206 protein-coding genes, 1 tRNA gene, 2 pseudogenes and 5 riboswitches (2 of these 214 cut by a window edge) are annotated in these 228,780 nt (G+C 72.0%); of the genes and pseudogenes, 147 read left to right on the top strand and 62 right to left on the bottom strand.

Annotation, left to right across the window (positions count from 1 at the left end; all coding sequences use genetic code 11):
- Window positions 1-109, bottom strand: the beginning of a protein-coding gene (locus ACQBJO_RS05540) for a hypothetical protein (RefSeq protein ID WP_421006869.1). Its footprint begins 269 nt before the window's first position; only the first 109 of its 378 coding nucleotides appear in the window; the start codon lies at window positions 107-109; the stop codon falls past the left edge of the window.
- A gap of 184 nt (window positions 110-293) precedes the next feature.
- Here ACQBJO_RS05540 and rplS point away from each other — a divergent pair, with 184 nt between their 5' ends.
- From rplS to ACQBJO_RS05590, 10 genes are all read left to right on the top strand, one after another.
- The gene (gene rplS, locus ACQBJO_RS05545) at window positions 294-650 is read left to right on the top strand and encodes a 50S ribosomal protein L19 (protein ID WP_255185761.1); all 357 of its coding nucleotides are present in this window, start codon (window positions 294-296) and stop codon (window positions 648-650) included.
- Between the two features lie 35 nt (window positions 651-685).
- Complete coding sequence (gene lepB / locus ACQBJO_RS05550; protein WP_421006868.1) at window positions 686-1,369, top strand: signal peptidase I; 684 nt, start codon at window positions 686-688, stop codon at window positions 1,367-1,369.
- 121 nt (window positions 1,370-1,490) lie between these two features.
- The gene (lepB, locus tag ACQBJO_RS05555) at window positions 1,491-2,312 is read left to right on the top strand and encodes a signal peptidase I (RefSeq protein WP_255185763.1); all 822 of its coding nucleotides are present in this window, start codon (window positions 1,491-1,493) and stop codon (window positions 2,310-2,312) included.
- A complete protein-coding gene (locus ACQBJO_RS05560) occupies window positions 2,309-3,103 on the top strand; it encodes a ribonuclease HII (protein ID WP_421006867.1) in 795 nt (264 codons plus the stop codon). Before lepB (ACQBJO_RS05555) ends, ACQBJO_RS05560 begins: the two co-directional genes overlap by 4 nt.
- Complete coding sequence (locus tag ACQBJO_RS05565; RefSeq protein WP_255185765.1) at window positions 3,100-3,414, top strand: DUF2469 domain-containing protein; 315 nt, start codon at window positions 3,100-3,102, stop codon at window positions 3,412-3,414. Before ACQBJO_RS05560 ends, ACQBJO_RS05565 begins: the two co-directional genes overlap by 4 nt.
- 143 nt (window positions 3,415-3,557) lie before the next feature.
- The gene (locus ACQBJO_RS05570; protein ID WP_255185766.1) at window positions 3,558-3,929 is read left to right on the top strand and encodes a YraN family protein; all 372 of its coding nucleotides are present in this window, start codon (window positions 3,558-3,560) and stop codon (window positions 3,927-3,929) included.
- Window positions 3,926-5,467 carry a YifB family Mg chelatase-like AAA ATPase gene (locus ACQBJO_RS05575; RefSeq protein ID WP_255185767.1) on the top strand — a complete coding sequence of 514 codons (1,542 nt, stop codon included), beginning with the start codon at window positions 3,926-3,928 and terminating at the stop codon, window positions 5,465-5,467. The genes ACQBJO_RS05570 and ACQBJO_RS05575 overlap by 4 nt, the downstream gene beginning before the upstream one ends.
- Window positions 5,464-6,645 carry a DNA-processing protein DprA gene (dprA, locus tag ACQBJO_RS05580; protein ID WP_421006866.1) on the top strand — a complete coding sequence of 394 codons (1,182 nt, stop codon included), beginning with the start codon at window positions 5,464-5,466 and terminating at the stop codon, window positions 6,643-6,645. Before ACQBJO_RS05575 ends, dprA begins: the two co-directional genes overlap by 4 nt.
- 61 nt (window positions 6,646-6,706) lie before the next feature.
- Entirely contained in the window at window positions 6,707-7,651 is a 945-nt protein-coding gene (locus ACQBJO_RS05585; RefSeq protein ID WP_421006865.1) for a tyrosine recombinase XerC, read from the top strand.
- Between the two features lie 95 nt (window positions 7,652-7,746).
- Complete coding sequence (locus tag ACQBJO_RS05590; protein ID WP_255185770.1) at window positions 7,747-8,235, top strand: murein hydrolase activator EnvC family protein; 489 nt, start codon at window positions 7,747-7,749, stop codon at window positions 8,233-8,235.
- 7 nt (window positions 8,236-8,242) lie between these two features.
- On the opposite strand, the gene ACQBJO_RS05595 is transcribed toward ACQBJO_RS05590, so the two are convergent.
- Window positions 8,243-9,400: a pyridoxal phosphate-dependent aminotransferase gene (locus ACQBJO_RS05595; protein WP_421006864.1), complete on the bottom strand. Its 1,158-nt coding sequence runs from the start codon at window positions 9,398-9,400 to the stop codon at window positions 8,243-8,245.
- A 216-nt stretch (window positions 9,401-9,616) separates the two neighbouring features.
- Here ACQBJO_RS05595 and rpsB point away from each other — a divergent pair, with 216 nt between their 5' ends.
- Entirely contained in the window at window positions 9,617-10,492 is an 876-nt protein-coding gene (gene rpsB / locus ACQBJO_RS05600; RefSeq protein ID WP_421006863.1) for a 30S ribosomal protein S2, read from the top strand.
- Between the two features lie 52 nt (window positions 10,493-10,544).
- Window positions 10,545-11,372 carry a translation elongation factor Ts gene (gene tsf, locus ACQBJO_RS05605; RefSeq protein ID WP_255185773.1) on the top strand — a complete coding sequence of 276 codons (828 nt, stop codon included), beginning with the start codon at window positions 10,545-10,547 and terminating at the stop codon, window positions 11,370-11,372.
- Window positions 11,373-11,444: 72 nt separating this feature from the next.
- Here the strand turns inward: tsf and ACQBJO_RS05610 are convergent, their stop codons facing one another.
- From ACQBJO_RS05610 to ACQBJO_RS05620, 3 genes are read right to left on the bottom strand one after another with little or no spacing between them, the layout of a single operon-like run.
- Window positions 11,445-12,035 (bottom strand): antibiotic biosynthesis monooxygenase, encoded by a 591-nt coding sequence (locus ACQBJO_RS05610; protein WP_421006862.1) that lies wholly within the window; start codon window positions 12,033-12,035, stop codon window positions 11,445-11,447.
- Between the two features lie 10 nt (window positions 12,036-12,045).
- On the bottom strand, window positions 12,046-12,624 hold the full coding sequence (locus tag ACQBJO_RS05615; protein WP_421006861.1) for a TetR family transcriptional regulator: 579 nt from the start codon (window positions 12,622-12,624) through the stop codon (window positions 12,046-12,048).
- Window positions 12,621-14,120, bottom strand: coding sequence for a fatty acid desaturase (locus tag ACQBJO_RS05620; protein WP_421006860.1), 1,500 nt, complete (start codon window positions 14,118-14,120; stop codon window positions 12,621-12,623). Before ACQBJO_RS05620 ends, ACQBJO_RS05615 begins: the two co-directional genes overlap by 4 nt.
- Before the next feature lie 214 nt (window positions 14,121-14,334).
- On the opposite strand from ACQBJO_RS05620, the gene pyrH reads away from it, so the two are divergent.
- From pyrH to ACQBJO_RS05640, 4 genes are all read left to right on the top strand, one after another.
- On the top strand, window positions 14,335-15,060 hold the full coding sequence (pyrH, locus tag ACQBJO_RS05625; RefSeq protein WP_421006859.1) for a UMP kinase: 726 nt from the start codon (window positions 14,335-14,337) through the stop codon (window positions 15,058-15,060).
- A 79-nt stretch (window positions 15,061-15,139) separates the two neighbouring features.
- On the top strand, window positions 15,140-15,697 hold the full coding sequence (gene frr / locus ACQBJO_RS05630; RefSeq protein ID WP_421006858.1) for a ribosome recycling factor: 558 nt from the start codon (window positions 15,140-15,142) through the stop codon (window positions 15,695-15,697).
- Between the two features lies 1 nt (window position 15,698).
- On the top strand, window positions 15,699-16,574 hold the full coding sequence (locus ACQBJO_RS05635) for a phosphatidate cytidylyltransferase (protein WP_421006857.1): 876 nt from the start codon (window positions 15,699-15,701) through the stop codon (window positions 16,572-16,574).
- A gap of 118 nt (window positions 16,575-16,692) precedes the next feature.
- The gene (locus ACQBJO_RS05640) at window positions 16,693-17,079 is read left to right on the top strand and encodes a hypothetical protein (protein ID WP_421006856.1); all 387 of its coding nucleotides are present in this window, start codon (window positions 16,693-16,695) and stop codon (window positions 17,077-17,079) included.
- A 394-nt stretch (window positions 17,080-17,473) separates the two neighbouring features.
- On the opposite strand, the gene ACQBJO_RS05645 is transcribed toward ACQBJO_RS05640, so the two are convergent.
- From ACQBJO_RS05645 to ACQBJO_RS05665, 5 genes are all read right to left on the bottom strand, one after another.
- On the bottom strand, window positions 17,474-17,989 hold the full coding sequence (locus tag ACQBJO_RS05645) for a hypothetical protein (RefSeq protein ID WP_421006855.1): 516 nt from the start codon (window positions 17,987-17,989) through the stop codon (window positions 17,474-17,476).
- A 50-nt stretch (window positions 17,990-18,039) separates the two neighbouring features.
- Complete coding sequence (locus ACQBJO_RS05650) at window positions 18,040-18,741, bottom strand: SDR family NAD(P)-dependent oxidoreductase (RefSeq protein WP_421006854.1); 702 nt, start codon at window positions 18,739-18,741, stop codon at window positions 18,040-18,042.
- 243 nt (window positions 18,742-18,984) lie between these two features.
- The gene (locus ACQBJO_RS05655; RefSeq protein WP_018155890.1) at window positions 18,985-19,401 is read right to left on the bottom strand and encodes a DUF6262 family protein; all 417 of its coding nucleotides are present in this window, start codon (window positions 19,399-19,401) and stop codon (window positions 18,985-18,987) included.
- On the bottom strand, window positions 19,398-21,497 hold the full coding sequence (locus tag ACQBJO_RS05660; RefSeq protein ID WP_421006853.1) for a tyrosine-type recombinase/integrase: 2,100 nt from the start codon (window positions 21,495-21,497) through the stop codon (window positions 19,398-19,400). Before ACQBJO_RS05660 ends, ACQBJO_RS05655 begins: the two co-directional genes overlap by 4 nt.
- 79 nt (window positions 21,498-21,576) lie before the next feature.
- Window positions 21,577-22,749: a tyrosine-type recombinase/integrase gene (locus ACQBJO_RS05665; RefSeq protein ID WP_421006852.1), complete on the bottom strand. Its 1,173-nt coding sequence runs from the start codon at window positions 22,747-22,749 to the stop codon at window positions 21,577-21,579.
- Between the two features lie 228 nt (window positions 22,750-22,977).
- Between ACQBJO_RS05665 and ACQBJO_RS05670 the strand changes: the two are divergent.
- From ACQBJO_RS05670 to ACQBJO_RS05705, 8 genes and pseudogenes are all read left to right on the top strand, one after another.
- Window positions 22,978-23,199, top strand: a pseudogene (locus ACQBJO_RS05670) (hypothetical protein); the annotation flags it as partial.
- Window positions 23,200-23,207: 8 nt separating this feature from the next.
- Window positions 23,208-23,531, top strand: coding sequence for a hypothetical protein (locus tag ACQBJO_RS05675; protein WP_421006851.1), 324 nt, complete (start codon window positions 23,208-23,210; stop codon window positions 23,529-23,531).
- An 18-nt stretch (window positions 23,532-23,549) separates the two neighbouring features.
- Window positions 23,550-24,761 (top strand): 23S rRNA (adenine(2503)-C(2))-methyltransferase RlmN, encoded by a 1,212-nt coding sequence (gene rlmN, locus ACQBJO_RS05680; RefSeq protein WP_421006850.1) that lies wholly within the window; start codon window positions 23,550-23,552, stop codon window positions 24,759-24,761.
- On the top strand, window positions 24,758-25,627 hold the full coding sequence (gene purU / locus ACQBJO_RS05685) for a formyltetrahydrofolate deformylase (RefSeq protein WP_421006849.1): 870 nt from the start codon (window positions 24,758-24,760) through the stop codon (window positions 25,625-25,627). The genes rlmN and purU overlap by 4 nt, the downstream gene beginning before the upstream one ends.
- A gap of 113 nt (window positions 25,628-25,740) precedes the next feature.
- Entirely contained in the window at window positions 25,741-26,910 is a 1,170-nt protein-coding gene (locus tag ACQBJO_RS05690) for an ROK family transcriptional regulator (RefSeq protein ID WP_421006848.1), read from the top strand.
- Between the two features lie 117 nt (window positions 26,911-27,027).
- Window positions 27,028-28,125, top strand: a complete 1,098-nt coding sequence (locus ACQBJO_RS05695) for an ABC transporter substrate-binding protein (RefSeq protein ID WP_421006847.1) — start codon at window positions 27,028-27,030, stop codon at window positions 28,123-28,125.
- A gap of 27 nt (window positions 28,126-28,152) precedes the next feature.
- A complete protein-coding gene (locus ACQBJO_RS05700; protein ID WP_255185785.1) occupies window positions 28,153-28,950 on the top strand; it encodes an ATP-binding cassette domain-containing protein in 798 nt (265 codons plus the stop codon).
- Window positions 28,947-30,242, top strand: coding sequence for a sugar ABC transporter permease (locus ACQBJO_RS05705; RefSeq protein WP_421006846.1), 1,296 nt, complete (start codon window positions 28,947-28,949; stop codon window positions 30,240-30,242). Before ACQBJO_RS05700 ends, ACQBJO_RS05705 begins: the two co-directional genes overlap by 4 nt.
- Before the next feature lie 3 nt (window positions 30,243-30,245).
- On the opposite strand, the gene ACQBJO_RS05710 is transcribed toward ACQBJO_RS05705, so the two are convergent.
- Window positions 30,246-31,397 (bottom strand): Rossmann fold nucleotide-binding protein, encoded by a 1,152-nt coding sequence (locus tag ACQBJO_RS05710; RefSeq protein WP_421006845.1) that lies wholly within the window; start codon window positions 31,395-31,397, stop codon window positions 30,246-30,248.
- Between the two features lie 279 nt (window positions 31,398-31,676).
- Here ACQBJO_RS05710 and ACQBJO_RS05715 point away from each other — a divergent pair, with 279 nt between their 5' ends.
- A complete protein-coding gene (locus ACQBJO_RS05715) occupies window positions 31,677-32,852 on the top strand; it encodes a S8 family peptidase (protein ID WP_421006844.1) in 1,176 nt (391 codons plus the stop codon).
- A 91-nt stretch (window positions 32,853-32,943) separates the two neighbouring features.
- Here the strand turns inward: ACQBJO_RS05715 and ACQBJO_RS05720 are convergent, their stop codons facing one another.
- Window positions 32,944-34,332, bottom strand: a complete 1,389-nt coding sequence (locus tag ACQBJO_RS05720; protein WP_430407155.1) for an aspartate aminotransferase family protein — start codon at window positions 34,330-34,332, stop codon at window positions 32,944-32,946.
- Window positions 34,333-34,343: 11 nt separating this feature from the next.
- Window positions 34,344-34,802, bottom strand: coding sequence for an Lrp/AsnC family transcriptional regulator (locus ACQBJO_RS05725; RefSeq protein WP_255185790.1), 459 nt, complete (start codon window positions 34,800-34,802; stop codon window positions 34,344-34,346).
- Between the two features lie 170 nt (window positions 34,803-34,972).
- Here ACQBJO_RS05725 and ACQBJO_RS05730 point away from each other — a divergent pair, with 170 nt between their 5' ends.
- Genes ACQBJO_RS05730 through ACQBJO_RS05755 form a run of 6 tightly spaced genes read left to right on the top strand, consistent with a single transcriptional unit; the run spans window position 34,973 to window position 41,954 of the window.
- Entirely contained in the window at window positions 34,973-36,418 is a 1,446-nt protein-coding gene (locus ACQBJO_RS05730; RefSeq protein ID WP_255185791.1) for a gamma-aminobutyraldehyde dehydrogenase, read from the top strand.
- Window positions 36,419-36,463: 45 nt separating this feature from the next.
- A complete protein-coding gene (locus tag ACQBJO_RS05735; RefSeq protein ID WP_421006842.1) occupies window positions 36,464-37,723 on the top strand; it encodes an ABC transporter substrate-binding protein in 1,260 nt (419 codons plus the stop codon).
- Window positions 37,723-38,898, top strand: coding sequence for an ABC transporter ATP-binding protein (locus tag ACQBJO_RS05740; protein WP_421006841.1), 1,176 nt, complete (start codon window positions 37,723-37,725; stop codon window positions 38,896-38,898). Before ACQBJO_RS05735 ends, ACQBJO_RS05740 begins: the two co-directional genes overlap by 1 nt.
- Window positions 38,892-39,806: an ABC transporter permease gene (locus tag ACQBJO_RS05745; RefSeq protein WP_427802716.1), complete on the top strand. Its 915-nt coding sequence runs from the start codon at window positions 38,892-38,894 to the stop codon at window positions 39,804-39,806. Before ACQBJO_RS05740 ends, ACQBJO_RS05745 begins: the two co-directional genes overlap by 7 nt.
- A gap of 1 nt (window position 39,807) precedes the next feature.
- A complete protein-coding gene (locus ACQBJO_RS05750; RefSeq protein WP_421006839.1) occupies window positions 39,808-40,623 on the top strand; it encodes an ABC transporter permease in 816 nt (271 codons plus the stop codon).
- Between the two features lie 14 nt (window positions 40,624-40,637).
- The gene (locus tag ACQBJO_RS05755) at window positions 40,638-41,954 is read left to right on the top strand and encodes a saccharopine dehydrogenase family protein (protein ID WP_421006838.1); all 1,317 of its coding nucleotides are present in this window, start codon (window positions 40,638-40,640) and stop codon (window positions 41,952-41,954) included.
- Between the two features lie 95 nt (window positions 41,955-42,049).
- Here the strand turns inward: ACQBJO_RS05755 and ACQBJO_RS05760 are convergent, their stop codons facing one another.
- From ACQBJO_RS05760 to ACQBJO_RS05770, 3 genes are all read right to left on the bottom strand, one after another.
- Window positions 42,050-42,952, bottom strand: coding sequence for a phosphatase PAP2 family protein (locus ACQBJO_RS05760; protein WP_421006837.1), 903 nt, complete (start codon window positions 42,950-42,952; stop codon window positions 42,050-42,052).
- 103 nt (window positions 42,953-43,055) lie between these two features.
- The gene (locus ACQBJO_RS05765; RefSeq protein ID WP_255185798.1) at window positions 43,056-44,132 is read right to left on the bottom strand and encodes a threonine aldolase family protein; all 1,077 of its coding nucleotides are present in this window, start codon (window positions 44,130-44,132) and stop codon (window positions 43,056-43,058) included.
- A complete protein-coding gene (locus ACQBJO_RS05770; protein WP_255185799.1) occupies window positions 44,129-46,303 on the bottom strand; it encodes a DUF6421 family protein in 2,175 nt (724 codons plus the stop codon). The genes ACQBJO_RS05765 and ACQBJO_RS05770 overlap by 4 nt, the downstream gene beginning before the upstream one ends.
- 305 nt (window positions 46,304-46,608) lie before the next feature.
- Here ACQBJO_RS05770 and ACQBJO_RS05775 point away from each other — a divergent pair, with 305 nt between their 5' ends.
- Genes ACQBJO_RS05775 through ACQBJO_RS05790 form a run of 4 tightly spaced genes read left to right on the top strand, consistent with a single transcriptional unit; the run spans window position 46,609 to window position 49,163 of the window.
- Window positions 46,609-46,833 (top strand): DUF6959 family protein, encoded by a 225-nt coding sequence (locus ACQBJO_RS05775; RefSeq protein WP_255185800.1) that lies wholly within the window; start codon window positions 46,609-46,611, stop codon window positions 46,831-46,833.
- A 52-nt stretch (window positions 46,834-46,885) separates the two neighbouring features.
- Window positions 46,886-48,349, top strand: a complete 1,464-nt coding sequence (locus ACQBJO_RS05780) for an NAD-dependent succinate-semialdehyde dehydrogenase (protein ID WP_421006836.1) — start codon at window positions 46,886-46,888, stop codon at window positions 48,347-48,349.
- Window positions 48,350-48,351: 2 nt separating this feature from the next.
- The gene (locus tag ACQBJO_RS05785; RefSeq protein WP_421006835.1) at window positions 48,352-48,843 is read left to right on the top strand and encodes a ribonuclease domain-containing protein; all 492 of its coding nucleotides are present in this window, start codon (window positions 48,352-48,354) and stop codon (window positions 48,841-48,843) included.
- Window positions 48,840-49,163 (top strand): barstar family protein, encoded by a 324-nt coding sequence (locus tag ACQBJO_RS05790; protein WP_255185803.1) that lies wholly within the window; start codon window positions 48,840-48,842, stop codon window positions 49,161-49,163. The genes ACQBJO_RS05785 and ACQBJO_RS05790 overlap by 4 nt, the downstream gene beginning before the upstream one ends.
- Window positions 49,164-49,171: 8 nt before the next feature.
- Here ACQBJO_RS05790 and ACQBJO_RS05795 read toward each other — a convergent pair whose 3' ends face one another.
- Window positions 49,172-49,906 (bottom strand): ZIP family metal transporter, encoded by a 735-nt coding sequence (locus ACQBJO_RS05795; RefSeq protein ID WP_255185804.1) that lies wholly within the window; start codon window positions 49,904-49,906, stop codon window positions 49,172-49,174.
- A 53-nt stretch (window positions 49,907-49,959) separates the two neighbouring features.
- On the opposite strand from ACQBJO_RS05795, the gene ACQBJO_RS05800 reads away from it, so the two are divergent.
- From ACQBJO_RS05800 to ACQBJO_RS05820, 5 genes are all read left to right on the top strand, one after another.
- Window positions 49,960-50,454: an acyl-CoA thioesterase gene (locus tag ACQBJO_RS05800; protein WP_421006834.1), complete on the top strand. Its 495-nt coding sequence runs from the start codon at window positions 49,960-49,962 to the stop codon at window positions 50,452-50,454.
- Window positions 50,451-51,629 carry a 1-deoxy-D-xylulose-5-phosphate reductoisomerase gene (gene dxr / locus ACQBJO_RS05805; protein WP_421006833.1) on the top strand — a complete coding sequence of 393 codons (1,179 nt, stop codon included), beginning with the start codon at window positions 50,451-50,453 and terminating at the stop codon, window positions 51,627-51,629. Before ACQBJO_RS05800 ends, dxr begins: the two co-directional genes overlap by 4 nt.
- A 12-nt stretch (window positions 51,630-51,641) precedes the next feature.
- Complete coding sequence (locus ACQBJO_RS05810) at window positions 51,642-52,970, top strand: M50 family metallopeptidase (RefSeq protein ID WP_369694851.1); 1,329 nt, start codon at window positions 51,642-51,644, stop codon at window positions 52,968-52,970.
- 288 nt (window positions 52,971-53,258) lie between these two features.
- The gene (ispG, locus tag ACQBJO_RS05815; protein ID WP_421006832.1) at window positions 53,259-54,416 is read left to right on the top strand and encodes a flavodoxin-dependent (E)-4-hydroxy-3-methylbut-2-enyl-diphosphate synthase; all 1,158 of its coding nucleotides are present in this window, start codon (window positions 53,259-53,261) and stop codon (window positions 54,414-54,416) included.
- 16 nt (window positions 54,417-54,432) lie between these two features.
- Window positions 54,433-55,278 carry a GNAT family N-acetyltransferase gene (locus ACQBJO_RS05820; RefSeq protein ID WP_255185808.1) on the top strand — a complete coding sequence of 282 codons (846 nt, stop codon included), beginning with the start codon at window positions 54,433-54,435 and terminating at the stop codon, window positions 55,276-55,278.
- A gap of 15 nt (window positions 55,279-55,293) precedes the next feature.
- Here the strand turns inward: ACQBJO_RS05820 and ACQBJO_RS05825 are convergent, their stop codons facing one another.
- The gene (locus ACQBJO_RS05825) at window positions 55,294-56,265 is read right to left on the bottom strand and encodes a zinc-binding dehydrogenase (protein ID WP_255185809.1); all 972 of its coding nucleotides are present in this window, start codon (window positions 56,263-56,265) and stop codon (window positions 55,294-55,296) included.
- A 94-nt stretch (window positions 56,266-56,359) separates the two neighbouring features.
- Here ACQBJO_RS05825 and poxB point away from each other — a divergent pair, with 94 nt between their 5' ends.
- From poxB to ACQBJO_RS05850, 5 genes are read left to right on the top strand one after another with little or no spacing between them, the layout of a single operon-like run.
- Window positions 56,360-58,105 (top strand): ubiquinone-dependent pyruvate dehydrogenase, encoded by a 1,746-nt coding sequence (poxB, locus tag ACQBJO_RS05830; protein ID WP_255185810.1) that lies wholly within the window; start codon window positions 56,360-56,362, stop codon window positions 58,103-58,105.
- 11 nt (window positions 58,106-58,116) lie between these two features.
- Entirely contained in the window at window positions 58,117-58,509 is a 393-nt protein-coding gene (locus ACQBJO_RS05835) for a DoxX family protein (RefSeq protein ID WP_255185811.1), read from the top strand.
- 3 nt (window positions 58,510-58,512) lie between these two features.
- Window positions 58,513-59,388, top strand: a complete 876-nt coding sequence (locus tag ACQBJO_RS05840; RefSeq protein WP_255185812.1) for a GNAT family N-acetyltransferase — start codon at window positions 58,513-58,515, stop codon at window positions 59,386-59,388.
- 5 nt (window positions 59,389-59,393) lie between these two features.
- A complete protein-coding gene (locus ACQBJO_RS05845; RefSeq protein WP_255185813.1) occupies window positions 59,394-60,248 on the top strand; it encodes a hypothetical protein in 855 nt (284 codons plus the stop codon).
- Window positions 60,245-61,024, top strand: coding sequence for an SIR2 family NAD-dependent protein deacylase (locus ACQBJO_RS05850; protein WP_303708247.1), 780 nt, complete (start codon window positions 60,245-60,247; stop codon window positions 61,022-61,024). Before ACQBJO_RS05845 ends, ACQBJO_RS05850 begins: the two co-directional genes overlap by 4 nt.
- On the opposite strand, the gene ACQBJO_RS05855 is transcribed toward ACQBJO_RS05850, so the two are convergent.
- Window positions 61,008-61,928 carry an EamA family transporter gene (locus tag ACQBJO_RS05855; RefSeq protein ID WP_421007266.1) on the bottom strand — a complete coding sequence of 307 codons (921 nt, stop codon included), beginning with the start codon at window positions 61,926-61,928 and terminating at the stop codon, window positions 61,008-61,010. The genes ACQBJO_RS05850 and ACQBJO_RS05855 overlap by 17 nt on opposite strands.
- A 71-nt stretch (window positions 61,929-61,999) precedes the next feature.
- Between ACQBJO_RS05855 and ACQBJO_RS05860 the strand changes: the two genes are divergently transcribed.
- Genes ACQBJO_RS05860 through ACQBJO_RS05870 form a run of 3 tightly spaced genes read left to right on the top strand, consistent with a single transcriptional unit; the run spans window position 62,000 to window position 65,534 of the window.
- Window positions 62,000-62,908: a LysR family transcriptional regulator gene (locus ACQBJO_RS05860; protein ID WP_421006831.1), complete on the top strand. Its 909-nt coding sequence runs from the start codon at window positions 62,000-62,002 to the stop codon at window positions 62,906-62,908.
- 50 nt (window positions 62,909-62,958) lie between these two features.
- Complete coding sequence (locus ACQBJO_RS05865) at window positions 62,959-64,734, top strand: proline--tRNA ligase (protein ID WP_421006830.1); 1,776 nt, start codon at window positions 62,959-62,961, stop codon at window positions 64,732-64,734.
- Window positions 64,731-65,534, top strand: a complete 804-nt coding sequence (locus tag ACQBJO_RS05870) for an HAD family hydrolase (protein WP_255185817.1) — start codon at window positions 64,731-64,733, stop codon at window positions 65,532-65,534. Before ACQBJO_RS05865 ends, ACQBJO_RS05870 begins: the two co-directional genes overlap by 4 nt.
- On the opposite strand, the gene ACQBJO_RS05875 is transcribed toward ACQBJO_RS05870, so the two are convergent.
- Window positions 65,531-65,962: a DoxX family protein gene (locus ACQBJO_RS05875; RefSeq protein ID WP_421006829.1), complete on the bottom strand. Its 432-nt coding sequence runs from the start codon at window positions 65,960-65,962 to the stop codon at window positions 65,531-65,533. The two genes, ACQBJO_RS05870 and ACQBJO_RS05875, sit on opposite strands and share 4 nt — an antisense overlap.
- A 3-nt stretch (window positions 65,963-65,965) precedes the next feature.
- A complete protein-coding gene (locus ACQBJO_RS05880) occupies window positions 65,966-66,667 on the bottom strand; it encodes a M50 family metallopeptidase (RefSeq protein ID WP_421006828.1) in 702 nt (233 codons plus the stop codon).
- Window positions 66,668-66,712: 45 nt separating this feature from the next.
- On the opposite strand from ACQBJO_RS05880, the gene ACQBJO_RS05885 reads away from it, so the two are divergent.
- Window positions 66,713-67,462 (top strand): cobalt-precorrin-6A reductase, encoded by a 750-nt coding sequence (locus ACQBJO_RS05885; RefSeq protein ID WP_421006827.1) that lies wholly within the window; start codon window positions 66,713-66,715, stop codon window positions 67,460-67,462.
- A gap of 6 nt (window positions 67,463-67,468) precedes the next feature.
- Here ACQBJO_RS05885 and ACQBJO_RS05890 read toward each other — a convergent pair whose 3' ends face one another.
- From ACQBJO_RS05890 to ACQBJO_RS05920, 7 genes are all read right to left on the bottom strand, one after another.
- A complete protein-coding gene (locus tag ACQBJO_RS05890) occupies window positions 67,469-68,410 on the bottom strand; it encodes a cobalamin biosynthesis protein CobD/CbiB (RefSeq protein WP_421006826.1) in 942 nt (313 codons plus the stop codon).
- Window positions 68,407-68,952: a bifunctional adenosylcobinamide kinase/adenosylcobinamide-phosphate guanylyltransferase gene (locus ACQBJO_RS05895; RefSeq protein ID WP_421007265.1), complete on the bottom strand. Its 546-nt coding sequence runs from the start codon at window positions 68,950-68,952 to the stop codon at window positions 68,407-68,409. Before ACQBJO_RS05895 ends, ACQBJO_RS05890 begins: the two co-directional genes overlap by 4 nt.
- A 2-nt stretch (window positions 68,953-68,954) precedes the next feature.
- Window positions 68,955-69,779, bottom strand: a complete 825-nt coding sequence (locus tag ACQBJO_RS05900; RefSeq protein WP_421006825.1) for an adenosylcobinamide-GDP ribazoletransferase — start codon at window positions 69,777-69,779, stop codon at window positions 68,955-68,957.
- Window positions 69,776-70,543, bottom strand: a complete 768-nt coding sequence (cobA, locus tag ACQBJO_RS05905) for a uroporphyrinogen-III C-methyltransferase (protein ID WP_421006824.1) — start codon at window positions 70,541-70,543, stop codon at window positions 69,776-69,778. The genes ACQBJO_RS05900 and cobA overlap by 4 nt, the downstream gene beginning before the upstream one ends.
- On the bottom strand, window positions 70,540-73,155 hold the full coding sequence (locus ACQBJO_RS05910) for a cobyrinate a,c-diamide synthase (RefSeq protein WP_421006823.1): 2,616 nt from the start codon (window positions 73,153-73,155) through the stop codon (window positions 70,540-70,542). The genes cobA and ACQBJO_RS05910 overlap by 4 nt, the downstream gene beginning before the upstream one ends.
- Window positions 73,152-73,766 carry a cob(I)yrinic acid a,c-diamide adenosyltransferase gene (gene cobO / locus ACQBJO_RS05915; protein WP_421006822.1) on the bottom strand — a complete coding sequence of 205 codons (615 nt, stop codon included), beginning with the start codon at window positions 73,764-73,766 and terminating at the stop codon, window positions 73,152-73,154. The genes ACQBJO_RS05910 and cobO overlap by 4 nt, the downstream gene beginning before the upstream one ends.
- A complete protein-coding gene (locus ACQBJO_RS05920; RefSeq protein WP_421006821.1) occupies window positions 73,766-75,877 on the bottom strand; it encodes a VWA domain-containing protein in 2,112 nt (703 codons plus the stop codon). The genes cobO and ACQBJO_RS05920 overlap by 1 nt, the downstream gene beginning before the upstream one ends.
- Window positions 75,868-75,996: riboswitch (cobalamin riboswitch) on the bottom strand. Its footprint overlaps the gene before it by 10 nt.
- A 58-nt stretch (window positions 75,997-76,054) precedes the next feature.
- On the opposite strand from ACQBJO_RS05920, the gene cbiE reads away from it, so the two are divergent.
- The 6 genes from cbiE to ACQBJO_RS05950 all read left to right on the top strand — a co-directional run bounded on the left by cbiE (window position 76,055) and on the right by ACQBJO_RS05950 (window position 80,865).
- The gene (gene cbiE / locus ACQBJO_RS05925; protein WP_421006820.1) at window positions 76,055-77,281 is read left to right on the top strand and encodes a precorrin-6y C5,15-methyltransferase (decarboxylating) subunit CbiE; all 1,227 of its coding nucleotides are present in this window, start codon (window positions 76,055-76,057) and stop codon (window positions 77,279-77,281) included.
- A complete protein-coding gene (cobM, locus tag ACQBJO_RS05930; RefSeq protein ID WP_421006819.1) occupies window positions 77,278-78,063 on the top strand; it encodes a precorrin-4 C(11)-methyltransferase in 786 nt (261 codons plus the stop codon). Before cbiE ends, cobM begins: the two co-directional genes overlap by 4 nt.
- 1 nt (window position 78,064) lies before the next feature.
- A riboswitch (cobalamin riboswitch) is annotated at window positions 78,065-78,179 on the top strand.
- A gap of 35 nt (window positions 78,180-78,214) precedes the next feature.
- Complete coding sequence (locus ACQBJO_RS05935; RefSeq protein ID WP_421006818.1) at window positions 78,215-78,898, top strand: energy-coupling factor ABC transporter permease; 684 nt, start codon at window positions 78,215-78,217, stop codon at window positions 78,896-78,898.
- Window positions 78,891-79,229, top strand: coding sequence for an energy-coupling factor ABC transporter substrate-binding protein (locus ACQBJO_RS05940; protein WP_421006817.1), 339 nt, complete (start codon window positions 78,891-78,893; stop codon window positions 79,227-79,229). The genes ACQBJO_RS05935 and ACQBJO_RS05940 overlap by 8 nt, the downstream gene beginning before the upstream one ends.
- On the top strand, window positions 79,226-79,978 hold the full coding sequence (gene cbiQ / locus ACQBJO_RS05945; RefSeq protein ID WP_421006816.1) for a cobalt ECF transporter T component CbiQ: 753 nt from the start codon (window positions 79,226-79,228) through the stop codon (window positions 79,976-79,978). Before ACQBJO_RS05940 ends, cbiQ begins: the two co-directional genes overlap by 4 nt.
- On the top strand, window positions 79,975-80,865 hold the full coding sequence (locus tag ACQBJO_RS05950; RefSeq protein WP_421006815.1) for an energy-coupling factor ABC transporter ATP-binding protein: 891 nt from the start codon (window positions 79,975-79,977) through the stop codon (window positions 80,863-80,865). Before cbiQ ends, ACQBJO_RS05950 begins: the two co-directional genes overlap by 4 nt.
- An 8-nt stretch (window positions 80,866-80,873) precedes the next feature.
- Here ACQBJO_RS05950 and ACQBJO_RS05955 read toward each other — a convergent pair whose 3' ends face one another.
- Window positions 80,874-81,377, bottom strand: coding sequence for a DinB family protein (locus ACQBJO_RS05955; protein WP_421006814.1), 504 nt, complete (start codon window positions 81,375-81,377; stop codon window positions 80,874-80,876).
- Between the two features lie 25 nt (window positions 81,378-81,402).
- On the bottom strand, window positions 81,403-82,020 hold the full coding sequence (locus ACQBJO_RS05960; protein ID WP_421006813.1) for a dihydrofolate reductase family protein: 618 nt from the start codon (window positions 82,018-82,020) through the stop codon (window positions 81,403-81,405).
- A gap of 102 nt (window positions 82,021-82,122) precedes the next feature.
- On the opposite strand from ACQBJO_RS05960, the gene ACQBJO_RS05965 reads away from it, so the two are divergent.
- On the top strand, window positions 82,123-82,680 hold the full coding sequence (locus ACQBJO_RS05965; protein WP_255185836.1) for an acyl-CoA thioesterase: 558 nt from the start codon (window positions 82,123-82,125) through the stop codon (window positions 82,678-82,680).
- A 79-nt stretch (window positions 82,681-82,759) separates the two neighbouring features.
- Here ACQBJO_RS05965 and ACQBJO_RS05970 read toward each other — a convergent pair whose 3' ends face one another.
- From ACQBJO_RS05970 to ACQBJO_RS05980, 3 genes are read right to left on the bottom strand one after another with little or no spacing between them, the layout of a single operon-like run.
- Entirely contained in the window at window positions 82,760-84,313 is a 1,554-nt protein-coding gene (locus tag ACQBJO_RS05970; protein ID WP_421006812.1) for a precorrin-2 C(20)-methyltransferase, read from the bottom strand.
- Window positions 84,310-84,978, bottom strand: coding sequence for a precorrin-8X methylmutase (locus tag ACQBJO_RS05975; RefSeq protein WP_421006811.1), 669 nt, complete (start codon window positions 84,976-84,978; stop codon window positions 84,310-84,312). Before ACQBJO_RS05975 ends, ACQBJO_RS05970 begins: the two co-directional genes overlap by 4 nt.
- Complete coding sequence (locus tag ACQBJO_RS05980; RefSeq protein ID WP_421006810.1) at window positions 84,978-86,069, bottom strand: cobalamin biosynthesis protein CobG; 1,092 nt, start codon at window positions 86,067-86,069, stop codon at window positions 84,978-84,980. Before ACQBJO_RS05980 ends, ACQBJO_RS05975 begins: the two co-directional genes overlap by 1 nt.
- Window positions 86,070-86,120: 51 nt before the next feature.
- A riboswitch (cobalamin riboswitch) is annotated at window positions 86,121-86,186 on the top strand.
- Between the two features lie 81 nt (window positions 86,187-86,267).
- On the opposite strand from ACQBJO_RS05980, the gene cobN reads away from it, so the two are divergent.
- Together cobN and bluB are read left to right on the top strand one after the other, a co-directional pair.
- Window positions 86,268-89,936 (top strand): cobaltochelatase subunit CobN, encoded by a 3,669-nt coding sequence (gene cobN, locus ACQBJO_RS05985; protein ID WP_421006809.1) that lies wholly within the window; start codon window positions 86,268-86,270, stop codon window positions 89,934-89,936.
- Window positions 89,933-91,693, top strand: a complete 1,761-nt coding sequence (bluB, locus tag ACQBJO_RS05990; protein ID WP_421006808.1) for a 5,6-dimethylbenzimidazole synthase — start codon at window positions 89,933-89,935, stop codon at window positions 91,691-91,693. The genes cobN and bluB overlap by 4 nt, the downstream gene beginning before the upstream one ends.
- Before the next feature lie 83 nt (window positions 91,694-91,776).
- Here the strand turns inward: bluB and cobF are convergent, their stop codons facing one another.
- On the bottom strand, window positions 91,777-92,565 hold the full coding sequence (gene cobF / locus ACQBJO_RS05995; RefSeq protein ID WP_255185841.1) for a precorrin-6A synthase (deacetylating): 789 nt from the start codon (window positions 92,563-92,565) through the stop codon (window positions 91,777-91,779).
- A complete protein-coding gene (locus ACQBJO_RS06000) occupies window positions 92,562-94,046 on the bottom strand; it encodes a cobyric acid synthase (protein ID WP_421006807.1) in 1,485 nt (494 codons plus the stop codon). The genes cobF and ACQBJO_RS06000 overlap by 4 nt, the downstream gene beginning before the upstream one ends.
- Window positions 94,047-94,084: 38 nt before the next feature.
- Between ACQBJO_RS06000 and ACQBJO_RS06005 the strand changes: the two genes are divergently transcribed.
- A complete protein-coding gene (locus ACQBJO_RS06005; RefSeq protein WP_421006806.1) occupies window positions 94,085-94,687 on the top strand; it encodes a histidine phosphatase family protein in 603 nt (200 codons plus the stop codon).
- On the opposite strand, the gene ACQBJO_RS06010 is transcribed toward ACQBJO_RS06005, so the two are convergent.
- A complete protein-coding gene (locus ACQBJO_RS06010; RefSeq protein ID WP_421006805.1) occupies window positions 94,684-95,070 on the bottom strand; it encodes a hypothetical protein in 387 nt (128 codons plus the stop codon). The two genes, ACQBJO_RS06005 and ACQBJO_RS06010, sit on opposite strands and share 4 nt — an antisense overlap.
- 163 nt (window positions 95,071-95,233) lie before the next feature.
- On the opposite strand from ACQBJO_RS06010, the gene ACQBJO_RS06015 reads away from it, so the two are divergent.
- A complete protein-coding gene (locus ACQBJO_RS06015; protein WP_421006804.1) occupies window positions 95,234-96,154 on the top strand; it encodes a DUF559 domain-containing protein in 921 nt (306 codons plus the stop codon).
- 98 nt (window positions 96,155-96,252) lie between these two features.
- Here ACQBJO_RS06015 and ACQBJO_RS06020 read toward each other — a convergent pair whose 3' ends face one another.
- Entirely contained in the window at window positions 96,253-97,152 is a 900-nt protein-coding gene (locus ACQBJO_RS06020) for an aminoglycoside phosphotransferase family protein (protein WP_421006803.1), read from the bottom strand.
- A complete protein-coding gene (locus tag ACQBJO_RS06025; protein WP_421006802.1) occupies window positions 97,149-98,012 on the bottom strand; it encodes a hypothetical protein in 864 nt (287 codons plus the stop codon). The genes ACQBJO_RS06020 and ACQBJO_RS06025 overlap by 4 nt, the downstream gene beginning before the upstream one ends.
- A gap of 85 nt (window positions 98,013-98,097) precedes the next feature.
- Here ACQBJO_RS06025 and rimP point away from each other — a divergent pair, with 85 nt between their 5' ends.
- From rimP to proB, 19 genes are all read left to right on the top strand, one after another.
- Window positions 98,098-98,625: a ribosome maturation factor RimP gene (gene rimP, locus ACQBJO_RS06030; protein ID WP_421006801.1), complete on the top strand. Its 528-nt coding sequence runs from the start codon at window positions 98,098-98,100 to the stop codon at window positions 98,623-98,625.
- Window position 98,626: 1 nt separating this feature from the next.
- On the top strand, window positions 98,627-99,724 hold the full coding sequence (nusA, locus tag ACQBJO_RS06035; RefSeq protein WP_255185851.1) for a transcription termination factor NusA: 1,098 nt from the start codon (window positions 98,627-98,629) through the stop codon (window positions 99,722-99,724).
- A 29-nt stretch (window positions 99,725-99,753) separates the two neighbouring features.
- Entirely contained in the window at window positions 99,754-100,134 is a 381-nt protein-coding gene (locus tag ACQBJO_RS06040; protein ID WP_255185852.1) for a YlxR family protein, read from the top strand.
- A 63-nt stretch (window positions 100,135-100,197) separates the two neighbouring features.
- Window positions 100,198-103,047 carry a translation initiation factor IF-2 gene (gene infB / locus ACQBJO_RS06045; protein ID WP_421006800.1) on the top strand — a complete coding sequence of 950 codons (2,850 nt, stop codon included), beginning with the start codon at window positions 100,198-100,200 and terminating at the stop codon, window positions 103,045-103,047.
- Between the two features lie 149 nt (window positions 103,048-103,196).
- Complete coding sequence (locus ACQBJO_RS06050; protein ID WP_421006799.1) at window positions 103,197-103,658, top strand: DUF4190 domain-containing protein; 462 nt, start codon at window positions 103,197-103,199, stop codon at window positions 103,656-103,658.
- Window positions 103,659-103,756: 98 nt separating this feature from the next.
- Window positions 103,757-104,203, top strand: a complete 447-nt coding sequence (gene rbfA, locus ACQBJO_RS06055) for a 30S ribosome-binding factor RbfA (RefSeq protein WP_255185855.1) — start codon at window positions 103,757-103,759, stop codon at window positions 104,201-104,203.
- Entirely contained in the window at window positions 104,200-105,120 is a 921-nt protein-coding gene (truB, locus tag ACQBJO_RS06060; protein ID WP_421006798.1) for a tRNA pseudouridine(55) synthase TruB, read from the top strand. Before rbfA ends, truB begins: the two co-directional genes overlap by 4 nt.
- Window positions 105,121-105,131: 11 nt before the next feature.
- Window positions 105,132-106,082, top strand: coding sequence for a bifunctional riboflavin kinase/FAD synthetase (locus ACQBJO_RS06065; protein WP_421006797.1), 951 nt, complete (start codon window positions 105,132-105,134; stop codon window positions 106,080-106,082).
- Window positions 106,083-106,090: 8 nt separating this feature from the next.
- Window positions 106,091-107,248, top strand: a complete 1,158-nt coding sequence (locus ACQBJO_RS06070) for an FtsW/RodA/SpoVE family cell cycle protein (RefSeq protein ID WP_255185858.1) — start codon at window positions 106,091-106,093, stop codon at window positions 107,246-107,248.
- A 10-nt stretch (window positions 107,249-107,258) separates the two neighbouring features.
- The gene (locus ACQBJO_RS06075) at window positions 107,259-107,741 is read left to right on the top strand and encodes a DUF4442 domain-containing protein (protein ID WP_255185859.1); all 483 of its coding nucleotides are present in this window, start codon (window positions 107,259-107,261) and stop codon (window positions 107,739-107,741) included.
- 135 nt (window positions 107,742-107,876) lie between these two features.
- Entirely contained in the window at window positions 107,877-109,733 is a 1,857-nt protein-coding gene (locus ACQBJO_RS06080) for an AMP-dependent synthetase/ligase (protein ID WP_421006796.1), read from the top strand.
- Window positions 109,734-109,807: 74 nt separating this feature from the next.
- Window positions 109,808-111,790, top strand: coding sequence for a TIGR03960 family B12-binding radical SAM protein (locus tag ACQBJO_RS06085; protein WP_421006795.1), 1,983 nt, complete (start codon window positions 109,808-109,810; stop codon window positions 111,788-111,790).
- Between the two features lie 54 nt (window positions 111,791-111,844).
- Window positions 111,845-114,718, top strand: a complete 2,874-nt coding sequence (locus ACQBJO_RS06090; RefSeq protein ID WP_421006794.1) for an FAD-binding and (Fe-S)-binding domain-containing protein — start codon at window positions 111,845-111,847, stop codon at window positions 114,716-114,718.
- A gap of 11 nt (window positions 114,719-114,729) precedes the next feature.
- Window positions 114,730-115,461, top strand: coding sequence for a TIGR03936 family radical SAM-associated protein (locus ACQBJO_RS06095; RefSeq protein WP_421006793.1), 732 nt, complete (start codon window positions 114,730-114,732; stop codon window positions 115,459-115,461).
- A 156-nt stretch (window positions 115,462-115,617) separates the two neighbouring features.
- The gene (locus ACQBJO_RS06100; protein ID WP_421006792.1) at window positions 115,618-118,413 is read left to right on the top strand and encodes an Rne/Rng family ribonuclease; all 2,796 of its coding nucleotides are present in this window, start codon (window positions 115,618-115,620) and stop codon (window positions 118,411-118,413) included.
- A 169-nt stretch (window positions 118,414-118,582) separates the two neighbouring features.
- A complete protein-coding gene (rplU, locus tag ACQBJO_RS06105) occupies window positions 118,583-118,891 on the top strand; it encodes a 50S ribosomal protein L21 (protein WP_421006791.1) in 309 nt (102 codons plus the stop codon).
- Window positions 118,892-118,922: 31 nt separating this feature from the next.
- A complete protein-coding gene (gene rpmA, locus ACQBJO_RS06110; RefSeq protein ID WP_255185866.1) occupies window positions 118,923-119,186 on the top strand; it encodes a 50S ribosomal protein L27 in 264 nt (87 codons plus the stop codon).
- Between the two features lie 82 nt (window positions 119,187-119,268).
- Window positions 119,269-120,777, top strand: a complete 1,509-nt coding sequence (gene obgE / locus ACQBJO_RS06115; protein WP_421006790.1) for a GTPase ObgE — start codon at window positions 119,269-119,271, stop codon at window positions 120,775-120,777.
- Window positions 120,777-121,898, top strand: coding sequence for a glutamate 5-kinase (gene proB / locus ACQBJO_RS06120; RefSeq protein ID WP_255185868.1), 1,122 nt, complete (start codon window positions 120,777-120,779; stop codon window positions 121,896-121,898). The genes obgE and proB overlap by 1 nt, the downstream gene beginning before the upstream one ends.
- Before the next feature lie 6 nt (window positions 121,899-121,904).
- Here proB and pdxY read toward each other — a convergent pair whose 3' ends face one another.
- Entirely contained in the window at window positions 121,905-122,759 is an 855-nt protein-coding gene (gene pdxY / locus ACQBJO_RS06125; protein ID WP_255185869.1) for a pyridoxal kinase PdxY, read from the bottom strand.
- A gap of 38 nt (window positions 122,760-122,797) precedes the next feature.
- On the opposite strand from pdxY, the gene ACQBJO_RS06130 reads away from it, so the two are divergent.
- The 7 genes from ACQBJO_RS06130 (at window position 122,798) to ACQBJO_RS06160 (ending at window position 127,805) form a co-directional block, all read left to right on the top strand.
- Window positions 122,798-124,063, top strand: a complete 1,266-nt coding sequence (locus ACQBJO_RS06130) for a glutamate-5-semialdehyde dehydrogenase (protein WP_421006789.1) — start codon at window positions 122,798-122,800, stop codon at window positions 124,061-124,063.
- Between the two features lie 452 nt (window positions 124,064-124,515).
- Window positions 124,516-124,731, top strand: a complete 216-nt coding sequence (locus ACQBJO_RS06135) for a hypothetical protein (protein ID WP_255185871.1) — start codon at window positions 124,516-124,518, stop codon at window positions 124,729-124,731.
- 17 nt (window positions 124,732-124,748) lie between these two features.
- Window positions 124,749-125,321, top strand: coding sequence for a nicotinate-nucleotide adenylyltransferase (nadD, locus tag ACQBJO_RS06140; protein ID WP_430407169.1), 573 nt, complete (start codon window positions 124,749-124,751; stop codon window positions 125,319-125,321).
- A 10-nt stretch (window positions 125,322-125,331) separates the two neighbouring features.
- A complete protein-coding gene (rsfS, locus tag ACQBJO_RS06145) occupies window positions 125,332-125,718 on the top strand; it encodes a ribosome silencing factor (RefSeq protein WP_421006788.1) in 387 nt (128 codons plus the stop codon).
- Entirely contained in the window at window positions 125,715-126,407 is a 693-nt protein-coding gene (locus ACQBJO_RS06150; protein WP_421006787.1) for a histidine phosphatase family protein, read from the top strand. Before rsfS ends, ACQBJO_RS06150 begins: the two co-directional genes overlap by 4 nt.
- 80 nt (window positions 126,408-126,487) lie before the next feature.
- Window positions 126,488-126,560: transfer RNA gene (locus ACQBJO_RS06155), tRNA-Ala, on the top strand.
- Between the two features lie 75 nt (window positions 126,561-126,635).
- A complete protein-coding gene (locus ACQBJO_RS06160; RefSeq protein ID WP_421006786.1) occupies window positions 126,636-127,805 on the top strand; it encodes a benzoate/H(+) symporter BenE family transporter in 1,170 nt (389 codons plus the stop codon).
- Window positions 127,806-127,817: 12 nt separating this feature from the next.
- Here ACQBJO_RS06160 and ACQBJO_RS06165 read toward each other — a convergent pair whose 3' ends face one another.
- Complete coding sequence (locus tag ACQBJO_RS06165) at window positions 127,818-128,660, bottom strand: amidohydrolase family protein (RefSeq protein WP_421006785.1); 843 nt, start codon at window positions 128,658-128,660, stop codon at window positions 127,818-127,820.
- 30 nt (window positions 128,661-128,690) lie between these two features.
- On the opposite strand from ACQBJO_RS06165, the gene ACQBJO_RS06170 reads away from it, so the two are divergent.
- Window positions 128,691-129,320 carry a hypothetical protein gene (locus ACQBJO_RS06170; RefSeq protein WP_421006784.1) on the top strand — a complete coding sequence of 210 codons (630 nt, stop codon included), beginning with the start codon at window positions 128,691-128,693 and terminating at the stop codon, window positions 129,318-129,320.
- A 40-nt stretch (window positions 129,321-129,360) separates the two neighbouring features.
- Complete coding sequence (leuS, locus tag ACQBJO_RS06175; RefSeq protein WP_421006783.1) at window positions 129,361-132,270, top strand: leucine--tRNA ligase; 2,910 nt, start codon at window positions 129,361-129,363, stop codon at window positions 132,268-132,270.
- A 13-nt stretch (window positions 132,271-132,283) separates the two neighbouring features.
- Here the strand turns inward: leuS and ACQBJO_RS06180 are convergent, their stop codons facing one another.
- The gene (locus tag ACQBJO_RS06180) at window positions 132,284-132,748 is read right to left on the bottom strand and encodes a carboxymuconolactone decarboxylase family protein (RefSeq protein WP_421006782.1); all 465 of its coding nucleotides are present in this window, start codon (window positions 132,746-132,748) and stop codon (window positions 132,284-132,286) included.
- Window positions 132,749-132,782: 34 nt separating this feature from the next.
- Between ACQBJO_RS06180 and ACQBJO_RS06185 the strand changes: the two genes are divergently transcribed.
- The 5 genes from ACQBJO_RS06185 to ACQBJO_RS06205 all read left to right on the top strand — a co-directional run bounded on the left by ACQBJO_RS06185 (window position 132,783) and on the right by ACQBJO_RS06205 (window position 139,825).
- Complete coding sequence (locus ACQBJO_RS06185; protein WP_421006781.1) at window positions 132,783-133,640, top strand: DegV family protein; 858 nt, start codon at window positions 132,783-132,785, stop codon at window positions 133,638-133,640.
- 87 nt (window positions 133,641-133,727) lie between these two features.
- Window positions 133,728-134,507 carry a helix-hairpin-helix domain-containing protein gene (locus ACQBJO_RS06190; protein ID WP_421006780.1) on the top strand — a complete coding sequence of 260 codons (780 nt, stop codon included), beginning with the start codon at window positions 133,728-133,730 and terminating at the stop codon, window positions 134,505-134,507.
- The gene (locus ACQBJO_RS06195) at window positions 134,504-136,903 is read left to right on the top strand and encodes a ComEC/Rec2 family competence protein (protein ID WP_421006779.1); all 2,400 of its coding nucleotides are present in this window, start codon (window positions 134,504-134,506) and stop codon (window positions 136,901-136,903) included. The genes ACQBJO_RS06190 and ACQBJO_RS06195 overlap by 4 nt, the downstream gene beginning before the upstream one ends.
- Window positions 136,904-137,018: 115 nt before the next feature.
- A complete protein-coding gene (locus tag ACQBJO_RS06200; RefSeq protein ID WP_421006778.1) occupies window positions 137,019-138,182 on the top strand; it encodes a DUF1611 domain-containing protein in 1,164 nt (387 codons plus the stop codon).
- The gene (locus ACQBJO_RS06205) at window positions 138,182-139,825 is read left to right on the top strand and encodes an ABC transporter transmembrane domain-containing protein (RefSeq protein ID WP_421006777.1); all 1,644 of its coding nucleotides are present in this window, start codon (window positions 138,182-138,184) and stop codon (window positions 139,823-139,825) included. Before ACQBJO_RS06200 ends, ACQBJO_RS06205 begins: the two co-directional genes overlap by 1 nt.
- Here ACQBJO_RS06205 and ACQBJO_RS06210 read toward each other — a convergent pair.
- Complete coding sequence (locus tag ACQBJO_RS06210) at window positions 139,755-140,669, bottom strand: LysR family transcriptional regulator (RefSeq protein WP_255185884.1); 915 nt, start codon at window positions 140,667-140,669, stop codon at window positions 139,755-139,757. The two genes, ACQBJO_RS06205 and ACQBJO_RS06210, sit on opposite strands and share 71 nt — an antisense overlap.
- Window positions 140,670-140,710: 41 nt before the next feature.
- Between ACQBJO_RS06210 and ACQBJO_RS06215 the strand changes: the two genes are divergently transcribed.
- On the top strand, window positions 140,711-141,571 hold the full coding sequence (locus tag ACQBJO_RS06215; RefSeq protein WP_421006776.1) for an NAD-dependent protein deacetylase: 861 nt from the start codon (window positions 140,711-140,713) through the stop codon (window positions 141,569-141,571).
- Here ACQBJO_RS06215 and lexA read toward each other — a convergent pair.
- Window positions 141,546-142,295: a transcriptional repressor LexA gene (lexA, locus tag ACQBJO_RS06220; RefSeq protein ID WP_421006775.1), complete on the bottom strand. Its 750-nt coding sequence runs from the start codon at window positions 142,293-142,295 to the stop codon at window positions 141,546-141,548. The two genes, ACQBJO_RS06215 and lexA, sit on opposite strands and share 26 nt — an antisense overlap.
- 204 nt (window positions 142,296-142,499) lie before the next feature.
- Here lexA and ACQBJO_RS06225 point away from each other — a divergent pair, with 204 nt between their 5' ends.
- The 3 genes from ACQBJO_RS06225 (at window position 142,500) to ACQBJO_RS06235 (ending at window position 146,660) form a co-directional block, all read left to right on the top strand.
- Window positions 142,500-142,886 carry a LysM peptidoglycan-binding domain-containing protein gene (locus tag ACQBJO_RS06225; RefSeq protein WP_421006774.1) on the top strand — a complete coding sequence of 129 codons (387 nt, stop codon included), beginning with the start codon at window positions 142,500-142,502 and terminating at the stop codon, window positions 142,884-142,886.
- Window positions 142,887-143,170: 284 nt separating this feature from the next.
- Window positions 143,171-143,629, top strand: a complete 459-nt coding sequence (gene nrdR / locus ACQBJO_RS06230; RefSeq protein ID WP_255185888.1) for a transcriptional regulator NrdR — start codon at window positions 143,171-143,173, stop codon at window positions 143,627-143,629.
- Between the two features lie 115 nt (window positions 143,630-143,744).
- The gene (locus ACQBJO_RS06235) at window positions 143,745-146,660 is read left to right on the top strand and encodes a vitamin B12-dependent ribonucleotide reductase (RefSeq protein ID WP_421006773.1); all 2,916 of its coding nucleotides are present in this window, start codon (window positions 143,745-143,747) and stop codon (window positions 146,658-146,660) included.
- Between the two features lie 74 nt (window positions 146,661-146,734).
- Here the strand turns inward: ACQBJO_RS06235 and ACQBJO_RS06240 are convergent, their stop codons facing one another.
- Window positions 146,735-149,848: a DUF3427 domain-containing protein gene (locus ACQBJO_RS06240; protein ID WP_421006772.1), complete on the bottom strand. Its 3,114-nt coding sequence runs from the start codon at window positions 149,846-149,848 to the stop codon at window positions 146,735-146,737.
- Between the two features lie 38 nt (window positions 149,849-149,886).
- A complete protein-coding gene (locus ACQBJO_RS06245) occupies window positions 149,887-150,291 on the bottom strand; it encodes a (deoxy)nucleoside triphosphate pyrophosphohydrolase (protein WP_421006771.1) in 405 nt (134 codons plus the stop codon).
- Window positions 150,292-150,435: 144 nt separating this feature from the next.
- On the opposite strand from ACQBJO_RS06245, the gene ACQBJO_RS06250 reads away from it, so the two are divergent.
- The 5 genes from ACQBJO_RS06250 to ACQBJO_RS06270 all read left to right on the top strand — a co-directional run bounded on the left by ACQBJO_RS06250 (window position 150,436) and on the right by ACQBJO_RS06270 (window position 156,496).
- Window positions 150,436-152,085 carry an HNH endonuclease signature motif containing protein gene (locus tag ACQBJO_RS06250; protein ID WP_421006770.1) on the top strand — a complete coding sequence of 550 codons (1,650 nt, stop codon included), beginning with the start codon at window positions 150,436-150,438 and terminating at the stop codon, window positions 152,083-152,085.
- A gap of 31 nt (window positions 152,086-152,116) precedes the next feature.
- Window positions 152,117-153,766, top strand: coding sequence for a nuclease-related domain-containing DEAD/DEAH box helicase (locus ACQBJO_RS06255; RefSeq protein ID WP_421006769.1), 1,650 nt, complete (start codon window positions 152,117-152,119; stop codon window positions 153,764-153,766).
- Window positions 153,767-153,793: 27 nt separating this feature from the next.
- Window positions 153,794-154,270, top strand: coding sequence for a hypothetical protein (locus tag ACQBJO_RS06260; protein ID WP_421006768.1), 477 nt, complete (start codon window positions 153,794-153,796; stop codon window positions 154,268-154,270).
- A 112-nt stretch (window positions 154,271-154,382) separates the two neighbouring features.
- On the top strand, window positions 154,383-155,756 hold the full coding sequence (locus tag ACQBJO_RS06265) for a DUF2510 domain-containing protein (protein WP_421006767.1): 1,374 nt from the start codon (window positions 154,383-154,385) through the stop codon (window positions 155,754-155,756).
- Window positions 155,753-156,496 (top strand): hypothetical protein, encoded by a 744-nt coding sequence (locus ACQBJO_RS06270; RefSeq protein WP_421006766.1) that lies wholly within the window; start codon window positions 155,753-155,755, stop codon window positions 156,494-156,496. Before ACQBJO_RS06265 ends, ACQBJO_RS06270 begins: the two co-directional genes overlap by 4 nt.
- Here the strand turns inward: ACQBJO_RS06270 and ACQBJO_RS06275 are convergent.
- Window positions 156,483-157,868, bottom strand: a complete 1,386-nt coding sequence (locus tag ACQBJO_RS06275; protein ID WP_255185895.1) for an L-serine ammonia-lyase — start codon at window positions 157,866-157,868, stop codon at window positions 156,483-156,485. The genes ACQBJO_RS06270 and ACQBJO_RS06275 overlap by 14 nt on opposite strands.
- Window positions 157,869-157,965: 97 nt before the next feature.
- Between ACQBJO_RS06275 and ACQBJO_RS06280 the strand changes: the two genes are divergently transcribed.
- Window positions 157,966-158,445 (top strand): hypothetical protein, encoded by a 480-nt coding sequence (locus ACQBJO_RS06280; protein ID WP_421006765.1) that lies wholly within the window; start codon window positions 157,966-157,968, stop codon window positions 158,443-158,445.
- A 12-nt stretch (window positions 158,446-158,457) separates the two neighbouring features.
- On the opposite strand, the gene ACQBJO_RS06285 is transcribed toward ACQBJO_RS06280, so the two are convergent.
- On the bottom strand, window positions 158,458-159,933 hold the full coding sequence (locus ACQBJO_RS06285; RefSeq protein ID WP_421006764.1) for a carboxyl transferase domain-containing protein: 1,476 nt from the start codon (window positions 159,931-159,933) through the stop codon (window positions 158,458-158,460).
- A gap of 54 nt (window positions 159,934-159,987) precedes the next feature.
- On the opposite strand from ACQBJO_RS06285, the gene ACQBJO_RS06290 reads away from it, so the two are divergent.
- The 8 genes from ACQBJO_RS06290 (at window position 159,988) to ACQBJO_RS06325 (ending at window position 169,969) form a co-directional block, all read left to right on the top strand.
- Window positions 159,988-160,344 carry a hypothetical protein gene (locus ACQBJO_RS06290; protein WP_430407156.1) on the top strand — a complete coding sequence of 119 codons (357 nt, stop codon included), beginning with the start codon at window positions 159,988-159,990 and terminating at the stop codon, window positions 160,342-160,344.
- Window positions 160,331-160,732 carry a hypothetical protein gene (locus ACQBJO_RS06295; RefSeq protein WP_421006763.1) on the top strand — a complete coding sequence of 134 codons (402 nt, stop codon included), beginning with the start codon at window positions 160,331-160,333 and terminating at the stop codon, window positions 160,730-160,732. Before ACQBJO_RS06290 ends, ACQBJO_RS06295 begins: the two co-directional genes overlap by 14 nt.
- Before the next feature lie 33 nt (window positions 160,733-160,765).
- Window positions 160,766-160,878: riboswitch (SAM riboswitch) on the top strand.
- Window positions 160,879-160,894: 16 nt separating this feature from the next.
- A complete protein-coding gene (locus ACQBJO_RS06300; protein ID WP_430407157.1) occupies window positions 160,895-162,211 on the top strand; it encodes a bifunctional o-acetylhomoserine/o-acetylserine sulfhydrylase in 1,317 nt (438 codons plus the stop codon).
- Window positions 162,212-162,279: 68 nt separating this feature from the next.
- The gene (locus ACQBJO_RS06305) at window positions 162,280-162,585 is read left to right on the top strand and encodes a hypothetical protein (RefSeq protein ID WP_255185900.1); all 306 of its coding nucleotides are present in this window, start codon (window positions 162,280-162,282) and stop codon (window positions 162,583-162,585) included.
- Window positions 162,585-163,844 (top strand): hypothetical protein, encoded by a 1,260-nt coding sequence (locus ACQBJO_RS06310; RefSeq protein ID WP_421006762.1) that lies wholly within the window; start codon window positions 162,585-162,587, stop codon window positions 163,842-163,844. The genes ACQBJO_RS06305 and ACQBJO_RS06310 overlap by 1 nt, the downstream gene beginning before the upstream one ends.
- Before the next feature lie 40 nt (window positions 163,845-163,884).
- A complete protein-coding gene (locus tag ACQBJO_RS06315) occupies window positions 163,885-165,153 on the top strand; it encodes a GNAT family N-acetyltransferase (RefSeq protein ID WP_421006761.1) in 1,269 nt (422 codons plus the stop codon).
- Window positions 165,154-165,175: 22 nt separating this feature from the next.
- The gene (gene hrpA, locus ACQBJO_RS06320; RefSeq protein ID WP_421006760.1) at window positions 165,176-168,973 is read left to right on the top strand and encodes an ATP-dependent RNA helicase HrpA; all 3,798 of its coding nucleotides are present in this window, start codon (window positions 165,176-165,178) and stop codon (window positions 168,971-168,973) included.
- Between the two features lie 87 nt (window positions 168,974-169,060).
- Window positions 169,061-169,969, top strand: coding sequence for a proteasome assembly chaperone family protein (locus tag ACQBJO_RS06325; protein ID WP_421006759.1), 909 nt, complete (start codon window positions 169,061-169,063; stop codon window positions 169,967-169,969).
- Window positions 169,970-169,972: 3 nt separating this feature from the next.
- Here the strand turns inward: ACQBJO_RS06325 and ACQBJO_RS06330 are convergent, their stop codons facing one another.
- Window positions 169,973-171,643, bottom strand: coding sequence for a DNA polymerase (locus ACQBJO_RS06330; RefSeq protein ID WP_421006758.1), 1,671 nt, complete (start codon window positions 171,641-171,643; stop codon window positions 169,973-169,975).
- A 60-nt stretch (window positions 171,644-171,703) separates the two neighbouring features.
- Here ACQBJO_RS06330 and ACQBJO_RS06335 point away from each other — a divergent pair, with 60 nt between their 5' ends.
- The 7 genes from ACQBJO_RS06335 to ACQBJO_RS06365 all read left to right on the top strand — a co-directional run bounded on the left by ACQBJO_RS06335 (window position 171,704) and on the right by ACQBJO_RS06365 (window position 179,119).
- On the top strand, window positions 171,704-172,438 hold the full coding sequence (locus ACQBJO_RS06335) for a hypothetical protein (RefSeq protein WP_421006757.1): 735 nt from the start codon (window positions 171,704-171,706) through the stop codon (window positions 172,436-172,438).
- A 43-nt stretch (window positions 172,439-172,481) separates the two neighbouring features.
- Window positions 172,482-174,023: an alanine/glycine:cation symporter family protein gene (locus tag ACQBJO_RS06340; protein ID WP_421006756.1), complete on the top strand. Its 1,542-nt coding sequence runs from the start codon at window positions 172,482-172,484 to the stop codon at window positions 174,021-174,023.
- Window positions 174,024-174,080: 57 nt separating this feature from the next.
- Entirely contained in the window at window positions 174,081-174,467 is a 387-nt protein-coding gene (locus ACQBJO_RS06345; protein WP_255185907.1) for a YkvA family protein, read from the top strand.
- Window positions 174,468-174,553: 86 nt separating this feature from the next.
- Entirely contained in the window at window positions 174,554-175,636 is a 1,083-nt protein-coding gene (locus ACQBJO_RS06350; protein WP_421006755.1) for a DUF4192 domain-containing protein, read from the top strand.
- A gap of 17 nt (window positions 175,637-175,653) precedes the next feature.
- Window positions 175,654-175,764: riboswitch (SAM riboswitch) on the top strand.
- A 15-nt stretch (window positions 175,765-175,779) separates the two neighbouring features.
- Complete coding sequence (metX, locus tag ACQBJO_RS06355; RefSeq protein WP_255185909.1) at window positions 175,780-176,910, top strand: homoserine O-acetyltransferase MetX; 1,131 nt, start codon at window positions 175,780-175,782, stop codon at window positions 176,908-176,910.
- Window positions 176,911-177,007: 97 nt separating this feature from the next.
- Window positions 177,008-177,406: a universal stress protein gene (locus tag ACQBJO_RS06360; RefSeq protein ID WP_421006754.1), complete on the top strand. Its 399-nt coding sequence runs from the start codon at window positions 177,008-177,010 to the stop codon at window positions 177,404-177,406.
- A gap of 150 nt (window positions 177,407-177,556) precedes the next feature.
- On the top strand, window positions 177,557-179,119 hold the full coding sequence (locus ACQBJO_RS06365; protein ID WP_421006753.1) for an RNA polymerase sigma factor: 1,563 nt from the start codon (window positions 177,557-177,559) through the stop codon (window positions 179,117-179,119).
- On the opposite strand, the gene ACQBJO_RS06370 is transcribed toward ACQBJO_RS06365, so the two are convergent.
- The 3 genes from ACQBJO_RS06370 to ACQBJO_RS06380 are packed head-to-tail and all read right to left on the bottom strand — an operon-like array spanning window position 179,120 to window position 183,607.
- Window positions 179,120-181,399, bottom strand: coding sequence for a transglutaminaseTgpA domain-containing protein (locus ACQBJO_RS06370; RefSeq protein ID WP_421006752.1), 2,280 nt, complete (start codon window positions 181,397-181,399; stop codon window positions 179,120-179,122).
- On the bottom strand, window positions 181,396-182,607 hold the full coding sequence (locus ACQBJO_RS06375; protein ID WP_421006751.1) for a DUF58 domain-containing protein: 1,212 nt from the start codon (window positions 182,605-182,607) through the stop codon (window positions 181,396-181,398). Before ACQBJO_RS06375 ends, ACQBJO_RS06370 begins: the two co-directional genes overlap by 4 nt.
- A 10-nt stretch (window positions 182,608-182,617) precedes the next feature.
- Window positions 182,618-183,607 (bottom strand): AAA family ATPase, encoded by a 990-nt coding sequence (locus ACQBJO_RS06380; protein WP_421006750.1) that lies wholly within the window; start codon window positions 183,605-183,607, stop codon window positions 182,618-182,620.
- A gap of 328 nt (window positions 183,608-183,935) precedes the next feature.
- On the opposite strand from ACQBJO_RS06380, the gene mraZ reads away from it, so the two are divergent.
- The 21 genes from mraZ to ACQBJO_RS06485 all read left to right on the top strand — a co-directional run bounded on the left by mraZ (window position 183,936) and on the right by ACQBJO_RS06485 (window position 205,598).
- On the top strand, window positions 183,936-184,367 hold the full coding sequence (mraZ, locus tag ACQBJO_RS06385) for a division/cell wall cluster transcriptional repressor MraZ (protein ID WP_255185915.1): 432 nt from the start codon (window positions 183,936-183,938) through the stop codon (window positions 184,365-184,367).
- Between the two features lie 196 nt (window positions 184,368-184,563).
- Window positions 184,564-185,511 carry a 16S rRNA (cytosine(1402)-N(4))-methyltransferase RsmH gene (rsmH, locus tag ACQBJO_RS06390; RefSeq protein ID WP_430407170.1) on the top strand — a complete coding sequence of 316 codons (948 nt, stop codon included), beginning with the start codon at window positions 184,564-184,566 and terminating at the stop codon, window positions 185,509-185,511.
- Entirely contained in the window at window positions 185,508-186,044 is a 537-nt protein-coding gene (locus tag ACQBJO_RS06395) for a hypothetical protein (RefSeq protein ID WP_421006748.1), read from the top strand. The genes rsmH and ACQBJO_RS06395 overlap by 4 nt, the downstream gene beginning before the upstream one ends.
- Window positions 186,045-186,057: 13 nt before the next feature.
- Window positions 186,058-188,106: a peptidoglycan D,D-transpeptidase FtsI family protein gene (locus ACQBJO_RS06400; RefSeq protein WP_421006747.1), complete on the top strand. Its 2,049-nt coding sequence runs from the start codon at window positions 186,058-186,060 to the stop codon at window positions 188,104-188,106.
- Window positions 188,107-188,117: 11 nt separating this feature from the next.
- Window positions 188,118-189,662 carry a UDP-N-acetylmuramoyl-L-alanyl-D-glutamate--2,6-diaminopimelate ligase gene (locus ACQBJO_RS06405; protein ID WP_421006746.1) on the top strand — a complete coding sequence of 515 codons (1,545 nt, stop codon included), beginning with the start codon at window positions 188,118-188,120 and terminating at the stop codon, window positions 189,660-189,662.
- Window positions 189,659-191,065, top strand: coding sequence for a UDP-N-acetylmuramoyl-tripeptide--D-alanyl-D-alanine ligase (locus ACQBJO_RS06410; RefSeq protein ID WP_421006745.1), 1,407 nt, complete (start codon window positions 189,659-189,661; stop codon window positions 191,063-191,065). The genes ACQBJO_RS06405 and ACQBJO_RS06410 overlap by 4 nt, the downstream gene beginning before the upstream one ends.
- On the top strand, window positions 191,062-192,144 hold the full coding sequence (gene mraY, locus ACQBJO_RS06415; protein ID WP_255185921.1) for a phospho-N-acetylmuramoyl-pentapeptide-transferase: 1,083 nt from the start codon (window positions 191,062-191,064) through the stop codon (window positions 192,142-192,144). Before ACQBJO_RS06410 ends, mraY begins: the two co-directional genes overlap by 4 nt.
- Window positions 192,141-193,640, top strand: a complete 1,500-nt coding sequence (murD, locus tag ACQBJO_RS06420; RefSeq protein ID WP_421006744.1) for a UDP-N-acetylmuramoyl-L-alanine--D-glutamate ligase — start codon at window positions 192,141-192,143, stop codon at window positions 193,638-193,640. The genes mraY and murD overlap by 4 nt, the downstream gene beginning before the upstream one ends.
- Window positions 193,641-193,642: 2 nt before the next feature.
- Complete coding sequence (gene ftsW, locus ACQBJO_RS06425; protein WP_421006743.1) at window positions 193,643-194,923, top strand: putative lipid II flippase FtsW; 1,281 nt, start codon at window positions 193,643-193,645, stop codon at window positions 194,921-194,923.
- Window positions 194,920-196,032, top strand: coding sequence for an undecaprenyldiphospho-muramoylpentapeptide beta-N-acetylglucosaminyltransferase (gene murG / locus ACQBJO_RS06430; RefSeq protein WP_421006742.1), 1,113 nt, complete (start codon window positions 194,920-194,922; stop codon window positions 196,030-196,032). The genes ftsW and murG overlap by 4 nt, the downstream gene beginning before the upstream one ends.
- A complete protein-coding gene (gene murC / locus ACQBJO_RS06435; RefSeq protein WP_421006741.1) occupies window positions 196,025-197,464 on the top strand; it encodes a UDP-N-acetylmuramate--L-alanine ligase in 1,440 nt (479 codons plus the stop codon). Before murG ends, murC begins: the two co-directional genes overlap by 8 nt.
- Window positions 197,461-198,204 carry a cell division protein FtsQ/DivIB gene (locus ACQBJO_RS06440; protein WP_421006740.1) on the top strand — a complete coding sequence of 248 codons (744 nt, stop codon included), beginning with the start codon at window positions 197,461-197,463 and terminating at the stop codon, window positions 198,202-198,204. Before murC ends, ACQBJO_RS06440 begins: the two co-directional genes overlap by 4 nt.
- A 158-nt stretch (window positions 198,205-198,362) precedes the next feature.
- Window positions 198,363-199,745, top strand: coding sequence for a cell division protein FtsZ (gene ftsZ / locus ACQBJO_RS06445; RefSeq protein WP_421006739.1), 1,383 nt, complete (start codon window positions 198,363-198,365; stop codon window positions 199,743-199,745).
- A 94-nt stretch (window positions 199,746-199,839) separates the two neighbouring features.
- Complete coding sequence (locus ACQBJO_RS06450) at window positions 199,840-200,580, top strand: polyphenol oxidase family protein (RefSeq protein ID WP_421006738.1); 741 nt, start codon at window positions 199,840-199,842, stop codon at window positions 200,578-200,580.
- Window positions 200,577-201,281 carry a YggS family pyridoxal phosphate-dependent enzyme gene (locus tag ACQBJO_RS06455; protein WP_421006737.1) on the top strand — a complete coding sequence of 235 codons (705 nt, stop codon included), beginning with the start codon at window positions 200,577-200,579 and terminating at the stop codon, window positions 201,279-201,281. The genes ACQBJO_RS06450 and ACQBJO_RS06455 overlap by 4 nt, the downstream gene beginning before the upstream one ends.
- 47 nt (window positions 201,282-201,328) lie before the next feature.
- Entirely contained in the window at window positions 201,329-201,805 is a 477-nt protein-coding gene (locus ACQBJO_RS06460; protein WP_255185930.1) for a cell division protein SepF, read from the top strand.
- Window positions 201,806-201,846: 41 nt separating this feature from the next.
- Window positions 201,847-202,122: a YggT family protein gene (locus ACQBJO_RS06465; RefSeq protein WP_255185931.1), complete on the top strand. Its 276-nt coding sequence runs from the start codon at window positions 201,847-201,849 to the stop codon at window positions 202,120-202,122.
- 10 nt (window positions 202,123-202,132) lie between these two features.
- The gene (locus ACQBJO_RS06470; RefSeq protein WP_421006736.1) at window positions 202,133-203,281 is read left to right on the top strand and encodes a DivIVA domain-containing protein; all 1,149 of its coding nucleotides are present in this window, start codon (window positions 202,133-202,135) and stop codon (window positions 203,279-203,281) included.
- 202 nt (window positions 203,282-203,483) lie between these two features.
- Window positions 203,484-204,131: a TraR/DksA family transcriptional regulator gene (locus ACQBJO_RS06475; protein ID WP_255186328.1), complete on the top strand. Its 648-nt coding sequence runs from the start codon at window positions 203,484-203,486 to the stop codon at window positions 204,129-204,131.
- Between the two features lie 53 nt (window positions 204,132-204,184).
- Window positions 204,185-204,670 (top strand): signal peptidase II, encoded by a 486-nt coding sequence (gene lspA, locus ACQBJO_RS06480; protein WP_421006735.1) that lies wholly within the window; start codon window positions 204,185-204,187, stop codon window positions 204,668-204,670.
- Window positions 204,663-205,598, top strand: a complete 936-nt coding sequence (locus ACQBJO_RS06485) for an RluA family pseudouridine synthase (RefSeq protein WP_421006734.1) — start codon at window positions 204,663-204,665, stop codon at window positions 205,596-205,598. The genes lspA and ACQBJO_RS06485 overlap by 8 nt, the downstream gene beginning before the upstream one ends.
- 52 nt (window positions 205,599-205,650) lie before the next feature.
- Here the strand turns inward: ACQBJO_RS06485 and ACQBJO_RS06490 are convergent, their stop codons facing one another.
- Window positions 205,651-207,195 carry an AMP-binding protein gene (locus ACQBJO_RS06490; RefSeq protein ID WP_421006733.1) on the bottom strand — a complete coding sequence of 515 codons (1,545 nt, stop codon included), beginning with the start codon at window positions 207,193-207,195 and terminating at the stop codon, window positions 205,651-205,653.
- A 160-nt stretch (window positions 207,196-207,355) separates the two neighbouring features.
- On the opposite strand from ACQBJO_RS06490, the gene dnaE reads away from it, so the two are divergent.
- On the top strand, window positions 207,356-210,958 hold the full coding sequence (dnaE, locus tag ACQBJO_RS06495) for a DNA polymerase III subunit alpha (RefSeq protein ID WP_255185935.1): 3,603 nt from the start codon (window positions 207,356-207,358) through the stop codon (window positions 210,956-210,958).
- Window positions 210,955-213,096 carry a S9 family peptidase gene (locus ACQBJO_RS06500; protein ID WP_421006732.1) on the top strand — a complete coding sequence of 714 codons (2,142 nt, stop codon included), beginning with the start codon at window positions 210,955-210,957 and terminating at the stop codon, window positions 213,094-213,096. The genes dnaE and ACQBJO_RS06500 overlap by 4 nt, the downstream gene beginning before the upstream one ends.
- On the opposite strand, the gene ACQBJO_RS06505 is transcribed toward ACQBJO_RS06500, so the two are convergent.
- The 5 genes from ACQBJO_RS06505 to ACQBJO_RS06525 form a co-directional block, all read right to left on the bottom strand.
- Window positions 213,077-214,162, bottom strand: coding sequence for a DUF4185 domain-containing protein (locus ACQBJO_RS06505; protein WP_255185937.1), 1,086 nt, complete (start codon window positions 214,160-214,162; stop codon window positions 213,077-213,079). The two genes, ACQBJO_RS06500 and ACQBJO_RS06505, sit on opposite strands and share 20 nt — an antisense overlap.
- A gap of 115 nt (window positions 214,163-214,277) precedes the next feature.
- Window positions 214,278-214,883 carry a response regulator transcription factor gene (locus ACQBJO_RS06510; RefSeq protein ID WP_084450630.1) on the bottom strand — a complete coding sequence of 202 codons (606 nt, stop codon included), beginning with the start codon at window positions 214,881-214,883 and terminating at the stop codon, window positions 214,278-214,280.
- Window positions 214,880-216,025, bottom strand: a complete 1,146-nt coding sequence (locus ACQBJO_RS06515) for a sensor histidine kinase (RefSeq protein WP_421006731.1) — start codon at window positions 216,023-216,025, stop codon at window positions 214,880-214,882. The genes ACQBJO_RS06510 and ACQBJO_RS06515 overlap by 4 nt, the downstream gene beginning before the upstream one ends.
- Window positions 216,022-216,780 (bottom strand): ABC transporter permease, encoded by a 759-nt coding sequence (locus tag ACQBJO_RS06520; RefSeq protein ID WP_421006730.1) that lies wholly within the window; start codon window positions 216,778-216,780, stop codon window positions 216,022-216,024. Before ACQBJO_RS06520 ends, ACQBJO_RS06515 begins: the two co-directional genes overlap by 4 nt.
- Entirely contained in the window at window positions 216,780-217,739 is a 960-nt protein-coding gene (locus tag ACQBJO_RS06525) for an ABC transporter ATP-binding protein (protein WP_421006729.1), read from the bottom strand. The genes ACQBJO_RS06520 and ACQBJO_RS06525 overlap by 1 nt, the downstream gene beginning before the upstream one ends.
- Window positions 217,740-217,902: 163 nt before the next feature.
- On the opposite strand from ACQBJO_RS06525, the gene ACQBJO_RS06530 reads away from it, so the two are divergent.
- From ACQBJO_RS06530 to ACQBJO_RS06540, 3 genes are read left to right on the top strand one after another with little or no spacing between them, the layout of a single operon-like run.
- Window positions 217,903-218,268 (top strand): hypothetical protein, encoded by a 366-nt coding sequence (locus tag ACQBJO_RS06530; protein ID WP_421006728.1) that lies wholly within the window; start codon window positions 217,903-217,905, stop codon window positions 218,266-218,268.
- 35 nt (window positions 218,269-218,303) lie between these two features.
- A complete protein-coding gene (locus ACQBJO_RS06535; protein ID WP_421006727.1) occupies window positions 218,304-218,768 on the top strand; it encodes a hypothetical protein in 465 nt (154 codons plus the stop codon).
- A gap of 51 nt (window positions 218,769-218,819) precedes the next feature.
- Complete coding sequence (locus ACQBJO_RS06540; protein ID WP_421006726.1) at window positions 218,820-219,659, top strand: MOSC domain-containing protein; 840 nt, start codon at window positions 218,820-218,822, stop codon at window positions 219,657-219,659.
- Between the two features lie 28 nt (window positions 219,660-219,687).
- On the opposite strand, the gene ACQBJO_RS06545 is transcribed toward ACQBJO_RS06540, so the two are convergent.
- Window positions 219,688-221,316: an HNH endonuclease signature motif containing protein gene (locus ACQBJO_RS06545; RefSeq protein ID WP_421006725.1), complete on the bottom strand. Its 1,629-nt coding sequence runs from the start codon at window positions 221,314-221,316 to the stop codon at window positions 219,688-219,690.
- Window positions 221,317-221,462: 146 nt separating this feature from the next.
- On the opposite strand from ACQBJO_RS06545, the gene ACQBJO_RS06550 reads away from it, so the two are divergent.
- A complete protein-coding gene (locus ACQBJO_RS06550; protein WP_421006724.1) occupies window positions 221,463-222,281 on the top strand; it encodes an alpha/beta hydrolase family protein in 819 nt (272 codons plus the stop codon).
- On the opposite strand, the gene ACQBJO_RS06555 is transcribed toward ACQBJO_RS06550, so the two are convergent.
- The 4 genes and pseudogenes from ACQBJO_RS06555 to ACQBJO_RS06570 all read right to left on the bottom strand — a co-directional run bounded on the left by ACQBJO_RS06555 (window position 222,250) and on the right by ACQBJO_RS06570 (window position 227,114).
- The gene (locus ACQBJO_RS06555) at window positions 222,250-223,545 is read right to left on the bottom strand and encodes a kynureninase (protein ID WP_421006723.1); all 1,296 of its coding nucleotides are present in this window, start codon (window positions 223,543-223,545) and stop codon (window positions 222,250-222,252) included. The two genes, ACQBJO_RS06550 and ACQBJO_RS06555, sit on opposite strands and share 32 nt — an antisense overlap.
- Window positions 223,542-224,327 carry a tryptophan 2,3-dioxygenase gene (gene kynA / locus ACQBJO_RS06560; protein WP_430407171.1) on the bottom strand — a complete coding sequence of 262 codons (786 nt, stop codon included), beginning with the start codon at window positions 224,325-224,327 and terminating at the stop codon, window positions 223,542-223,544. The genes ACQBJO_RS06555 and kynA overlap by 4 nt, the downstream gene beginning before the upstream one ends.
- A 53-nt stretch (window positions 224,328-224,380) precedes the next feature.
- Window positions 224,381-225,729 (bottom strand): annotated as a pseudogene (locus ACQBJO_RS06565) (MFS transporter).
- A 53-nt stretch (window positions 225,730-225,782) separates the two neighbouring features.
- Window positions 225,783-227,114: an MFS transporter gene (locus ACQBJO_RS06570; protein WP_421006721.1), complete on the bottom strand. Its 1,332-nt coding sequence runs from the start codon at window positions 227,112-227,114 to the stop codon at window positions 225,783-225,785.
- A gap of 517 nt (window positions 227,115-227,631) precedes the next feature.
- Here ACQBJO_RS06570 and ACQBJO_RS06575 point away from each other — a divergent pair.
- Together ACQBJO_RS06575 and ACQBJO_RS06580 are read left to right on the top strand one after the other, a co-directional pair.
- Window positions 227,632-228,042: a DUF6318 family protein gene (locus ACQBJO_RS06575; protein WP_421006720.1), complete on the top strand. Its 411-nt coding sequence runs from the start codon at window positions 227,632-227,634 to the stop codon at window positions 228,040-228,042.
- A gap of 365 nt (window positions 228,043-228,407) precedes the next feature.
- Window positions 228,408-228,780 carry the 5' portion of a hypothetical protein gene (locus ACQBJO_RS06580; RefSeq protein WP_421006719.1) on the top strand. It continues 191 nt past the right edge of the window, so only the first 373 of its 564 coding nucleotides appear in the window; it begins with the start codon at window positions 228,408-228,410; the stop codon falls past the right edge of the window.

Below are 228,780 nucleotides of genomic sequence, written 5' to 3' on the forward strand. Positions count from 1 at the left end.
GCGCGACGGTCAGCAGGGCACCGACGATGCGAAGGGGGCGGCGCCCGTCGGTCGACGGGGCGGCAGCTGTCGTGGAGGGCTCGGCCGTCACGACTCGATTGGTGGACATGCGCTCCCCTCTGGCAGAATCGGACATCGCGCTCATTGACACCGCCCCTGCCACAGGGGGAGTGCCGGGAGAGACGATGCCAGCAGGCACCGACCACCCGCAGCACGCGGCGGTGGGCGCGACTCCTCACACAGTACTGACGAGGGCGGGCGACCTGTGGCGTCCGCAGGAAAGCGACAGCGCCATGCAGCGTTTCGACGAGATCGACAAGGCGTCCCTGCGGGACGACATCCCCGAGTTCCGGGCCGGCGACACCGTCAAGGTCCACGTCAAGGTCATCGAGGGCAACCGCTCCCGTGTCCAGGTCTTCCAGGGCGTCGTCATCCGCCGCCACGGCGGCGGCGTGGGCGAGACCTTCACCGTCCGCAAGGTCTCCTTCGGCGTCGGCGTGGAGCGCACCTTCCCGCTGCACACCCCGGTCATCGAGAAGATCGAGGTCGCCACCCGTGGTGACGTCCGCCGCGCGAAGCTCTACTACCTGCGCAACCTGCGCGGCAAGGCTGCCCGCATCCGCGAGCGTCGCGAGACCCCCGCGAGCTGACCCAGCTGCCTGACAGGGGCTCTAGGCTGACCTCGATGTCGACCGAGCCCACCCAGGACACCCCCACCTCGACCCCCGCTGGAGACCCGGCGGGGGTCGACGTGCGTCCGGCGCGCCGGCTGCTCCTCGAGATCGGCGTGGCCGTCCTGCTCGTCGTGCTCGTGCGGGCCTTCGTCATGCAGTCCTTCCACGTCCCGAGCGCGTCGATGGAGCCGACGATCATGCCGGGGGACCGGGTCGTCGTCACGAAGATCGGCGCGGGCGAGATCGAGCGCGGTGACGTCATCGTCTTCGACGGCACCGACACCTTCGCGGCTGCCGACCGCACCCCCTTCGCCTCCGACGGGATCATCGGCCGCTCGCTGTCGGCGATCGCCTCGACGCTGTCCGTCGACCTCGGGGAGCAGGACTTCCTCAAGCGGGTCGCGGGCGTCGGCGGCGACCGGGTGACGTGCACGCCCGAGCGCGGCCTGCTCGTCAACGGCGACCGGGTCGACGAGCCCTGGCTGGAGCCGGGCACGAAGGCCTGCGACACCCCCTTCGACGTGGAGGTCCCGGCAGGTCGTCTCTTCGTCCTCGGTGACAACCGTGATGACTCCGCCGACTCCCGCAGCCACCTCGGCGATCCGGGAGGCGGCATGGTGCCGGTCGACGACGTCGTCGGTCACGTGGCGTGGCGCTACTGGCCGCTCGACCGGGTCGGCGGTCTCGAGCACTGAGCCGCGGCGGCCCGCGGACGGGCTCGGACACGGGGGGGCTCGGATGCCGTCCTGCGGCACCCGAGCAGCGATACTGGAACGGATGACGTCCCGGAACGGGGCGCGGTAGAGGAAGAGACCTGTGGCACACGACCCTGATTCGGCCCACGCCGAGGCCGAGGACGAAGAGCGCGAGCGGGCCCGCGAGGAGCGGGAGCGCAGCGATCGCGGACTCGGAGCCCGGCTCGGCGCGGCAGTCCGCGAGATCGTCGTCGTCCTGGCGATGGCGCTGACGCTGTCCTTCGTCGTCAAGACCTTCCTCGTGCAGGCCTTCTTCATCCCCAGCGAGTCGATGCAGAACACGCTGCTCGTCGGTGACCGGGTCGTCGTCTCCAAGCTCACGCCGGGTCCCTTCGACATCAAGCGCGGCGACATCGTCGTCTTCGAGGACCCGGGCGACTGGCTCAGCCCGTCGCCGCAGACCGACCGCGGGCCGGTGCTCGACGGCATCCGCAGCGGTCTGATGTTCGTCGGCCTGCTGCCCGACACCTCCGAGGGCCACCTCATCAAGCGGGTCATCGGCCTGCCCGGCGACCACGTCCAGTGCTGCGACGCCGAGGGGCGGCTGCTCATCAACGGCGAGCCCGTCGACGAGACGCCCTATCTCAAGCCGGGCGTCGAGGCGAGCCAGCAGGAGTTCAACATCACCGTGCCGAGCGGGCGGTTGTGGGTCATGGGTGACAACCGCAGCGACTCCTCGGACTCGCGCTTCCACGACCCGGGCGGCAACGGCGACAAGGGCTCGGTGCCGATCGACCTCGTCGTCGGTCGAGCCGTGGTCACGGTCTGGCCCTTCAACCGGATGACGACCCTGTCCGACTACCCCGAGGTCTACACGGAGGTCCCGGACGCAGGCAGCAACCGCTCGCTGGGCCCACCGGCGCGCGAGCCGCACACGTCGTGACGACCGCCCGTCGCGCACCCCGCTCCGGGCGAGGCCTCTCCGGCAAGCCCAGCCTGCGTGTCGAGCGCGAGCTGCAGCGGGCCGGGCACCGGGTGCTCGCCGGGATGGACGAGGTCGGTCGCGGTGCGCTCGCCGGGCCCGTGAGCGTCGGCGTCGTCGTCATCGACGAGACCTGCCGCACCGCGCCGGCCGGGGTGCGTGACTCCAAGCTGCTCACGCCGGCCGCCCGCCGGGCGATGGTCCCGCGGCTGCAGCGGTGGTCCCTGGCGCACGCCGTCGGTCACGCGCAGCCGGAGGAGATCGACGAGATCGGGATCATCGCCGCCCTGCGTCTGGCCGGGCGGCGGGCGCTGGCCCGGATCGACGTCGTGCCCGACCTCGTCCTGCTCGACGGCAACCACGACTGGCTGACCGACCCCGAGGAGGTCGGGCTCTTCGCCGAGCTGTCGGGCGGGGCGTCGACACCTCCGGTGCGCACGATGATCAAGGCCGACATGCGGTGCAGCTCGGTCGCAGCGGCGAGCGTGCTGGCGAAGGTCGAGCGCGACGACCGCATGGTCGAGCTGGCGCGCGAGCACCCGCACTACGGCTGGGAGGACAACAAGGGCTACTCGGCGAGCGCGCACATGGACGCCCTCGGTGTGCACGGGCCCAGCGAGCAGCACCGCCGCTCGTGGTCGCTGCCGGGGGTGGCCCCGGTCGCGCCGCAGGTCGTGGGAGATGATGAGGGCGTCGCGGGCGTGGGCCCTGAGCTGCTCGCGACGACGACGAGCGAAGGGAGGTCCCGGTGAGCTCTGAGGACCTGGAGAAGTACGAGACCGAGATGGAGCTCGCGCTCTACCGCGAGTACCGCGACGTGGTGCACCTCTTCAGCCACGTCGTCGAGACCGAGCGGCGCTTCTACCTCGCCAACAGCGTCGACGTGAAGGTGCGCGGCGAGGGCGCGGAGGTCTACTTCGAGGTGACGATGCAGGACGCGTGGGTGTGGGACATCTACCGCCCCGCGCGCTTCGCCAAGCAGGTGCGGGTCGTGACCTTCAAGGACGTCAACGTCGAGGAGCTCGCGAAGTCCGAGCTCGAGATGCCCGAGGGCGGCTTCTAGCCCCGTCGCGCGCATCGGCGGCCCGGGCTGCCGGGGGCGGTTGTCCCCATGCTCGTGGCCGCGCTCGGCGTCGTCCACAACCTCGCGCGGACCCGGCCACGCCCCCTTCGCCCGCCCTTGACTGGGTGCCGGAGGTGGTCGCGATGACCGAGGTGGAGCCCACACGGGCCAGGGTGGGAGCAGAGGGCGAGGACTTCGCCGTGCGCTTCCTGACGAAGCAGGGGATGCGGTTGCTCGACCGCAACTGGCGCTGCCGCGAAGGGGAGATCGACCTCGTCCTGCGCGACGGTGACGTCATCGTCGTCTGCGAGGTCAAGACCCGGCGGAGCCTGGCCTTCGGCCACCCGGTCGAGGCGGTCACCCGGGCCAAGCTCGCCCGGCTGCGCCGGCTCGCGGGGCGGTGGCTCGCCGAGCACCGGGTCGACTCCAGCGGTGTGCGACTCGACGTCGTGGCCCTGCACCTGCTGCCGGACGAGACCTATCGGGTCCAGCACGTCAGGGGAGACGGGCTGTGAGCATCGGGGTCACCCGCGGAGTGGCGCTGAGGGGCATCACGGGGCACCTCGTCGACATCGAGTGCCACGTCGGACGCGGGCTGCCGGCCTTCGACATCGGCGGGCTGCCCGACACCGCGCTGAGGCAGGCGCCCCAGCGGGTGCGGGCGGCCTCGATCTCGGCCGGCTACTCGCTCAACGCTCGCCAGCTGACGGTCAACCTGTCGCCGGCGGCGATCCCCAAGCACGGCACCGGCTTCGACCTCGGCATCGCCGTCGCGGTGCTCGCGGCGTGCGACGAAGTGCCGGCCGACGCCGTGCGTCCGGTCGCCCACCTGGCCGAGCTGGGGCTCGACGGCCGGCTGCGTCATGTGACCGGGGTCCTGCCGGCGGTCCTCGCCGCCCAGGCAGCGGGGTGCGACCACGTCGTCGTCGCCCCCGACGACGTCGGCGAGGCGCGGCTCGTCGAAGGGGTGCGGGTCTCCACGGCCACGACCCTCGGTGACCTCGTGCTCGCCTACCGGTCCGGCCGGCGTGCGGGGGAGCGGCTGCCCGAGGCACCGGAGCCCTCGAGCGACGGCCCGCCGCGCAGCGGACGCCGGCTCGACCTCGCCGAGGTGTCCGGTCAGCACGAGGCCCGTACGGCGCTCATGCTGGCCGCCGCCGGAGGGCACCACCTGCTCCTCAACGGCCCACCGGGCTCGGGCAAGACCATGCTCGCCGAGCGGCTGGTCACGATCCTGCCGCCGCTGACCCGCGAGCAGGCGCTCGAGACCCTCGCCGTGCGCTCCCTCGTCGGGGCCGCCCCGCCGACCGGTCTCGACGTCGTGCCTCCCTTCGTCGCCCCGCACCACTCCGCCAGCGTCGCGGCCCTCGTGGGCGGTGGCTCCGGTCTGGTGCTGCCGGGCGCACTCTCCCAGGCCCATCACGGCGTCCTTTTTCTCGACGAGGCCGCCGAGTTCGGCTCGGCCGTGCTGCAGGCGCTGCGCCAGCCCCTCGAGTCCGGGAGGGTGGTCATCGCCCGGGCTCGCGAACGGGTCACCTACCCGGCGCGGGTCCAGCTGGTCCTCGCCGCCAACCCGTGCCCGTGCGGCGAGGGCTACGGCAAGGGGCTGGCCTGCCGGTGCCGGCCGACCGAGCGCCGCGCCTATGCCGCGCGGCTCAGCGGTCCGCTGCTCGACCGGGTCGACATCCAGGTTCAGGTGCCCAAGGTGAGCCTGGCCGACCTCAGCGAGGACCCGCCCGACTCGAGCGAGGCGGTCGCGGCCCGCGTGCTGGCTGCCCGCGAGGTGCAGCGACGCCGCTGGGAGCCCCTCGGCTGGTCGCTCAACAGCCAGGTCCCGGGGCCGCAGCTGCGGCGTCGCCCGTGGCGGCTGCCGTCGGCGACGACGTCGACCCTCGACCGGGCGCTCGATCTCGGGCAGGTGACCGTCCGCGGCTACGACCGGATCCTGCGGCTGGCGTGGACCTCGGCCGACCTCAACGGCCGCACGGTCCCGAGCCCGACCGATGTGGGTCTGGCACTGATGTACCGCACGCAGGGCGCGGTGGCGGCGTGAGGCGGCCCGAGCGCGATGGCGCCCCGACGGGTGCCGAGGTCGCCCGCGCCCACGCGATGGTCGGTTCCGACGAGCGGCGCGCACGGGTCGCGTGGTCGCGGGTGCTCGAGCTGCGACGTGAGCGGGTGAGCGATGCGCCGCACGCCCTGCAGTCAGCCCTCGCCGAGGTCGGCCACGTGGAGGCCTGGCACCGGCTCGTGGACGGAGATCTGCTCCGCTCGGACAACGCTCGGGCACGCGTGGCCGGGGTCGACGTCGACGGCGAGCTGGACCGCGTCGAGCGCACCGGTGCCCGGGTCGTGATCCCGGGCGACGCCGACTGGCCCGACGCGCTCGACCACCCGCTCGTGTCCCCGCACCTGCTCCACGTGCGGGGGCAGGGGTCGCTCACCGACCTGTCGGCCCGGGCCGTCGCCATCGTCGGCTCGCGGGCGAGCACGGGCTACGGCGAGGCCATCGCCCGGGAGATCGGGGCAGGTGCCGCCGGTCGGGGGTGGACGGTCGTCTCCGGCGCGGCCTTCGGCATCGACGCCGCGGCCCACCAAGGGGCGCTCGCGGTCCACGGACCGGCCATCGCCGTGCTCCCGTGCGGGCCGGACCGGGTCTACCCGGAGGGCAACCGGCGGCTCGTCGAGGCCGTCGCCGAGCAGGGGGTCGTCATCACCGAGCTGGCGATCGGGACCGTGGCCATGCGGCACCGCTTCCTCTCGCGCAACCGGATCATCGCTGCCCTGTCGCGGGCGACCCTCGTCGTCGAGGCGGGGCTGCGGTCGGGCTCGCTCAACACCGCTGGCTGGGCCGAGGCGATGCGCCGCCCGGTCGGGCTCGTGCCCGGCCCGGTGACCCAGATGTCCTCGGCCGGCTGCCACGAGTGGATCCAGAAGCATCGCGGCAGCCTCGTCACCGACACCGCCGACCTGCTCGCGCTCGCCGGCCGGGTGGGTGAGGAGGTCGACCTGCCGGTCGAGCAGCTCGGACCCGCGCGCGAGCTCGACGCGCTGACCCCACCGCAGCGCCGCATCCACGACCTGCTCAGTCGCAGTCGCGGCACGAGCTCGGGGGAGCTGGCGGCCGAGCTCGTGCTGCCGGTCGAGGAGGTCTTCGCCGAGATCGCGACGATGTCGATCGACGGGTGGGTCGAGCAGGACGACGGGGGGCTGTGGCGGCGAGCGCGATGAGCCGGGCGGTGACCGGTGTCGCCTCCGCCCGGAGGGAGGTGGGTCGTGGCACCGTGAGGGGGTGAGCGCCGCGTCGACCTCCGAGCCCGCGCCGCCCCCCGCGTGGGTCGGCGAGGTCGTCGACGCCTTCGCGACCCACCTGCTGCGGGAGCGCGACCGGTCCGAGCACACGATCCGCGCCTACGTCGGTGACACCAGGGCCTGCCTGACGTGGTGCGCCGCCGAGGGCAGCGACGGCGTTGCCGAGGTCACGCTCGCCCAGCTGCGCGCTTGGCTCGGCACGCTCGCCGCGAGCGGTGCGGCCCGGTCGACGCTCTCCCGACGCTCGGCGGCGGTGCGCACCTTCTTCGCCTGGACGACGCGCACCGGCCGGACGGCCACGGACCCCGCGCTGCGGCTGGCGTCACCCAAGCGGCAGCGCACCCTGCCCGACGTCGTCTCCCGCGAGGGGATGACCGCCGTCCTCGACGTGGCCGCCGTCGCCGCGGACGACGAGGACCCGATCCACCTGCGCAACCGGGCCGTCCTCGAGCTGCTCTACGCGAGCGGGATCCGAGTCAGCGAGCTCACCGGCCTCGACGTCGACGACGTCGACCGGGGCCGTCGCGTCGTGCGCGTGCTCGGCAAGGGCCGCAAGGAGCGGGTCGTGCCCTACGGCGGGCCGGCCGACGAGGCCCTCGGCGAGTGGCTCGAGCGCGGCCGACCTCGGGTGGCCGTCGATGGCTCGGGCCCGGCGCTCTTCCTCGGCAGGCGCGGTCGCCGCGTCGATCCCCGTCAGGTGCGAGAGGTCGTGCACGCACTGCTCGCCCATGTCCCTGATGCCCCTGATGTCGGCCCGCACGGGTTACGTCACTCCGCGGCGACCCACCTGCTCGAGGGCGGCGCCGACCTGCGCATGGTTCAGGAGCTGCTCGGCCACTCCTCGCTCGCGACGACGCAGATCTACACCCACGTCTCGCTCGACCGCCTGCGCCGCAGCTACGAGCAGGCCCATCCCCGCGCCTGACCGACGTCGTCCACACCCTCGCGGCCGTCGGCTCCGCCGTCCACAGCCGCGCCGGCACCGTCCCACCGGCGACGCAGGGCGACCACGCTCGATCCATGAGCACCGTCCCCTTCGTCGCCCTCGCCCTCGCCGGGGCGCTCACCGGCCCTCCGCCCCCGCCGGCCGCCGACCGCTGGTCGTGGCCGGTGGGTGGCGGTGCACCTCCTGCGGTCGTCGCCCCCTTCGACGCACCGCAGGAGCAGTGGGGCGCCGGGCACCGCGGCATCGACCTCGCGACCTTCGTGGGCGCGCCGACCACCGCGGTCGCCGACGGCGTCGTCACGCACCGCGGGCGGATCGCCGGCCGCGGCACGGTGAGCGTCACGCACGCCAGCGGGGTCCGCAGCACCTACGAGCCGGTCGACGCGAGTGTCACGACCGGTGACCGCGTCAGGCGGGGGCAGCAGATCGGCACCGTCGGTCCGGAGGCCGGCCACTGCGCCCCCGCCACCTGCCTGCACCTCGGCGCACGGCGCGGCCCGACATACCTCGACCCGATGACCTTCTTCGGTGCCCGGCGGGTGATCCTGCTGCCCGTCCGCTGAGTCCGGGTCAGCCGGTGAAGGCGGCGAGCCGCCGGCAGGCCTCGTCGAGGACGGGCACTTGCTTGCAGAAGGCGAAGCGCACGAGCGAGGACATCCGCTCCGGCTCGTCGCAGAAGACCGACACCGGCACGGCGGCCACGCCGGCGGCAGCGGGCAGGTCGAGGCACCACTGGAGGGCGTCGGTGACGCCGAGGAGTGCGGCATCGGCGACGACGAAGTAGGTCCCGTCCGACGGGCGCACGTCGAGCCCGGCGGCCTCGAGCCCGCTGACGAGCAGGTCGCGTCGCTCGCGGAGGGAGTCGGTGAGGTCGGTGAGCACCTGCGGTCCCAGACCCAGTGCGTGGGCGACGGCGTGCTGCAGGGGAGAGGCGGTCGTGAAGGTCAGGTACTGCTTGACGACGCGGGCGGCCCGCACGAGGGGAGCGGGGCCGGTGACCCAGCCGACCTTCCACCCCGTGACGGAGAAGAACTTGCCGGCCGAGCCGATCGTCAGGGTCCGCTCGGCCATCCCGGGCAGGGTCGCGATCGGCACGTGCGGCACGCCGAAGGTCAGGTGCTCGTAGACCTCGTCGCTGATGACCCACGCGTCGTGCCGGCGGGCGAGGTCGGCGACGACCTCGAGCTCGGCGCGGGTGAAGACCTTGCCGAGGGGGTTGTGCGGGGTGTTGAGCAGGACCACGCGCGTGCGTTCGGAGAAGGCCGCGGCGAGCTGCTCGGGGTCGAAGGTCAGGTCCGGGTAAGACAGCGGGACGGTCCGACGGACCCCGCCCGCCAGGTCGATGCCCGCCGCGTAGCTGTCGTAGTAGGGCTCGAAGGTGACGACCTCGTCGCCGGGGGAGACCAGCCCGAGCAGGCTCGCCGCGATCGCCTCGGTCGCCCCGGAGGTGATGAGCACCTCCGTCGCCGGATCATGACGAAGGGAGTGGAAGCTCGCCTGGTGCGCGGCGACCGCCTCGCGCAGGGCCGGGATGCCGATCGAGGGCGGGTACTGGTTGTGGCCGGCCGCGACCGCCGCCCGTGCCGCCTCGAGGACCTCCGCGGGTCCGTCGGTGTCGGGGAAGCCCTGCCCGAGGTTGACCGCGTCGTGCTCGAGGGCGAGCGCCGACATGGTCGCGAAGATCGTCTCGGCGTGCGGCTCCATGCGGTCGACGAGGGGTGAGCTCATGCCCGCAGGCTACGCGGGGCGACGATTTCCCCCCTTCGCCCCGCCGCCGTAGGATGAGGGGCACATCCAGTCTGTCTGGATGAATTCGCGTGTTCCTCGCCGGGTGATCAGATCACTGTGAATCCGGGGCCACACCACGGCAGTCCCGATCTCGGTCGGGCGGGGTGGGTCGGAGCACCAGGAGACAACTGACAATCAACGAGAGAGGACTTCGGCATGGCCGTCGTCACCATGCGCCAGCTCCTGGAGAGCGGCGTCCACTTCGGGCACCAGACCCGCCGGTGGAACCCCAAGATGAAGCGCTTCATCATGACCGAGCGCAATGGCATCTACATCATCGACCTGCAGCAGTCGCTGACCTACATCAACGACGCCTACGAGTTCGTCAAGCAGACCGTGTCCCACGGCGGCACGATCCTCTTCGTCGGCACGAAGAAGCAGGCCCAGGAGCCCATCGCCGAGCAGGCGACGCGCGTCGGGATGCCCTACGTCAACCACCGCTGGCTCGGTGGCATGCTCACGAACTTCCAGACGATCTCCAAGCGCCTCACGCGCCTGAAGGAGCTCGAGGAGATCGACTTCGACACCGTCGCCGGCTCCGGCTACACGAAGAAGGAGCTCCTCATCCTTCGCCGCGAGAAGGACAAGCTGGAGAAGACCCTCGGCGGTATCCGCAACATGGCCAAGGTCCCCTCGGCCGTGTGGATCGTCGACACCAAGAAGGAGCACCTGGCCGTCGACGAGGCACGCAAGCTCGGCCTCCCGGTCATCGCCATCCTCGACACCAACTGCGACCCCGACGAGGTCGACTACAAGATCCCGGGCAACGACGACGCGATCCGCTCCGTCACCCTGCTCACCCGCGTCGTCGCCGACGCGGTGGCCGACGGCCTGATGGCCCGTGGTGGCGGCAACGCCACCGAGGGTGCTGCGTCCGCCGAGGCCGAGCCGATGGCCGAGTGGGAGCGCGAGCTCCTCGCCGGTGAGAGCACCGAGGCCGCGGCTCCCGCCGCCGAGGCTCCCGCTGCCGAGGCCCCCGCCGCGGAGGCTGCCCCGGAGGCTCCGGCCGCCGAGGCCACCCCCGAGGCCTGAGCACCACCTCACCGACCACCGTCACACTCTGAGCAAGGAGAACGGGACACACATGGCGAACTACACCGCCGCTGACATCAAGGAGCTGCGCGAGCGCACCGGCGCCGGCATGCTCGACGTGAAGAAGGCGCTCGACGAGGCCGAGGGCGACAAGTCCAAGGCCCAGGAGCTGCTGCGCATCAAGGGCCTCAAGGGCGTCACCAAGCGTGAGGGCCGCACGACCTCCAACGGGCTCGTCGTGGCCCAGGCCGAGGCCGGCGTCGGCACGCTCGTCGAGGTCCTCTGCGAGACCGACTTCGTCGCGAAGGGCGAGAAGTTCGGCGCCCTCGCCGACGAGGTTCTCGCTGCTGCGGTCGCGTCCAAGGCCACCGACGCCGAGAGCCTGCTCGCGGCCCCGGCCGGCGACAAGACGGTCAAGGAGCTCCTCGACGACGCCAACGCGACGATCGGCGAGAAGATCGAGGTCAAGCGGGTTGCCCGCGTCGAGGCCCCCCAGGTCTCGGCCTACCTGCACAAGACCAGCCCCGACCTGCCCGCCCAGATCGGTGTCCTGCTGGGCACCGAGGGTGGCGACGCCCAGGTGGCTCGTGACGTCGCGATGCACATCGCGGCCTTCAGCCCCAACGTGCTCACCCGCGACGAGATCGACGCCGACGTCGTTGCCAACGAGCGCCGGATCGCCGAGGAGACGGCCAAGGAGGAGGGCAAGCCCGAGGCTGCGCTCCCCAAGATCGTCGAGGGCCGGGTCAACGGCTTCTTCAAGGAGAACGTCCTGCTCGACCAGCCCTTCGCCAAGGACTCGAAGAAGTCCGTCGGCAAGGTCCTCGAGGAGGCCGGCGCGAGCGCGACGCAGTTCGCCCGCTTCCGCGTCGGTTCCTGACGAACCCCGCACCGCCGAAGGGCGCCGCACCCCAGCCGGGGTGCGGCGCCCTTCGTCATGCTCGGCGGCAGGTCACGGGGAGCGCCGCGGCTGGGTCCACGGCAGGAAGAGCCGCGTGACAAAGGGGAGGAAGACGTACGTCATCCACGGGATGGCGATGGCGCAGGTGAGCAGCACGCGGCCCCACGCCGGCCAGCCCTCGGTGACCATCGCGAGGAGATAGGTGAGCACCAGGCTCGTGGGGAAGAAGGCGCAGAAGATGACGACCATCTGCTTCCACCGCGGGGGAGCGGGAGGTGCGATGTCGCCGCCGGTCACCTCGTGCGGCTCGTCGAACCAGCCCTCGATGCCGGTGCGCGACTCCATCCGGGTCGCCTCCACCAGACGGGCGGCGGCGCCGAGCCAGCGGGCGCGCTCGTGCGACTCCTGCCAGTGCTCGAGGGCGTCGGCGTCGGCGAAGCGGTAGAGCATGTGCCACTGGTCGGAGCCGAGCGACGGGCGCACCCACCCCGAGCCGAGGAAGCCGGGGAAGCGCCGCGCGAGGGTCGTCCCCGCGTCGGCCCACACCTGCATGAGGGCTTCGTCCTCGGGGCGGACGGTGCGGGTGATCGAGACGGTGACGGGGGCCGACCGGTCGGCGGGTGCGGTGCTCACGACCGGCAAGGATAAGCCGTCAGGACCCGTCCGGGATCGCGTTGAGGACGACCCGCACCATCCAGGCGAGGTGCTCGCCGACCTGCTCGGGCGTGCCCGTCGGGTGCATGACCTGCGACAGCGCCACCCGGACGATGACCTCGATCGTCGCGTCGATCCGGGCCTGCGGCAGCGGCAGGGCGAAGGGGGCGACGAGCCCCTGGACGGTTGCGGTCGCCAGCTCGAGCAGGTGCTCGGGTCGGGTCGTCAGGAGCGGGAGCAGCTCGGTGTCGGCGCCGTGGGCGGCGGACACGACGCCGCGCACGAGGGCGCTGTCCTCGGCCCGCTGCAGCACGCGGGTGATCGACGCCTCGATGGCGGTGGGCACGTCGGGCGCCCCGTCGAAGCCGGCGATGACCTCCCCGAGGAAGCCCTCGACCTCACGGATGACGAGGGCCTCGGCGAGCTCGGCCTTGGTCCCGACCTCGGTGTGCACGGTCTGGCGGCTGACGCCGACCGCGGAGGCGATCTTGCCCATCGACACCGCGGCCCAGCCACCGCCGATCGTCAGACCGGCGGTGGCGTCGAGGATCCGTGCGCGCAGCGGGGAGTCGGTCACGCCGCACCGGCCTCGACGACGAAGTCGAGCTTGTCGCGCACGCCGCAGTCGGGGCAGGTCCAGTCGACGGGGACCTCGGCCCATGCCGTGCCCGCCGCGAAGCCCTCGTGCTCGTCACCGGCGGCGACGACGTAGCGGTAGCCGCAGCCCGGGCAGCGCGCGGCCGTGACGTCGTCGGGCGCCTCGGGCAGCGCGGGCGCCTCGAGCACGGCGATCGCCGTGGCCCCGCCCGATGCGCGGTCCTGCCGGGCCGAGTGCGCGGTGAGGATCCGCTCCCGCTTGCGTGGGTCGATGTTGGCCCGGGTCAGGTCGCCGTCGAAGTGCGCCGCGACCCGGGGGTCCATGACCCGCCGCCACAGCGGGGGCACGAGGGCGAGGACGATCATGCCCGCATAGCCGGTCGGCAGCACCGGGGCCTCGTCGAAGCTGCGCAGGGCCTGGTAGCGCCGCGTCGGGTTGGCGTGGTGGTCGCTGTGCCGCTGCAGGTGGTAGAGGAAGACATTGGTCGCGATGTTGTCGGAGTTCCACGAGTGGCTCTGCAGGACGCGCTCGTAGCGCTCGACGTCGCCGTGGTGGACCTTGGTCCGCAGCATCCCGTAGTGCTCGAGGTAGTTGACGACCTCGAGCAGGCTGAGCCCGATGAACCCCTGGAGGAGGAGGTAGGGGAGCAGCCCCGGCCCGAGCCACAGCACGAGCGCGGCCCAGAGCACGAGCGTCATGAGCCAGGCATTGAGCACGTCGTTGTCGAGGCGCCACGGGTGCTTGCCGCGGCGGGCCAGCCGGCGGGCCTCGAGGCGCCACGCGCTGCGCAGCGAGCCGATCACGGTGCGGGGCCAGAAGGCGTAGAAGCTCTCGCCCAGCCGCGAGCTCGCCGGGTCCTCGGGCGTCGCGACCCGGACGTGGTGGCCGCGGTTGTGCTCGATGAAGAAGTGCCCGTAGCCGCTCTGCGCGAGCGCCACCTTGGACAGCCAGCGCTCGTGCTGCGGCCGCTTGTGGCCCAGCTCGTGGGCGGTGTTGATGGCGATGCCCCCGACGCAGCCGATCGAGACCGCCGCCCCGATCTTGTCGATCGTCGTCAGCTCGAAGGGAGTGCCCAGTCGCCCCGGCAGGTCGGCCGCCAGGTCGCCCAGACCGAGGGCACCGAGCACGTCGGGCGTGGGGTTGCCCCGGGCGATGAGGTACATCGCCGCGGCGAAGCCGAGGTACTGGATCGGGACGTAGGCGTAGATGATCCACGCGTAGTAGCGGTCGGCCTCGAGCGCCTTGACGAGCTCCTCGGGCGGGTTGTGCGCGTCACGTCCCACGAGCAGGTCGATCGCCGGGATGACGCCGAGGATGATGATCGGGCCGAGCCACAACCACCAGTGCCAGCCGGTCGTCGCGTAGCCGAGGTAGGCCACGAAGGCCAGCGAGGGCACGACCAGCCCGATGAGCCACAGATGGCGCTTGCGATCGCGCCACGTCACCTGTCCGTCTGCCGACACCATCGTCGCCATGCCACAGCTCCTCGTCGTCGAGTGGTCCTGCTGCGGTGACGGTACTGACGATCGGGTAACTTGACAACTGGTCACAAAATGTCAAGCAGGGTCCCGGTGATCTCCCTTCGCCGCCGGGTCGTCGCCGGTCCTTGCCGAGGAGTCCTCTGTCGGGCCGCACCTGTGGAAGGATCGGGGCGATCCCCCTTCGCCCTCGACCACAGGGAGCACACCCGTGTCCGACGAGACCACCACCCCCTACCGACGCGTCCTCCTCAAGCTGTCCGGCGAGGTCTTCGGCGGCGGCAAGGTCGGGGTGGCCCCCGACGTCGTGCGCGGTGTGGCGGACCAGATCGCCGAGGCCGTGGCGAAGGGAGTCCAGGTCGCGATCGTCGTCGGCGGCGGCAACTTCTTCCGTGGCGCCCAGCTGCAGGAGCAGGGCATGGACCGCACCCGAGCCGACTACATGGGCATGCTCGGCACCGTGATGAACTGCCTTGCGCTGCAGGACTTCCTCGAGGACGCCGGTGTCGACACCCGCGTCCAGACCGCCATCACGATGGGCCAGGTCGCCGAGCCCTACATCCCGCGTCGCGCGATCCGCCACCTCGAGAAGGGTCGCGTCGTCATCTTCGGTGCGGGCGCCGGCATGCCCTTCTTCTCGACCGACACGGTGAGCGCCCAGCGCGCCCTGGAGATCAAGTGCGACGCGGTGCTGATGTCCAAGAACGGCGTCGACGGGGTCTACGACTCCGACCCGCGCAAGAACCCCGACGCCCGCAAGCTCGAGAGCGTCACCTACGAGGAGGCACTCCAGCAGGACCTCAAGGTCGTCGACGCCGCGGCCTTCAGCCTCTGCCGGGAGAACAACCTGCCGATGCTCGTCTTCGGCATGGAGGGCGAGGGCAATGTGACCCGAGCCCTGCTCGGCGAGTCCATCGGCACCCTCGTCCACGCCTGAGTGAGAGACTGACCCCAGACCACCGCGGCACCCGCCGCCCGCCCGCCACGGCCGCCACGGCCGGACAAGGAGAGCCCCAATGATCGAGGACGCACTGCTCGAGGCCGAGGACAAGATGGACAAGGCCGTCGAGGTGGCCAAGGACAACTTCGCCGGGATCCGCACCGGTCGCGTCAACCCGGGCCTCTTCAGCGGGGTCCTCGTCGACTACTACGGGTCGCCGACGCCGCTGCAGCAGCTCGCCTCCTTCGCCACGCCCGAGGCCCGCACCCTGCTCATCACCCCCTTCGACAAGTCGTCGATGGGTGCGATCGAGAGCGCGCTGCGTGACTCCGACCTCGGCGCCAACCCGAGCAACGACGGCACGGTCATCCGCGTGACCATGCCCGAGCTGACCGCCGAGCGGCGCAAGGAGTACATCAAGCTGGCGCACTCGCAGGGCGAGGACGCCAAGATCTCGATCCGCCACGTCCGACGTGCCGCCAAGGACACCATCGACAAGCTCGTCAAGGACGGCGAGGTCGGCGAGGACGACGGCACCCGGGGCGAGAAGGAGCTCGACGCGCTGACGAAGAAGTACGTCGAGACCGTCGACACCCTGCTCAAGTCCAAGGAAGCCGAGCTCTCCGAGGTCTGATGTGACCGAGCCCGAGTCCGCGACCCGTCGCTCCGTCCGGGCGGCCGCGCCCGCCCCGGCCGCTCCGACGAGTCGTGCCGGGCGCAACCTGCCCGTCGCCATCGCGACCGGCGTCGCCCTGGGCGGCGTGGCCGCCGGTTCGCTGGCGCTGCACCCCGTCGCCTTCCTCGTCGTCGTCTGCGTCGCCATGGTCGTGGCGGTGTGGGAGATGCGCCAGGCCCTGAGCGAAGGGGGGCTCTACGCCCCCTTCGCCCCGGTCGCCATCGGCGCCGTGAGCATGACGGTCGCCGCCTACGTCCGCGGGGCCGAGGCGCTCGTCTTCGCGGCCGCGCTGACCCTCGTCGCCACGCTCATCTGGCGGGTCGCCGACGGGCTCGCGGGGGCGCTGCGTGACGTCGGTGCCGGTGCGCTGATCCTGCTCTACCCCTGCCTGCTCGCGGGCTTCGCCGCGATGATGCTCGCGGAGCCCCAGGGCCAGTGGCGCATCTTCGTCTTCATCCTCATCACCATCTTCTCCGACATCGGTGGCTATGCCTTCGGTGTGCTCTTCGGCAAGCACCCGATGGCGCCGAAGCTGTCCCCGAAGAAGTCCTGGGAGGGCTTCGCCGGCTCGGTCATCTCGTGCGCCGCGGTCGGCGCGATCGCCATCCCGCTCACCCTCGACGGGGCGTGGTGGCAGGGCGCGATCCTCGGGGCGCTCACCGCCCCGGTGGCGACGATCGGTGATCTCATCGAGTCCAGCCTCAAGCGCAACCTCGGGATCAAGGACATGTCCAACATCCTGCCGGCCCACGGTGGCCTCATGGACCGGCTCGACTCGCTCGTCCTCGTCATCCCGCTCATGTGGGTGGCGCTGCGGATCATCGCCCCGCACTGACCTCCCTGACGCATCCCTGACGGGGTCCCCGGCCGCCCCTGACCACGTGTTCACCCGCGGTCCCAGGTCCGGCCCTAGCGTCGCTCGTGCCCCGGCACCCGACCGTCAAGGACCCGCCATGCGCCTGCGCGCCACCTGCTCCGTCCTCGCTGCCACCGCGGCGACCTCGATCGCCCTGGCGCCGGCCGCGTCGGCCACCGCATCGCCCCCGGGCATCCCGTCGACGGCCACCGCCATCAGCCAGCTCGACGCCCTGCCCGTCGAGACGGAGGGGTCGATGACCGGCTACGACCGCGACGAGTTCAACCACTGGATCACCGTCGACGGGTGCGACACCCGCGAGACCGTCCTCGCCCGGGACGGCGACGACGTCGAGGTCGGCTCGGACTGCCGGCCCACGTCGGGGGACTGGTTCAGCGAGTACGACGGCGCCTCCTTCACCGACGGCAGCGACCTCGACATCGACCACGTCGTATCTGTAGCGGTCACAGTAAGTGCCATCTGATCGCGCAGGTCAACTCGTCAGCGACATGCCGGTCACAGAGAGGCGATCTGCTGGCCCGCATGGGGATCCATCCCGACGGGAGCCGGGCCCGGCGTTACCTCGCCCTGGTGGATCTTGGCGATCGGAGGGTGCTCGTCGATCGTCCGGTAGGGCGAACGGATCGCCGGGACCACGTGAGCGTGTCTCCGCCGGTGAGATCGCAGTGGTCTTCTTCACGGCGGTCAACGAGGCAGTTCATACTGTGGTCACCCCTGCGCAGGACACACGCCATCAACGCGTGAGGAGCCACCCGGTCCCGTAAGCCGATCACCCTGCGGGACGCCGTCGATGGCTCCGAGTTGGCAGCGCGCGTGTCGGGTGCTCGATCCGCTTGAGTGCCGAACTTCCGCCGCGCTCAGCTTGCCGAGGCGTGTCCGGCGGCGATACGCCGGATGTCCCAGATGTGGTGGTGCGCGTCGTGACAGTTGTTTCGAGCTATGTCCTCAGCACGCTGCCGTCCCCTGGTTGCGTGCTGCAGCACGACTCCTTCCTCGATAGATGCCGCCAGCACCTCGACCCAACGCTCGGCCGCATCGCCCGCAGACCAGAGCGCAACGGCCACCGGAAGTTGCTCGTATCCGCGCGCCAGGGCCAGTGCGTCGGGGTCGTAGCCGCTCACCGCGCTTCGTCCTGTCAAACGCGCAGTTTGAAGACGTTCAGCCCACTGACGCAGGTTGTCCCCGATGTGCGACACGTACTCGGTCACCGCCCAGCCGTCCAGTCGCTCGTCACCTTGCAACGAGGCGGTTGCTGCACGTAGCCGACTATCGAGGTCGGCGATCCACGCCACCGCGTCGTCCGGCTTCACCGACCACTCGAAGCCGCACTCCCGGCATGGGTCTCCGAAGAGGTCAGCACCCCAAGGCTCCATGGCGCGAGGGTAGACCAGCCGAAGCTCCTTCCATGGCCGCACAGGATCGATCAGTGCAACAGCCTGGGCTCCCGATCCCCGTCGAGCATGCTGACGACCCGTCCGGCGAGGGAGTCATCACGCAGAAGTCGAAGGACCTGAACGGCGATCGTTTCGGGCGGCACGAGGGTCGGCGCGAGGCCACGCTCAGCCGCCGGCATCGCAGCAAGCTCATCGTGAGCGCGCTTGAGGCCCACCCACCCCGGGACGACGCAGTTGACGCGAACGCCATATCGCTCGTGCCAGTCGGCGAGGGCGGTCGTGAACCGGATCAAGCCCGCCTTGGCGGCCGCATACTCAGGGGACCTGTACGCGGTTGTCTCCACCCCGGCGCTGGACGACATGTTCACGACGGCGCCGCCGCCATGACCAAGCATGTGCAACGCCAACTGCGTAAGTGCCATAGGAGCCACTAGGTCCAGTTCGATCGCGTTTCGCCACGCTCCCGGCTCAGCCGTGGGGAACTGCACTCCGCCGGCGCTCCAGCCTCCGGCGTTGTTGACGAGCACGTCCAGGCCGCCCGCTTCCTGGGCCGCGGCCATAGCAGTCGCGCGGCCGGCCTCGGTGGCGACGTCAGCGACAGTGATCCCTTCTCCCGGTCGGAGATCCACGGTGATCACGGTCGAACCCGCTTCGCGTAGGGTCTCGGCGATGAACCAGCCGAGGCCTGATTCCGCTCCGGTCACGAGCGAGACCTTCCCATCGAGTTCCACAGCCGCAACGGTAGCCCGCGGAACGACACCGCCCCAGAAGCTGGAACAGCACCCGGCGAATCGAAGATGACCGGCTGCAGCAACTGATCGTTAGACGGCACCGTTACAGATAGACGTCATGCCGTCCCGCAGGAGGAACCGCTTGCGGTGATAGTGCAGGTCAGCGCACGAACGCATGTTCGGGTGTCCCGTAAGACCCGTCCTGGACGATGCCCGGTGATGGGGAGCTATCCGGGACGTCGATCAGCGATCTTCGGGGTCGGGGTGTTCGTCGTCGAGGTACGCGAGTCGACGGCGGAGTTTGAGGTTCTCTCCGTGCGCGGCGGCGAGGGCGCGCTGGAGTGCCTCGAGTTCGTGGCGGTGGCGCCGGCGTTGTTCCTTGAGTTGGGTCGACAGGGCGCGGATCGCGCTCGTGCTTGAGGTGCCGTCGTCTTGGGGCGGGGCCGAGGTCGGTGCGAGGCGCCCACCTCTCAACGCGACGATCTTCGACCGCAGGTCCGGGGTGTTGTAGAGGAAGTCGGTAGAGACGCCGGCTCGGCGGGCGACCGCGACGAACGTGATTGCCTCGCCGGCTTTGGTCATGTCTTGAAGGGCCTTGGTGGCGCGTTTCATCACGTCGTCGTGCCGGGCCTGGGCGGCTCGGGCCAGGTGCTCGCTCATCCAGCGTCCTCTCCCGCGGCGTCGTTGCGTTGGGTTCTGTCATTAGCGCCAGCCCCTCGTACGGCCTGTGATGTGTCGCTGACGTCCTCGATGGCGAGGAGGATCTGGCGCAGGGAGGCGGTTTCGGCGGTCCGTCCTTGTGCCCAGACGTTGTCCTCGTCCATCGGGGTGCCGTACTTGGCCAGGAACGCTGACTGGCGCTGTTCGAGGAGACGTTCGGCGTCGGTCAGCTGGCGCCGCAACTCCGGAGCGTGGCTGGCGTCGGTGACGAACTTGTCACAGGACAGGCATGCGTTGCCACGATTGCACACCTGCTTGGGTGGCAGCATGCACCAGCCGTTGGGCAGCACTCGGTCGGCCCGCTTGTCGAGCTGGAGGACGTCGTAGAGGTCCTCGGAGTCCAGGGGTAGGGGGCGTCCGTCGGTAGTGACCTTCTTGAACCGCAGGAACTCGCGTTCGGCGGTCTGGGCGAGGGTGATCGCGTAGTGCATGGTCATCTCCGGGGAGGCGTGGCCGAAGTAGCGCATGACCACGTGAAGTGGGACCCCGGCATTGAGCAGGTTTGTTGCGGCGGTGTGCCGGAAACGGTGGGTCTTGCTGATCGCCACGATCCGTCCCTGGCTGTCGGTGATGCCGAGCCTGTCGGTGAGCTTGCCGAGGATGCTGTGGAGGGTGGCGTCGGAGTAGGGGTGCGCTCCGTTGCGGTTTTCCCGTGGTCGGGGGAAGAGGTAGCGGGGCTCACGGTCCATCCAGCCCATGCTGGACATGTGTCGGCGGGCCTCGATCTGCTGGGTGCGGATGATGGCGACCACCTCGGCGTCGACGGGGATCGAGTTCGGTTGGCCTGTTTGGACCTTGGTCTGCTGGTAGCGCATCCGGGCGACCAGCCCGGACTCGTCGACGTCGTTGGAGCCGACCAGCGGCAGCAGGGGGTCGAAGTCCATCATCAGTACCTCGTTGACCCGGCGACCGGTTCGGATCAGCAGCATCAACGCGTGGAATGCCGCAAGATCACCGAGCCCTCCCTCGGCTTTGGGGAGCGCCAACAGCTCAGCTCCTTCGGCGATACGGGCCACGACATCGTCCTCGAGCACCATGTCCTCGCTGTGCCTGTTTGTCAGCCGTGGCTTGTCGCCGGCGCGGAACAGCACGCTGTGAGCCGGACCCAGTGCCAACCACCGCGGCTCGCGCAAGGTGGTCGCTGCATCGGTCCGGTTGTCATACATCCAGGCGTAGAACTGCTCGATCGTTGTCAGGATCGCTCGCCGCGGGTTCGCCGCCAAAGGTTGGCCCGTTCGAGGCCCTGACGTCACCCTGTGGCTGCGCACGCCGGCCAAGAAGCCACGGACGAAGGGACGGAGTTCATCGGGGTCGACGACCAGCGGTGGGCCGGCGTCGCCGGCCTCGTCGAGGTAGCGCTGCAGCCACTTCAGCCCGTCCAGCCGCGTCTTCATCGTGCTCCAGGAGTAGCGCTCCGTCTCCAGGCAGGTCGACAGCCACCACTTCGCGGCCTCCCGGAGCCAGTCGCTGGTCAGGTGGCTGAAGTTGGCGCTGCTGCGCCCGTGCGGCTCGTGATCGCGCTGCGGGACACGCGGATCGAGCTGAGGGTTCCAGACGTTCAGCTGCCACCAGTCTCCCCGGTGGTACGGGTAGACCAGGACGTCCTGGAGCCGGCGGATCGTGTGCAGCGCGTGGTCGTCGTTGCTGCGCCCCAGATCGGCACCGCGCAGCCGCGCGCCGTGGGCCTGGTGTAGCCACTCCTCGGGCGTCAACTGCAACAACGACTGGGCCGTTCGAGCGGGGGCTCCGCCCTGACCGGTGGCGACCCGCAACACCCTGGTCGTCGCGTTGAAGGCCAGAGGGTAGACGCGCCGTCCGAGTTCGATCTCACGGTGTAGCAGCCAGGCCAGCTCCCCAGTCATCGGCTCGGGGAGGCCTCGCATGTTGAGGGCGATCGTGGTCCACGAGCCCCCGGCGCTTGTCTCAGCCACAGCCGCGCGGTACCGCTCGGGCATGGTGGTCTTGTCGAAGTGGTCGCGCCGGCAGTCCTCGGGTAGAGACTCCCAGAGAGTGGCGGCCACGTCGGCATCGAACATCTCGGAGACCGGTAGCCGTGGGTCTCGCCGGTCCAGTCGTTTCCCTGCGTGCCCGTTGCGCTGGGCCTGGCGTGGTTGCTCAGTCATCGGCAGTCGACTCCCATCCGTGCACGACGTGGCGCCAGTTGGCCAATGCGGCCAGCTCGGCGTCGTCGGTGACGTGCCCGTACGTGTTGGTGGTGGTCTGCACGTCGCGGTGACCCAGGCGGCTGCTGACCACGTGCAGTGGAGTGCCGGCCAGCAGCAGCGCTGTGGCGTGGGTGTGGCGGAACCAATGCGGAGTCATCCCCGACGGAAGCTCCGGGATCTGGCGCTTCCGCCGGTTCAGGTGCGCGTAGACGCTCTCCGTTCGCAGTGGGGCGAACATCGGCTCCCGGAAGGCGTTGCAGAAGATGTAGGCCGCGTCCCAGTCCTCGATGACGGCGTCTGCGCCCCGATCGCACAGCCACCACACGTAGTCGCCGTAGAGACGGTCAAGTCGGCTGCCCACGAACACGCGTCTTGCCCCGCTCTTGAGTTGCAGACCGTGCGGGTGCGGTCGAGGAACGATGTGGACCGAGGCGGTGTCCCCTCGACCCGTGGCCCAGTCTCGGTGCTGCAGCGAGAGGGCCTCGCCGATCCGCATCCCGGTCTCGGCCAGTAGCGTCCACAACAACCGGTAACGCAGGTCGCCCGACCATTCCCCGCTGGAGGTGTCGAAGTCGGCCTCGGCCGTGATCAGTGCATCGACGCTCGCGGGCTCGAGTACGGGCACCTCCCGGGGCCGGACACGCACCTTGACGGTCGATTGGCTCCGGGTCCCACGACGGGCCACATGCTCCAGAAAGGGCAGGTAGCGGCCGGGGCTACGGCTCACCTGTTCGTACAGGAACGGGGCCGCCGGCACTCCCATCGCCGCATGGAACCGGTAGAAGCTCATCACCGGACGGACCCGGGCCGCGACGGTCGCGTCGGAGACAACCCGGGTCGATCTCAACGCGGTCGTCCTGGAACCGACTTCACCGGCACGAAGCGCCTGCAGGAACGAGCCGAAGTCGGTCAACTGCACTGCATCCCACGCACGGCCGCGACCCGCCAAGTGCGTCGACCACAAAGCCAAGCTCTTCGCATACGAGCGCACCGTGTTCGGTGAGTAGTCAGACTGTCGGACAAAATCCAGATACGACTCGACGTGCTCGATCACGTGGGCCTCGTCGTCGACGACTGTCCACGTCACGCCATCCGGAATCGCCACTCTCTGGGTCGATGCCATCACGGCACCTCCTTCTCGGTCGCCTATCAAGGTAGAAGCGAGCACCGACAGGCGGATGTCCTCAACAGCGAGGAGGCTGTACCTGATAACAACGCCGCCGACACTCCACCGCCTGGCCCGTACTGTCGTCGGCGACGTCACCGCCAGCCGGTACGCCGTACCGGATAACACGTCGTCCCGCTTGCCGAGGCGTGGCGCTCCGGCGCGGACTCGTGGTCGGACCAGGAGCGCGAGGACTTCGCCAACGACCTCGAGGGCCCGCAGCTCATCGCCGTCTCGGCCTCCTCCAACCGGTCGAAGGGGGACCAGGACCCCTCGACGTGGTGGCCGACCCGCACGACCTACCGGTGCACCTACGCCAAGATGTGGGTGGCGACGAAGTATCGCTGGGGGCTGGCCCTGCAGTCCGCGGAGAAGACCGCGCTGTCCGACCGGCTCGCGAGCTGTTGAGGCCGACGATGAGCCGCACGAGCACCTTCACCGCCCGACCCGGTGGCGTGGCCACCCGTGAGGTCGGCACCATCACCGGCCGCATCGAGCTCGAGACGAGCGAGCGTGACGGGCAGGTCTCCTCCCGGGTGCGCTACGAGGGGGCGGACGAGTGGTACCACCTCACCGAGGAGCCGACCATCGGCAGCGCCGAGGCGGTGCACGAGGCCCTCGTCGGCGTGCTCTCCGGGCCGGAGCAGGCCACTGGGCCCGACGAGGCGGCCCACGGCGAGGGGCAGGGGCGCGACGCCGCCGACCCGGCTGCGGGCAGCTTTGGTGGGGCACGCTCCTGACCTGAGATGATGGGCGGGATGACCGACCTGCCCACGCCCTCGACCGCCCGCCCGTCGCCCGGCCAGCTGACGATGACCGCGCCCCGCCGCGGCAAGCCGCCGCGCCATCTCGCCGACCTCGACCTCGCGGGCCGGGTCGAGTGGGCCAAGGAGTTGGGTCTGCCCGGCTTCCGCGCGAAGCAGCTGTCGACGCACTACTTCACCCACCACACCGACGACCCCGAGCAGATGACCGACCTGCCCAAGGCGGCCCGGGACGAGCTCGCCACCGCGATGCTCCCGCGCCTGCTCACGCCGGTGCGCACGATCACCGCCGACCGCGGAGCGACGCTGAAGTCGGTGTGGCGGCTGCACGACGGCGCCCTCGTCGAGTCCGTCCTCATGCGCTACCCGCGTCGCGCGACGATCTGCATCTCGAGCCAGGCCGGCTGCGGGATGAACTGCCCCTTCTGCGCCACCGGCCAGGAGGGCCTGACACGCAACATGTCGACGGCCGAGATCGTCGGCCAGGTCGTCGAGGCCAACCGCCTGCTCGCGCAGGCAGGTGACCTGCCGCTGGGTGACGACGCCGGCGCCGCGCTGGGGGCCGAGGCCGATGACGAAGGGGAGTCCCTCCCTTCGTCGTCGGGTCGCCGCGTCACCAACGTCGTCTTCATGGGCATGGGTGAGGCCCTGGCCAACTACAAGGCCGCGATCGGTGCCATCCGCCGCATGGTCGACCCCTCGCCGGAGGGCCTGGGCATGAGCGCCCGCGGCATCACGATGTCGTCCGTCGGTCTGGTCACCGGCATCGACCGGCTCACCGAGGAGGGCATCCCGGTGACGCTCGCGCTGTCGCTGCACGCGCCCGACGACGAGCTGCGCGACGAGCTCGTGCCGATCAACACGCGCTTCAAGGTCGACGAGGCGATCGACGCCGCGCACCGCTACTACCTGCGCACCGGGCGCCGGGTGAGCATCGAGTACGCCCTGATCCGCGACATCAACGACCAGGCCTGGCGTGCCGACCTGCTCGGCAAGAAGCTCACCGAGCGCGGCAAGGGCTGGGTGCACGTCAACCCGATCCCGCTCAACCCCACGCCGGGGTCGAAGTGGACCGCCTCGCGGCGCGGCGTCGAGCAGCAGTTCGTCGAGCGGCTGCGCGCTCACGGCATCCCGACGACGGTGCGGGACACGCGCGGCAGCGACATCGACGGCGCCTGCGGGCAGCTCGCGGCGGCGACCGCATGAGCGCGCCCGTCACCGAGGCCCACGAGATCGTCCTCACCCTGAGCGGACCGGACCGCCGTGGCATCGTCCACGCCGTCACCGGGGCGATGGCCGGGCTCGACCTCAACATCCTCGACAGCCAGCAGTTCGGCGACCCGTCGACCGGCGAGTTCCACCTGCGGATGCACCTGCAGGGGGAGGGGGCGATCGACGCCGAGCGGCTCGAGGCGCAGCGCGCCCGACTGGCCGACGAGCTCGGCGCCGACGTCGACGTCCACGACCCGAGCGAGCCGCACCGGCTGCTCGTCATGGTGAGCCGCCAGGGGCACGTGCTCAACGACCTGCTCTTCCGGGTGCGCACCGGCCAGCTCAACGTCGTCGTGCCGGCCGTCGTGTCCAACCACGAGGACTTCCGCGCGGAGGTCGAGTGGCACGGCATCCCCTTCCACCACGTGCCGGTGACCCGGGAGACCAAGCCGCAGGCCGAGGCGCGGCTGCGCGAGATCATCGCGGCCGAGCAGGTCGAGACGGTGGCGCTCGCGCGCTACATGCAGGTGCTCTCCGAGGACCTGTGCGCCGACCTGCCCGGCCGGGTCATCAACATCCACCACTCGCTGCTGCCGTCCTTCAAGGGGGCGCGCCCCTACTCGCAGGCGCACGAGCGCGGGGTCAAGGTCATCGGTGCCACGGCCCACTACGTGACCTCCGACCTCGACGAGGGCCCGATCATCGAGCAGGACTTCCGCCGGGTCGACCACCGGATGAGCCCGGCACAGCTCGCCGCCACCGGCGCCGAGCTCGAGGCGATGGCCTTCGCCCGGGCGCTGCGCTGGCACGTCGAGCGCCGGGTCGTCCTGCGTGGCCGGCGCACGATCGTCTTCGACTGACCCCCTTCGCATTTCCTTGAGGAAATGCGAACCCGGCCCGCACGCCTCAGATACATGCGAAGGGGAGAGGGCGGGTCTCGCCACGAGGGCAGGCTCTCCCTTAGGTTTTGATCATGAAGACAGGCGGGTCGGCTCCGGGGTCGCAGTCCTCGCTGCGCCGGGCCAACCGAGAGCGGGTGGTCGAGACGCTGTCCGCGCACGGCCCGCTCACCCAGGTCGAGATCTCCGGCGCGACCGGACTGTCGCCGGCGACGATCTCCAACCTCGTGCGCGATCTCGCCGCCGACGGCGAGGTCGCCCTGTCCAACAGCGTGCGCAACGGTCGCCGCGCCGTGCTCGTCGCGCTCGCCGAGGGAGGGCCCCTGCTCGCGGGAGTGGCCTTCGGGGACAGGGACATCCGCGTGGCCATCGGCACCGGACCCAACGACGTCATCGCCAGCCAGCGGATGCCGCTGCCGCAGGACCACCACGCCGACGAGGGGCTGGACCGGGCGGCCCGGCTGCTGCACGACCTGCTCGTCGACAACGGTCGATCGGTGCCCGACCTCGACCAGGTCGCGCTCGGGCTGCCGGCGCCCGTCGACTCGGTGACCGGGGCGGTCGGCTCCGAGCTGATCATGCCCGGCTGGCGGGGTGTGCCGGCGGCGGCCGAGCTCGAGACCGCCCTGCGAGCACCCGTCGTCCTCGACAACACCGCCAACCTCGCGGCCGAGGGTGAGCTCCTGGCCGGTGCGCTGAGCCGCGTCTCCACCGGCGCCTACCTCAAGCTCTCGCACGGCGTCGGTGCCGGCCTGGTCATCGGCGGGCGGGTCTTCCGGGGCAGCGCCGGCACCGCGGGGGAGATCGGCCACGTGACGATCGACGAGGCCGGGCCGGTGTGCCGGTGCGGCAACCGCGGCTGTCTCAACACCTATGTCGGGTCGCCGGCGCTCATCGCGGCCATCGCCCCGTCCCAGGGACCGATCGGCTTGCGCGACATCATCGCTCGCGCCCAGCAGGGCGACCCGGGCTGTCGTCGGGTCATCGTCGACGCCGGCCGCCACCTCGGCGTCGCCGTCGCGGGGCTGGTCAACCTGCTCAACCCCGAGGTCATCGCCGTCGGCGGCCAGCTGGCCCGCACCGGTGACCTGCTGCTCGACGCGATGCGTGAGGGCGTCGAGCGCAGCGCGATCCCGAGTGCGGCTGCGAGCGTCGAGCTCGTGCTCGGGGCGCTCGGGGACGAGGCCGACGTGCGCGGGGCGCTGCTGCGCGCCGCCACGGCCCGGTCGGCGCGGGTCGGCTGAGGTCGCACTTCGGCGACACGTTGAGTTCAAGTCTTGACGTCAAGGAGCGACAGTTCTAGCGTCCCGACCTGAGCGAGCCACACGGGGTGGCTGGCACATCTCAACGAGGAGATCGACATGACCACTCCCGCGCACCGCGTGTCCCGTGCCCTGGCCCTCCCGCTCGCCTTGGCCCTCAGCGCCGGCGCCCTCACCGCGTGCAGCTCGGGGGAGGGCTCCGGCTCGGGCTCCGGGGGTGACGCCGACTCGGGTGGGGCGCTGAAGATCGCGCTCCTGCTGCCGGAGTCGAAGACGACCCGCTACGAGTCCTTCGACCGGCCCCTCTTCGAGGCTGCGGTCAAGGCCGAGTGCGCCGACTGCGAGGTCGTCTACAACAACGCCGACCAGGACGCGACGAAGCAGCAGCAGCAGTTCGAGTCCGCCGTCACGGAGGGCGCGGACGTCATCGTCCTCGACGCGGTCGACGGCAAGGCTGCCGCCTCGCTCGTGAGCAGCGCCAAGGGCCAGGACATCCCGGTCATCGCCTACGACCGCTTCGTCGCCGGCTCCGACTACTACGTCTCCTTCGACAACCAGAAGGTCGGAGAGCTGCAGGGGCAGGCGCTCCTCGACGCGATGAAGGAGGACGGCAAGACCTCCGGCGACATCGTCATGATCAACGGCGCCCCGACCGACGCCAACGCCGCCGACTTCAAGAAGGGCGCGCACTCGGTCATCGACAAGAGCGACTACACCGTCGCCGCCGAGTACGACACCCCCGACTGGAGCCCGGACAAGGCGCAGTCGTGGATGGAGGGCCAGCTGTCGAAGGTCAAGGGCGACCTCGTCGGGGTCTACGCGGCCAACGACGGCACGGCCGGCGGCGCCATCGCCGCGCTCAAGGGTGGCGGCGTCGACCCCCTTCCGCCGGTCACCGGCCAGGACGCGGAGCTCGCCGCGATCCAGCGTGTCGTCACCGGCGACCAGCGGATGACCATCTACAAGGCGATCAAGCCGGAGGCCGAGGACGCCGCCAAGGCCGCCATCGCCCTGGGCAACGGCGAGAAGCCGGAGGCCGAGGACGACAAGGAGGGTGTGCCCGCGACCCTCCTCGACCCGGTCGTCGTCTCCAAGGACAACATCAAGGACACCGTCGTCAAGGACGGCTTCTACAAGGTCGAGGACATCTGCGCGGGCTCGGTCGCCACGGCCTGTGCCTCCGCCGGCCTGAAGTGACCCGACCGACGACGACGAAGGACTGACATGACCACGACCTCCACCGGGCAGCCGGTGCTCTCGATCCACGGGCTGTCGAAGCGCTTCGGCGCCGTGCAGGCTCTCAAGGACATCGACTTCGACGTCCGCCCGGGGGAGGTCGTGGCCCTCGTCGGCGACAACGGCGCCGGCAAGTCCACCCTCGTCAAGGCGATCGCCGGCGTCTACGTCCCGGACGAAGGGGAGATCACCGTCGACGGAGCCCGGGCCAGCATCTCCAGCCCGGCCGAGTCGCAGCGGCTCGGCATCGCGACGGTCCACCAGGACCTCGCGCTGTGCGACAACCTCGACGTCGTCGGCAACCTCTTCCTCGGGCAGGAGCGTCGCCGCCTCGGGATGCTCGACGAGGTCGCGATGGAGAGCGAGAGCTGGCGGCTGCTGCGCCAGCTGAGCGCGAAGATCCCCTCCGTGCGCATCCCCGTCGCGAGCCTCTCCGGTGGCCAGCGGCAGACCGTCGCCATCGCCCGCAGCCTCCTCGGCAACCCCAAGGTCGTCATGCTCGACGAGCCGACGGCGGCCCTCGGCGTCGCCCAGACCGCGGAGGTGCTCAACCTCGTCGAGCGCCTGCGGGAGAACGGCCTCGGCGTCATCCTCATCAGCCACAACATGTCCGACGTCATGGCGGTCGCCGACCGCGTCACCGTGCTGCGGCTGGGCCGCAACAACGGCACCTTCCACGTCAGCCAGACCACGTCGCAGGAGATCATCGCCGCGATCACCGGCGCGACGACCAATGCCGTCTCGGAGCGCGCCGCGCGCCGGGCCACCCAGGAGGCCGCCCGATGAGCACCGCCCGCACCCCCGACGTCGAGAGCACCTCCCCGGTCACCCCCGCCACGTCCGACGCCGCCACGCTGCCCGCCGACCTGCAGGACGAGCGGCTGATCTCCGAGCAGGGGCTCTCCGGGTGGCTCGCCGCGACCTGGGGCCGGATCCGCACCGGCGACCTCGGCTCGCTGCCGGTCGTCATCGGCCTCGTCGTCATCTGGGTCGTCTTCCAGTCGCTCAACGACAACTTCCTGTCCAGCCGCAACCTCGTCAACCTCACCCTCCAGTCGGCGGCCGTCGGCACGATCTCGATCGGTGTCGTGCTCGTGCTGCTGCTGGGGCAGATCGACCTGTCGGTCGGCTCGATCAGCGGCCTGTCCTCGGCGGTCCTGGCCGTCGGCTTCGTCAACCACGGGTGGTCGGTGCCGGTCGCGATCATCGCCGCGCTGCTCGCGGGCCTCGTCGTCGGCCTGCTCTACGGGGCGATCTTCACGACCTTCGGCGTCCCGAGCTTCGTCATCACACTGGCCGGCCTGCTCGGCTTCCTCGGTCTCCAGCTGCTCGTGCTCGGCGACGAGGGGACGGTCAACCTCCCCTTCGACTCCGGTCTGGTGAGGTTCGCCCAGAAGACCTTCCTCGTCCCCGGGGCGACCTATGCGCTCATCGCGGCCGTCGTCGCGATCTACGTCGTCACCCGCGTGCGGGCGGGCATGCAGCGCAAGGCCGCCGGTCTCTCCGCGCCGTCGACGACGGCGACGGCGGTGCGGGCCGTGCTGCTGGCGCTCGTCCTCGGGGTCCCGGCCTTCGTGCTCAACCAGGACCGCGGCGTGCCGATGATGTTCCTGACCTTCCTCGCGCTCGTCGTCGTCATGGACCTCGCGCTGCGCCGCACCTCGTGGGGCCGCGCGGTCATGGCCGTCGGCGGCAACGTCGAGGCGGCGCGTCGCGCTGGCATCCGGGTCACGCGCGTCTACCTGTCGGTCTTCGCGCTCACGGCGACCTTCGCCGCGCTCGGCGGCATCTTCGCTGCGTGCCGTCTGGCCGCGGCCAACCAGAGCAGCGGTGGCGCCGACACCAACCTCAACGCCATCGCCGCAGCGGTCATCGGTGGCACGAGCCTCTTCGGCGGCCGCGGCTCGGCCTACTCGGCCCTGCTCGGCGTCATCGTCATCCAGTCGATCAGCTCGGGGCTGAGCCTGCTCAACCTCGACTCGTCGGTGCGCTACATGGTCACCGGCGGGGTGCTCCTGCTCGCCGTGGTCATCGACTCGCTGAGCCGCCGCAGCCGCGCCGCCCACGGCCGCGCCTGAGCCTCACGTCGTGAGGAGCGCGGCCGCCTCCTCGGGTGTCTCGACGAGGTGCAGCACCTCGCCGAGCGGCCGGCCGGTCCCGAGCGCCCGCAGGGCCGGCCACACGGGCACGGTCTCGGTCCAGTGCTCGAGCCCGACGAGCACGAGCGGGGGCAGCGGCTCGTCCTCGGGGGCGTAGTAGAGCGGCGTGCACGCCTGGAAGATCTCCTGCACCGTGCCCGCCGCCCCCGGTAGGACGACGAGCCCACCGGTGCTCTGTGCGAGCAGCACGTCCTCGCGCAGGGCATTGGAGAAGTACTTCGCGATGCCGTCGCAGAAGACATTGGGCGGTTCGTGCCCGTAGAACCACGTCGGGATCCCGTAGCTGCGTGCCGCGCCCTCCGTCACACCCAGGTCGGCGCGCACCTGCAGGGCCAGCTCGGCCCATGCCTCGACCGACGGTCGGAAGCTCGGCACGGCGGCCAGTCGATCCAGTGCGACGTCGACCGCGTCGGTGGCCGGGGCGAGCGCGCCGAGGTTGGCCGCCTCCATCGCGCCCGGACCGCCGCCGGTCAGCACGGCGTGGCCGCCGGTGGCGAGGGCGTGCCCGAGGCGGGCGGCGTCGGCGTAGTCGCTGCTGCCGCGCTCGAGCGCGTGCCCGCCCATGACGCCGACGACGTCGAGCCCGTGCAGCGCCTCGACGAGCGCGTCCTGCACCGCGTCGTCGTGGACCGCCCGCAGCAGCGTCGCCCAGGCGTCGTGCTGAGTGCGCGCCTCACGGCTCCAGACGTAGGCCCGGGCATCGACGGTGCTCGGGTAGCCGGCGGTCTCGAGTCCGCCGTAGAGGTCGAAGGGGGAGTACAGCCGCGAGCGGAAGGGCTGGACCGGGCAGGTCGGGTCGGGCGGCACGATGACCGCGCCGCGGGCGACGAGGTCGCGGGCCAGCTCGTCGGGCACCTCACCGCCGAGGACCACGAGGCCACGCACGTCGGCGCGGGAGAGGTGGTCCGCGTGCGGGGCGAGGTCGAGTCCCTGCAGCCGCCAGCCGGCCAGCGAGGTGCCCGACTCGGCGAGGCGACGCAGACCCCCTTCGTCATGGACCTCGCGATAGGCGGGGTCGTCGGACCGGCGACCGAGCCGGTCACGCAGGGGGTGGCGGCGCGTCTCGCGAGTCATCCCGCCAACCTAGCCAGCCGGTCCGACAAGGTGTCCGGGGCGTTGGGGGTCCGTATGGATTTCGCCAAGGAATGAGGCGTCGCGCGGCGCTCTGGGGCGTCCGGGCAGCGTCCGGGACGCCCGCAAGATCATCGTCAGACGCGCGATCAGGCGGATCTTCTTACCGTCCGATGACGCTTCGAGGTGCTCATTTGTCGCCGTGGACAGTCGTCGGCGGGGCTCCTAGGGTCCGGCAGCAAGCCGTCGCCGAGATCCGGCGGCGGTCCACGAAAGGAACGCATGACGTACTCGATGAAGAGCACCGGAGTTGTTGTTTCCTCTGCGGCGCTGCTGCTGGCAGTGGCCCCCTTCGCCTCCGCGCAGGGCGAGGAGCTGGCACCGCTCACGACCCATGGCGACGCCGCCGTCCAGATGCAGGGTGAGACCACCTATGTGGTCACCCTCGACGAGGGGGAGTCCGGAGCGCAGGTCGCGCGCTCCCTCGGCGTGACGCCGACGCACGTCTACACCGAGGTCATCGACGGCTTCGCCGCGAAGCTGACCCCGGAGCAGCTGCACGACGTGCGGGCCGACGCCGACGTCGCCGCCGTCTCCGAGAACCTGAGCATCCAGGTCGACACGCCCCGGGGCAGCGCCGCTGGCGAGACCCCGTGGGGCCTGGACCGGATCGACGACCCGCAGCTGCCCCTCGACGGCACCTACGAGCCCGCCCAGACCGGCGCCGGCGTCACCGCCTACATCCTCGACACGGGCATCGACCCGGACCACCCGCAGTTCGGCGGCCGCGCCTCGGTGGGCTTCGACGTCACCGGCGGTGACGGCCTCGACCGCCAGAGCCACGGCACGCACGTCGCCGGCACGATCGGCAGTGCCGACTACGGCGTCGCGCCGGGCGTCAAGCTCGTCGGCGTCAAGGTGCTCGACGACAGCGGTAGCGGCAGCTCCGCCGGCATCATCGAGGCGATGGACTGGGTCGCGCAGAACGCCGACGGCCCCTCGGTCGCCAACATGTCGCTCGGCGGGTCCAAGGACCCGGCCCTGAACAACGCGGCCACCGGCCTCGTCGACAACGGGGTCTTCACCTCGGTCGCGGCCGGCAACGAGTCCCAGGACGCCGCCAACGTCTCCCCGGCGAGCGCCGAGGGCGTCTTCACGACCGCGGCCTCGACCGACCAGGACGGCAACGCAGACTTCTCCAACTACGGCTCGCTCGTCGAGGGCTATGCCCCCGGCCAGGACATCGAGTCGACCGTGCCCGGCGGTGGCACCGACACCTACAGCGGCACCTCGATGGCCAGCCCGCACGTCGCCGGTGCGGCCGCCCTGTACCTCGAGGCCAACGCGGGGGCGACCCCCGACGCGGTGAGCCAGGGGCTGCAGGGCGCGTCCGTCGACGCGATCACCGACGCGCCGTCCGGCACGCCGACCGGCCTGCTCCAGGTGGCCGCCGGCTGACGTGAGGCAGGACAGCCAGCGGGCCCGCTCCCTTCGTCACGAAGGGGCGGGCCCGCTCCCTTCGTCACGAAGGGGGGGCCCGTGACTCGGGTCAGAGGTGGTTGGGCGCCTCGGTGAGGACCGTGCGCAGCCGCTGCTCGATGTCCTCGAACTCCGCCTGGCCGATGGTCAGCGGGGGAGCGAGCTGGACGACCGGGTCGCCGCGGTCGTCCGCGCGGCAGTACAGGCCCGCGTCGAAGAGCGCCTTGGACAGGTAGCCGCGCAGCATCGACTCCGACTCGGCGGCGTTGAAGGTCTCGCGGGTCGCCTTGTCCTTGACCAGCTCGATCCCGTAGAAGTAGCCCTCGCCGCGCACGTCGCCGACGATCGGCAGGTCGAGCAGCCGCTCGAGGGTGCGGCGGAAGGCGGGGGCATTTTCCTTCACGTGGTCGTTGAGGCCCTCGCGCTCGAAGATGTCGAGGTTGGCCAGGGCGACCGCCGCGCTCACCGGGTGGCCACCGAAGGTGTAGCCGTGGGTGAAGGTGTTGGCCCCGCTCTTGTAGGGCTCGAAGAGCCGGTCGCTCGCGATCATCGCGCCGATGGGGGAGTAGCCGGAGGTCATCCCCTTCGCGCACGTGATGATGTCGGGCGTGTAGCCGAAGTCCTCGCAGGCGAACATCGAGCCGATCCGGCCGAAGGCGCAGATGACCTCGTCGGAGACGAGCAGCACGTCGTACTCGTCGCAGATCTCGCGCACCCGCTCGAAGTACCCGGGCGGCGGCGGGAAGCAGCCCCCGGCGTTCTGCACCGGCTCGAGGAAGACGGCGGCGACGGTGTCGGGGCCCTCGAACTCGATCGCCTCGGCGATCCGGTCGGCGGCCCAGCGGCCGAAGGCCTTGGGGTCGTCGCGCAGGTCCTCGGCGGCCCGGTAGATGTTGGTGTTGGGCACCTTGTGCGCGCCCGGCACGAGCGGCTCGAAGTCCTCCTTCAGCGGCGGCAGGCCGGTGATCGACAGGGCGCCGTGCGGGGTGCCGTGGTAGGCGATCGAGCGCGAGATGACCTTGTGCTTCTTCGGCTTGCCGGTGAGCTTGAAGTACTGCTTGGCCAGCTTCCACGCGGACTCGACGGCCTCGCCGCCACCGGTGGTGAAGAAGACGCGGTTGAGGTCGCCGGGGGCGCCGGCCGCGAGCCGCTCGGCGAGCTCGATGGCGGCCGGGTGGGCGTAGGACCAGATGGGGAAGAAGGCGAGCTTCTCGGCCTGCTTGAGCGCCGTCTCGGCGAGCTCCTGGCGACCGTGCCCGACCTGGACGACGAAGAGGCCGGCGAGGCCGTCGATGTACTCCCGCCCGGTGTCGTCCCAGATCTTGTGGCCCTCGCCGCGCACGATCGTCGGGATGTGCCCGCCCTCCTCGTAGACGGAGTGGCGGGTGAAGTGCATCCACAGGTGGTCTCGGGCGGCCTGCTGCAGGTCGGTGCCCCGAGCAGTGCGGGCGGTGGTCATGGGCTCTTGGGTCATCTGGTCCCCCAGTTGTAGTGCTGCTTGTTGAGCTTGAGATAGACGAAGGTCTCGGTGGAGCGCACGCCCGGCAGGGTGCGGATGCGCGCGGTGAGGAGGTCGAGCAGGTGGGCGTCGTCCTCGCAGACGACCTCGACGAGCAGGTCGAAGCTGCCGGCGGTCGTCACGACGTAGTCGACCTCGGGCATCTCGGCGAGCGCATCGGCGACCGGTCCCATGTCGCCGTCGACGGTCAGGCCGATCATGGCCTGCCGACGGAAGCCCACCTGGAGCGGGTCGGTGACCGCGACGATCTGCATGAGACCGCCGTCGATGAGCCGACCGACGCGCTGGCGCACGGCGGCCTCGGAGAGGCCGACGGCCCGGCCGATCGTCGCGTAGGACTGACGACCGTCCTCCTGGAGGTGCTCGATGATCTGCTTGCTCATCTCGTCGAGCGGAGCAGGGGTGGTCATGGCGCCCATCGTGGCGTGAGGTCGGTCGCATGGCAAGCCGAGCGCGACGAAATCCGTACGAAACACTCGTGATCGCAGATGTTTTCACAGTTAGGGCCGCCGGAGCCTGTCGATTTCGTCGACGGCGCACTATCGTCTGGGTCACATTCCCGATCGGAAGGACCCCAGTCGTGACCCAGCCCCGGACCCTGCGCAACTTCATCGGTGGCGAGTACGTCGACGCCACCGGCGACGCGAGCATCGATCTGGTCAACCCCGCGACCGGGCAGGTCGTCGCCCACGCTCCTGTCTCCACGCAGGCCGACGTCGACGCGGCCTATGCGAGCGCCGAGGCCGGCTTCGCCGAGTGGTCCGAGGCGACGCCGGGCGAGCGGCAGAGCGCCCTGCTCAAGTTCGCCGACGCCCTCGAGTCCCGCGCCGAGGACCTCATCCGGCTCGAAGGGGAGAACACCGGCAAGCCGCATGCCCTCACCGCCACCGAGGAGGTGCCGGTCATGTGCGACCAGCTGCGCTTCTTCGCCGGTGCCGCCCGCGTGCTCGAGGGCCGCGCCTCCGCCGAGTACATGAAGGGCCACACGAGCTGGATCCGCCGCGAGCCCATCGGCGTCGTCGGCCAGGTGACCCCGTGGAACTACCCGATGATGATGGCCGCGTGGAAGATCGGCCCGGCGTTGGCCGCCGGCAACTCGATCGTCCTCAAGCCGAGCGACACCACGCCCGAGACCACCCTGCTCATGGCCGAGGTCGCCAGCGAGTTCCTACCCGCCGGCACCTTCAACGTCATCACCGGTGACCGCGACACCGGTCGGATGGTCGTCGAGCACGACACCCCCGGCCTCGTCGCCATCACCGGCTCGGTGCGCGCGGGAGTCGAGGTCGCCGCCTCCGCGGCGCGCAACCTCAAGCGCGCCCACCTCGAGCTCGGCGGCAAGGCGCCGGTCGTCGTCTTCGACGACGCCGACATCGAGGCCGCGGTCGAGGGCATCGCCACGGCCGGCTACTTCAATGCCGGTCAGGACTGCACCGCCGCCACCCGTGTGCTCGCCGCGCCGGGCATCCACGACGACTTCGTCGCCGCCCTGGCCGAGTACGCCCGTGACAACGCCAAGGTCGGCATGCCCGACGACGAGGACGCGCTCCTCGGCCCGGTCAACAACAGCAACCAGCTGGCCAAGGTCGCCGGCTTCATCGACCGGCTGCCCGACCACGCCAACCTCGCGCAGGGTGGCGAGCGGCTCACCGCGATGGGCGACGGCTTCTTCTACGCGCCGACGGTCGTCTCCGGCCTGCAGCAGGACGACGAGGCGATCCAGGACGAGATCTTCGGCCCGGTCATCACCGTCCAGCGCTTCACCGACGAGGACCAGGCCGTCGCCTGGGCCAACGGCGTCGAGTACGGCCTCGCGTCGTCGGTGTGGACCAAGGACTTCGGGCGCGCGATGCGCATGAGCAAGCGCCTCGACTTCGGCTGCGTCTGGATCAACACCCACATCCCGCTCGTCGCCGAGATGCCGCACGGCGGCTTCAAGAAGTCCGGCTACGGCAAGGACCTGTCGATGTACGGCTTCGAGGACTACACCCGGGTCAAGCACGTCATGGCCAACATCGAGAGCTGACGCACCACCTCCCCTTCGTCCCTCCCCACGGAAGCGAGGTCCGACATGGACCGCTTTCGGCGTCCCGCCGACCCCAGAACCGCCGAGCTGATCCGGGCCGCGCAGGCCTCCGCCCGCTCACGGCGCCGGCTCTCCCCGAGCCGCCGTGACGTGCTCGGCCTCGCCGGCCTCGGTGTCGGTGCCAGCGTCCTCGGGGCGTGCGCGCCGCCGAAGCCGCCGGCCGGGGGAGGGACGGCGGCGGTGGAGCTCCCCAAGGACCTCTCGGACCAGGAGAAGGTCGTGCGGTGGGCCAACTGGACGGCCTATCTCGACATGGACGACGCGGGCAAGACCTATCCGACGCTCACCGCCTTCGAGAAGGAGACCGGCATCAAGGTCTCCTACACCGAGGACGTCGACGACAACGACACCTACTTCAACAAGATCGCGCCGCAGCTGCGGGCCAAGCAGGACATCAACCGTGACATCTTCACCTTCACCGACTGGATGGCCAACCGGATCATCCGCGAGGGGCTGTGCCAGCCGCTCGAGCTGATCCAGATGCCCAATGCGAGCAACCTCCTGGCCCCGCTCAAGGACGTCTCCTTCGACCCCGGCCGGCAGTTCTCCCTCACCTGGCAGTCCGGCTTCGCCGGCATCGGCTACCACAAGGGCAAGGTCGGCCGGGAGCTCAAGGCGATCGAGGACCTGTGGGCCGACGACCTCAAGGGCCGCATCTCGGTGCTCAGCGAGTTCCGCGACACCCTCGGCCTGATCATGCAGTCGCAGGGCGTCGACCCCTCCGGTGACTTCGACCAGGCCGCCTTCGAGGCGGCGATCGGTGAGGTCGACAAGCGCCTCACCGAGGGCTATATCCGCCGGATCAAGGGCAACAGCTATCTCAACGACCTCAAGAGCGGCAATGCCGTGGCCGGCATCGTCTGGTCCGGTGACCTCTTCGTCCTGCGGGCCGAGACCGAGGACGACGACTGGGAGTTCGTCATCCCCGAGTCCGGCGGGATGCTCTGGAGCGACAACCTCATGGTGCCGATCACGAGCCACCACCGGCGCAATGCCCAGCAGGTCATGGACTACTACTACGACCCCGAGGTGGCCGCCGAGGTCGCCGCGTGGGTCAATTACATCTGCCCCGTCGAGGGCGCCCGGGCGGAGATGGAGAAGATCGACCCCGACCTCGCGGAGTCGCCCTTCATCTTCCCGAGCGAGGACTACATCGCCGACCACGACATCGTCGGCTTCAGGGCACTGTCCTCCCAGGAGGACGCGGACTACAGCGCGCTGTGGGCGAAGGCGGTGGGCAACTGATGGGCCTGTTCACACGATCCTCGGCCGGTGGTGTCCGCGAGGCGAAGGGGGATCTCGTCCTGGAATCGGTGACGAAGACCTTCGGGGACTTCACCGCCGTCGACGACCTCGACCTGCGGGTGCCGCGCGGTTCCTTCTTCGCCCTGCTCGGCCCCTCGGGCTGCGGCAAGACGACGACCCTGCGGATGGTGGCCGGCCTCGAGCAGCCCTCTGCCGGAAGGGTGCTCATCGGCGACACCGACCTCACCGGCTCACGTCCCTACGAGCGCCCGGTCAACACCGTCTTCCAGAGCTATGCGCTCTTCCCGCACCTGAGCATCCGCGACAACGTCGCCTTCGGACCGAAGCGCCGCGGCGAGGGTGACGCAGTCCGCCTCGCCGACGAGGCGCTCGAGCTGGTCCAGATGGCCCACCTCGCCGGGCGTCGCCCCGCGCAGCTCTCCGGCGGCCAGCAGCAGCGCGTGGCCCTCGCCCGGGCGATCGTCAACCGCCCGGAGGTGCTGCTGCTCGACGAGCCGCTCGGTGCCCTCGACCTGAAGCTGCGGCGCCAGATGCAGGTCGAGCTCAAGCGGATCCAGACCGAGGTCGGCCTGACCTTCATCCACGTCACCCACGACCAGGAGGAGGCCATGACGATGGCCGACACGGTCGCGGTGATGAACAAGGGGCGCATCGAGCAGATGGGTGCCCCCGAGGAGCTCTACGACCTGCCGGGCACCGCCTTCGTCGCGGGCTTCGTCGGGCAGTCCAACCTCGTGCCCGCGACGGTCACCGGCAGCGACGGTGACCACCTCGTCGCCGACGCGGCGGGCACGACCGTGCGGGTGCCGCGCTCGCGGGCCGCGGTGACCGAGGGTCGGGTGCTCTTCGGCGTCCGTCCCGAAAAGGTGCGGCTGCACCCCCTTCGGCCCGAGTCGGCCGGGAGCGACGTGCGGGCGACGGTCACCGACGTCTCCTTCACCGGCGTCGCGACCCAGTACCTCGTCACGGTGCCCTCCGGAGGCCAGTGGTCGGTCTACGAGCAGAATCTCGACGTCGAGCCGCAGTCGACCCGGCCGGGCGACGAGGTCTGGCTGTCGTGGAACCCCGCCCACGCCTTCGTCGTCGCCGCCGACGACGTGCCCGAAGGGGCGGAGGGCAAGGCCTTCATCGCCACCGCGGGGGAGGCATCGTGACCACCGCGACGGCGGGCGGACCCCCTTCGCCTGCAACGGATCCCGACGTCGCCGAGGGCCGGCGCTCCCGCCGGATCGCCTACCTGCTGCTTCTGCCGGGCGTGCTGTGGCTCGTCGTCTTCTTCGTCGTGCCGGTCGTCCAGCTCTTCACCGTCAGCCTGCAGAGCGACTACCCGGGCGTGCCCGGCTACTACTACCGCGACGTCAACGTCGGCAACTACGTCGACGCGCTCGTGGAGTTCTGGCCGCACATGCTGCGCTCGCTGCTCTTCGGGGCCCTCGCGACCTTCTTCGCCTTCGTCCTGGCCTACCCGCTCGCCTACGCGATGGCCTTCAAGGCGGGGCGGTGGCGCTCGGTGATGCTCATCTGCGTCATCGCGCCCTTCTTCACCTCCTTCATCCTGCGGACCATCGCCTGGCGGCAGATCCTCGCCGACGACGGTGTCGTCGCCAGCGTGCTCACCTCGCTGCACCTGCTCCCCGGTGGGCGGATCACCGAGACCTGGGTGGCGGTCGTCGCGGGGCTGACCTACAACTTCCTGCCCTTCATGGTGCTGCCGATCTACGCCTCGCTCGAGCGCGCCGACCCGCGGGTCATCGAGGCCGGCGGTGATCTCTATGCCAACGGCATGACGACCTTCGCCCGGGTCACCCTGCCGATGTCGATGCCGGGGGTGCTCGCCGGGACGCTGCTCACCTTCATCCCCGCCTCCGGCGACTACGTCAACGCCGAGCTGCTCGGGTCCGACCGGAGCACCAAGATGGTCGGCAACGTCATCGAGAGCCAGTTCTTCAAGGTGCCCGGCGGTTACGACACGGCCGCGGCGCTGAGCTTCACGCTCATGGCGATGATCCTCGTCCTCGTCTTCTTCTACGTCCGCCGCTTCGGCACCGAGGAGCTGGTCTGAGGTGCGCACCGTGACCCGCTGGATCGGCGACCGCTTCGCGATGATCGCCGCGCTCCTCGTGCTCTTCTACCTCTTCCTGCCGGTCCTCTACACCTTCGTCTTCAGCTTCAACGACTACCGCAAGTCCAACATCACGTGGAACTCCAACGCCGGCCCGACGCTCAAGCACTGGCAGAACCCGTGCGGCGCCCCCGGCATCTGCGACTCCCTCGTCACCTCGCTGCAGGTGGGGCTGCTCGCGACCTTCGTCGCGACGGTGCTCGGCACGATGATCGCCTTCGCGATGGTGCGGCACCGCTTCCGCGGCAAGTCCGCGAGCAATGTCCTGGTCTTCGTGCCGATGGCCACGCCCGAGATCGTCCTCGGCGCGAGCCTGCTGACGATCTTCGTGCAGGGCTTCTCGCAGGTCGGGTTGCGGCTGGGCTTTACGACGATCGTCATCGCGCACATCATGTTCTGCCTGAGCTTCGTCGTCGTCACCGTGCGAGCGCGGCTGCAGAGCCTCGACCCGCGGATGGAGGAGGCCGCCCAGGACCTCTACGCCGGGCCGGGCGAGACCTTCTGGCGGGTGACGCTGCCGCTCGTGCTGCCGGGCATCGTCGGCGCCGCGATGCTCGCCTTCAGCCTGAGCTTCGACGACTTCATCATCACCAACTTCGTCTCGGGTGACACGAGCACCTTCCCGAAGTTCGTCTACGTCAGCTACCTGCGCGGCATCCCCGCCCAGGCCAATGTCATCGGCTTCTCGCTCTTCGTCATCGCGGTCCTGCTCGTCGTGGTCGGCCAGCGCGTGGCGAGCAGCCGGACCTCGAAGTGAGTCGGGAGGCTCCCATGCGTGTGCTCATGATCGGTGCCGGCGGGGTCGGTGACGCGGCAGCCAAGATCGCCGCCGAGCGCGACTTCTTCGAGCGGTGGGTGGTGGCCGACTACTCGCTGGAGCGGGCCGAGGCGACGGTTGCCGCAGCGACGGCGCGAAGGGGGGAGAAGGGAACGTTCGTCGCGGCGCAGGTCGATGCGTCGGACCCGGCGGCCGTGACCGCCCTGGCCCGTGAGCACGGCGCGACGCACGTCTTCAACGCCGTCGACCCGCGCTTCGTCATGCCGATCTTCGACGGGGCGCTCGCTGCCGGGGCCGACTACCTCGACATGGCGATGTCGCTGTCCACGCCGCACCCGGAGCGGCCGCACGAGCTGCCCGGGGTCAAGCTCGGCGACCAGCAGCTGGCCAAGGCAGGGGAGTGGGAGGCGGCGGGCCGGCTCGCCCTCCTCGGCATCGGGGTCGAGCCGGGGCTCTCCGACGTCTTCGCCCGCTACGCGGCGGACGAGCTCTTCGACGAGATCGACGAGCTCGGCACCCGCGACGGGGCCAACCTCGTCGTCCACGACGACGACGGCAACGAGGTCTTCGCCCCCGGATTCTCGATGTGGACGATCATCGAGGAGTGCCTCAACCCGCCGGTGGTGTGGGAGCGCGAGCGGGCCGGCGGTGACGTCGAGGCGGGCTTCGCGACGATGCCTCCCTTCGCCGAGCCGGAGATCTTCGACTTCCCCGAGGGGATCGGGCCGGTGGAGTGCGTCCACGTCGAGCACGAGGAGGTGCTCCTCATGCCGCGGTGGGTCGACGCGGGCAAGGTGACCTTCAAGTACGGCCTCGGCGAGCAGATGATCTCGATGCTGCGCATGCTCCACGAGCTCGGCCTGGACTCGACCGACCCGGTCGACGTCAAGGGTGTGCAGGTCAGCCCGCGTGACGTCGTCGCGGCCGTGCTGCCCGACCCGGCGACGATCGGTCCGCGGATGACCGGCAAGACCTGTGCCGGGCTGCTCGTCACGGGGACCAAGGACGGCGCTCCGCGAGCGGTCTACCTCTACCACGTGGCCGACAACGAGGTCTCGATGCGCGACTACGACGCCCAGGCGGTCGTGTGGCAGACGGCGATCAACCCCGTCGTCGCGCTCGAGCTGCTCGCGACGGGCGTCTGGTCGGGCTCGGGTGCCAAGGGGCCGGAGGCCTTCGACGCGCGGCCCTTCCTCGAGCTGCTCGCTGCTCCCGCCCCGCAGGGATACGGCTCGCCGTGGGGGATCGAGGAGCGCGACCCGGCCGCCCCAACCGCAGCCCCGACTGACCTCATCGATGTTGTGTCGTGAAGTGGTAGCCGGGGGAGCCGGCAGCCCCCACCAGCTGCCTGTCGGCTTCCGGACCTACCGGTTCACCACACAACCATGTGGGTCGCGGCGAAGATTCAGTGGAGCTGGAGCTCGCGCTCGGGGCGCCGGTGAGTGGGCGTGCCGGGGGTGCGCACCGACCACTGCGCGGTGAGCGGTCGCAGGCTGTGCACGGTGGGCTTCGGCAGGTCGAAGGGGTGCGTGCGCAGCCACACCGCCGCCGGCACCGGGACCGGCTGGGGGCGCGGGGTCGGCGCCGGGGCGGACTCGGGCTCGCTGTCGCGGCCACGGCGGCCCGGCAGGTCGTAGCTCCAGCCGAAGGGGAGGCCCCGCCGGGTGAGTGCACGGTCGCCGTTGACGATGAGGCGCAGCACGAGTCCACCGGCCAGCACCCCGGCGACGAGGTCGGTGGGCCAGTGGAAGCCGAGGTAGAAGGCGACGACGATCGCCTGCAGCGCGATGAGCGTGACGAGCCAGGTCAGGCGCCGACGCAGCCGGGTGTCGGGGCCGGCGTAGGCGAGGATCAGGTAGGCCGCGGCGCCGTAGATGAGGACCGCCTCGGCGGCGTGGCCGGAGGGGTAGGCGATGCCGTACAAGCCGTGGGCAATCGGGCCGCCGTCCCAGAAGCCACCACCGGTGCCGTGGATGGGTGCCGAGCGACCGAGCAGGACCTTCATCCCGCCGATGCCGACGTAGAAGCCGACCTCGGCCGCGGCGACGATCGCCAGCGGGTGCCAGGTGCGGTGGCGCCAGGCGAGCACGAGGGCGACCGCGAGCAGGACCGGCAGGCAGACCGCCTGACCGGCGACGGCATTGGGCACCGAGTCGAGGAACTGCCACCAGTTGGGCGTGTAGCGCTTGGCCCAGTAGCCCTGGAAGCGCTCGTCATAGGGCTGGAGTGGGCCCGCTGCCAGCAGCGTGAACACGACGAGCGCACCGGCGAGGACCGGTGCGCTGGTCAGTCGAGGGAGGCGGGCCACCCTCTAGGGATAGTGGACGAGTCTGAACGGAACCTGAAGAACACGCCATCTGTGAGCAATTGCACAGGTCCACCCGGAACCCGCGTCCGGGGTCGGGTGCGCCTCAGGACAGCTCGGCGCGCACCGCGTCGACGAAGGTATCGACGTCGCTCTCGGTCGTGTCCCAGGCGCACATCCAGCGCACCTGACCGGTCGTCTCGTCCCAGAAGTAGAAGCGGAAGGACTCCATGAGCCGCTCGCTCGACTCCCGGGCGAGGATCGGGAAGACGGCATTGGCCTCGACCTCGGTGGGCAGGGTGATGCCCTCGATGTCGGCGACGCCGTCGGCGAGGCGCCGGGCCATTGCGTTGGCGTGCTCGGCATTGCGCCGCCACAGGTCGCCCTCGAAGATCGCGAGCAGCTGCGCCGAGACGAAGCGCATCTTGCTCGCCAGCTGCATCGACTGCTTGCGCAGGAAGGTCGCGCCGGTCACCCGGTCGGGGGAGAGGACGACGACCGCCTCGGCGAGCATCGCGCCGATCTTGGTCCCGCCGAGCGACAGGATGTCGACGCCGGCGTCAGTCGTCAGCTCACGCAGCTCGACCCCCAGGGCGGCCGCCGCATTGGACAGGCGCGAGCCGTCGAGGTGCAGCACCCACCCCATCTCGTGGACGAGGTCGGCGATCGCGCGGATCTCGGCCGGCGTGTAGACGGTGCCGACCTCGGTGGAGTTGGTGATCGAGACGACGCCGACCTGGGCGAAGTGCTCGTCGCCGACCCGGGCCGGGTAGGCGCGGATGAGCTCGGGCGTCAGCTTGCCGTCGGGGGTGTCGATGACGTTGACCTTGAGCCCGCCGACCCGCTCGGGCGCGGCGGCCTCGTCGACGTGGATGTGGGCGCTGCTCGTCGTGAGCACCGACCCCCAGCGCGGCGTGCACGCCTGCAGCGCAAGGACATTGGCCCCCGTGCCGTTGAAGACCGGGTAGACCTGCGCCGCCGTGCCGAAGACCTCGGAGAGCACCTCGGTCAGACGCGCGGTGTAGACGTCCTCGCCGTAGGCGACCTGGTGGCCGCCGTTGGCCGCGACGATCGCCGCGAGCACCTCGGGGTGCACGCCGGCGTAGTTGTCGCTGGCGAAGCCGCGGCTCGACGGGTCGTGGATCGGGGCGAAGGGGGTTGCCTGGGTGGTCGTGTCGGTCACGCGGGGATCCTCTCAGCCGCGGCGGCCTCGGCAGCGCGCGGGTCGAGGGTGCCGGTGATGCCGCGGGTGGCCTCGATGACGGGCGCGAGCTTCTTGCGCAGCGCCTCGTAGAAGACGTTGAGCGGGAACTCGTCGGGCTGCACGAGGTCGGTCAGACCCTTCGGCGGGCCGTCGAGCGGCAGGTGCTCGGCCCCCTTCGCCCAGGCCGACGCTGGGTGCGGCGCGACGTAGCCGGCGATGAACTGGTGCGCGGCCATCCAGTGCCCGACCCGGGAGCGGTCGATGCCCTCGCGGTAGAGGGTCTCGACCTCGTCGGACAGGGCGACGACCGCGGCCGGGACCTGCGCCCAGTCGAAGGTCAGCGTGTTGTCGGTCCAGCGCATCGCCCCGCGCTTGTGCAGCCACGCGAAGAGCAGCTGCCCGCCGAGGCCGTCGTAGTTGCGCACCCGGTCGCCGGTGACGGGGAAGCGGAAGAGCCGGTCGAAGAGGATCGCCAGCTGCACGGCGCGGGCATAGGGGTGGCCCGCCTCCGCCAGCGTCACGCTCTGCCGGAAGGTGTTGAGGTCGCAGCGCAGTTCCTCGAGGGCGTACATCCAGAAGGGCATGCGCTGCTTGATCATGAAGGGGTCGAAGGGGAGGTCCCCGTGGCTGTGCGTGCGGTCGTGGATGAGGTCCCACATCGCGAAGGTCGCCTGGGCGACCTCCTGCGAGGCGACGAGCCGCTCGCCCTCGGGCGGCAGGTCGAGGCCGAGCACCTCCGCGGAGGCGGAGGTCACGCGACGGAAGCGGGCGGCCTCGCGGTCGCAGAAGATCGCGCCCCAGCTGAACTTCGGCACCTCGCGCACGGCGACGGTCTCGGGGAAGAGGACGGCCGAGTTGGTGTCGTAGCCGGGGGTGAAGTCGATGAAGCGGACCGGCAGGAACATCGGGTTGTCGTAGGTCGCCTCGACGTCGGCGAGCCACTGGGGCCACATGACGTCGAAGAGCACGGCCTCGAAGACCCGGTCGAGGTTGCCGTTCTGCGTGTACATCGGGAAGACGGCGAGGTGCTGCGTGCCGTCGACGCGGTGCCGGTCGGGGCGGAAGGCCATGAGCGAGTCGAGGAAGTCGGGCACCCCGAAGCCGCCGTCGACCCAGCGCTGCAGGTCGACCGGCAGCGCCGCCAGGTAGTCGGCGTCGTGCGGGAAGCGCGGCGCGAGCTCGGTGATCCGCTCGGCCATGACGGCCACGAGCGCGGTCGCCCGCTCGCGGTCGGCGTCGTCGGCGAGCGACCCGTCCTTGGTCTGCATGAGCCGCAGCTCCTCCACGGCCGCCTTGAGCGCGACCCACGCGTCGCTGCCCCCCACCTCTGGTCCCTGAGGAGCGAGTCCGCTCTGCGGGCGAGCGTCTCGAAGGGACGCATCCCCATTCCCCGCCCACGTCACGAGGTTCACCCAGAACTCCTCGTGGTCGAGCTCACCGATCGAGTCGTCCCCGACGAGGTCGGAGTCCGCGAGCACGACGACGCGGCCGGCGCCGTGCTGCACGGTGACGGCGAGCGGCTGGGCCGCGGGGTGGGCGGTGGCGGAGGTGCGGGCGAGGACGCGGGCACCCGGGGCGCCGGAGGCGTCGATGGTCCCGGCGCGGTAGAAGCACAGCTCGTCGATGCCGGCCATGACGCCCTGCCCGGGGCCGGTGCTCGTCTCGCCGAGGACCCAGGTCGCATTGCCCTGGTGGCGGCGGCCGCCGTCGGCGCGCTCGTGGACGAGCGTGGAGACGATCTTCAGGCCGAAGGGAGCCAGCAGCTCGTTGAGGTTGTTGCCGTGGGCGTCGTGGTCGCACTCGCCGAGGACGACGAGACCGCCCCCCTTCGCCACGTGGTCGGTGACGGCGGTGATCTCGGCGGGGGAGAGGACCGGCGGCAGGTCGCCGGCGACGCGCTCGCTGGAGGCGGCTGCGGGGTGGGCTATGACGAGGACGTCGGTGCCGGCCAGCGCCTCCGGCGTCAGCTCACCGTCGGTGTGGGCCAGGACCTCGGTGCCGCGCTCGCGCAGGACCGCGGCGGCCCGGGCGAGGCTCGCGTCGCCGGGGTTGGCGGGGTTCATCCGCTCGGCGAGCTCGGGGTCGATGGACCACGCGCTGCTGTGCGCCTGGTCGAGGAGCACCCGGGCGAAGGGGGTCGTGACAGTCATTGCGGCCTCCGGCGGCGAAATCTGGAAGTTCAACGCTCATAGCGTGACAAAACCGGAGGATTTACGCCAGTCCGACGCAGGGTGGGGTGAACCTGCATGCGGGTGGTGCGTGAGTGGTGCCGATTGTTCAGGTTGGGGTCGGCGGGTCGGTGGGTGGGTGGGGTTGTGGTGGGTGAGACTGCGGGTGTTGCCGGTGTGTGGGCCTGTTGGGGTTCGACGGCGAGTGCTGGGGAGGCGTGTGGTGGTGCGGCGTTGGTTGGTGGCTGTGGTTGTGGTGGTCGCCTTCTTCCCGAGGGGCGGCTGACATGGGACTGCGCTCTTTGGGACGAAGAGGGAACGTCCAACTCGCTCATGATGATGAGCGGCGGTTCCCGGGGCTGCTGATCCAGGGCGACACGTTGGCCGGCTTGATCGAGGATCTTGAGGAGGAGGCGCCCGACTCGTACGCGTTGCAGACGGCGAAGTCGTGGCTCGCCGCCTACGAAGAGATGATGCGTGAGGTCCACCTGGAGTTGCCCTACAGTCACTGACCCGCTTCACGGAGGGCACTGCATGCTCAGGGCAGGCCGTAACGTTGCCCCCATGGCAGCCGTGACGCAGAAGTCAGCCCTCGAGTACGCCCCCACTCAGCTCTACATCGGAGGGCAGTGGCGCGATGCCGGTGACGGCGCCACCTTCGCCGTGAGCGACCCGGCCACCGGCAAGACCCTCGTCGAGGTCGCCGACGCAACCGTCGCCGACGGCAAGGCGGCGCTCGACGCGGCCGTCGCCGCGCAGGCCGAGTGGGCCGCGACCGACCCGCGGGTGCGCTCGGAGATCCTGCGCTCGGCCTTCGAGCTCATCACCGAGCGGGCCGACACCTTCGCCATGCTCATGACCCTCGAGATGGGCAAGCCCCTGGCCGAGGCGCGCGGCGAGGTGACCTACGGCGGTGAGTTCTTCCGCTGGTTCGCCGAGGAGGCCGTGCGCATCCACGGCCGCTACGCCGTCGCCCCCAGCGGTGGGACCCGCCTGATGACGATGAAGCAGCCCGTCGGGCCGGTCTTCGCCATCACTCCGTGGAACTTCCCGCTCGCCATGGGCACCCGCAAGATCGGCCCCGCGATCGCCGCCGGCTGCACCACCGTCGTCAAGCCGGCCCACGAGACACCGCTGACGATGCTCGCCCTGGCCCGCCTGCTCGAGGAGGTCGGCCTGCCCGCCGGCGTGCTCAACGTCGTGCCGACGACCTCCTCCGGCGAGGTGAGCGAGCCGATCATCCGCGACCCGCGCCTGCGCAAGCTGACCTTCACCGGCTCCACGCCCGTCGGCAAGAAGCTCGTCGAGCAGTCCTCCGAGCAGCTGCTGCGCACCTCGATGGAGCTCGGGGGCAATGCCCCCTTCGTCGTCTTCGAGGACGCCGACCTCGAGCGCGCCGTCGAGGGCGCGATGCTCGCCAAGATGCGCAACATCGGCGAGGCCTGCACCGCGGCCAACCGCTTCATCGTCCACGAGTCGGTCGCCGCCGACTTCGCCGCGGCCCTGGCCGACCGCATGGGCGCCCTGACCATGGGCAAGGGCACGACGAAGGGGGTCGACGTCGGCCCGCTCATCACCGAGAAGGCGCGCACCGGCGTCGCCGAGCTCGTCGACGACGCGGTCTCGCAGGGCGCCCGCGCCCTCGTCGGTGGCGAGGTGCCCTCGGGCAAGGGCTGGTTCTACCCGCCGACCGTGCTCACCGACGTCCCGGCGAGCGCCCGCGTGCTCACCGAGGAGATCTTCGGCCCGGTCGCCCCGATCACGACCTTCAGCACCGAGGAGGAGGCAGTCCGTCTGGCCAGCTCCACCGAGTACGGCCTCGTCGCCTACGTCTTCACCGAGAACACCTCTCGCACCATCCGGGTCGCCGAGGCGCTCGAGTTCGGCATGGTCGGGATCAACCAGGGCATCGTCTCCAACCCCTCGGCCCCCTTCGGCGGGGTCAAGCACTCCGGCTTCGGCCGCGAAGGGGGATTCGAGGGCATCGAGGAGTACCTCGAGACCAAGTACGTCGGCCTGGCGCTCTGACCGTGTCGAAGACCTGGCGCACCCGGCTGCAGCTGGCCGGGGGAGTCCTGCTGATCCTGCTCGCCGCCTGGATCGTCATCACCGGCGGCACCGGGGGCGACTCCTCGCCCGGCGGGTCGACCACCTCCGCCGCGACGTGGGCGACCTCGCAGACCGGGGCGGGGGAACCCCCTTCGGGCACAACGGAGTCGGGCTCCACGCCCGAATCCGGGCTGGACACGATCGCCGAGTCGCAGCTGCCGCCGGAGGGCCGGGAGACGCTCGAGCTGATCCGCTCCGACGGCCCCTTCCCCTACGACCGCGACGGCATCACCTTCGGCAACCGCGAGGGGATCCTGCCCGACCAGTCGCAGGGCTACTACCGCGAGTACACGGTGCCGACGCCCGGCGAGGACGACCGCGGCGCGCGGCGGATCGTCGGCGGGCAGGACGGCGACCGCTACTACACGGACGACCACTACGCGAGCTTCGCCCAGATCGAGGAGGGGCAGTGATCCACATCGAGGCCGCCGGGGTCGACGGGCTGCTCGCCCGCGCGGTCACCAGCACCGACCACGTCCACCTCGTCGACGGCGGGTCCGGGCGGGAGGAGACCTACGACCGCTTCGCCGAGGCGCTCGTGCTGCCCGAGCACTTCGGGCGCAACCTCGACGCCCTCATGGACTGCCTGCGCGACGTCGCCGACCGGCACGAGGGGCCGTGGACGCTCGTGTGGCGCCCGGGCCACGGCGGCGCCGACCCGGGCGTGCTCGACGTGCTCGGTGACCTCGACGACGAGTACCCGGACCTGAGCATCGTGGTGGCGGATCGCTGAGGGGCGGGTCAGGACAGCGTGGACAGGCCGGCCGCGAGCGCGAAGCCGACGACCGTCACCAGGCCCGCCATCGGACCCGCAGCCGACCGGGCCTCGGGGATCATCTCGTCGACGAGCATGACGAGGAGCGCGCCGGCGGCGAAGCCGCTGATGAGGGCGGCGCCGCCCTCGCCAGAGATGTCGGCCAGCGCATAGCCGCCGAGCGTGGCGAGGGCGCACACGACAGTCACGCCGAGCCACAGCAGCAGGATGGAGCGGCGCGGGACCGTGCGGCGCATGTCGGCGGCCGAGCCGATGCCCTCGGGCAGGTTGGAGACCCATACCGCGACGAGGAGCGCGACGCTCACTCCGCCACCGGAGGCCAGGCCGATGCCGAGGACGGCCTGCTCCGGGATGCCGTCGAGGAAGGCGCCGAGGGCGAGCCCCGCCCCCGATCCGTCCGCGTCGTCGACCTCCCGGTCGGGATGGCCGCGGTGCCGGCGGGCGCCCATGGCCTGGATCGCATGGTTGCCGCCGGTGAAGGCGAGAGCGCCCAGGGCGATCCCCACCGCCACCGGGACAGGGCCGCCTGTGCGCACGCCTTCCTCGGCGAGCTCGAAGGCCACGGACGCGATGAGGGCGCCGGCACCGAAGGCCAGGACGAGACCGACGAGGCGTCGCGGCCAGGTGCGGGCGACGCCGAGCAGGGCGCCGACGAGCAGCGACGAGCCTGCGAGCGCTCCCCACAGCAGTGCGGCGGTCACGGCGCCCTCCCTTCGGTCGTGGTGGCGGCGCGGGTCACTGTCATGATGGCGCGGTGACGACTCCCACCGACACCCGCATCACCCTCTCCCGCGTCATGTCCCAGGCCGAGGCCAACCTCCTGGGCAATGTGCACGGCGGCAACATCATGAAGATGGTCGACGACACCGCCGGCGTCTCGGCCAACCGCTTCGCGCAGGGGCCGGCCGTCACGGCGGCGATGGACGAGATGGCCTTCCTCAACCCCGTGCGCGTCGGCGACGTGCTTCACGTGAGCGCACAGGTCAACTGGGCCGGCACCTCGTCGATGGAGGTCGGCGTGCGGGCCGAGGTCGACCGCTGGGACGCCGTCACCGACCGCGTCCACGTCGCGAGCGCCTACCTCGTCTTCGTCGCCGTCGATGCCGAAGGGGGGACCCGTCACGTCCCCGAGCTGACCATCGAGACGCCCGAGGAGCAGCGGCGGTTCCGCGAGGCGGAGATCCGCCGGGCCAACCGGCTCGCCCGCCGCGAGGCCATCGAGTCCAGCCGTCGGGAGGAGAGCGCGTGAGCACGCGCGTCACCCTGCTCGGCTCCACCGGGTCCATCGGCACGCAGGGCCTGCAGGTCATCGCTGCCCACCCCGAGCGCTTCGAGGTGGAGGTGCTCGCCGGTGGTGCCAACACGCGGCTGCTCGCCGCCCAGGCCGCACGTTTTCGCCCTTCGCTCGTGGCGGCGGCCGGCGGCACCCGCGAGGAGCTGACCGCGGCGATCGCAGCGGCCGCGGACGACGCCGGGGTCCCCGGCTACGCGCCCGAGGTCGTCGTGGGGGAGGAGGCCGCGACGATCGCGGCCGGCGCGCCGACCGACGTCGTGCTCAATGGCATCACCGGCGCCATCGGGCTGCGGCCCACGCTCGCGGCACTGCGCTCCGGGGCCCGGCTGGCCCTGGCCAACAAGGAGTCGCTGATCATCGGCGGCCCGATCGTCAAGGACGTCGCCGCGCCCGAGCAGATCGTGCCGGTCGACTCCGAGCACTCCGCGATCGCCCAGGCGCTGCGCTCCGGCCGCGCCGAGGAGGTGCGCAAGCTCGTCGTCACCGCGAGCGGCGGGCCCTTCCGCGGCATGGACCGCGACGCGCTGCGCGAGGTGACGCCGGAGGCGGCGCTCAAGCACCCGAACTTCGCGATGGGGCGGGTCATCACGACCAACAGCGCGACGCTCGTCAACAAGGGGCTCGAGCTCATCGAGGCGCACCTGCTCTTCGACGTGCCGATGGAGCGCATCGAGGCCGTCGTCCACCCGCAGCAGATCATCCACTCGATGGTCGAGTTCCATGACGGGGCCGTCATCGCCCAGCTCGGGCTGCCGACGATGCTCGCGCCCATCGCGCTCGGGCTGTCGTGGCCGGAGCGGCTCACCGACGTCGAGACGCCCGTCGACTGGACGCAGGCGCAGGACTGGCGCTTCGAGCCTCTCGACGACGAGGCCTTCCCCGCGGTGCGGCTCGCCCAGCAGGTCGGCGCCGCCGGCGGCACCCACCCGGCCGTCTACAACGCGGCCAACGAGGTCGGCGTCGACGCCTTCCACGACGGCGAGTGCCGCTTCACCGACATGGTCGACACGATCGAGCAGGTGCTGCAGCGGCACGACGACGCGCGCTTCGACGCGCACACCGTCGAGGGCGTGCTCGCGGCGGACGCCTGGGCGCGGGACGAGGCCCGGTCGGTCCTCAGGACCGCGTGAGACGATCAGACCATGCTGCTCTACGTGCTGGGGGTCCTGCTTGCCGTCGTGGGCATCGCCCTGTCGATCGCCCTGCACGAGATCGGCCACCTCGTCCCGGCGAAGAAGTTCGGCCTGCGGGTGCCGCAGTACATGGTCGGCTTCGGCCCGACGGTCTGGTCGCGCCGCCGCGGTGAGACGGAGTACGGCGTCAAGGCGATCCCCCTGGGCGGCTACATCCGGATGATCGGCATGTTCCCGCCCGCCCAGGACGGGCGGGTGCGCACCACGAGCACCGGGCGGATGAGCCAGCTCGTCGACGAGGCTCGGCAGCAGAGCTTCGAGGAGGTCCGCCCCGAGGACGAGGGCCGGATGTTCTACCAGCTGCCGATCTGGAAGCGGGTCGTCATCATGATGGGCGGCCCGGTGATGAACCTGCTCATCGCGCTCGTCGTCCTCGGCGGCATCTGGACGATGAGCGGCATCGCCGTGACGACGACGACCGTGGCGTCGGTCAACGAGTGCGTCGACATCAAGCAGATGGGGCAGCAGGCGGCCGACGAGTGCACCTCCGACATGCCCGTCGCGCCGGCCAACGAGGCCGGGCTCAAGCCGGGTGACCGGATCACCGAGATCAACGGCCGGCCCGTCTCGACGTGGGCCGACGTCCGCGGCGCGATCCGGGCCAACCTGGACAAGCCGCTGACGATGACGGTCGAGCGTGACGGGGCGGCCAAGGAGCTCGAGGCCGACCCGATCGTCCTCGACATGCCCGTCTACGACGACAACGGCGCACCGCAGACCGATGCCTCGGGCACGGTGCGCACCGAGCGCGCCGGCTTCCTCGGCGCGAGCCCGACCCAGGAGATGCAGAAGCAGTCGATCACCGCCGTGCCCGGGCTTTTCGGGGATCAGCTCGGCGACACCTACGGGCTGCTCGTGCGCATCCCGCAGAAGCTCGTCGGCGTCGCGCAGGCGGCCTTCGGCAGCAGCGAGCGCGACCCCAACGGCCCGATGTCGGTCGTCGGGGTCGGACGGGTCGCCGGTGAGGTCGCCAGCTCCGACGTCTTCGGAGACACCAAGGACAAGGCGATCCTCCTGCTCAGCCTGCTCGGCGGGCTCAACCTCGTGCTCTTCGCCTTCAACACCGTGCCGCTGCTGCCGCTCGACGGCGGCCACGTCGCCGGCGCGCTGTGGGAGGCGGTCAAGAAGGGCTGGGCCAGGCTGCGCGGTCTGCCCGACCCCGGACCCGTCGACGTCGCCAAGGCGCTGCCGCTGGCATATGTCGTCGCCATCGCCTTCCTCGGCATGACCCTGCTGCTCGTCTACGCCGACATCGTCAAGCCGGTGAAGCTGACCTGACGCGCCAGTGGCGGGACCCGGAGGGGTCCTCGGTCAGCCTGTCGGCGTTGATGCCACCTGGTCCCCCTTCTCCGGGCAACCGGGTGGCGCCAACGCTGACAGGTGACAGCGACGCTGCCGAGCCCTGCGCGCATCGTCCGAGTTCTCCGGCCCAGTGCGTGGTGTCGAGGCGTCAGCCGTGGACAGACTTCGCACCGCCACCGGTGGCTGAGGTGCGACGAGCGCAGCGAGGAGCCTCGAAGCCGAGGCCACAGCGGACATCCAGCGTCGAGGTCGCATAATGGAGGCATGAGCGTCTCCCTCGGTATGCCCAAGGCCCCGGCCCCCGTGCTCGCGCCCCGTCGCCAGACCCGGCAGATCAAGGTGGGATCGGTCGGCGTCGGCAGCGAGTCGCCGATCTCGGTGCAGTCGATGACGACGACGCTGACCTCCGACGTCAACACCACGCTGCAGCAGATCGCCGAGCTCACCGCCGCCGGCTGCGACATCGTGCGCGTGGCCTGCCCGAGCCAGGACGACGCCGACGCTCTCGCCGAGATCGCCCAGCACAGCCAGATCCCGGTCATCGCCGACATCCACTTCCAGCCGAAGTACGTCTTCCAGGCGATCGAGGCCGGCTGCGCCGCGGTGCGCGTCAACCCCGGCAACATCCGCAAGTTCGACGACCAGGTCAAGGAGATCGCCAAGGCGGCCAAGGACCACGGCACCTCGATCCGCATCGGCGTCAACGCCGGCAGCCTCGACAAGCGACTGCTCGAGAAGTACGGCAAGGCCACCCCCGAGGCCCTCGTCGAGTCGGCCGTGTGGGAGGCCAGCCTCTTCGAGGAGCACGACTTCCACGACTTCAAGATCTCGGTCAAGCACAACGACCCCGTGACCATGGTCCGGGCCTACGAACTGCTCGCCGAGGCCGGCGACTGGCCGCTGCACCTCGGCGTCACCGAGGCCGGCCCCGCCTTCCAGGGCACGATCAAGTCGGCGACCGCCTTCGGTGCGCTGCTGTCGAAGGGGATCGGCGACACCATCCGCGTCTCCCTCTCGGCCCCGCCGGTCGAGGAGATCAAGGTCGGCCAGCAGATCCTGCAGTCGCTCGGGCTGCGCCCGCGCAAGCTCGAGATCGTCTCCTGCCCGAGCTGCGGCCGCGCGCAGGTCGACGTCTACAAGCTCGCCGACGAGGTCACGGCCGGGCTCGAGGGCATGACCGTCCCCCTTCGCGTCGCCGTCATGGGCTGCGTCGTCAACGGCCCTGGTGAGGCCCGCGAGGCCGACCTCGGTGTCGCCTCGGGCAACGGCAAGGGCCAGATCTTCGTCAAGGGCGAGGTCATCAAGACCGTCCCCGAGAGCCAGATCGTCGAGACGCTCATCGAGGAGGCCTTGCGCATCGCCGAGGAGATGGGCGAGCCGATCGACGGCGAGGAGTCCGGCGCCACCGTCACGGTGGGCTGAGCCCTAGGCTGACGGGGTGCTGCGGACCCGCAACCCCACCCGTCTGCTCGGGGTCGACGACGTCGACGCCGCGCTGGACCTGTGTGCGCAGGACCCCGCGGCCAATGTCTTCGTCGCCAGCCGGATCCTTGACGGGGGGCTGGGCGCCGGGTCGACGGCCGCCTACGGGTGGTTCGACGACGGGCGACTCGAGTCCTTCGTGTGGACGGTGGCCAATGTCGTGCCGGTCGGCACCTCCGCGGCGAGCTGGGGGCCGCTCGCGGCCCAGGTGCGCAAGGTCCGTCGACGGTGCGCGTCCTTCCTCGGTCCCCGCGACCAGGTGGCCGGCCTGTGGGGACACACGCGGCTCGACTTCCCGCAGCCGCGGGCGGTGCGCGCGGCTCAGCCGCTCATGGGCACGCGCACGCCCCCCTCGCAGCTGGGCATCACGCTCGACCCGAGGGTGCGGCCGGCGACCGTCGACGAGGTCGACATCGTGCTGCCGGCCGCCGAGCACATGTTCACCCAGGAGATCGGCTACCGGCCCTACACCGGCAACCCGGCCTTCTACCGCGACTCGATCTGGCGGCTCATCCGCGGCGGGCGCACCTATGTCGTCGTCGAGAACGGCCGGGTGATCTTCAAGGCCGATGTTGGGTCGATCGGTCTGGGCACCATGCAGATCCAGGGCGTCTGGGTCACCCCGGAGCTGCGCGGGCAGGGCCTCGCGGCCGGCCTCATGGCCGCGGCCCTCGAGCAGGCGATGAGCGACCACGCCCCCTTCGCCACGCTCTACGTCAACGACTTCAACGCGCCGGCGCTGGCGACCTATCGCCGCATCGGCATGGAGCGTCTCGGCACCTTCTCGACGATCCTCTTCTGAGACCTCCGCCCGCGGTCAGAGGGTGAAGACGATCTTGCCGACCTGCTCGCCGTCGATCATCTGCGCGAAGCCGTCGCGCGCCTGCTCGATCGGCATCGTCGCGTGCACGAGCGGTCGGGTGCCGGTCGACCGGAGCATCTGGACGAGCTGGCCGAGCTCGTCGCGGGTGCCCATCGTCGAGCCGATGACGCTCAGCTGGAGGAAGAAGGTGTGGGTGAGCATCGCGTCGTCGACCTGCGGTCCGCTCGTCGTGCCGGCGATGACGATCCGACCACCGGGGCGAAGGGAGCGGATCGAGTGCTGCCAGGTCGCGCGGCCGACGGTCTCCATGACGGCGTCGACCTTGACCGGCAGGCGCTCGCCGGACTCGACGACCTCGTGCGCCCCCATCTCCAGGGCCCGGGCCCGCTTGTCGGCGCTGCGCGAGGTCGCGTAGACCCGCAGGCCGGCCGCCCGGGCGAGGATGATCAGGGCCGTCGAGACCCCGCCCCCGACGCCCTGGACGAGGACGGACTCGCCGGGCCGCAGGCCGCCGCGGACGAAGAGCATGCGATAGGCGGTGAGCCACGCCGTCGGCAGGCACGCCGCCTCGACCAGGCTCAGCCCGTCGGGCTTGGGCACGAGGTTGCGGCGCGGCACGACGACGGTGTCGGCGAAGGTGCCCTGGTAGCGCTCGGACAGCAGCGAGCGGCGCGGGTCGGTCGTCTCGTCGGCGCCCGTGAACCCCGGGTCGTTGATGACCGCGTGGACGACGACCTCGTTGCCCTCCTCGTCGATGCCCGCGGCGTCGCAGCCGAGGATCATCGGCAGGGCGTCGGCCGAGAGCCCCTGACCCCGCAGCGACCACACGTCGTGGTGGTTGAGGGCGGCGGCCTTGACGGTGACCCGCGCCCACCCCTCCGGCGCCTGTGGCTCGGGTCGCTCGCCGACGACGAGCCCGGCGAGCGGGTCCTTGCTGTTGATGCTCTCGGCGTACACGGCGCGCATCGGTGCGCTCCCTTCGATCGGGGACGATGCGCCCCACTCTGCCACCGGGCACTAGCGTGGGCATCACCGACTGTTCCCGAGCAAGGAGCTGCGCATGGGCACCATCGCCGACAACGTCATCGCGACCCTGAAGGCCAACGGGGTCACCCGTGCCTACGGCGTGCCGGGGGACTCGCTCAACGGATTCACCGAGGCCATGCGGCGTGACGGCGGCATCACCTGGCGGCTCGTGCGGCACGAGGAGTCGGCCGCCTTCGCCGCGGCCGCCGACGCCGAGCTGACCGGTGAGCTCGCGGTCGTCCTCGGCTCGTGCGGCCCCGGCAACCTGCACCTCATCAACGGTCTCTTCGACGCCCAGCGCAGCCGGGTGCCGGTCCTGGCGATCGCCGCGCAGATCCCCAGTGCCGAGATCGGCAGCGGCTACTTCCAGGAGACGCACCCGCAGGAGATCTTCCGCGAGTGCAGCGTGTGGGCCGAGATGGTCACCGACGCCTCGCAGATGCCGCGGATGCTCGAGACGGCCATGCGCGCGGCGATCCAGGAGCGCGGTGTCGCCGTGCTCGTTGTGCCCGGGGACGTCGCCCAGACCGAGGCCACCGACGAGCGGGTCACCGTCGTCGAGCGGGCCCGCGCCCGGGTCGTGCCCGCCGCCGACCAGCTCGAGCGGGCCGCGCAGCTGCTCGGCGCCTCGCGCCGGACCACCCTGCTCGTCGGCGCCGGCGCCGCCGGTGCGAAGGCCGACGTCCTCGCCCTCGCGGACGTGCTCGCGGCACCGGTGGTGCACACCCTTCGCTCCAAGCAGGAGATCGAGGGGGACAACCCCTTCGACGTCGGGCTCACCGGGCTGCTCGGCTTCGCCTCGGGCTACCGCGCGATGGACGAGGCCGACACCGTGCTCATGCTCGGCACCGACTTCCCGTACCGGCAGTTCTACCCGCAGGACGCGACCTACATCCAGGTCGACCTGCGCGGCGAGCACCTCGGGCGGCGCGTGCCGCTCGACCTCGGGCTCGTCGGCGACGTCGGCGACACGGTGCGGGCGCTGCTGCCGCTGCTGCAGCCGGCGAGCGACCGCAAGCACCTCGAGGACTCGGTCAAGCACTACCGCAAGACGCGCGACAAGCTCGACGAGCTGGCCGAGCCGCCGAAGAAGGGGCTGCTCGGGGGCCGCAAGCACCAGGCGATCCACCCGCAGTACCTCGCCCGGCTCGTCGACGAGATCGCCTCCGACGACGCGGTCTTCATCCCCGACGTCGGCTCGCCGGTCGTCTACGCCGCCCGCTACCTCGAGTGCCGGGGAGACCGCCGGCTCATCGGTTCCTTCATCCACGGGTCGATGGCCAATGCCGTGCCGCAGGCCGTCGGCGCCCAGCTCGCCCAGCCGGAGCGCCAGGTCGTCACGCTGAGCGGCGACGGCGGCCTGGCGATGCTCATGGGCGAGCTGCTCACGGTGCGCCAGCACGACCTGCCGATCAAGATCGTCGTGCTCAACAACTCGTCGCTCAACTTCGTCGAGCTGGAGATGAAGGCCGCCGGTCTGCCGGGCTTCGGCACCGACCTCGACAACCCCGACTTCTCGCAGGTCGCCGAGGCCTGCGGCATCAAGGGCTGGCGGGTCACGGAGGCCGAGGACCTCGAGGGCAGCCTGCGGGAGGCCTTCGCCCACGACGGACCGGCCCTCGTCGACGTCGTCACCGAGCGGCAGGAGCTGACGATCCCGCCGGCGATCTCCGCCGAGCAGGTCAAGGGCTTCACGCTCTATGCCCTGCGCACCGTGATGTCCGGCCGCGGCGACGAGCTGCTCGACCTGTCGCGGGTCAACCTGCGACAGATCTTCTAGGAGGAGACCCGATGACCCGACCCGACCTGCCCACGGCCGGCCTGGCTGCCCTTCTCGTCGGCGGCGGGGTGCTGCACCTCGTGCGCCCCGAGGTCTACGAGCCGATCATCCCCGCGCCCCTGAGGGGACGCGCCCGCGAGCTCGTGCTCGTCTCGGGCGTCGCCGAGATCGCCTGCGGCGCAGGGCTGCTCGTGCCGGCCACGCGCCCGGCCGCGGGCTGGGCGAGCGCCGCACTGCTCCTCGGTGTGCTGCCGGCCAACGTGCAGATGAGCGTCGACCACGGCCGACGGGCCCAGCGCAAGGGCACGCCGCAGGCCACGGCCTTCTTCGCGGGGACCCTCGCCCGGCTGCCGCTCCAGTGGCCGCTCGTGCGCACCGCCCTGCGCGCGGCCCGCGGCGGCTGACCCGTGAGCGTACTGGAGTGGTCGCCCACGACCGCGGACGACATCGACTCGCTCGTCCGCCTCGGGAGGGCCTGTCTCGAGCGCGACGGCGGGCTGCCCGACCTCGCCGACCCGCAGCACCTGCGTGACAGCTATCTGACCGACCTGTCGATCTGCGGTCGGGACGAGCTCGGCGACATCGTGGCGGCGGCCGCCATCGGAGTCAGCTCCGACGGCACCCGCACGGCGACCGGCCTGATCGACCCCGCCGCGATGGGGCAGGGGATCGGGCAGGAGGTCGCCGAGTGGGTCATCGGCCACAGCGTCGGGCCGGTGCGCTTCGTCCTGGACTCGGTGAGCCCCGAGGGGGAGACCCTCTTCGCCGAGCTCGGTCTGCACCGCGGCTTCGCGGAGTCGATCATGCGGCACAGCCTGCGCTCCATCCCCTTCGTCGGTCGGCCCGACGACATCGTGACGCTGCCCTTCACCGACGACACCTCCGAGGCCTTCCGCCACGCCTACGCAGCGTCCTTCGGTGATCAGCCCGGATACAGCGCCGGCAGCTCCCGGGCCTGGGGTCGGTGGCTGCGCGAGCAGCGTGGCTTCCAGCCGGAGGACTCCCGGGTCGCCATGGACCGCAGCGGCCACGTCGCCGGCTTCGTCACCCTCTCCGACGGCTGGATCGAGGAGGTCGGCGTCGTCCCGGAGTGGCGCGGCCACCGGCTCGGTGCCCACCTCGTCGCCCGCTCCCTGACGGCCCTCCAGCGGGCCGGCGCCGACGAGGTCTGGCTGGCCGTGGGGTGCGACAACCCCGCCCGGTCGCTCTACGAGCGCCTCGGCTTCCGGGGCCACGGCACCCGAGCCCTCTACGAGCAGCCGGCCCCCACGACGCGGGACTGACCACGATGCTCGAGACCCACGAGGCCCCCTGGCGCAGCCAGGTCTCCTTCGGGCGCCGGATGCGCTACGACCTCAGCGAGATGTGGGGCGACTGGCCCATGGGGTGGAACCGTCTCGGCGTCTTCTTCGTCGCGCCCATCGGGGTGCCCCTCCTGCTCGTGATCGCGGCCCTGCCGGTCGGGTCGGCATGGGACCGTCTCGGGACCCTCGGCTTCGCCGCCGCCCTCGGCCTCTACTGGTGCTCGATCTTCTTCCACATGCTGCGCCCCGGTCCGGGGGTGCGGCTGCTCCTCCTTGGGACCTATGTGCTGGGGGCCGCCGGAGCCGTCCTCGGCGGGCTCGCGCTGCTCACCGTCGCGGTGCTGGGACTCGCCGTCGGCGGCGACGTCGACCTCGGGGCTGGCCTCGTGGGTCTTGGCCTCTGCGTCGGCGGCGTGTTGTGGGCGCTCTGGTTGCGCACCGAGATCCGGGACGGCCCCCGGGATGCCCGTGCGCACCGGACGCCGGGACCGCCGGGGACGCCGGTGCCGATGGTGCTGCCGACCAACCCGGAAGCCTCGCAGGTGATCCTGCGGTCGCCCACCGGTGCCGTCGGCACGACCGTCCTCGGCCCGCTGCAGCCGGCCGCCCCGGTGACCTCCGCCGAAGGAGTCGTCGTGCACTCTCGGGCCGCCGCCCTGCTCGGCGACCCCGGGGGCCGGCTCGTCGTGCCGGCGGACGTCCCGACCCGACCCGGCCACGTGCTCGTCAGCGAGACCCTCCGCGGCGGGCAGGTGCACTTCCTCGTGCCGCAGTCCGCGCCGCCCCTTGCGATGATGTGGCGGCACGCCCACCCCGCACCCCCGCAGGAGCATCCGTGACCGAGACCACCGAGACCGACGTCGTCGTGCCCGACGAGGTGGTGGACGCCGTGCGCGCCGCCCGCCGGGTCCTCGTCCTCTCCGGCGCCGGGATGAGCGCGGAGTCCGGCGTGCCGACCTTCCGCGATGCGCAGACCGGGCTGTGGGAGGAGTTCGACCCGAGCCAGCTGGCGACGGCCGAGGCCTTCCGGCTGGATCCTCCCTTCGTCTGGGCCTGGTACGCCTGGCGGATGCGGCTGGTCCGCGACGTCGAGCCCAACCCCGGGCACCGGGCGCTCGCCGAGCTCGCCGGGCTGCGCGAGGTGACGATCTCGACGCAGAACGTCGACGACCTGCACGAGCGGGCCGGCTCGGCCGTCGCCGCGCACCTGCACGGGTCGATCTTCGCGCTGCGGTGCAGCGACTGCGAGACGCCGTGGGAGGGCGAGGTCGAGCTGCCGGCGGAGCCGACGGAGCGGATCGACCCGCCCACCTGCCCCGAGTGCGAAGGGGACGTGCGCCCCGGTGTCGTGTGGTTCGGCGAGGTCCTCCCGGAAGCGGACGTCGCGGCGACCGAGGCGGCCATCGAGGCCCTCGAGCCGGGCGACGTCGTCCTCGTCATCGGCACCTCGGGTGTCGTCTACCCGGCCGCCGGCTACCCGGCGATGGCCCGCGCCGAGGGGGCGACGGTCGTCGAGGTCAACCCCGTCGACACCGAGATCTCCGACATGTGCCACCACCTCGTGCGCGGCAAAGCGGCCGAGATCCTGCCGACGATGGTCAGCGCCCTGCGCTGACCGCCGGCTCCGGTGTGGGCTCGGGCAGGGCCTCGGGCCGGCGGGGGCGCGAGGCCCACAGCACCCCACCGACGACGAGGGCGCCACCGACGAGCTCGAGCGGGGCGGGCACCTCGTCGAGGAGCAGCCAGGCCAGGGCCAGACCGGTCACCGGCACGAGCATGGAAAAGGGAGCGACCGTCCCCGACGGGTGCCGTGCCATGAGCCAGGTCCAGATGCCCGAGCCGACGACGGTGGCCAGGAGGGTCGTGTAGGCGAGGCCCAGCCAAGCGGGGACCGCCGCGGTGGTCAGGGAGTCGGCGAGGGCCGTGCCGATGCGCTCGGGCCCCTCGACGAGCAGCGACAGGGCGAGCATCGGGACCGGCGGGACCACCGTCATCCACATCGTCAGGTGGAGGGGCCTGGGCGCCGCGGCCAGGCGGGAGGCGAGGTTGCCGAAGGCCCACCCGAGGCCGGCCATGAGCGTCAGGACGAAGGGGAGGAGCCCCGCCTCGGCGTCGAGTCGCTGAGAGCCGACGACGGCCATGCCGAGGGCAGCGACCGCGACGCCGGTCGCGGCGCGGCCGCTCAGTCGCTCGCCGAGCAGGACCGCGCCGAGGACGACGGTGAAGGGGGCCGAGCTCTGCAGGACGAGCGAGGCCAGGCCGGTCGGCATGCCGGCGTCCATCGCGAGGTAGAGGAAGGCGAACTGGAGGATGCCGAAGCCGATGCCGTAGCCGACGAGCCAGCGCGTGGGCACCTGCGGGCGGGGGACGAAGAAGATCGTCGGGATCGCCATGAGGGCGAAGCGCAGCGCCGAGCACAGGAAGGGCGGGAAGACCTCGAGCGAGGCGTGGATGGCGATGAAGTTGGCGCCCCAGAGGACGGCGACGACGACGGCGAGCAGGCGGTGGCGGATCGGCACCCGTCGATCGTCGGTCACCCGACTGTGCAGGACAAGCGAATCTTCATGACCGATCCCTTTAGGCTTCCTGCATGGACATCAGGCACCTCGAGCTGCTGCGCGACCTGCGGGAGCGGGGGAGTCTCGCCGCGGTCGCCGCGGCGACCCACCGCACCCCCTCGGCCCTGTCGCAGCAGCTGCGTACGGCCCAGCGGGCCGCCGGCACCCCGCTCGTCGAGCCCCACGGACGAGGGCTGCGGCTCACCGAGGCAGGGGAGCTGCTCGCCGACGGCGCCGACGAGGTGGCCGCCGCGATCGCGCGGGTCGACTCACGGCTGTCGGAGCACCGGGGCCGGCCGACCGGGCGGGTGAGCGTCGCCGGCCTGCCGAGCGGGCTGACCGCCCTGCTGCCCGGCGCGCTCGTCCTGCTCGCCGACAGCGACGTCGAGCTGAGCATCGACGACCTCGACCTGGCCGAGCACGACTACGCGCGTGCCGCAGCCGATGCCGACATCGTCGTCGCGCACTCGCTGACGAGCGAGGTGCCCGTGGGGAGCGAGGGCCTCGTCGCCACCGTGCTCACCCGGGAGCCGCTCGACGTCGCCGTCCCGCCCGACCACCGGCTCGCCCGCCGGGCGACGCTGCGACCCCAGGACGTCGTCGACGAGACCTGGCTCGCGGTACCCGAGCACTACCCCTTCGACACCGTGCTGCAGCGGGTCGAGGCCGCCTGCGGCCGGGGCCTGTACCGGCGACTGCGGCTGCGGGACAACCACCTCGTCGCCGCCCTCGTCGCGGCCGGCGAGGGCCTGGCCCTGCTGCCGCGCTACACGACCCGCACGGCCGACGAGTTCGCCCTCGTGCCGCTCGTCGGCGTGCCCTCCGCCCGGTGGATCGTCGCCCTCTCGCGGCCCGACCGCGCGGAGCGGGCCGCGGTGCGCCTGGTGACCCGACAGCTCGGTATTGCGGGGGCGGCGCTCATGGGTGAGCGGATATCCTGACGCGGTACACCCCCTTCGTCACGCTTGGAGTCCCGTCCGTGGTCACCCGCATGTCCTCCCTCTTCCTCCGCACCCTCCGGGAGGACCCCGCTGACGCGGAGCAGCCGGGCCACAAGCTCCTCGTGCGGGCCGGCTACATCCGCCGCGCCGCGCCGGGCATCTACACCTGGCTGCCGCTGGGGCTGAAGGTCCTGCGCAAGGTCGAGGCGATCGTGCGCGAGGAGATGGAGGCGATCGGCTCCCAGGAGCTGTCCTTCCCCGCGCTGCTGCCCAAGGAGCCCTACGAGGCGACCAACCGGTGGACCGAGTACGGCGACAACCTCTTCCGGCTCGTCGACCGCAAGGACGCCGACATGCTCCTCGGGCCGACGCACGAGGAGATGTTCTGCCTCGCGGTCAAGGACATGTACACCTCGTACAAGGACCTGCCGCTCGCGCTCTTCCAGATCCAGACGAAGTACCGCGACGAGGCCCGCCCGCGCGCCGGCGTGCTGCGCGGCCGCGAGTTCATCATGAAGGACTCCTACTCCTTCGACATCGACTCCGCCGGCCTGCAGAAGGCCTACGACGCGCACCGCGACGCCTACATCAAGATCTTCGACCGGCTCGGCTTCGAGTACGTCATCGTCCACGCCGACTCCGGCGCCATGGGCGGCAGCGCGAGCGAGGAGTTCCTCGCGGTCAGCCCCAACGGCGAGGACACCTTCGTGCGCGACGCCTCCGGCTACGCGGCCAATGTCGAGGCCGTCGTCGTGCCGCAGGCCCCGCCGGTCGAGGTGACCGCCGGCCCCGCCCACGTCGAGGACACCCCCGACACCCCGACGATCGACACCCTCGTCGCCGCCCTCAACGCCAGCCACCCGCGCACCGACGGCCGCGAGTGGACCGGTGCCGACACGCTCAAGAACGTCCTCGTCACCCTCGTCCACCCTGCCGACGAGGAGCACGACGAGCCGTGGCGCGAGCCGCTGGCCATCGGCGTGCCCGGCGACCGCGAGGTCGACGCGAAGCGCCTCGAGGCCCAGGTGGCGCCGGCCGAGGTCGAGGAGTTCGGCGAGGCCGACTTCGCCGCCCACCCGATGCTCGCCAAGGGCTACATCGGTCCCGGCGTCCTCGGCTCCGAGCGCTCCTCCGGCATTCGTTACCTGCTCGACCCGAGCATCGCCGAGGGCTCCGCCTGGGTCACCGGTGCCGACGAGCACGGCAAGCACGTCATCGACCTCGTCCACGGTCGCGACTTCACCGCCGACGGCACGATCCAGGCGGCGGAGATCCGCGAGGGCGACCCGAGCCCGACCGGCTCCGGCACGCTGACCCTCGCCCGCGGTGTCGAGATGGGCCACATCTTCCAGCTCGGCACCAAGTACGCCGAGGCGCTGGGCCTGAAGGTCCTCGACGAGAACGGCAAGCTCGTCACCGTGACCATGGGCTCCTACGGCGTCGGCGTCACCCGCGCCGTCGGTGTCGTCGCGGAGGACAACCACGACGACCTGGGCCTGGTGTGGCCGCGTGAGCTCGCCCCCTTCGACGTGCACGTCGTCGCGGCGGGCAAGACCGACGAGATCTTCACCGCCGCCGGTGATCTCTCCGCGCAGCTCGAGGCGAAGGGGGTCTCCGTCCTCTACGACGACCGCGCCGGCAAGGTGAGCCCGGGCGTGAAGTTCAAGGACGCCGAGCTCATCGGCGTGCCGACGATCCTCGTCGTCGGCAAGGGTCTGGCCGACGGGGTCGTCGAGGTCAAGGACCGCCGCAGCGGTGACCGCCGCGAGGTGCCGGTGGGTGAGGCCGTCGAGGCCGTGCTCGCCGAGGTGCGTGGCGGGGCGTGAGCGTCGACGAGATGCGCCACCCGCTGACCGTGCGTGAGCGGCCCGAGGCCGGGCCCGTCGAGGCAGTGATCTTCGACTGGGGCGGCACCCTCACCCCGTGGCACACGATCGATCTGGGCCAGCAGTGGCGGGTCTTCGCCCGCGAGGTACACGGCATCCCGATCGAGTCCGACGAGGTGCCGCAGGAGGACCTCGACCGGGCGCACGAGCTCGCCGAGCGGATCCACGCCGTCGAGGCCGATGCGTGGCGGCAGGTGCGCGACGACCAGCGCGGGGCCCACCTCGACGACATCCTGCGCGAGGCCGGGGCCGACCCCCAGCACGACCGGCACCACGTGGCCCTCGCGGCCTATCGCCGCTTCTGGGAGCCGCACACCCACACCGACCCGCAGGTGCGGCCGCTGTGGGAGGGGCTGCGTGAGCGTGGGCTCAAGGTCGGCGTGCTGTCCAACACGATCTGGAGCGGGGACTACCACCGCGAGATCTTCGAGCGTGACGGCGTGCTCGACCTCGTCGACGGCGACGTCTACTCGTCGGAGATCAAGGTGGTCAAGCCGCACCGCGAGGCCTTCGAGGCGGCGGCAGCGGCCGTCGGCGTGCCGGTGACCCACGCGGTCTACGTCGGCGACCGGCTCTTCGAGGACGTGCTCGGTGCGCAGGAGGTCGGCATGCGCGCGATCTGGGTGCCGCACAGCGACATCCCCACCGACCAGCAGGTGACGGTCGACGTCGAGCCCGACGGTGTGGCGCACGAGCTGCTCGACGTGCTCACCATCGTCGACGGGTGGCTCGCGGCCTAGGAACGGCGCTCGGCAGTCACCCGACGCTGTCGCCACCAGCGCCAGGCGCCGGTGCTCCACACCGCCCACACGACGAGGACCGGCTGGAAGAGCAGCCGGATCGCCCGCGCCGTGTCGCTCGTCAGCCCGAAGGCGTCTCGGTGCTCGGTGAGCTGCGCGATGTTGCCGGGGAAGACCGCGACGAAGAGCGCCGCCGTCGCCAGCCCGACCCCCGCTCGGGCGGGATGCCGCCAGGTCACGAGCAGAGCCGCGCCCACGAGGACCTCGACGACACCCGAGACGAGCACGACGAGGTCGGCGTCAGCGGGGAACCACGGCGGGACCTGTGCCTGGAACTCCGTGCGGGCAAAGGTCAGGTGAGCCACGCCCGCGAGGACGAGGACGGAGCCGAGCAGCACCTGCCCGACGGCGCGAACGGGTGAGGTCATGTCTCAGCCTCCCACGACGCCGAGCAGGCGCGCGGCGGCGAGCCAGGAGGCGCCGGCGAGGACGAGCGCGAAGCTCGCCACCCACAGCACCGCCGGCACGCCCGTGGCACGGGCGAGCGAGCCCGGGTCGCTCCGGGCCTCGATGCCACCGAGCATCGTCGCCAGATGACGCCAGGCTCCGACGAGGAGGAGCACGCCCAGGCCGACGAGCACCTGTTGCTGCAGGGCGTCGTCACGCCACCACCACAGGGCAGCGCCCGCCGCGAGCACCGCGACGACGACGAGGCCGGTGAGGGCGGAGCGCACCCGGGTCAGGGCGGCGAGCAGCCCGACGAGCAGGAGGGTGAGCGTCGGGGCTGCCCAGCCGGCCGTCGCGAGCCACACGACCGCCGCGCCGACGAGGCCGGGAGCGGGGTAGCCGGCCCAGGTCGTCGCGACCACGCCCGCACCTCGGGCCGGGCCGACGGTCACCGCGTGGCCGGACATGTCCGAGCGCAGGACGAAGCCCGTGAACCGCCGCCCGCACGCCATCCCGACGACCGCGTGGCCGAGCTCGTGGACGAGGGTCACGCCCAGGCGCAGCACCCGCCACGCCGGCCACCACGTGGCGGCGAGCAGCGCGAGGGCCAGGACCACGACGAGGGTCCAGCCGCCGAGGTCGGGTGTGCCCGTCGCGGGGGAGAGGCGGTCGAAGAGGTGCTGCACGGGTCAGACGCTAGGGGCGCAACCTGTGCGTGGGAGGGTGGCCCCATGACGCACGTGCTGATCCTCGGTGGGACCGCCGAGGCACGGGATCTGGCTGCTGTCCTCGAGGCGAAGGGAGTGCCCCTCACCTCCTCGCTCGCGGGCCGGGTCTCCCAGCCGCGGCTGCCGGTCGGGCCGGTGCGGATCGGGGGCTTCGGCGGGGTCGAGGGGCTCTCCCAGTGGCTGCGCGAGCACGAGGTGAGTGCCGTCGTCGACGCGACGCACCCCTTCGCCGCGACGATGGGCGCCCATGCGGCACAGGCCTGCTCGTCAATGAGGGTGCCGCTGCTGCGGCTGGCCCGGCCCGGCTGGGTGCAGCACCCGGACGCCGCGTCGTGGACCTGGGTGGGCGACCACGTGGCTGCCCGGGAGGCGGCCGACGCGGTGGGGGGAACCCCCTTCGTCACCACGGGGCGGCAGACCCTGCACCACCACGTCGAGGCCTGGGCCGAGCGGCCGGTGCTCGTGCGGCTCGTCGAGCCGCCGGAGGCGCCGCTGCCGGACGCGTGGACGGTGCTGCGCTCGCGGGGGCCCTTCGCCGTCGCCGACGAGGAGGCGATCATGCGCGAGCACGACGTGCGGGTGCTGCTCACCAAGGACTCGGGCGGACGGTTCACCGAGGCCAAGCTCGACGCGGCCCGCCATCTCGGGGTGCCGGTCGTCGTCGTGTCGCGTCCGGCGCGCGCCGAGGGCGTCGCCGAGGCGAGCGATGCGGTGGCCGCAGCGGCGTGGGTCGAGGACCAGGTGGGCGACTGACCCGCCTCAGCGACGGACGAGCAGGCGGGCCCCGACGGCCGCGACCAGCGTGACGGCACCCACCCGGCGGGCCAGGGCGACGGCGCGCGGCAGGTCGGCGACGACCGGCGCCGGGCCCGAGCCCATGACGACCCGATCCTCGGCGCCGCTCGAGTAGACGGTGCGCCCGCCGAGGCGCAGGCCCAGGGCGGCGGCGAAGCCCGCTTCCACCGGCCCCGCGTTGGGGCTGGGGTGGTCACGCCCGTCCCGCACCGCGGTGCGCACCACGTCCCGGGCCCGAAGGGGGGTCGCCGCGGCGGTGGCGAGGACGGTCACCCGGGCCGGCGCCCAGCCGAGCACGTCGTCGAGCCGCGCTGCGGCCCAACCAAATCGGGCGTAGCGAGCGGTTCGGTGACCGTGCATCGCGTCGAGGGTGTTGGCCGCGCGGTGGAGCACGACGCCGAGCGGGCCGAGGGCGGCGCCCCAGACGAGGGTGCCGACGACGGCGTCCGAGGAGTTCTCCGCGACGGACTCGACCGCGGCCCGAGCCACCTCGTCGGGGGTGAGGTCGTCGGTGACCCGGCCGACGAGGTTGCGGACCCGCGCGCGGGCGCCGGGCAGGTCGCCGGTGGCGAGCAGGTCGTGGACGGCCAGGCCCTCCCGGCCGAGGCTCGTGCCGCCGAGCGCCGCCCAGGTGAGAGCAGCCGTGGCCATGGCGCGGGCGGGCGCGGGCAGGCGGCCGGCGCCCACACCCAGCGCCACGACGGGGGCGAGGACGACCACCTCGGTGAGGACTCCGGCGGCTCGGGAGTCACGGTGCAGCCGCGTCTCGACGGCCGCGGCCCAGCTGCCGAAGGCCGCGACCGGGTGCCCGCGCCGGGGGTCGCCGAGCGCGAGGTCGGCGACCCAGCCGAGGGCGAGCCCGAGCGCGACCTGGTCGAGGCGACGGCCACGGTGGGCCGTGCTCACGCCCCGCCCTTGATCGTCAGCACCTGGCCCGAGACGACGAGGTCGACCCGGTCGGCGGAGGCGGCGATGCGCTGGTTGAGCCAGCCCAGACGGTCGGCGAAGATCCGCCCGGACCGGTGCTCCGACACCAGCCCCCAGCCGACCTCGTTGGTCACTGCCACGGCGAGATCCGTTGCGCGCCAAGCTGCTTCGAGGTCCTCGAGGCGCTGCTCGAGGGCGCCGACCCAGTGGTGCTCGGGCGCCTCCCAGGCCTCGATCTCGTCGAGCTGTGCGGTCAGCCAGGTGCCGAGGCAGTCGAGCAGGACCGGCCCCTCTGCGTCCCACAGTGCGCTCGCGGCGTCCGTGCTCTCGACGGTCGACCAGGTCTCCGGTCGCCGCTCGCGGTGGGCCGCGACGCGCGCCGCCCAGTCGGCGTCGTCGCGCTGCGGACCGGCGGCGAGATAGGTGACGGGCGTGCCCTCGGGCAGATGTGGGGGCAGCAGGAGCGACTCGGCGTGCCGGGACTTGCCCGACCGCACACCGCCGGTGACGAGGACACGCATGCTCACCACGCCACCGTCAGCAGGACGAGCAGCACGGTGAGAGCCACCTCGACACCGGCCCCGATGACATCGCCACCCACACCGCCGAAGGTGCTGGCGGCCTTGTCCCGGAGCGAGATCGCCGCCCAGATGGCGACGGGGACGGCCGCTGCCGCCACGAGGACGGCTCGAGTGGTCATCCAGAAGGGGGCCGTGGAGCTCCCGTCACCCAGCCCCCCCAGCAGCAGGGCGACCGGCAGCACCGATGCCACGAGGAGGGCGCCGACGGCGAGGACCACGAGCACGGCCCCGGCGAAGGGCACGGTGCCGACGAAGGCGGCCCCGAGCTTCGAGCCCGGTGCGGCCTGCTGCCCGCGACCGCAGACGGCGGCGGCAGCAGCCCGGGACGCCACGACCGCGGCCCCCACGACGAGCGCGCCTCGCCAGCCGGCGCCGAGCAGAGCAGCGATCGCGCCGACCTGCACGAGCAGCACGATCACGAGAGCCACGGCCCCCATCGGGCCGACGTCGCCGCGTCGCATGATCTCGAGCGCTCGCTCGCGATCCCAGCCGGCACCGAGGCCGTCGACCGTGTCGGCCAGGCCGTCGAGGTGCATGCCCCGTGAGCCGTGGGCCAGGACGCCGAGGGCGAGGCCCGCGGCGACGAGCGGCGGCACGCCGATCTCGACGGTCAGTCCGACGACGACGACCTGGAGCGCCAGGGGGAGGACGGCGAGTGGCGCGAGGAGCAGCGCGGCGCGTGCCGTGTCCGAGGTGATCGTCACCCGACCGCTCGGCGACCGGGTGAAGGTCCCGACCGCCAGGCGCAGCCCTTCGGACGCACTCACGGCGAGGTGGGGGCCGGTGCCTCGAGGGCGTCGACGACGTCGCCGATGACGGTGATGGCCGGGGGAGCGAAGCCCCCTTCGTCCGCCGCGGAGGCGATCTGCGAGAGGGGGGCCCGCACCGACCGCTGCTGCGGGGTGGCCCCGTCCGCGATGCACGCGGCCGGGGTGTCGGGGGACAGGCCGGCGGCGACGAGCGCCTCGGCGATCGCCCCGAGCGTCGCGACGCCCATGAGGACCACGATGGTCAGCCGCGAGGTTGCCAGGGCGGCCCAGTCGACCTCGCTGCGCGGGTCGTCGGGGCCGACGTGCCCGGAGACGACGGCGACGCCCTGCGAGAGGCCGCGGTGGGTCACGGGGATGCCGGCGAGCGCCGGGACGGAGAAGGCGGACGAGACACCGGGCACGGCCTCGACGGCGATGCCGGCGGCGACGCAGTGGTTCCACTCCTCGCCACCGCGGCCGAAGAGGTAGCCGTCGCCGCCCTTGAGCCGGACGACGGTGCGCCCCGCGCGCGCGTGCTCGACGAGCAGCTCGTTGATGCGCTCCTGGGGGGTGAACTCGCCGCGCGGGATCTTGCCCACGTGGATGATCTCGGCCTGCGGGGCGATCTCGTCGAGCGCGGCGACCGGGCCCAGGCGGTCGGTGACCACGACGTCGGCGGCGGCGAGCGCGTCGCGGCCGGCGACGGTGAGCAGGCCGGGGTCACCGGGCCCCCCGCCGACGAGGACGACCCGCCCGGTGGCGGTGGTGGTGGCGTCGGTCATGCAGTCCTCCGGTGGGAGAGATGGGCCAGCTCTCGCAGCAGCCCGTCGATGGTGTGGGGGTCACGGACGGCGATCCGCACCCAGGTGGCGTCGAGCCCGGGGAAGGTGTCTCCGCGGCGCACGGCCCAGCCTGCGCCGCGCAGCCGCTCGCGGACCCCGGCCCCGACCTGCGCGAGGACGAAGGGGGCGTCGCCGCCGCCGGTCGGGATGCCCAGGGCGTGCAGCCCCGTGGTCAGGTGCCGGCGCCAGCCGGCGAGCTCCTCGGTGGCGCGCTCCGCCTCGGTCAGGGCGGCGGGGGCCGCGGTCTCGGTCATGACCCGCAGCGCGAGCGCGCCGACCGACCAGTGCGGCTGGTGCGCGGCGAGGGCCGCGACGAGCTCGGCGTCGCCGACGACGTAGCCGGCGCGGATGCCGGCGACGGCCCAGGTCTTCGTCAGCGAGCGGACGACGAGCAGACCGGTGAGGTCACCGCCGACGAGCGACTCGCGCTCGCCGGGCACGGCGTCGATGAAGGCCTCGTCGACGAGCAGCACCCGCCCGGGCCGCGCGAGCGTGCGGATCGCGTCGGCCGGGTGCAGCACGCCCGTCGGGTTGGTCGGGTTGCCGATGACGACGAGGTCGGCGTCGCCGATCTGCCCGAGTGCCTCGGGAGTGAGCGCGAAGTCGTCCTCCGGCCGCAGCAGCACGTGCCGCACGTCGTGGCCCGCGGCGCGCAGTGCGGCCTCGGGCTCGGTGAACTGCGGGTGCACGACGACCGCGTCGCGCGGCGTCAGCGCCCGTGCGACGAGCGTGAAGGCCTCCGCCCCGCCGCTCGTCGGCAGCATCTGGTCCCGGGCCACCCCGTGACGGGCGGCGATCGCGTCCCGAGCACGGGTGGGGTCGGGGTAGGCCGCGACGGTCGAGAGCTCCTCGACGAGCGCCTGCGCCAGCCACCCCGGCGGCTGGGTGAGCCGCACGTTGACGGCGAGGTCCACCAGATCGCTCGACACCTCGGCGTCGCCATGATGACGCAGCGGATCGGGCACCGATCCCTCGAAGGCGACCGGTGACGGGCTCACCGGGAAGGACGTGGTTCGGGCTGGGGTGGCGCGACTCAAGGGCTGAGCCGGTTGCGATGAGTCAGGTGAGGGCTCCGAGGACTCGTGGTGCACGGGCGAAGCCCCCAGCGCCACCCCACCCGATCCACGGACGCCCCATGCGCGAGCCGCGTCGACGAAGGAGGCGGCGACGTCGGGGGAGCCGGCCCAGTGGGTGTGCAGGTAGGAGGCGACGAGGGTCGCGCGGCCGGTGCCGGCGGGGTCGAGGGCGAAGCCCTCGGTGCGGCCGCCGAGGTCCCACGCTGCCTGCCTGCCGAAGGGGGGATCGGTCACCGTGCGGTGGAACTCGTGGCCCGTCACGCGGGTGCCGGCGGGCCCGGCGACCGAGTCGACGAGCGAGGTCGCCTCGCGGTAGCCCAGGGTCAGCCGTCGGCCCATCGCGGCACGGGCCGGCAGGGCACCGACCATCGGGTGGTCGTCGAGGGTCTCGGCGAGGTAGAGCATGCCGGCGCACTCGGCGATGGTCGGCATGCCATCGGCGACGGCATCCCGGATCACCTGCACGAGAGGGCGGTTGGTCGCGAGGGTGCGTGCGTGCACCTCGGGGAACCCGCCGCCGAGGTAGAGGGCGCAGGTGCCCTCGGGCAGCGCCGCGTCGCGGGCCGGGTCGACCTCGACGACTCGCGCACCAGCCGCTTCGAGCAGCTCGACGGTCTCGGGGTAGCGGAAGGTGAAGGCCCGGCCTCCGGCGACGGCGACCACGGGGTTCTCCCTTCGAGACGCGTGCTGCCCTTCGAGACGGCGCTGGCGCGCCTCCTCAGGACCTGCAAGCTCCTCAGGGAGCGAGGGGTCCCACGGCTCGACGCCGAGGTCGGGTGCGGTGCGTGCGGCGGCGAGGAGCGCGTCGAGGTCGAGGTGCTCCTCGGCGACGGCGGCGATGTGGTCGAGGGTGGCCGCGGCCTCGCCGCGCTCGGCGGCGGGCACGAGCCCGAGGTGGCGCGAGGGCACGTGCATCGCGGCGTCGCGGGGGAGCACGCCCCAGACGGGGACGCCGACGCCTTCGACGGCGCGGCGGGCCTCGTCGCCGTGGCGGGGGGTGCCGGCCTTGTTGAGCACGACGCCGACGACGTCGAGGTCGGGGTCGATGGTCGCGAGACCGTGCACCGTCGCGGCGACGGTCCGCGAGGTCGAGCTGATGTCGACGACGAGCACGACGGGGGTGCGCGTGAGGGCCGCGACGTGCGCGCTCGAGGCGAAGCCGTCGCCCCCGAGCCGCCCGTCCATGAGCCCCATGACGCCCTCGAGGACGGCGACGTCCGCGGGCGTCGGGTGGGTGGCGCCGCGGGCGAGGAGGGGAGCGACCCTCCCTTCGCCCACGAGCCACGGGTCGAGGGTGCGGCTCGGTCGACCGGTCGCCAGCGCGTGGTAGCCGGGGTCGATGTAGTCGGGGCCGACCTTGGCCGGTGCGACGGTGAGGCCGCGCCGGGCGAGGGCGGCCATGATCCCCACGGCGATCGTCGTCTTGCCGTGGCCCGACGCGGGCGCCGCGACGAGCACCCGGGGGAGGGCCGTCACCACTCGATGCCCTTCTGGCCCTTCTGCCCCTGGTCGAAGGGGTGCTTGACCTTGGTCATCTCGGTGGCGACGTCGGCGATCTCGAGCAGCCGCGGGTGCGGGTCGCGGCCGGTGATGACGACGTGCTGGTAGCCGGGCCGGTTGGTGAGCGTGTCGATGACGTCGTCGAGCTCGACCCAGCCCCACTTCATGACATAGGTGAACTCGTCGAGGATGTAGACGGTGTGCGTCTCGTCGGCGAGGCGACGCTTGATCTCCTCCCAGCCCTCACGCGCATCGGCGGCGTGGTCCTCCTCGGACCCGGCCTTGCGCGACCACGACCAGCCCGAGCCCATCTTGTGCCACTCGACGGGGCCCCCTTCGCCCGTCTCCTCGTGGATGCGGCCGAGGGTCGTGTAAACCTCCTCCTCGCCGATGCGCCACTTCGCGGACTTGACGAACTGGAAGACGCCGATCGACCAGCCCTGGTTCCACCCGCGCAGGCCGAGGCCGAAGGCCGCCGTCGACTTGCCCTTGCCGACGCCACCGTGGACGACGACGAGCGGGCGGTTGCGGCGCTGCCGCGTGGTGAGCCCGTCCTCGGGCGTGACGGGGGTCTGTCCCTGGGCCATCAGGCGGCGCTCCTTCGGGGGGTGGTGCGGTCGGTGACGATCTCGACGAGGCCGCTCGCGGCGACCTGCTCGAGGGCGATGTGCTCGGCGCCCATGCGGTGGGCGAGGTCGGCGGCCAGGCCCATGCGGAAGCGGCCCGACTCGCAGTCGACGACGACGGTCTCGGCCGTGTGGCCCCAGGCGTCGGCGATGCGCTGCGCCCGGGCGAGAGCATCGGGCCCGGCCGTGGCCCGGCCGTCCGTGACGAGGACGACGAGAGCGCGCTGGTTGCGGTCGCGGATGCGCTCTCGCGCAACGACCCTGGCGATCTCGGTCAGTCCCTCGGCGAGCGGGGTGCGCCCGCCGTGCGGCATCTCGGCGAGGCGGGCGGCGGCGGCGTCGACGGACGATGTGGGCGGCAGCGCCAGCTCCGCGCCGGTCCCGCGGAAGGTCACCAGACCCACCCGGTCACGTCGCTGATAGGCGTCGAGCAGGAGCGAGAGGACGGCGGTCTTGACCTCGCCCATCCGCTTGCGCGCGGCCATCGAGCCGGAGGCGTCGACGGCGAGGAGCACGAGGTTGGCCTCGCGGCCGCGGGTGATGGCGTGGCGCAGGTCGTCGCCGGTCACCCGGGCGGGCCCGGTGCGGGCGGCCCGGCGGGCGGCGGAGGCGCGCAGGGTGGCGGTCAGGTGCACCGGCGACCCGGCGGGCTCGTGCCCGGCCGGGTGGGTGCCGACGACCCGCCCACGGGGGGTGAGTGCGGGGGAGCGGCGACCGGTCGGGCCGGCGCCGACGCCGGTGAGCTCGAGCCGGCGGGCGCGGTAGGGCTCGGTGGCCGCGGCGGTGCCGGTGGGGGTCGGCGTGGCACCCGCAGGGGGCGAAGGGGGTGACTCGGGGGCCTCCGCCGACTCGTCCGGGGAGTCGGGGGTCGGGTCGGCGGACGACTGGGGCCCGGTCGGCTGGTCGCCGGACGTCGTCGAGCTCGGGGGCGGGCCGGAGGGGTCGGCGTCGGGCGCCTCGCCCGGGCCCTCGTCGGGCTGGTCGCCGCCATCCGGCTCCTCGCCGCCGCCCGGCGGGTCGTCCTCGGGCTCCTCGTCGAGCAGTCGGTCGAGCAGGTCCTCGTCGAGCCCCGGAGCGTCGAAGGGAGCACGACGGCGCCGGTGCGGCAGGGAGAGCAGCGCAGCGGCCCGGATGTCCTCGCGGGTCACCTGCGTGCGGCCCTGCCAGGCGGCGTGCGCCGCGGCGGTCCGCGCGGTGACGATGTCGGCGCGCATGCCGTCGACGTCGAAGCCGGCGCACACCCGCGCGATGGTGCGCAGCGTGCGCTCGTCGAGCCGCACCGAGCGCACCGCCTCCCGGGCGGCGGCGAGGCGCTGGGTCAGCTCGGCCTCGGCGTCGGCGAAGCGGGCCGCGAAGCCCGCCGGGTCGAGGTCGGCCTCGAGGCGACGCCGCACGACCTCGGCCCGCACGTGCGGGTCGCGGCTCGCGGCGACGTGCACGGTCAGGCCGAAGCGGTCGAGCAGCTGCGGGCGCAGCTCGCCCTCCTCGGGGTTCATCGTGCCGACGAGGGTGATCCTGGCCGGGTGCGAGATCGAGACGCCGTCGCGCTCGACGGTGTTGCGGCCCATCGCCGCGGCGTCGAGCAGCACGTCGACGAGGTGGTCGTGGAGCAGGTTGACCTCGTCGACGTAGAGGATCCCGCGGTGGGCCTCGGCGAGCAGGCCGGGCTGGTAGGCCGCCTCGCCGTCACCGAGCGCGCGGCGCAGGTCGAGGGAGCCGACGACGCGGTCCTCGGTCGCACCGACCGGCAGCTCGACGAGCCGGGCCGGGCGGGTCGTGGCCGCGCTCTCGTGCGGGCCGTCGGGGCAGTCCTCGTCGCGGTCGGGGTCGCAGCCGAAGCGGCACTCGCTCGCGACCCGCTGCTCGGGCAGCACCGAGGCGAGGGCCCGGACGGCCGTCGACTTGGCCGTGCCCTTCTCGCCCCGGACGAGCACGCCGCCGATCTCGGGGGAGATGGCGCTCAGCAGGAGCGCCGACGTCAGCTCGTCGGCGCCCACGAGCGCGGTGAAGGGGAAGGTGGGGGTGCGGGACCCGGTGCGGCTCACAGTGGCGGCCTCCTGGCGAGTGTCCACGCTCGCCGTCCGACGACATCGGCGCGGGTTCGCGACGACGGGCACCGACCGAGTGTCTGGCTCTGGCCGTGTGGGCCGTGACAGTGGCGGGACCGCTCCGGAGTTGCACCGGATTCCTCGGTGGGGTGCCTGGGCGAGATCCTCTCACAGCGGGGCAAGGCCCTAGGGTGGGCGTCCGTGATCGAGGTCGTGGGTATCGGGGACGACGGGTGGTCCGGCCTGGACGAGGCCCGACGCGCCCTCATCGCCGGTGCCACGACCCTCCTCGGGGGCGCCCGCCACCTCGACCTGCTCGCCCTCCACGCGCCGGAGGCCCGGCTCGTGCCCTGGCCCAGCCCCCTTCGTCCGGCGCTGCGCGGACTCGTCGAGGCCCACCCCGACGCCGTCGTCCTCGCGAGCGGCGACCCGCTGCGTTCCGGCATCGCGACGACCCTCATCGACGTCGTCGGGGCCGAGCGTGTCCGCGTCCACCCTGCCGTCGGCAGCGATGCCCTCGCCCGGGCCAGACAGGGCTGGTCCGCGGAGGAGACGCTCGTCGTCACGACGGTCGGGCGCGACCTGCGCGCGCTCCTGCCCCACCTGACCGACGGTGCCCGCCTCGTCGTGCTCCTCTCCGACGGTGACGGTCCGGCCCGTCTGGCGGCCCTGCTCACCGAGTACGGCTGGGGCGCAACGACGCTCACCGCCCGCTGGCACCTCGGCGGGCCCGACGAGGGCGCCCGTTCGGCCCGCGCCGACAGTTTCGTCGAGGCCACGCCCGACCTCGTGCTCGCCTGCCTCGACGTGCGCGCCGACGACCCCACCGTGGCCGGCGCGACCGCTGGCCCGGTGCCCGGCCGCCCCGAGGACTTCATCGACCACGACGGCCAGCTGACGAAGCGCGACGTGCGCGCGAGCGGCCTGGCCCGCCTGCGCCCCACGCCCGGTGCGCACCTGTGGGACCTCGGCGCCGGCAACGGCTCCGTGGCCCTCGAGTGGTGCCTCGCCGTCGACCGCGCGACCGTCACCTGCGTCGAGCGCGACGCGACCCGCGCCCAGCGCATCCGCGACAACGCCGCCGCCCTCGGCCTCGCTGCTCGGGTCGACGTCGTCGTCGGCGACACCGCCGGCACCGACCTGACGACGCTGCCCGCACCCGACGCGGTCTTCGTCGGCGGCGGGCTCGACCCCGACCTGCTCGACCGGGCCTGGTCCTCCCTTCGCCCCGGCGGACGGCTCGTCGCGCACGCCGTGACGCTCGAGGGGGACGCGGCACTCATCGGCCTGCACGCCCGCACCGGGGGCGAGCTCACCCGCCTGTCGGTGGAGCGGGCCGTGCCGCTCGGGCGCTTCCTGTCGTGGACGCCCGCCCGCACCGTCACCCAGCTCGCCGCGATCCGCACCGACTCCGAGGACCAGACATGACCGTTCACTTCATCGGCGCCGGCCCCGGTGCCGCCGACCTGCTGACGATCCGCGCGACCCGACTGCTCGCGGCGAGCCCGGTCTGCCTCTACGCCGGCACCTACCTCGACGCCGCCGTCCTCGAGCACTGCCCCGAGGGCGCCCGGCTCGTCGACACCCAGGACCTCGACCTCGACGGGATCACCGCCGAGTGCGTCGCCGCGCACGAGCGCGGCGAGGACGTCGCCCGGCTGTGCTCCGGCGACCCGAGCGTCTACTCCGCGATCGCCGAGCAGACCCGCCGGCTCGACGCCGCCGGCGTGCCGTGGGACATCACGCCCGGCATCGCCGCCTACGCCGCGACCGCCGCCCGGCTGGGCCGCGAGCTCACCGTGCCCGAGGTCGCCCAATCCGTCGTGCTCACCCGCGCGCAGCGCGACTCGACGGCGATGCCGTCGGGGGAGAGCCTCGAGGCCTTCGCCGCGACCGGTGCGACCCTCGTGCTGCACCTGGCGATCCGCCGCGCCCGCGAGCTCGCGGACCGGCTCGCCGAGCACTACGGCGCCGACTGCCCCGTCGCCGTCGCCTACCGGGTGGAGCAACCCGAGGAGATCGTCCTGCGCGGCACCCTCGCCGACATCGCCGACCAGGTCGAGGCGCACGACCTGCGGCAGGCCGCGATCATCGTCGTCGGGTGGGCGCTGCGGGCCGAGGGCTTCGTCGAGTCGCACCTCTACTCGTGCCGCCGCGCGGCCGGGCGCGAGGAGCGGACGGCGGCAGACATCCCGGGTGGGCTTCGCTAGTCTCGGCCGCAGCCTTCGCCTCCACCTGGGGGAACCCGGTGAGAGTCCGGGACGGTCGCGCCACTGTGAGCGGGTCTTCCGCGAGTCAGGAACTCCGGGGCGAGGGCTGCCGCGGTCGGACGCGTCATCCGGCCAGAGAGAGAGTGCACCGATGCACATAGCCGAGGGCTTCCTGCCCCCGGTCCACGCCGCCGCGTGGACCGCTGTCGCCGCCCCCTTCGTCATCCATGGCACCCGCAGTGCCGCCCGCGTCGTGCGGGACAACCCGAGTGCCCGCCTGCTGCTCGGCGCTGCCGGCGCCTTCACCTTCGTCATGTCGGCGATCAAGCTGCCGTCGGTCACCGGCTCGAGCTCGCACCCGACGGGCACCGGGGTCGGCGCGATCATCTTCCGCCCCCCGGTCATGGCCCTGCTCGGCACGATCGTGCTGCTCTTCCAGGCGCTGCTTCTCGCCCACGGTGGCATCACGACGCTCGGGGCCAACGTCGTCTCGATGGCCGTCGTCGGGCCCTGGGTCGGCTACGGGCTCTTCCGGCTGCTCGCCGCGGCCCCCTTCGTCGTGCGGGTCTTCGTCGGCGTCGCGATGGCCAACCTCGCCACCTATGTCACGACCGCCACGCAGCTCGCGCTGGCCTATCCCGAAGGGGGATTCGTCGAGGCGTGGGGTCGCTTTCTCGGGATCTTCGCCGTGACCCAGGTGCCGCTCGCGATCGTCGAGGGCCTCGTCGGCGTGCTGCTCCTCAATGCCCTCATCGCGTGGGCGCGGCCCGAGCTGGAGGACCTGCAGGTCGTGCCCGCCGAGACCGTCGAGACCACGGAGGCCGCTCGTGCGTGAGTCCACCCAGACCCTCGGTCGGCGCGGCGTCGCGCTCGTCGTCGGCGCCATCGTCCTCGTCCTCGTCGTCGCGCTCTACCTCGGTGGCCGGGCGGCCTCGGGTGAGGAGGAGGCCTTCGGCGGGTCCGATGCCGCCGCGACCGCCCAGATCGAGGAGGCCGGTCACGAGCCGTGGTTCGAGCCGCTCCTGCCGCCCGCCGGTGGCGAGATCGAGTCGGGCCTCTTCGCCCTGCAGGCGGGTCTCGGCGGGCTGGTCCTCGGATACGTCTTCGGCCGGCTCCGGGGCCGCCGCGCGGTGCCGGGTGGCGAGGGCGACGGGTCGCGCACGTGAGGCTCTCCCTCGACGACGCCGCGTGGTCCTCCCGGTGGCGGACCCGCTCGACGCTGGAGAAGTCCCTCCTCTGCCTGGGCCTGCTCCTCGTCGCCGCGACGACCACCTCGATGGCGGTGGCCGGGCTCGTCGGGGCCTGCGCCGTCGGCCTCGCGGCGCTCGCCCGGGTCCCGGTCGGCGTGTGGCTGCGGGCGATGCTCGGGCCGGCGGTCTTCGTCGGCATCGGGGCCGTGACCATCGCGGTGACCTTCGGCCCCGGTGACCTGTGGTCCTTCGGTCCGATCGGCGTCGACGAAGGGAGTGCCTCCCGGGCCGTGCTCGTCGCCGCCCGGGCGCTCGCGGCCACGAGCGCGATGGTCCTGCTGGCCGCCACCACCCCGATGGTCGACCTGCTCGCGGGCCTGCGCCGGGCGCGGGTGCCGGAGGTGGCCGTCGACATCGCCGCGGTCACCTACCGCATGGTCTTCGCCCTGCTCGACGCCGCGTCGGCGATCCGGGCCGCGCAGGCCGGGCGGCTGGGCTACGCGAGCGGCCGGGCCGCGCGACGCTCGGTCGGTCAGCTGTGCGCCGCGGTGCTCGTCGCGGCGTGGGACAAGGCCCGCCGGCTCGAGGACGGGCTGGCCGGCCGCGGGGGAGTCGCCGCCGTGCCGCTCGTGCCTGCCCGGGCCGTGTCGACCCCCTTCGTCCTGGCGGCGGGAGCGCTCGTCGTCGGGCTGGCCGGGCTGTCGCTGAGGGCGGGGTTGGCATGACGCACCGCCTCGGCTCCTGGACACCTCCCGACGACGCGGCCACCGTCCTCGCGCTGCGCGGCGTGCACGCCGGCTATCCCGGGGCTCCGGGCGTCCTCGACTGCGTCAGCCTGACGATCGGCACCGGTCGACGGATCGCGATCCTCGGGGCCAACGGCTCGGGCAAGACGACGCTGCTGCGCGTGCTGTCCGGCGCTCACGAGCCGGCCGAGGGGGCGGTCGTCTCGAGCGGTGAGGTGCTGCGGCACACGCGGCGCGGCCTGACCGCCCACCGGCAGCGGGTGCAGCTGGTCATGCAGGACCCGGACGACCAGCTCTTCAGCGCCGACGTGCGCAGCGACATCGCCTACGGGCCGACCAACCTCGGGTTGCCTGCTGAGGAGATCGCGGACCGGGTCGACGAGGCGCTCGCGGTGCTCTCGCTCGCGGCGCTCGCCGACCGTCCGGTGCACCGGCTCTCCTTCGGTCAGCGCAAGCGGGTCGCCGTGGCCGGTGCGCTCGCGATGCACCCCCGGGTGCTGCTGCTCGACGAGCCGACGGCGGGGCTCGACCCGGCCGGTGTCGAGGAGATGCTCGCCGCCGTCGCGGCGCTCGAGGCGCACGGCACGACGGTCGTGCTGTCGACCCACGACGTCGACCTCGCCTGGAGCTGGGCCGACGAGGTCGCGCTCGTCGTCGACCACGTCGTCCACCAGGGTGAGGTGACCGACGCCCTGACCGACGGTGCCCTCGTCGAGGCGGCCCGGCTGCGCCCGCCGTGGTCGGTGCAGCTGCTGCGCGAGATGGGGATCGAGCCGGCCGCGGTCGGCTGGCCCCGCACGCCCGCCGAGGTGGCGGTGGCGCTCGGGTCGTCCCACGCGTCCCACGGTTCTCGGGTCACCCGATAAACCGCGGGTCAGCCCTCGCGGGCGGCCAGTACCTGCTCGCGCAGGATGTCGGCGTGGCCCGCGTGCTGGGCGAGCTCGCGCAGCACGTGCAGGAGGACCCAGCGAAGGGGGAGCGGCCCCCGACGGTTGCCGGTCACCACGTCGTCGAGATCGAGGTCGGCGATCGCGGCCCGGCCGTCCGCGCAGGCCTGTCGGTGGGCCGCGACGACGGAGGCGATGGTGTCCTCGGCGGTCAGCGCGAAGGACTCGTCGGGTGTTGCGGGGATGCCGATCTCGGCGCGCGAGCGACCCCGGACGCCTTCGTCGAACCAGACCCGCTCGACGAAGGTGGCGTGCTTGACCAGCCCGAGCAGGGTCGTGCGCGAGGGCACGAGGCTGCGGCGTGCCTCGTCCTCGGTCAGGTCGTCGAGGCACGACGTGAGCAGGGCACGGTGCTCGTCGACGAAGGCGAGGAGCTGCTCGCGGGCCGGCGCGTCGAAGGGGACCTCGTGCTCGAAGGGCGGCTGGTTCACCCCTCGACCGTAGCGTCGCGCCGCCTCACCCCTCGGCGTAGACCTCGGCCGCGCCGTCGACCTCACCGGCACGCCGCGGCTCGGGCCCGACGACCTCGAAGAGCATGGCCGTGAACTGACCATCGCGCTCGACCCGCTCGCGCCGCAGCCGCAGGCGCCGCGGCAGCAGGGGAGCGCCGGCGCCCAGGACGACGGGCGTCTGGTGGACCCACACCTTGTCGAGCAGCCCGGCGTCGGCGAACTGACCGGCGAGGTCGCCGCCGCCGACGATCCACACGTCCTTGCCCGCTGCCGCCTCGGTCGCCGCGGCGTGCAGCTCGCGCACGTCGCCCGCGTGCGCCTGCACCCCCTCGGGCAGGTCGAGGTCGCGGTGCGTGACGATCCACGAGGGCTGCTCGTAGGGCCAGGCGAAGTCCCGCCCGTCGTGCGTCAGCTCGCGGTGCACCCACGCATAGGTGTTGGCCCCGCACACGACGGCCCCGACCGTCGGGATGAACTGGTCGAAGTCGAGGCTGTCCCCGTCGCCGTACCTTCCGCCCGGGTCCTTGTCGTGGGCCGGCGTCGCGAAGAGCCATGACAGGCTCTCCTCGTCGTCGGCGATGTAGCCGTCGAGACTCGTCGCGGTGCAGTAGATCGTCGCCATCGACCCAGCGTGACAGGCACCACCGACATCCGTCCGCGGCGCCGCGACGAGGCGCGGTTACGCTCCCTTCGCCCTGCTCGAGACCACCCGAGGACACCCACGATGAACCGCGTCCCCCGCATCCTGTGGACCGTCGCCACCGCGAGGCGTCGCGGGCCCGTCGCACCCGGTGAGGTCGCCGTGCTGCCGTTGCGGGTGCTGCCCAACGACATCGACTTCGCGTGGCACATGAACAACGGCGTCTACTTCACGATGGCCGACCTCGGGCGCATCGACCTGGCGATCCGCTCCGGGTGGGGTCTGGCGCAGGTGCGCAAGCGGGTGGCGCCGGTCGTCATGCAGGAGACGATGACCTTCCGCAGCTCGCTGCAGCCGCTGCAGGCCTACGAGCTGCACACCGTGATCGCCGGCTGGGACCGCGTCAGCGTCTTCTTCGAGCAGCGTTTCGTCGTGGACGGTCAGGTGAGCGCGCAGGCGCTGGTGCGCATGCGCTTCCTCCAGCGCGGCAAGGGCGTCGACACCGACCGGCTGTGGCCGATGCTCGGGATGACGCCGCCGCCCAGCCACGTGCCGGACTGGGCGAAGGGGTGGGGAGACGGCACCCGGTTGCCGTCGCCGCGCGAGGACGCACCGGCAGGACCGCCGCCCTTCTGGGGGTGAGCACAAGAGGTCGTCCTGGTGCATCTCGTGGCGTTGACCGCGCCAGATCGCCCTCAGTGCGACCTCTTGTGCACGGCAGTCAGTCCACCGAGCGCGGGGTCCACACCCGACCGTCGTCGGTGACCCGGGTCGTCGAGGCACCGACGACGACGAGGCAGCCCATGTCGACGGCCTCGACGTCGAGCTCGCCGAGGGTCGTCACCCACGACGACTCCTCGTCGCGGCCGACGTGGCGCGCGACGACGACGACGCGGTCCGGGCCGACCGCGTCGACGAGCAGGTCACGGGCGGCGCCGAGGGTGTCCGGGCGGGAGCGGGAGCGCGGGTTGTAGAGGGCGATCGAGATGTCGTTCGTCGCGAGCGCGGTCAGCCGTGCGGCGAGGACGTCCCACGGCTTGAGGTTGTCGCTGAGGTTGACCAGGGCGTGGTCGCCGCCGAGGACGGCACCGACGAGGGCGCTCGCCGCGTGCGCGGCGGTGACGCCCGGCACCACCTCGACCGGCACGTCGGCGTAGCCGGGGTCGTCGGACAGGGCCGCTTCGCGCGACTCGAAGAGCGCCGTCGCCATGCCGAAGACCCCAGCGTCACCACCCGAGACGAGCGCGACGTCCGCCCCCTCGCGGGCCAGGTCGAGCGCCAGGCGCCCGCGGTCGAGCTCGACGGAGTTGCCGGAGGCGTGGCGGGTCAGGCCCTCGCGCTGCGGCACCCGCGCGACGTAGGGCGCATAGCCGACGACGTGGTCGACCCGGGCGAGTACCTCGCTCGCCTGCGGTGTCAGCCAGTGGTCCGGCCCCGGCCCGAGACCGACGACGTGGACGGTGCCGACGGACGAAGGGGAGGGCTCGCCCCCTTCGTCGGAGGTGCCCGCCGTCAGCCGCGCGAAGTCCGCGGCCCGCCCGGCGGCGTCGTCCCGCAGCCCCTCGCCGGGGACGACGACGAGCGACATGTAGGGCACCCGCCCCTCGTCGACCTCGGCAGCCGGCATGACGAGCTCGCCCGGGTAGGACGCGCGCTCGACGTAGACGGCACGCTCGAGCATCCCTGCCTGGCGCAGGGCCTCTCGGACACCGGCGAAGGTGCGGCCGAGCTTCATGATGATCGCCGCATCGGTGTCGGCGAGACGCCGAGCAAGCTCGGGCACGGGCAAGGTGCCGGGCAGGACGGTGAGGGTGTCCTCGTGACGGCACAGGCCGGTCGCGACCGCGGCGGTGGCGGCGGACAGCGAGGTGATCCCGGGGACGACCTCGGTGGGGTAGCGCGGACTCAGCCGGTCATGGACGTACATGAAGGAGCCGAAGAAGAGCGGGTCGCCGATGGCGAGGACGACGACGCTGCGGCCGGCAGCAAGGTGGGTCTCGAGCCGGTCGCAGCACTCGTCGTAGAAGTCGGCTAGGGCCCCGTAGTAGCCGCGAGGGTGGTCGGTGAAACCGGTCGTCACCGGGTAGCGCAGCTCTTCCTCGATGGCGCCCTCGGGGATGAGGTCGGCGGCGATGGAGCGCGCGAGCGACTGCTTGCCGGTGCCCGCGTGGTAGGCGATGACGTCGGCGTCACGGATGAGCCGGGCGGCCTTGAGAGTGATGAGCTCGGGGTCGCCGGGGCCGATGCCGACGCCGTAGAAGCGGCCGCCGCTCATGCCAGCTCGTCCCGGTGCGCGAGGGCGTTGAGCGCGGCGGCAGCCATCGCGGACCCGCCCCGGCGGCCGTGGACGACGAGCCACGGGACCGGGCCGCCGGGCAGGTCGTGCTCGGCGAGGGCGACCTTGGACTCGGCCGACCCGACGAAGCCGACGGGCATCCCGATGATGGCGGCCGGTCGCGGCGCGCCGTCGTGGAGCAGCTCGAGCAGGTGGAAGAGGGCGGTCGGGGCATTGCCGATCGCGACGACGGCACCCTCGAGGCGCGCACCCCAGAGCGAGACGGCGGCGGCCGCGCGTGTCGTGCCCCACTGGGCGGCGAGGTCGGGCACCTGCGGCTCGCGCAGCGTGCAGACCACCTCGTTGTCGGCGGGCAGGCGGCGGCGGGTGACGCCCTGCGCGAGCATGTTGCTGTCGGTGAGGATCGGCGCCCCGGCGACGAGCGCGGCGTGGGCGGCAGCGGCGACCTCGGGGTGGCCGGCGATCTCGCTCGTGATGCCGACGTCACCAGCGGCGTGGATGATCCGCACGGCAGCACCGTGGAGGTCGGTGGGTAGACCGCTGAGGTCGGCCTCGTCGCGGATCATCCCGAAGGAGCGGCGGTAGATCTCCTGCCCGTCGGTGACGTAGTCGTACCGGCGAGGCGGTTGGCGAAGGGAGTTCATCAAGCCTTCTCGTGTTGTGCCGCAACGACATCCGCTGCGCTGGTGGGGTTGAGGGCGGTCGCGTGGGCGCGGGCGGGGTGGCCGCACGAGCGCTCGCAGCCGATGACGTGCACGACGGGTCCGGTGACGTCGACGAAGGGGGCGGCCTCCGTGGCGAGGTCGCGCGTGCGGGTCGTCGTGCGCCCGCACGACGGGGCTCCGGCGCAGGCGGTGAGGACGGTCCAGGGGGAGTCGGCGGTCGTGGCGAAGCCGGCCGCCGCGAGTTCCGCGGCCCGCGCCGCGCCCCCCGGCACGACGACCGAGCGCCACGGTGTGATGCGGAGCGTCCCCTCGAGCGCCGCGGCCATCGCCGGCGTCAGCAGCCCCAGCGGCACGAGCGCCACGAGGTCGTCTCCCACCGGCCCCGGCGAAGGCGGGCCGCCCGCCACGACGTCGAAGGGAGCGCCCCCCGGCAGCAGGTCGGCCCGGGCCTCGTCCGGCAGGTCGCGAAGGTTCCACGTGCGGGTGTCGGTGCGTGCGGCGAGGAAGCGTCGGGCGACGTCGAGCGCGGCCTCGGCGGCCTCGTCGCGGGGGACGCTGATCGCGCGACCGTCGGCGACGACCTGTGCGATGCCCCCTTCGCCCGGCTCGGCCACGACCGCGACGTCCCACGGCTCGGCGAGCACGGGACCGCCGGGGGAGGCGACGGCGAGCAGGAAGCGCCCCGGCAGCCCGGCCAGCCCGGGGTCCGCGAGCAGCCCCTCGTCGAGGGCGGTCACGAGGTCGTCGAGTCCGGCATGTGGATCGGCGACGATGTTGCGCGCCTTGTCGTGCGGGCCGGAGGGGACGAGTCCGAGGTCGCCGATCGCCGTGATGAGCTCACGGGGGAGCGGGTCGGGCAGGCCGCGCAGCTGCAGGCTGCCACGTGAGGTGAGCGTGATGTCCGGGTTGCCGAATCGCTGTGCGAGAGAAGAGATCTCGCGCAGCGTGGAGGCATCTACCCGACCGCCGGGGATGCGCAGGCGCACCATCGCCCCGTCCGCCGAGACGAAGGGGGTGAGCAGCCCCGGGCAGCGGTCGGCGCCGCTGCGGGAGGGCGTCGGTGTGCTCACGGCAGGGCAGCCTACGCGGCCCCGGTAGGCTGCCGGACAACCGAGCAGCGCGGAACCCGGTGCAAGTCCGGGACGGTCCCGCCACTGTGAGCGAAGCCCCCTTCGCGAGTCAGACACGCACTGCCGGCCGGCCTGCACGAGACCGTGCGGGTCCCTCCCTTCGACCGCGGGGCGCGGACCCCCGCCAAGGAGCCAGACGTGACCACCGTCGCCCTGCTGTCCACCTCCGACACCGACCTGCTGAGCGCCCGGAGCGCTGGCGTCGACTATGTCGTCGGCAACCCGGCTCGCCTCACCGACGAGCAGATCGCCGAGCGCGTCGCCGGCGCCGACATCGTCGTCGTGCGCTACCTCGGATCCCCGCAGGGGCTGTGGGAGGGCTTCGCGGACCTGCGTACGGCGAGTGCCCCGCTCGTCGTCCTCGGCGGCACCCAGGAACCCGACGCGGCCCTCATGGAGCTGTCGACGGTCCCGCCCGGCACCGCGGCCGAGGCCCACCGCTACCTCGCCGAAGGGGGCCCGGCCAACCTCGCGCAGCTGCACGCCTTCCTCGGCGACACCCTCCTGCTCACCGGTGAGGGCTTCGAGGCACCGCAGGCGCTGCCCCAGTGGGGTGTCCTCGAGCGCGACGAGCCGGCCGCCCTCGACACCGCCGGCAGCGACACCCGTCGGCCCCGCGTCGGCGTCCTCATCTACCGGGCCCAGTACGCCGCCGGCAACACCGACTACGCGCACGCGCTCGCCGACGCGATCGACGCGGCCGGCGGCCAGGGCGTCGTCATCCACTCCGCCTCCCTGCGCGACGCACCCGACGGCCTGCTCGAGGAGCTCGGCACCCTCGACGCCCTCGTCACGACGGTCCTCGCGGCCGGCGGCACCAAGCCCGCCACCGCCGGCGCCGGCGAGGACGACGAGGCCTGGGACGTCGAGAAGCTCGCCGCCCTCGACATCCCGATCCTCCAGGGCCTGTGCCTCACCTGGGGTCGCGCCGACTGGGAGGAGTCCGACGACGGCATGAGCCCGCTCGACGTGGCGACCCAGGTCGCCGTCCCCGAGTTCGACGGTCGCCTCATCACGGTCGCCTTCTCCTTCAAGGAGTTCGACGACGAGGGCCTGCCGCACTACGTCGCCGACCCCGAGCGCGCCGCCCGCGTCGCCGGCATCGCGGTCAACCACGCGCGCCTGCGCTCCACCCCGGTCGCCGAGCGCAAGATCGCCGTCGTCCTCTCGGCCTACCCGACGAAGCACTCCCGCCTGGGCAATGCCGTCGGCCTCGACACCCCGGTCTCGACGATCCGCCTGCTGCGGGCGATGCGCGAGGCGGGCTACGACCTCGGTGACGGCTTCGTGGGGATGGACCCGCTCCCTCCGGTCGAGGGCGAGGCGTCCGACACGACCTCGGGCAATGCCCTGATCCACGAGCTCATTGCCGCCGGCGGGCAGGACGAGGAGTGGCTCACCCAGGAGCAGGTCGAGGGCGCGCAGGTGCGCATCCCGGCCGCGCGCTACCGGGAGTGGTTCGACGCCTTCCCCGCCGACCTGCGCGAGGCGATGACCGAGCACTGGGGCGAGGCGCCCGGCGAGGTCTTCGTCGACACGACGCGTGACGCGAGTGGCGAGATCGTCACCGCAGCCCTCGTCCGCGGCAATGTCGCGCTCCTCGTCCAGCCGCCCCGCGGCTTCGGCGAGAACCCCATCGCGATCTACCACGACCCCGACCTGCCGCCGACGCACCACTACCTCGCGACCCACCGCTGGATCGAGGAGGAGTTCGGCGCGCACGCCGTCGTCCACGTCGGCAAGCACGGCAACCTCGAGTGGCTCTCGGGCAAGAACCTCGCGATGTCCGCCTCCTGCGGTACCGACGCGGCCCTGGGCAACCTGCCGCTCGTCTACCCCTTCCTCGTCAACGACCCCGGTGAGGGCACGCAGGCCAAGCGCCGCGCCCACGCGACGATCGTCGACCACCTCGTCCCGCCGATGGCCCGCGCCGAGTCCTACGGCGACATCTCCCGCCTCGAGCAGCTCCTCGACGAGTACGGCAACGTCTCGGTCATGGACCCGGCCAAGGCGCCGGCCCTGCGGGGCGAGATCTGGCAGCTGCTGCACGCCGCGCAGATGCACGTCGACCTCGGTCTGGGCGACGACGTCGACCTCGACGACGCCGACGGCTTCGACGACCTCGTCATGCACGTCGACGGCTGGCTCTGCGAGATCAAGGACGTCCAGATCCGCGACGGCCTGCACGTGCTCGGCCAGGCGCCGCAGGGCGAGGAGCTCGTCAACCTTGTGCTCGCCGTCCTGCGTGCCGCGCAGGTCTTCTCCGGCCAGGTCGGGTCCGTCCCCGGTCTGCGGGCGGCGCTCGGCCTCGCCGAGGATGCCTCCACCACCGAGACCGATGCGGTCGAAGGGAGGGCCCGTCACCTCGTCGAGGCCCTCGCCGCCGCGGACTGGTCTGCCTCTGCCGCAGGCGATCTCGTCGCGCAGCACGAGCCCGACCTCGCGCCGGAGGCGGCCGCCGAGGTCACCCGGGTGCTCGAGTTCGCCGCGACGCAGGTCGTGCCGCGGCTCGCCGCGACCGAGCGCGAGCTGCCGATGGTGCTGCACGCCCTCGACGGCGGCTACATCCCCGCGGGGCCGAGCGGGTCTCCCCTTCGTGGCCTGGTCAACGTGCTGCCCACCGGGCGCAACTTCTACTCCGTCGACCCCAAGGCGATCCCCTCGCGGCTGGCCTACCAGACCGGCACCGCGATGGCCGACTCGCTGCTCGCCCGCTACCGCGAGGAGACCGGTGAGCTGCCGACCTCGGTCGGGCTGTCGATGTGGGGCACGTCGGCGATGCGTACCTCGGGCGACGACATCGGTGAGGTGCTCGCCCTGCTCGGCGTGACGCCGGTGTGGGACGAGCAGTCCCGCCGCGTCACCGGTCTCGAGCCGATCCCGCTCGCGGAGCTCGGCCGCCCGCGCATCGACGTCACCGTGCGCATCTCGGGCTTCTTCCGCGATGCCTTCCCGCACGTCATCGCGCTCATCGACGACGCCGTCGCGCTCGTCGCCGGCCTCGACGAGGCCCCCGAGGACAACCACGTGCGCGCCCACACGGTCGCCGACCTCGCCGAGCACGGTGACGAGCGCCGCTCTCGCACACGGATCTTCGGCTCCAAGCCCGGGTCCTACGGAGCGGGCATCCTCCAGGTCGTCGAGTCGGGCAACTGGCGCAGCGACGACGACCTCGCGCAGGTCTACACCGCGTGGGGCGGCTACGCCTACGGCCGCGACCTCGACGGCGCACCGGCCGCCGAGGACATGGAGCGCACCTACCGCCGCATCCAGGTGGCGGCCAAGAATGTCGACAACCGAGAGTCCGACATCCTCGACAGCGACGACTACTTCCAGTACCACGGCGGCATGGTCGCCACCGTCCGCGCGCTCACCGGGGCCGAGCCCAAGGCCTATGTCGGCGACTCGACCTCGCCCGACGCGGTGCGCACCCGCACGCTGCAGGAGGAGACCAACCGCGTCTTCCGCTCGCGCGTCGTCAACCCGCGGTGGATCTCGGCGATGCAGCGCCACGGCTACAAGGGCGCCTTCGAGCTCGCGGCGACCGTCGACTACCTCTTCGGCTTCGACGCGACGGCCGGCGTCGTCCACGACTGGATGTACGACCGGATCGCGCAGGACTACGTCCTCGACGAGACCAACCAGGAGTTCATGCGCCGGGCCAACCCGTGGGCCCTGCGTGGCATCGTCGAAAAGCTCACCGAGGCTGCCGACCGCGGCCTGTGGGAGGAGCCGGACCCCGAGGTCGTGCGCGCGATGCAGCAGGTCTACCTCGACATCGAGGGCGACCTCGAGGACGACGAGTGAGCGCGGGGCAGGGCGAGGGCGGGGGCCTCGACGGCGCCCGGTACGCCCGCCCGGTCCCGACGATCGGTGACACGAGCAGCGCGGCGCAGCGTCGCGAGGACCCCTCGGGCTGGGCCATGGGCGAGGCCGTCACCGAGGCCCTCGCCTCCGTCGTCGCCGGCCGGCGCGACATCCGGCGCTACCGGCCGGACGCCGTGCCCGAGGAGCTCATCACAGCCGTCCTCGAGGCCGGGCACCGGGCGCCGAGCGTCGGCCACTCGCAGCCCTGGCGCTTCATCGTCGTCACCGACCCGGCGACCCGTGACCGGGCCGCCGCGATGGCCGACAGGGCGCGGGTCGACCAGGCCGCGCACCTCGCCTCGGAGCGTGCCGCGCGCATGCTCGACCTCAAGCTCGAGGGCCTGCGCGAGGCCCCCGTCGGCGTCGTCGTCGCCTGCGACCGGCGTACCCCGGCGACCGGCGTCCTCGGTCGGGCGACCTTCCCCGACGCAGATCTCTGGTCCTGCGCGACGGCCATCGAGAACATGTGGCTCACCGCCCGCGCCCACGGCCTCGGCATGGGATGGGTGACGCTCTTCGACCCTGATGAGCTCGCCGACCTGCTCGGTCTGCCCGAGGGCGTGGTCACGCTCGGCTGGCTCTGCCTCGGCTGGCCCGACGAGCGGCCGCCGTCGCCGGGTCTCGAGCGCGCCGCCTGGTCGAAGAAGACCCCGCTCGAGCAGGTCGTCCTGCGCGAGCGCTGGCCGGCCGACGAGGGCGCACCCCAGCAGCCGGTCTCGCACCTGCGCGGGCCCGAGCCGACGCGTCTCGTCGGCGCGACCGACGCCGCCGACGAGCTGCTCTCGCCGCCGGAGTCCCTCGGTGTCCTCGACCGCGCGCTCAACCGCGTGCTCGCCGTCGGCGCGCAGGACCTCACCGGCGGCACCCTCGTCCTCGCCGGCGCCGACCACCCGGTCACGGGCCTGGGCGTGAGCGCCTTCCCGGCCGCCACGACCCACGACGTGCTCGCTGCGACCGTCGCCGGCACCTCGCTCGGTGCCGCCACGGCGAAGGGAGCCGGACTCGCCGTCATCGGCGTGGACGCCGGTGTGGCACAGGCGGTCCCGGACGCCCACGAAGCACGCGCCACGGGGGAGCGGGGTGACCTCGCGACCACCGACGCGATGCCCCTCGCCGACGTCGAGGCCCTGATCGCTGCGGGGCGCAACATCGGCACCGCGGCCGCGGCCTCCGGGCTCGTCTGCCTCGGCGAGGTCGGCGTCGGCAACACGACCGTCGCTGCAGCCCTGGCCTGCGCCCTCCTCGACCTCGAGCCGCAGGACGCGGTCGGCCTGGGTTCCGGTTCGGATGCCGACATGGTCGCGCGCAAGCGCGACGTCGTCGCCGCGGCGCTCGCCCGTACGCAGGGTGAGCGGGACCCCCTTCGCCTCCTCGCGATGGTCGGTGGACCCGAGATCGCTCTGCTCACGGGTGTCACGCTCGGGGCTGCCGCCGCTGGCGCTCCGGTCGTGCTCGACGGACTCGCCGCCTCGCTGCCCGGCGTCATCGCCGCGCGCCTCGAGCCGGCCGCCCAGGCCTACCTGCTCGCCGGGCAGGTCAGCCGCGAGCGGGCGCACGCCCTCGTGCTGCGCGAGCTGGGCCTCGAGCCGCTGCTCGACCTGCGCCTGCGCTCGGGCGAGGGCGTCGGCGCCTGCCTCGCCGCCTCGATGGTGCTCCAGGGTCTCGCCGTCCGCCGCATCGCCGCCCGTACCCGCTGACCCACGGACCAACTTCGCAAAACCCTAGGGTCCTGCGCACTTGGCGGCCCCCTAACCCTGCAAAACCCTGGGGTTTTGCAGGGTTAGGGCGTCAGCGCGTAGACGTCCATGACCCAGCCGTGGGTCTCGCGCAGGCGCGCCCGCAGCTCGACGATCTCGTCGATGACATCGGCCAGGCGGCCGGAGCGCAGCTCCTGCTGCGGCATGCCGACGTAGGCACCCCAGTGGATCACCGTGTCCGGGTGGGTGTCGGCCAGCTCGCGGCAGTGCAGGTGCCCGTCGAGCATGACGACGACGGTGCCGAGGGTCAGGTCGGCGGCCCCAGCGGCCTGCCACTCCTCGACGAGCCGGCGGCCGGTCGTGATGTGCACCGGTTCGCCGACGCGGTGCAGCACGACGCCGTGCGCGGCCGCGAGGGTCTGGAAGGCCGAGATCCCCGGGATCACCCGCACCCGCGTCGCGATCCGCTCACCGATCGCGTCGACGATGCGGATCGTGCTGTCGTAGAAGGCCGGGTCGCCCCACACGAGGAAGCCCACGACCGCGTCGGCGGGCAGCTCGTCGATGATCTGCACGTAGGCGTCGGTGCGGGCGGCGTGCCAGTCGCGCACCCCCTGCGCGTACTCCGCGGAGTCGCGGTCGGCGTCCGGCCCGCGCTTCGGGTCGGGCACGGTGACGAACTCGTAGGCGTGGTCGGCGGGGATGAAGCGGTCGCAGATCGCCCGGCGCACCGCGACCAGCTCGTCCTTGGCCCCGCCCTTGTCCGCGACGAGGAAGACGTCGACCTCGGCGAGCGCCGCGGCCGCCTCGGCGGTCACGTGCTCGGGCGAGCCGGCCCCGATGCCGATGACGTGGATGGCTCGAGTGCTCAACGGGTCTCCTTGACGAGGGACAGCAGGGCGTCGACGTCGACGTGCGTCTCGAGGGCATCGGCGAGGATGTCGATCATCCCCTCGCGACGAGCGGCGAAGGGGGCCGCCCCAGGCTCCGCGGACCAGCGCGCCCCGGTCGTCGCGGCCACGTCGTCGAGCAGGGCCCGCCGGTAGTCGTCGCACTCCAGGGTGCCGTGCCAGATGGACCCGCGGACCGGGCCGATCGCGTGGCCGCCGGGGAAGTCCTCGCCGCCGGTCGGCTCGACGACACCGTGGTGGATCTCGTAGCCCTCGACGTGGTGCCCGCGCCAGCTCCCGCTCGGGCGGGCGAGGACCTTGTCCTCGTGGAAGACAACGCGACCGGGCAGCAGGCCGAGGCCCGGGACCGTTGCAGCAGAGGCGGTCTCGCCCCCTTCGTCTGGTGTGCTCTCGACACCGTCGTCGACGATCTCGTCGAGGAGCATCTGGTAGCCGCCGCAGATCCCGAGCACGGGCGCTCCGCGGCCGGCCCGCTCGAGGACGACGTCGGCCAGACCGGTGCGGCGCAGCCAGGCGAGGTCGGAGGTCGTGGCGCGGGAGCCGGGCAGGACCACGAGGTCGGCCTCGCGCACCGCGTCGGCATCGACCGTGACCCGCACGTCGACGCCGGGCTCGGCCGCGAGGGCGTCGACGTCGGTCCCGTTGGAGGTGCGGGGCAGGCGGACCACCGCGACCGACAGGCGACGGTCGGTGGGCACGCCGTCCTCGGCGTCGCCCCAGGCGCCCATCGACAGGGAGTCCTCGGAGTCGAGCCACACGTCCTGCAGCCACGGCAGCACCCCGAGCGAGGGCATGCCGGTGCGCCGGGTGATCTCGGCCAGGCCCGGCTCGAGGACCGAGGCGTCACCGCGGAACTTGTTGATGACATAGGCCGCGAGCAGCGGTCGGTCCTCGTCGGACACGAGCGCCCACGTGCCGTAGAGCGCGGCGAGCACGCCGCCGCGGTCGATGTCGCCCACGAGGACTGTGGGTAGCGAAAAGCGCTGTGCCAGACCGAGGTTGACGTAGTCACCGGCCCGCAGGTTGATCTCGGCGGGGGAGCCGGCGCCCTCGCAGACGACGAGGTCGTGCTCGGCCGTGAGCTCCTCGTAGGCGGCGAAGGCCGCCTGTGCCAGATGAGCCCGCCCGGTCGCGTACTCGCCGGCCTGCAGCTCACCGGCGGGCCGACCGCGCACGACGACGTGCGCGCGGCGGTCGCTGCCGGGCTTGAGCAGCACGGGGTTCATCGCCGACGTCGCCTCGACCCCCGCAGCCTGCGCCTGGAGGTACTGCGCGCGACCGATCTCGGCGCCGTCGCGGCAGACCATCGAGTGGTTGGACATGTTCTGCGCCTTGTAGGGCGCGACGGCCAGCCCACGGCGGGCCAGTGCCCGGCACAGACCCGTCACGACGAGCGACTTGCCCGCGTCGGACGAGGTTCCGGTGATCAAGAGGCCGCTCACGATCGGACACTCTACGGATCACCACTAGCGTGGGTCCCGTGAGCCCGACGCACGTGCACCTGGTCCGACACGGGCAGTCGACGTGGAACCGCGACGGCCTGGTCCAGGGTGCGCACCGGGGCTCCAACCAGGCCCTGCTCACCGACACCGGCCGGGCCGAGGCGGCCCGAGCCGGCATGGTCCTCGGGGCCCGGCTCGGCCGCCCCCGTGACGAGCGCTCGCTGCAGCTGTGGACGAGCGACCTCATGCGCACGCTGCAGACCGCCGAGATCATCTCCGTCACGCTGCGCCCCATGGGGTGGAGCGCGTCGGTGCGCAACGAGCCCGGGTTGCGCGAGCAGGCGCTCGGCGACCTCGAGGGAGAGCGGACCGACGCCCTTCGCTCCGTGCCCGTCCCCGAGGGCGAGCACATCAGCGAGGTGCAGTGGGGCGGGGGCGAGTCGATGCAGGAGGTCTTCGAGCGGGTGGGCGAGTGGTTCGCCCCCGCGCTCATCGAGCAGCCCGACCACCTCGTCGTCGTCAGCCACGAGCACACGATCCGGGCTGCTCTCGCGTGGCTGCGCTCGACCTCGCACCGCGACATCGACTGGGACGAGCCGGTGCTGCCCGGCTCGGTGACGACCTACGACGTCGTCGACTAGCACGTCGCGAGCCGCTCGGCCTGGTCCGCCCCGTAGCGGTGGCCGCTGCCGTCGGGCACCTCGAGCGACCCGATGAAGTCGGCCGCGTCGTGCACTGCGCTCACGACCGGCACCCACCTGCGGTCACCCTCGGGCGGGACGACGAGATCGCGGACCGAGGCATGCACGACGGGGTCGTCGGCGTTGGCAACCGACGCCTCGCGCGGCAGCCCCACGCGGTGCCCGCCGGATGTTCCCGTCCACAGCACCGAGCACACCGATCGCGGGCGCTCGGCTCCCGAGCCGCGGGAGACCGCCTGCCCCGCCGTCGCCCAGAGGGTCTCACCGACGACGTGCACCTCGGGCCGCTCGTGCACCAGCATGTTGTCGACCCGCTCGGTCACCGGGCAGCGTTGATGTCACCGGGCAGCGTTGATGTCACCTGGTTGCCCGGAGAGGGACAACCAGGTGACACCAACGCCGACAGGCTCGGGCCCGGGCCTGTCGGGGCCACCGGGCTGTGGAGAACTCCGCGGCCCCCACCACGATCCCGGTCACGATGTGGGCATGCATCCGATCATCCGGGCCGCGCTCGACGCGGGTCGTGGCACCGCCAGCAGCGCCGATCTGCACCGGCGCGGGGCGAGTCGCCGCGATGTCGAGCGGGCCATCGGTGCGGGCGACCTGGTGCGGGTCCGCCGCAATGCGCTCGTCGAGGGCGAGCGATGGCGGGAGACCAAGCCGTGGGATCGCCATGACCTGCGCGCCCGAGCCGTGGTCCGCACCCTCGGCGACGAGCCGCCGCTGGCCCTCACCCACCACAGCGCCCTCGCTGTGCGCGGTGTCGACGTCCACGGGGTCGACGACCGGGTGCACGTCGCCCGCATCGGGTCGGGGCGTGGGCGCACGGACACAGGTCTGGCGAGCCACCGGCCTCTCGATGAGTCCCTCACATCGGTCCATCGGGGTCTGCTGACCGTCACCCCGGCCGTGGCCTGCGTCCAGGTCGCCAGCCACTTCGGAGGGGAGGCTGGCCTCGTGAGCGCCGACCACGCTCTGCACCGAGAGGTGATGACCCGCGCCGACCTCGACGCGGCGATGGTGGCCCTTCGACCGTGGCGGTGGTCGCGTGAGCCCGCCAAGATGCTCGCCCTCGTGGACGGCCGCGCGGAGTCAGGTGCGGAGTCCCGCACGCGATGGGCACTGCGGACGCTGGGCTTGCGGATGCCGACGCCCCAGGTGGAGATCTTCGACGACGCCGGTGAGTTCGTGGCGCGGGTCGACTTCCTCTACGAGGACATGAAGCTCGTCATCGAGGTCGACGGTCGCAAGAAGTACGAGAAGGCGCAGGACCTGTGGGACGAGAAGATGAGGGAGGACCGTCTCCGGGCGCTGGGATATGTCGTCGTCCGACTGACGTGGTCAGATCTGGACGACCTCACGGTCGTGCGCGCCAAGATCCAGCGTGGGCTGGCCCTGGCAGCCTGACGGCGTTGGTGCCACGTGGTCCCCCTTCTCCGGGCAACCAGGTGGCGTCGACGCCGACAGGTGACGCCAACGCTGCCGAGTGACCCCGGCGGGACCCCTCAGTCGCCCAGCGCCTTGACGAGCGTCACCGCTCGCGAGACCGCCTCGGCGTCACCGTCCTCGACGCCCCAGATCGCACCCACCACGGCCCGCAGCGCACTGACCGCCCGCACGAGGTCCTCGTCGAGCCCCGTGACATCACACACGACCTCGACCCGGCGCCGCACCGACCAGCGCAGCGACGCGCCGGTCCCCATCTCCGCCCACCGGTTGGTGAGCAGCGGCCCGACCTCCCACGCGGGGTGGCCGACGATCGGCTTGGGGTCGATCGCCACCCAGTCGGTGCCGTCGGACAGGACGTTGCCGTAGTGCAGGTCGCCGTGGAGCAGCCGCTCGCCGCCGAGCTCCTCCAGCGAGCGAAGGGAGGACCGCCCCTGCTCGACGTAGCGTCGCGGCACGCCGGCCGCCGCCGACCGGCCGAGGATCTCGGTCGCCCACGGCACGAGCACCGGCAGCTGGGGCAGGGGAGCGGTGTGCAGGTCGGCGTAGAGCCCGGCGGCGATCCCGACGGCCTCCTCGTCCCAGAGCCCGTCGAGGTCCTCGGTCGTCAGCCGCTCGAGCAGCAGCACCGATCGACGAGGGTCGGCGCGCAGCAGCCGCACGGCACCGCGTCCGTCCCAGGCCCGCAGGGCGAGGTGCTCCCCGTCGGCGTCGGTGTGCGGCCAGCCCAGCTTGAGCACCGCCGCACCCTCGGGCCCGCGCACGGGCAGCACGAGCGAGCAGTGGCCGGTCATCGGGTCGCCGTCGACGGTCAGCTCCCAGGCGTCGACGACCTCGGCGACGAGGTGGGGGAGGGCGGCGACCCAGTCACCGCCGGCGGGACCCCCTTCGGCAGCGAAGCCCGCGATCCGCGCCGCGAAGTCCGCGGGCACGAGGGCCGCGGCGTCCTCGACCCTCACGACTGGTGCTTGCCGTCCCCGTAGAGCTCGGGGACGTCCTGGCGGAACTGCGCCCGCGAGATCCGCTCGGCCGTGACCATCCAGCCGGTCACCTCGAGGGCCGCGTCGCGGTCGTCGTCGAGCCGGGCGAAGCAGTCGGCATAGGCGGCCTGCAGCCGCACGAAGCTCCCGACGACCCAGTCGCGTCCGGCCGTCCCCGACAGGTCGTCGGGTCGCTCGTAGCCCAGCGGGGTGGGCTCGACGTCGTCGCCGGCGGCCGTCGCCTGACGGGCGCTGAGGTCCCGCAACTCCTCCGCCGCGGCGAGCGCCGCCTTGGCGACGACTCCCTGGCCCGGCTCCTTCGCCTGGCCGGCGATCACGTCGAGGGCGTACATCGTCGCCCGGGTGGCCTGCAGCGCGGTCGCGGCGACCTCACCACGCCGCCACGTCCCGGTGCCGGGAGCGGTCCACAGCCGCGACTTCCGCCCGAGGGGGGTCGTGATCCGCTCCGTCGCGGTGAGCTGCCCGACGAGCTGCAGCAGGCCGGGACCGCACTCGCGCACCGATGCCTCGAAGGCCGCCGCGGTCTCGGCGTCAGAGCCCGGTGCGGTCGCGTGCTCGATGACCTCGGCCGGGACGGCGGCCTCGGTGAGCGCGTCGCGCAGCAGGTCGGCCCGCTGGGCCGCGTGGAGCTCGGTGCCCTCGTCGAGCGCCCCGAGCACCGCGAGCAGGGCGCCCTCGCCGGGGATCGGCTCACGCCGCGGGACGAAGGGGAGGTCCGGCGCGTCGTCCTCGAGGCGCACCCCGCAGCCGGTCACGGCCGTCACCGAGAGGGTGAGGGCACCGGTGAGCAGGAGGCGTCGGCTGGGTCGGGCAGGCACGGTGTCGATCTTCGCACGCCACGCGTCGCGCCGATCATGACTAGAGTGTGCCGCCAGCACGTCAACTCCACACGGAAGGCTTCCCATGGGTTCGGACCAGGACATCCTCGAGCAGGTGTCCGGCGCGTTGGGTGACGACTTCACCGTGGCCGGAGTGAGCGTCACCCCTGCCGGCAAGCGCCGCGTCGCGCGGATCACCGTCGAGCGGCCGGTCGCCGACGCCGTCGGCGACACCCCCGTCGAGCCGCTCACGCTCGACGAGATCGCCGACGCGACCCGCCTGGTCAGCGACGCCCTCGACGCGAGCGACGTCATGGGCAGCCAGCCGTACACGCTCGAGGTGAGCACCCCCGGCACCGAGCGTGCGCTCACCGAGCCGGTCCACTTCCGCCGTCTCGTCGGCCGCCTCGTCGAGGTGTCCCTCGCCGACGCCCAGGTCACCGGGCGGGTCCTCGCGACGACCGCCGACGGGGTCGACCTGCACGTCAAGGGCACGAAGAAGGCTGCCCCGCACACCCAGCACATCCCCTTCGCCGACATCACCCGGGCCGTGGCCCAGGTGGAGTTCACGCGACCTGACAGCACGCCGGCCGCCGGCGAGACGGAGGACTGACATGGACATCGACATCCACGCCCTCAAGGCGCTCGAGCGAGAGCGCGAGATCCCCTTCGACATCCTCGTCGACGCGATCGAGGCGGCGCTGCTCGGCGCCTACCACCGCACCGAGGGCGCGTACAAGAACGCGCGGGCCGAGCTCGGGCGCAAGGACGGCCACGTCGTCGTGTGGGCTCGTGAGGAGCACTTCGTCGAGGAGCAGGTCCCGGTCGAGGCGGGCGAAGGGGAGGAGCCTCCCGTCGACGAGGAGGGCCAGCCGCTCATGCGCACGCGCACCCGTCGCGAGCTGGGCCCGGAGTTCGACGACACCCCCGAGAACTTCGGCCGGGTCGCCGCGGCGACCGCCCGCCAGGTCATCACGCAGCGCATGCGTGACCTCGAGGACGAGGCGATCCTCGGTGACTTCCGCGGCCGCGAGGGCGACATCGTCGCCGGCGTCATCCAGCAGAGCTCCAACCCGCGCAACGTCCTCGTCGACTTCGGCACGGTCGAGGGCGTCCTGCCCTCCTCCGAGCAGGTGCCCGGCGAGGTCTACAACCACGGTGACCGAATCCGTGTCTACGTCGTCTCGGTCAAGCGCGGCATGCGCGGGCCCGAGATCACCCTCTCGCGCACGCACCCCCACCTCGTGCGCAAGATCTTCGCGATGGAGGTGCCCGAGATCGCCGACGGCTCCGTCGAGATCGCGGCGCTCGCCCGTGAGGCCGGTCACCGCACGAAGATCGCGGTGCACTCCAAGGTGCCGGGCCTGAACGCCAAGGGCGCGTGCATCGGCGCGATGGGCGCCCGCGTCCGCGCGGTGATGACCCACCTGCAGGGCGAGAAGATCGACATCGTCGACTGGTCCGAGGACCCGCAGCGCTTCATCGCCGCCGCCCTCTCGCCGTCGAAGGTCGAGTCGGTCACCGTCGTCGACCCCAAGCTGCGCTCCGCGCGCGTCGTCGTGCCCGACTACCAGCTCTCCCTCGCCATCGGCAAGGAGGGGCAGAACGCGCGCCTGGCCGCCAAGCTCACCGGCTGGCGGATCGACATCCGACCGGACACCGCGCCGGACTCGAGCGGGGGCGTCGCCGTCCCCGGTCAGCCGGAGGGGTGACGGGGCCGAGCGGTGCAGGGGCTAGACTGATGGGGATCGACCGGTCTGGACTCCAGTCCGACCCGCCCGTCGCAGGTCCTGTCAGGACGTGCATCGGGTGTCGCGGACGGGATAGCCGGTCGACTCTGCTGCGCATCGTCGTGGAGACGGACGGCCGAGGCATCGCCACGGCCGTGCCCGACCCGCGTCGGCGCATGCCGGGTCGTGGGGCATGGCTCCACCCCGACATCGCCTGTCTGGACCTCGCCGTCCGGCGGCGGGCCCTCGCCCGGGCGTTCCGACGCCAGGTCGAGGTGACCGACGCCCTTCGTGCCTGGATCGATCAGATGGCGCAGTCGTTGTCATCCGTACGTACAGCAACCGAGAGCGGGTTTGACGCTGATGAGCACCCGATGAGTACTCAGCAATGAGCATTCACCTCAACTGACGACGGTCCGCGCCTTTTCTCAGGTACGGACCAGAGAAGGAGAAACGTGGCCAAGGTCCGTGTCCACGAGCTCGCCAAGGAGCTCGGGGTTTCCAGCAAGGCCCTGCTCGCCCACCTGGGCGACATGGGAGAGTTCGTGAAGTCGGCGAGCTCGACGATCGAGGCGCCGGTCGTGCGCCGGGTGAAGGACAACCCGCCCGCCGCCGACCCCAAGGCGAAGAAGGCCGCCGCGGCTCCCAAGCCCGGTGCCAAGCCCGGCCCGAAGCCGGCCCCCGCGCAGCCCGCTGCGCAGGAGCCTGCCGCCGAGGCACCCGCCGCCGCGCCGACCCCCGGCCCCACGGCGCCGACGCCCGGCCCCAAGCCGGCCGCCGCGCCCCAGGCCCCCGAGGCCCCGGCACCCGCCAAGCCGACCCCGGCCCCCGAGGCTCCCGCCGCTCCCGCTGCGGAGACCCCGGCCGCGCCGGCGAAGCCCGCGGCGACGCCCGGCCCCAAGCCCGCGACGCCCGGCCCCAAGCCGGCTCCGGCCAAGCCCGCCGCCCGTGGCGGTGGCCCGCGTCCGGGCAACAACCCCTTCGCCTCCAGCCAGGGCATGGGCACCCGTCGTGGCGAAGGGGGTGGCTCCGGCGGCGCTCGCCCCGGCAACAACCCCTTCGCGTCCAGCCAGGGCATGCCCCGTCCGGGCCAGCGTCCCGGCGGCCAGCGCCCCGGTGGCGCCGGTCAGCGTCCGGCGGCTGCGGCCGGCCAGGGCGGTCCGCGTCCTGCGGGTCCGCGCCCCGGCGGCGGTCCCCGTCCCTCGCCCGGCATGATGCCGTCCAGCTCGGCCGTCCCGCGGCCGGGTGAGCGTCCCGGTGGCCGTGGTGGCCCGGGCGCCGGTCGTGGTCGCCCCGGTGGCGGGCCCGGTGCCCGTCCGGGCGGTGGCCCCGGTGGCGGTGGCTACCGCGGTGGCCCCGGCGGCCGTGGCGGCACCCAGGGTGCCTTCGGTCGCGGTGGCGGCAAGCGCAAGCAGCGCAAGAGCAAGCGCGCGAAGCGGGCCGAGTTCGAGCAGATGCAGGCGCCGTCGATCGGCGGTGTCATCGTCCCCCGTGGCGACGGCTCCACCGTGGTGCGCGTGCGCCAGGGCGCCTCGATGACCGACTTCGCGGACAAGATCAACGCCAACCCCGCGTCGCTCGTCACCGTGCTCTTCAACCTCGGTGAGATGGCCACGGCCACGCAGTCGCTCGACGAGGAGACCTTCCAGCTCCTCGGTGCCGAGCTCGGCTACGACATCCAGATCGTCTCGCCCGAGGAGGAGGAGCGCGAGCTCTTCGACTCCTTCGACATCAACCTCGAGATCGGGGTCGACGCCGAGGACGAGGAGGACCTGGCGGCCCGTCCGCCGGTCGTCACCGTCATGGGTCACGTCGACCACGGCAAGACGCGTCTGCTCGACGCGATCCGCAACGCCGACGTGGGCTCGGGCGAGGCCGGTGGCATCACCCAGCACATCGGCGCCTACCAGATCCACACCGAGCACGAGGGTGCGGACCGCCCGCTGACCTTCATCGACACCCCCGGTCACGAGGCCTTCACGGCCATGCGTGCCCGTGGTGCCAAGGTCACCGACATCGCGATCCTCGTGGTCGCGGCCGACGACGGCGTCATGCCGCAGACCATCGAGGCGCTCAACCACGCCCAGGCTGCGGACGTCCCGATCGTCGTCGCGGTCAACAAGATCGACGTCGAGGGCGCCGACCCGGCGAAGATCCGTGGTCAGCTCACCGAGTACAACCTCGTGGCCGAGGAGTACGGCGGCGACACGATGTTCGTCGACGTCTCCGCCAAGCAGGGTCAGAACATCGACACCCTGCTCGAGGCCGTCCTGCTCACCGCGGACGCGGCGCTCGACCTGCGGGCCAACCCCGACCGGGACGCCCGTGGTGTCGCGATCGAGGCCAACCTCGACAAGGGCCGCGGTGCGACCGCGACCGTCCTCGTCCAGTCCGGCACGCTGCACGTCGGTGACGCGATCGTCACCGGCTCGGCCTTCGGTCGTGTGCGCGCCATGCTCGACGAGCACGGCAACAACGTCGACGAGGCGGGCCCGTCCCGTCCGGTCCAGGTGCTCGGTCTCTCCTCGGTCCCGCGGGCCGGCGACACCTTTGTCGTCGCCCCCGACGACCGGACCGCGCGCCAGATCGCCGAGAAGCGTGAGGCCGCCGACCGCCAGGCCAGCCTGGCCAAGGCGCGCAAGCGGATCAGCCTCGAGGACCTCGACCAGGTCATCGCGGCGGGCAAGATCGACACCCTCAACCTCATCCTCAAGGGTGACGTGTCGGGTTCGGTCGAGGCCCTGGAGGACGCCCTGTTGCAGATCGACGTCGGCGACGACGTCGACCTGCGGATCATCGACCGCGGCGTCGGCGCGATCACGCTCAACAACATCAACCTCGCCATGGCCTCGGACGCGATCATCATCGGCTTCAACGTCCGCGCCGAGGGCCAGAACGCCGAGGTTGCCGAGCGTGAGGGCGTCGAGATCCGCTACTACGGCGTGATCTACCAGGCCATCGAGGAGATCGAGCAGGCGCTCAAGGGCATGCTCAAGCCGGAGTACGAGGAGGTCGAGCTCGGCTCGGCGGAGATCCGCGAGGTCTTCCGCTCGAGCAAGTTCGGCAACATCGCCGGCTCGATCGTCCGCAGCGGCGAGATCAAGCGTGGCTCCAAGGCGCGCATCACCCGCAACGGCGTGGTGCTCACCGAGGGCCTCGAGCTCACCGGTCTGCGTCGCTTCAAGGACGACGTCACCGAGGTCCGCGAGGGCTTCGAGTGCGGTATCAACCTCGGCAGCTTCAACGACGTGCAGGAGGGTGACCTCATCACCACCTACGAGATGCGCGAGAAGCCGCGCGACTGATCTCGTCAGACGCACGACAGGTCGAAGGGGGGTGGGCAGCGCGAGCTGCCCACCCCCCTTCGCCGCGCCCGGGGCCGTCGCTCCCGCCGTGCGGGACCGATGCCGACTAGGGTTGGGGTGACCACACCCACGACTTCAGGGGAGCCTCAATGAGCACGCCTCCTCCTCCGCCCGGCAGCGGAGGCAACCAGCCCTACGACCCGACCGGCCAGGGCTCGACGCCCGGCCAGCCGCCCGCCTACGGCTCCCAGCAGCCGCCGGCCTACGGCCAGGGCCAGCAGTACGGCTCCGGCATGCCGCCGCAGGCCCCGCCGCCCGGCGGTGGCCTCCCGCAGCAGGGCGGTAGCAACAACGGCCAGATCCTGTCGATCATCTCGGTCGTCACCGGTGTCCTCGGCCTGTGCTGCTGCACCTGGTTCATCTTCTCGATCGCCGCGGTCGTCCTCGGCTTCTTCGGCATGAAGGAGTATGACAAGACCGGCCAGAAGAAGACGCTGGCGCAGGTCGGCATCGGCCTCGGCATCGCCGGCATCGTCATCGGGATCATCTACTGGATCCTCATCGCCACCGGCGTCGTCGACTCGAGCTTCGAGTACTACAGCAACTTCTGAGCGACACCCGCGCGACGCCCCCGGCACGATGGTGCCGGGGGCGTCGCGCGTCGCATACGGTGGGACCGTCCCCACCCAGCCCCTCACGGAGGTGTGCCATGGCCGACCCGGCCCGCGCCCGCAAGATCGCCGACCGCATCCAGGAGCTCATCGCGGCCAACCTGCAGCAGGTCGTCAAGGACCCCGACCTGGGCTTCGTGACGATCACTGACGTGCGGGTGACCGGCGACCTGCAGCACGCCTCGGTCTTCTACACCGTCTTCGGCGACGACGCGCAGCGCGAGCGCAGTGCCGAGGTCCTCGAGGCCAACCGCGGCAAGCTGCGCTCCTTCGTCGGCAAGCAGCTCGGGATCCGGCTCACGCCGACCCTCGAGATCATCCCCGACGCGCTGCCCGAGAACGCCTCGCACATCGACGACCTGCTGCGCTCGGCGCGCGAGCGCGACGAGGACCTCGCCCGCTCGCGCACCGACGCCCGGCCCGCCGGTGAGGCCGACCCCTACCGGACCAAGGACGCCGACGACGAGGGGACCTCCCCGGCGTGAGCGACGGTCTCGTCGTCGTCGACAAGCCGGCCGACTGGTCCAGCCACGACGTCGTCGCCCGCAGCCGACGTCTCTACCGCACCCGCAAGGTCGGCCACGCCGGCACCCTCGACCCGATGGCCACCGGCGTCCTCGTCCTCGGCGTCGGGCGGGGGACCAAGCTGCTCACCTTCCTCGTCGGCGCGGACAAGGAGTACACCGCGACGATCCGCCTCGGTCAGGCGACGATCACCGACGACGCCGAAGGGGAGATCACGAGCGTCGGCGAGGTGGCCGGGGTCGACCGGGCCGCGCTCGACGCGGCCATCGGGCGCCTGACCGGTGACATCCAGCAGGTGCCGAGCGCGGTGAGCGCGATCAAGGTCAAGGGCGAGCGCTCCTACGCCCGCGTGCGTGCCGGCGAGGAGGTCGACCTGCCGGCGCGGCCGGTCACGGTCTCCCGATTCGACGTGCTCGACGTGCGCCCCGCCGATGCCGGCGGCCACCCGGTGCTCGACGTCGACGTCGTCGTCGAGGTCTCGTCCGGGACCTATGTGCGCGCCCTCGCCCGCGACCTCGGGGCCGACCTGGGCACCCACGGCCACCTCACCGCGCTGCGCCGCACCCGTGTGGGCGGGCTGACGCTCGAGCACGCCCACACCCTCGACGAGCTCACCGCCCTGCGCGAGAGCGGGGGAGAGGACGCGCAGCTGCCGCTCACCCCGCTCGCCGACGCCGCCCGGGCGGCCCTCGTCACCCGTGAGCTCACGGCCGACGAGGCCCGCGCCCTTGGCTACGGGCAGCGCGTCGAGAGCGCCGAGCCCGGCCGCACCGAGCCGGTCGCCGCCCTGTCGCCGGAGGGCGAGCTCGTCGCCGTGCTCGACGAGAGCCGCGCCCGCGCGCGAGCCCACGTCGTCTTCGCCCCCGCCAGTTCGTAGAGTGTCCTCTCGTGCAGCACTGGACAGCCCCGAGCGACACCCCGCCGCAGCTGCGGCCGTGCGTGGCGACCTTCGGCAACTTCGACGGGGTGCACCGCGGCCACCGTGCGATCCTCGACGAGCTCAGCCGGCAGGCGCGCGAGCGTGACCTGCCCGCCGTCGCGGTGACCTTCGACCCGCACCCGGTCGAGGTCATGCACCCGGAGCGCGCTCCGGAGATCATCTCGCCCGGCCCGCTGCGCGACGAGCTGCTCGATCAGGCCGGGGTCGACGGGCTGCTGTCGCTGCCCTTCACCATGGAGTTCGCGCAGACGAGCGCCGTCGACTACGTCGTCGACACCTTCGTCACCGGGCTGCAGGCGCAGTGCCTCGTCGTCGGGGCCGACACCAAGGGCTTCGGCGCCGGCTACACCGGTGACGTCGAGCTGCTGCGCCGCTTGGGCGAGGAGCACGGCTTCGACGTCGTCGTCATCGAGGACCAGGGCGAGACCGAGCGCTGGTCCTCCTCGGCCGTGCGCGCCCACCTCGCCGCCGGCGAGGCCGCCGAGGCCGCCGCCATCCTCGGCCGTCCGCACCGCGTCGTCGGCACCGTCGTCCACGGCCACCACCGCGGGCGCGAGCTCGGCTACCCGACGGCCAACCTCGGCGCCGACAGCCTCGGGCTCGTCCCGGCCGACGGCGTCTACGCCGGCTGGCTCATCCGCCTCGACCGGCCGGAGGGCGACCCGGAGCGTCGCCTGCCGGCCGCCATCTCGGTGGGGACCAACCCGACCTTCGACGGGCAGGTCCGCGTCGTCGAGTCCTACGTCCTCGACCGCACCGACCTCGACCTCTACGGCGAGCGGGTGGCCGTCGACTTCGTCGGCCACGTGCGCCCGACGCTGCGCTTCGAGTCCATCGACGAGCTGCTCGTGGCCATGGCGCGCGACGTCGAGCGCACCCGCGACCTGCTCGACCTCTGACGCCGGCCGTGCCCGAGCCAGGTCGGCGTGGTCGGCTCGCGCGGCAGCTGCTGCGCTCCGACCTCGTCCTGCTCGCCGCGGCGCTCATCGCCTCGGGCCTGGGCGCCGTGCTCGTCCACTCCGCCACCCGGGCCGACGCCGGCTCCGCCTATCTCGTGCGGCACCTGCTCAACCTCGCCATCGGGCTGCTCATCGCCCTGGCCGTCGTCCGGCTGGACCGGGCGGCGCTGCGGGCACTGGCCCCCTTCGTCTACCTCGCGGGGATCATCGGTCTCGCCCTCGTGCTCACCCCGCTCGGCTCCGAGATCAACGGCTCGCGGTCGTGGATCCAGGTGCCCGGGGGCTTCTCGATCCAGCCGAGCGAGATGGCCAAGGTCGGCCTGTGCGTCGCCCTGCCGATGCTGCTCGCGCCCGCGGCGGAGCGCCGTGACCGGCCACGGCCCCGAGAGGTCCTGCTCGCCGGGCTCGTCACGGCCGTACCCGTGCTGCTCGTCATGGCCCAGCCCGACCTCGGCTCGGCGCTCGTGCTCGTCGCCCTCGCGCTCGGCGTGCTCGTCGTCTCCGGCGCCTCCTGGCCCTGGCTCGCCGGGGTGCTGCTCGCCGGCGTCGCGGCGGTGACCGCGGCCTTCACGACGCCCCTGCTCAGCGCCTACCAGCGTGACCGGCTCACCGCCTTCCTCGACCCGAGCACCGACCCGCTCGGCATCGGCTACCAGACCCAGCAGGTACGACGGGCGATCGCCGGAGGTGGCTGGGGCGGGCAGGGACTGCACGCCGGCGACCTGACGAGCTCGGGCGCCATCCCCTTCCAGGAGACCGACTTCGTCTTCTCGGTCGCGGGGGAGGAGCTCGGCTTCGTCGGTGCGGCCTTCGTCGTCTGCCTCCTGGGGCTCGTCGTCGCCCGCATCGCCCTCGCGGGCACGCGCAGCGACGACCCCTTCGTCCGGCTCGTGTGCTGGGGGGTCGCGAGCTGGTTCGCCGTCCAGTCGGTGGAGAACATCGGGATGAACCTCGGCCTGCTCCCGGTGACCGGCCTGCCGCTGCCCTTCCTCTCCTACGGCGGGTCGTCGATGTTCGCCTGCTGGGCGGCGATCGGCCTCGTCGTCGCCGTGACCCGGGAGGAGAGGTCCGCCACAGGTCGTGGACCGGCGCGACCGCGCGGGTGACGATGTCGCCGTGCAGATCCCGACCTTCCAGACCCTGTCCAAGGACCTCGGCGCCACCGCCCTGCGCCGCGGGCTCAACCTGTGGCCGCCCTTCCTCGCGGCGAGCGTCAACGTCGACCGCATCTCGCCCGACTTCCGCGAGTTCGACGTCTCGCTGCGGATGCGCCCCTGGAGCCGCAACTACGTCGGCACGCAGTTCGGGGGATCGCTCTTCGCGATGTGCGACCCGTGGTGGATGCTCGGCGCCCTGCGCAACCTCGGTGGGGACTACATCGTGTGGGACAAGGCGGGCGAGATCGACTTCGTCAGCCCCGGCCGCACCGACGTGAGCACGAGCATCCGGCTCACCGACGAGCTCCTCGACGGGATCCGGGCGGCGACCGCCGACGGCTCCAAGCACCTCGTGTGGTGCGACAACGACGTCGTCGCGCCCGACGGAACCCTCGTCGCCCGCTATCGCAAGCAGCTCTACGTGCGACGCAAGCCGGCCTGAGTGCCCCCCGGCCGGGCCGCCGCCCCGGGCCGTTGGTTACCAATCGGTCACTGTCCGGACAGGGCAGTGACACCGCCCGCCCTCGTGGGAGAAGATGCGCGCACCACCCGCAGCCCACGAAGGAGTGGACTTCCCGTGCCTGACCCCATCCCCTCGCGCGCGTCCGACGAGGTCTTCGACGCCAGCGTCTTCACCCACCGCGCCCCCTCCGTCGGTCACCTTCTGCGTGACCGCATCGCCGCCACACCCGACACCACCGCCTACTCCTTCCCCTCGGGCATCGCCTGGGGGGAGCTGACGTGGGCCCAGCTGGGGGAGCGGGTGTGGGCGCTCGCCGCGGGCCTCGTCGACCTCGGCATCCAGCCGGAGGACCGGGTCTCGCTCGCCTCGAGCACCCGCATCGAGTGGGTGCTCGCGGACTACGCGATCATGGCCGCGGGCGCTGCGACGACGACGATCTACCCGACGTCGATCAGCGACGACGTCGCCTTCATCATCGCCAACTCCGGCTCCCGCGTCGTCGTCGCCGAGGACGCCGAGCAGGTCGCCAAGCTGCGCGAGGTCCGCGACGCGATCCCCGACGTCATGACCGTCGTCGCGGTCGACACCGAGGGCGTCGACCTCGACGACTGGGTCATCTCCTTCGAGGACCTCGAGGAGCGCGGTGCCGCCCTGCTCGCCTCCGAGCCGGGCGTCGTCGACACCCGCATCGACGGCACGGGTCCCGAGTCGCTCGCGACGATCATCTACACCTCGGGCACGACCGGCCGGCCCAAGGGCGTGCGCCTGCTGCACCGGACGTGGACCTACCAGGGCGCGGCGATCCGCTCGACGGGGATGCTCACCGCCGACGACGTGCACTACCTGTGGCTGCCGCTGTCGCACGTCTTCGCCAAGGTGCTGCTGCTCATCAGCACCGACGTCGGCATGCAGACGGCGGTGGACGGCCGGATCGACAAGATCGTCGACAACCTCGGCGAGGTGCGCCCGACCTTCATGGCCGCGGCGCCGCGGATCTTCGAAAAGGTCTACGGCAAGCTCTCCCTGTCGATGCAGGAGGAGGGCGGTGCCAAGGCGAAGATCTTCGACTTCGCGTCCGAGACCGCCCGCGCCTACTCCCAGGCGATGTCCGAGGGCCGCTCCCCGGGCGTCGCGCTCGGCCTCAAGCACAAGGTCGCCGACAAGCTCGTCCTGAGCAAGGTGCGCGAGCGCTTCGGCGGTCGGGTGCGCTTCTTCATCTCCGGCTCGGCGGCGCTCAACACCGACATCGCCCACTGGTTCAACGGCGCCGGCCTGCCGATCCTCGAGGGCTACGGCCTCACCGAGACCTCGGCGGCGGCGACGGTCAACCGGCCCTACGCCCTTCGTGTGGGGACCGTCGGCTGGCCCAACGTGCAGACGGAGATGAAGGTCGCCGAGGACGGCGAGATCCTCGTGCGCGGCGAGCACGTCATGCAGGGCTACCACGACAACCCCGACGCGACCGCCGAGGTGCTCACGGACGACGGCTGGTTCCACACCGGCGACATCGGCGAGATCGACGCCGACGGCTTCGTCAAGATCACCGACCGCAAGAAGGACCTCTTCAAGACGAGCAACGGCAAGTACGTCGCGCCCTCGCTCATCGAGTCGACCTTCAAGGGGCTGTGCCCCTATGTCGGTCAGTTCCTCGTCCACGGCGAGAACCGGCAGTTCGTCTCCGCCCTGGTCACCCTCGACGAGGAGGCGATCCAGCCGTGGGCCCAGGCCAACGGCCTCGAGGGCGCGAGCTACACCGAGATCGTCTCCTCGATGCAGGCCCGCGACATGGTCCAGTCCTACGTCGACGAGCTCAACGCGGGCCTCAACCGGCACGAGCAGATCAAGAAGTTCCACATCCTCGGTCGTGACCTCACGGTCGAGGACGGCGAGCTGACACCGAGCCTGAAGCTGCGCCGCAAGGTCGTCGCCGAGAAGTTCAAGGCCGACATCGAGGAGCTCTACCCGAGCTGAGTGGTCGCGTCGTCCGGAGGGAGGTCCGGTCCGTGGCGTTTGGGACAGCCGCGGACCGGACCTACCCTTGGGGTATGTCCGGTGAGTCGATCTTCCCTGCCCTGGAGCCCCTGCTCGAGCAGGTCAGCAAGCCCATCCAGTACGTCGGGGGCGAGCTGAACTCCACGGTCAAGGACTGGCACGTCGGTGGTCACGGCCCCGACGGGCAGGACCTCACGGTCCGCTGGGCCCTGATGTACCCCGACGCCTACGAGGTCGGCGTGCCCAACCAGGGCGTCATGATCCTCTACGAGGTCCTCAACGAGCGCCCCGACGCGCTCGCCGAGCGCAGCTATGCGGTGTGGCCCGACATGGAGGCCCTGCTGCGCGAGCACGGGCTGCCGCAGTTCACCGTCGACGGGCACCGCGCGATCGGCGACTTCGACGTCTTCGGGCTGAGCTTCTCCACCGAGCTGGGCTACACCAACATGCTCACCGCCCTCGACCTCGCGGGCATCCCGCTCCACGCGGCCGACCGCGGCGACGAGCACCCGATCGTCGTCATGGGCGGGCACGCGTCCTTCAACCCCGAGCCGGTCGCCGACTTCATCGACGCCGCGATCGTGGGCGACGGCGAGGAGGCGGTGCTCACCGCCACCGACATCATCGGCGAGTGGAAGTCCCAGGGCCGCCCGGGCGGCCGGGTCGAGGTGCTGCGTCGCCTCGCCGCGACCGGCGGCGTCTACGTCCCCGCCTTCTACGACGTCGACTACCTGCCCGACGGGCGCATCCAGCGCGTCGTGCCGAGCGAGACCGGCGTGCCGTGGCGGGTTGACAAGCACACCGTCATGGATCTCGACGCCTGGCCCTACCCGAAGCAGCCGCTCGTGCCGCTCGCCGAGTCGGTGCACGAGCGGATGAGCGTCGAGATCTTCCGCGGCTGCACCCGCGGCTGCCGCTTCTGCCAGGCCGGCATGATCACCCGCCCGGTGCGCGAGCGCTCGATCACCGGCATCGGCGAGATGGTCGAGCGGGGCCTCGAGGCCACCGGCTTCGAGGAGGTCGGCCTGCTCTCGCTCTCGAGCGCCGACCACACCGAGATCGGTGACATCGCCAAGGGCCTGGCCGACCGCTACGAGGGCACCAACACCGGCCTGTCGCTGCCGAGCACCCGCGTCGACGCCTTCAACATCGACCTGGCCAACGAGCTGACCCGCAACGGTCGCCGGTCCGGCCTGACCTTCGCCCCCGAGGGCGGCTCCGAGCGCATCCGCAAGGTCATCAACAAGATGGTCACCGAGGACGACCTCATCAAGACGGTCTCCGCGGCCTACGGCGCCGGCTGGCGCCAGGTGAAGCTCTACTTCATGTGCGGCCTGCCGACCGAGACCGACGAGGACGTCCTCCAGATCGCCGAGGTCGCCAAGCGGGTCATCGAGACCGGTCGCCAGGTCGCCGGGCACAACGACATCCGCTGCACCGTCTCCATCGGCGGCTTCGTGCCCAAGCCGCACACCCCCTTCCAGTGGGCCGCGCAGCTCGGCGCCGAGGAGACCGACGAGCGGCTGCACAAGCTGCGCGACGCGATCCGCGCCGACAAGCGCTACGGCCGGTCCATCGGCTTCCGCTACCACGACGGCAAGCCGGGCATCGTCGAGGGCCTGCTCTCGCGCGGTGACCGCCGCGTCGGCCGGGTCATCGAGCAGGTGTGGCGCGACGGCGGTCGCTTCGACGGCTGGAGCGAGCACTTCTCCTACGACCGCTGGATGTCGGCCGCCGAGACCGCTCTCGAGGGCACCGGCGTCGACGTCGCCTGGTACACCACCCGCGAGCGTGAGGAGTCGGAGGTCCTGCCCTGGGACCACATCGACTCCGGCCTCGACAAGGAGTGGCTGTGGCAGGACTGGCTCGACGCCGTCGACGAGACCGAGGTCGACGACTGCCGCTGGACCCCGTGCTTCGACTGCGGCGTCTGCCCCCAGATGGGCACCGACATCGAGATCGGCCCCACGGGCAAGACGCTGCTGCCGCTCACCGTCCTCGGGGCGGGCAAGCAGGAGATGGTCCGCCCCTCCTGACCGCCCTGCGGGCCCCTCGACCCCGACGACGGACGAAGGGGGAGAATGCCCGACATGACTGCGACGCCGACGACCGCGACGCCGACCGTGCTCACCGAGGCGCTGCGGCGCGAGGGCGTCGCCGACGCCCGCACCGACGCCCTGACGATCGGCATGTACGCCACCGACGCGGGCATCTACCGGGTGCCCCCGCGGGCGGTCGTCTTCCCGCGGCACACCGACGAGATCGCCGCGACCCTCGCGGTCGCGCGTGAGCTCGGCGTCCCGGTGACCACGCGAGGGGCCGGCACCTCGTGCGCGGGCAATGCCGTCGGCCCGGGCATCGTCATCGACACCGCCCGCCACCTCGGCCGGGTCCTCGAGGTCGACCTCGACAGCGCGACCGCCCTCGTCGAGGCGGGCACGGTGCACGCGACGCTGCAGGCCCGAGCCCGCGAGATCGGGCTGCGCTTCGGCCCCGACCCGAGCAGCCACAGCCGCTGCACCGTCGGCGGCATGATCGGCAACAACGCCTGCGGCAACCGCGCCCTGGGCTACGGCCGCACGAGCGACAACGTCGTCGGCATGGAGCTGCTGACCGCGGCGGGCACGGCCCTGTCCGCGACGACGGGAGTGGCGGCGGAACCCCCTTCGCTCACCGGGGACGACGCCCTCGTCGCCCGCCTGACGCAGCTGGCCGACGACCACCTCGGCACGATCCGCACGGAGTTCGGCCGCTTCGGCCGGCAGGTCTCGGGCTATGCCCTCGAGCACCTCGCCCCCGAGCGTGGCCGCGACATCGGCCGCATGCTCGTCGGCTCCGAGGGCACCCTCGCCGTCGTCACGCAGGCCCGGGTGCGGCTGGTCACCGACCCGGCGGCCACCTGCCTGGCGGTCCTGGGCTTCCCCGACATCTACGCCGCCGGCGACGTCGCCCACCAGCTCAAGGGGCTGGGCGCGGTCGCGGCCGAGGGCATCGACTCGCGCATCGTCGACATCGTGCGCCGCCGCCGGGGCCCGCACGCCGTGCCCGACCTGCCGCGGGGCGCCGCGTGGATGCTCGTCGAGGTCCCCGGGGACGACGCCGCGGCCGCGCAGGCCGCCGCCGAGCGGGTCTGCCGCGAGATCCCGCACACCGACTCGCTCGTCGTCACCGACCCCGGCCACGCGCGCTCGCTGTGGAAGATCCGCGAGGACGGCGCCGGCCTGTCGTCGCGCTCGCCCCGCGACCGCCCCGCGCACGCGGGCTGGGAGGACGCGGCCGTGCCGCCGGAGCGGCTCGGCGACTACCTGCGGGACTTCGACGCGCTGCTCGACGTGCACGACGTGCAGGGCCTGCCCTACGGCCACTTCGGCGACGGCTGCCTGCACATCCGGCTCGACGTCGACCTCGACGCGCCCGACGCCACCGACCGCTACCGCCGGCTCGTCGAGCAGGCCGCCGACCTCGTCGCCTCCTACGGCGGCTCCCTGTCCGGCGAGCACGGCGACGGCCGGGCCCGCTCGGCGCTGCTGCCGCGCATGTACGGGCCCGAGACGATGGCGCTCTTCGGCGCGGTCAAGCACGCCTTCGACCCGACCAACCTGCTCAACCCCGGGGTCCTCGTCGATGCCGCGCCCGTCGAGGCCGACATCCGCATCCCCGCGGCCCACAAGGTCACCGTGCCGCTCGCCTTCGGCTACGCGGGCGACGACGGGGACTTCAGCCAGGCCGTGCACCGCTGCACCGGGGTCGGCAAGTGCCGCGCCGCCGGCACGTCGAGCACGGTCATGTGCCCGAGCTATCTCGCGACGGGGGAGGAGAAGGACTCCACCCGCGGCCGCGCCCGCGCCCTGCAGGAGATGCTCAACGGGACGACGATCACCGACGGCTGGCGCTCGCCCGAGGTCCACGACGCGCTCGACCTGTGCCTGTCGTGCAAGGGCTGCGCCAGCGACTGCCCGACGGGCATCGACATGGCGACCTACAAGTCGGAGACCCTCCACCAGACCTACAAGGGCCGCATCCGTCCGCGCAGCCACTACTCGCTCGGCCGGCTGCCGCAGCTGGCCCGCGTCGCCTCGAAGATCCCCCGGGTCGCCAACGCCCTCACCTCGCTCCCGGGCATCAAGCGGCTCACCCTGCCCGCCGCGGGCGTCGACCCGCGGCGGAGCATCCCGACCTTCGCGCGGCAGACCTTCCGCTCCTGGGCCGCCGACGAGGGCCTCGTCGCCTCGGCCGCGCAGGCGGCTGGCACCGACCACCCCGTCGCGCTCTTCGTCGACTCCTTCACCGACCACTTCTCGCCGCAGGTCGGGCGGGCCACCGTGGCCGTGCTGCGGGAGGCGGGGTTCACCCCCTTCGTCCCGGCGGAGGCGCTGTGCTGCGGCCTGACCTTCATCTCCACGGGGCAGCTCGACGCGGCGAAGAAGACGCTCGCCGAGGCCGCCCACGTCCTCGCCCCGGTCGTCGCCGCGGGCATCCCGGTCGTCGGCATGGAGCCGAGCTGCACCGCGGCCCTGCGCCACGACCTGCCGGCCCTCGTCGACTCCGGCGCGGCCCGGCAGGTGGCCGGGGGAGTGCGCACCGTCGCCGAGGTGCTCACCAGCGCCATCGACGAAGGGCGCTGGGTCGCCCCCGACCTCACCGGCACCGAGGTCGTCGCCCAGCCGCACTGCCACCACCACGCGGTGATGAGCTGGTCGGCCGACGAGGCGCTGCTCGCCCGCACCGGCGCGACGGTGACCCGGCTCGGCGGGTGCTGCGGGCTGGCCGGCAACTTCGGCGTCGAGCTCGGCCACTACGAGGTCTCGGTCAAGGTCGCCGAGCAGCAGCTCCTCCCGGCGATCGAGGCGGCCGGCCGCGACGCGGTCGTCCTCGCCGACGGCTTCTCGTGCCAGACGCAGATCGCCGACCTGTCGGAGCGGACCGGGGTCCACCTGGTCGAGCTGCTCGCGCGCGGCGCCTAGGCTTGACCTCCATGTCCCCGCAACGCACCCCCGACGGTCCGCCGCCACCGCCGGCGGTCCAGAAGTTGCGCATCCAGTACGCCCGACGCGGCCGGCTGCGCTACTCCTCGACCCGTGACTTCGGGCGCGCCCTCGAGCGGGCGCTGCGTCGCGCGGGCGTCCCGATGGCCTACTCCGCGGGCTTCCACCCGCACCCGAAGATCTCCTACGCCAACGGCGCGGCGACCGGTGCCGCGAGCGAGGCGGAGTACTTCGAGATCTCGGTGACCGAGCGGGTCGACCCCGACGCCCTCGGCCGGGCGCTCGACGCCGCTTTGCCCGAGGGGCTCGACATCGTCTCCGTCGTCGACGCCCAGCCGGGCGCTCTGGCCGACCGGCTCCAGGCGAGCCGGTGGCTGCTGGAGTTCCCCGGTGTCGAGCTGGCCGATCTCGACCGGGCGGTCGAGGGCTTCCTCGCGCAGGAGCGGGTCGAGGTCAGCCGGATGTTCAAGAAGGGCATGAAGTCCTACGACGCGCGCGAGCCGGTCATCCGGGCACAGACGGGTCTGTCCGACGAGGGCTGTGCGATACTGACGATGGTCGTGCGGCACACCACACCTGCCGTTCGCCCCGACGACGTCCTCAGCGCGATCACCGCTGCCACCTCGTTCGCGCCGACGCGATCGCCCAAGGCGACGCGCCTGGCGCAGGGGATCTGGAGCAGCGAGACCGAGAGCGTGGCCGACCCACTGGCCACCGACTGAGCCGTCGCCGGCCCCGACGGGGTGCCGCGCTGGGCGCGAGCCACGTCGAGGCAACACGGACTCTTCCGCGGGCGAGCGCCCGCCACGCCGCACGGCGGCTGGACTGCACCCTCGGGTGCTGGTGTCGGGGTCCGGCCGGTGTGCAGGAGGTGCCACATGGCCACCGACAACGACCAGCCGGTCGACGACACCGTCGAGACCGCCACCGAGACCGAAGCAACCCCGGCCCCCGCGGCCGTCCCGAGCTTCGGTCTGCTCTTCCAGCCCCCGGCCCCCGCGCCGGCCCCGGCCCGTCGTCCGGCCCCCGAGCCGCAGGACGTCGAGGACGACGAGGAGGACGAGGACGACCAGCCCGACACCGACCAGGACTCCGGCTCGGACGACTCCGGCTCGCAGGACGCCGACCCCGGTCAGGCTGACGGCGGGCGCCGGCGCCGGCGGCGTGGCGGCCGCGGCCGCAACAACCGCTCCGGTGACGACTCCGACTCCGGTCAGGACTCCGACGACTCCTCCGGCAGCTCCGACGACGACGCGTCCGCCGAGGGCGACGACGAGCAGCAGTCCGAGGGCAAGGCCAAGGGCAAGGGTGGCCGTGGTCGCGGCGGCAAGAAGAAGCAGGACTCCGCCGACGACGCGTCCGACTCGGACGCCGACGCCGGCTCTGACTCCGCCTCCGACGAGGACTCCGACGCCGACCAGGGCGAGGGTGACGACGAGGGCGGCAGCAGCTCGCGCCGTCGGCGCCGTCGTCGTCGCGGTGGCGGCGGCGGTGGCAACGGCAGCCAGGACGACCCGCCCGGCACCGTGACCAAGGTGCGCGAGTCGCGCCGCAACGAGCCGCAGTCGATCAAGGGCTCGACCCGTCTCGAGGCGAAGAAGCAGCGTCGCCGCGAGGGCCGCGAGGCCGGTCGCCGCCGCACGATCATCACCGAGGCCGAGTTCCTCGCCCGCCGCGAGAGCGTCGAGCGGGTCATGGTCGTGCGCCAGCACGGCGACCGCACGCAGATCGGCGTCCTCGAGGACGGCGTGCTCGCCGAGCACTACGTCTCCCGCGAGACGACCTCGACGATGGTCGGCAATGTCTACCTCGGCCGGGTGCAGAACGTGCTGCCGAGCATGGAGGCCGCCTTCATCGACATCGGCAAGGGCCGCAACGCCGTGCTCTACGCCGGCGAGGTCAACTGGGAGGCGCAGGGCGTCGGCAACGGCCAGGCCCGACGGATCGAGAATGCGCTGTCCGCCGGCGACTCCGTGCTCGTCCAGGTGACGAAGGACCCGATCGGCCACAAGGGCGCCCGCCTCACCTCGCAGATCTCCCTGCCGGGCCGCTACGTCGTCTACGTGCCGGGCGGCAGCATGACCGGCATCTCGCGCAAGCTGCCCGACACCGAGCGCTCGCGCCTCAAGGGCATCCTCAAGCAGGTCGTCCCCGACCACTCCGGCGTCATCGTGCGCACGGCGGCCGAGGGCGCCTCCGAGGCCGAGCTGACCGCCGACGTCGAGCGGCTCACCCGCGCCTGGGACAAGATCAGCTCCAAGGCCGAGAGCAAGAAGGGCAAGAAGGGCTCCGCCGGCGGCGCGCCCGTCCTGCTCCACGCCGAGCCCGACATGACCGTGCGGGTCATCCGTGACATCTTCAACGAGGACTTCGCCCGCATGGTCGTCGCCGGCGAGGGCGCCTGGCGCGAGATCAAGGGCTACGTCGACGACGTGGCGCCCGACCTGTCCGAGCGCCTCGAGCGCTGGACCGGGGACGGTGACGTCTTCGCCGCGCACCGCATCGACGAGGCGATCGCCAAGGCGATGGACCGCAAGGTCTGGCTGCCGTCCGGCGGCTCGCTCGTCATCGACCGCACCGAGGCGATGACGGTCATCGACGTCAACACCGGCAAGTTCACCGGCTCCGGGGGCAACCTCGAGGAGACGGTGACGAAGAACAACCTCGAGGCCGCGGAGGAGATCGTGCGCCAGCTGCGGCTGCGCGACATCGGCGGCATCATCGTCGTCGACTTCATCGACATGGTCCTCGAGGCCAACCGCGACCTCGTCGTGCGCCGCCTGCTCGAGTGCCTGGGCCGCGACCGCACGAAGCACCAGGTCGCCGAGGTCACCTCGCTCGGCCTGGTCCAGATGACCCGCAAGCGGGTCGGCTCCGGCCTCATCGAGGTCTTCTCCACCGAGTGCGAGCACTGCCACGGCCGCGGGATCATCGTCTCCAACGAGCCGGTGGCCCACGACCCGGGCGGTCACGCCGGGGGCGACCACGGCGGCAACCACGGTGGCGGCAAGTCCCGTCGCGGCCGGTCGAAGGGGGACAAGGAGCCCTCGCAGCAGCGGCCGGAGCCGGTCGAGGAGTCGACCGACGCCAACGGCCGCACCGCGGCCCAGATCGCGGCGGCGGCCCACGCCGCGGCGATCAAGAACATCGCCGGAGAGCCGGGCGAGGACGACGTCGCGCAGATCGCGCAGACCGAGGCCGAGGTCGCCGACGAGCCGACGCCCGAGCCGACCCCGGAGCCCGTTGCCGAGCAGCCGGCGCCCACGCGTCGTCGTGGCGGCCGTCGCGCCGCCTCGAGCGCGGGGGCTCCCGTGGCCCTCGAGCCGGTCGACCTGACCGCGACCACCGAGCCCGAGGCCCAGCCGGAGCCGCAGCCCGAGCCCGAGGTGGCACCGCCCGCCGAGGAGCCGGTGGCCGAGGCGGAGCAGGCCGAGCAGCCGGCGCCCACGCGTCGTCGTGGCGGCCGCCGCGCCGCCTCGAGCGCCGGTGCCCCGGTGGCCCTCCAGGCCGTCGACCTCACCGCCCCGGCCGAGCCGACGGGCGCCCCGCTGACCAAGGTCGCGGGGGAGTCGGGCGAGGCTCCGACCACGCCGGTCGCCGACCCCGAGCCGGCCGCCCCGGCCCGTCGCAAGCGCAAGCGCGTGACCTCCGAGGCCGGCCCGCCCAAGGCCTGACCCGAGCACTGCACGTCGACCCCCTTCGCCGGTTTGTCCGGTGGAGGGGGTCGCCGGTAGTCTTGACTCTTGGTGCGCCCACCGAGCGGACGCTCCATGCCCGTGCATGGGGACTGTTGGCCGGTCAGACAGAGCGAGTGCACTTCAGACAGAGAGTGAGTTCCCCCTGATGTACGCGATCGTTCGCGCGGGTGGCCGCCAGGAAAAGGTTTCCGTCGGCGACACCATCCTCATCAACTCGATCAAGGGCGAGGCCGGCGACAGCGTCGACCTGCAGCCGATCCTGCTCGTCGACGGCTCGACCGTCACCAGCGATGCCGACAAGCTGGCCAAGGTCAGCGTCAAGGCCGAGGTCGTCGGGGCCGCCAAGGGCCCGAAGATCACGATCATGAAGTACAAGAACAAGACCGGCTACCGCAAGCGCCAGGGTCACCGTCAGCCGCTCACGCAGCTGAAGATCACCGACATCAAGGCCTGAGCCTTCCTTCAACAGTTAGGAACCCACTGACATGTCTTCCAAGAAGGGTGTCTCCTCGTCCAAGAACGGCCGCGACTCCAACGCGCAGCGCCTCGGCGTGAAGCGCTACGGCGGCCAGATCGTCGGCACCGGTGAGATCATCGTGCGCCAGCGCGGGACCCACTTCCACCCGGGCGACAACGTCGGCCGCGGTGGTGACGACACGCTGTTCGCCCTGGCGGACGGCGAGGTCCAGTTCGGTGCCAAGCGCGGCCGCAAGGTCGTCAGCGTCCTCCCGGCGGGTACCGCCAGCTGACGCGAGCCACAGCATGCGCGAAGGGGGCGGGTCGAGGTGACCTGCCCCCTTCGCCGTACCAGATCGAAGGAAAGGTGAGGTCGTGACGACCTTCGTGGACAGGGTCACCCTGCACGTCGAGGCGGGCCGGGGTGGCCACGGCGTCGCGTCCGTGCACCGGGAGAAGTTCAAGCCGCTCGGCGGCCCCGACGGGGGCAACGGCGGCCACGGTGGTGACGTCGTCCTCGTCGTCGACGCGCAGGTGACGACCCTGCTCGACTACCACCGCAGCCCGCACCGCCGGGCGACCAACGGCGCGCCCGGCGCCGGCGACGAGCGCAACGGCGCCAACGGCGAGGATCTCATCCTGCCCGTGCCCGCCGGCACCGTCGTCACCAACCGCGCCGGTGACGTCCTCGCCGACCTCGTCACACCCGGCACGACCTTCGTCGCGGCCCAGGGTGGTCGTGGCGGTCTCGGCAACAAGGCGCTGGCGAGTGCGCGGCGCAAGGCGCCCGGCTTCGCCCTGCTCGGCGAGCCGGGGGAGTCGACCGACGTCGTCCTCGAGCTGAAGTCCCTCGCCGACGTCGCCCTCATCGGGTTCCCGAGCGCCGGCAAGTCCTCGCTGGTCTCCGTGCTCTCCGCGGCGCGGCCCAAGATCGCGGACTACCCCTTCACCACCCTCGTGCCCAACCTCGGCGTCGTCACCGCCGGCGACGTGCGCTACACGGTCGCCGACGTCCCGGGTCTGATCCCCGGGGCGAGCGAAGGGCGGGGCCTGGGTCTGGAGTTCCTGCGCCACGTCGAGCGCTGCTCCGTGCTCGTCCACGTCATCGACTGCGCGACGCTCGAGCCGGGCCGTGACCCGATGAGCGACCTCGACGTCATCGAGGCCGAGCTCGCGGCCTATGTCGCCGACGAGACCCTCGGCGGTCGCCCGCTGTCGGAGCGCACCCGCATCGTCGTGCTCAACAAGGCCGACGTGCCCGACGCGCTCGACCTGGCCGACATGGTCAAGGCCGACCTGGAGGAGCGCGGCCTCGAGGTCTTCATCGTCTCCGCCGTCGCCCACACCGGCCTGCGCGAGCTGACCTTCGCCATGGCCCGCCACGTCCAGGCGGCGCGCGCGGAGTCGGCCGTCGAGGTCGCCCCGCAGCGGGTCGTCCTGCGCCCCAAGGCCGTCGACGACGCCGGCTTCGTCGTGCGTCGCGAGGGCGGCTCGGAGGGCGAGGTCTTCCGCGTCCTCGGTGCCAAGGTCACCCGCTGGGTCCACCAGACCGACTTCGCCAACGACGAGGCCGTCGGCTACCTCGCCGACCGCCTCAACCGTGCGGGCGTCGAGGAGGAGCTGACCAAGGCGGGAGCCGTCGCCGGCTCGACCGTGCTCATCGGCCCCGAGGACGACGCCGTCGTCTTCGACTGGGAGCCCACCCTCGTCGGCGGTGCCGAGCTGCTCGGCGGCCGCGGCACCGACCTGCGCCTCGAGGAGAGCACTCGGCGCACGACCCAGGAGCGGCGCGAGCAGTTCCACGCCCGCAAGGACGCCCAGACCGCGGCCCGCGAGGACCTGCGCACCGAGCGCGACGCCGGGCACTGGACCGAGGACGACTGATGGGAGCCGACGCCCGGCGGGCGATCGCCCGGGCCCGGCGCATCGTCATCAAGGTCGGCTCGTCGTCGCTGACGAGCGCCGCCGGGGGAGAGCTCGACGTCGCCCGGCTCACCGCGCTGGTCAACGCGATCTCCGCCCGGCGCAGCGAGGGCACCGAGGTCGTCCTCGTCTCCTCCGGCGCCATCGCCGCCGGTATCGGCCCGCTCGGCATGGAGACGCGGCCCAGCGACCTCGCCCGCCAGCAGGCGGCCGCGAGCGTCGGGCAGGGCGTGCTGCTGTCGGCCTACGACAAGGCCTTCGGCCGGCACGGACACACCATCGGGCTCGTCCTGCTGACGGTCGACGACGTCACCCGGCGCACGAGCTACACCAATGCCAAGCGCACCTTCGACTCGCTGCTCGACCTCGGCGTGCTGCCGATCGTCAACGAAAATGACACCGTCGCCACCCACGAGGTGCGCTTCGGTGACAACGACCGGCTCGCCGCGCTCGTCGCCCAGCTCGTCGGCGCCGACGCCCTCGTGCTGCTCACCGACGTCGACGCGCTCTACACGGCCAAGCCGGGCACACCCGGGGCCGAGCGGGTCGAGCTCGTCGCCGACCCGGCGGAGCTGGAGTCGATCTCCATCGGCGGCACCGGCTCGGCCGTCGGCTCCGGCGGCATGACGACGAAGGTCGAGGCCGCGACGATCGCCGGTGCGTCCGGCATCCCGACGGTGCTCACCTCCGCCGACCAGGTCACCGAGGCGCTCGCCGGCGAGGACGTCGGCACGGCCTTCGCGCCCGCGCGACGTCGGCGGGGCTCACGCGCCCTGTGGCTCGCCCACGCGACGACCCCGCGCGGGTCGGTGCAGATCGACGAGGGCGCGGTGACCGCGCTGCGGGAGCGGGGCCGCTCGCTCCTGCCCGCCGGCATCACCGGGGTGACCGGCTCCTTCACCGACGGCGACCCGGTCGACGTCGTCGGCCCCGACGGCACCGTCATCGCGCGCGGCCTCGTCAACTACACCTCGGGTGAGCTGCCGCACCTCATGGGGCGCAGCACCAAGGACCTGGCCAAGGAGATCGGCCCGCAGTACGAGCGCGAGGTCATCCACCGTGACCACCTCGCCCTGCTCTGACCCGGGTCAGCGCACGCGGGTGACCTCGAACTGCATGCGCGGGTGGGCGTAGGCCTCCTGCGCCTGGACCAGCTGCAGCTCCCGCTTGCCGGAGTCGAGGGTGAGCTGCAGCAGGTCGAAGACCGCCGAGACGGTCGCGCCGAGGGCCTGCTGCAGGTCGCGGCTGCGCAGCCAGTGGCTCGTGAAGAGCGCGGCTGTGACGTCGCCGGAGCCGTTGGCCTTGAGCGGCAGGTGCGGGGTGCGCACGATCCACGCCTCGTCCTCGTGGCAGGCGAGCATCTCGATCGTGCCCTCGGGCCGGTCGGGGCGCAGCACCGAGGTGACGAGGATGGTGCTCGGCCCCATCGCCCGCGCGGCGTCGACGGAGGCGAGGGTCTCCTCGAGCGTCTCCGGCTCGGTCTCGGTGAGGAAGCCCAGCTCGAACTGGTTGGGCGTGATGAGGTCGGCCTGCGGGACGACCTTGTCGCGCAGCAGCACGGGAATCGACTCGTGGACGAAGCAGCCCGACTTCGCATTGCCCATGACCGGGTCGCAGGCGTAGATCGCGTCGGGGTTGGCGGCCTTGACCGCGGCGACGGCCTCGAGGATCGTCGCGCCGATGCCCTCACCGCCCTGGTAGCCGGACAGGACGGCGTCGACCTCGGCGAAGGCCTCACGCTCACCGATCCCGGTGATGACGTCGGCGACGTCGGCCGGGTCCATCAGCGGACCCCGCCACGCGCCGTAGCCGGTGTGGTTGGAGAAGTTGACCGTGTGCACCGGCCAGACCTCGACACCGAGGCGCTGCATCGGGAAGACAGAAGCGGAGTTGCCGACGTGGCCGTAGGCGACGTGGGACTGGATCGACAGAATCGTGGTCACCCCGGCATCATCGCATCGCCCGGTCGTAGCCTGTGCGCATGACGGACAGCATCGCCACGGTCACGGACCTCGCCGAGCGGGCCCGCGTCGCCTCCCGCACCCTCGCCCTGCTCACCCGCGCCGACAAGGACGCCGCCCTGCTGGCGCTCGCGGACGCCGTCGATGCCGCCACGGACGACGTCGTCGCCGCCAATGCGCAGGACCTCCAGCGCGGGCGCGAAGGGGGGATGGCCACCGGCCTCCTCGACCGCCTCGCCCTCGACGCCGAGCGCGTCGCGGCCGTCGCCGACGCCCTGCGCGACCTCGCCGGGCTGCCCGACCCCGTGGGCGAGGTCGTGCGCGGATCGACGCTCGCCAACGGCCTGCAGATCCGCCAGGTGCGGGTGCCGATGGGGGTCGTCGCCATGATCTACGAGGCCCGCCCCAATGTCACCGTCGACGCCGCCGGCCTGGGTCTGAAGTCCGGCAACGCCATGATCCTTCGCGGCGGCTCGGCCGCCGCGAGCACCAACCGTGCCCTCGTCACCGCCCTTCGCTCGGCCCTGGAGGCGCACGGCCTGCCGGCCGACGCCGTCCAGCTGCTCGAGGGCGATCACGACGCGGTCAAGGCGCTCATGACCGCCCGCGGCCTGGTCGACCTGCTCATCCCGCGCGGGGGTGCGGGCCTGATCCAGACCGTCGTCACCGAGTCGACCGTGCCCGTCATCGAGACCGGCGTGGGCAACTGCCACGTCTACGTCGACGCCGCCGCCGACCGGGACAAGGCCCTGGCGATCACGCTCAACGCCAAGACCCACCGCCCGAGCGTCTGCAATGCCGCCGAGTCGCTCCTCGTCCACCGCGCCGTCGCCGCCGACGTGCTGCCCGACGCGCTGCGCGAGCTCGCGGCAGCCGGCGTCGTGCTCCACGGCGACGAGGCGACCCGCGAACTCGCCCCCGAGGGCGTGACGGTCGAGCCGGCGACGGACGAGGACTTCGACACCGAGTACCTCGCGCTCGAGATGTCCGTCGCCGTCGTCGACGACCTCGACGCGGCGATGGAGCACGTGCGCCGCCACGGCAGCGGCCACACCGAGGCCATCGTCACCGAGGACCGGGCGGCCGCCCGGCGCTGGACCGCCGAGGTCGACGCGGCGGCGGTGCTCGTCAACGCCTCGACGCGCTTCACCGACGGCGGGGAGTTCGGCTTCGGGGCGGAGATCGGCATCTCGACGCAGAAGCTGCACGCGCGCGGCCCGATGGCGCTGCCCGAGCTGACGACGACGAAGTGGGTCGTCGAGGGCGACGGCCAGATCCGGGGCTGACCCCCCCTTCGCCCGTCCCGGACACAGCCGAGGGCCCTCCCCCCGACGCGGGGGAGGGCCCTCGACCGCTGTCCGTGTCACGCCCCGTGGGGTCCTGCGGCGACTGCAGCACAACGCGCGGCACGAGGCCGTGACGATGCGGTGACACGTGGACCAGGAGGCGCCGACGTCGCCATGGTCGCCCGAGCCCGACTCGGAGCCTCCCCCGTGCCAGACGTGCGATCGTCGTTATCCCTGTGGTCCTGCCGGCCGCCTCCCGACGGCCGCGGTGTGAGGACTGTTCTACGCCGCTGCGGCGGCCCCCGGCAACACCACAGCCCGCCCATCGGTGAGCGGACACCGCCCACACGTCTGTCCACAGGCGCAGGGCGCGTTCCTCGCTCTCACCCACAGGCCTGTGGACGGCGACGGTGGACAACCTCGGCCGAGGACGGCCGGGTAGCATGGGCCGCATGCTGAGCACCTTCGTCTCCCTCGCCGCCGAGACCGAGCACCACAACGCGCTGCCGATCCCGCCGTGGGGCTACGGCCTCTTCGCCCTGCTGATCTTCGCGATGATGCTGGCCGTCCTCTTCGCCTTCCGCCAGGCGGCGACCAAGATCCCGACCGCGGACAACACGGTCGCCCACGAGGTCCACGACGACCACGCACACGGGGACCACCACTGAGCAAGCGCCTCGGCGTGATGGGTGGGACCTTCGACCCCATCCACCACGGTCACCTCGTCGCCGCCAGCGAGGCCGCCTCGCGCTTCGGGCTCGACGAGGTCGTCTTCGTCCCCACGGGGGAGCCGTGGCAGAAGGCGGACACCCAGGTCAGCCCGGCCGAACACCGTTACCTGATGACGGTGGTCGCCACGGCGTCCAACCCGCGCTTCACCGTCAGCCGCGTCGACATCGACCGTGAGGGCCCGACCTACACGATCGACACCCTGCGCGACCTGCGCGAGCTGCGCCCCGACGACGAGCTCTTCTTCATCACCGGCGCCGACGCCCTCGCGCAGATCCTGTCGTGGAAGGACGTCGGCGAGCTGTGGGACCTCGCCCACTTCATCGGCGTCACCCGCCCCGGCTACCACCTCAGCGAGACGGGGCTGCCCGAGGACCGGGTGACCCTCCAGGAGGTGCCCGCCATGGCGATCTCCTCCACCGACTGCCGACAGCGCGTCGCCGCCGGCGAACCCGTCTGGTACCTCGTGCCCGACGGCGTCGTGCAGTACATCAACAAGTACGAGCTCTACACCGACGACCGGGAGTGACCGACACACCGTGGTAGCCACCCAGCAGGCCATCGACAACGCGACCATCGCCGCCCGCGCGGCGGCCGACAAGCTCGCGACGACCATCACCGGGCTCGACGTGTCCGGGCAGATGCCGCTCACCGACATCTTCCTCATCGTCTCCGCCGACAACGAGCGTCAGGTGCAGGCCATCGTCGACGCCGTCGAGGAGGCCATGCGCGAGGAGGCCCAGATCAAGCCGCTGCGCCGTGAGGGCAACGGCCCCGGCCGGTGGGTCCTCATCGACTTCGGCGACGTCGTCGTGCACGCGCAGCACGACGAGGAAAAGGACTTCTACGACCTCGAGCGCCTCTGGCGCGACTGCCCGCACCTCGACCTCGGTGTCGTGGGCTCGCAGCAGTCGGACGAGCGGTGAGCGAGGCGACCCGACGCCACGTCGCCGAGACCGACGGCGGGTCGAAGGGGGAGCCCCGTCGCCTCGTCGTGCTGCGCCACGGCCAGACCGTCTCCAACCTCAAGGGCATCTGGCAGGGGCACCTCGACCACGAGCTGACCGACCTGGGTCGGGAGCAGGCCGCGGCTGCGGCCCGGGCGATCGCCGCCCTTCGTCCCTCGCGGATCGTGTCCTCCGACCTCTCCCGCGCCCACGACACGGCACGGGCCGTCGCCGCCGCGAGCGGTGACCTCGACGTGGCCGTCGACGAGCGCTGGCGCGAGATCCACGCCGGGGCCTGGCAGGGCCTGACGGCCGCCGAGGTGGGCGAGCAGTACCCGCTCGACGCCGAGCGGCTCGTGAGCGGCGAGGACTTCAAGCGGGGCGGCCACGGCGAGTCGCTCGCCGAGCTCGCCCAGCGCGTGCGCCCGGCCATCGACGAGCTCGTCGACGGCATGGACCCGGGTGAGACCGTCGTCGTCGCGACCCACGGCGTGACCGGCCGCACCGTCGTCGCCGAGCTCGTCGGCCTCGAGCAGGAGACGGCCTGGCGGGTGCTCGGCGGCTTCGGCAACTGCCACTGGGCGGTCGTCGAGCAGGGCCGGACGCCGATGAGGGGCCGTCGCGGCTGGCGGATCACCCAGTGGAATGCCTCTGCCGAGGGCCTGTGAGCCGCTCGCGGAGCCCGATTTGGAAAAGCGGGGGTGCGTAGGGTTAAACTCTCGCAGTCCCCTTCGGGGGAAACCCACTCGGGGCTGTAGCGCAGTTGGTAGCGCACCTCCATGGCATGGAGGGGGTCAGGGGTTCGAATCCCCTCAGCTCCACCCGGGAGCCAGAAGGCCCGGATCGCATCGCGGTCCGGGCCTTCTGCATGTCACGGCACCCTCTAGCGTGTGCGCATGCCGATCGAGACGAGCCGCCCGGTCGCGGCCGGTGTCGTCACGGCGCTCGTCGGCTTCACGAGCGCCTTCGTCGTCGTCCTGCAGGGACTGACCGCCGTCGGGGCGACCCACGCCCAGGCCGCCAGCGGGCTGCTGGCCGTGACGATCCTCATGGGCCTGAGCTCGATCGTCCTCTCCCTGACGACCCGACTGCCGATCACCGTGGCGTGGTCCACGCCCGGTGCTGCGCTGCTCGCCTCCACGGGGACGGTCGACGGGGGCTGGCCGGCGGCGGTCGGTGCCTTCGTCGTCACCGGTGTCCTCGTCCTCGCGACGGGACTCGTGCCGGCCCTCGGGTCGCTCATCACCCGGATCCCCGCCTCGGTGGCTCAGGCGATGCTCGCCGGCATCGTCATGCAGCTGTGCCTCGGGCCGGTGACGGGCATGGCGGCCAACCCGTGGGCGGTGGGGCCGGTGGTCATCGTGTGGGTGCTCGCCCTGCGGCTGGCGCCGCGGTGGGCCTCGCCGCTCGCCTTCGTCGCGGCGGCGGTCGTCATCGCCGTCCATCTCGCCCGCTCCGGCGCGCCCGTCGACACCGCCTCCCTCGTGCCCCGGCTCGAGCTCACCGCCCCGACTCTCACCCTCGGCGGGCTCGTCGGGATCGCCCTGCCTCTCTATCTCGTGACCATGGCCTCGCAGAACGTGCCGGGCGTCGCGGTGATGCGCGGCTTCGGCTACGAGGTGCCGTGGCGACGCTCGATGCTCGTCACGGGTGCGGGGACGGTCCTCGGGGCGCCCGCCGGCGGGCACGCGATCAACCTCGCGGCGATCAGCGCCGCCCTCGCCGCCGGTCCCGATGCCGGGGAGGACCGCTCCCGCCGCTGGATCGCGAGCGTGACCTCCGGCATCGTCCTCGTGCCGATCGGCATCGCCTCCGCAGCCTTCGCCACCCTCGTCTCGCTCGCGCCCGAAGGGGTGGTGGCGGCCGTGGCGGGGCTGGCGCTCATAGGCACGCTCGCGACCTCCCTTCGCTCCGCGCTGGCGGAGCCGGGCGAGCAGGTGCCGGCGGTCGTCACCTTCGCCGTCGCGGCGTCGGGCACCGCCGTCGCCGGGGTCAGCGCGGCCTTCTGGGCCCTCGTGGCCGGGCTCGTGCTGCGGGCGGTGCTGCACCGGCCGACGACGGCCTGAGCCGCCCCGACGTCACTCCCCGAGAAGCCGGGCAGCGTTGTCGTGCAGCACTGCCCGCGTCCAGTCGTCGCCGAGACCGAGGTCGGCGACAGCCTGCACGGCGTGCTCGTAGGAGTAGGGGATGTTGGGGAAGTCGCTGCCGAAGAGCACCCGGTCGCCGAGCTCGGCGAGGTCCTCGAGCCGGTCGGTGGGGAAGGGCGCGAGGGCCTCGGTGAAGTCGGTGAAGGCCATCGTCGTGTCGAGGTGCACGTCGGGGTGCGCGCGGGCGATGTCGAGGAAGTCGCCGTAGTCGGGCATCCCCATGTGCGCGATGACGAGGACGAGGCGCGGGTGCCGCTCGAGCAGGTCGCGCACGGCGGCCGGTCCGGTGAAGCGCCCCGGGGCCGGGCCGTTGCCGGCGTGCATGACGATGGGCGTGCGCGAGCGCTCGAGCACCGGCCAGACCTCGTCCAGACGTGGGTCGTCGAGCGGGTAGTCGCCGACCTGGACGTGCACCTTGACGATGCGGGCCCCGGCCTCGATCGCCGCCTGCGTGTACTCCGCCGCACCCGGCTCCGGGTAGAAGGTCGCCGAGTGGATCGCCTCGGGCACCCGCGCGGCGAAGTCTGTGGACCAGTCGTTGAGCCACTGCGCCATACCGGGACGGTGGGCGTAGTTGAGCGAGGGGAAGGCCCGCACACCGAGCGCTCGCAGGGTGGCCAGGCGCTCCCCTTCGTCCGTGCGATAGGTGATCGGCCACGGCCGGCCGGTGAGCGGACCGGCGGAGTCGAAGTAGGCCCACACCTTGTCGAGGACCCGCTGCGGCATGAAGTGGGTGTGGATGTCGATGATGGGCGCGTGGTGCAAGGGCTCCATGACGGCACCCTAGGCCGGTAGGTTCGGGCGATGACTTCGACCCTGCTCGAGGTGGTCGGCTGGGTGGGCTCCGCGGTCCTCGTGGTGTCCCTGCTGCAGACCAACCTGCACCGGCTGCGGTGGATCAACCTCCTTGGCTGCCTCGTCCTGATCGGTTACAACGGCGCGGTCGGGGTGTGGCCGATGGTCGGGCTCAACGTCGTGCTCGCGGCGATCAACGTCTGGTACCTCGTGCGGGCGCACCGCGACCGCCACGACGGGCGCGCCTACGAGGTCCTCGAGGTGGCCGCCGACGACACCTACCTGAGGCACGTCCTGCGGGTGCACGCGGCCGACATCGAGCGTTGGCAGCCGGGCTTCGTCCACGACCCGAGCGCCGACGACGACTGCTACCTCGTGCTCACCGGCGACGAGACCGTGGGGGTGGTCGTCGTGCGACCCGGGGCGAAGGGGGAGGCCCGGATCGTCCTGGACCACGTCACCGCCCGCTACCGCGACCGCACGCCGGGGGAGTTCGTCTTCGGGCAGGAGGGTCCCTTCCGCCGGCGGGGCTACACGCGGGTGCGCACCCCGTCGGGCATGCGCAATCCCTACTACGCCCGCCTCGGCTTCGTGCCGGACGGTGACCACTTCGTCCTCGACCTCCCGGGGGACACGTAGGCTTGGCGCGCACACGTCGACCCCGGGAGAAGCACCACAGATGAGCGAGACGCCCTACCGCTACACCGCGGAGATGGCCGGTCGGATCGAGACCGGCTGGCAGGACCGCTGGGAGGAGCTCGGGACCTTCCGCGCGCCCAACCCCGCCGGCCCGTGGGCCGAGCCGGAGCGCGTGCGCGAGCACGACGGCCACATGCTCGTCCTCGACATGTTCCCCTACCCCTCGGGCGCCGGCCTGCACGTCGGTCACCCGCTGGGCTACATCGCGACCGACGTCTACGCCCGCTACCAGCGGATGCTCGGCAAGAACGTGCTGCACTGCCTCGGCTACGACGCCTTCGGCCTGCCCGCGGAGCAGTTCGCCGTGCAGACCGGTCAGCACCCGCGGGTGACGACCGAGGCCAACATGGCGACGATGAAGCGGCAGCTGCGCCGCCTCGGCCTCGGCCACGACGACCGGCGCGCCTTCGCGACGATCGACCCCGACTACTACCGCTGGACGCAGTGGATCTTCAGCCAGATCTTCAACGCCTGGTACGACGAGGAGGCCGTGCGGCCCGACGGCGGTCTCGGCCGGGCCCGGCCCATCGCGGAGCTCGTCGCCGCCTTCGAGTCCGGTGAGCGCCCCCTGCCGAAGGGGGAGACCCGCACCTGGTCGCAGCTGTCGGCCAAGGAGCGCTCCGACGTCCTCGACGAGTACCGCCTCGTCTACACCAGCCACGCCCCGGTCAACTGGGCGCCCGGCCTGGGCACCGTCCTGGCCAACGAGGAGGTCACGGCCGACGGTCGCTCCGAGCGCGGCAACTACCCGGTCTTCAAGGCCAACCTGCGCCAGTGGATGATGCGCATCACCGCCTATGCCGACCGCCTGGCCGACGACCTCGACCGCGTCGACTGGCCGGACAAGGTCAAGGCCATGCAGCGCAACTGGATCGGTCGCAGCGAGGGCGCGCAGGTGACCTTCACCGCGACCGCCGCCGACGGGTCCGAGCACCCGATCGACGTCTTCACCACGCGCCCCGACACCCTCTTCGGCGCGACCTTCATGGTCCTCGCGCCCGAGCACCCGCTCGTCGACGCGCTCGTCCCGCAGGGCGGCTGGCCCGAGGGCACCCTCGATGCCTGGACCGGTGGCGCGGACACCCCCTTCGCCGCCGTGTCGGCCTACCGCGACGCGGCCGGCCGCAAGAGCGACGTCGAGCGCCAGATCGAGAGCAAGGACAAGACCGGTGTCTTCACCGGCGGCTGGGCGACCAACCCGGTCAACGGTGCCCGCATCCCGGTCTTCGTCGCCGACTACGTCCTCATGGGCTACGGCACCGGCGCGATCATGGCCGTGCCGGCGCACGACGAGCGCGACTTCGCCTATGCCACGGCCTTCGACCTGCCGATCCAGCACGTCGTCGCGCCCCGTGACGGGGAGATCGACACCTCCGCCCCCTTCGTCGGGGACGGCGTCGCGACCGCCTCGGCCAACGACGACGTGAGCCTCGACGGGCTGGGCGTCACCGAGGCCAAGGCCGCGATCACCGGCTGGCTCGAGGAGCAGGGCGTGGGCCGCGGCACGGTCAACTACAAGCTGCGCGACTGGCTCTTCTCCCGGCAGCGCTACTGGGGCGAGCCCTTCCCGATCGTCTTCGACGAGGACGGCGTCGCGCACGCGGTGCCCGACTCGATGCTGCCCGTCGAGCTGCCCGAGGTCGACGACTACAGCCCGCGCACCTTCGACCCCGACGACGCGAGCAGCGAGCCGGAGCCGCCGCTGGGCCGCGCCACCGACTGGGTCGAGGTCGAGCTCGACCTCGGCGACGGGCCGAAGACCTACCGCCGCGAGACCAACACGATGCCCAACTGGGCCGGCTCGTGCTGGTACTACCTGCGCTACCTCGACCCGGCCAACGCCGAGGCGCTCGTCGACCCGGCCAACGAGGCCTACTGGGTCGGCCCGCGCGACGAGCCGGTGCCCGGCGCCCCCGCCGGCACCCGTGACCCGGGCGGCGTCGACCTCTACATCGGTGGTGTCGAGCACGCCGTGCTCCACCTGCTCTACGCCCGCTTCTGGCACAAGGTGCTCTTCGACCTCGGCCACGTGAGCAGCGAGGAGCCCTTCCGCAAGTACTTCTCCCAGGGCTACATCCAGGCGCACGCCTACCGCGACCACCGGGGCCAGCCGGTGCCGGCCGCCGAGGTCGAGGAGCGCCAGAGCGAGGACGGCTCGACGAGCTTCACCTGGCAGGGCGAGCCGGTCACCCAGGAGTACGGCAAGATCGGCAAGTCGCTGAAGAATGCCGTCAGCCCCGACGAGATGTACGAGCAGTTCGGCGCCGACACCTTCCGCGTCTACGAGATGTCGCTCGGTCCGCTCGAGCAGTCCAAGCCGTGGGAGACCCGCGCCGTCGTCGGCAGCCAGCGCTTCCTGCAGCGCCTGTGGCGCAATGTCGTCGACGAGGAGACCGGCGAGCTGCGGGTCACCGACGACGCCCTCGATACCGACACCGAGCGGCTGCTGCACCAGACGATCGCGGCGGTGAGCGAGGACTACGGCTCGCTCGGCTTCAACACCGCGATCGCCCGGCTCATCGAGCTCAACAACGCGCTCACCAAGCTCGACGCGGTGCCGCGCGCGGCGATCGAGCCGCTGGTGCTCATGGTCGCCCCCGTGGCCCCGCACCTCGCCGAGGAGCTGTGGTCGCGTCTGGGGCACCCCCAGTCGCTGGCGCACGAGGACTTCCCCGTCGCCGACGAGAGCAAGATGGTCGAGGCGAGCGTCACCTGCGTCATCCAGATCAAGGGCAAGGTCCGCGACCGCGTCGAGGTCCCGGCCGACATCGGTGAGGACGAGCTGCGTGAGCTCGCCCTCGGCCGCGACAAGGTCAGGGCGGCGACGGAGGGCGGCATCCGCACGGTCATCGTCCGGGCGCCCAAGCTCGTCAACGTCGTGCCGGTCTAGCTCCTGACGCCCGCTACCTGACGCGCACCGGGTGCTCGGAGAGGATCGACACCCGGTTGAAGGCATTCATCGTCACCGCGGCCCACTCGACCGCGGCGAAGGTCTCGTCGCCCAGCAGCGACCGGGCGGTGCTGAGGGCCTCGCCGCGCACCTGCGGGTCGGGCAGGGTCGTCGTCGCCTCGGCGACGTCGAGGACGGCGCACTCGACGGGGTCGAAGAGCGTCGAGTCGCGCCACGCGGGCAGCTGCGCGAGCTTTTGCACCGTGACCCCGGCCTCGGTCGCCTGCCGGGTGTGCAAGTCGAGGCAGAAGGAGCAGCCGTTGAGCTGCGAGATGCGCACGTTCATCAGCTCGACGGTCTCGCGCTCGAGGCCGGCAGCCTCGGCCGCGGCGGAGACCTTGAGGGCGAGGGCGTTGAGGGCCTTCCACGCCTCGGGCAGGGACGTGTCGAGGTAGGGCAGTCGGTCGGTGTCGGCCATGACCACAGGCTAGGGCTCTCGGTAGTCTCGGCCCGTGAGTACCGCCGTCATCACCGACTCGACCGCCACGCTGCCCGCGGCGGTCGTCGCCGAGCACGGCATCAGGGTCGTGCCGCTGCAGCTGGTCATCGACGGCGGGGAGCGGATCGAGGGAGACGGGGTCGATGCCTCGGTCGTCATCGAGGCGCTGCGTCGCAAGGCGGAGATCAACACCTCGCGGCCGGCTCCGGCGACCTTCCTGCGGGCCTACGAGCAGGCGGCGAAGGGGGGCGCCACCGAGATCGTCTCTATCCACATCAGCGGTGGGCTGTCGGGGACGGTCGAGGCGGCGCGGGCCGCTGCCGACGAGGCGCCGGTGCCCGTGTGGGTCGTCGACTCGCGGCTCGTGGGCATGGGCCTGGGCTTCGCCGTCATCGCCGCCGCGCGGGACGCGGCCGCGGGCCGGTCGGTCGACGAGGTCGTCGAGCGGGTCGAGCGCCGGTGCGGCGGCTCGAGCGTGCGGCTCGTCGTGCACTCCCTCGAGCGGCTGCACCGCGGGGGACGGATCGGGGGCGCGCGGGCGCTGCTCGGCTCGGCCCTGGCGATCAAGCCCGTGCTGCACATGGTCGACGGCCACGTCGAGCCCCTCGAGCGGGTGCGCACGGCCGGGCGGGCGATCGCCCGCCTGCAGGAGCTGACCGTCGCCGAGTGCGAGGCGTTGCCCGAGTGGGCCGACGGGGTCGAGGTCGGTGTGCACCACGTCGACGCGGCCACGCGGGCCGAGCCCCTCGCCGCCGCCCTCTCCGAGCGCATCGCCGGCCCGGTGGAGCTGTCGCCGATGAGCGCCGTCATCGGCGCGCACGTCGGTCTCGGCACGATCGGCGTCGTCGTCAGCCCGCGTCCGCGCGACTGATCCACAAGCCCCCGGGGCGAAGGGGGCCGGTCCACAGGTCCGCTCGAGTGCGGCTGGTGACGGCGGGTGCTGCCTAGCGTCGGGAGCATGAGCCGACGCACCTCCGAGCCCTCCGAGCGGGTCGCCGAGATCCTCGACGAGTCGCGTGACCCGCGACCGCTCGAGCTGCCGTCCACCCTCGCCGGCGGGCGCTACGGCGTGAGTCGACAGGCGATCGTCGGGGTCGCGCTCGTCGTCGCCGTGGCGGTGGCCATGCTCGCCGGGCGCACCGTGCTCGCCCGGCAGGACGCCGCACCTCAGCCCGTCACGACGAGCCCGGCAGGGGCGGTAGCGGCGAGCGGGGAACCGGACGGCGAGCCGACGACGGCACCAGCCGGGGCGTCGGCGACCCCGGGTGCGGCGCCGACGACGGCGGGGGTCACCGTCCACGTCGTCGGTCAGGTGCGCCGGCCGGGCATGGTCACCCTCGACGCCGGAGCGCGGGTCGCCGATGCGATCGAGGAGGTCGGCGGGGCGACCCGTCGGGCCGACCTCGACGGCGTCAACCTCGCGCGGCTGCTCGTCGACGGCGAGCAGGTCGTCGTGCCCAAGCCGGGGGAGACACCACCCGCGGGAGCGCCATCCGCCGCGGGCACACCCGGAGGCGCACCTGCCGGGGCCGCGCCCGCCGCCGGGGCCCCGGTCAACCTCAACACCGCCGACCTCGCGACCCTCGAGACCCTGCCCGGCGTCGGTCCGGTGCTCGCCCAGCGGATCCTCGACTGGCGGACCGAGCACGGGAGCTTCACGGCGGTCGAGGAGCTCGGCGAGGTGAGCGGCATCGGCGACAAGATCTATGCCCAGCTGGCACCCGAGGTCACGGTGTGAGCCGCGAGGAGCAGCCGACCCCGGCGGCCCTCGACCTGCGTCTGCTGCTGCCCTGTCTCACCGCGTGGGGGATCGGGGCGTGGGCCCTGTCGTGGCCGGGCGGGCTGCGCGCCCGGGTGGCCGTGGGCGCGGTCGTCGGGGTCGTTGCCCTCGTCGGGGCCGGGGTGCGCTACCGCGGCCGGCACGCCCGCGCCTCGCTGCGGCGCGACGGACCGGGCGTCCTCGCGCTCACGCTCCTCGCGACCGTGCTCGTCCTCGGGTCCTCGGCGGCCCACGAGACGACCCGGCGCACCGGACCGGTCGACGACCTCGCGCAGGAGCGGGCGATGGTGCGGGCCGAGGGCGTCGTCCTCACCGAGCCGATCGTGCGGGCCGGCCGTGGCTCGGGCGACGAGGGCGGCGACGTGCCCGAGCAGGTGCTGCTGCGGGTCCGGCTGGAGTCGGTGACCGCGCGGGGGACGACGACGCGGGTGAGCGCGCCCGTCTACGTGCGGGCCGCGGACGCGTGGGCGCAGGTCGGCTGGCACGACCGGATCCGCCTGTCGGGCAAGCTCGCTCCGGCAGAACCTGCCGACCCGGAGGTCGCCCTCCTCAGCCCGCGCGGACCACCCGAGGCGGTCGGCGACCGCTCGCCCGTGCGGCGGGCCGCGGAGCACCTGCGTGACGGCCTGCGGCAGGCCGTCGACCCACTGCCCGGCGACGCCCGCGGACTGCTGCCCGCGCTCGTCATCGGTGACACCTCGATGACGCCGCAGGAGCTCACCGACGACATGCTCGTCACCGGTATGTCGCACCTGTCGGCGGTGAGCGGGTCCAACGTCGCGGTCGTCCTCGCGGCCCTCGTCGGGGTGGGTCGACTGCTCGGCCTGCCGCGCCGCTGGCGACCCTGGGTCGCGGGGGTCGGGCTGGCCTTCTTCGTCGTGCTCGCCCGGCCCGAGCCGAGCGTCATCCGGGCGGCGACGATGGGGGCGATCGGGCTGCTCGGCATGAGCACCGACCGGCGCGGCGCGGGCACCCCCGCGCTGTGCTGCGCGGTCCTCGCGCTGCTCGCGCTCGACCCATGGCTCGCACGCTCCTACGGCTTCGTCCTGTCGACCCTCGCGACGCTGGGGCTGCTGCTCTTCGTCCGGCCGTGGTCGGCCGCGATCAACGCTCACCTCCCGCGTCGTCTCCACCTCGTCGGCCCGGCCGTGGCGATCCCCGTCGCGGCGCAGCTCGTCTGCGGACCGGTCGTCGTCCTGCTGCAGGGCAACGTGAGCCTCGTGGCCGTCGTCGCCAACCTCGTGGCGGCCCCCTTCGTCGCACCGGCCACGGTCCTGGGCGTCACCGCCGCCCTCGTGGCCGTCGTCAGCGGGGGACTGGCGGGACTCGTCGCCTGGTGCGGCGCCCCCTTCGCCCTGGCCATCGCGTGGACCGCCCGGGTGAGCGCCGACGTCCCCGGTGGGGCGATGCCGTGGCCCGATGGTCCGCCCGGCGCGGTCCTGCTCACGCTCGTCACGGGGGTGGTCGTCCTCGGTGGGCCCTGGACGATCCGGCGCTCGCGGGGGAGCCCGCTCGTGGCGATCGCCCTCGTCGTCGTGGTCGCCGTCGGTGCGGTGCCCTCCCGCAGTCTCGCCTGGCCGCCGCCGGGGTGGCGGCTCGTCGCCTGCGACGTCGGGCAGGGGGACGGGCTCGTCCTCGCCTCGGGGCCCGGGCGGGCGGTGGTCGTCGACGTCGGGCCCGAGGGCGGCGGCATCGACGGCTGTCTGCGCCGGCTCGGTGTGCGCACGCTCGACGCGGTGGTGCTCACCCACTTCCACGACGACCACGTCGGCGACCTCGCCGCCGCGATGGACGGGCGCGCGGTCGGGCAGGTGCTCGTCTCGCCGGTGGAGGACCCGGCCTGGGCCGTGCGGCAGGTGCGCCAGATCGCCGACCGGCACGGGGTGCCGGTGCGCACCCTGCGCGCTGGCGAGAGCTGGCAGCTCGGCGATGTCGCGGCCGAGACGTGGTGGCCGGACCGGCCGGTCGCCGGAGGGTCCGCGGCCAACAACGGCAGCATCGTGCTCCACGTGCGTGTCGGTGACGTCAGTGCCCTGCTGCTCGGCGACATCGAGCGCGAGGCCGGCGGCGCGATCCGGCTCGCGCTGCGTCGCGACCCGCGGATGAGTGCCGCTGCAGGGGACCTCGACGTGCTCAAGATGCCGCACCACGGGTCGAGCAATGTCGACGAGGGGCTCATGGCTGCGGTGGTCGCACCCGTCGCGATCATCAGCGTGGGCGCCGACAACACCTACGGCCACCCCACGCCGACGGCCCTGGCCTGGGCCGCTCGCCACGGGTCGCGTGTGCTGCGGACGGACCGGGACGGCGACGTCGCCGTGCTCGACGGGCCGGCGGTCGTCACGTCCGGATGAGGGCGGATGAAGGGACCCTCATCCGGATCTCATGCCCGCTTCACCCCGGTGCGGTGATCTGTCTCTTGTGAGCGCAGGACCCTGCGAGCACCGGACACGAGCACAGGAGCCGATCATGACGACGACCACCGACCGCACCGGCGAGGCCACGACGCTCGTCCTCGACCCGACCCCCGCGATGGCCCCCGGCCACCACACCGAGGCGCTGGACCCGCTGCGGCTGCGCCGGGTGCTCAAGGCCTACACCACCCGCTTCGTCGCCGCGGCCGTCGACGCCGCCCCCGACGGCTACCACCTCGAGTACGGCGCGGACGTCGTCCCGCGTGCCGGTGACGTCGTCCTCGCGCGGGTCGTCGAGATCGGCAAGCACACCCGTCTCGAGAGCCCCGTCTCCCGTCGCCAGATGCTCTTCCCCGGCCGCGAGGTCCTCGTCGCCTACGGCGACCGCTACGCGCCCGACCAGTTCCTCGCGCACGTGCCCGACTCGCTCGCCCCGGCCGACCTCGTCGCCGGCGGTGGCCTCGCCTCGCAGGTGCTCGAGCAGCACGCGAGCATCGACACGGCCACCCGCCTGGAGCCGCTCGGCCTGCTCGCCGACGCCAAGGGGCGGGTCACCCTCGACCGCTTCGCGCCGCTCGGGTCGGGCACGAGCGCCGCCGCGCCCGCCGGGGCCCGGCCGCCGGTCGTCGTCGTCCTCGGGTCGTCGATGAACTCCGGCAAGTCCACGGTGCTCGGCTCGATCGTCAACGGTCTCGTGGGCGCGGGCCTGCAGGTCGCCGCCGGCAAGTCCACCGGCACCGGGGCGGGCAACGACCCCCACCAGTTCCGCGACGCGGGTGCCTCGACGGTCCTCGACTTCACCGACTTCGGCCACGCGACGACCTACCGCCTGGGGCACGAGCGCATCCGCGAGATCTTCGTCCGGATGGTCGACGAGCTCGTGGCCACCGGCCCGGATGCCGTCGTCATCGAGGTCGCCGACGGGGTCTACCAGGAGGAGACCCGCTGGCTGCTGCAGGACGGCGCCTTCCACGACCGCGTCGACCGGGTCGTCTTCGCCGCGCAGGACGCCCTCGGAGCGGTGGCCGGTCTGCAGGTGCTCGACGGTGCCGGGCTGACCACGGCGGCCGTCTCGGGTGTGGTCACCTCCTCGCCGCTCGCCGCGCGCGAGGCGGGGGCGACCCTGCCCGTGCCGATCATCGGCACCTTCGACCTGCGCGAGCCGGCGACGGCGCTCGGGCTGCTGCCGGTCGAGGCGGCCGGGGCGCTGGCGTCCTGATGCCTCCGCTCCTGCGTGGCCCGCGACGGCTGCTCATGGCCCTGCTCGTCGCGACGTCGATCGCCCACACGGCGTGCGCGATCGGCGCCGGCCTGCTCGTGGGCGTGCTGCTGCGCGACGCGGGCCGGCCGGCCCGCGAGGTCGGTGTCGACGTCGCCGTGCTGCTCGGCGCCCTCGTCGGCCTCGGGGCCACGAAGTACGTCGAGCGGGTGGTGGCGGAGCGCCTCGGCCAGGACTACGTGCAGCAGATCCGCAGGGGTCTTGTCGAGCACGCGATGACCTCGGCGAGCGCTCCCTCGCTCGGCATCACCATCGCCCGCTCGACGAACGACCTCGCCAGCGTGCGCAACTGGGTCTCGCTCGGCATCGCCCCGCTCGTGGCCCTCGTGCCGCTCGTCGTGGGGTCGGTGGCCGCCCTCGCCGTCATCGCCTGGCCGCTCGCTTTCGCCCTCGCCGCGCCTCTCGGGCTGCTCGGCCTCGCGCTCGCCCGCGTCTCCGGGCCGGCCTTCGAGCGGGCACGGGACCTGCGTCGCCGCCGCGGGGCCCTCGCCGCCCGGGTCGCCGACACGGTCAGTGCCGCCCCGGGCATCGCGGCGGCCGGCGGGGTGGACCGCGAGCTGCGGGCCATCGACCGCTCCGGCTCCCGCGTCGTCGACGCCGCGGTGCACCGCTCCCGCACGGCCGGCCTGCTGCGGGCCTGCGCCGTCGTCGCGCCGGTGGCGGGGTCGGCCGGCGCTGCCGCGCTCGGGGCCCTCGGCATCGTGCCCGTCGCCACCGTCGCCGTCGCGCTGACGATCATCGGCATCGTCACCGGCCCCGTCGGCGACGCGGGCCGGATCGTGGAGTACCGGCAGAACCACCGTGCCGCCCGCCGGATCATCGCGCTTCTGCTCGCCGAGTCGGCTGCCGACGTCCCCGGGCCGGCACGGCCGGCGCCCGTCGTCGACCCCGGGGTCTCGTCGGGTGGTCGCGTCGTCGTGCGCGGGCTGCGGGTCGACGGTCGCGAGCTGCCCGGCCTCGTCGCCGAGCCGGGGGAGCGCATCCTCGTGCGAGGGGCCTCGCCGGGCCACGCCCGGGAGGTGCTCGCCGCCCTCGCCGTGCCCGGTCGCTCGGGCGAGGGCAGCCTGTGCGTCGACGGCAAGGACCTCGCCGTCACCGGGCCGAAGACCCGTCGGCGGAGGGTCGGCCATGCTGCGGCCGGGGCCAGGCTCGAGCGTGGCCCGATCTCCCGGGCGGTGCGCTACCGCCGACCCGACCTCCCGGCTGAGGAGGGCACTGCGGCCTTGGCGGCGGTCGGTCTCGCGGACCGGGTGGCCGCCCTCCCCGAAGGGGAGAGGACCTCCCTTCGTCGTGGTGGGGAGCCGCTCACCCGGCACGAGCGGGCCCGGCTGCACCTGGCGCGCGCCATGCTCGGCGAACCGGCGCTGCTCCTGCTGGAGCACGTCGACGACGACCTGGGCACGCAGGGGAGAGCGCTGCTGCGCCGGCTGCTCGAGGACTACCCGGGCGTGGTGATCGTGGCCTCGGACCGGCCGCAGGAGATCCTCGCGCAGTGGCGCGACTGGACGGTGCCTATGCCGGCAGCGACGTCTCTGCCGCCGCGGTCAGCGCCTCGAGCGTCGTCGCCACTGCCGGCACCTTGAGCAGGTCCTCCGTCGTCACGACGTGGATCCGGCGCCGGGTCTGCGGGTCGAGGGGGCGGATGACGACGTCGTCGTTGGACGTCGCCGCCCGGATGAGGTCGGGGATCAGGGCGACGCCCAGACCGGCGGCGACGAAGCCCTGAACGGCGACGTAGTCCTCGGTCTCGAAGGCGACCTTGGGCGCGAAGCCGGCGTCGTGGGCGATCTTGAGCAGGTGTCCGCGGCAGCGGGCGCAGCCGGCGATCCACTCGTCGTCGGTGAGGTCGGTCATCGAGACGACCTCGTGGTCGGCGAGCGGGTGGTGACGCGGCAAGGCCACGCGCACCTCCTCGTCGAGCAGCGGGTGCACGACGAAGCCCTCGAGGTCCTCGCCCCGGGCCAGCTCGCTGCCGTCGTAGGAGAAGGCGACGGCGAGGTCGACCTCGCCGGCCCGCAGGGCCGCGAGCGACTCCGGCGGCTCGGCCTCGGTGAACTGCACGGACAGGTCGGGGTGCTCGGCGCGGACCGCCGCCAGGGCGCGGGGGACGAGCGTCACCGACGACGACGGGAAGGCCATGAGCCGCACCCGACCCGAGCGCAGCCCGGCGATCGCGGCGACCTCCTCCTCGGCGGCGTCGAGAGCGGCGAGCACGGGGGTGGCGTGGCGGGCGAGGACGGCGCCGGCCTCGGTGAGCCGCACGGAGCGACCGACCTTTTCGACGAGGACGGTGCCGGTGCGCTGCTCGAGGCGCTTGACCATCTGGGAGACCGCGGGCTGCGAGTAGCCGAGCGCGAGGGCAGCGGCGGTGAAGCTGCCCTCATCGGCGATGGCCCGCATCACGCGCAGCCCAGCGGCGTCGATCATGGGGCCCATCGTAGGTCGTCGCGCCGACCTAGGATCGAGGCATGCCAGACGACGTCGATCGGGTCGAGCAGATCGCGAGGGTGCTGCGCCACGGGCCGGCCCTCGTGCTCACCGGGGCCGGCATGTCGACCGAGAGCGGGATCCCCGACTACCGGGGCCCGGACGGGACGCGGCGAGTGACCCCGATGCACCTGTCGGAGTTCGTCGGGAGCAGCTCGGCGCGACAGCGCTACTGGGCGCGCAGCTTCGTCGGGTGGCGGCGGTTCCACGCGGCGCGGCCCAATGCCGCGCACCACCTCGTGACCCGGCTGCAGGAGCTCGGGGCCGTGGGTCCGGTCATCACGCAGAACGTCGACGGCCTGCACCAGGCCGCCGGGACCCACGATGTCGTCGAGCTGCACGGCAACCTCGTCGAGGTCGTCTGCCTCGCGTGCGGGGCGCGCATCGACCGGCCCACGCTCGATGCGCGGATGGCGGCGCAGAACCCGGGCTTCGACGTCGACAGCGACGAGATCCGGCCGGACGGCGACGTGCGGCTCGAGACCGTCGACGTCGAGCGCTTCGTCGCACCGGAGTGCGAGCGGTGCGGGACCGACATGCTCAAGCCGGACGTCGTCTTCTTCGGCGGAGCGGTCGCCAAGCCGCTCGTGCAGCACTGCTTCGACCTCGTCGACGCGGCGCCGAGCCTGCTCGTGCTCGGCAGCTCGCTGCAGGTGATGTCGGGGCTGCGCTTCGTGCGGCACGCCGCGAAGCGCGGGATCCCGGTCTCGCTCATCACCCGCGGTCCCACCCGCGGCGACGACCTCGTCGACCACCGCGTCGACGGGGAGCTGGGGGACTCCCTTCGCTCCCTCGTCGACCTCGTGGAGGTGGGCGTCAGAGACGCCGCAGCACCGCGGTGACCTTGCCGAGGATCGTCGCGTGGTCGCCGTCGATGGGGTCGAAGGCGGGGTTGTGGGGGAGCAGCCACACGTGGCCGTCCGTGCGCTTGAAGGTCTTGACCGTCGCCTCGTTGTCGAGCATCGCCGCGACGATGTCGCCGTTGTCCGCGCTCGGCTGCTGCCGCACGACGACCCAGTCGCCGTCGCAGATCGCGGCGTCGATCATCGAGTCACCGACGACCTTGAGCAGGAAGAGCGAGCCCTCGCCGACGATCTGCTTCGGCAGCGGGAAGACGTCGTCGACGACCTCCTCGGCGGTGATCGGGACGCCGGCGGCGATCTGACCCAGGACGGGCACGTAACTCGCCTCGGGGCGCTCGTCGCCGGAGCCGGTCGGGTCGACGGCCTCGTCGTCGGCACTGGCGCCACCGCGCATGCCGGCCATGTCAGCGACCGACCCGGGGTCGGTCGGGGAGGGCTGGTCGTCGGGGGAGATGACCTCGATCGCGCGGGGGCGGTTGGGGTCGCGACGCAGGTAGCCCTTGCGCTCCAGGGAGGAGAGCTGGTGGGCGACCGAACTGGGGGAGGTGAGGCCCACGAGCTCGCCGATCTCGCGCAGGCTCGGCGGGTAGCCGCGGGTGGCGACGGCATTGCGGATCACCTCGAGCACCTTGCGCTGGCGCACGGTCAGCCCGTCGCCGGTGTCCCGCTGCGGGAGCTGGTGGATGTTGTCCTCGTCGCCCATCTCGACCCCTTCGTGCGTCCGCCGCGACACCGTTGTCGGTGGTCGCTGGTCAACTTCTCGCTGTGACCGACAGTAGGCCGATCGAACAGGCATTTCAAACATCTGTTCGAGCGTGTTGTTGATTTCCTTCGAACACCCGTGCTAGACATCGTACAGACGTTCTATCGAACACCGGTTCGACAGAGCCGCCACGAGGAGGACCGCATGACCGCTCTCACCGCCGCCCCCGCCCGCATCGACGTGCGCCCGGCGCGCCCCGCGCGCTCGCGTCACCTCGTCTCCGTGCCCACCGGTGATGCCGTCCCGGAGCGGGCGACGACCTCCCTTCGTCTGACCCGTCGCGGGCGCCTGGCGATCACCGTGACCACCGTGCTCGTCGCGAGCGTCGCCGGCGCCACGGTCGCCTTCGGCGGTCCGGCGACCACCCCGCAGCAGGTGGCCGTCGAGCCGGGGCAGACCCTCGGGCAGATCGCCGAGGCCGAGCTCCCCCAGCTGCCCACCCGCGAGGCGGTCGCCCGCCTCCAGGTGACCAACGACCTGTCGACGAGCCACGTCCACGCGGGCCAGGTGCTCACCATCCCCGCGCCGTGAGGCGCCCCTGACACCCGGGCCCTTCGACCCGGCCCGGGCCAGCCATCGGCCGTCTCCGCAGCATGCGGGGGCGGCCGATGTGCCGTTCGTCGACAGTTCACGTGGGGGACTTGCGTGGAGGCTCACAGAGGGTTCTAATGGTCACTACATCTAGTGGTTACACGGTTGTCATTCGTCCACATCTAGTGCACAGGATGAGGCCAGTTCTCCACAGGTGATGGGGTTCCATCCCCAGACTCGTCCACCGCACCGTCCACAGGACGCACGAGCGAAGGGAGCACGGCGTGCACTGCCCGTTCTGCCGTCACACCGACTCCCGGGTCATCGACAGCCGCACGACGGAGGACGGCAGCGCCATCCGGCGCCGCCGTCAGTGCCCCGAGTGCAGCCGGCGCTTCACCACCCTGGAGAGCGCCAGCCTGACCGTCACCAAGCGCTCGGGTGCGGCCGAGCCCTTCAGCCGGGCCAAGGTGCTCGCCGGTGTCCGCAAGGCCTGCCAGGGCCGCCCGGTCACCGAGGACCAGCTCGCCATCCTCGCCCAGCGCGTGGAGGAGAGCATCCGCTCGCAGGGCAGCGCCGAGATCGACGCCCACGAGGTGGGCATGGCGATCCTGCCGCCGCTGCGCGAGCTCGACGAGGTCGCGTACCTGCGCTTCGCGTCGGTCTACCAGTCCTTCGACTCGCTCGAGGACTTCGAGACCGCCATCGAGCGCCTGCGTGCCGAGCACGCGACCGCCACCTAGAGACCCCCCGGGTGCCGCCAGCGAGTGGGCTGTCGGTACCCGGTGACACCGTTTGACACAGCACTCCACACCGACCAGCAGCAGACCGTCACCACACGGATCGAGGAGAAGCAGCATGACCGAGACCGCCGGCAAGTCCAGCGCCCGTCGCGGGTCCCGCACCAAGGGCCTGACGATCGAGCGCATCCACACGACCGAGGGCGTCCACCCCTACGACGAGGTCACCTGGGAGAAGCGTGACGTCGTCCAGCAGAACTGGAAGACCGGCGCGACGATCTTCGAGCAGCGTGGGGTCGAGTTCCCCGACTTCTGGTCGGTCAACGCCTCGACCATCGTCACGACGAAGTACTTCCGGGGTGCGGTCGGCTCGCCGGAGCGCGAGGCGGGCCTCAAGCAGCTCATCGACCGGGTCGTGCTCACCTACGTCAAGGCGGGCAAGGAGCACGGCTACTTCGCGACGGACACCGACGCGGAGATCTTCGAGCACGAGCTGACCTACGCGCTGCTGCACCAGATCTTCAGCTTCAACTCGCCCGTGTGGTTCAACGTCGGCACCGCGAGCCCGCAGCAGGTCAGCGCCTGCTTCATCCTCTCGGTCGACGACTCGATGGACTCGATCCTCAACTGGTACAAGGAGGAGGGCTTCATCTTCAAGGGCGGCTCCGGCGCCGGCCTCAACCTCTCCCGCATCCGCTCCTCCAAGGAGCTGCTCTCCTCCGGTGGCACCGCCTCCGGTCCGGTGTCCTTCATGCGCGGTGCCGACGCCTCCGCGGGCACCATCAAGTCCGGTGGCGCGACCCGCCGCGCGGCCAAGATGGTCGTCCTGGACGTCGACCACCCGGACATCGAGGAGTTCGTCGAGACGAAGGCGCGCGAGGAGGACAAGATCCGCGCCCTGCGCGACGCCGGCTTCGACATGGACCTCGGTGGCGCCGACATCACCTCGGTGCAGTACCAGAACGCGAACAACTCGGTGCGCGTCACCGACGAGTTCATGCGCGCCGTCGAGGAGGGCACCGACTTCGGCCTGACCTCCCGCATGGACGGCTCGGTCATCGAGTCCGTCGACGCCCGCGAGCTGATGAGCAAGATCGCCAAGGCCGCGTGGGAGTGCGCCGACCCGGGCATCCAGTACGACGGCACGATCAACGACTGGCACACCAACCCGGAGACCGGTCGGATCACCGCGTCCAACCCGTGCAGCGAGTACATGTCGCTCGACAACTCCTCGTGCAACCTCGCCTCGCTCAACCTGCTGAAGTTCCTCAAGGACGACGACACCTTCGACGCCGAGCGCTTCCAGAAGGTCGCCGAGCTGGTCATCACCGCGATGGACATCTCGATCTGCTTCGCGGACTTCCCGACCGAGTCGATCGGCGCGACGACGCGTGACTACCGCCAGCTGGGCATCGGCTACGCCAACCTCGGCGCGCTGCTCATGGCGACCGGCCACGGCTACGACTCCGACGGTGGCCGTGCGCTCGCCGCCGCGATCACCTCGCTGCTCACCGGTGCGTCCTACAAGCGCTCCGCGGAGATCGCCGGGATCGTCGGCCCGTACAACGGCTACGCCCGCAACGCCGACGCCCACAAGCGCGTCATGCGCAAGCACCAGGCGGCCAACGACCAGATCCGCACCATGCACACCATGGACAAGGACATCCACGCCTACGCCACGAAGGCCTGGGACGCGGTCGTCAAGACGGGTGAGAAGAACGGCTACCGCAACGCCCAGGCGTCGGTGCTCGCCCCGACCGGGACCATCGGCTTCATGATGGACTGCGACACCACCGGCATCGAGCCCGACTTCTCGCTCGTGAAGTTCAAGAAGCTCGTCGGCGGCGGCTCGATGCAGATCGTCAACCTGACGATCCCGCGTGCGCTCAAGAAGCTCGGCTACACCGAGGAGACCATCGAGGCGATCGTCGAGTACATCGCCGACAAGGGTCACGTCATCGACGCCCCGGGCCTCAAGCCCGAGCACTACGAGGTCTTCGACACCGCCATGGGTGCGCGGGCGATCGCGCCGATGGGCCACGTGCGCATGATGGCCGCGGTTCAGCCCTTCCTCTCCGGTGCCATCTCCAAGACGGTCAACCTGCCGGAGTCGGCCACGGTCGAGGAGATCGAGGACGTCTACATGCAGGGCTGGAAGCTCGGCCTGAAGGCGCTCGCGGTCTACCGCGACAACTGCAAGGTCGGGCAGCCGCTCTCCGACGGCGGGTCCACCGCCAAGGAGGCCAAGGCCGGTGCCTCGGCCGCTGCGGCCGAGCCGGAGAAGGTCGTCGAGTACCGCCCGCTGCGTCGTCGCCTGCCGAAGCGTCGCACCTCGCAGACCACGAGCTTCGCCGTGGGGGGCGCCGAGGGCTACCTCACCGCCGGCACCTACGACGACGGCGAGCTCGGCGAGATCTTCCTGAAGTTCGGCAAGCAGGGCTCGACCCTCGCCGGGCTGATGGACGCCTTCTCCATCGCGATCTCGATCGCGCTGCAGCACGGTGTGCCGCTGGAGACCTACGTCGAGAAGTTCACCAACCTGCGCTTCGAGCCGGCCGGCATGACGGACGACCCGGACGTGCGGATGGCGCAGTCGATCATGGACTACGTCTTCCGTCGCCTGGCGCTGGACTACCTGGACTTCGACACCCGGTCCTTCATGGGCATCCACACCGCCGAGGAGCGGGCCCGCCAGCTCGAGACCGGCTCGTACGCCCCGGAGTCCTCGGACGACGACGGCGACTACGACGAGTCCTTCAGCCAGTCGGCTGCCACCTCGGAGGTCAAGGAGACCAAGGAGGCTTCGACCGCCACGGTCGCCACCTCCGAGGAGGAGTCCACCGACCAGACCGGCTCCGGTGCCGCCTCCGTCCGCGAGGTCGACGCCACGGTCCACTCCTCGGCCGAGCTGCTCGAGAAGTTCCAGGGCAAGACCGCCGACGCCCCGATGTGCATGACCTGCGGCACCAAGATGCGTCCCGCCGGCTCCTGCTACGTCTGCGAGGGCTGCGGCTCCACCAGCGGCTGCAGCTGATTCGCTGACGAGCTGACGAAGGGGGTCAACCGGCTAGTCCGGTTGACCCCCTTCGGCGTACCCCGCAGTGCGACCTATGAAGCAGCAGCCGCGGCCGTCAGGTAGATGCTCTGCGGCAGCGGAGTGTGGAGCCTCCACGTAAAGGCGATCGGGCGTTCACCGCGGTGACTCTCGTAGGTGGCTGGTCCGAGGAAGATGTAGGGGACACCTGATCCGAACTCGTTGAGCTTCGTCGCCCGGGCGAAGAGGAGAACGTGACTGCCGCGCTCAGCGTGGTGGATGTATCGCTGCCCGGTCCGCGATGCGATGGCCGTGCTGGATTGGGACTCCCAGTGAAACCTCTCGGGGCTGATGGCGTAGTCGCGGTACATCGTCGTGGGGGAGTAGTCGGCCTCGGACTTCTTCAACGTCACGAAGAATGCGTCAGTGGCGATCTCGGGGGAGTAGAGGACACCCTCCCTGAAGCTATTAGGGGCGCGCCCCTCGAGCGAGGCGTAGTGCAGCGCGCTGACGGCTTCTTCACGGGTGTAACGAGCGTGCACGCGCAGTGGGAGATGACCCAACTCGCCCACGAGTGGGTGTGTGACGTGCTGTGCCTGCGCCAGTCCGAGGGAGATGACCTGCCGGAGATCATCGCGGACGTTGGTCTCTGCGCGCAGTGATCGCAAGCCCTCCTCGTAGGTCGCGAAGTCGCCCCCGGAAGGCCACAGGGAGAAGAAGAGCATTCGAGCAAACTCCCGGGCACGGGGGGACAACTCGTCGTACGGCGTAGCGTCGTCATCGAGCAAAGACAGGTAGGCGTGTGCCCGTTCGGGGTCGTCGATATGTGCGAAGGCGCGGGCACGCTTGAGGAGCGCAATTTCGCTCTGACCCTGCGGGGGGCATTCGATGCCCGCCTCACGTCGCAATCGTGTCCACGAGCGATCCGACTTGAGGATCTCCGAGAGCTCAACATCGGCTTGATCCAAGAACTGAGCCAAGTCGTTGGTCGGATGGGCCCTGAGCTCACGCACGAGGGCTGGGCGAGTGGTGATCAGCTGGCTCTTGACGTTGTCAAGGATGATGGTTTGAGCCTGCTCATCGAGGATGATCTGGCATCCCGAGGGGAGGAAGGGGAAGCCCTTGGCGATCTGGTCCTGCAGGGCCTTGCGTGTGCTCCCGGTCAAGGCGCGGAAGCGATCCGCGAACCTGAACTGCTTGTTTTGATGACCCACGAAGTCCAGGGCGGTGAGGACAGCCTTGCCGTTGGCGCGCCGAAGACCACGGCCGAGCTGCTGGAGGAAGATCGTCGACGACTCGGTGGGGCGGAGGAAGAGCACCGTATCGATCGTCGGCAGGTCTACACCCTCGTTGAACATGTCCACGGTAAAGATGGCTGCGATCCGACCGTCACGCAGGTCGGTGAGGGTCTGCGCCCGGTCAGGGCTCTCGGGGCCACTGGTCACGGCGGCGGCAGGCACTCCCGCATCGCTGAAGACCCGGGCCATGTACTGGGCGTGCGCGATCGAGACGCAAAAGCCCAGCGCACGCATGGATCGCGGATTGGCGATCTTGTCACCGACGGCCTTCAGGATGAGTGCGGCCCGCGCGTCGTTACCCGTGTACATGTCGTTCAGGGCGTCGGTGTCGTACCCGCCCCGCTTCCAGGTCAGTCCCGACAGGTCGGTGCCGTCGGCGACGGCGAAGTAGTGAAACGGGGAGAGGAGGTCAGACCCCAGGGCGTCCCACAGCCGCAGTTCAGCGGCAGTCCTTCCGTCGAAGAACGTGGCGGCGACGTCCGTTCCATCCGAACGCTCAGGCGTCGCGGTGAGTCCCAAGAGTTCCTGCGGAGTTAAGTGTGCCAAGACATCTCGGTAGGTCCGCGCCTGCGCGTGGTGAAACTCGTCAATGACGACGATGTCGAAGTGGTCGGCCGGGATATTGGTGACCCCATAAGAGGTCAGCGATTGCACGGACGCAAAGACGTGGTCCCATCGTTCGGGCCGAGCGCCGCCGACATAGAGCTCCCCGAAGTCCTGTCGGCGGAGAACCTCGCGGTAGGTGCGCTGACTCTGGGTCAGGATCTCCTGGCGGTGGGCAACGAAGAGCAACCGGGGGAGTCGACCGAGTCGTTCGCAGATCCGGCGGTAGTCAAGCGCGGCTAGTACGGTCTTGCCGGTTCCTGTCGCTGCAACGACGAGGTTTTGGTGCCGGTCGTGGACCAGCCGCTCAACATCAAGGGATTCGAGCATCTCTGCCTGGTACGGGTACGGCTGTACATCCAGGCTGGCAATGCCCAGTTGAGTGGGTGCCTCTTGGCGTCGACCCGAGGCCTCTGCCAGTGCGTCGTCGAGCCGGTCCCTGTCCTTCCGGGGGTCGTATGCCTCGAACGTCGGGTCGTTCCAGTACGTCTCGAAGGTGGCTGAGAACTTGTTCATGAGCGCCGGCGTGGCTACGGCGGACAGACGTACATTCCATTCGACGCCGTCGAGGAGGGCGGCGCGAGAAAGGTTGGACGAGCCGACGTAGGCGGTATCGAAACCTGTCTCGCGCCTGAAGAGCCACGCTTTGGCATGAAGCCGGGTGCGGAGGGCGTCGTACTGGATCCTCACGTCCGCCCCGAACTCCGTGACCAGTCGATCCAGCGCTTGCCGTTCGGTCGCACCCATGTACGTCGTGGTGATCACGCGCAGGGCGATACCTCGGGCCATCAGCCTGCGTAACTGCGGTTCAAGCAGTCGTAGCCCGTGCCACTTGACGAAGGCGATCAGCAGATCGACTGAATCAGCCGTCTCGAGCTCCGCTCGCAGCTCGGATCCAAGGTTCGGCTCGCCAGCCGTGTTCGTGAGCAATGCGGCTTCGGACAGCGGGGTGGCAGGCCTTTCGGGGAGGACGTAGTCCACGCCCGGACCTGGCGGACGGTGCAAGAAGAGGAGTTGACTGCTGCGCCCGAGAACCTCGTCTGAGGTGTCACCAATCTCCGACAACAGGTGGTTGACGAGCGCGAGGCGGCGATCCTGGTCTTTCTCCGCGGTCAGGGCCCGCTGAAGCGACGCGGCGACGTGACGCGCGAGAACGTGAGGCTGATCGCCGTCGTCGACGCTGTTCAGAATGTGCCGAACATCGGTGCGCTGGTCGAGCAGCTCTTGCAGGCGGCGCGTCAGCAACGACTCGTAGAGGCCCTCGGGAAGTGCGTCTCCATCGCTCACGAATGGGAGCTTGCCAGCCCCGAGCGACGACGAGGGAACTAGCGCGTACCCGGTGTCGCTGCGGACGCAATCATTTCGACGGCTGGGATGTCAGCGGGCGCCCACGGGAGTTGCGGCAACTCATCGGGTCGCAGCCATGCCAGGTCTGAGTGCACGGTCAGCCCTGGCTGACCCGCTGTGAGCGTGCACCAATAGGTCGTGAGGACGACTGTGGCGAACGGGTAGACGTGGCGAGTTGCGATGACGCTCTCGCCGACGGAGACCCGGCAGCCGAGCTCCTCACGAATCTCGCGACGAAGGGCGTCCGGTGGTGATTCGCCCCGTTCGACCTTGCCCCCGGGGAACTCCCAGAGGCCCGCGAGCCGACCTCCTGGGCCTCGCTGAGTGCAGAGGATCAGTCCGTCCTGGAGGATGACCGCTCCAACGACCTCGATGGCGCTCACTCAGGCCCCCTGAGTTGGACTCGACACGGACGGTCGCGAGCTTAGAAGGCTGGGCGGTCCTGATGCAGTTCATCGAGGTGATTGACCAGCGAGACTCGACTCGTTCCGGGAAGCGCTGTCGGTGGTCGCTGCAAGCATGGACACATGTTCGAAGACGAGCTGGCCATGGTGGAGGAGTCCTTCAGGGGACTGGGGCGGGTCCGCGAGGGGGTGGGCGAGCAAGCCGCGCGGGCTGACGAGGCGTCGCTGGGCGAGATGCTCCAGGCAACCGAGCGCCTCAGACGTGCGGCAGACGCACTGGAGCTGACCGTGATCGGGCACGCCGCTCGGTGGGGCGAGGAGGTCGGTGACGACCACGTCTACCGGCCCGTGCACCTGCCCGCCGGGCAGGTGGCCGAGTTCGCGGTCGAGGCTGTGGGCCTGGCCGTCGACGCCGGGCCGCCCGAGGCAGGGCGTCGCTGCGACCTCGCCGCCCGGGCGATCACGGACCTGAGCCGACTGGCCGACCTCGTCGCCGCCGGGCGGATGCGCGAGCGGTCGCTCGAGGTCGTCGCCAAGGAGACGAAGGACGCCAGCCCAGAAGCCGTGGCGGAGATCGTTGCCTACCTGCTGCTCTCCCTTCGCGGGCAGCCCGGGACGGTGCGGGCCGGTGATCTCGACGAGCGTGAGCTGCGCAGGGCGATCCGGCGGATGCTCGCCCGCGTCGAGCCGGAGGTGCTCGAGCGCAAGGCGCGACGCAACCGGCGGGAGCAGCTGCATGTCGGCTTCGCCGCCGGCCCCGTCGGCTGCAGCAACATGTACGCGACCCTGCCCACGGAGGTGGCGCTGGCGATCCAGGCGGCGATCGACGCCGCCGCCAAGATCTGCCGCGAGGACGACCCCGGCCTCACCGCCGGTGCCGCGCGGGCGCAGGGCCTGGCCGACCTCGTGCTCCGGGGCGTCGAGGTCCGGGCCGAGGTCCGGCTCGGCCTGCCCGTGATCACGTCCGCCGCCTCGCGCCTGTCCTTTGCCCCCTCCACAGGGGGCGAAGGGGGCGGGGACAAGGACCTCGCCGAAGCTCTCCACGGGCCGACCGCGGTGGGTGGTCGCTTCGTGACGGGCGAGGGCGCTGATGCCGTGGACGTGCTGCCCGAGGAGTGGGCCGGCGATGCCATCACCTCCCAGGTGCCGACCACGCTGGGGCCGGGCGGACCGGCCTCGTGGGTCAGCGGCTGCGACGTTCCCGGCGTCGGATTCGTCCCCGCGGACGTCGTCGCCGCACTGACGACGAACCTCGACACGAAGATCTCCCGAGCCCTGATCGACGCCCGGACAGGCGTGCTCATGGAGACCTCCAACCCGCGCTACGTGGTCACCGACTCGATGCGCGACTTCGTCGCCGCCCGCGACGAGACCTGCCGCATGTGGGGCTGCAACCGCCGGATCGTCACGGGCTGCTCCCAGCACGACGCCGACCTCGACCACGCCGTGCCCTACCCCGAGGGCCCGTCCTGCCCGACCAACCTCTCCGGCCTGTGCCGCCACCACCACCGGCTCAAGCACTCGCCCCGCTGGACCCACACCCTCCACGAGGACGGCCGCACCGAGTGGGTCAGCCCGACGGGTGCGGCGGCGAGCACGCATCCCGGCCGCTGGGTGCACTCCCTCGAGGAGGGGCAGATCCCGGTGCCGGAGGAGGACCGGGACCGCCAACCCACCTACGTGCTCGACGAGGACGAGGAGCTCGCCCGCTGCCACACCGGCTACGCCAAGTTCGTGGGGGAGGCAGTCGGCGGGGCACTTGCCCCCTTCTGAGGGGGCAAACGGTGGCCGCTACCTTGTGGCCATGCCGCGACTGATCCCGCAGGACCCGCAGCTGACGACCACGTCGGAACGCAAGGTGTGGGAGCGGCTGCGTGACTCCCTTCGCCCGCAGGACACGATCATCGCCAGCCTCCGGCTGACCGACCAGGCCAAGGACCACGAGCTCGACCTCGTCGTCGTCATGCCCGACGTCGGGATCGTCGTCGTGGAGGTCAAGGGATCGGGGCTGGCCGTGCACGACGGGGCCTGGACCATGCGGCAGGGCAATCGGGTGAGGCCGACGGACCCGGTCCGGCAGGCGCGGGAGTCGCGCTACGCCCTGCGGGCCTACGTCGAGGCCGATCCGCGGTGGCGCGACAGCAGCCGGCGGCGGGTGCGATTCGCCCACGCCGTGGTCACCCCCTTCACCGTGCTGGGGCCGGACTTCTCGTTGCCGGACTGCCCGCGCTGGCTCGTCCACGACCGCGACGACCAGGCCGACCTCGCCCAGCGCCTAGCCGACATCCCGCTGCGCCAGGAGACCGCCCAGCTCGTGCCCGATCTTGACGACTGCGAGCTCATCGTCGACATCCTCACCGGCCGCGGCACCCACGTGGGCACGGCACTCGTCGCCGACGCCGACGAGCGCGAAGCCCGCGCCGACCGGCTCACCCAGGAGCAGAGCCAGATCCTCGGGGTGACCCGGCTGCTGCGGCGCATCGAAGTCCGCGGTGGTGCCGGCAGCGGCAAGACCGTGCTCGCCCTCACCCAGGCCCAGCAGCTGAGCGCCGGCCGCGACGGACGCCGCCCCGAGCGGGTCGCCCTGCTGTGCTACTCCATCGGCCTGGCCACCTACTTCTCCCGGGTCGTCGCGACCTGGCCGCACCGGCAGCGGCCGGCCTTCGTCGGGACCTTCGAGGACCTGGCGAACCAGTGGGGCGTGCCCTCCGGCTCGCGCGACGACCCCGACTACTGGGAGGAGGTCATGCCGCGCCTCATGGCCGAGCGGGCCGCCGAGCTGCCGCCGGGGGAGCGCTTCGACTCCTTCGTCGTCGACGAGGCGCAGGACTTCGCCGAGTCGTGGTGGCACCCGCTCGTCGGCGCGCTCACCGACGAGGTCGAGGGCGGCCTCTTCATCTACTCCGACGAGAACCAGCGGATCTTCCACCGCTTCGGTCGCCCGCCCGTGCCCCTCGTCCCGCTCGTGCTTGACCACAACCTGCGCAACACCAAGCAGATCGCCGAGGTCTTCCGTCCGCTCGCCCCGCTGCGGATGCGCCTCGAGGGCGGCGACGGGCCCGAGGTCGCCTTCGTGAGCGCCGCTCCCGGCGACGCCCTCGAGACCGCCGACGACCAGATCGACCTCCTGCTCGACGAGGGCTGGAGCCCCGGTCACGTCGCGCTGCTCACCACCGGCAAGCGCCACCCCGTCCAGGTCGAGCGGCAGGAGGAGCTCGGGCAGAGCGGCTACTGGCGCACCTTCTGGGAGGACGACGACGTCTTCTACGGCCACGTCCTCGGGGCGAAGGGGATGGAACGTCGCGTCGTCGTGCTGAGCATCAACGAGGACGGGACGAGGGAGAGGTTCCGCGAGCGCCTCTACGTCGGCCTGTCCCGGGCGACCGATCGTCTCGTCGTCGTCGGCGACCCGCAGGCGCTCGCCCGTGCCGGGGTCAGGGTGCCGCAGGGTTAGAGTGCCTCGAGCAGATCAGGGGGACAGATGAACGAGCACGCACCCGGGTGGTACGAGCACGACGGCGAGCGCCGTTACTGGGACGGCACCCAGTGGACGCACGCCACGACGACGCCTCCGGCGGGCTTCCCGCCGCCGGCACCAGCGCCCGCGCCGGCCTACCCGCAGCCGGCCTACGCAGCGCCGCCGCCACCGCAGCAGCTCGTTCCCTACGGGGTGACGGGCGCCCCCTTCGCCCCGCCGGTGCCGCGCAAGGACCCGGCCATCGCGCTGCTCGTCTCCTTCCTCGTGCCGGGTGTCGGCTCGATGATGAACGGCGACGTCGGCCCGGGCATCGGCTTCCTCATGCTCTACATCTTCAGCATCGTCTTCTTCGTCTGCTTCGGCTGGGCGCTCATCGGCTTCCTCGGCCTGCCCCTGATGCTCCTCGCCTGGGGCTGGGGCATGTGGCACGCCTACCAGGGCGCCGTCGAGGCCAACCGGCGGGCGGGCTACGCGGGCTGAGTCCCATGGGGAGTGCTCCCCACTGCTGACTGCCCTTTCGGTGGGTACTCTTGCGACAGCAATTCACGGCAGTTGGACAACTGCACTCGAGACAGAGATGGAGGGGGCCTCGATGAGCTCCTGGGCGGCCGGTTGGTATCAAGATCCCGAGCACGAGGGTCAGATCCGCTACTACGACGGCAACGGATGGACCGAGCACCGGCAGGCGACCCCAGAGGGCTTCGGCGTCGGCCAGCCCGGCCCCGACGCTGCCGGGACCGGCGTCCGCCAGGACACCGTCGGGTCGACGAGTGAGGTCGACGAGGCGACGCGCGTGCGTCCGAGCGCCGACCGGGCCCCCGAGACCGAGGCGATCTCCACGACCGACTCCTCCTCGCAGGCCGGGGCCGCCGGCGCCGCCGGCGCCGCGGGTGCGGGTGCTGCCGGCTACGGCCAGGAGCAGGGCTACGGGCAGTCGGCCTACGGCCAGTCCGGCTACGGGCAGTCCTCCTACGGCCAGGACGAGCAGGGCTACGGCCAGTCCGCCTACGGTCAGCAGGCCTACGGCCAGGACCAGCAGCAGGGCTACGGCCAGTCCTCGCCCTACACCCAGGGCTACGACCAGCAGCAGGGCTACGGCCAGCCCGCCTACGGCCAGCAGGGCCAGGGCGAGCCGCCCCAGGGCAAGAGCAAGATGCCGCTGATCATCTCGCTCGCTGCCGTGGGCCTCGTCCTCGTGCTCGTCCTGGCCTTCGTGGGCTTCAAGCTCATCGGTGGCAGCGACGACGACCCGACCGCGGACCCGACCGACTCGACGACGACCTCGCAGCCGACGGACTCCTCGACGGACAGCTCGACCGACACCACGACGGACTCGTCGACGACCGACCCGAGCACCACGAGCTCGTCCACCTCGGACGACCCGGGCACGAGCATCCTCGACAACAAGAACAAGGCCGCCGAGTGGGGCAAGAAGTACACCGGCAGCGGCAAGGCCTTCATCGGGGTTCCCTCCGGTGACGGCGCCGGCCTCGTCGAGTTCACCTACAAGGGCGACGACTACGACTCCCTGACGATCAAGGGCCTCGACGGCAACGGCCGCAGCTCCGAGTACGTCCTCACCGCCTCCGACGCCACCAAGGGCACGGTCGCCTACAACCTCACCAACTACACGGCGGCCACCTCGCGCATCGAGATGGACACCGAGGGTGACTGGACGATCAAGTTCATCCGCATCAACCAGGCGCCCAACTTCGGCTCCTCGCAGAAGGGCACCGGCGCCCAGGTCTTCAAGTGGGACGGCAAGCGCAGCGACCTCTCGGCCAAGTACACCCAGCCGGCCGACTCCTTCCTCGGCAACTTCCGGGTCCAGGCCGTGGGCACCGAGGACTACCCGGACCGCCTGATCAGCGAGTACGACAACTACGAGGGCACGACGACCGTCCAGGACGGCACGAAGTACCTCGTCGTCGACGCGACGGGTGACTGGGAGCTCACCAAGAAGTGAGCAGCAGCCGGGTCTTCCCGATCATCATCGCCACGGTGGTCGGCGCGGGGCTCGTCGCTCTGATCGTCCTCGGGGTCATCGGTGTCCGCTGGTTGTCCAGCGGTGCTGATGGCCCCGAGGACGTTGTGGCCTCACCGTCGTCTTCGCCGTCGGCCTCGGCTCCGACCTCTGCGTCACCGTGGGGCGGCGTCTCCTCGGGCACCCGGGGCGGAGGGACCGTCGACGTGCCCGACGTGGCCGGCGAGGAACCGGCCCTGATCACCTACACCCAGCGCGGCCTCCCCTTCGACCCCCTGTCGCTCACCGGGGTCGACGCCGACGGGCTGGAGACCGAGGCGATCCTCGACAGCTCGACGGGCCGGTCCGGCACCGTCCTCTTCAACGTCAACGCCCATGGCGCGCCCACCGAGCGCATCGAGGTGGAGGCGAAGGGGGACTGGACCGTCCGTTTCGCACCGCTGGACCGGGCGCCTGCAGCCGGCAAGGTCGAGCGGGGTCGTGGTCCGGCGGTCTTCGCCTGGGACGGCACGGACGGCGACCGGCTGGACGTGACCTACTCCCAGATCACCGAGGCCCCGTCCAGGTCCTTCTACCTGCAGGCCCTGGACGCCGACGGCGGAGTCATCGACAGGGTGCTCACCGTCGACGACGACCACGAGGAGTCGACGACCCCTCCCATCGGCACGAGATATCTCGTGATCTTCAGCCCCGGTGGTGAGTGGGAGATCAGCACTCGATGACGTTGACGGCGAGCCCGCCGCGTGCCGTCTCCTTGTACTTGACCTTCATGTCGCGGCCCGTCTCGCGCATCGTCTTGACGACCTTGTCGAGCGAGACGACGTGCGAGCCGTCGCCGCGCAGCGCGGTCCGGGCGGCGGTGATCGCCTTGACCGAGGCCACGGCATTCCGCTCGATGCAGGGGATCTGCACGAGCCCGCCGACGGGGTCGCAGGTGAGGCCGAGGTTGTGCTCCATGCCGATCTCCGCAGCATTCTCGACCTGGGCAGGGGAGCCGCCGAGGACCGCGGCCATCGCTCCGGCAGCCATCGAGCACGCCGACCCGACCTCGCCCTGGCAGCCGACCTCGGCGCCGGAGATCGAGGCATTTTCCTTGTAGATCACGCCGATCGCGGCAGCCGTGAGCAGGAAGCGGCAGATGCCGTCGTCGTCCGCGCCCGGCACGAAGTCGGTGTAGTAGCGCAGCACGGCCGGGATGATCCCGGCAGCGCCGTTGGTCGGCGCCGTGACGACGCGACCGCCCGCGGCATTTTCCTCGTTGACCGCCAGGGCGTAGAGGCACAGCCAGTCCATGCCACGAAGGGGGTCGTCGCTGCGGCCCTCGGTCCGCAGCCGCTGGTGGAGCTGGGGAGCGCGCCGGCGCACCTTGAGACCACCGGGCAGGACCCCTTCGGTCCGCAGGCCGTTGTCGATGCACTCGCGCATCACCGACCAGATGTGCAGCAGCTCGCTGCGCACCTCCGCCTCGGTACGCCACGACAGCTCGTTGTCGAGCATGACCTGCGAGATCGACAGACCCGTCTCGGCACAGATCGCGAGCAGCTGGTCGCCGGTGGTGAAGGGGTGCTTGACCGGGGTCGTGTCGGCGACGATCCGGGTCGAGCCGGACGCGTCCTCACCGACGACGAAGCCACCGCCGACGGAGTAGTAGGTGTGGCTCGACAGGGGAGTGGCGCCCTCGCCGCTCTCCTCGCCCCAGGCGGTGAAGGTCATGCCGTTGGGGTGCAGGGGCAGGGACTTGCGGCGGTGGAGGACCAGGTCGTCGTCCTCGACGAAGTCGATCTCGTGCTCGCCGAGCAGGCTCACCCGACGGCTGGACCGGATCTGCTCGAGCCGGCCGGTCACCGTGCGGGGGTCGCACAGCTCGGGACGCTCGCCGGTGAGCCCGAGGAGCACGGCGGTGTTGGACCCGTGGCCGTGACCGGTGGCACCGAGGGAACCGAAGAGCTCGGCCCGCACCCGCCGCACCTGCGGCAGCAGGCCCTCGTCGCGCAGCCCCTCGACGAACATCACGGCGGCACGCATCGGGCCGACGGTGTGCGAGCTCGACGGGCCGATGCCGACGGAGAAGAGGTCGAAGACACTGAGTGCCACTGGGGGTCTCCCGGAGGTCGCGGTGGTGCCGCCGACGGGGTGTGGGCCGGCGTGCCGGTCGTCACACTACCCGCGCCGCGACCCGGGACGGGCGCCTGTGGAAAAGCTCGCGGCGGCCCGCCGTGACGTGGCCATGATGAAGGGCATGACCTACGACGACCTGCCGGCCGACTGGCCCCAGCGCCCCCTGACCGACCCCACCCTCACGGCCGACGTCGTCGACCTCGTCGTGCGTGAGGCCGACCGCGCGGAGGGGTGCCTGAGCATCCTGCTGTGCAGCCGGGAGCACCGACTCGTGCAGCCGGTGACGATCAACGACGTCGAGGGGGTCCCGCCGCACGAGCGACGCCGCCCCTTCGACGTCTTCCTCAGCGGATTCGCCGACCGCCTCGGCGGCATCGTCGTCGCCGTCGGCCGTCCCCGCGGCTACACGCCCGACGACGTGGCGAGGGGGTGGCACGAGGCGGCGATCGCCGCCTGCCGCGAGCACCGGGTGCCCCTGCTCGGCACCTATCTCGCGTCGGTGCACGGGGTCGTCGAGATGCCCGCGTGGCCGGGCCTCGCGATCGCCGGGTAGCGACCGGCCGGGTCACCCCTCGTGCAGCAGCCCCTCGACCTCGGCCGCGATGGCGGCGGCGATCGCGGCGGCGAAGCCCTCGGGGTCCTCGTGCGCGGCCGGCTCCTCCGGGACGATGACGTCGACCGTGCCGTCCTCGTGCATCTGCGTGGCGCCGACCCGCTGCCGGGCGGCGAGCAGCGCGGCGTGCTCGGTGTCCTTGTAGACGATCGCGCTCGCACCCTCCGGGGGCAGCGGCGAGAGCCAGGCGTGGCCCGCGGCGATGATCCGCTGCGCCGGCAGCAGCGCGAGGGCGCCGCCGCCGGTGCCCTCGCCGAGGAGCACGGAGACGCTCGGCACGGTCAGGGCGGTCATGTCGGAGATCGAGCGGGCGATCTCGCCCGCGAGGGCGCCCTCCTCGGCACGGGGCGACAGGTCGGCTCCGGGGGTGTCGATGATCGTCACGAGCGGCAGCCCGAGCTCGGTCGCCATCCGCATACCGCGTCGCGCCTCGCGCAGCGCGGCCGGCCCCATCGACTGGGCGGCCTGGTAGCGCCGGTCCTGACCGACGAGCACGCAAGCCCGCCCGGCGAAGGACGCCAGCGCGAGCATGACGCCCTTGTCCGACTCGCCGTAGCCGGTGCCGTTGAGCGGGATGACGTCGTCGGCGGCGTGCCGCAGCAGCTCGCGCACACCGGGCCGGTCCGCACGACGCGTCGTCTCGATGGACGTCCAGACGCGGGCGACCTCCTCGTCGGTGGGCTCCGGACGGGAGACGAAGGGGGCGATCGGCCACGTCGGGTGGTCGGCCGGGTCGGCGGTGCGCCTCGTGCTCGCCGACAGCAGCGTGAGCGCGCGGGCGGCGATGTCCGCGAGGCCCTCGACGGGGACGACGGCATCGACGATGCCCTTGTCGACGAGGTTCTCGGCGACCTGCACCCCGTCGGGGAAGGGCACGCCGTTGACCGTCTCGTAGACGACCGGGCCGAGGAAGCCGATGAGCGCGTCGGGCTCGGCGATCGTCATGTGGCCCAGCGACCCCCACGAGGCGAAGACGCCGCCGGTCGTGGGATGACGCAGGTAGACGAGGTAGGGCAGACCGGCAGCCTTGTGCGCGACGACGGCCGCCGAGATGTCGACCATCGTCACGAAGGCCGGGGTGCCCTCCTGCATGCGCGTGCCCCCGCTCGCGGTGGCCGCGACGAGGGGCAGGCGCTCCGACGTCGCCCGGCGGATCGCCGCGACGATCCGTGCGGCCGCGGCCCGCCCGATGGAGCCACCGAGGAAGCGGAACTCGCCGACGATGAGTGCCACCTCGTGACCGCGGATGCTCGCCCGACCGGTGAGCACGGACTCGTCGGTCCCGGCCCGCTCGGCGGCCTTGTCGACCGCGGCGCGGTAGTCGGGGGAGAGGCCGCTGACGTCGATCGGCTCGTCCCACGAGACGAAGCTGTCGGCGTCGACGACGGAGGCGATGAGCTGCTGGGCACCGGGACGCGGGTCACTCATGGCAGTGATGGTCGCAGGCCGCGCGCTGGGTACCCTTGCCCGGTGCTTGTGCCCTTGACCACTGTCGTCATCGTCGCGGTCGGCGTGCTCGGACTGCAGTCCCTGGCCTACCTCGTCCTCGACCGCCTCGTCGACGACCTCATGCTGATCGTCACCGCGGTCCTCGAGCTCGCCCTGCTCGTGCTCGTCGTCGTCTCTGCGATCGCGATGGGCAAGGTGTCGGGCCAGGGCGAGGGTGCGACGATGCTCGCCTACGCCCTCACGCTGCCGATCCTGCCGCCGATCGTCGTCTTCATCGCGCTGAAGGAGAAGACCCGCTGGGCCATGGGCGTCGTCCTCGCCGGCGCCTTCACCGTCGGGGTCATGGCCTACCGCATCCTCCAGATCTGGCAGACCCATGGCCCGGCCTGAGGTGCGCACGGGCACCGGGCCCGGCCGGGTCGTCGTCGCGGTCTACGCCGTCCTCGCGCTCGCCGCGACCGGCCGCTCGGTCCTGCAGATCACCCAGTACTTCGACCGCGCGCCGCTGGCCTACGTGCTCTCGGCGCTCGCGGCCGTCATCTACGTCGTCGCGACCGTGGCCCTGGCGAAGGGGGGTCCCTCCGGCGCCCGGGTGGCGACCGGGGCGATCACCGTCGAGGCGGTCGGCGTGCTCGCGGTCGGCACCCTGTCCTTCGTGCGGCCGGAGCTCTTCCCGGACAAGACCGTCTGGTCCCACTACGGGTCCGGCTACGGCTACCTGCCCCTCGTCCTCCCCTTCGTCGGCCTGTGGTGGATCCACCGTGTGAGACGCGGCTGAAGTCTCGCGCCACCATCTCCTATCCTCGGGGCAGGTCTTGAGCGCCAGCGCGAAGCCCCGGCTCGCTGGCCGGCAACCCTCCTCCGCGGTGGGGTGCCCCGGGAGACGACCTGGTCCGCGACGACCGTCGCGGTCAAGCGCGCACAGCACAGGAGCACAGCCATGACCGACGCCTCCACGTGGAGCTTCGACACCCAGCAGATCCACGCCGGCCAGGCACCCGACCCGACGACGGGCTCGCGGGCGCTGCCGATCCACGCGACGACCTCCTACGCCTTCAAGGACACCGAGCACGCGGCGAACCTCTTCGCGCTCAAGGAGTTCGGCAACATCTACACGCGGATCATGAACCCCACCCAGGACGCGGTGGAGCAGAAGATCGCCGCGCTCGAGGGCGGTGTCGGCGCGCTACTCACCGCATCGGGGATGTCCGCGACGCATCTCGCCCTCGTCAACATCGCCGAGGCCGGTGACCACATCGTCGCCAGCGCCGCGCTCTACGGCGGCACGATCAACCTGCTGAAGTTCACCCTGCCGAAGTTCGGCATCGAGGTCAGCTTGGTCGAGGACCCGAGCGACCTCGAGCAGTGGCGGGCGGCCGTGCGGCCCAACACCAAGGCCTTCTTCGGCGAGACGATCGGCAACCCCAAGCCGGTCGTCCTCGACATCGCCGGCATCGCCGAGGTCGCCCACGAGGCGGGGGTCCCGCTCGTCGTCGACAACACGATCGCCACGCCCTACGTCCTGCGGCCCATCGAGCACGGCGCCGACGTCGTCGTGCACTCGGCGACGAAGTACCTCGGTGGCCACGGCACCGCGATCGCCGGCGTCATCGTCGACTCCGGCAACTTCGACTACGCCGCCGACGCGGAGAAGTTTCCCAACTACAACCAGCCCGACCCGAGCTACCACGGGCTGCGCTTCGGGCCCGACCTCGGTGTCAACGGCGCCCTGGGGGCCAACCTCTCCTTCATCCTCAAGGCGCGCGTGCAGCTGCTGCGCGACATCGGTCCGGCGATCTCGCCCTTCAACGCCTTCCTCATCGGGCAGGGCATCGAGACGCTCAGCCTGCGCATCGAGCGCCACCTCGACAACACCCGCAAGGTCGTCGACTTCCTCTCCGGCCACGGCCAGGTCGAGTCGGTGAACTGGGCCTCCCTCGAGGGCTCCGCGAGCTTCGAGCAGGCGCAGCGCTACACGCCGAAGGGGGCCGGTGCCGTCATCTCCTTCGAGATCGCCGGCGGCTTCGAGGCGGGCAAGAAGTTCGTCGAGGGGCTCACGCTGCACAGCCACCTCGCCAACATCGGTGACGTGCGCTCCCTCGTGATCCACCCCGCGTCGACGACCCACTCGCAGGGTCCGGAGGAGGACCGGCTCGCCGCCGGCGTCACCCCCGGCCTCGTGCGCCTGGCGGTCGGCCTCGAGGGCATCGACGACATCATCGCCGACCTCGAGGAGGGCTTCGCCGCGGCGAAGTGATCGAGCTCGTCCGAGGGGCCTGTGGATAATTCCACGGGCCCTTCGGCGTTCTTTCCTAGCGTGGGGGCATGGACGGACAGCAGCGCATCTCCATCGACAGCGAGGGCATCGACGGGCTCGGCCGACAGCTGAAGGCCATCGCCGACTTCCTGGAGGAGAAGGCGGCGAAGGCGAACAACGAGGCGGTCGAGACCTTCGGCTTCCCGAGCTGGTACGGCACCGATGCGTACGAGGGCGCGATCGGCGACTTCGAGCGGGAGCGGATCCGGGTGGGCAAGCAGCTGCGCGAGCTCGGCCGCCTCGCCAAGGATGCCGGGGGTTGGTACGTGAAGACCGAGGACCTCCTCGACCGGCGGCACCAGGGAGTCCTCTGATGGCGTTGGACGAGACAGGGACGATCGAGGAGGGCGACCCGGAGATGATCCGGGCGGAGGCGGACGAGCTGAAGACGGTCGCCGCCAACATCCACACCGTCGCCGAGATGCTCCGCATGGTCTCGACGAAGGGAGTCTGGGAGTCGTGCTCCGGCACTCTCTTCGAGCAGGAGGTCGGGACGACCCCGCAGGACCTCGTCGCGATCGCCAACCGGCTCAGCGACACCGAGCAGATCATCCGGCCCTATGCCGACCGGCTCGAGAAGAGCCAGGCCGAGCTCGCGCGACTGCGCGCTCGTTACGACGCCAACGACAGGACCAGCGAGGACCGGCGGGCGAGGCTCGAGACGATGACCCCGGAGGACCCCGAGTACGCGACGGTCGACCGGGAGTACCGCGCGGCGAGCAACTCGCGGGAGATGAACAAGCGAGGGTACCGGCGGGTGGCCGACGCCGCAGTGGCCGACGAGCGGGCGACGGCCGGGCGGCTGGGCTCGGTCGGAACAGCCTTGTCCGACCCCCGGACCTACAACAGCTTCGAGATGGCCAGCCGGACGGGGACGAGCAGCCTCTTCAACAACCCGGTCGTCGACGTCACCCCGTGGGGCAAGCCGGCGGCGATCATGACCGCAGGCGATCCCATCGGCAAGCTCGGCCGCCGCGCGGTCTACGGCGAGGGGAGCTACAAGGACGTCGGCGCGACGACCGTCCTCACTGCCGTCGACATCGTCATCCCCGGGAGCAAGCGGGCCGATGCCAAGAATGCCACCAGGCTCAGTCACCGTGCCGACGAGCTCAAGAACATCAGGGCGGCGGACACGTCCACCAACCCCATCGCCCATCGACGGATCGCGGCGAACGCCAAGAGCTGGACCCAGCACAAGGTCGCGACGAACACGGTGAAGCTCAAGCACCGGGCCACTGACAAGCTGGCCGAGGCGAGTGGCGCCCGCCTGGTCGACGACATGGTGACCGACTGGGCGGCGGTCGCTGGGTCGGGTCGTGTGCGCAAGGGCGGCTACGTCGTCAAGTACTCCGTGCGGACCACCAGCAAGGTGACGTCCCAAGCCAGCTCGGTGACGTCGACTGCGGGCCGGATCGAGCAGGCAACGGAGTCCCCGGCAGACCGCCGAGCCCGCCGGGAGAAGGAGGAGGCGGCGCAGCGTCGGCAGCTCGCGGAGCAGCAGCGTCGGGACGAGCGGGTTCACGACCTGTCGGCCGGCCCGCTGCACGAACCCGCGGTCACGCTCGTTCGCTAAAGCCGTTGCCGCGTCGAGGGGTGGGTGCCACGGTTGCTGCATGACGAGCGACATCGAGATCACCCGGATCGACCCCGCCGACGAGAGTCAGGTCGAGGGGTTGCTCGAGCTCGACAAGTTCGTGTGGGCCGACGCGGGCCGCCGACCGCGCGAGGCGCAGCTGCGCGACACCCCGAGCCGGGCCGGCTTCGTCGCCACCCGTGGGGGAGAGCCCGCCGGGACGGCCGGGTCGTGGGACGTCGAGGTCTCCGTGCCGGCTGCGGGAGGCGAGGTCGCCTCCCTTCGTCCTGCGGAGGGTCTGACCTGGGTCGGGGTGCACCCCGACCACCGGCGACGCGGGGTGCTCACGGCGACGATGGCCCACCACCTGCGGTGGACCCGTGACGAGCAGGGGCGCTCGCTGTCCGTGCTCAAGGCGTCGGAGCACACGATCTACGGGCGCTTCGGCTACGGGGTCGCGAGCACGGTGCTGCGGTCGAGCTTCGGCCGGGGCACGAGCTTCGCCGCGCCGCCGCAGGTGCGGGCGCTCGCCGACGCGACGACCCTGCGCACCACGACGGTCAGCCCGGACCAGGGTGACCGGTGGCACGACATCGCCCGCGCGGCCGCGGTCACCGGTGCCGGGCAGGTCGTGCGCAGCCGCGAGGACTGCGCCCGCCTGCTCCACGACAGCCCCGAGACCCGCGGCGACCGTGAGCCGGCCCGCCTGCTGTGGGCCACCCGCGACGGTCGCGACGTCGGCGCCGCGTACTTCCACCGCACGGCGAAGTGGTCCGACGGGCGACCCCAGGGCGAGGTCGGCGTCTTCTTCCTCGTCTCGACCGACGTCGGGGCCCGGCTCGCGCTCGCCGAGCGGCTCGTCGACCTCGACCTCATGGGCAGCACGGAGTACTGGGTCACCCTCGACGACCCGCTCGTGCAGTGGCTGCCCTCGCCGCGCGCCCTCGGCGGCGGCGGGCCGAGCGACAACCTCTGGCTGCGCATCGTCGACCTGCCGACCGCCGTCGCCGAGCGCGGCCACGCCGCCGATCTCGACGTCGTCGTCGAGATCAGCGACGCGATCCTGCCCGAGCAGGCCGGCCGCTGGCGCTGGACCGCCGCACGCGACGGTGTCGGCGCCCTCGAGCGCACCGACGCCACCGCTGACCTCACGCTCGACATCGGCGACCTCGGCGCCGTGTGGCTCGGCGGGCAGACGATCGCGGCCCGTGCCGCCGCCGGGTACGTCACCGGTGACCCGGCCGCGGTCGCGGCGCTCGACGCCGCGCTGCGCACGCCGACCGGTCCGGTGACGACGATCGACTTCTAGCGGGGCACGTATCCTGACACCCATGCCCGTCCCCCTTCGCGAACCCGTGTCCGCGGAGGACCTGCACTACCCCGAGGACCTGCCGGTCGTCGCGCGCAAGGACGACATCGCCGCGGCGATGCGCGAGCACCAGGTCGTCATCGTCGCGGGGGAGACCGGGTCGGGAAAGACGACCCAGCTGCCCAAGATCGCGCTCGAGATCGGGCGTGGTCGTGAGGGGCAGATCGGCCACACCCAGCCCCGTCGGATCGCCGCCCGCTCGGTGGCCGAGCGCATCGCCGAGGAGCTGCGGGTCGACCTCGGCGGGCTCGTCGGCTACCAGGTGCGCTTCGCCGATCACAGCAGCGACAGCACGGCGGTCAAGGTGATGACCGACGGCATCCTGCTGGGCGAGATGCAGCGCGACCGCGACCTGCGCCGCTACGACACGATCATCATCGACGAGGCGCACGAGCGCTCGCTCAACATCGACTTCATCCTCGGCTACCTCAAGCAGCTGTTGCCGCGTCGCCCCGACCTCAAGGTCATCATCACCTCGGCGACGATCGACCCGGAGCGCTTCGCCGCCCACTTCAGCGACGAAGGGGGCGAGCCCGCACCGATCATCGAGGTCTCCGGCCGCACCTATCCCGTGGAGGTGCGCTACCGCCCCCTCGGAGAAGAAGACGGCGAGGACGGCGGAGTCGATGGAGATGGCGACCAGGTGACCGGCATCTGCCGGGCGGTCGAGGAGCTGTGGACCGAGCCCGAGTCCGGCGGCCCGCGCGATGCCCTCGTCTTCCTCAGCGGCGAGCGCGAGATCCGCGACGCGCAGGACGCCCTGACCGGGATGAACCTGCCGGACACCGAGATCATCCCGCTCTACGCCCGGCTCTCCGCGGCCGAGCAGCACCGCGTCTTCGCCCCGCACTCCGGGCGCCGGATCGTGCTGTCCACCAACGTCGCCGAGACCTCGCTGACCGTCCCGGGCATCCGCTACGTCATCGACACCGGCACCGCGCGCATCTCCCGCTACAACCAGCGGACCAAGGTGCAGCGCCTGCCGATCGAGCGCATCTCGCAGGCCTCGGCCAACCAGCGCTCCGGCCGCTGCGGTCGCGTCGCCGAGGGCGTGTGCATCCGGCTGTACTCGCAGGAGGACTTCGAGGCCCGGCCGGAGTTCACCGACCCCGAGATCCTGCGGACCAACCTCGCGAGCGTCATCCTCCAGATGACCGCGCTGGGCCTGGGCGACGTCGCACGCTTCCCCTTCGTCGAGCCGCCGGACTCCCGTCAGATCACCGACGGTGTCCGCCTGCTGCAGGAGCTGCAGGCCTTCGACACGGAGCACCGGGCGAAGGGGGCGCGTCGCCTCACCCCGACTGGCCGGACCCTCGCCCGCCTGCCCGTCGACCCCAAGCTCGGCCGCATGCTCATCGAGGCCGACCGACTCGGCTGCACCACCGAGGTCCTCGTCATCGTCGCCGCGATGTCGATCCAGGACCCCCGCGAGCGGCCGACCGAGCAGCGGGCCCAGGCCGACCAGCAGCACGCCCGCTTCCGCCAGGAGGGGTCCGACTTCGCGAGCTGGTGGAACCTCTGGGTCTACCTCAAGGACCAGCAGAAGGCCTTGTCCGGCAGCGCCTTCCGCCGCATGTGCAAGCGCGAGTACATCCACTTCCTGCGCACCCGCGAGTGGCAGGACCTGCACAGCCAGCTCGTGCGCGCCGCCAAGCAGTGCAAGATCGACACCCGCCAGCGCACCTCGGCCCCCGACGCCGAGCCCGACTGGGACCGCGTGCACCAGGCGCTGCTCACCGGGCTGCTCAGCCACATCGGCCTGCGCGACGAGGAGAAGCGCGACTACCTCGGTGCCCGGGGAGCCCGATTTTCCATCCAGCCGGGCACGACGAACTTCCGGCGGCAACCCCCCTTCGTCATGGCGGGGGAGCTCGTCGAGACCAGCCGGCTGTGGGCCCGCTCGACCGCTCGCATCGACCCCGTGTGGGCCGAGCGGGCCGGCGCGCACCTCGTCAAGCGGACCTACTCGGAGCCGCGCTGGAGCAAGAAGGCCGCGTCGGTCATGGCGACCGAGCGGGTGACGCTCTTCGGGGTGCCGCTCGTCGTCGGCCGCGCCGTCTCCTACGGCAAGATCGACCCGGTCACGAGCCGTGAGCTCTTCATCCGGCACGCGCTCGTCGAGGGGGAGTGGGACGGCCGGCACGAGTTCCTCACGACCAACCGCAAGCTCGTGCGCCGGCTCGAGGCGCTCGAGGAGCGCGCCCGCCGACGCGACCTGCTCGTCGACGAGCAGGACGTCGTCGACTTCTACGACGCCCGCCTGCCCGACACCATCGTCTCCGGGGCGCACTTCGACAGCTGGTGGAAGACGGCCCGCCACGAGCAGCCCGAGCTGCTCACCCTCACCGAGGAGCTGCTCACCCGCGACGACGCCGAGCAGGTCGACGGCCGCGACTACCCCCGCCGCTGGCGCACCGACGGTCTCGAGCTCGTCGTCACGTACCAGTTCGAGCCCGGCACCGAGGACGACGGCGTCACCGTCCACGTGCCCGTCGCGCTGCTCAACCAGCTGACCGCCGAGGGCTTCGACTGGCAGGTGCCCGGGCTGCGCGCCGACCTCGTCACGGCGCTCATCAAGTCGCTGCCCAAGGCCACCCGCCGCCACCTCGTGCCCGCGCCCGACCACGCCCGCGCCGCGCTCGCCGAGCTCGACCCCGACGCGGGCACGTCGATCACCGAGCAGCTGTCGAGCGTGCTCGGGCGCCGGGCCGGCATCCGCATCGACGAGGGGGAGTGGGACTGGTCCAAGGTGCCTGACCACCTGCGCGTCACCTTCGCCGTCGAGGACTCGAGGCGTCGTCGACTCGGCCGGGGCAAGGACCTCGAGGCGCTCCGCGAGAGCCTCGCCGGTCATGTCCAGCAGGGCATGTCGCGCGCCGGTGCCTCCATCGAGCGCACCGGTCTGACGACATGGGACCTCGACGAGCTGCCCGCGACCTTCACGACGAAGACCGGCAAGCACACCGTCGTCGGTTATCCGGCCCTCGTGGACGAAGGGAGCAGCGTCGCCATCCGCGTGCTGCCCGACGAGCAGCAGGCCGTCGCGGCCCACACCGCCGGCGTGCGTCGGCTCCTCCTCCTCGGCACGACCCCGCCGTGGAAGCGCGTGCTCGCCCGGCTGACCAATGCGCAGAAGCTCGCCCTCGCCGACAACCCCCACGGCTCCGTCCCCAAGCTGCTCGACGACGCGCTCGCCGCCGCCGTCGACGACATCGTCACCCAGCACGTCACGGGGGCGGTGCGCACGCGCGCGGCCTTCGACGAGGCGCTGGCCGCGACCCGCACGCACGTCGCCCAGCGGGTGCTCACCGCCGTCTCCGAGGTCGAGCCCGTGCTCGGCCAGCGCACCGAGATCATCGCCACCCTCGACCGGATGAGCGCGCCCGCGGTCGCGACGACCGTCGCCGACGTGCGCGCCCAGCTCGACGGGCTCGTGCGCCCCGGCTTCATCGCCGACACCGGGCTGGCCCGGCTGCCCGACCTGCGGCGCTACCTGCGCGGGATCTCCCTTCGCCTGGAGCGGGCTGCGGACAACCCGCGCCGCGACGGCACCCACCAGGAGGTCGTCGACGGCGTCGAGGGCGCCTATGCCGACCTGCTCGACGCGCTGCCGCCCCTGCGGCGCCGCTCCGCCGACGTCGTCGCCATCGGGTGGATGATCGAGGAGCTGCGCATCTCGCTCTTCGCCCAGTCCCTCGGCACCGCGCAGTCCGTCTCGGCCAAGCGGGTGCGGGCGGCGATCGCCGCGGTCGAGCGGTAGCCACCGGGCGTGATCCCTTGCGGGGGAATGGTCCCGGCACGTGCGTCGTTGCCACAATGAGTGCTTCACCGACCAGGAGGACCTGACGTGACCGAGCGCCTCTACCGCTACGAGGTCGACACCGACCCCGCGCTGCTCCAGCCCGGGCCGATGATCGTCGCCTTCGACGGCTTCTTCGACGCCGGCATGGCCCAGCGCCTGCTCGTCGACCACCTCCTCGAGGCGGGCGACCCGACTGTCGTCGCGTCCTTCGACGTCGACTCGCTCATCGACTACCGCAGCCGCCGGCCGGTCATCACCTTCGACGCCAACCGCTACACCGACTACGCGGACCCGGCGCTGCTGCTCTACCACCTGCTCGACCGCGACGGGCAGACCTACTACATCCTCACCGGGCCCGAGCCCGACTACCGGTGGGAGGCCGTCGTCGAGTCGGTCATCCGCCTCATGGACGAGATCGGCATCAGCCTGGCGACGCACGCGCACGGCATCCCCATGGCGGTGCCGCACAGCCGCCCCGTCGGCATGACCGTCCACGGCTCCGACGAGCGCCTCATCGGCGAGCACAAGCCGGTCTTCGGCACCGTCCAGGTGCCCGCCTCCCTGGCGGCCCTGCTCGAGATGCGCCTGGGCGAGAGCGGGCGCGATGCCGTCGGCTTCAGCATCCACGTGCCGCACTACCTCGCGCAGTCGACCTTCCACGACGGCGCGCTCACGGCGCTCAACGCGATCGTCGACTGCACGGGTCTCAACCTGCCCAACGACGCGCTCGCCGAGGCCGCGCGCGAGGGGCGCATGCAGATCGAACGCGAGATCGAGGACAACGACGAGGTCCGCGAGGCCGTCCAGGCGCTCGAGCGGCAGTACGACGTGCACCTGCGGGGCCTCGAGCGGCCCAGCCTGCTTGCCGGCGAAGGGGAGAAGTTGCCCTCCGCGGACGAGCTCGGCGCGGAGTTCGAGGACTTCCTGCGCACGGTCGACGACTCGGAGCAGTAGCCGCTACTTCGCCTCCGACCACCGGCGCACGACCGAGGTGTCGGCGACGAAGCGCACCTGCTCGCCGCCGAGCCAGCGTCGGGCCGCGTCGGTCAGGGCCCGGTCGACGAGTGCCGCGGCCTCCTCGGCGTGCTCCTGCGGTACGTGGACGAGCAGCTCGTCGTGCAGGCAGAGCACGATGCGCCCCTGCAGCGGGCGGACTGCGACGCGCACCGTCGCCGCCCACGCCTTGAAGAGCTCGGCGGCCGAGCCCTGGATGACGGCATTGCGCGCGAAGCGCCCGCGGGCCGCGGCCAGGCCCTCGCGCGCCTCGTCATCGCCGCCCCCCGGGAAGTCGGTGCGCACGAGGCGCCCGCCGTGGGTGCGCACCGGCTCGCCGCGCCGGCCGGCGTCCTGCGCGCGCTGCAGGTGCGCCATCGCGACCGGGTAGGTGTGCTCCAGTCCCTTGAGCGCCTCGGCCGCCGGCCCCGAGCGCTGGCCGTACATCGCCGCGAGCACCGCGATCTTGGCGACCGAGCGCTCGACGCCGAGGCGCTGCGCGACCGGGGCGTAGAGGTCGTCCTCGCGGGTCGCCGCAGCGAAGGCCTCGTCGCGCGAGACGGCGGCGAGGACCCGCGGCTCGACCTGGCCGAGGTCGGCGCGCACGAAGGCCCACCCCTCGTCGGCGGCCACCGCCGGCCGCAGCTCCGCGGGCAGGTTGTGCAGACCGGCCTGTGCGGTCATCCGCCCGGCCGCCCCGTCGCACGCGGCCCAGGCGCCGCGCAGCCGGTCGTCAGCGCCGACGTGCTCGCGCAGCCACCGCCAGCCGTAGGTCGTCGCGATCCGCTCGCGCTTGCGCCACTCGAGCAGAGCGGGCACGACCGGGTGGGTGGCCCGGTGCGCCTCGAGGACCCACTTGCGGGTCGAGGGCACGTCGACACCCGCGCGGGCGAGCATCGCCTTGACCTGGGCGGGGTTGCGCAGGTCGACGTGGCCGGTGCCCGGCAGCGCCGCGAGCACCGGGGCATCGCGGGCCGTGCGGGCCGCGAGCTCCTCGTCGAGGGTGTGCGGTTCCTCGCCGGCCGCCTCGGTGACCAGCCGGCGCGCCGTGGCGCGGTCGATGGGCAGGCCGTGCAGCTCGAGCTCGACGCACAGGACGGCGGCGGCCGACTCGGCGTGGGCCGTGGCGAGCGCCCGCCCGCCGCGGGCGGACATCGCGTCACGCTGGTGCGCGGCGACCTGCCGGGCGGCCTCGGCGAAGGCGGCGCACCGCTGCGGTGTCGTCAGCCAGGCGCCCGTCACCGCGTCGGCGCGCAGGTGGCCGTCGTCGCGGACGAGCTGCTCGGCCGGCACCTCATCGGTGAGCAGGTCGAAGAGGTCTCCCGTCGGCGCGCTCGGGGCGCCCGCGGGGTCCAGCCGGTGCACCGCGGCCCAGGCTCGCTCGGGTCCGGCGGCCCAGCCACCGTGTGCCAGGCGGTGCGCCTCGGCGACGTCCCAGGTGCGGTCGAGCCGGGCGCCGGCGGCGACGAGCGGTACCACCGACGCAGCCGACCAGGTGACCCATCGGGTGCCGGGGGAGAGGGCGGCGACGAGCGAAGGGAGGTCCGTCGCCAGCAGGGGGTCGCCCTCCGGCGGGAGCACGGCTCCGACGCCGTCGACCCCGACGACGACGGCTCCCGGCTGCTCTCCACCCACGAGCGGTGAGGCTACCCGCGCGCACCGACGGGGCCCCCTTCGTCATGACAGGATGCCGACATGGGATTCATCTCCGACCGACTCGGCTTCGGCAAGAAGAAGCAGGTGCAGGACACGCGGACCGCGCTCGAGCAGGCGCGTGACCCCAAGAGCCGCCGCGGTCTGTCCGGATCGTCGCTCACGCTCGTCGAGAACCTCCTCGACACCGGCATCGACGGACGCGGCCCCTTCGACTCCGCGGCGCAGGTCGCCGACGAGGCGCTGGCCAAGCACGGCGGCGACGTCGACAAGGCGGTCGACGAGGTCGTCGGCGACACGCTCAAGCTCGCCGGTGCCAGCGGCTTCCTCACCAACCTCGGCGGCTTCGCGACGATGATCGTCGCCCTGCCGGCCAATGTCTTCGGCTTCTACGTGCTCGCCACGCGCATGTCGGCGGCCGTGGCCCGGCTGCGCGGCTACGACCTCGCCCAGCCCGAGATCCGCTCCGCCGTCCTGCTCAGCCTCGTCGGCGCCGACGCCCAGGACCTGCTCGCCAAGGCGGGGGTCGTCGCGCCCACCGGCCGACTCGCCAGCATGGCCGCCCAGCGACTGCCCGGGCCGGCCCTGATGGTGGTCAACAAGGCCGTCGGCTTCCGCATCCTCTCGAGCGCCGGCAAGGGCGTCTTCGCGCGCTTCGGCAAGGCGGTGCCGGTCGTCGGCGGTGCCGTCGGTGCCGGCATGGACGTGTGGCTGATGCGGCAGATCGGCACCCACGTGCGGACCGAGTTCCCTGCGGCGGCGCCGGACCTGAGGTAGCGTCCCGCGGGTCCATGACCCGCGCCACAGGGAGCTCTACCGCATGTCCTTCGCCGAACTCGTCGACGCCACCAACGGCGTCATCTGGTCGATACCGCTCGTCGGGCTCTGCCTGGCTGCTGGCGTCTACTTCACAATCCGCACTCGCCTCGTCCAGGTCCTCGGGATCCCCGACATGATCGCCCAGCTCGTGCGGGGCGAGAAGTCGCAGGACGGCACCTCGTCCTTCCAGTCGCTGATGATGTCGCTGGCCAACCGGGTCGGCATGGGCAACATCGGTGGCGTCGCGACGGCCATCGCCTTCGGTGGTCCGGGCGCGGTCTTCTGGATGTGGGCGGTCGCCCTCCTCGGGGCCGCGACCTCCTTCGTCGAGTGCACGCTCGGGCAGATCTACAAGGAGAAGGACCCGGACACCGGTGAGTACCGCGGTGGTCCGGCCTACTACTTCGAGAAGGCCTACGCCCACAAGGCCAAGACCTTCTCGCTCGTCTACGCGATCGTCTTCGCCGTCGTCACCGTCTTCGCGATGAGCTTCTTCCTGCCGGGTGTGCAGGCCAACGGCATGTCCTCGGCCATCGAGTCCGCGTGGGGCGTGCCGACCTGGGCGACCGCCATCGGCGTGGTCATCGGCCTGGCCTTCATCGTCATCGGTGGCGTCAAGCGCATCGCGACCTTCGCGGCGTTCGTCGTGCCGCCGATGGCGATCCTCTACATCCTCTTCGCGCTCGTCGTCTTCTTCGTCAACGTCGACCAGATCGGCCACGTCTTCGGCGAGATCTTCTCCGGTGCCTTCGGCGGGCACGCCGTCTACGGCGCCATCGTCGGCCAGGCCGTCAAGTGGGGTGTCCAGCGCGGCATCTACTCCAACGAGGCCGGCCAGGGCACCGGCCCGCACCACGCCGCCGCGGCCGAGGTGTCGCACCCGGCGAAGCAGGGCTTCGTCCAGGCCTTCGCCGTCTACATCGACACCCTCTTCGTCTGCACGGCGACCGCCTTCATCATCATCTCGACGGACATGTACACCGTCTTCAAGGGCGAGACCTTCGGCGACGAGACCCTCTACGTCGGCGGGGTCGGCACCGACACCGAGCCCGGTCCGGGCTTCGTGCAGGCCGGCTTCGACACCCTCGCGCCCGGCTGGGGCTCGAGCTTCGTCGCGCTGGCCCTCGTCTTCTTCGCCTTCACGACAATGGTCGCCTACTACTACATGGCCGAGGTCAACCTCGCCTACCTCACCCGCAAGATCGGCAACGGCGTCGTGCGCCGCGGCATGATCCGTGCACTGCAGGCGCTGATCCTCGTCTCCGTCGCCTACGGCGCGACGACGACGGCCGGCTCCGCCTGGGGCCTGGGTGACATCGGCGTCGGCACGATGGCCTGGCTCAACATCCTCGGCATCCTCATGCTGCAGGGCCCGGCGCTCAAGGCGCTCAAGGACTTCCGCGCCCAGAAGAAGCAGGGTCTGGACCCGCAGTTCGACCCGCGCGACCACGGCATCGTGGGCGCGACCTTCTGGGAGGACCGCGCTGACGGGCTCGTCACACAGGGTGCCCCGGTGGAATCCCCGGCCGACGCGGGTCGTTGACCCCCGTGGAGCGCCCCCGACCCGGGAGCGCCCGAGCGTCAGGAGACCCCGATGGCCATGAGCCGCCGAGTCCGTAGTGCTGCCCACCTCGCGTCGGCCGTCCGGAGCGCCTCGCGCCCCGGCAGCCCCGGCATGATCGCGCGTCTGCGGGCCGTGCCGCGGATGATCCGCGCGGTCCGCTCCGGGGCCTACACCGGCCTGTCGTCCGCGCGCCTGGTCATGATGCTCGCCGGTGTCGGCTACGTCGTCTCGCCGATCGACATCGCGCCCGAGGGGCTGCTGCTGGCCTTCGGCCTGCTCGACGACGTCATGGTCGTCGGCTGGCTCGCCGCGACCCTGGTCAAGGAGACCGAGGACTTCATCGCGTGGGAGCAGGGCACGGCTTTCCAGCCGCAGCCCCAGCCCCAGCCGGGGACCGTGCGCTCGCACGTCGTGCCGGACTGATCCACAGCCTCGTGGCCGCTGCCGCGAGGATCCACAGGCGGCCCGCCCCTCGGTCGAGGGGGCGGGCCGCTCGGCATCGTCGGGGCATGACACCGACTGCCTCCCCCCGCGACCCCGCCGAGCTCGCCGTCCTCGTGCCCTACCAGCTCGGTTACCACCCGGGCCCCTCCCTCGTCCTCACGGCGCTGCACGGTCGTCGCGTGGGCATGGTCCAGCGGCTCGACCTCCTGCCCGATGCCGCGGCGTGCGAGCAGGTCGCGGCGCACTGCGTCGCCGTGCTGGCCCACAGCGGGGCGCAGGGTCTGGCCGTCACGGCCTTCGAGGAGGACGAAGGGGGGTCTCGCCCCCTGCGCACGGCGGTCACCTCAGCCGCCCTCGTCGCAGGTCTGCACGTGACACCGCACCTCGTCGTCCGCGAGGGCCGCACCTGGCCGGGCGGCCGCGAGCTGCCGCAGCCGCACGAGGTGCCGGCGGTCGCTCCCTTCGTCCTCGCCGGCGTGAGTCCCTGGCCGAGCCGGCAGGCGCTCGTCGACGGGGTGGTGCCGCCGACCGACGAGGTGAGGGCCGACCGGGTCGCTGCCGCGGCCGAGGGACTCGACCTCGCCCACGTCGACGAGGACGAGCTGGTCGACGTCTGGGCCCGGGTCCTCGACCCGCGCCGCACCGCGGAGCCGGTGGCGGTGCTCACCGACGCCGAGCTCGCCTTGCTCGCGATCTCGCTGCTCGACATCCCGTGGCGCGACGGGCTGCTCGCCATGCTCGCCCCCGGCTTCTTCGACCTCGACGCGCTGCCGCCGCACATCGCCACGCTCGTCATCGACGCAGCGGGGGACTGCCCGTGGGTCGACCTGTGGGAGGAGGGCGACGAGTGGCCGCGGCCGCAGGAGTGGCCCGAGGAGGTGCTGCTCGTGCGCGAGCGCCTCGTCGAGGTGGGCCGTCTGCTGCCGCCGCCCCTGACGGCGGCGGTGCACGTCGCGGTCGCGCAGCTGGCCTGGTGGGCGGGCGACGGCACGATCGCCGGCATCTGCCTCGAGCGGGCTCTCGAGGTCGACCCCGACCACCGGCTCGCCGACCTGATGTCGCGGCTGCTCGTCACCGGCGCGCACCCGTGGAGCGACGCGGTGGCGGGTCCGCACGACGGACGCGGCTCGATCCCGCGCGCCTCATGACGTTAGAGTTGGCGGCAGGTCATGAGTGCCAGCGCAAAGCCCCGGCTTGCTGGCCGGCAACCCTCCTCGCGACGGGGTGCCCCGGGTGATGACCTGGCCGCGTCGAGGCGATGTGGCAAGGCGAGACACTTCGGGAGCACTCCGTGAGCGTGACCACCACACCCCCCACGAGCACAGCGTCGTGGCGCGACGGTGACGAGCCGGGCGACCGGCACTTCCACTCCGTGGGCCACCTGCGGCTCGAGTCCGGCGAGTCCCTGCCCGACGTCGTGCTCGCCTACGAGACGTGGGGGCGGCTGAGCCCCGAGCGGGACAATGCGGTGCTCGTCGAGCACGCGCTGACCGGTGACAGCCACGTCGTCGGTGACGCCGGTCCCGGTCACCCCACGGCGGGCTGGTGGCCCGGGCTCATCGGTGAGGGTGCGCCCCTCGACGACTCCTACTTCGTCGTCGCGGTCAACGTCCTCGGTGGCTGCCAGGGCAGCACCGGGCCCGCCAGCACCGCGCCCGACGGGCGGCCCTGGGGCAGCCGGTTTCCCCGACTGACGATCCGCGACCAGGTCGCCGCCGAGGCGCGCCTGGCCGACGCGCTCGGCATCGAGCGCTGGCACACCGTCATCGGCGGGTCGATGGGTGGCATGCGGACCCTCGAGTGGGTCGCGAGCCACCCCGACCGGGTCGGCACGGCGATCGCGCTCGCGACCGGTGCCCGGGCGACCGCCGAGCAGATCGGCTGGTGCCAGGCGCAGATCCTCGCCATCCGCAACGACCCGTGGTTCGCCGGGGGCGACTACTACGACCACCCGCAGGGACCGGAGAGCGGCCTGGCCATCGCCCGCCGCATCGCGCACATCACCTACCGCAGCGAGCTCGAGCTGCACGAGCGCTTCGGCCGCGAGGAGCAGGACGAGCCGGCGGGGGAGTCGGGGCGCCCGCGCTACACCGTCGAGAGCTATCTCGACCACCACGGGGGCAAGCTCGCGCGTCGCTTCGACGCCAACTCCTATGCGGTGCTCTCCGAGGCGATGAACTCCCACGACATCGGTCGTGGACGCGGCGGGCTCGAGGCGGCCCTCGCCCCCTTCGCCGGTCGTCTCGTCGTCGCGCCCGTCGACTCCGACCGGCTCTACCCGCCCCGGCTCTCGAGCGAGATCGCCGCGGCGCGGCCCGGCACCCGGCTGCGCACGATCCACTCGGCGGTGGGTCACGACGGCTTCCTCACCGAGGTCGACCAGGTCGGCGAGCTGCTCCACGAGACCCTGCGCGACGCCTGACTCGTCGACACCCCGGCGGGGAGTGAGACAGGTCACGGGACCGCGGTGTAGCGTCTGGCCCAGGTTGTCCACCTGAGCGAGCTGACGAGGAGCACCGATGACGATCGTCGTGGGATACGTGTCCACCAAGGAAGGCGAAGCCGCCCTGGAGCGGGCCTTCGAGGAGTGCCGCCTGCGCAATGACAAGCTCGTCGTCATCCACTCCGACCGCGGCGGTGTCGGCCTGAGCGGTGACACCGCGCGCAAGCACGAGGACGACCTCGCGCAGGTGCGGGCCCGCATGGACGAGGCCGGGGTCGACGGCGAGGTCCGTGGGCTCGTGCGCGGCAAGGAGCCGGCCGAGGACCTCATCGTCGTGGCCGAGGAGACCGGCGCCGAGCTGATCATCATCGGCCTGCGTCGTCGCACCCCCGTCGGCAAGCTGATCCTCGGCTCCAACGCCCAGCGTGTGCTGCTCGACGCGCCCTGCGACGTGCTGGCGGTCAAGGCCCGCTGACGGGCCGCTGCCACCCCTGGTGGCGGCATCTGCGCCGCCCGCGTTTTATAATGGTCACGAGCCCAGCGCACAGCGACCGGGCGAGTCGGGACCGCGGGGTGACGCCACCCCCTTCGTCCCGGCGGAATCCTCCGTGACGAAAGGTTGTTGGTGACTGCTGTGTCCCCACGGTCCGGCGAGACGCAGGGCTCCCTCCCCAAGGAGTTCTCGCACCCATCGTTGCAGGAGCTCGTCCTGAAGGGCCGCACGACCGGATCCATCACCAGCGACCAGCTGCAGGCAGCATTCAGCGAGGCGAAGATCAGCCCCACCCGGGGTCGGGTCGTCCTGCGTGCACTGGGCGACCAGGGAATCGAGGTACAGGTGCCAGAGTCCACCCCGGCGAAGAAGACCGCGAAGAAGGCTCCCGCCAAGAAGGCGGCGACCAAGACCGCGGCGACGAAGACGGCCACGAAGAAGACCGCGACCAAGAAGGCCGCCGCGCCCGCGAAGAAGGCTGCTCCGGCGAAGAAGGTCGCGGCCAAGAAGGCCGCGTCGACGGCGACGGCCGCTGCCGCCGCTGCGCCCGTGAAGCAGGCGGCGCCGGCCAAGCAGGCCGCCGCGAAGAAGGCCGCCGCCAAGAAGGCTGCGGCCAACCCCACGACGACGACGGCCGAGGAGCCGGCACCCGGCGAGGACGAGCTGCTCGTCGACGAGCCCGAGGCGAAGACCAAGCCCGAGACGGAGCAGGACGAGAAGTCCGGCTTCACGATCAGCAACGACGACGAGGACGACGCGCCCGCGCAGCAGGTCGTCACGGCCGGTGCCACCGCCGACCCGGTCAAGGACTACCTCAAGCAGATCGGCAAGGTCGCGCTCCTCAACGCCGAGCAGGAGGTCGAGCTCGCCAAGCGGATCGAGGCCGGCCTCTTCGCCGAGGAAAAGCTCGCCTCCGGCGAGAAGATCGACATGAAGTTCAAGCGCGAGCTGTGGTGGATCGCCCAGGACGGCAAGAACGCCAAGAACCACCTGCTCGAGGCCAACCTGCGACTCGTCGTCTCGCTGGCCAAGCGCTACACCGGTCGCGGCATGCTCTTCCTCGACCTCATCCAGGAGGGCAACCTCGGTCTGATCCGTGCGGTCGAGAAGTTCGACTACACGAAGGGCTACAAGTTCTCGACCTACGCCACGTGGTGGATCCGCCAGGCGATCACCCGCGCGATGGCCGACCAGGCGCGCACGATCCGCATCCCCGTGCACATGGTCGAGGTCATCAACAAGCTCGCTCGTGTGCAGCGCCAGATGCTCCAGGACCTGGGCCGCGAGCCCACGCCGGAGGAGCTGGCCAAGGAGCTCGACATGACCCCCGAGAAGGTCGTCGAGGTCCAGAAGTACGGTCGCGAGCCGATCTCGCTGCACACCCCGCTCGGCGAGGACGGCGACTCCGAGTTCGGTGACCTCATCGAGGACTCCGAGGCCGTCGTGCCGGCCGACGCGGTGAGCTTCACGCTCCTGCAGGAGCAGCTGCACTCGGTGCTCGACACCCTCAGCGAGCGCGAGGCCGGCGTGGTCTCGATGCGCTTCGGCCTGACCGACGGCCAGCCGAAGACGCTCGACGAGATCGGCAAGGTCTACGGCGTGACCCGTGAGCGGATCCGCCAGATCGAGTCCAAGACGATGAGCAAGCTCCGTCACCCGAGCCGCTCCCAGGTCCTGCGCGACTACCTCGACTGATCACCCCCGGCGGAGGAGGCGGCGCAGGATCGCGCGGCCGAGCGTCCGCCAGGCGTCGACCCCGTCCTGGGGCCACAGCACGGAGCGCAGCTGCATCGAGCGCTGGCGGCTCGCGCGCACCCGGTCGACGACCTGGCCGACCTCGCGGGAGATGTCCGGCAGGTCGGCGCCGGGCGGTGCGTAGCGCGCCCGCTCGAGCGTCGCGACGACGTGGTCGAGGTGCTCCTGGGGCTCGCCCTCGAGGTGCAGCCGTCGGGAGAGCCAGGCGCCCGTCTGGCGCGGCGTCGCCCCGACCGGAGGACGCAGCCCGAGGTCGTCGAGCTGGCTGACCAGCTCGTGCCACTCGCGCTCGACCCGCTCGGTGTCGTCGAGCGAACGGCGCCGATCCAGACGGCGCGCCACGAGCGCGGACACCGGCATGATCGCGAGGACCAGCCCGGCGCCGAGCAGCCACAGCAGCCAGGTCAGCCACGCGGGTCGTCCCTCGTCCTGCCCGGTCGCGGCCTCGGGGACGGCGACGTCCTCGGGACGATCGGCGGAGCTGGCCGAGCTGCTGCTCGCGTTGTCGGAGCTGGTCGAGGTCTCGCTGCCTGCGCTGGAATCGGTCGTGTCCACCGAGTAGCCCGGCGTCGAGGCCGCGCGCGAGCCGGGCGTCGGCTCGAAGCGCGTCCAGCCGACGCCCTCGAAGTAGAGCTCCGGCCACGCGTGCGCGTCGCTCACCCGCACCACCCGCTCCTCGCCGGTCGACAGCGACCCGGGGAGGAAGCCCACGGCGACGCGCGCCGGGATGCCGCGGGCGCGGGCCATGAGGGTCATCGTCACGGCGAACTGCTGGCAGTAGCCGGTCTTGGTGTCGAGGAAGGAGACGATCGGGTCGCGGCCCTGCGCGTCGGGCAGCTCGAGGCTGTAGGTGAACTCGCTGCCGCGCAGGTACTCCTGGATCGCCTGCGCGGTGGCGAGCGGGGTCGCGTCCTGGGGGACGACCTCGTCGACGAGCTCGCTGATCTCCGTCGAGGAGCCGGGGTCGAGGGTGAGGTAGGAGTCGTCGGCCGCGCTCGGGTCGACGGGCAGCGCGGTCTCCAGGTCGAAGTCGTCCTCCTCGGGCGTCAGCTCGGTGAAGGTCGCCGAGTAGGTCCCGGGCGTCTGCTGGACGCGGGCGGTGCCGTCCTGGCCGAGGGCCCAGGCGATGCCCCCGGTGTCGACGGAGCTGACGAGCGAAGGGAGCGGCAGCTGCGGTGCCGCGACGCCGTTGGACTGCACGACGATCGTCCGCCGCTCGGCGGGGATGTTGCCCGGGATGCGCAGCGTCGGGTCGACCGGGGAGAAGCCGTCGACCGGCTCGGGGGCATCGGAGCGCATCCGTCCCAGGCCGTCGGAGAAGTCCTCGACGACGGCGACGCGCAGCGGCTCGGGCGAGGGGGCGCTCGTCGTGTAGGTGAGCACCGGCTCCTCGCTCGGTGAGGCGAGGCTGCGGCGCAGGTCGAGCGCACTGGCCAGGCGCACGCCCGAGCCGCCGACCGACGAGCCGCCGCGTCCGAGCCCGTCGAGCACGTAGCGCGTGGGCAGGTGGGGGACGAAGGTCGCCAGGGCGACGGCACCGGCCAGGCCGAGGGCGCCCAGGCGCACGGCCTGCCAGCGGTGCGAGCGCGCCGCGACCTCCTCGCCGTCGCCGCGCGCGAGCCGGGGGACCGAGGTCACCCAGCCGTGGAGGTCGACGTCGGCCTGGTGGACGACCATCGCCAGCCAGACGCTGGCCGCGACGAGGAACCACAGCCCGTGGAGGGACCCGCCGGAGTTGGCCGCGGAGACGAGGAAGAGCGACAGCAGCGGCAGGCCGGCGACCGATGGCGACATGGCGGTGGCGCTCGACATGTCGACGGCGAGCGCGACGACCACGACGACGGTGACGAGCATGACGACGATGCCCGGCGTCGCGGGGGCCGGTGCGGCATAGCGGGTGATCGTCTCGTGCGCGTCGGAGACGTGCGCGGCGAAGGTCGAGATGGTCTGCGGCGTCGGCACGACGCCGAACCACGTCGTCTCCCGCAGCTGGGTGACGAGCAGGTAGAAGCCGGCGACGAGCGCCTGGCCCAGGACGACGAGACCCGCCCGGGTGGTCAGTCCGCGCAGCAGCATGCCGCTGAGCATGACGAGGAGGATCCCTCCCATCGCCGGGCCCACCCACGGGTTGTCGTCGAAGAGCGAGCGCAGCGGGAGCGCGACGACGAGGGTGCCGAGCGCGGCGAGCAGCCCGGCGACGGCGCGGAGGTCGTGTCTCATGCCCGCACCCCCAGGCCGACCGACAGCCGTGTCCACAGCTCCGGCAGCTGGGCTCCGGGGCGCACGACCTCGGCCCGCCACCCGCCGAGGGCGAGCCGGTGGGCTGTCTCGTCGGCAGGACCGGTGCCCGAACGTCCGGTGAAGCCGCCACGGTCGACGACGAGGGCCCGGCCGTGGCGCGAGCGCGAGGTGCACAGGTCGACGACCTCGTCGTCGAGCTGCCCCAGGACACCGACGACGAGACCGCCCCCGTGGAGCATGAAGTCGTCGAGCGCCTCGACGAGCCCGTCCGGCGAGGTCGTCTCCGCCGGCTCGACCGCCGCCAGCTCGTCGAGCGCGTGGTCGAGGTCGACGAGCGGGACGACGGCGCCGGTCTCGTCGGACGCGAGGCACAGGTGCACCTCGAAGCGCTCGCCGAGCAGCACGGTGACGATCGAGGCGACGGCCGTGACCGACCACTCGAAGGACCCCCCGCCGCCCGTGCCGGCGTGCGAGCCTGCGCGGTCGTCGAGCAGGACGAGCGCGCGGCGACGGGAGGGCTGCTCGTCCTGACGGACCATCGTCTCGCCGGTGCGGGCGGTCGAGCGCCAGTGGATGCGCCGCAGGTCGTCGCCGATGCGGTACTCGCGCACCCCGATGTCGTCCTCACCCTGGAGTGCGACTCGTGAGGAGGTCGACGTCTCGCCGCCCCCGCCTGCCGGCACGCCGCGGACGGGGGTGAGCGGCAGGACGCGGGGCAGGACGACGAGCGAGGTCTGGCCCGGCACTGCGATCGATCGGGTCGCCAGGCCGAAGGGGTCGGTGACGCGCACCGAGAGCGGACCGATCACGTGGTGCCCGCGCACGTGCGAGCGCACCCGGTAGGAGAGCCGGCGGCTCTCGCCGCTGTCGAGCCGCGGCACGAGCAGGTGCGGGCGGTCGCCGAGGGCATAGGCGAGGGTCTCCTCGCCGCGCAGCAGGGGGGTGCTCAGCCGTCCGGCGTTGCGCACCTGCACGGTCACGTCGGCGTGCCCGTCGGTCGGGATCCGCACGGGGGAGACCTGCCGCGAGACGTCGAGGTCGAGGTCGCGACGGGAGAGGAGCAGCGCGAGGGCCGGAAGGACGACGAGCAGCCCGCCGACCTTCGTCAGGTCGTGCAGGCCGAGCACGAGCCCGGTGAGGGCGACGAGCACGCCGGCGGCGACGAAGAGCCGCCCACGGCCGGTCATCGCGCTCGCCTCACCGGGTGGCCGGCACGCGCGTGCGCTGGACCAGCTCGCTGACGATGTCGGTGGCCTCTCGGCGGGCGAGCTGGGCCTCGCTGCTCAGCAGCAGCCGGTGGGCGAAGACGACCGGGGCGATCTGCTGGATGTCGTCGGGCAGGACGTGGTCACGACCCGCGAGAGCGGCATGGGCCCGGCCGGCCCGCAGCAGGTGCAGGGTCGCGCGCGGCGAGGCCCCCAGACGCACGAGCGAGCTGGTGCGCGTCGCCGTCGCGATGTCGACGACGTACTGCCGCACGGCGGCGGAGGCGTGGACGGTGCGCACGGCGGCGATGAGCCGGGCGATGCCGGCGGCGTCGGCGACGGGGTGCAGGTCCTCGAGCGGCGAGCGGGCGCTGTGGTGGTCGAGCATGGTGATCTCCGCAGCCGCCGTCGGGTAGCCCATCGACAGGCGGGCCATGAAGCGGTCGCGCTGCGCCTCGGGGAGGGGGTAGGTGCCCTCCATCTCCACCGGGTTCTGCGTCGCCATGATGATGAAGGGCCGCGGCAGCTCGTAGGTCGTGCCGTCGACCGTCACCTGCGCCTCCTCCATGCACTCGAGGAGGGCGGACTGCGCCTTGGGCGACGCGCGGTTGATCTCGTCACCGATGACGACGTTGGCGAAGACCGCGCCGGGGCGGAACTCGAAGTCGCGCTGGTCCTGGTTGTAGATGCTCACGCCGGTGATGTCGCTCGGCAGCAGGTCGGGCGTGAACTGCACCCGTCGCACCGAGGCGTCGATGCTGCGCGCGAGGGCCTTGGCGAGCATCGTCTTGCCGGTGCCGGGGACGTCCTCGACGAGGATGTGCCCCTCTGCCAGGAGCACCGTGATTGCCGTGCGCACGACATCGGGCTTGCCCTCGATGACGCCGTTCATCGTCTCGGCGAGCGCGCGGCCGACGGAGACGACGTACTCGAGGTCGTCGCTCACCTGCACCGCGGGCGCACCTTCCGTGCTGAGGGTCACCACGACTCCGATCCGGGGGCCGACAGTGCGCCGCCCCACTTCGCTCCGATGTGCCCCCGACCCTACGTGGCGGTCGGGCCCCGGCCCCAGGAAACGGGGTCACAAGACGGAGCTGCCGTCGATCCCGGCACTCGAGGTACCCCCTTCGTGGTGATGTACGGGCGAAATTGCCCCACTTTGCACCACCCCTGATTTATCAGGGAAAAGTCACCAAAGAAGTGCCCGAAAAGTGCGCTGATGGGTGTGATCTGGAGCAAAGGTGGAGTAAAGTGGTGGAACAAGGAAGCGCAGGGAGCCCTCGGGTCGAGACGAAGGGGAGGTGGCCGCCGTGTTCCTCGGTACCCACACCCCCCGCCTCGACGACAAGGGCCGCCTCTTCCTGCCGGCGAAGTTCCGCGACAAGCTCGCCGGCGGTCTGGTCATGACCCGTGGCCAGGAGCGCTGCCTCTACGTCTTCCCCATGGACGAGTTCGTCAAGATCACCCAGCGCTTCCAGGAGGCCCCCACCTCGAGCAAGGCAGCTCGCGACTACATGCGCGTCTTCCTCTCCGGCGCGAGCGACGAGATCCCCGACAAGCAGGGCCGGGTCACCGTGCCGGCCGCGCTGCGTCAGTACGCCGGCCTCGACCGCGAGTGCACCGTCATCGGCACCGGCTCGCGGGTCGAGGTCTGGGACACCGCCGCGTGGGAGGACTACCTGGCCAGCACCGAGCAGGCCTTCGCCGACCAGTCCGAGGAGGTGATCCCCGGACTCATGTGAGCAGCTGCCGCCCGGCCTCCAGCCGTGACGGCGCCGACCCGACTTCCCCCGGGCCGGAACGTCCCGGATGGGGACCAGGCGGCAGCTGCCGGACAGCCCGGAGATCACCACCCACCACCAGCAGCACGAAGGGAGCACCGTGGAGCACAACGACACCGGCACCGGCCGCGACGCGGCCTCCCGCCACGTGCCCGTCATGCTCGACGAGGTCCTCGACCTGCTCGCCCCGGCGCTCTCCACGGAGGGCGCCGTCCACGTGGACGGCACGCTCGGCATGGGCGGGCACGCGCAGGCCGTGCTCGAGGCCGACCCGCACGTGCGGCTCGTCGGCATCGACCGTGACCCCCAGGCGCTGCGCCTGGCAGGGGAGCGGCTGGCACCCTTCGGCGAGCGGGTCACCCTCGTGCACGCGGTCAACGACGAGATCGGCGAGGTCCTCGACGACCTCGGCATCGAGACCGTCACCTCCGCCTTCTTCGACCTCGGCGTCTCCTCCCTGCAGCTCGACGAGACCGAGCGCGGCTTCGCCTACGCCCACGACGCGCCGCTCGACATGCGCATGGACCCGACGACCGGGATCACCGCGGCCGAGGTGCTCAACACCTACGACGCCCGTGACCTCGCGCGCGTGCTCTCCGAGTACGGCGAGGAGCGCTTCGCCCGCAAGATCGCCGGCGCCATCGTCCGCGAGCGGGAGGTGACCCCCTTCGACCGGTCCGGCCGGCTCGTCGAGCTGCTGCGCGCCACGATCCCGATGGCCTCGCAGCGCGGCGGGGGCCACCCGGCGAAGCGGACCTTCCAGGCGCTGCGCATCGAGGTCAACGCCGAGCTCGCCGGCTGGGCCCGGGCGCTGCCCGTCGCGCTCGAGCGGATCGCCGTCGGTGGCCGCATCGCCGTCCTGTCCTTCCACTCCCTCGAGGACCGCATCACCAAGCGGGGCCTCGCCGCGGGGGCGGCCTCGACCGCCCCCGCCGACCTGCCCGTCGAGCTGCCGGAGCACGCCCCCGAGCTGCGGCTGCTCACCCGTGGCGCCCTCACCCCGGGGGTCCGCGAGCTCGAGACCAACTCCCGATCCGCCTCGGTCCGCCTGCGCGGCGCCGAGCGCATCCGACCGCCCCGCCAGCAGAGAGGTACGTCCCGATGAGCCAGTCGTCCGTCGCCACGACCGTCGCCCGTCGTGCGCCCGCCCGCCGCACCCGAGCCTCCCTCGAGGTGGTCACCCCGGCCGACCGGGCCGGGTCCCCGTGGTTCCCCGCGGCCTGCGTCGCCCTGCTGCTCGCCGGCCTCGGCGCCGTCCTCGGTCTCAACACCGCGATGGCCCAGGACTCCTTCGAGGTCACCGCGCTCGAGGCCCGCTCCGCGTCGCTCGCCGACAAGGAGGACTCGCTGGCCCAGACGATCAACGACCGGGCCGCGCCGCAGCGGCTGGCGACGAAGGCCGACGAGCTCGGGATGGTCCCCGCGAGCAGCGCCGCCTTCATCGACCTCGACCAGGGCAAGGTCCTCGGCGTGGCGTCGGTGGCGCAGAAGCCGGACGGATTTACCGTGGGAGCAGCGGCCACGGCGACCGCCGACGAGTCGACGAAGAGTGCCTCCGCCTCCCCGTCGAAGGCCACGAAGAAGAGCACCGCCAAGAGCACGAAGAAGAGCCAGAAGTCCACCCGCTCGAGCAACTGAGGAAGGGCCCCACGTGAGCCAGCGCCGACCACACCGCCCCCAGGGCACCGGTCGACCCTCCGGCTCGTCGCGGCCTGCGAAGAAGGCGGCACCAGCGAAGCGGGCAGCCGGCCCCGCCAAGAAGGCTGCTCCGGCTCGCAAGGCCGCTCCGGCCAAGAAGGCTGCGCCGGCGCGCAAGACGGCACCCCCGCGCAAGGCTCCCGCCCGCAGGGCTCCGGCCCGTCGGCCGGCCGCGGCCCCCGCCGCCGCGGCCAACCCGCGCGGACGGATGCGCGCACTCATGGTCGTCTCGCTCATCGTGCTCAGCCTCTTCGCCGCCCAGCTGCTGCGCATCCAGGGCTTCGACTCCGACGCGGTCGCCGCCGACGCCCTGCGCCAGCGCACCCAGACCGAGGCGATCCCCGCGCACCGCGGGACGATCTACGACGCCAACGACACCGTGCTCGCGCAGAGCCAGGAGCGGCGCACCGTCGTCGTCGACCAGACGGCCGTGCCGGCCTACGAGAAGGACGTCGACGGCACCCAGACCAAGGTCGGGACGGCAGGGGCCGCCAAGGACCTCGCCGAGCCGCTCGGCACGACCGCGGAGGACCTCGAGCCCAAGCTCACCGGCACGCAGCGCTACCGCGTGCTCGCCAAGAACGTCTCGCCCCTGACCTGGCGCAAGATCAACGCCCTGGGCATCCCCGGCATCTACTCCGAGCGCTCGACCCAGCGCACCTACCCGCAGTCGACGACCGTCGCCTCGCTCGTCGGCTTCGTGCAGCCGCAGGACCAGACCGCCGGTGGTGGGCTCGAGCTGCAGCTCGACGACATCCTCAAGGGCACGCCCGGCCAGGCGACCTACGAGATCGCCCAGGACGGCTCGCGCCTGCCCAATGCCTCCGACGACGTCAGCTCGGCCGAGAGCGGGCGCGACGTGCGCCTGACGATCGACAACGACGTGCAGTGGTACGCGCAGAACGCCCTGGCCGACCAGGTCAAGGAGACCGACGCCCTCTCCGGCACGATCGTCGTCCAGCGGGTCGACACCGGCGAGCTCGTCGCCCTCGCCTCCTACCCGACCTTCGACCCCAACGACATCGGCGACGGCAAGGGCGTCTTCTCCAACCTCGCCTTCTCCGACGTCTTCGAGCCCGGCTCGACGTCGAAGATCATGACCGTCGCCGCCGGCCTCGAGGAGGGGGAGATCACCCCCGAGACGCCGATGATCCTCCCGGGGTCGATGCGCCGCGGCAACCAGACCCTCAACGACAGCCACCCGCACCCCGACGAGTACCGCACCGTCGCCGGCGCCCTCGCCGAGTCGAGCAACACCGGCACGATGCTCATCGGCGAGACGATGTCGCCGAAGACCCTCGAGGAGTACCTGCGCCGCTTCGGTCTCGGGTCGACGAGCGGCTCGGGATTCCCCGGCGAGTCCGCTGGTCTGCTGCCGAAGTCGGAGACGTGGAACGGCTCGCAGCGCTACACGATCACCTACGGTCAGGGCGTCTCGACGACCGCCGTGCAGGTGACCAACGTCTTCCAGGCGATCGCCAACGACGGTGTGCGGATCAGCCCGACCTTCGTCAAGGAGGTCAGCGACGGCGAGGGCGGCTGGGAGCCGGCCCCGGCCGGCAAGCGCAACCGTGCCGTCTCGTCGAAGACCGCCAACCAGGTCTCCCGGATGCTCGAGGGCGTCGTCTCCGACGAGGGCACCGCCCCGCAGGCGAAGATCAAGGGCTATCGCGTCGCCGGCAAGACCGGCACCGCCGACCGCTACGACCCCGAGACCGGTGGCTACAGCGGCAAGACCGCGAGCTTCATCGGCTTCGCCCCGGCGGACGACCCCAAGCTCGTCGTCTCGGTGATCCTCCAGCGCCCGATCAAGGGCTACTACGGCGGCGCGGTCGCCGCGCCCGTCTTCAAGGACGTCATGACCTACGCCCTCCAGAAGGAGCAGGTCCCGCCGACGCCGCAGGACGCGAAGTCGCCCAAGGTGCGCACCAAGCTGTCGAAGAAGCCCGCCGACGACACCCCGGGGCTGCTGCGTGACCGGGGCGCGCCGGACGGCGGGTAAGGTCGCGGATCGTGTCTTTTCCTCGCCCCGAGCGGGTCGCCCCGCTGACTCTGGCTGCCGTCGCCGACCTCGTCGGCGACGGCGCACCCGCGCCGGTCCACGGTGACCCGGCCACTGAGGTCACCGGTGTCTCCCTCGACACCGCGACCGTGCGCCCCGGCGACCTCTGGGCCGCGCTGCCCGGCGCCCGCGCCCACGGCGCCGACTTCGTCGACAAGGCGGTGGCTGCCGGTGCCGTCGCCGTCCTCACCGACGCCGACGGCGTCTCCCGGCTGCAGGCGAAGGGGAGTGACCTCCCCTTCGTCGAGGTCGAAGGACCCCGCAGCGTCCTCGGCCGGGTCGCCGACGCCGTCTACGACAGCGCCGCGCGGCGGCCGACGATGTTCGGCATCACGGGGACCAACGGCAAGACGACGACCGCCTACCTCATGGTCTCCGCGCTCGAGGCGCTCGGCCGCACGACCGGTCTCATCGGCACCATCGAGACCCGCATCGGCGACGAGCGGATCAAGTCGGTGCGCACGACCCCCGAGACGACCGACCTGCACGCCCTCCTCGCGACGATGGGGGAGCGCGATGTCGACGCCTGCGTCATGGAGGTCTCGAGCCACGCGCTGACCCTCCACCGGGTCGACGAGGTCGTCTACGACGTCGCCCTCTTCACCAACCTCAGCCAGGACCACCTCGACTTCCACGGAACGATGGAGGCCTACTTCCGCGCGAAGGCGAGCCTCTTCACCCCCGCCCGCTCCCGCCGCGGCGTCGTCTGCGTCGATGACGAGTGGGGGATGCGGCTGGCGGAGGAGGCCACCGTGCCGGTCACGACGGTCACCTCGCGGCTCGACGTCGAGGCCGACTGGATCATCGGCGGCGACCCGCGGGAGGCCCAGATGACGCTCACGCGCGGCGAGCAGGTGCTCGAGCTCGAGTCGGCGCTTCCGGGCGACTTCAACCGGGTCAACACCGCGATGGCTGCCGTCGCCCTGCTCGAGAGGGGCATCGCGCCGCAGGACGTCGCCCGCGCCGTCCTCACCCGCCCGCAGGTCCCCGGTCGCATGGAGCTCGTCGCCCCGAGCGACCCGACCCGTGAGGACCTGCCGACGGCGGTCGTCGACTTCGCGCACACGCCCGACGCCGTCGGGGCGGCCCTCGCCGCGCTGCGCCCGCAGACCAACGGCCTGCTCGTCGTCGTGCTCGGCGCCGGCGGCAGCCGCGACCCGGGCAAGCGCCCGGGCATGGGTGCCGCCGCTGCCGCCCACGCCGACGTCGTCATCGTCACCGACGACAACCCCCGTGAGGAGGACCCGGCCACGATCCGCGATGCCGTCGCGGAGGGGGTCTGGCCCCGCTCACGGGCCCGTCTCGAGGTCGTCGAGGGCCGCGTCGCGGCCATCGAGCTGGCCGTCGAGATCGCCCACGGATCCGGGCCCGGCGCGACCGTCGCCGTCCTGGGCAAGGGCCACGAGCAAGGACAGGAAGTGCGCGGAGAGATCCGTGAGCACGACGACCGGGCGGTCCTGCGGGCCGCCCTCGACCGCCGGAGCGTCACCGGATGATCCCCACGAGCCTGGGCGCCCTCGCCGACATCACCGGCGGGCGCCTCCACGCCGCCAGCCCGGACGAGGCCGGCGCGATCGTCGTCGACGGCCCCGTCGTCACCGACTCGCGCGAGGCCGGCCCCGGCAGCCTCTACGTCGCCCGGGTCGGCGAGAGCGCCGACGGGCACGACTTCGTCCCCGGCGCCGCCGCGGCGGGTGCCGTGGCCGCCCTGACGACCCGTGAGGTCGACGGGCTGCCGTGCCTCGTCGTCGAGGACGAGCAGGCGGCCTTCGTCGCCATCGCCCGCCACCTCGTCGACTCCCGCCCCGAGATGACCGTCATCGGCATCACCGGCTCCTCCGGCAAGACGAGCACCAAGGACCTGCTCGGGTCCGTGCTCGAGACCGCGGGGGAGACCGTCGCCCCCGTCGGGTCCTACAACTCCGAGGTCGGCGTGCCCCTGACCGTCTGCCGGGTCACCCCGACGACGGCGCACCTCGTCGTCGAGATGGGCGCCCGCGGCATCGGCCACATCGACTACCTCACCCGCATCGCCCCGCCGCGCATCGGCATCGTCCTCAACGTCGGCCACGCCCACGTCGGCGAGTTCGGCTCCGTCGAGGCGATCGCCGAGGCGAAGGGGGAGCTGCCCGCCGCCCTGCCCGCAGACGGTGTCGCCGTGCTCAACGCCGACGACCCGCTCGTCGCCGCGATGGCCGAGCGGACCACCGCCCGGGTCGTGCTCGTCGGCGAGTCCGAGACCGCCGACGTGCGGGCCACCGACGTCACCGTCGACGAGACGGGGGCCGCGTCCTTCACCGTCACCGCCCCCTTCGGCACGGCGCGGGTGCGCCTGGGGCTCATCGGGCGCCACCACGTCGGCAATGCCCTGGCCGTCATCGCGGCCGCCGAGGCCGCGGGGATGACGCTCGACCAGGTCGTGCCCGCCCTCGAGACCGCCCGGCCGCTGAGCCGTTGGCGGATGGAGGTCTCCCGCCGCGACGACGGGGTCGTCGTCGTCAACGACGCCTACAACGCCAACCCCGACTCGATGTCGGCCGCGCTGCGCAGCCTCGCGTCGATGTCGACGACCGGGCGCCGCTGGGCCGTGCTCGGCGCGATGCTCGAGCTCGGCGAGGCCTCCGCGGAGCTGCACGCCGCCGTCGGCCGCGAGGCCGCGGAGCTCGGCACCGACGAGATCCTCGTCGTCGGCGAGGTCGCCGAGCCGATCGCGGCCGGGGCGCGCGACAATGCTCGTGAGGACGGTCCGCACGTGCGGGTCGTGCCCGATGCCGACGCCGCCGAGGCGGTGCTCGCCGCCGAGCTCGCCGCGCCCGACGTCGTCCTTCTCAAGTCCAGCCGCGACGCCGGGCTACGGTGGCTCGGAGACCGCATCGTCCAGAGGGAGGCCCGCGCATGATGGCGGTGGTCATCGCTTCTGTCGTGTCACTCGTCGTCGCCCTGCTGGGCACGCCGATGTTCATCACGTACCTCGTCAAGCAGGGGTACGGCCAGTTCATCCGCGACGACGGCCCGACCTCGCACCACACCAAGCGCGGCACCCCGACGATGGGCGGTGCCGTGATCATCGCGGCGACCGTGATCGCCTACTTCGTCGCGCACCTGGCCACCCTCCAGACGCCGACGGCGAGCGGCCTGCTCGTGCTCTTCCTCATGGTCGGTCTGGGGGCCGTCGGCTTCGCCGACGACTTCATCAAGATCAGCAAGCAGCGCAGCCTCGGCCTGAAGTCGGGCGAGAAGCTCCTCGGCCAGACCCTCGTCGGCGTGACCTTCGCGGTGCTCGCCCTGCAGTTCCCCAACGAGGCGCTGCGCCGGCCGGCGTCGACGCACATCTCCTTCGTGCGCGACACCGCCCTCGACCTGGCCTTCTTCACCCCGCTCGTCGGCCTCATCCTCTTCGTGCTCTGGGCCAACCTCATGATCGCGGGCACGTCCAACGGCGTGAACCTCACCGACGGTCTCGACGGTCTGGCGACGGGCGCCTCGGTCATGGTCTTCGGGGCCTACGTCGTCATCTCGATCTGGCAGTTCAACCAGAACTGCCAGACCAACCCCGTGGCCAACTGCTACGACGTGCGCGACCCGCTCGACCTCGCCGTCGTCGCGGCCGCCGGCACCGGTGCCTGCTTCGGCTTCCTGTGGTGGAACGCCTCGCCGGCCAAGATCTTCATGGGCGACACCGGCTCGCTCGCGCTCGGCGGCGCGATCGCCGGTCTGGCGATCCTCTCGCGCACCCAGCTGCTCGTCGTCATCCTCGGCGGCCTCTTCGTGACGATCACCCTCTCGGTGATCATCCAGGTCGCGTCCTTCAAGTCGACCGGCAAGCGGGTCTTCCGCATGGCGCCCCTGCAGCACCACTTCGAGCTGCTCGGCTGGCAGGAGGTGACGATCGTCATCCGCTTCTGGATCATCGCGGGGCTCTTCGTCGCCATCGGCCTGGCGATCTTCTACGCCGAGTGGGTCGTGGGGGCACCGTGACCGACGCTGCCTCCCGCGAGGCGCGTCTGGCCGGGCTGACCTGCCGCGAGGCCGACTGGGCCGGGCTGCGCGTCGTCGTCACCGGACTCGGTGTCTCCGGCTTCGCCGCCACCGACGCGCTGCTCGAGTACGGCGCGCAGGTGCACGTCGTCGACGCCAAGGTGCCCGAGCCGGAGACCCAGATGGCCCAGCGCGCCCAGATCCTCGAGGTCCTCGACGCCCACCTGCACCTGGGTGACGGCGCCGAGCAGAGCCTGCCGGTGCCCGCCGACGAGATCGACCTCGTCGTCACCTCACCGGGCTGGCCCCCGCACCAGCCGCTGCTCGCCGCGGCAGCCGCGGCCGGCATCCCCATCTGGGGCGACGTCGAGCTCGCGTGGCGGATGCGCCCGCGCGCCGGGGGCGCGCCCTGGCTGCTCGTCACCGGCACCAACGGCAAGACGACGACGGTGCAGATGCTCACCTCGATGCTGCGCGCCGCCGGGCTGCGCGCCGCGAGCGCGGGCAATGTCGGCACCCCCGTGCTCGACCTCGTGCAGGACCCCGAGCCCTACGACGTCATCGCCGTCGAGCTGAGCAGCTTCCAGCTGCACTGGAGCCACTCCCTTCGTCCGCAGGCGGCGGCCTGCCTCAACATCGCGCCCGACCACCTCGACTGGCACGGCTCCCTCGAGGAGTACGCGCGGGCCAAGGGCAAGGTCTACGCCAACGCCGAGATCGCGTGCGTCTACAACGAGCAGGACCCCGCGACCCGGCGCCTCGTCGAGGAGGCCGACGTCGTCGAGGGGTGCCGGGCGGTGAGCTTCACCCTCGGCTCGCCCGGACCGTCGATGCTCGGGCTCGTCGAGGACGTCCTCGCCGACCGGGCCTTCGTCGAGGACCGGGCGACGACCGCCGCCGAGCTCGGCAGCCTCGAGGACCTGCGCGGCGACGCGCCGAGCGTCGCGCCGCACCTCGTGGCCAATGCCCTCGCCGCCGCCGCTCTCGCCCGTGCCCACGGGGTGCCGCCGGTCGCCGTCCGCGACGGGCTGCGCGCCTGGCAGCCCGAGCCGCACCGCATCGCGCACGTCGCCACCGCCGGTGACGTGCACTGGATCGACGACTCCAAGGCGACCAACCCGCACGCCGCCGAGGCGAGCCTGACGGCTCACGAGCACGTCGTCTGGGTCGCCGGCGGCCTGCTCAAGGGCGCCGACGTCGACGAGCTCGTCGCGGCCGCCGCGGGCCGGCTGCGGGCCGCCGTGCTCATCGGTCGTGACCGGGAGCAGATCGCGGCCGCCATCGCCCGACACGCGCCCGATGTCCCGGTGATCGACGTCGCCGCGACCGACACTGGGGCGATGGACCTCGTCGTCCGGCACGCGGCCTCGCTCGCCGTCCCCGGCGACGTCGTGCTGCTGGCCCCGGCGGCGGCGTCCATGGACATGTTCGACAACTACGGGGCCCGCGGCGACGCCTTCGCCGCGGCGGTGCACAGGTACCTGCAGGAGGGGTGAGCGTGAGCAGCAGCGCAGCGACCGGGTCCGGTCGAGGCCGCGCGCGCCGGACGCGCTCCACCAGGGTCGACGAGTGGGTGGCGCGCTTCGAGTCGCCGATGACGACCTACTACCTCCTGCTCGGCATCATCGGGCTGCTCGTCGGCATCGGCCTGGTCATGGTCCTGTCGGCGTCGATGATCGTCTCCCTGCGGGAGAACGACAGTTCCTTCACGATCTTCCTCAAGCAGTTCATCTTCGCCATCGCGGGCGGCCTCGCCCTGTGGTGGGCCTCGCGGCGCAGCATCGGCTTCTGGAAGAAGATGTCGCTGCCCGCCGTCGGCCTCTCGATCCTCCTGCTCCTGCTCGTGCTCACCCCGCTCGGCTTCGGCTTCCAGGGCAACCGCAACTGGATCGGTGTCGGGTCGCTGTCGATCCAGCCGAGCGAGATCGCCAAGATCGGGCTCGTCCTCGCCGGAGCCCTCGTCCTCGAGCGCAAGCGCGCCCTGCTCGGCTCGATCAAGCACGCGATCGTGCCCTTCCTCGTGCCGGGCGTCATGATCGTCGTCGGCCTCGTCATGCTTGGCCACGACCTCGGCACCGCCATGGTCATCTGCGCGATCGCCGTCGGCATGCTCTTCGCGGCGGGCGTGCAGCTGCGCTGGTTCGCGCTCGGCGCCGGCGTCCTGGCGCTGCTCGGCGTCCTCGCCGCGAGCATCGGCAACAACCGCATGCAGCGCATCCAGATCTGGCTCGACCCGCAGCAGTGCGCGCCGGGCACCGACCTCTTCTACGGCATCTGCCGGCAGTCGGTCCACGGCCGCTACGCCCTCGCCGACGGCGGGTGGATCGGTGTGGGTCTGGGCGCCAGCCGGGAGAAGTGGGGCTGGCTGCCCGAGCCCTACAACGACTTCATCTTCGCGATCATCGGCGAGGAGCTCGGCCTCATCGGCACGCTGACCATCCTCGGTCTCTTCGCCGCCTTCGCCCTCGCCGGGCTGCGCCTGGTGACCCGCACGGACGACTTCTTCGTCCGCATCGCCACCGCCGGCATCTGCACCTGGGTGCTCGTGCAGGCGATGATCAACATCGGCGCCGTCATCGGGATGCTCCCGGTCATCGGCGTCCCCTTGCCCTTCGTCTCCTCCGGCGGGTCATCGCTCGTGACCTCGATGCTCGCCGTCGGCATCCTGCTCAGCTTCGCGCGGGGCGAGCCGGGGTGCTCTGAGATGATCGCCGCCAAGCCCTCGCGGGCGCGTGCCCTGCTCGCCCGCTTCCCGAGCAGGAGGACCTCGTCGCGATGACGCCCACCCGCCCCTCACGCATCCTGCTGGCGGGGGGTGGCACAGCGGGTCACGTCTCGCCGCTGCTCGCCCTCGCCGACTGCCTGCGCCGGCGCGACCCCGCCACGCAGATCCTCGCCCTCGGCACGTCCGAGGGTCTGGAGTCCCGGCTCGTGCCGGAGCGCGGCTACGACTTCGCGACCATCCCCAAGGTGCCGCTGCCGCGCAAGCCCTCCGGCGACCTCGTCCGGCTGCCGGTCAACCTCCGTCGCGCCGTCGCCGCGGCCGGGCGGGCCATCGAGCAGGTCGACGCGCAGGTCGTCGTCGGTTTCGGTGGCTACGTCTCGACCCCGGCCTACCTCGCCGCGCGCAAGGCGGGCGTGCCGATCGTCATCCACGAGCAGAACGCCCGCGCCGGGGTGGCCAACAAGGTCGGTGCCCGCTTCACCGACGTCGTCGGCGTCACCTTCCCCGGCACCAAGCTCTCCGGCGGCCGGGTCATCGGCATGCCGCTGCGCCCCGAGATCGTCGCGCTCGACCGGGCGGCGACCCGGGCGGAGGCCCGCGCGGGCCTCGGGCTGCGCGAGGACCTGCCGGTCCTGCTCGTCACGGGTGGGTCGCTCGGCGCCAAGCGGCTCAACGACGCCTTCGAGGCGAGCGTCGCGACGCTGCGCGACGCCGGCGTGCAGGTGCTGCACGCGACCGGGGCCGGCAAGGACTTCGTCGCCACCGGCGGCGACCCCTCGGTGCCCTATGTCGTGCTGCCCTACGTCGACCGCATGGACCTGGCCTACGCGGCCGCCGACGCGGTCGTCTGCCGGGCGGGTGCCAACACCGTGTGCGAGCTGACCGCCGTCGGCCTGCCCGGCGTCTACGTCCCGCTGCCCATCGGCAACGGCGAGCAGCGGCTCAACGCGGCCGGGGTCGTCGAGGCCGGCGGCGGCCTGCTCGTCGAGGACGCCGACGTCGACCCGGCCTGGGTCGCCCGCGAGATCGTCCGGCTGCTGAGCGACCGGGCGCGCCTGGAGACGATGTCGGCGGCTGCGGCCGCCGTCGGGCACCGCGACGCCGACGAGACCCTCGCCGACATGGTGACCGAGGCGTGGGTCGGCGGTGGCCGACGTGGCTGACACCCTGCCTCCCGTCCCGCGCAACCCCCGCTTCGACGTCCTCGCCCCCCGGGTGCCGCTGGCCGACCTCGGGGTCGTGCACGTGCTCGCCGCCGGTGGCGCGGGCATGTCGGCGATCGTGCGCCTGCTCCTCGACGCGGGCGTCGAGGTGCGCGGGAGCGATGCCCACGACTCGCCGCTGCTGGAGCGGCTGCGTGAGCGCGGCGCGGCGATCTGGGTCGGGCACGACCCGGCGCACCTCGAGGGCGCCGACACCGTCGTCGTCTCCTCCGCCATCCGCGAGGACAACCCCGAGCTGGCAGCGGCCCGGGAGCGGGGACTGCGCGTGCTCCACCGCAGCCAGGCGCTCGCCTCCGCGATGGGGGAGCAGACCCGCATCGCCGTCGCCGGGGCCAACGGCAAGACGACGACGAGCTCGATGCTCACCGTCGCACTCCTCGAGGCCGGGTCCCGGCCCTCCTTCGCCCTCGGTGGCGAGCTGTCGACCCAGGGCGTCAATGCCGCGCTCGGGGAGGGCGCCCCCTTCGTCGCCGAGGCCGACGAGTCTGACGGTTCCTTCCTCGCCTACGCGCCGCAGGTCGCCGTCGTCACCAACGTCCAGCCCGACCACCTCGACTTCTACGGCGACTTCGCCACCGTCGAGGCCGCCTACCTCGAGTTCGCCCAGACGATCAGCGACGGGGGTCTGCTCGTCGCCTGCGCCGACGACCCCGGCTCCGAGCGCCTCGCGACCCGGGCGCAGGCCGCCGGGGTGCGCGTGCTGCGCTACGGCTTCGCCGAGGGCGCCGACGTGCGCCTCGTCGACCCCGAGCTCGACGGGACGAGCGCCCGCGCCGGTCTCGTCGAGGGCGACGTGCGGCGTGAGCTGGTCATCGCCGTCCCCGGTCGGCACAACCTGCTCAACGCCGCCGCCGCCTACGCGGCGGCCGCCCACGGGACCGATACCGATCCGCAGGCTGTCCTCGACGGGCTCGCGGCCTACGGCGGGACCCGACGTCGCTTCGAGACGAAGGGGGAGGCCCGCGGGGTCACCGTCGTCGACGACTACGCGCACAACCCCGGCAAGGTCGAGGCCGTCGTGCGGACGGCGAAGGAGATCGCCGGCGAGCACCGGCTGTGGGTGCTCTTCCAGCCCCACCTCTACTCGCGCACGCGCGACTTCGCCGAGGCCTTCGCCGCCGGGCTCGAGCCGGCCGACGAGGTGCTGCTGCTCGACGTCTACGGGGCGCGCGAGGACCCGATGCCCGGGGTCAGCTCGCAGCTGATCGCCGACCCGCTCGCCGCCCGTGGTCGCTCGGTGCGGGTGCTGTCCGCCGACGAGGCCGTCGCACGCGTCGCCGCAGGCGCCGTCGCCGGAGACCTCGTGCTCACCGTCGGGGCCGGCGACATCACCCACCTCGGGCCGCGGCTGCTCGAGGCCCTGGGGCGATGAGCCGGGGGAGCGGGACCCGCGCGGCGACCGAGGAGCGGTTCGCGCAGCGGGCAGCTCAGGCACGCGGCCAGCGGGTGCGCCGCTGGCTCGTCGGCCTGCTCGTCGTGGCCCTGCTCGTGGCCCTCGGCTGGGCGGTCGGCTTCTCGTCCCTGCTCGCGACCCGCGAGGTGACCGTCAGCGGGGCCGACCCGGCTGACCGGGCCGACGTCGAGGAGATCGCCGAGCGTCAGGTCGGGACGCCGCTCGCCCGGGTCGACGGTGACGCGGTGGCCTCGTCGATCACCGACGAGGTCCCGGCCGTCGCCCACGCCCGCGTGGAGCGGGGCTGGCCGCACACCCTGAAGGTCAAGGTGACGTCGAGGGTTCCGGCGCTCGCGGTGCGTCAGGACGGGGGCGGCTTCCGGCTGCTCGACCTCGACGGCGTCGAGATCCGCACCGTGCGCTCCGCGCCCCGGGACGTGCCGACGGTCAGCGCCGAGAGCGGCGCGGAGGTCTCCGGTCACGGGGTGCGCGCGGCGCAGGGCATGCTCGCCGCGCTGCCCGACGACCTGCGCGAGGACGTCGACGACGTCACCGTCGACTCGGCCGACCAGATCACCTTCCAGCTCGGGAAGACCAAGGTCTCGTGGGGTGACGGCAGCAGTCCGGACGTGAAGGTGAGGGTCATCCAGGTGCTCCTCGACAAGAAGCCGAGGACGATCGACGTCTCGGCGCCCGACACGCCCGTCACGACGGGCTAGCAGGGGATAGGCTGGCGACACGCGGGCGTGGCGTTTGCCCCGGCGGCCCGCGCCGCATAACGTCACCCGCACACCGAGCGTGATCAAAACGTAACCCTGAAGTTCACCTTGAGCTTCGAGGTCGAGGCACCACCGAGCAGCAGCAACAGGAGTCCCCCGTGGCATCAGCCCAGAACTATCTGGCCGTTATCAAGGTCGTCGGCATCGGCGGCGGTGGCGTCAACGCCATCAACCGCATGATCGAGGTCGGCCTCAAGGGCGTCGAGTTCATCGCGATCAACACGGACGCCCAGGCCCTCCTGATGTCCGACGCCGACGTCAAGCTCGACGTCGGTCGTGAGCTGACCCGTGGTCTCGGTGCCGGTGCGGACCCCGAGGTCGGCAAGAAGGCCGCCGAGGACCACGCGGAGGAGATCGAGGAGGTCCTCAAGGGGGCCGACATGGTCTTCGTCACCGCGGGCGAGGGTGGCGGCACCGGCACGGGTGGTGCCCCGGTCGTGGCCAAGATCGCCAAGAGCCTCGGTGCGCTCACCATCGGCGTCGTCACGCGCCCCTTCACCTTCGAGGGCCGTCGTCGCGCCAACCAGGCCGAGTCCGGGATCGGTGCCCTGCGCGACGAGGTCGACACGCTCATCGTCATCCCCAACGACCGGCTGCTGTCGATCAGCGACCGGGCCGTGAGCATGCTCGACGCCTTCCGCAGCGCCGACCAGGTCCTGCTCTCCGGTGTCCAGGGCATCACCGACCTCATCACCACGCCGGGTCTGATCAACCTCGACTTCGCCGACGTCAAGTCCGTCATGCAAGGGGCAGGGTCCGCCCTCATGGGCATCGGCTCGGCGCGTGGTGAGGACCGTGCCGTCCAGGCCGCCGAGCTGGCGATCTCCTCGCCGCTGCTCGAGGCGAGCATCGACGGCGCCCACGGCGTGCTCCTGTCGATCCAGGGTGGCAGCGACCTCGGTCTCTTCGAGATCAACGAGGCGGCCCGCCTGGTGCAGGAGGCCGCCCACCCGGAGGCCAACATCATCTTCGGCGCGGTCATCGACGACGCCCTCGGCGACGAGGTGCGCGTGACGGTCATCGCCGCCGGCTTCGACGGCGGTGCACCGCAGCAGCGTCCCGACGACCGGGCCCTCGGGCAGGTGCAGTCGGGCGGTCAGGGTCGTGCCGCGGCCCCGGCGCAGCAGGCTCCCGCCCAGCAGCGTCCTGCCCAGCAGGCTCCGGCCCAGGCCGCTCCCGCCCAGCAGCGTCCTGCCCAGCAGGCTCCGGCCCAGGCCGCTCCCGCCCAGCAGCGTCCTGCCCAGCAGGCTCCGGCGCAGGCGGCCCCGGCGCAGCAGGCTCCGGCCCAGCAGGTTCCTGCTCAGCAGGTTCCTGCTCAGCAGCAGGCGCCCGCTCAGCAGCAGCCGCCGGCCCAGCAGCCCGTGCAGCAGCCTCCGGCCCAGCAGCCGCCGGCGCAGCAGCGTCCGACCCAGGCCGCGCCACCGCGTCAGGTGACCTTCGACGACGGTGACGACCTGGACGTCCCCGACTTCCTGAAGTGACCACCGGTTGACGTGACACGCAGGGCCCCGACCGCACCGGTCGGGGCCCTGCGTCGTGTGTCGTCCGTCGACCGCGGGGAGATAGGTTGCAGACGTGTTCGCCTGGAGAGATGACGCCCCGGGGCTCGTGCGAGCCTTCACCGACCGACACGGCGGCCGCAGCGTCGCCCCCTTCGCCGGCCTCAACCTCGGCGCCCACGTCGGTGACGACCCCGACGCCGTCCGGGGCAACCGGGAGCTCGTCGAGCAGGCCGTCGGCCTGCCGCTCGTCCTCGCCGACCAGGTCCACGGCGCCGACGTCGTCCACGTGACCTCGCAGCTGCTCGAGGCCCCCCGTACCACCACCGGCGCCGTCGGGGAGGGCGACGCACTCGTCACCGACCTGCCCGGCGTCGCCCTGGGCGTCCTCGTCGCCGACTGCACCCCCGTGCTCGTCCACGACGCGGCCGGTGGCCTCGTCGGGGCCGCCCACGCCGGTCGGCCGGGGATGGTCGCCGGCGTCGTGCTGCGGCTCGTCGAGGCGATGCGCGACCTCGGTGCCCGTGACCTGCGCGCCACCGTCGGGCCCTCGGTCTGCGGACGCTGCTACGAGGTGCCGGCCGACATGCGGGCCGCGGCAGCCGAGGTCTCCCCGCCCTCCGCCGCGGTCACCTGGACCGGCACACCGGCCATCGACGTCGCGACCGGAATCGTCGACCAGCTGCAGGGCGCCGGCGTCCCGGTCGAGTGGGTGCCCGGGTGCGCCCGCGAGGACGACTCGCTCTACTCCTACCGCCGCGACGGCCGGACCGGCCGCTACGCGGGCATCATCGGCCGGCGGGGCGAGTCGGCATGAGCGCCGAGCGTCGGGACGAGCTCGCCGCCAACCTCGCGGCGGTCGAGCAGCGCATCGACGCGGCCTGCGAGGCCGCCGGGCGGGACCGGGGGCAGGTGCACCTCGTCGTCGTGACGAAGTACTTCCCGCGCAGCGACCTCGACCTGCTCGTCGAGCTCGGGATGCGTGACCTCGGCGAGAACCGCGAGCAGGAGGCGGCGGCCAAGCTCGCCGACGGAGGCACCCCGGTGGGGGTGCGCGCCCACTTCATCGGGCAGCTCCAGTCCAACAAGGCCGGCGCCGTCACCCGCTGGGCCGATGTCGTGCAGTCGGTCGACCGGCCCAAGCTCGTCGGTGCGCTCGCGCGCGGCGCCGAGGCCGCCGGCCGGGAGGTCACCGCCCTCGTCCAGGTCAACCTCGACCCGCAGGCAGACGGCGGTCGTGGGGGAGCGGACCCGGCCGACGTGCCGGCCCTCGCCGATGCGATCGCGAGCTCCTCCCTTCGTCTCGGGGGACTCATGGCGGTGGCGCCTCTCGGGGCGGACCCGGACCCCGCCTTCGCCCGTCTCGCGGAGCTGTCCGAGGCCCTGCGCGCGGACCACCCGGAGGCGACGTGGGTCTCCGCAGGCATGAGCGGTGACCTCGAGTCGGCCGTGCGCCACGGTGCGACACACCTGCGTGTCGGGACGGCAATCCTCGGAGAACGTCCGTCACACCGGTAACTTCGGTGACACCGACGAGGCACCCGGCGACAAAGGATCTGACAGACATGACGGCACTGCGCAACGCGATGGTCTACCTCGGGCTCGCAGAGGACGACAAGCGCTACGACGAGTACGACGACCAGTACGTCGACGAGTACGACGCGGGTCACGAGCTCCTCGAGGAGGAGCACACCGCCGCCGAGGTCACCCCCCTGCGCCGCGTCCCCACGGCACCGGCCGTCCGCGAGGTGGAGGTCACCCCGATGAACCGCATCACGACGATCCACCCCAGCACCTACAACGACGCCCGGGCGATCGGTGAGAGCTTCCGCAACAACACCCCGGTGATCATGAACCTCAGCGACATGGACGACTCCGACGCCAAGCGTCTCGTCGACTTCGCCGCCGGTCTGGTCTTCGGTCTCCACGGCTCGATCGAGCGGGTGACCAACAAGGTCTTCCTGCTCTCGCCCGAGCACATCGAGGTCGACGCCGAGGGTGGCGACGCGCCCCAGCCGCGCGCCCTCTTCAACCAGAGCTGACCTCACAACCGGGCCTCAGGCCCCCTACCTAGGCTGGACCCATGTCGATCGTCCGCGACGTGCTGCACCTGCTGCTGTACGTCTACTTCCTCGTCCTCATCGGACGCCTCGTCCTCGACTGGATCCAGGTCTTCGCCCGCCAGTGGCGGCCCCGAGGAGTCATCCTCGTCGTCGCCGAGGCGATCTACACGCTCACCGACCCGCCCCTGCGGGCCATCCGCACCGTCATCAAGCCGGTGCGCATCGGTGGCGTCGCCCTCGACCTCGCCTTCCTCGTCCTGATCCTCGTGGTCTCGGTCCTCCTGCGCATCGTCTAGGCTGGCCTCGATGCCCGTGCGCGCGCTGCGCGCCACGAGCGTGCACCCTGTCCAGTCGCTCAACGGAGGAACAATGGCGCTCACGCCCGAGGACGTCCTCAACAAGACCTTCACCCAGACCCAGTTCCGTCGCGGGTACGACGAGCGCGAGGTCGACGACTTCCTCGACGAGGTCGTCGCCGAGATGCGTCGCATGGTCAAGGACTCGGAGGACCTGCGGGCTCGCGCCCAGGACGGCTCCGGCTCCCGCCCGGCCGCCGCGGCCGCCGTCGCCGACACGGGCAAGGCCGACGAGGCCCTGACCCGCGAGAACCGCGACCTGCGCAGCCGACTCGAGGACCTGCGCTCCCGCTTCGACAAGGAGACCGCCGCCCGCGCGGCCGCCGAGAAGCGCGCCACCGAGCTCGAGCAGACCGCTCGCACCAACGACGAGCGCGCCAAGGGTGACGCCGCGAACCTCTCCAAGGCCCAGCAGGGCGCCGACGAGCGCATCGCGACCGTCAACGCCCGTGCCGAGGAGGCCGAGGCGAGCGCCCAGGAGCGCATCAAGGCCGCCAACGCCGCAGCCGAGAAGGCCGAGGCCGAGGCGAAGGCCCGCCAGGACGAGGCCGCCAAGGCCCCCGTCGCCGCGGCCAAGGACTCCGGCGCCGGCGAGATGGCTGCCGCCGCTGGCGGTGGCGCCGGCGCCTCCGGTCTCATCGCGCTCGCCCAGCGCCTGCACGACGAGCACGTCGCCGAGGGCCAGACCCAGCGCGACAAGCTCATCGCCGAGGCGCAGCGCCGCCATGACGAGCTCGTCTCCACCGGTCAGGGCAAGCACGACGAGCTGCTGTCGACCGGTCAGTCGAAGCACGACGAGTTCATCAAGACCGGTCAGGGCAAGCGCGACCAGTTCATCGGCGAAGGCACGACCCAGCGCGACAAGCTGATCTCCGACGCCCAGGCCAAGAGCACGACGATGGTCAGCGAGGCCGAGGCGCAGCGCAAGAAGATCCTCGACGACCTCAACGCCCAGAAGTCGAAGATCGAGACCCAGATCGCCGAGCTGACGACCTACGAGCGCGACTACCGCCGCAAGCTCAAGGACTTCATCTCGGGCCAGCTCAAGGGCCTCGACACCTCGGCGAGCGTCGCTCCCGAGCAGCCCGTCAAGCACTGACGAAGCCCGCGCGGATGCCGCGCGAGCGCTCCACGAGGCGGCGTCACCCGACACGGGTGGCGTCGCCTCGTCGCGTCCCGGAGAGTGGGACGTCGACGTCGGGAGGAAGAACACGGCGCGGTGATCCCGCCCACAGCGCCAAAACGTCGTACCCTTCGTTGACTCTGATCCGTGCAGGGGTACGGATCATCTCCAGGTGAGGATGGTCATGGCGGCGAAGAAGACGGCCACGAAGGCGGCGACCAAGGGGTCGACCGGCTCGAAGGCCACGAAGACCGCGACGAAGAGTGCGGCCAAGGCGGCGCCCGCGAAGAAGTCCGCCGCGAAGAAGTCCACGGCGAAGAAGGCTTCGGCGACGAAGGCTCCTGCGAAGAAGGCTCCGGCCACGAAGAGCGCCGCCAAGAAGGCGCCGGCGAAGAAGACGACCGCCACGAAGGCCCCCAAGAAGGCCGCCCCCGAGGCGCTCGTCGTCCGCGAGGACGAGAGCCCGTGGACCGCGAAGGAGCTCAAGGAGGTGCGCGCCGAGCTGCACACCGAGATCGAGCGCCTCACCGCCGAGATCGCGTCCGCCGAGAGCAGCCTCGACGAGTTCCTCAAGGAGCCGATCGACGGGGCCGGCGACGACCAGGCCGACGCAGGGTCCAAGTCCTTCGAGCGTGAGCACGAGCTGAGCCTCGTCGCCGGGGCCCGCACCGGCCTCGAGCAGAACCAGCACGCGCTCGACCGCCTCGACGACGGCACCTACGGGATCTGCGAGTCCTGCGGCAACCCGATCGGCAAGCTTCGACTCCAGGCCTATCCGCGTGCGACCCTGTGCATGTCATGCAAGAGTCGACAGGAGCGGCGCTGAGCGCCCCAGACATCCCATCCGACGACACCCCGGCGACGCGATCCCGCCCCGGGGTGCTTCGTTGGTATGCCACCACCGCGGTCGTCGCGCTCGTCCTCGACCAGGCCACCAAGGTCTGGGCGATGGGCGCGCTCGACGACGGGAGGGTCGTCCCGCTCGTCGGCGACGTGCTCTCCCTTCGCCTGATCCGCAACTCCGGCGCCGCCTTCTCGATCGGTGATTCGATGACCTGGGTCATGACCCTCGTCGCGCTCGGCGTGACCGGGGCGATCGTGTGGGTCACCCCGCGCATCCGGTCGCTGGCCTGGGCTCTGGCCCTCGGCGCGCTGCTCGGCGGGTCGGTCGGCAACCTCGTCGACCGCTTCGTCCGCGAGCCGGGGCCGCTGCGCGGCCACGTCGTCGACTTCATCGACTACGGCGGGCTCTTCGTGGGCAATGTCGCCGACATCGCCATCGTCGGCGGGGCGATCGTGCTCGTGTGGCTCGTCTTCAGCGGGATCGGTCTCGACGGGACCAAGGAGGAACAGGCCGATGCCTGATGTGCGCAACGTGCTCGTGCCCGAGGGCCTCGAGGGGGAGCGGGTCGACGCGGCCGTCGCCCGCCTCTTCGGCGTCTCCCGCACCCGGGCGGCCGAGCTGGCCGCCGACGGCAAGGTCCTCGTCGAGGGCGCCACGGTCGCGAAGTCGGCGCGGGTGAGCGCCGGCGACCACGTCGAGGTCACCCTGCCCTCCGCCGACGAGAGCCCCAGCCTGGCGATCGTCGCCGAGCCGGTGCCCGGCATGCGGATCGTTCACGACGACGACGACATCGTCGTCGTCGACAAGCCGATCGGCGTCGCCGCCCACCCGAGCGTCGGTTGGTCCGGCCCCGACGTGCTCGGCGGGCTGGCCGCGGCCGGCTACCGGATCAGCACGAGCGGCGCCAGCGAGCGGCAGGGCATCGTCTCGCGCCTCGACGTCGGCACCTCGGGCCTGATGGTCGTGTGCAAGAGCGAGTACGCCTACTCCGTGCTCAAGCGCGCCTTCAAGCAGCGCACGGTCGACAAGACCTATCACGCGCTCGTCCAGGGCCTGCCCGACCCGCACGTCGGCACGGTCGACGCGCCGATCGGCCGGCACCCGAGCGGCGAGTACAAGTTCGCGGTCATGGACTCAGGCAAGCACGCCGTCACCCACTACGAGCTGCTCGAGGCCTTCCGCCACGCGTCGCTGCTCGAGATCAAGCTCGAGACCGGACGCACCCACCAGATCAGGGTGCACATGGCCGCCCTTCGTCATCCGTGCGTCGGTGACCCGACCTACGGCGCCGACCCGAGCCTGGCCCGCACGCTCGGCCTCGAGCGGCAGTGGCTGCACGCGATGGGCCTCGGCTTCATCCACCCGGGCACGGGCGACTACGTGCACTTCGAGAGCACCTACCCGCAGGACCTGCAGATGGCGCTGGACCGGCTCGCCGACATGTCCTGACAGACGAAGGGGAGGGCGCCGGTCGGACCGGCACCCTCCCCTTCGTCATGGCTCAGTTGACCTGACGCTCGCGGCCCTCCCAGTAGGGGGCCCGCAGCTTGAACTTCTGCAGCTTGCCCGTCGCCGTGCGGGCCAGCTCGTCGCGGAACTCGATCGACGTCGGGGCCTTGTAGCCGGCCGCCTTGGACTTGCACCAGGCGATGAGGTCGGCCTCCGTGGCCGTCGACCCCTCGGTGACGACGACGAGCGCCTTGATCGTCTCGCCCCACTTGTCGTCGGGGACGCCGATGACCGCGACCTCGGTGACGTCGGGGTGCGAGAAGAGGACGTCCTCGACCTCGATGGACGAGACGTTCTCGCCACCGGTGATGATGACGTCCTTCTTGCGGTCGCTGATCGTCACGTAGCCGTCGTCGCCGACGACGCCGCCGTCACCGGTGTGGAACCAGCCGCCGTCGAAGGTGCGGGCCGTCTCGTCGGGCAGGTCGTGGTAGCCCTCCATGATGACGTTGGACCGGGCGAGGACCTCGCCGCTCTCGTCGTCGACCCGCATCCGGCAGCCGAGCGCCGGGGCGCCGGCGCGCACGAGCTTGGCCGCACGGTCCTGCGGCGAGAGCTCGTCCCACTCGGCCCGCGAGCGGTTGATCGTCAGCAGGGGAGAGGTCTCGGTCAGGCCGTAGATCTGGATGAACTCCCAGCCGAGCTCGGTCTCGACCCGCGCCACGGTCGTCGTGGGCGGCGGGGCGCCGGCGACGATGATCCGCACCCGGTCGCGACCGGGGATCTCGCCCTCCCACTCGGCCGCGGCCGCGAGCACGGAGTTCACCACGGCGGGGGCGGCGCACATGACCGTCACTCCGTGCCGCTCCACGCGCCGCAGGATCTCGGCACCGTCGATCTTGCGGATGACGACGTGCTGGGCGCCGACACCCGTCATGGCGAAGGGCATGCCCCACCCGTTGGCGTGGAACATCGGCAGGGTGTGCAGGTAGACGTCGCGGTCGCTGATGCCCGCGTGCAGCCCGAAGGTCGCGGCATTGGTCCAGATGTTGCGGTGGGTGATCCGCACGCCCTTGGGGCGGGCCGTCGTGCCGGAGGTGTAGTTGATCGTCGCGATCGCCTCCTCGTCGGCCTCCCAGGCGCGCGGCTGCGCGCTCTCGGGGTCGACGTCGCCGAAGAGGTGCTCGTCCTCGCCGAGGACGAAGGTGTGCTCGGCGGAGACCTCGTCGACGAGCGCGGTGAGCTCGGGGTCGATGTAGAGGACGCGCGCGCCGGAGTGCTCGACGATGAACTTCACCTCCTCGGGGGCGAGGCGGAAGTTGATCGGCACGAGCACGCGGCCCGAGCCGGCGACGCCGAAGAAGCTCGTGAGCAGACGAGCCGAGTTGTGCGAGACGACGGCGACGCGGTCGCCGACCTCGATGCCCAGGGAGTCGAGGTGGGCCGCCTGCGCGTTCGCGAGCTGGCGCATGCGGGCATAGGTGACGCCCTCGAGGGGCGGTGCCGGCTGGTCGGGCTCGTCGACGACCGCGAGACGGTCGCCGTACACGGCGGCAGCACGGTCGATGAAGTCGTTGACGGACATGGGCACGAACATCCGGAAGATCCTCCATGCGGTGTGGACGACGCTGTCGAGGCGACGTTATCCCCCTTCGTCCGCGGTGACGGCGGGCCACCGGAAGCGGCGCGCCGAGCGGCTGGCAGGAGTCGACCGGCGGCGTGCGGGGGTGTCGGTGGGGCGATCTAGACTCACACCGATGTCCGAGCTGCCGCGTTCCGAGAACTTCGTCCACCTGCACAACCACACCGAGTACTCGATGCTCGACGGTGCTGCGCGCATCAAGGACATGTTCTCCACCGCCCAGGAGATGGGCATGCCGGCGATCGCGATGACCGACCACGGCTACCTCTTCGGCGCCCACGAGTTCTGGAAGACGGCGCAGTCCTACGACGTCAAGCCGATCATCGGGCTCGAGGCCTACGTGGCGCCGGGGACCCACCGCACCGACAAGAACCGCGTGAAGTGGGGCGACGAGCGCACCCGCCCCGGCGACGACGTCTCCGGTGGTGGTGCCTACACCCACATGACGCTGTTGGCGCGCAACAACACCGGCATGCACAACCTCTTCACCATGGGGTCGCGCGCGTCCTTGGACTCGGTCTTCGCCAAGTGGCCGCGGCTGGACCGCGAGCTGCTCTCGCAGTACGGCGAGGGGCTCGTCGCGACGACCGGCTGCCCCTCCGGCGAGATCCAGACCCGGCTGCGCCTGGGGCAGTACGACAAGGCGGTCGAGGCCGCGTCGGAGTTCCGCGACATCTTCGGTCGCGAGCACTACTTCCTCGAGCTCATGGACCACGGCAACCAGATCGAGCGCCGGGTCCGCGACGACCTCATGCGGCTGGCCAAGGACCTGCAGCTGCCGCTCCTGGCGACCAACGACCTCCACTACGTCAAGCAGGAGGACTACATCGCGCAGGACGCGCTCCTGTGCATCAACTCCGGGTCCAAGCTGCACGACCCCGACCGCTTCAAGTTCGACGGCGAGGGCTACTACCTCAAGTCCCCGGCGGAGATGCGCCAGCTGTGGCGCGAGCTGCCCGAGGCCTGCGACAACACCCTGCTCGTCGCCGACATGTGCGAGGTCTCCTTCACGGAGGGCGAAGGGCGGTACATGCCGCGCTTCGAGTGCCCGCCGGGGGAGGACGAGACCTCGTGGTTCATCAAGGAGGTGCAGACCGGTCTGCACCGCCGCTTCCCCGACGGCATCCCCGAGTACGCGCAGCGCCAGGCGGACTACGAGATCGACGTCATCGTCGGCAAGGGCTACCCGGGTTACTTCCTCGTCGTCGCCGACTTCATCAACTGGGCCAAGGACAACGGCATCCGCGTCGGCCCGGGCCGTGGCTCCGGTGCCGGCTCGATGTGCGCCTACGCGATGGGCATCACCGACCTCGACCCGATCCCGCACGGCCTGATCTTCGAGCGCTTCCTCAACCCGGAGCGCAAGTCGATGCCCGACTTCGACGTCGACTTCGACGAGCGCCGGCGCTCCGAGGTCATCCGTTATGTCTCCGACAAGTACGGCGACGAGCGGGTGGCGATGATCGCCACCTACGGCACGATCAAGGCGAAGCAGGCGGTCAAGGACTCCGCCCGCGTCATGGGTCACCCCTTCAACGTCGGCGAGCAGCTGACCAAGGCGATGCCGGCCGACGTCATGGGCAAGGGCGTGCCGCTGGCGAAGATGTGGGACAAGGAGCACGACCGCTTCGGCGAGGGGCAGGAGTTCCGCGAGCTCGTCGAGTCGGAGAAGCACCTCGGCGAGGTCGTCGACCTGGCCAAGGGCCTCGAGGGCCTCAAGCGCCAGTGGGGCGTGCACGCCGCTGGCGTCATCATGAGCAGCGAGCCGCTCATCGACGTCATCCCGATCATGCGCCGGCTGCAGGACGGCCAGGTCCTCACGCAGTTCGACTACCCGACGTGCGAGACGCTCGGGCTGGTCAAGATGGACTTCCTCGGCCTGCGCAACCTGACGATCCTCGACGACGCCCTGATCAACATCAAGAGCAACCGCGACGAGGAGATCGACCTCGACGCCCTCTCGAAGGACATGACCGACAAGGCGACCTACCGCCTGCTCTCGCGCGGCGACACGCTCGGGGTCTTCCAGCTCGACGGTGGCGGCATGCGCACGCTGCTGCGGCTGATGCAGCCGGACAACTTCGAGGACATCTCCGCCGCCCTCGCGCTCTACCGACCCGGCCCGATGGGTGTCAACGCCCACACCAACTTCGCCCTGCGCAAGAACGGCCGCCAGGAGGTCGTGCCGCTCGACCCGCAGCTCAAGGGCAAGCTCCAGCCGCAGATGGAGGAGGCCCTCGGCCCGATCCTCGGCACGACCTACGGCCTGTGCATCTACCAGGAGCAGGTCATGGAGATCGCGCAGAAGCTGGCGGGCTACACGCTCGGCAACGCCGACCTGCTGCGCCGTGCCATGGGCAAGAAGAAGAAGGAGGTGCTCGACGCCGAGTACATCCCCTTCTCCGAGGGCATGAAGGCCAATGGCTACAACGAGGAGTCGATCGCCGCGCTGTGGGGCGTTCTCGTCCCCTTCTCCGACTACGCCTTCAACAAGGCGCACACCGCCGCCTACGGCCTCGTCTCCTACTGGACCGCCTACCTCAAGGCCAACTACCCGGCCGAGTACATGGCGGCCCTGCTCACCTCGGTCGGCGACGACAAGGACAAGTCGGCGCTCTACCTCAACGAGTGCCGTCGCATGGGCATCAAGGTGCTGCCGCCGTCGGTCAACGAGTCCGTCGGGCCCTTCGCCGCCGTCGACGCCGACATCCGCTTCGGCCTGCACGCCATCCGCAACGTCGGCCGCAATGTCGTCGAGGCGATCATCACCACCCGCGAGGAGAAGGGCGCCTTCACCTCCTTCGACGACTTCCTCGCCAAGTGCCCGGCGGTCGTGTGCAACAAGCGGACCATCGAGTCGCTCATCATGGCCGGCGCCTTCGACGACCTCGGCCACCCGCGCCAGGGCCTGGTCATGGTCCACGAGGAGTACGTCGACGCCTTCGTCGGGGTCAAGCGCCAGGAGGCGGTCGGCCAGGACTCTCTGTGGGACATGTTCGGCGGCGGTGACGACGAGGAGGACACGTCCGGCTCCGGCATCGAGGGGATGGGCCTGCGGCCGATCCCGCAGGTGGAGTGGGACAAGCGGGCGAAGCTGAGCAACGAGCGCGAGATGCTCGGTCTCTACGTCTCCGACCATCCGCTCTTCGGCGTCGAGCACGTCCTCCAGCGAGCCGCCGACACCTCGATCGCGACCCTCACCCAGGCCGACTCCGGGGTGAAGGAGAACAGCACGGTGACGATCGCCGGCCTCGTGACGGGCCTGAGCGTCAAGCGAACGAAGAAGGGTGACCTCTGGGCGATCGCGACCATCGAGGACCTCGAGGGTGCGATCGAGTGCCTCTTCTTCCCCAAGACCTACCTGACGGTGCAGACGATGCTCACCCAGGACATCGTCGCCGTCGTGCGCGGCCGGGTGAACGCCCGTGACGACACCGTCTCGATCTATGCCGAGGACCTGCAGATCCCCGAGCTGACCGACGGCCCGCGCGGCCCCGTCGTGCTCACCCTCGACTACGCCCGGGCGACGACCGGGCGCATCGAGGAGGTCAAGCAGGTGCTCTCGCAGCACCCGGGCAGCACCGACGTGCAGATCAAGCTCGTCCAGCCCGGCCGCTCGGTGACGATGTCCGTCGACGCGGCCTACCGGGTCGAACCGACCGAGGCGCTCATCGGCGACCTCAAGGTGATCCTCGGAGCCCGGGCGGTGAGCGCATGAGCGAGGGCATGACGCCGCCGGTCGCCGCGCAGAAGCCGTGGACCCGTCGCCACCACGGCGACGACGTCGCCGACCCCTACGAGTGGCTACGCGACGGCGAGGACCCGCAGGTCATCGCCCACCTCGAGGCGGAGAACGCCTACGCCGAGGGCACGACGGCGCACCTGGCCCCCCTTCGGCAGGCGATCTTCGACGAGATCAAGCACCGCACCCTCGAGACCGACCTCAGCGTGCCCGTCGCCTCCGGCGACTGGTGGTACTACTCGCGCACGGTCGAGGGCAGCCAGTACGCCATCCAGTGCCGGGCGCCGCTCACCGACCGCACCGCCGTGCCCGAGCTCGACCCCTCGCAGCCGTTGCCGGGCGAGGTCGTCCTCCTCGACGGCAACGAGCTCGCACAGGGCCACGAGTTCTTCTCCCTCGGGGGCTTCGAGGTCAGCGCCGACCACTCGCGCATGGCCTACGCCGTCGACGTCACCGGCGACGAGCGCTTCGACGTGACGGTCATGGACATCGCCACCCGCGAGGTCCTCGACGAGAGCGTGACCGGCGCCGGCTACGGGCTGGCCTTCTCCCGCGACGGACAGCACCTCTTCCACGTGGCCGTCGACGACGCCTGGCGTCCGCACGAGGTGTGGCGCCACGAGGTCGGCGCGCCCCGCGACGCCGACGTCCTCGTCCACCGCGAGGAGGACGAGCGCTTCTGGATGGGGCTGGGCACCAGCCGCGACGAGCGCTGGATCGTGCTCGGGCTCGGCAGCAAGACGACTTCCGAGGTCCACCTCATCGACGCCGACGACCCGACCGCCCCGATGCGCTGCGTCGCGCCGCGCCGCGAGGGCGTCGAGTACGACGTCGAGCCGGCCGGCGACCACCTGCTCGTCGTGCACAACGAGCGCCAGCCCGAGGGCGACCTCGCGTGGGCCCCGATCGACGCGACGAGCCACGAGCAGTGGCAGCCGCTCCTCGACCGGGCCGAGGGGGAGCGCTTCGTCGGCGTCGACGCCTTCGACGACTTCGCCGTTCTCAGCCTGCGCGCCGACGGCCTGCCGACCCTGCGGGTGCTGCCCCGGGTGGCGCGGTCGACCCCCTTCGTCGCCTCGGACTACGGCCCGGCGCGATCCGTGGGGCTCGACGCCGAGCTCGCCAGCGTGGCGCTGGGCCCGGTCGCCGACCCCGACACCGACCGGATCCGCGTCGTCCACGAGTCGTGGGTCAGCCCGCGTTCCGTCCTCGACGTCGTCGTCGCCACCGGCGCGCAGACCGTGCTCAAGCGTCAGTCGGTCGTCGGTGTGGACCCGGCCGACTACGAGCAGCAGCGCACCTGGGCCACGGCGCCCGACGGCACGCAGGTGCCCATCTCGCTCGTCATGCGGCGCGGGGTCCGGCCCGACGGCAGCAACCCCGGCCTGCTCTACGGCTACGGCAGCTACGAGATCAGCCTCGACCCGTACTTCTCCATCGCCCGCCTCTCGCTGCTCGACCGTGGGGTCGTCTACGCGGTCGCCCACGTGCGCGGCGGCGGCGAGCTCGGTCGGCACTGGTACGACGACGGGAAGATGCTCGCCAAGGGCAACACCTTCACCGACTTCGTCGCGGCGGCCGAGCACCTGCACGAGCGCGGCTGGGTGGCGCGGGACCGGCTCGCGATCGAAGGGGGGTCCGCCGGCGGTCTCCTCGTCGGCGCCGCGACCAACCTCGCCCCGGACCGCTTTGCGGCCGTGCTCGCCGCGGTGCCCTTCGTCGACGCGCTGACGACGATCCTGCGTCCCGACCTGCCGCTCACCGTGGGGGAGTGGGAGGAGTGGGGCAACCCCCTCGAGGACCCGCAGGTCTACGCCTACATGCGCGGGTACAGCCCCTACGAGAACATCGCGCCCGTCGCCTACCCGGCGATCCTCGCGACCACCTCGCTGCACGACACGCGGGTCTACTTCACCGAGCCGGCGAAATGGGTGGCGCGGCTGCGCGAGGTGACGCGGCACGACGCCGACCGTCCGGTCCTGCTGCGCACCGAGATGAGCGCCGGCCACGGTGGGCGCTCCGGGCGCTACGACGCCTGGGAGCAGACGGCGTGGGAGTGGGCCTGGCTCCTCGACCAGATCGGGGCGGGGCAGGTCACTCCAGGTCGAGGGTGATGAACTTCGGCCGGTAGAGCGTCGGGTCACGCGTCAGCTCGTCGAAGTCGAAGGTGTTGACGTTGTACGAGATGAGCAGCTCGCCGTCGTCGGAGATCTCCGGGTGGCCGTGCGCGTTGTACGTGAAGTGCCGCCCCACCCCCGACTCCGGCGTTTCGTAGATCGTCTGCCGGTCCTGCCAGGGCCCCTCGGGCGTGCAGGCGGTCCAAGCGTTGATCTTCGGGCTGAAGGGCTGCGAGGTGTCCGACGAGATCATCACGTAGCCGTCGCGGAAGCGGCTGACGCTCAGCTCGTTGGCCACACCGTCGGTGAGGCGCGTGCTGCGCGTGGGGTCGCTCGTCCAGCCGCTGTCCGTGCGGTACTCCCACTGGCTGCGGTCGGTGAGGTTGCCGGCGGGCACGCGCGCCAGGTGCAGGTGCTTGGTGTCGCCGAGGTCCTCGATGCCGTAGACGTAGCTGGTCGTGCTCGTCGTCAGCACGCCTGCACCCCACGCGACGTGGTCGGTGCTCGGGCCGGGGTCGTCGATCTCGGTGACCTCGAGGTCGGGCAGCGAGACCCGCGCCGTGGCGTTGTGGCTCCACTCGAAGCCGTCCTTGCCCACCTGCCGCGTGCGGGAGAGAAAGACGACGAGCTCGTCGCCCTCGACGGCCGCGTCCTGGACCCAGTAGTACGACTCGTCGTCGGGGTCGGGGAAGAAGGACTCCGGGCCCTCCGCCGTGCGGGTGCTCAGCCGGCCGCTCTCGTCCTCGGTGACGAGCGCGTTGTGCACCATCGCCATCCCGGGCTGCGGGTGGCCGCTGGACGTCACCTGGCCGATGAAGGAGTCACTGAAGAGCCAGAGCGTCCGCTCGTCGGGCAGCCGGACGGAGTAGGTCGAGTCGCCGGCGATCCACCCGGGCCCGGTGAGCTCGAAGCGCTCGTCGTCGTCGCGACTCGGCGTCGCCCAGTCGAGCTCCGCTCCCACGGCCTCGCACGCCTGCGACGGCGCGTCGTCGCTGCACGCCGCGAGCAGGCCGGCGCCCACGGCGAGCGCGGCGAGGGCCGCGGCGGCGCCGGTTCGTCGCATGCGGTGCTCCTGGCGGGTGTGGACGGCTGGTGCGGACGGCTGACGGTGCTCCTGGCGAAGGGGGAGCCCCCGGCCCATTGTGACCCACGGGTAGATCGCGTGGGTCGGCGCCGGCTCAGAGCCAGCCGAGGTCCTGGGCGCGCCGGGCGGCCTCGACCCGGTTGCTCGTGCCCGTCTTGCCGATGGCGGAGGACAGGTGGTTGCGCACGGTGCCGGGGGAGAGGTGCACCCGGGCGGCGATGTCCGCGGCCGAGCGTCCGTCGAGGGCGACGGCGAGCACCTCGCGCTCGCGGTCGGTGAGCGGGTTGGGCCCGCCGACGACGACCTCGGTGGCGAGGGAGGGGTCGACGACGCGACCTCCCTTCGCCACCGTGCGCACGGCCTCGGCCAGCTCGTCGGACGGGGTGTCCTTGACGACGAAGCCGCTGGCGCCGGCCTCGAGGGCCCGCCGCAGGTAGCCCGGCCGGCCGAAGGTCGTGACGATGAGCACCCGTGTGCCGGGCAGCTCGCTCGTCAGCTGCGCTGCGGCGGAGATGCCGTCGAGACCGGGCATCTCCACGTCGAGGACGGCGACGTCGGGGCGGGTCCGGCGGGCAGCCGCCAGCACCTCGTCGCCCGAGCCGACCTCCGCGACGACCTCGAGGTCCTCCTCGAGGCCGAGCAGCGCGGCCATGGCGCCCCGCACGAGGGCCTGGTCGTCGGCCAGCAGCAGCGTGATCACGGCAGGTCCACCCTCAGTCTCGTGCCCGGCCCCCGGGGTCCGGGATTGCCCTCGCTGACGTCGAGGGTCCCACCGACCCGGGCGAGCCGCTCCCGCAGGCCGGTGAGTCCATGACCCTCGCGCCGCCCGCGCAGGCCGCGACCGTCGTCGGTCACCTCGAGCCAGGTCGGCCCCCACGAGACGTCGGCGTGCTGGGCGCCGCTGTGGCGCAGCACATTGGTCGTCGCCTCGCGCAGGACCCAGGCGAAGGTGATCCGGTGCGCCGGGTCGACGACGTCGATGTCGTCGGGCATCGACACCTCGATGCCGGCGTCGCCCAGCGCCGCGATGGCGGCATCCCGCTCGTCGGACAGCCGGGTGACCCGCAGCCCGGACACCGTCGCGCGGATCTCGGCGAGGGACTGCCGGGTGAGGGAGCGGATGGCGGCGATCTCCGCCTTGGCGCGCTCCGGGTCGCGGTCGACGAGGCGCTCGGCGAGGTCGGCCTTGAGCGAGACGACGGTCAGCGAGTGGCCGAGGACGTCGTGGACGTCGCGCGCCACCCTGTCCCGTTCGGAGGCGACGGCCAGTGTGCGTTGGAGCTCTTCGCGCCGCTCGTCGCCCTCCATCAACCGGCGCAGCAGCAGGCCGAAGCCGCCGATGAGCATGGGGATGAAGAGCAGCGGCCACAGGTTGCTCAGGTCGTCGGTGACCGCGATGACCAGCGCGGTGCCGGCGCCGACGCCGACGACCCCTCCCACGGACCAGCCCCGGGGCCAGCCGAAGGCCGCCAGGCTCGCGAGGAAGGCGCTCATCCCGAAGATCTCGAGCCCGATGATCGGCCACAGGGTCGCCATCGCCGCCACCATGCCGGCGAAGCCGCCGAAGGCCCACACCCGCCGGCGGGTGGTCCAGCAGCCGTGCACCCCCATCTGGCTCTGGATGAAGGCGAGGACGTAGACGAGGGCGAAGGCGATGATCAGCCCCCACCCGAGCAACCGCACGACCGGACGGTCGGTCGTCTGCTGGGCGACCTCGTTGGCGGGGAAGAGCAGGAAGACGAGCCACACCGCGGCGAGCAGCCACCCGTGCCGAGCCCATGGGTCGACCACCTGCGCGGACAACTCCTCCGCGAGGTGGTCGACGTCGTCGGTGGGCGTCACTGCCGGTCCCGACCCCGTCGCACGAGGTAGACCGTCAGCAGCGCGAGGATCAGTGTCCACACGCCCACGTTAGTCAGCGGGACCCACAGCGCCTCGTGGTGGAGGGCGCCGTCGGTGTCGACCGAGTAGCCCTCGGTGAGCGGGTAGCGCGCCAGCGAGACGATGCCGTAGAGCGGGGTGAACTTCGCGATCGTCAGCATGACGCCAGAGAGCGGGATGAAGATGTTGCCGAGGAAGGCGAAGATCACGAGCGACCCGCTCGCCGCCCCGACCGCGGACTCGGACTTGAAGGCGAGCCCGAAGACCAGCCCGTAGAGCGCGAAGAGGCAGGCGGCGAAGAGGGTGATCCCGGCCGTCGCGAACCACACCCAGGTGTCCCCCTTCGCCCCGCTCGCCACGCCGATGGCGTAGATCAGACCGATGGGGATGCACGCGATGACCATGGCGACGACCGCCTTCGCGGCGACGTACCAGCCGTCGCGAAGGGGGGTGAGCCCCAGCTGTCGACCCCAACCCTGCATGCGCTCGACCGCGGACGAACCACCGACCGAGACGGTCGCCGTGACGGCTCCGTAGACGGCCATCGAGATCATGATGTAGAGCGCGACGTTGCCGCGGCCGATGTCCTCCTTCGCGAAGTCCTGCGATGCGCCGAAGACGACGTACATGAAGGCCGGAAGCACGGCGATGAAGAACAGGCCGACGTAGTCGCGGGCGATCCGCTTGAGCTCCAGGCCGATGAGTGTGGGGTTCATCAGTTCTCCTCCGTCGGGCTGCCGGTGATGGCCAGGAAGGCCGCGTCGAGCGAGGCCGTCGTGACCTCGAGGTTGCTGCCGCCGAGGTCGGTGAGCAGCAGCCGGGCAAGAGCGTCGGAGTCCTCGCCGATGGCGGTGACGCGCTCGCCGGTGACGGTGACCGAGCTCGTCCCCGGGAGCTCCCGAAGTCGCTCCGCGGCGGCGCCGACGTCCCCCCTGCGGACGTCGGCGCTCACCGTGCGGCCGCTCGCGCGGGCCCGGATCTGCTCGGTCGTGCCGTCGGCGACGACCCGGCCGCCGGCCATCATCACGATGCGGTCGGCGAAGCGGTCGGCCTCCTCGAGGTAGTGGGTCGCGAAGAGCACCGTGCGCCCGTTGCTCGCGTCCTCGTGCATCGTGCGCCAGAACTCCGCTCGCGCCCCGACGTCCATGCCCGCGGTCGGCTCGTCGAGGATGAGCAGGTCGGGGTCGGGGAGCAGCGCCAGGGCGAAGCGCAGCCTCTGCTGCTCGCCGCCCGAGAGCTTCGAGACGAGGCGGTTGGCCTTGTCCGGCAGCCCCGCGCGCTCGATGACCGCTTCGACGGGCTCGTGCCGCGGGAAGGTCGAGGCGACGTAGCGCACCACCTCCCGGGCCGTGAGGTCACGCAGCAGGCCCCCGGTCTGCAGGACCGCGGAGACCCTCCCTTCGTGCACGGCCCGACGTGGCGCCGCGCCGAAGGAGGTGATGGTGCCCGAGGTCGGCTCGGTGAGGCCGAGCACCATGTCGAGGGTCGTCGTCTTGCCCGCGCCGTTGGGGCCGAGCACCGCGACGACCTCCCCGGGGGCGATCGTCAGGTCGACGCCGGCGACGGCGCGGACCGTCTCGCCGCCGGATCTGAAGTGCTTCGTCACACCCTCGAGGCGCACACCCTCGGCGGTGGAGGTGGCGGCGCCCGTCGTCGGGCTCGTCGTCGTGGTCATGGCTCAACACTCCCGGGCAGCGGGTACCGGCCACCATCCCCTGATGTCACGAGTGCGCAATGACAGGTGTCATGGTGCAGACATCTCACAGGTGGCCGGAGCATCATGGGGGCAGAGGGCCTGGTTGCCCGACCGGGTCCCACCGACACCAGGAGGTAACCCCATGGGCGCAGCAGTCGAGATCAGCACCGGCACGATCGGACCCGAGCACCTCGCGGGCAAGCGGGTCATGCTCGGCGGCGTCGAGCTCGGGGTCCTCGACGGGAGCACGTCGTCGGTGCAGTACGACATCCCGTCCGGGAAGCACGTGCTCTACCTCAAGGACGGCCTGACGACGTCGGGAGCCGTCGCCTTCCGCGTCCAGTCGGGCCACTGCGCACAGATCGAGGTCAGGGACGCCGACGGGGGCATGTTCGCGGCCTTCTTCGGCGGCTGGTTCGCGCTCAAGCGCGCGGGCGACACCCACCTGCCGGAGGGCACGCCCGGGGCGGAGGAGATCAGCACGGACGACGTGCCGATCGGGGCCTGACACGCGGCCGCACCTCGTAGGGGACGATGTCCCCCATGAGCACCGACCACGCCTCCCGACTGGCCCGCGGCGACGAGCTGGACTTCCGGAGCGTGCGCACGGGCATGGTCTTCGTCCTGCTGTTCTGCCTGGGATTCACGGTCATCGGGCTGTGCCTCGTCGGCGGTGGTGACGGGCTGCTGCGGATGCTCGGCGTCGCGCTGCTCGTCTTCTTCGGCGCCGTGGGGATCACCGTGGCCGTGTGGCGGTTGGTCAAGCCCACGATCGAGCTGAAGGTCAGTGCGCAGGACGGGGTGTGGCTGCGCGACCGCCGCGCCACCTGGCTCGCGTGGGACGAGATCGCTGCCGTCGAGCGTGACGCGGTGGGATCCCGTCCGGCGGTGACGCTGCGGCTGACGGAGGGCGGCTCGCACACCCTCTCGCCGACGATCGCGGCGTCGCCCGCCGAGCTCTACGCCCTGCTGTCGGAGCAGCAGACCATCCGCGCGCGTCGGGGCTGACCTCGTGGTCGGTCGCCGAGCGGTGCCTGGTGCTCACCTACGATCGAGAGCATGCGCGTCACCCAGCTGCGGCTCTACCCGGTCAAGTCCCTCGGCGGCACGGAGGTCGAGTCGGCGCACGTCGAGCCGTGGGGTGTCGCGGGCGATCGCCGGTGGGGGCTGGTCGACCCGGCGGGTGAGAAGGTCACAGCCCGGGAGGAGCACACCCTCCTGCGGCTGCGGGTCCAGCAGGTTGACGATGAGACGATCCGGATCCACGACGGCGACGAGTCCATCCTCGTCGACATCCCGCTCGGGCTTCCGCCTGTGCCCGTGAGCCACTCGCGGCAGGGTTTCGCCGTACCCGCCGACCAGGACGTCAGCGAATGGATCAGCGACCGCGTCGGCCGCCCGCTGCGCCTGGTGTGGCAGGAGGACCCGACGGTGCGTCGCGTGTCGGGAGCCCACGGCGGCGTGGAGGGCGACACGCTCTCCCTGGCCGACGCCGGTCCGCTGCTCCTCGTCTCCGAGTCGTCCTTGGCGCGGTTGCAGGAGTGGGTCGACGAGGCTGCGGATGGGGACGGCGCCGACGACGGGGCGCCAGCAGCGGCTGGGCCCGGCGCGCTGAGTGTCGTGCGCTTCCGGCCCAATGTCGTCATCGACGGGGAGACGCCCTTCGTGGAGGACGACTGGCCGACGGTCCGCATCGGCGACGTCGAGTTCCGGACCGCCGAGGTGTGCGACCGCTGCGTCATGACGACCATCGATCCCGAGACCCTCGCGACGGGCAAGGAGCCGATCCGCTCCCTGTCGCAGCACCGGAAGTGGGACGGCAAGACGTGGTTCGGCACCCGTCTGGTCCCGATGGGCGAAGGGGAGATCCGCGTGGGTGACGAGGTCGTGCCCGGGTGAGCCGATCCGCGGCGCGAAGCCAGCACTCCTACGTGCGCCGGTGGAAGGCGAGCGACACCGTGCCGTTGCCGAGCTGGGTGACGACATGTCGCCACAGGGCGCTGTCGATCATGTGGTGGTGGTTGCCGCACAGCGGGGCGGCGTTGTCGAGGTCGGTGAACCCGCCCGCCTCCCACGGTCTGAGGTGATGGACCTCGGTCCAGGCGAACGGTCGGTCGCACCCTTCGGCGGCGCACTCGTCGTAACGGGTGGCCAGCGCCATCCGCTGGTTGTCGGTGAAGAGTCGGCGTTGCCGACCGAGGTCGAGCGGGACGGACTCGCCGTCGAGGACTGTCGGCAGCAGGCCCGCGCCGCAGGCGAGGCGCCGTGCTGTGCCGGCGCTGATGACGTCGTGGACGTCGGTCGAGCCGACTCGGGTGCCGGCGGGGACGAGACCCTCGTCGACGAGACCGCCGAGCAGGTCGTCGACCCGGGTGGTGATGAGCATCGTCGCCGACACCTTGGAGTGCAGGTGGTCGGTCGGGATGCGCATCAGCAGGTCGGCGAAGGCCAGGCCGCGGCGGTGCTGCCAGTCGAGGCTGCGGTCGGTGGCGGAGAGCCGCCCCGCATCCCCTCGGGTCCCGGCGAACTCGCCCGACGCTGCGCCAGGGGCGGCGCCCAGCCCAGCGCTTGTGCCTGCCGCAGGACCCGCGCCTGCTCCAGTGCCCTGCACCCCTGCGTCGTGGCCGTCCGTGGCACGGCGGCGGGGCGCGGTCATGGCGTCGATGACCTTCTTGAGCATCATCCCGGAGACCCAGGGCACGGTGAACTGCCCGGTCATGGTGCCGTCGCGGTTGTCCTTGACCCAGAAGGCAGAGCGCTCCCGGGCCGCCTCCTCCTCGCGGGCCACGAGGTCGTCCTCGTGCTGGTCGACGACGGCCTCGTCGGGCTCGTAGGTCGCGAGCACTCGCCGGGCGGCGCGTCGCAGCTGGCTGGGGGAGCGGTTCGCCGCCAGTCGCAGCAGCTCGGCCTCGCACTCGCGCCGCTGGTCGGCGGTCACGCCCTCCGGCAGGTCGTCGAGCCCGCGGAGGATGACCTTGGCGTGGTCGGCGCTGATCTCGCCGGCATCAAGAGCGGCCCCCGTCAGGGTCAGGCGCGGCCTGGACTCCCCGTCGCCCGTAGCGGCCGACGCGTCGTCCTGGTCATCCGATGCATCGCGCTGGGTCTCCGGCGGGTCGCCCTCGGTCTCCTGCGTCTCGGTGCCTGCGCCCGGGTTGTCGTGGCTGGACGGGAGCTCACCCATGGCCTCGGCCAGCATCGCGTCACTGGCCGACCTGTTGCGGTCGCTCCCCGTCGCCCCGGCCAACCACGACCCGGTGTCGGTGTGGCCGGTCGAGCCGGTCGCCCCGGTGGTCGCGGCTCGGGCGGTCAGCCGCAGCTTGACCGCATCGACTCGACGAGAGAGCCGCTCGACCTCGGCGATGTGTCCACGCAGATCGGTGAGGTCGTCGGGCCGTTCGCCGATCGCTCGCATCATCTCGTCGACCCGCCCATGCGCCTGCCGCACGAGAGTGGCCAGAGGCGGATGGGGGAGGTCGGCGGGGCGGCGCAGGTTCGCGAGGTCGATGGCGGTCATGTACTCCGCCAGTCGCGTCTCAAGCCCCGATGCTTGCCCCATGAGAAGAATCTATCGAACATGTGTTCGATAGGTCAACCCCCTTGGTCGTCTCGTCCGGATCGTCGCCTTGCCCTTGGTGAACACACTAGGGAGGGCCACCGACAGCCCCGCGCCGACGATTCCGAGCCAGGTGGGAGAGTGGCTTCGTGGGTAGCGAGACCGAGGACCGGACCCTGGCCCGTCTCCAGGGCGAAGGGGGCACGCCCCACCGCGCCGAGGTGGCGACCCTGATCGCCTACGGCGACCAACCGGACCAGGTGGTCGAGCTCCACGAGCCGCCGCGCCCCACCAGCCCGGGCCCCGCCCCCGCCCAACCCGAACCACCCCGCACGCTCGTCGTCGTGCACGGTGGGTACTTCCGCCCGGCCGTCGACCGCACCCACGCGCGTCCCATGGCCCGAGCGCTCGCGGCGGCCGGCTGGCGGGTGGCCCTGGCCGAGTACCGACGCGTCCCCGGCGACCCCGAGGCGACGACCGCGGACCTCACCGCCCTCGACGCCCGGCTGCGGGCCGACAGTCACGACACCGCCGCCTGGGTCGGGCACAGCGCTGGCGGAACCCTCGTGCTGTGGCGCGGGCTCACCCAGACGCTGCCAGGCACCCCCGTCGTCGCCCTGGCGCCCGTCGCCGACCTCGGCGCAGCCGTCGACGAGCGCCTCGGCACCGACGCCATCCGCGATTGGGTCGGCGCCACCCCGGCGGATGCGCCGGAGGTCTACGCCCGCCTCGACTCCCTTCGCCTGCGGGAGGACCGAGCCGCGCGTGCGGCCGATGGCGTTGCGGCACAAGGCATCACGGTCCTCCACGGGGACGCGGACGCGAGCGTCCCCCTTCACCAGTCGCAGGCATGGGAGCGCACCGTGCTCGCTGGTGCCGACCACTTCGACCTCATCGACCCGACCTCGCCGCACTGGCCGGCCGTCGTCGACGCGATCAGGCGGAGCGCAGCACCTCGTCGACCATGACGAGCGCCTCGGCCACCTCGCCATAGCTCGTGCTGAGTGGCGACAACCCGAGGCGGATCCCGTCGGGCTCGCGGAAGTCCGGCACGACGTCACGGTCCCAGAGCACCCGGTAGACCTCCCGGAAGCGCGGGTGCGCCAGCGTCACGTGCCCACCCCGCGACGCGTCGTCGAGCGGGGAGACGACGCGCACACCGTGGTCGCCGAGCACGTCGTCGACCGACTCGATGACGAAGCGCCCGAGCCGAGCAGCCTTGTCCCGCACCGCATTGAGCCCCACGGACTCGATGAGGTCGAGGGTGTCCTCGATGCCGATCATGCCGAGCACCGGCGGCGTGCCGGAGATGAACCCGCGCATGCCGGCGCCCGGCTCGTAGCCGGGCCCCATGACGAAGGGATCGGCGTGCCCCATCCAGCCCTGGATCGGCTGGCGCAGCCGCGCTTGGTGACGCGCCGCGACATATCCGAAGGCCGGCGCGCCGGGCCCGCCGCCGAGGAACTTGTAGGTGCATCCCACCGCGAGGTCGACGCCGTGCGCGTCGAGGTCGCTGGGCACGACGCCGACGGAGTGGCACAGGTCCCACAGCACCAGCGCGCCGGCGTCGTGGGCGAGCCGGGTGATCTCGGGCAGGTCGGCGATCCACGCGGACTTGTAGGCGACGTGGGAGAGCAGGACGACACCGGTCCGCTCGGTCAGCGCTGCGGCGACGAGGTCGGGCGTCGCACCTGTCGCCGGGTCCGGCTCGAGCCAGACCAGCTCGGCGCCGGTCTCGGCCGCGATGCCTTCTGCCACATAGCGATCGGTGGGGAAGTTCTCGGTGTCGAGGACGATCTCCGGCCGCTCCGGACCTGCCGCGGTGACCGCCGCGCGCAACAGCTTGTAGAGCATGACGGTCGTCGAGTCGCCGACGACGGTCTGGCCGGGCGCCGCGCCGAGGCACACCTCGCCGATCCGGTCACCGAGCCGCAGCGGCAGCTCCATCCACTGCTCGTCCCACGACCGGATGAGCCGCGTGCCCCAGGCCCCGGCGACGAGGTCGGCGATCCGCTCCGCGGTGGCGCGAAGGGGGCGGCCCAGCGAGTTGCCGTCGAGATAGGCGACGAGCCCAGGGGAGGGCAGGTAGAGGTCCCGTGTGTGGCCCAGGGGGTCCGCTGCGTCGAGCTGCGCGGCCCGGGCGCGCAGCTGCGCTGCTCCCGAACCGCTGCCCGCTGCTCCCGCACCGCTGCCCGCTGCTCCCGCACCGGTGCCCGCCGTCGCCCCGCTCATGCCCCGATCTCCGTCCGCACGGCGAAGAGCTCGGGGAAGAAGGTCAGGTCGAGCGCCCGCTGGAGGAACCCGACGCCGGAGGAGCCGCCGGTGCCCGTCTTCATCCCGATGGTGCGCTGCACGGTCTTGAGGTGGCGGAAGCGCCACAGCTGGAAGTTGTCCTCGAGGTCGACGAGCTCCTCGCAGGCCTCGTAGACGTCCCAATGCTGCTCGGCGTCGCGGTAGATGTCGGTGAGCACTCGCGTCAGCTCGGGGTCGAGCACGTGGGCGGTGGTGACGTCGCGCTCCAGCACGCGCTGCGGGATCGCGTAGCCGCGGCGGGAGAGGTATCGCAGGAACTCGTCGTAGAGGCTCGGCGCCTCGAGCAGCTCGCTGAGCACGGCGTGCGCCTCGGGGTCGCTGGCATGGACCGGGAGCATGCCGGCGTGCTTGTTGCCGAGGGCGAACTCGACCGCGCGATACTGCCAGGACTGGAAGCCCGACGCGTGCCCGAGGAAGGGCCGGAACTCCTGGTACTCCGTCGGCGTGAGGGTCGCGAGCACGGACCACTGGTCGGTGAGGGTGCGCTGGATGTGCTTGACCCGGGCGATCCGCTTGAGTGCCATGCGCATCTCGTCCTCGGCGAGGAGCGCCATCGCCGAGCGGGTCTCGTGGAGCACGAGCTTGAGCCAGAGCTCGGAGGTCTGGTGCTGGACGATGAAGAGCATCTCGTCGTGGTGCTCGCTCATCGGTCGTTGCGCGTCGAGCAGGGTGTCGAGGGCCAGGTAGGACCCGTAGGACATCTCCTCCCGGAAGTCGCGGTGGACGCCGGCCTCGATGTCGCGCGTATTACCAGTCACCGCTCCACGGTACGGCCCCGCAGGGCGGCTCCGGCGAGCAACCCGCCGCCGGCGATGACCACGGAACAGGCGATCATGGCGGTGCGAAATCCGGCGTCGAAGGCGGCCGGGTCCTCGACGACGCGACCGGTGAGCCCGGCCAGAGGTGGCACTGCGGCGACGCCGAGCAGGCCGCCGGCGCGGGCGACGGCGTTGTTGATGCCGGAGGCGAGGCCGGCGTGCTCGTCGGGCGCGCTCGACAGGGCCGTGGCCGTGAGCGGCGCGACCATCAGGGTCAGGCCGAGGCCGAAGACGACGACCCCCGGCAGCACGTCGAGCACGTAGTCGGTGGTCGGGCCGGTGCGCAGCAGCAGGACGATCCCGACGGCCATGATGATCGGCCCGACGCTCATCGGCAGGCGCGGCCCGATGCGCTCGCCGAGGGCGCCCGCGCGGCTCGAGCCGACCATCATGAGCAGGGTCGTGGGCAGCGCGGCGATGCCCGACGCGAGCGGCGACCAGCCGGCGACGACCTGCAGCTGCACGACGAGGAGCAGGAAGACCACGCCCATGCCGCCGTACACGAGGAAGGTCACGACGGTGACGGTCGTGAAGGTGCGCGACCGGAAGATCCCGAGCGGCAGCATCGGTGCCGCCGTGCGGCGCTCGTGGACGACGAAGGTGACCGCGGCGACGACCCCGACCACCGCGGCCACGACGGCGAAGGGGGGAAGTCCCCCTTCGCCTGCAGCGGTGAGGGCATAGGTCGTGCCGGCGAGCGCGACGACACCCAGCCCCGCGCCGATGACGTCGAGCGGGGCCTGCTGCGACCGGTCCGCCGGAGCGGGCCCCGGCAGCCGTGCGGCGATGGCCAGCGTGACGGTCGCGATCGGCAGGTTGATGAGGAAGACCCAGTGCCAAGAGGCGACGTCGACGAGCCACCCGCCGAGGAAGGGGCCGATCGCCATCGCGACACCACCCAGCCCCGCCCACAGGCCGATCGCCCGGGCACGGTCCTCGCGGACCACGGCCGACTGGAGCAGCGCGAGGCTCGCCGGGTGAGCAGCGCGCCGCCGACGCCCTGCAGGGCGCGGGCCGCGACGAACGTGCCCGTTGTCGGGGCCAGCCCGCAGGCGAGCGAGGCGAGGGTGAACCACGCCGTGCCGAGGACGAAGACGCGCATCCGCCCGAGCCGGTCACCGAGCACGCCGCCGAGGAGGATGAAGGCGGCCAGGGTGAGCGCATAGCCGGTGACGACCCACTGCAGGGTGGCGAAGGGGGCGTCGAAGGAGCGCCCGATCTGCGGCAGGGCGACGTTGACGATCGTCCCGTCGATGCCCGCCATGCCGGACCCGAGGATCGTCATCACCAGCAGCAGGCGCCCCTGCGGGGAGGCCAGGCGCACGCCGCTGGGCGCGGTCACGCGAGGCCTTCGACCTCGGGCAGGCGGCGTGAGGAGACGACGCCCAGGACGCCGAGACCCGCGAGGAAGAGCAGCGCCCAGATGACGCCGAAGCCGGCGATGGCCGAGCTGATCGCGCCGACGAGTAGCAGGACGATGCCCATCGCTGAGTTGGAGACGGCGACATAGGTCGTGCGCTGGTCACCTTCGGCCATGTCGACGACATAGGTCTTGCGCCCGACGCGCACGCCGGTGTGCAGCATCGTCACGAGGAAGTAGGCGGCGACGAAGATCGCATAGGTCACGAGGCTGTCGCCGTCGAGGTCGAGGGACGTGTCGAGCAGCACGAGCACGAGGAGCACGAGGGACGCCAGGGCGGCGCCGGTCGTCATCAGGCGCTTGCTCGAGCGGTCGGCCATGCGCCCGAAGATCCGTCCGCCGAGGAGCGCCGCCAGGCCCGAGGCGATGATGAAGCCGCCGAGGCCGGTCAGCGCCGGCGCGCCCGCCTGCACCGCGAGAGTGACGATGAAGGGCGGGCTGAGCGAGGAGACGAGCAGGAAGCTGCGGACCGTGACGAAGGAGCGGAAGGTCGCGTCCTCGCGCAGCAAGGTGAGCGTCTGCGCGAACCAGTTGTCCTGCTCCTCCTCACCCTCGCCGAGGTCGCTCTGCGGGACTTCGTCCACCGGCTCGTGCACGCTCCACCACACGACCGCCACGAGGACCCACAGCACCGAGCCGATGCCGAGGATCGCGGCCAGCGTCTGGGCGTCGAGGCCTTCGCCGAGGGCGCGGACGGCGAGGCCGAGGGTGATGGCGACGAGACCGGAGGCGGTCGTGGCGAGGCCGTTGATCTGGCCGCGCTCTCCCTTCGGCACCGTCCTGGCCTGAACGTCCTTGGAAGCGATGGACGTCAGGCACCGTCCGAGGGAGAACACCGCGAGCGCGAAGATGATCGTCAGGCCCGCGGCGAGTCCGCTGCCGATCGCGGCGGTGACGGCCATGACGGCGACGGACACGGCCTGGACGAGGGCGCCGACGAGCGTGACGAGCTTGCGCTGGCGGACCTTGATGACGAAGGGGGTGAGGAACGCCTGGGGGAGCATCGAACCGGACTCGCGGATCGGCACGAGGGCGCCGGTGAGCGCGGCCGGCACGCCGATGGCGTGGAAGAGCCACGGCAGGACCGTCGACGCGTTGACCATCTGGTCGCCGGAAGACTGCAGGGCATTGGCCCCGACGAGCCGAAGGGTGTTGCCCGGCACGTTGCGCTGCACGTCGTCGGGCAGCTGCGCCTCGGCGTCCGGGTCGCGCTTGATCAGGCGGGCATGCAGGCGCTGGGTCGTCGTCACGGCGTCAATCTAGACGGCCCCACCCACAGCGCGTCCGCGGTGGCTGAGGTGCGAGGCCGCCCGCGGCGCACCCGGTGGCTGAGGTGCGAGGCCACCCGCGGCGCACCCGGTGGCTGAGGTGCGAGGCCGCCCGCGGCGCACCCGGTGGCTGAGGTGCGAGGCCGCCCGCGGCCGAAGCCTCGAAGCCCCGCCTGTGGACAACTCGACGTGCGAACCTCGCCAATTTCTCTACTGTGGTGGACCGAGAGAGGGCCCGGTGACGGGCTCGAGGGAGGATCACGTGAGAGCTGTTCGACGACCTGCTGCCCTGCTGGCCGCCATGACCTTGGCCGTTGGGGCCCTGTCTGCATGCGGGGGAGACGACCCTGACGGGGACGGGTCCAGCACCACCACTGCCACGCCCTTGGACCCGTCGTCCTCCTCGAGCAGCAGCTCAGGGTCCGAGAGCAGCAGCTCGAGTTCGTCGTCCGGGTCCGGGTCGTCGACGTCCGCCAGCGCGAAGGGGGATGCCCCCGAGTTGCCTGCGGCCGCCAAGGAACACACTGACGACGGTGCTGTCGCGTACGCCCAGAACTATTGGGAGGCTCTGGGACGGTCTCAGGCGTCCACGGACACGAAGGAACTTCGTGGGCTTGTGTCGGGCGATTGCGTGCCCTGCCAGACCCTGATCGAGAACTTCGATGCGATGCACGCTGAGAACACGGTGGCGAGTATTAACCCGGTTTCCGTCACCGAGGCGAAACTGTCCTCGACTGCAGATGGGAAATCTGACGAGGCGGTTCGTCTCCAGATCGACAACGCCGAGCACAAGAGACTGAAAGACGGAAAATCGATCGGGGTCGTCAAGGCCTCTCAGTACAGGGCCATCGTGTACTTGTCGTGGGAGGGGTCGCGGTGGACGGTTATCGACAGTGTCGTCATCACATGAGGAACTTTGGGCTCGCTGCACTCTTGGCGGCTTCTATTATTTGCGGGTTCGCCCCGATATCCCTTGCGGGACCCGGTACCGAACTCACTGACGCCGTCGTTGAAGGTCACGCTCAGAGCAAGCGCCAAGTGGAGTCGAGCCTGGCCAAAGACGAAGCTCTCAGCAACGCTGACGATGCCAAGCACCAGGGCAAGGCAAAGAACGTCACCTTCAACGCGCCCCCCGTGATGTGGGAGACCAAGACGAGGATCTGCACGGGCGGAGGCCTTGACCCCATGTGCAGCGCCACCATCATCGACTGTCGAGACACCGGCGGCGGGAGTCCCCGGCTCATCTGGATGCGGCCCGAGGGGACTACGGAGTGGATGGGGCCTTGGCAGCGGTGCACTCCTGGCTATCCAGCGGCGCCCGACATCAACGCCCCGACGATCCCGCGCACGCCTCCGCCGCCGCCGGTCCCGACGATCACCCAGATCCGCGAGGCCTTCCTGGAGCTCCCCTTCGCCAAGCCGACGGTCTCGACCAACCCTGGTGAGGTCGACGGCAAGACGCTCAAGGACTTCAAGACCTACTACGCGGCGAGCTGGCCGGACGAGGGCTTGGCTCCCGGCGACGTGAGCAAGCCGGTCAAGCTGCTGTCGTGGACGATCGAGTTCAAGATCGCGTCGAAGGACTACCGCTACGACTTCGGTGACGGCCAGGCCTCGGGGTGGACGTCGAGCACGGGCGGTGTCTACC

It is taken from the genome of Janibacter zhangyanbonis, assembly GCF_050507325.1.
Lineage (GTDB): Bacteria > Actinomycetota > Actinomycetes > Actinomycetales > Dermatophilaceae > Janibacter.

Coding starts and splice junctions, on each gene's coding strand:
- rplS (WP_255185761.1), top strand. CDS start 294: ATGCAGCGTTTCGACGAGATCGACAAGGCGTCCCTGCGGGACGACATC.
- lepB (WP_421006868.1), top strand. CDS start 686: ATGTCGACCGAGCCCACCCAGGACACCCCCACCTCGACCCCCGCTGGA.
- ACQBJO_RS05570 (WP_255185766.1), top strand. CDS start 3,558: ATGACCGAGGTGGAGCCCACACGGGCCAGGGTGGGAGCAGAGGGCGAG.
- ACQBJO_RS05590 (WP_255185770.1), top strand. CDS start 7,747: ATGAGCACCGTCCCCTTCGTCGCCCTCGCCCTCGCCGGGGCGCTCACC.
- ACQBJO_RS05595 (WP_421006864.1), bottom strand. CDS start 9,400: ATGAGCTCACCCCTCGTCGACCGCATGGAGCCGCACGCCGAGACGATC.
- rpsB (WP_421006863.1), top strand. CDS start 9,617: ATGGCCGTCGTCACCATGCGCCAGCTCCTGGAGAGCGGCGTCCACTTC.
- tsf (WP_255185773.1), top strand. CDS start 10,545: ATGGCGAACTACACCGCCGCTGACATCAAGGAGCTGCGCGAGCGCACC.
- ACQBJO_RS05620 (WP_421006860.1), bottom strand. CDS start 14,120: ATGGCGACGATGGTGTCGGCAGACGGACAGGTGACGTGGCGCGATCGC.
- frr (WP_421006858.1), top strand. CDS start 15,140: ATGATCGAGGACGCACTGCTCGAGGCCGAGGACAAGATGGACAAGGCC.
- ACQBJO_RS05640 (WP_421006856.1), top strand. CDS start 16,693: ATGCGCCTGCGCGCCACCTGCTCCGTCCTCGCTGCCACCGCGGCGACC.
- ACQBJO_RS05645 (WP_421006855.1), bottom strand. CDS start 17,989: ATGGAGCCTTGGGGTGCTGACCTCTTCGGAGACCCATGCCGGGAGTGC.
- ACQBJO_RS05655 (WP_018155890.1), bottom strand. CDS start 19,401: ATGAGCGAGCACCTGGCCCGAGCCGCCCAGGCCCGGCACGACGACGTG.
- ACQBJO_RS05660 (WP_421006853.1), bottom strand. CDS start 21,497: ATGTTCGATGCCGACGTGGCCGCCACTCTCTGGGAGTCTCTACCCGAG.
- ACQBJO_RS05665 (WP_421006852.1), bottom strand. CDS start 22,749: ATGGCATCGACCCAGAGAGTGGCGATTCCGGATGGCGTGACGTGGACA.
- ACQBJO_RS05675 (WP_421006851.1), top strand. CDS start 23,208: ATGAGCCGCACGAGCACCTTCACCGCCCGACCCGGTGGCGTGGCCACC.
- rlmN (WP_421006850.1), top strand. CDS start 23,550: ATGACCGACCTGCCCACGCCCTCGACCGCCCGCCCGTCGCCCGGCCAG.
- purU (WP_421006849.1), top strand. CDS start 24,758: ATGAGCGCGCCCGTCACCGAGGCCCACGAGATCGTCCTCACCCTGAGC.
- ACQBJO_RS05690 (WP_421006848.1), top strand. CDS start 25,741: ATGAAGACAGGCGGGTCGGCTCCGGGGTCGCAGTCCTCGCTGCGCCGG.
- ACQBJO_RS05695 (WP_421006847.1), top strand. CDS start 27,028: ATGACCACTCCCGCGCACCGCGTGTCCCGTGCCCTGGCCCTCCCGCTC.
- ACQBJO_RS05700 (WP_255185785.1), top strand. CDS start 28,153: ATGACCACGACCTCCACCGGGCAGCCGGTGCTCTCGATCCACGGGCTG.
- ACQBJO_RS05705 (WP_421006846.1), top strand. CDS start 28,947: ATGAGCACCGCCCGCACCCCCGACGTCGAGAGCACCTCCCCGGTCACC.
- ACQBJO_RS05710 (WP_421006845.1), bottom strand. CDS start 31,397: ATGACTCGCGAGACGCGCCGCCACCCCCTGCGTGACCGGCTCGGTCGC.
- ACQBJO_RS05715 (WP_421006844.1), top strand. CDS start 31,677: ATGACGTACTCGATGAAGAGCACCGGAGTTGTTGTTTCCTCTGCGGCG.
- ACQBJO_RS05720 (WP_430407155.1), bottom strand. CDS start 34,332: ATGACCACCGCCCGCACTGCTCGGGGCACCGACCTGCAGCAGGCCGCC.
- ACQBJO_RS05725 (WP_255185790.1), bottom strand. CDS start 34,802: ATGACCACCCCTGCTCCGCTCGACGAGATGAGCAAGCAGATCATCGAG.
- ACQBJO_RS05735 (WP_421006842.1), top strand. CDS start 36,464: ATGGACCGCTTTCGGCGTCCCGCCGACCCCAGAACCGCCGAGCTGATC.
- ACQBJO_RS05740 (WP_421006841.1), top strand. CDS start 37,723: ATGGGCCTGTTCACACGATCCTCGGCCGGTGGTGTCCGCGAGGCGAAG.
- ACQBJO_RS05755 (WP_421006838.1), top strand. CDS start 40,638: ATGCGTGTGCTCATGATCGGTGCCGGCGGGGTCGGTGACGCGGCAGCC.
- ACQBJO_RS05770 (WP_255185799.1), bottom strand. CDS start 46,303: ATGACTGTCACGACCCCCTTCGCCCGGGTGCTCCTCGACCAGGCGCAC.
- ACQBJO_RS05775 (WP_255185800.1), top strand. CDS start 46,609: ATGGGACTGCGCTCTTTGGGACGAAGAGGGAACGTCCAACTCGCTCAT.
- ACQBJO_RS05780 (WP_421006836.1), top strand. CDS start 46,886: ATGGCAGCCGTGACGCAGAAGTCAGCCCTCGAGTACGCCCCCACTCAG.
- ACQBJO_RS05810 (WP_369694851.1), top strand. CDS start 51,642: ATGCTGCTCTACGTGCTGGGGGTCCTGCTTGCCGTCGTGGGCATCGCC.
- ispG (WP_421006832.1), top strand. CDS start 53,259: ATGAGCGTCTCCCTCGGTATGCCCAAGGCCCCGGCCCCCGTGCTCGCG.
- ACQBJO_RS05825 (WP_255185809.1), bottom strand. CDS start 56,265: ATGCGCGCCGTGTACGCCGAGAGCATCAACAGCAAGGACCCGCTCGCC.
- poxB (WP_255185810.1), top strand. CDS start 56,360: ATGGGCACCATCGCCGACAACGTCATCGCGACCCTGAAGGCCAACGGG.
- ACQBJO_RS05835 (WP_255185811.1), top strand. CDS start 58,117: ATGACCCGACCCGACCTGCCCACGGCCGGCCTGGCTGCCCTTCTCGTC.
- ACQBJO_RS05845 (WP_255185813.1), top strand. CDS start 59,394: ATGCTCGAGACCCACGAGGCCCCCTGGCGCAGCCAGGTCTCCTTCGGG.
- ACQBJO_RS05860 (WP_421006831.1), top strand. CDS start 62,000: ATGGACATCAGGCACCTCGAGCTGCTGCGCGACCTGCGGGAGCGGGGG.
- ACQBJO_RS05865 (WP_421006830.1), top strand. CDS start 62,959: ATGTCCTCCCTCTTCCTCCGCACCCTCCGGGAGGACCCCGCTGACGCG.
- ACQBJO_RS05875 (WP_421006829.1), bottom strand. CDS start 65,962: ATGACCTCACCCGTTCGCGCCGTCGGGCAGGTGCTGCTCGGCTCCGTC.
- ACQBJO_RS05885 (WP_421006827.1), top strand. CDS start 66,713: ATGACGCACGTGCTGATCCTCGGTGGGACCGCCGAGGCACGGGATCTG.
- ACQBJO_RS05895 (WP_421007265.1), bottom strand. CDS start 68,952: ATGCGTGTCCTCGTCACCGGCGGTGTGCGGTCGGGCAAGTCCCGGCAC.
- cobA (WP_421006824.1), bottom strand. CDS start 70,543: ATGACCGACGCCACCACCACCGCCACCGGGCGGGTCGTCCTCGTCGGC.
- cobO (WP_421006822.1), bottom strand. CDS start 73,766: ATGGCCCAGGGACAGACCCCCGTCACGCCCGAGGACGGGCTCACCACG.
- cobM (WP_421006819.1), top strand. CDS start 77,278: ATGACCGTTCACTTCATCGGCGCCGGCCCCGGTGCCGCCGACCTGCTG.
- ACQBJO_RS05935 (WP_421006818.1), top strand. CDS start 78,215: ATGCACATAGCCGAGGGCTTCCTGCCCCCGGTCCACGCCGCCGCGTGG.
- ACQBJO_RS05950 (WP_421006815.1), top strand. CDS start 79,975: ATGACGCACCGCCTCGGCTCCTGGACACCTCCCGACGACGCGGCCACC.
- ACQBJO_RS05960 (WP_421006813.1), bottom strand. CDS start 82,020: ATGGCGACGATCTACTGCACCGCGACGAGTCTCGACGGCTACATCGCC.
- ACQBJO_RS05965 (WP_255185836.1), top strand. CDS start 82,123: ATGAACCGCGTCCCCCGCATCCTGTGGACCGTCGCCACCGCGAGGCGT.
- ACQBJO_RS05970 (WP_421006812.1), bottom strand. CDS start 84,313: ATGAGCGGCGGCCGCTTCTACGGCGTCGGCATCGGCCCCGGCGACCCC.
- ACQBJO_RS05975 (WP_421006811.1), bottom strand. CDS start 84,978: ATGAACTCCCTTCGCCAACCGCCTCGCCGGTACGACTACGTCACCGAC.
- ACQBJO_RS06015 (WP_421006804.1), top strand. CDS start 95,234: ATGCATCCGATCATCCGGGCCGCGCTCGACGCGGGTCGTGGCACCGCC.
- rimP (WP_421006801.1), top strand. CDS start 98,098: ATGGGTTCGGACCAGGACATCCTCGAGCAGGTGTCCGGCGCGTTGGGT.
- nusA (WP_255185851.1), top strand. CDS start 98,627: ATGGACATCGACATCCACGCCCTCAAGGCGCTCGAGCGAGAGCGCGAG.
- ACQBJO_RS06040 (WP_255185852.1), top strand. CDS start 99,754: ATGGGGATCGACCGGTCTGGACTCCAGTCCGACCCGCCCGTCGCAGGT.
- ACQBJO_RS06050 (WP_421006799.1), top strand. CDS start 103,197: ATGAGCACGCCTCCTCCTCCGCCCGGCAGCGGAGGCAACCAGCCCTAC.
- rbfA (WP_255185855.1), top strand. CDS start 103,757: ATGGCCGACCCGGCCCGCGCCCGCAAGATCGCCGACCGCATCCAGGAG.
- ACQBJO_RS06085 (WP_421006795.1), top strand. CDS start 109,808: ATGTCCGGTGAGTCGATCTTCCCTGCCCTGGAGCCCCTGCTCGAGCAG.
- ACQBJO_RS06090 (WP_421006794.1), top strand. CDS start 111,845: ATGACTGCGACGCCGACGACCGCGACGCCGACCGTGCTCACCGAGGCG.
- ACQBJO_RS06095 (WP_421006793.1), top strand. CDS start 114,730: ATGTCCCCGCAACGCACCCCCGACGGTCCGCCGCCACCGCCGGCGGTC.
- ACQBJO_RS06100 (WP_421006792.1), top strand. CDS start 115,618: ATGGCCACCGACAACGACCAGCCGGTCGACGACACCGTCGAGACCGCC.
- rplU (WP_421006791.1), top strand. CDS start 118,583: ATGTACGCGATCGTTCGCGCGGGTGGCCGCCAGGAAAAGGTTTCCGTC.
- rpmA (WP_255185866.1), top strand. CDS start 118,923: ATGTCTTCCAAGAAGGGTGTCTCCTCGTCCAAGAACGGCCGCGACTCC.
- proB (WP_255185868.1), top strand. CDS start 120,777: ATGGGAGCCGACGCCCGGCGGGCGATCGCCCGGGCCCGGCGCATCGTC.
- ACQBJO_RS06130 (WP_421006789.1), top strand. CDS start 122,798: ATGACGGACAGCATCGCCACGGTCACGGACCTCGCCGAGCGGGCCCGC.
- ACQBJO_RS06135 (WP_255185871.1), top strand. CDS start 124,516: ATGCTGAGCACCTTCGTCTCCCTCGCCGCCGAGACCGAGCACCACAAC.
- nadD (WP_430407169.1), top strand. CDS start 124,749: ATGGGTGGGACCTTCGACCCCATCCACCACGGTCACCTCGTCGCCGCC.
- ACQBJO_RS06160 (WP_421006786.1), top strand. CDS start 126,636: ATGCCGATCGAGACGAGCCGCCCGGTCGCGGCCGGTGTCGTCACGGCG.
- ACQBJO_RS06165 (WP_421006785.1), bottom strand. CDS start 128,660: ATGGAGCCCTTGCACCACGCGCCCATCATCGACATCCACACCCACTTC.
- ACQBJO_RS06170 (WP_421006784.1), top strand. CDS start 128,691: ATGACTTCGACCCTGCTCGAGGTGGTCGGCTGGGTGGGCTCCGCGGTC.
- leuS (WP_421006783.1), top strand. CDS start 129,361: ATGAGCGAGACGCCCTACCGCTACACCGCGGAGATGGCCGGTCGGATC.
- ACQBJO_RS06180 (WP_421006782.1), bottom strand. CDS start 132,748: ATGGCCGACACCGACCGACTGCCCTACCTCGACACGTCCCTGCCCGAG.
- ACQBJO_RS06190 (WP_421006780.1), top strand. CDS start 133,728: ATGAGCCGACGCACCTCCGAGCCCTCCGAGCGGGTCGCCGAGATCCTC.
- ACQBJO_RS06200 (WP_421006778.1), top strand. CDS start 137,019: ATGACGACGACCACCGACCGCACCGGCGAGGCCACGACGCTCGTCCTC.
- ACQBJO_RS06205 (WP_421006777.1), top strand. CDS start 138,182: ATGCCTCCGCTCCTGCGTGGCCCGCGACGGCTGCTCATGGCCCTGCTC.
- ACQBJO_RS06210 (WP_255185884.1), bottom strand. CDS start 140,669: ATGATCGACGCCGCTGGGCTGCGCGTGATGCGGGCCATCGCCGATGAG.
- ACQBJO_RS06215 (WP_421006776.1), top strand. CDS start 140,711: ATGCCAGACGACGTCGATCGGGTCGAGCAGATCGCGAGGGTGCTGCGC.
- lexA (WP_421006775.1), bottom strand. CDS start 142,295: ATGGGCGACGAGGACAACATCCACCAGCTCCCGCAGCGGGACACCGGC.
- ACQBJO_RS06225 (WP_421006774.1), top strand. CDS start 142,500: ATGACCGCTCTCACCGCCGCCCCCGCCCGCATCGACGTGCGCCCGGCG.
- ACQBJO_RS06235 (WP_421006773.1), top strand. CDS start 143,745: ATGACCGAGACCGCCGGCAAGTCCAGCGCCCGTCGCGGGTCCCGCACC.
- ACQBJO_RS06250 (WP_421006770.1), top strand. CDS start 150,436: ATGTTCGAAGACGAGCTGGCCATGGTGGAGGAGTCCTTCAGGGGACTG.
- ACQBJO_RS06255 (WP_421006769.1), top strand. CDS start 152,117: ATGCCGCGACTGATCCCGCAGGACCCGCAGCTGACGACCACGTCGGAA.
- ACQBJO_RS06260 (WP_421006768.1), top strand. CDS start 153,794: ATGAACGAGCACGCACCCGGGTGGTACGAGCACGACGGCGAGCGCCGT.
- ACQBJO_RS06265 (WP_421006767.1), top strand. CDS start 154,383: ATGAGCTCCTGGGCGGCCGGTTGGTATCAAGATCCCGAGCACGAGGGT.
- ACQBJO_RS06285 (WP_421006764.1), bottom strand. CDS start 159,933: ATGAGTGACCCGCGTCCCGGTGCCCAGCAGCTCATCGCCTCCGTCGTC.
- ACQBJO_RS06295 (WP_421006763.1), top strand. CDS start 160,331: ATGGCCCGGCCTGAGGTGCGCACGGGCACCGGGCCCGGCCGGGTCGTC.
- ACQBJO_RS06300 (WP_430407157.1), top strand. CDS start 160,895: ATGACCGACGCCTCCACGTGGAGCTTCGACACCCAGCAGATCCACGCC.
- ACQBJO_RS06305 (WP_255185900.1), top strand. CDS start 162,280: ATGGACGGACAGCAGCGCATCTCCATCGACAGCGAGGGCATCGACGGG.
- ACQBJO_RS06310 (WP_421006762.1), top strand. CDS start 162,585: ATGGCGTTGGACGAGACAGGGACGATCGAGGAGGGCGACCCGGAGATG.
- ACQBJO_RS06315 (WP_421006761.1), top strand. CDS start 163,885: ATGACGAGCGACATCGAGATCACCCGGATCGACCCCGCCGACGAGAGT.
- hrpA (WP_421006760.1), top strand. CDS start 165,176: ATGCCCGTCCCCCTTCGCGAACCCGTGTCCGCGGAGGACCTGCACTAC.
- ACQBJO_RS06335 (WP_421006757.1), top strand. CDS start 171,704: ATGGGATTCATCTCCGACCGACTCGGCTTCGGCAAGAAGAAGCAGGTG.
- ACQBJO_RS06340 (WP_421006756.1), top strand. CDS start 172,482: ATGTCCTTCGCCGAACTCGTCGACGCCACCAACGGCGTCATCTGGTCG.
- ACQBJO_RS06345 (WP_255185907.1), top strand. CDS start 174,081: ATGAGCCGCCGAGTCCGTAGTGCTGCCCACCTCGCGTCGGCCGTCCGG.
- ACQBJO_RS06350 (WP_421006755.1), top strand. CDS start 174,554: ATGACACCGACTGCCTCCCCCCGCGACCCCGCCGAGCTCGCCGTCCTC.
- ACQBJO_RS06360 (WP_421006754.1), top strand. CDS start 177,008: ATGACGATCGTCGTGGGATACGTGTCCACCAAGGAAGGCGAAGCCGCC.
- ACQBJO_RS06370 (WP_421006752.1), bottom strand. CDS start 181,399: ATGAGACACGACCTCCGCGCCGTCGCCGGGCTGCTCGCCGCGCTCGGC.
- ACQBJO_RS06375 (WP_421006751.1), bottom strand. CDS start 182,607: ATGACCGGCCGTGGGCGGCTCTTCGTCGCCGCCGGCGTGCTCGTCGCC.
- rsmH (WP_430407170.1), top strand. CDS start 184,564: ATGCTCGACGAGGTCCTCGACCTGCTCGCCCCGGCGCTCTCCACGGAG.
- ACQBJO_RS06395 (WP_421006748.1), top strand. CDS start 185,508: ATGAGCCAGTCGTCCGTCGCCACGACCGTCGCCCGTCGTGCGCCCGCC.
- ACQBJO_RS06410 (WP_421006745.1), top strand. CDS start 189,659: ATGATCCCCACGAGCCTGGGCGCCCTCGCCGACATCACCGGCGGGCGC.
- mraY (WP_255185921.1), top strand. CDS start 191,062: ATGATGGCGGTGGTCATCGCTTCTGTCGTGTCACTCGTCGTCGCCCTG.
- murG (WP_421006742.1), top strand. CDS start 194,920: ATGACGCCCACCCGCCCCTCACGCATCCTGCTGGCGGGGGGTGGCACA.
- ACQBJO_RS06440 (WP_421006740.1), top strand. CDS start 197,461: ATGAGCCGGGGGAGCGGGACCCGCGCGGCGACCGAGGAGCGGTTCGCG.
- ACQBJO_RS06455 (WP_421006737.1), top strand. CDS start 200,577: ATGAGCGCCGAGCGTCGGGACGAGCTCGCCGCCAACCTCGCGGCGGTC.
- ACQBJO_RS06460 (WP_255185930.1), top strand. CDS start 201,329: ATGACGGCACTGCGCAACGCGATGGTCTACCTCGGGCTCGCAGAGGAC.
- ACQBJO_RS06465 (WP_255185931.1), top strand. CDS start 201,847: ATGTCGATCGTCCGCGACGTGCTGCACCTGCTGCTGTACGTCTACTTC.
- ACQBJO_RS06470 (WP_421006736.1), top strand. CDS start 202,133: ATGCCCGTGCGCGCGCTGCGCGCCACGAGCGTGCACCCTGTCCAGTCG.
- ACQBJO_RS06475 (WP_255186328.1), top strand. CDS start 203,484: ATGGTCATGGCGGCGAAGAAGACGGCCACGAAGGCGGCGACCAAGGGG.
- ACQBJO_RS06485 (WP_421006734.1), top strand. CDS start 204,663: ATGCCTGATGTGCGCAACGTGCTCGTGCCCGAGGGCCTCGAGGGGGAG.
- ACQBJO_RS06490 (WP_421006733.1), bottom strand. CDS start 207,195: ATGTTCGTGCCCATGTCCGTCAACGACTTCATCGACCGTGCTGCCGCC.
- dnaE (WP_255185935.1), top strand. CDS start 207,356: ATGTCCGAGCTGCCGCGTTCCGAGAACTTCGTCCACCTGCACAACCAC.
- ACQBJO_RS06500 (WP_421006732.1), top strand. CDS start 210,955: ATGAGCGAGGGCATGACGCCGCCGGTCGCCGCGCAGAAGCCGTGGACC.
- ACQBJO_RS06505 (WP_255185937.1), bottom strand. CDS start 214,162: ATGCGACGAACCGGCGCCGCCGCGGCCCTCGCCGCGCTCGCCGTGGGC.
- ACQBJO_RS06520 (WP_421006730.1), bottom strand. CDS start 216,780: ATGAACCCCACACTCATCGGCCTGGAGCTCAAGCGGATCGCCCGCGAC.
- ACQBJO_RS06525 (WP_421006729.1), bottom strand. CDS start 217,739: ATGACCACGACGACGAGCCCGACGACGGGCGCCGCCACCTCCACCGCC.
- ACQBJO_RS06530 (WP_421006728.1), top strand. CDS start 217,903: ATGGGCGCAGCAGTCGAGATCAGCACCGGCACGATCGGACCCGAGCAC.
- ACQBJO_RS06535 (WP_421006727.1), top strand. CDS start 218,304: ATGAGCACCGACCACGCCTCCCGACTGGCCCGCGGCGACGAGCTGGAC.
- ACQBJO_RS06540 (WP_421006726.1), top strand. CDS start 218,820: ATGCGCGTCACCCAGCTGCGGCTCTACCCGGTCAAGTCCCTCGGCGGC.
- ACQBJO_RS06545 (WP_421006725.1), bottom strand. CDS start 221,316: ATGGGGCAAGCATCGGGGCTTGAGACGCGACTGGCGGAGTACATGACC.
- ACQBJO_RS06555 (WP_421006723.1), bottom strand. CDS start 223,545: ATGAGCGGGGCGACGGCGGGCACCGGTGCGGGAGCAGCGGGCAGCGGT.
- kynA (WP_430407171.1), bottom strand. CDS start 224,327: ATGTCCTACGGGTCCTACCTGGCCCTCGACACCCTGCTCGACGCGCAA.